The organism is Minwuia sp., assembly GCF_048007105.1.
Classification (GTDB): Bacteria; Pseudomonadota; Alphaproteobacteria; order Minwuiales; family Minwuiaceae; genus Minwuia.
This window is the reverse complement of sequence record NZ_CP180352.1, coordinates 4149338-4372954: the sequence shown is the minus strand read 5'-3', so window position 1 is coordinate 4372954 and position 223617 is coordinate 4149338. Positions and strand designations below refer to the sequence as shown.

General features: G+C 66.2%; 212 protein-coding genes, 1 tRNA gene and 5 pseudogenes (2 of these 218 only partly in view). 106 read left to right on the top strand and 112 right to left on the bottom strand.

The annotated features are described in order from the left end of the window. The 5 genes in view from ACMVY4_RS21250 to ACMVY4_RS21230 are tightly spaced (at most 22 nt apart) and all read left to right on the top strand, a layout consistent with a single transcriptional unit that may run on beyond the window. On the top strand, positions 1-370 hold the end of the coding sequence (locus tag ACMVY4_RS21250; protein WP_416897940.1) for an ABC transporter permease subunit. The gene continues 689 nt to the left of window position 1, outside the view; only the last 370 of its 1059 coding nucleotides appear in the window; its start codon lies beyond the left edge, outside the window; it ends in the stop codon at positions 368-370. Beyond that, on the top strand, positions 363-1091 hold the full coding sequence (locus ACMVY4_RS21245) for an ATP-binding cassette domain-containing protein (RefSeq protein ID WP_416897939.1): 729 nt from the start codon (positions 363-365) through the stop codon (positions 1089-1091). Before ACMVY4_RS21250 ends, ACMVY4_RS21245 begins: the two co-directional genes overlap by 8 nt. Then, complete coding sequence (locus ACMVY4_RS21240; RefSeq protein WP_416897938.1) at positions 1088-3463, top strand: amidase; 2376 nt, start codon at positions 1088-1090, stop codon at positions 3461-3463. The genes ACMVY4_RS21245 and ACMVY4_RS21240 overlap by 4 nt, the downstream gene beginning before the upstream one ends. Positions 3464-3466: 3 nt before the next feature. After that, positions 3467-5167: an AMP-binding protein gene (locus tag ACMVY4_RS21235; protein ID WP_416897937.1), complete on the top strand. Its 1701-nt coding sequence runs from the start codon at positions 3467-3469 to the stop codon at positions 5165-5167. Between the two features lie 22 nt (positions 5168-5189). Further along, positions 5190-7721, top strand: a complete 2532-nt coding sequence (locus tag ACMVY4_RS21230) for a toll/interleukin-1 receptor domain-containing protein (protein ID WP_416897936.1) — start codon at positions 5190-5192, stop codon at positions 7719-7721. A gap of 7 nt (positions 7722-7728) precedes the next feature. Here ACMVY4_RS21230 and ACMVY4_RS21225 read toward each other — a convergent pair whose 3' ends face one another. Next, positions 7729-7935: a zinc-finger domain-containing protein gene (locus tag ACMVY4_RS21225; protein ID WP_416897935.1), complete on the bottom strand. Its 207-nt coding sequence runs from the start codon at positions 7933-7935 to the stop codon at positions 7729-7731. A gap of 84 nt (positions 7936-8019) precedes the next feature. On the opposite strand from ACMVY4_RS21225, the gene ACMVY4_RS21220 reads away from it, so the two are divergent. The 5 genes and pseudogenes from ACMVY4_RS21220 to ACMVY4_RS21200 all read left to right on the top strand — a co-directional run bounded on the left by ACMVY4_RS21220 (position 8020) and on the right by ACMVY4_RS21200 (position 12762). Then, positions 8020-8982 (top strand): ABC transporter ATP-binding protein, encoded by a 963-nt coding sequence (locus tag ACMVY4_RS21220; protein ID WP_416897934.1) that lies wholly within the window; start codon positions 8020-8022, stop codon positions 8980-8982. Next, positions 8979-9938 (top strand): annotated as a pseudogene (locus tag ACMVY4_RS21215) (MATE family efflux transporter); the annotation flags it as partial. The gene ACMVY4_RS21220 and the pseudogene ACMVY4_RS21215, both read left to right, overlap by 4 nt. Before the next feature lie 49 nt (positions 9939-9987). Then, positions 9988-10356 carry an MATE family efflux transporter gene (locus ACMVY4_RS21210; protein WP_416900372.1) on the top strand — a complete coding sequence of 123 codons (369 nt, stop codon included), beginning with the start codon at positions 9988-9990 and terminating at the stop codon, positions 10354-10356. A 111-nt stretch (positions 10357-10467) separates the two neighbouring features. Then, positions 10468-11163, top strand: coding sequence for a response regulator transcription factor (locus ACMVY4_RS21205; protein ID WP_416897933.1), 696 nt, complete (start codon positions 10468-10470; stop codon positions 11161-11163). Positions 11164-11175: 12 nt separating this feature from the next. Then, positions 11176-12762 carry a stimulus-sensing domain-containing protein gene (locus tag ACMVY4_RS21200; RefSeq protein WP_416897932.1) on the top strand — a complete coding sequence of 529 codons (1587 nt, stop codon included), beginning with the start codon at positions 11176-11178 and terminating at the stop codon, positions 12760-12762. 7 nt (positions 12763-12769) lie between these two features. On the opposite strand, the gene ACMVY4_RS21195 is transcribed toward ACMVY4_RS21200, so the two are convergent. Continuing rightward, complete coding sequence (locus ACMVY4_RS21195; protein ID WP_416897931.1) at positions 12770-13225, bottom strand: YaiI/YqxD family protein; 456 nt, start codon at positions 13223-13225, stop codon at positions 12770-12772. A gap of 83 nt (positions 13226-13308) precedes the next feature. Between ACMVY4_RS21195 and ACMVY4_RS21190 the strand changes: the two genes are divergently transcribed. Continuing rightward, positions 13309-13812 (top strand): 2,4'-dihydroxyacetophenone dioxygenase family protein, encoded by a 504-nt coding sequence (locus tag ACMVY4_RS21190; RefSeq protein WP_416897930.1) that lies wholly within the window; start codon positions 13309-13311, stop codon positions 13810-13812. Positions 13813-13822: 10 nt separating this feature from the next. Here ACMVY4_RS21190 and ACMVY4_RS21185 read toward each other — a convergent pair whose 3' ends face one another. After that, a complete protein-coding gene (locus ACMVY4_RS21185) occupies positions 13823-15298 on the bottom strand; it encodes a sigma-54-dependent transcriptional regulator (RefSeq protein WP_416897929.1) in 1476 nt (491 codons plus the stop codon). 114 nt (positions 15299-15412) lie between these two features. Here ACMVY4_RS21185 and ACMVY4_RS21180 point away from each other — a divergent pair, with 114 nt between their 5' ends. Continuing rightward, positions 15413-18517 carry a response regulator gene (locus ACMVY4_RS21180; RefSeq protein WP_416897928.1) on the top strand — a complete coding sequence of 1035 codons (3105 nt, stop codon included), beginning with the start codon at positions 15413-15415 and terminating at the stop codon, positions 18515-18517. Positions 18518-18630: 113 nt separating this feature from the next. After that, positions 18631-22800: a FecR domain-containing protein gene (locus ACMVY4_RS21175; RefSeq protein ID WP_416897927.1), complete on the top strand. Its 4170-nt coding sequence runs from the start codon at positions 18631-18633 to the stop codon at positions 22798-22800. On the opposite strand, the gene ACMVY4_RS21170 is transcribed toward ACMVY4_RS21175, so the two are convergent. After that, positions 22794-24080, bottom strand: a complete 1287-nt coding sequence (locus ACMVY4_RS21170) for a TolC family protein (RefSeq protein ID WP_416897926.1) — start codon at positions 24078-24080, stop codon at positions 22794-22796. The genes ACMVY4_RS21175 and ACMVY4_RS21170 overlap by 7 nt on opposite strands. A gap of 167 nt (positions 24081-24247) precedes the next feature. Here ACMVY4_RS21170 and ACMVY4_RS21165 point away from each other — a divergent pair, with 167 nt between their 5' ends. Both ACMVY4_RS21165 and ACMVY4_RS21160 read left to right on the top strand, forming a co-directional pair. Further along, the gene (locus ACMVY4_RS21165) at positions 24248-25951 is read left to right on the top strand and encodes a peptidase domain-containing ABC transporter (RefSeq protein WP_416897925.1); all 1704 of its coding nucleotides are present in this window, start codon (positions 24248-24250) and stop codon (positions 25949-25951) included. Beyond that, the gene (locus ACMVY4_RS21160) at positions 25948-27237 is read left to right on the top strand and encodes an HlyD family type I secretion periplasmic adaptor subunit (RefSeq protein WP_416897924.1); all 1290 of its coding nucleotides are present in this window, start codon (positions 25948-25950) and stop codon (positions 27235-27237) included. Before ACMVY4_RS21165 ends, ACMVY4_RS21160 begins: the two co-directional genes overlap by 4 nt. 2 nt (positions 27238-27239) lie before the next feature. Here ACMVY4_RS21160 and ACMVY4_RS21155 read toward each other — a convergent pair whose 3' ends face one another. Continuing rightward, positions 27240-27551, bottom strand: a complete 312-nt coding sequence (locus ACMVY4_RS21155) for a hypothetical protein (RefSeq protein ID WP_416897923.1) — start codon at positions 27549-27551, stop codon at positions 27240-27242. 163 nt (positions 27552-27714) lie between these two features. Here ACMVY4_RS21155 and pip point away from each other — a divergent pair, with 163 nt between their 5' ends. Beyond that, positions 27715-28668, top strand: coding sequence for a prolyl aminopeptidase (gene pip, locus ACMVY4_RS21150; protein WP_416897922.1), 954 nt, complete (start codon positions 27715-27717; stop codon positions 28666-28668). On the opposite strand, the gene ACMVY4_RS21145 is transcribed toward pip, so the two are convergent. Beyond that, positions 28625-29461, bottom strand: a complete 837-nt coding sequence (locus tag ACMVY4_RS21145) for a DUF1194 domain-containing protein (RefSeq protein ID WP_416897921.1) — start codon at positions 29459-29461, stop codon at positions 28625-28627. The genes pip and ACMVY4_RS21145 overlap by 44 nt on opposite strands. Before the next feature lie 67 nt (positions 29462-29528). Here ACMVY4_RS21145 and ACMVY4_RS21140 point away from each other — a divergent pair, with 67 nt between their 5' ends. From ACMVY4_RS21140 to ACMVY4_RS21130, 3 genes are all read left to right on the top strand, one after another. Further along, entirely contained in the window at positions 29529-31244 is a 1716-nt protein-coding gene (locus ACMVY4_RS21140; RefSeq protein WP_416897920.1) for a PQQ-dependent dehydrogenase, methanol/ethanol family, read from the top strand. Positions 31245-31399: 155 nt separating this feature from the next. Continuing rightward, positions 31400-31723 carry a c-type cytochrome gene (locus tag ACMVY4_RS21135; RefSeq protein ID WP_416897919.1) on the top strand — a complete coding sequence of 108 codons (324 nt, stop codon included), beginning with the start codon at positions 31400-31402 and terminating at the stop codon, positions 31721-31723. Next, complete coding sequence (locus ACMVY4_RS21130) at positions 31720-32640, top strand: hypothetical protein (protein ID WP_416897918.1); 921 nt, start codon at positions 31720-31722, stop codon at positions 32638-32640. The genes ACMVY4_RS21135 and ACMVY4_RS21130 overlap by 4 nt, the downstream gene beginning before the upstream one ends. Before the next feature lie 3 nt (positions 32641-32643). On the opposite strand, the gene ACMVY4_RS21125 is transcribed toward ACMVY4_RS21130, so the two are convergent. The 13 genes from ACMVY4_RS21125 to ACMVY4_RS21065 form a co-directional block, all read right to left on the bottom strand. Further along, positions 32644-33456, bottom strand: a complete 813-nt coding sequence (locus ACMVY4_RS21125; RefSeq protein WP_416897917.1) for a MinD/ParA family protein — start codon at positions 33454-33456, stop codon at positions 32644-32646. Then, a complete protein-coding gene (locus ACMVY4_RS21120) occupies positions 33453-34394 on the bottom strand; it encodes a hypothetical protein (protein ID WP_416897916.1) in 942 nt (313 codons plus the stop codon). Before ACMVY4_RS21120 ends, ACMVY4_RS21125 begins: the two co-directional genes overlap by 4 nt. A 14-nt stretch (positions 34395-34408) precedes the next feature. Next, positions 34409-36574 carry a flagellar biosynthesis protein FlhA gene (gene flhA, locus ACMVY4_RS21115; protein WP_416897915.1) on the bottom strand — a complete coding sequence of 722 codons (2166 nt, stop codon included), beginning with the start codon at positions 36572-36574 and terminating at the stop codon, positions 34409-34411. Positions 36575-36594: 20 nt separating this feature from the next. Continuing rightward, positions 36595-37980: a sigma-54-dependent transcriptional regulator gene (locus ACMVY4_RS21110; RefSeq protein WP_416897914.1), complete on the bottom strand. Its 1386-nt coding sequence runs from the start codon at positions 37978-37980 to the stop codon at positions 36595-36597. A 22-nt stretch (positions 37981-38002) separates the two neighbouring features. Continuing rightward, positions 38003-38782, bottom strand: a complete 780-nt coding sequence (locus ACMVY4_RS21105; RefSeq protein WP_416897913.1) for a motility protein A — start codon at positions 38780-38782, stop codon at positions 38003-38005. A gap of 4 nt (positions 38783-38786) precedes the next feature. Further along, complete coding sequence (fliN, locus tag ACMVY4_RS21100) at positions 38787-39143, bottom strand: flagellar motor switch protein FliN (RefSeq protein ID WP_416897912.1); 357 nt, start codon at positions 39141-39143, stop codon at positions 38787-38789. A gap of 11 nt (positions 39144-39154) precedes the next feature. Then, the gene (locus ACMVY4_RS21095; RefSeq protein ID WP_416897911.1) at positions 39155-39766 is read right to left on the bottom strand and encodes a hypothetical protein; all 612 of its coding nucleotides are present in this window, start codon (positions 39764-39766) and stop codon (positions 39155-39157) included. Next, on the bottom strand, positions 39766-40779 hold the full coding sequence (gene fliG / locus ACMVY4_RS21090) for a flagellar motor switch protein FliG (protein ID WP_416897910.1): 1014 nt from the start codon (positions 40777-40779) through the stop codon (positions 39766-39768). The genes ACMVY4_RS21095 and fliG overlap by 1 nt, the downstream gene beginning before the upstream one ends. 14 nt (positions 40780-40793) lie before the next feature. Further along, positions 40794-42482, bottom strand: a complete 1689-nt coding sequence (gene fliF / locus ACMVY4_RS21085) for a flagellar basal-body MS-ring/collar protein FliF (protein ID WP_416897909.1) — start codon at positions 42480-42482, stop codon at positions 40794-40796. Between the two features lie 128 nt (positions 42483-42610). Continuing rightward, positions 42611-42901, bottom strand: a complete 291-nt coding sequence (locus tag ACMVY4_RS21080; protein ID WP_416897908.1) for a DUF1153 domain-containing protein — start codon at positions 42899-42901, stop codon at positions 42611-42613. 120 nt (positions 42902-43021) lie between these two features. Beyond that, positions 43022-44359 (bottom strand): flagellar hook protein FlgE, encoded by a 1338-nt coding sequence (locus ACMVY4_RS21075; protein ID WP_416897907.1) that lies wholly within the window; start codon positions 44357-44359, stop codon positions 43022-43024. Positions 44360-44449: 90 nt separating this feature from the next. Beyond that, positions 44450-45121 (bottom strand): flagellar hook assembly protein FlgD, encoded by a 672-nt coding sequence (locus tag ACMVY4_RS21070; RefSeq protein ID WP_416897906.1) that lies wholly within the window; start codon positions 45119-45121, stop codon positions 44450-44452. Positions 45122-45130: 9 nt separating this feature from the next. Beyond that, positions 45131-46483, bottom strand: a complete 1353-nt coding sequence (locus ACMVY4_RS21065) for a flagellar hook-length control protein FliK (protein WP_416897905.1) — start codon at positions 46481-46483, stop codon at positions 45131-45133. A gap of 265 nt (positions 46484-46748) precedes the next feature. Here ACMVY4_RS21065 and ACMVY4_RS21060 point away from each other — a divergent pair, with 265 nt between their 5' ends. Then, entirely contained in the window at positions 46749-47357 is a 609-nt protein-coding gene (locus tag ACMVY4_RS21060) for a glutathione S-transferase family protein (protein WP_416897904.1), read from the top strand. 72 nt (positions 47358-47429) lie between these two features. After that, positions 47430-47840: a DUF4864 domain-containing protein gene (locus ACMVY4_RS21055; protein ID WP_416897903.1), complete on the top strand. Its 411-nt coding sequence runs from the start codon at positions 47430-47432 to the stop codon at positions 47838-47840. 19 nt (positions 47841-47859) lie between these two features. On the opposite strand, the gene ACMVY4_RS21050 is transcribed toward ACMVY4_RS21055, so the two are convergent. Continuing rightward, the gene (locus ACMVY4_RS21050) at positions 47860-48723 is read right to left on the bottom strand and encodes a hypothetical protein (protein WP_416897902.1); all 864 of its coding nucleotides are present in this window, start codon (positions 48721-48723) and stop codon (positions 47860-47862) included. Positions 48724-48799: 76 nt separating this feature from the next. Further along, entirely contained in the window at positions 48800-49708 is a 909-nt protein-coding gene (locus tag ACMVY4_RS21045; RefSeq protein WP_416897901.1) for an alpha/beta fold hydrolase, read from the bottom strand. Positions 49709-49818: 110 nt separating this feature from the next. Between ACMVY4_RS21045 and ACMVY4_RS21040 the strand changes: the two genes are divergently transcribed. Next, the gene (locus ACMVY4_RS21040) at positions 49819-51354 is read left to right on the top strand and encodes an acetyl-CoA acetyltransferase (protein ID WP_416897900.1); all 1536 of its coding nucleotides are present in this window, start codon (positions 49819-49821) and stop codon (positions 51352-51354) included. On the opposite strand, the gene trhA is transcribed toward ACMVY4_RS21040, so the two are convergent. Continuing rightward, positions 51351-52016, bottom strand: coding sequence for a PAQR family membrane homeostasis protein TrhA (gene trhA / locus ACMVY4_RS21035; RefSeq protein ID WP_416897899.1), 666 nt, complete (start codon positions 52014-52016; stop codon positions 51351-51353). The genes ACMVY4_RS21040 and trhA overlap by 4 nt on opposite strands. A gap of 95 nt (positions 52017-52111) precedes the next feature. On the opposite strand from trhA, the gene ACMVY4_RS21030 reads away from it, so the two are divergent. Then, positions 52112-53137 carry an LLM class F420-dependent oxidoreductase gene (locus tag ACMVY4_RS21030; protein WP_416897898.1) on the top strand — a complete coding sequence of 342 codons (1026 nt, stop codon included), beginning with the start codon at positions 52112-52114 and terminating at the stop codon, positions 53135-53137. Between the two features lie 11 nt (positions 53138-53148). Next, positions 53149-54117: a phytanoyl-CoA dioxygenase family protein gene (locus ACMVY4_RS21025; protein ID WP_416897897.1), complete on the top strand. Its 969-nt coding sequence runs from the start codon at positions 53149-53151 to the stop codon at positions 54115-54117. A gap of 3 nt (positions 54118-54120) precedes the next feature. Here ACMVY4_RS21025 and ACMVY4_RS21020 read toward each other — a convergent pair whose 3' ends face one another. Both ACMVY4_RS21020 and ACMVY4_RS21015 read right to left on the bottom strand, forming a co-directional pair. Continuing rightward, the gene (locus tag ACMVY4_RS21020; RefSeq protein ID WP_416897896.1) at positions 54121-54519 is read right to left on the bottom strand and encodes a nuclear transport factor 2 family protein; all 399 of its coding nucleotides are present in this window, start codon (positions 54517-54519) and stop codon (positions 54121-54123) included. Positions 54520-54566: 47 nt separating this feature from the next. Continuing rightward, positions 54567-55172: a TetR/AcrR family transcriptional regulator gene (locus tag ACMVY4_RS21015; RefSeq protein ID WP_416897895.1), complete on the bottom strand. Its 606-nt coding sequence runs from the start codon at positions 55170-55172 to the stop codon at positions 54567-54569. A gap of 88 nt (positions 55173-55260) precedes the next feature. Between ACMVY4_RS21015 and ACMVY4_RS21010 the strand changes: the two are divergent. Beyond that, a pseudogene (locus ACMVY4_RS21010) lies at positions 55261-55679 on the top strand (VOC family protein). A 29-nt stretch (positions 55680-55708) separates the two neighbouring features. On the opposite strand, the gene ACMVY4_RS21005 reads toward ACMVY4_RS21010, so the two are convergent. The 4 genes from ACMVY4_RS21005 to ACMVY4_RS20990 all read right to left on the bottom strand — a co-directional run bounded on the left by ACMVY4_RS21005 (position 55709) and on the right by ACMVY4_RS20990 (position 59978). Next, a complete protein-coding gene (locus ACMVY4_RS21005; RefSeq protein WP_416897894.1) occupies positions 55709-56338 on the bottom strand; it encodes a hypothetical protein in 630 nt (209 codons plus the stop codon). Positions 56339-56360: 22 nt separating this feature from the next. Beyond that, positions 56361-57596 (bottom strand): phenylacetate--CoA ligase family protein, encoded by a 1236-nt coding sequence (locus ACMVY4_RS21000; RefSeq protein WP_416897893.1) that lies wholly within the window; start codon positions 57594-57596, stop codon positions 56361-56363. A 64-nt stretch (positions 57597-57660) separates the two neighbouring features. Beyond that, positions 57661-58884, bottom strand: coding sequence for a mandelate racemase/muconate lactonizing enzyme family protein (locus tag ACMVY4_RS20995; RefSeq protein WP_416897892.1), 1224 nt, complete (start codon positions 58882-58884; stop codon positions 57661-57663). Beyond that, positions 58881-59978: a Zn-dependent alcohol dehydrogenase gene (locus tag ACMVY4_RS20990; protein WP_416897891.1), complete on the bottom strand. Its 1098-nt coding sequence runs from the start codon at positions 59976-59978 to the stop codon at positions 58881-58883. Before ACMVY4_RS20990 ends, ACMVY4_RS20995 begins: the two co-directional genes overlap by 4 nt. Positions 59979-60062: 84 nt before the next feature. On the opposite strand from ACMVY4_RS20990, the gene ACMVY4_RS20985 reads away from it, so the two are divergent. Further along, complete coding sequence (locus tag ACMVY4_RS20985; RefSeq protein ID WP_416897890.1) at positions 60063-60686, top strand: glutathione S-transferase family protein; 624 nt, start codon at positions 60063-60065, stop codon at positions 60684-60686. On the opposite strand, the gene ACMVY4_RS20980 is transcribed toward ACMVY4_RS20985, so the two are convergent. Continuing rightward, positions 60671-61612 carry a DMT family transporter gene (locus tag ACMVY4_RS20980; RefSeq protein WP_416897889.1) on the bottom strand — a complete coding sequence of 314 codons (942 nt, stop codon included), beginning with the start codon at positions 61610-61612 and terminating at the stop codon, positions 60671-60673. The two genes, ACMVY4_RS20985 and ACMVY4_RS20980, sit on opposite strands and share 16 nt — an antisense overlap. Positions 61613-61803: 191 nt before the next feature. Between ACMVY4_RS20980 and ACMVY4_RS20975 the strand changes: the two genes are divergently transcribed. The 4 genes from ACMVY4_RS20975 to ACMVY4_RS20960 are packed head-to-tail and all read left to right on the top strand — an operon-like array spanning position 61804 to position 66917. Then, complete coding sequence (locus tag ACMVY4_RS20975) at positions 61804-63207, top strand: DUF4856 domain-containing protein (RefSeq protein ID WP_416897888.1); 1404 nt, start codon at positions 61804-61806, stop codon at positions 63205-63207. Between the two features lie 16 nt (positions 63208-63223). After that, the gene (locus ACMVY4_RS20970) at positions 63224-65257 is read left to right on the top strand and encodes an extracellular solute-binding protein (RefSeq protein ID WP_416897887.1); all 2034 of its coding nucleotides are present in this window, start codon (positions 63224-63226) and stop codon (positions 65255-65257) included. Next, positions 65251-66723 carry an ABC transporter permease gene (locus ACMVY4_RS20965; RefSeq protein ID WP_416897886.1) on the top strand — a complete coding sequence of 491 codons (1473 nt, stop codon included), beginning with the start codon at positions 65251-65253 and terminating at the stop codon, positions 66721-66723. The genes ACMVY4_RS20970 and ACMVY4_RS20965 overlap by 7 nt, the downstream gene beginning before the upstream one ends. Beyond that, the gene (locus ACMVY4_RS20960) at positions 66690-66917 is read left to right on the top strand and encodes a hypothetical protein (protein ID WP_416897885.1); all 228 of its coding nucleotides are present in this window, start codon (positions 66690-66692) and stop codon (positions 66915-66917) included. The genes ACMVY4_RS20965 and ACMVY4_RS20960 overlap by 34 nt, the downstream gene beginning before the upstream one ends. Here ACMVY4_RS20960 and ACMVY4_RS20955 read toward each other — a convergent pair. From ACMVY4_RS20955 to motA, 4 genes are all read right to left on the bottom strand, one after another. After that, on the bottom strand, positions 66914-67306 hold the full coding sequence (locus tag ACMVY4_RS20955; RefSeq protein ID WP_416897884.1) for a VOC family protein: 393 nt from the start codon (positions 67304-67306) through the stop codon (positions 66914-66916). The two genes, ACMVY4_RS20960 and ACMVY4_RS20955, sit on opposite strands and share 4 nt — an antisense overlap. Positions 67307-67317: 11 nt before the next feature. Then, positions 67318-68661, bottom strand: coding sequence for an ABC1 kinase family protein (locus ACMVY4_RS20950; RefSeq protein ID WP_416897883.1), 1344 nt, complete (start codon positions 68659-68661; stop codon positions 67318-67320). A gap of 91 nt (positions 68662-68752) precedes the next feature. Next, on the bottom strand, positions 68753-69784 hold the full coding sequence (locus ACMVY4_RS20945) for a flagellar motor protein MotB (RefSeq protein ID WP_416897882.1): 1032 nt from the start codon (positions 69782-69784) through the stop codon (positions 68753-68755). Positions 69785-69796: 12 nt separating this feature from the next. Beyond that, positions 69797-70654, bottom strand: a complete 858-nt coding sequence (motA, locus tag ACMVY4_RS20940; RefSeq protein WP_416897881.1) for a flagellar motor stator protein MotA — start codon at positions 70652-70654, stop codon at positions 69797-69799. Between the two features lie 171 nt (positions 70655-70825). Here motA and ACMVY4_RS20935 point away from each other — a divergent pair, with 171 nt between their 5' ends. Beyond that, entirely contained in the window at positions 70826-71314 is a 489-nt protein-coding gene (locus ACMVY4_RS20935; RefSeq protein ID WP_416897880.1) for a flavin reductase family protein, read from the top strand. A 24-nt stretch (positions 71315-71338) separates the two neighbouring features. Here the strand turns inward: ACMVY4_RS20935 and ACMVY4_RS20930 are convergent, their stop codons facing one another. The 5 genes from ACMVY4_RS20930 to aspS form a co-directional block, all read right to left on the bottom strand. After that, positions 71339-71758, bottom strand: coding sequence for an EVE domain-containing protein (locus ACMVY4_RS20930; RefSeq protein WP_416897879.1), 420 nt, complete (start codon positions 71756-71758; stop codon positions 71339-71341). Beyond that, positions 71755-72654: a 3-hydroxyisobutyrate dehydrogenase gene (gene mmsB / locus ACMVY4_RS20925; protein WP_416897878.1), complete on the bottom strand. Its 900-nt coding sequence runs from the start codon at positions 72652-72654 to the stop codon at positions 71755-71757. The genes ACMVY4_RS20930 and mmsB overlap by 4 nt, the downstream gene beginning before the upstream one ends. 38 nt (positions 72655-72692) lie before the next feature. After that, positions 72693-73313, bottom strand: coding sequence for a pyridoxamine 5'-phosphate oxidase family protein (locus ACMVY4_RS20920; RefSeq protein WP_416897877.1), 621 nt, complete (start codon positions 73311-73313; stop codon positions 72693-72695). Next, on the bottom strand, positions 73310-74548 hold the full coding sequence (locus ACMVY4_RS20915; protein WP_416897876.1) for an MFS transporter: 1239 nt from the start codon (positions 74546-74548) through the stop codon (positions 73310-73312). Before ACMVY4_RS20915 ends, ACMVY4_RS20920 begins: the two co-directional genes overlap by 4 nt. Before the next feature lie 190 nt (positions 74549-74738). Then, a complete protein-coding gene (gene aspS / locus ACMVY4_RS20910) occupies positions 74739-76529 on the bottom strand; it encodes an aspartate--tRNA ligase (protein ID WP_416900371.1) in 1791 nt (596 codons plus the stop codon). 113 nt (positions 76530-76642) lie between these two features. Here aspS and rnd point away from each other — a divergent pair, with 113 nt between their 5' ends. Next, entirely contained in the window at positions 76643-77806 is a 1164-nt protein-coding gene (gene rnd, locus ACMVY4_RS20905) for a ribonuclease D (protein ID WP_416897875.1), read from the top strand. Beyond that, on the top strand, positions 77803-78561 hold the full coding sequence (locus ACMVY4_RS20900) for a sulfite exporter TauE/SafE family protein (protein WP_416897874.1): 759 nt from the start codon (positions 77803-77805) through the stop codon (positions 78559-78561). Before rnd ends, ACMVY4_RS20900 begins: the two co-directional genes overlap by 4 nt. Before the next feature lie 61 nt (positions 78562-78622). Here the strand turns inward: ACMVY4_RS20900 and ACMVY4_RS20895 are convergent, their stop codons facing one another. The 12 genes from ACMVY4_RS20895 to argH form a co-directional block, all read right to left on the bottom strand. Then, the gene (locus ACMVY4_RS20895; protein ID WP_416897873.1) at positions 78623-79753 is read right to left on the bottom strand and encodes an acyl-CoA dehydrogenase family protein; all 1131 of its coding nucleotides are present in this window, start codon (positions 79751-79753) and stop codon (positions 78623-78625) included. Positions 79754-79801: 48 nt separating this feature from the next. Further along, positions 79802-80998, bottom strand: coding sequence for an acyl-CoA dehydrogenase family protein (locus ACMVY4_RS20890; protein WP_416897872.1), 1197 nt, complete (start codon positions 80996-80998; stop codon positions 79802-79804). Between the two features lie 71 nt (positions 80999-81069). Next, positions 81070-81327 (bottom strand): Txe/YoeB family addiction module toxin, encoded by a 258-nt coding sequence (locus ACMVY4_RS20885; protein ID WP_416897871.1) that lies wholly within the window; start codon positions 81325-81327, stop codon positions 81070-81072. After that, on the bottom strand, positions 81311-81586 hold the full coding sequence (locus ACMVY4_RS20880) for a type II toxin-antitoxin system Phd/YefM family antitoxin (protein ID WP_416897870.1): 276 nt from the start codon (positions 81584-81586) through the stop codon (positions 81311-81313). The genes ACMVY4_RS20885 and ACMVY4_RS20880 overlap by 17 nt, the downstream gene beginning before the upstream one ends. A gap of 60 nt (positions 81587-81646) precedes the next feature. Then, complete coding sequence (locus ACMVY4_RS20875) at positions 81647-82501, bottom strand: ABC transporter permease (RefSeq protein WP_416897869.1); 855 nt, start codon at positions 82499-82501, stop codon at positions 81647-81649. Between the two features lie 2 nt (positions 82502-82503). Then, entirely contained in the window at positions 82504-83772 is a 1269-nt protein-coding gene (locus tag ACMVY4_RS20870) for an ABC transporter permease (RefSeq protein WP_416897868.1), read from the bottom strand. Positions 83773-83907: 135 nt separating this feature from the next. Further along, entirely contained in the window at positions 83908-85005 is a 1098-nt protein-coding gene (locus ACMVY4_RS20865; RefSeq protein WP_416897867.1) for an extracellular solute-binding protein, read from the bottom strand. Between the two features lie 50 nt (positions 85006-85055). After that, the gene (locus ACMVY4_RS20860; protein ID WP_416897866.1) at positions 85056-86177 is read right to left on the bottom strand and encodes an ABC transporter ATP-binding protein; all 1122 of its coding nucleotides are present in this window, start codon (positions 86175-86177) and stop codon (positions 85056-85058) included. A 168-nt stretch (positions 86178-86345) separates the two neighbouring features. Continuing rightward, a complete protein-coding gene (locus ACMVY4_RS20855) occupies positions 86346-88883 on the bottom strand; it encodes a TIGR02302 family protein (RefSeq protein WP_416897865.1) in 2538 nt (845 codons plus the stop codon). 34 nt (positions 88884-88917) lie between these two features. Beyond that, positions 88918-90210, bottom strand: coding sequence for a diaminopimelate decarboxylase (lysA, locus tag ACMVY4_RS20850; protein WP_416897864.1), 1293 nt, complete (start codon positions 90208-90210; stop codon positions 88918-88920). Then, positions 90207-90332, bottom strand: a complete 126-nt coding sequence (gene lptM / locus ACMVY4_RS20845; protein ID WP_416897863.1) for an LPS translocon maturation chaperone LptM — start codon at positions 90330-90332, stop codon at positions 90207-90209. Before lptM ends, lysA begins: the two co-directional genes overlap by 4 nt. Then, positions 90329-91723, bottom strand: a complete 1395-nt coding sequence (gene argH / locus ACMVY4_RS20840) for an argininosuccinate lyase (RefSeq protein WP_416897862.1) — start codon at positions 91721-91723, stop codon at positions 90329-90331. The genes lptM and argH overlap by 4 nt, the downstream gene beginning before the upstream one ends. A 24-nt stretch (positions 91724-91747) precedes the next feature. Here argH and ACMVY4_RS20835 point away from each other — a divergent pair, with 24 nt between their 5' ends. After that, entirely contained in the window at positions 91748-92308 is a 561-nt protein-coding gene (locus tag ACMVY4_RS20835) for a TlpA family protein disulfide reductase (RefSeq protein ID WP_416897861.1), read from the top strand. Here the strand turns inward: ACMVY4_RS20835 and rodA are convergent, their stop codons facing one another. The 7 genes from rodA to ACMVY4_RS20800 form a co-directional block, all read right to left on the bottom strand. Then, positions 92309-93448 carry a rod shape-determining protein RodA gene (rodA, locus tag ACMVY4_RS20830; RefSeq protein WP_416897860.1) on the bottom strand — a complete coding sequence of 380 codons (1140 nt, stop codon included), beginning with the start codon at positions 93446-93448 and terminating at the stop codon, positions 92309-92311. Between the two features lie 3 nt (positions 93449-93451). Continuing rightward, positions 93452-95314: a penicillin-binding protein 2 gene (mrdA, locus tag ACMVY4_RS20825; RefSeq protein ID WP_416897859.1), complete on the bottom strand. Its 1863-nt coding sequence runs from the start codon at positions 95312-95314 to the stop codon at positions 93452-93454. Continuing rightward, positions 95311-95829, bottom strand: coding sequence for a rod shape-determining protein MreD (gene mreD / locus ACMVY4_RS20820; protein WP_416897858.1), 519 nt, complete (start codon positions 95827-95829; stop codon positions 95311-95313). The genes mrdA and mreD overlap by 4 nt, the downstream gene beginning before the upstream one ends. Continuing rightward, positions 95826-96656: a rod shape-determining protein MreC gene (gene mreC / locus ACMVY4_RS20815; protein WP_416897857.1), complete on the bottom strand. Its 831-nt coding sequence runs from the start codon at positions 96654-96656 to the stop codon at positions 95826-95828. The genes mreD and mreC overlap by 4 nt, the downstream gene beginning before the upstream one ends. A gap of 184 nt (positions 96657-96840) precedes the next feature. Next, positions 96841-97392 (bottom strand): HNH endonuclease, encoded by a 552-nt coding sequence (locus tag ACMVY4_RS20810; RefSeq protein WP_416897856.1) that lies wholly within the window; start codon positions 97390-97392, stop codon positions 96841-96843. Between the two features lie 139 nt (positions 97393-97531). Beyond that, a complete protein-coding gene (locus ACMVY4_RS20805; protein WP_416897855.1) occupies positions 97532-98269 on the bottom strand; it encodes an alpha/beta hydrolase in 738 nt (245 codons plus the stop codon). Continuing rightward, positions 98266-98910, bottom strand: coding sequence for a DNA-3-methyladenine glycosylase family protein (locus ACMVY4_RS20800; protein WP_416900370.1), 645 nt, complete (start codon positions 98908-98910; stop codon positions 98266-98268). The genes ACMVY4_RS20805 and ACMVY4_RS20800 overlap by 4 nt, the downstream gene beginning before the upstream one ends. An 80-nt stretch (positions 98911-98990) precedes the next feature. On the opposite strand from ACMVY4_RS20800, the gene gluQRS reads away from it, so the two are divergent. After that, on the top strand, positions 98991-99848 hold the full coding sequence (gene gluQRS, locus ACMVY4_RS20795; RefSeq protein WP_416897854.1) for a tRNA glutamyl-Q(34) synthetase GluQRS: 858 nt from the start codon (positions 98991-98993) through the stop codon (positions 99846-99848). Positions 99849-99911: 63 nt separating this feature from the next. Continuing rightward, the gene (locus tag ACMVY4_RS20790; protein ID WP_416897853.1) at positions 99912-100550 is read left to right on the top strand and encodes a DUF2062 domain-containing protein; all 639 of its coding nucleotides are present in this window, start codon (positions 99912-99914) and stop codon (positions 100548-100550) included. Here ACMVY4_RS20790 and ACMVY4_RS20785 read toward each other — a convergent pair. The 4 genes and pseudogenes from ACMVY4_RS20785 to ACMVY4_RS20770 form a co-directional block, all read right to left on the bottom strand. Next, a complete protein-coding gene (locus ACMVY4_RS20785) occupies positions 100531-101274 on the bottom strand; it encodes a DUF2927 domain-containing protein (protein ID WP_416897852.1) in 744 nt (247 codons plus the stop codon). The two genes, ACMVY4_RS20790 and ACMVY4_RS20785, sit on opposite strands and share 20 nt — an antisense overlap. 118 nt (positions 101275-101392) lie before the next feature. Next, positions 101393-101764 (bottom strand): PilZ domain-containing protein, encoded by a 372-nt coding sequence (locus ACMVY4_RS20780; RefSeq protein WP_416897851.1) that lies wholly within the window; start codon positions 101762-101764, stop codon positions 101393-101395. Positions 101765-101831: 67 nt separating this feature from the next. Continuing rightward, positions 101832-103382: a 2-polyprenylphenol 6-hydroxylase gene (gene ubiB / locus ACMVY4_RS20775; RefSeq protein ID WP_416897850.1), complete on the bottom strand. Its 1551-nt coding sequence runs from the start codon at positions 103380-103382 to the stop codon at positions 101832-101834. 27 nt (positions 103383-103409) lie between these two features. Further along, positions 103410-104173: pseudogene (locus ACMVY4_RS20770) on the bottom strand (class I SAM-dependent methyltransferase). 50 nt (positions 104174-104223) lie between these two features. Here ACMVY4_RS20770 and mutM point away from each other — a divergent pair. From mutM to ACMVY4_RS20745, 5 genes are all read left to right on the top strand, one after another. After that, entirely contained in the window at positions 104224-105054 is an 831-nt protein-coding gene (gene mutM / locus ACMVY4_RS20765; protein ID WP_416897849.1) for a bifunctional DNA-formamidopyrimidine glycosylase/DNA-(apurinic or apyrimidinic site) lyase, read from the top strand. Then, positions 105051-105395, top strand: coding sequence for a hypothetical protein (locus ACMVY4_RS20760; RefSeq protein WP_416897848.1), 345 nt, complete (start codon positions 105051-105053; stop codon positions 105393-105395). Before mutM ends, ACMVY4_RS20760 begins: the two co-directional genes overlap by 4 nt. Positions 105396-105429: 34 nt before the next feature. Next, the gene (locus ACMVY4_RS20755) at positions 105430-106206 is read left to right on the top strand and encodes an enoyl-CoA hydratase (RefSeq protein WP_416897847.1); all 777 of its coding nucleotides are present in this window, start codon (positions 105430-105432) and stop codon (positions 106204-106206) included. A 250-nt stretch (positions 106207-106456) separates the two neighbouring features. Beyond that, a complete protein-coding gene (locus ACMVY4_RS20750; protein WP_416897846.1) occupies positions 106457-107497 on the top strand; it encodes a rod shape-determining protein in 1041 nt (346 codons plus the stop codon). A gap of 70 nt (positions 107498-107567) precedes the next feature. Next, a complete protein-coding gene (locus ACMVY4_RS20745) occupies positions 107568-108176 on the top strand; it encodes a glutathione S-transferase family protein (protein WP_416897845.1) in 609 nt (202 codons plus the stop codon). On the opposite strand, the gene ACMVY4_RS20740 is transcribed toward ACMVY4_RS20745, so the two are convergent. The 3 genes from ACMVY4_RS20740 to ACMVY4_RS20730 form a co-directional block, all read right to left on the bottom strand. Further along, complete coding sequence (locus tag ACMVY4_RS20740; RefSeq protein WP_416897844.1) at positions 108177-109277, bottom strand: alpha/beta fold hydrolase; 1101 nt, start codon at positions 109275-109277, stop codon at positions 108177-108179. A gap of 35 nt (positions 109278-109312) precedes the next feature. Further along, a tRNA-Gln gene (locus tag ACMVY4_RS20735) sits at positions 109313-109387 on the bottom strand. 44 nt (positions 109388-109431) lie between these two features. Further along, positions 109432-111705 (bottom strand): xanthine dehydrogenase family protein molybdopterin-binding subunit, encoded by a 2274-nt coding sequence (locus ACMVY4_RS20730; RefSeq protein ID WP_416897843.1) that lies wholly within the window; start codon positions 111703-111705, stop codon positions 109432-109434. A 334-nt stretch (positions 111706-112039) separates the two neighbouring features. Between ACMVY4_RS20730 and ACMVY4_RS20725 the strand changes: the two genes are divergently transcribed. From ACMVY4_RS20725 to ACMVY4_RS20705, 5 genes are all read left to right on the top strand, one after another. Continuing rightward, the gene (locus ACMVY4_RS20725) at positions 112040-112399 is read left to right on the top strand and encodes a MarR family transcriptional regulator (protein ID WP_416897842.1); all 360 of its coding nucleotides are present in this window, start codon (positions 112040-112042) and stop codon (positions 112397-112399) included. Next, on the top strand, positions 112392-113264 hold the full coding sequence (locus ACMVY4_RS20720) for an NlpC/P60 family protein (RefSeq protein ID WP_416897841.1): 873 nt from the start codon (positions 112392-112394) through the stop codon (positions 113262-113264). The genes ACMVY4_RS20725 and ACMVY4_RS20720 overlap by 8 nt, the downstream gene beginning before the upstream one ends. 194 nt (positions 113265-113458) lie before the next feature. Continuing rightward, on the top strand, positions 113459-114667 hold the full coding sequence (locus ACMVY4_RS20715) for an O-antigen ligase family protein (RefSeq protein WP_416900369.1): 1209 nt from the start codon (positions 113459-113461) through the stop codon (positions 114665-114667). Continuing rightward, positions 114664-115290, top strand: coding sequence for a sugar transferase (locus tag ACMVY4_RS20710; protein WP_416897840.1), 627 nt, complete (start codon positions 114664-114666; stop codon positions 115288-115290). The genes ACMVY4_RS20715 and ACMVY4_RS20710 overlap by 4 nt, the downstream gene beginning before the upstream one ends. Beyond that, positions 115280-116407 (top strand): glycosyltransferase family 4 protein, encoded by a 1128-nt coding sequence (locus ACMVY4_RS20705; RefSeq protein ID WP_416897839.1) that lies wholly within the window; start codon positions 115280-115282, stop codon positions 116405-116407. Before ACMVY4_RS20710 ends, ACMVY4_RS20705 begins: the two co-directional genes overlap by 11 nt. Here ACMVY4_RS20705 and asnB (ACMVY4_RS20700) read toward each other — a convergent pair. The 7 genes and pseudogenes from asnB (ACMVY4_RS20700) to ACMVY4_RS20670 all read right to left on the bottom strand — a co-directional run bounded on the left by asnB (ACMVY4_RS20700) (position 116404) and on the right by ACMVY4_RS20670 (position 125569). Further along, a complete protein-coding gene (gene asnB / locus ACMVY4_RS20700; protein WP_416897838.1) occupies positions 116404-118323 on the bottom strand; it encodes an asparagine synthase (glutamine-hydrolyzing) in 1920 nt (639 codons plus the stop codon). The genes ACMVY4_RS20705 and asnB (ACMVY4_RS20700) overlap by 4 nt on opposite strands. A gap of 24 nt (positions 118324-118347) precedes the next feature. Beyond that, complete coding sequence (locus ACMVY4_RS20695; RefSeq protein WP_416897837.1) at positions 118348-121422, bottom strand: lipopolysaccharide biosynthesis protein; 3075 nt, start codon at positions 121420-121422, stop codon at positions 118348-118350. Positions 121423-121448: 26 nt separating this feature from the next. Continuing rightward, complete coding sequence (locus ACMVY4_RS20690) at positions 121449-122330, bottom strand: class I SAM-dependent methyltransferase (RefSeq protein ID WP_416897836.1); 882 nt, start codon at positions 122328-122330, stop codon at positions 121449-121451. 12 nt (positions 122331-122342) lie between these two features. Then, a complete protein-coding gene (locus tag ACMVY4_RS20685; protein ID WP_416897835.1) occupies positions 122343-122957 on the bottom strand; it encodes a UDP-N-acetylglucosamine 2-epimerase in 615 nt (204 codons plus the stop codon). Between the two features lie 127 nt (positions 122958-123084). Next, positions 123085-123375: pseudogene (locus ACMVY4_RS20680) on the bottom strand (UDP-N-acetylglucosamine 2-epimerase); the annotation flags it as partial. 129 nt (positions 123376-123504) lie between these two features. Then, complete coding sequence (locus ACMVY4_RS20675; RefSeq protein WP_416897834.1) at positions 123505-124695, bottom strand: glycosyltransferase family 4 protein; 1191 nt, start codon at positions 124693-124695, stop codon at positions 123505-123507. A gap of 13 nt (positions 124696-124708) precedes the next feature. Beyond that, positions 124709-125569 carry a radical SAM/SPASM domain-containing protein gene (locus tag ACMVY4_RS20670; RefSeq protein ID WP_416897833.1) on the bottom strand — a complete coding sequence of 287 codons (861 nt, stop codon included), beginning with the start codon at positions 125567-125569 and terminating at the stop codon, positions 124709-124711. On the opposite strand from ACMVY4_RS20670, the gene ACMVY4_RS20665 reads away from it, so the two are divergent. Next, positions 125568-125882 (top strand): hypothetical protein, encoded by a 315-nt coding sequence (locus tag ACMVY4_RS20665; RefSeq protein WP_416897832.1) that lies wholly within the window; start codon positions 125568-125570, stop codon positions 125880-125882. The genes ACMVY4_RS20670 and ACMVY4_RS20665 overlap by 2 nt on opposite strands. Positions 125883-125974: 92 nt before the next feature. Here ACMVY4_RS20665 and ACMVY4_RS20660 read toward each other — a convergent pair whose 3' ends face one another. The 8 genes from ACMVY4_RS20660 to ACMVY4_RS20625 all read right to left on the bottom strand — a co-directional run bounded on the left by ACMVY4_RS20660 (position 125975) and on the right by ACMVY4_RS20625 (position 134384). Beyond that, a complete protein-coding gene (locus tag ACMVY4_RS20660) occupies positions 125975-126988 on the bottom strand; it encodes a class I SAM-dependent methyltransferase (RefSeq protein ID WP_416897831.1) in 1014 nt (337 codons plus the stop codon). A 23-nt stretch (positions 126989-127011) separates the two neighbouring features. After that, positions 127012-128097, bottom strand: coding sequence for a DegT/DnrJ/EryC1/StrS family aminotransferase (locus ACMVY4_RS20655; RefSeq protein ID WP_416900368.1), 1086 nt, complete (start codon positions 128095-128097; stop codon positions 127012-127014). After that, positions 128094-128675, bottom strand: a complete 582-nt coding sequence (locus tag ACMVY4_RS20650; RefSeq protein ID WP_416900367.1) for an acyltransferase — start codon at positions 128673-128675, stop codon at positions 128094-128096. Before ACMVY4_RS20650 ends, ACMVY4_RS20655 begins: the two co-directional genes overlap by 4 nt. Positions 128676-128686: 11 nt before the next feature. Further along, positions 128687-129748 carry a Gfo/Idh/MocA family protein gene (locus ACMVY4_RS20645; protein WP_416897830.1) on the bottom strand — a complete coding sequence of 354 codons (1062 nt, stop codon included), beginning with the start codon at positions 129746-129748 and terminating at the stop codon, positions 128687-128689. Between the two features lie 84 nt (positions 129749-129832). Continuing rightward, positions 129833-130339: an acyltransferase gene (locus tag ACMVY4_RS20640; RefSeq protein WP_416897829.1), complete on the bottom strand. Its 507-nt coding sequence runs from the start codon at positions 130337-130339 to the stop codon at positions 129833-129835. A 29-nt stretch (positions 130340-130368) separates the two neighbouring features. After that, positions 130369-132246, bottom strand: a complete 1878-nt coding sequence (gene asnB / locus ACMVY4_RS20635; protein ID WP_416897828.1) for an asparagine synthase (glutamine-hydrolyzing) — start codon at positions 132244-132246, stop codon at positions 130369-130371. A gap of 6 nt (positions 132247-132252) precedes the next feature. Further along, positions 132253-133416: a DegT/DnrJ/EryC1/StrS family aminotransferase gene (locus tag ACMVY4_RS20630; protein ID WP_416897827.1), complete on the bottom strand. Its 1164-nt coding sequence runs from the start codon at positions 133414-133416 to the stop codon at positions 132253-132255. Beyond that, positions 133413-134384 (bottom strand): NAD-dependent epimerase/dehydratase family protein, encoded by a 972-nt coding sequence (locus ACMVY4_RS20625; protein ID WP_416897826.1) that lies wholly within the window; start codon positions 134382-134384, stop codon positions 133413-133415. Before ACMVY4_RS20625 ends, ACMVY4_RS20630 begins: the two co-directional genes overlap by 4 nt. A gap of 132 nt (positions 134385-134516) precedes the next feature. Here ACMVY4_RS20625 and ACMVY4_RS20620 point away from each other — a divergent pair, with 132 nt between their 5' ends. From ACMVY4_RS20620 to ACMVY4_RS20595, 6 genes are all read left to right on the top strand, one after another. Beyond that, positions 134517-136262, top strand: a complete 1746-nt coding sequence (locus ACMVY4_RS20620) for a feruloyl-CoA synthase (protein WP_416897825.1) — start codon at positions 134517-134519, stop codon at positions 136260-136262. Positions 136263-136459: 197 nt separating this feature from the next. After that, entirely contained in the window at positions 136460-138550 is a 2091-nt protein-coding gene (gene flgK / locus ACMVY4_RS20615; RefSeq protein WP_416897824.1) for a flagellar hook-associated protein FlgK, read from the top strand. Positions 138551-138568: 18 nt separating this feature from the next. After that, positions 138569-139525: a hypothetical protein gene (locus ACMVY4_RS20610; RefSeq protein WP_416897823.1), complete on the top strand. Its 957-nt coding sequence runs from the start codon at positions 138569-138571 to the stop codon at positions 139523-139525. Positions 139526-139594: 69 nt separating this feature from the next. After that, complete coding sequence (locus ACMVY4_RS20605; RefSeq protein ID WP_416897822.1) at positions 139595-140830, top strand: acyl-CoA dehydrogenase family protein; 1236 nt, start codon at positions 139595-139597, stop codon at positions 140828-140830. A gap of 65 nt (positions 140831-140895) precedes the next feature. After that, positions 140896-141816 carry an alpha/beta fold hydrolase gene (locus tag ACMVY4_RS20600; protein ID WP_416897821.1) on the top strand — a complete coding sequence of 307 codons (921 nt, stop codon included), beginning with the start codon at positions 140896-140898 and terminating at the stop codon, positions 141814-141816. Further along, positions 141816-142532 (top strand): response regulator, encoded by a 717-nt coding sequence (locus tag ACMVY4_RS20595; protein WP_416897820.1) that lies wholly within the window; start codon positions 141816-141818, stop codon positions 142530-142532. The genes ACMVY4_RS20600 and ACMVY4_RS20595 overlap by 1 nt, the downstream gene beginning before the upstream one ends. Positions 142533-142536: 4 nt before the next feature. On the opposite strand, the gene ACMVY4_RS20590 is transcribed toward ACMVY4_RS20595, so the two are convergent. Both ACMVY4_RS20590 and ACMVY4_RS20585 read right to left on the bottom strand, forming a co-directional pair. Then, positions 142537-143022 (bottom strand): anthrone oxygenase family protein, encoded by a 486-nt coding sequence (locus ACMVY4_RS20590; protein WP_416897819.1) that lies wholly within the window; start codon positions 143020-143022, stop codon positions 142537-142539. Between the two features lie 7 nt (positions 143023-143029). Further along, positions 143030-143485, bottom strand: a complete 456-nt coding sequence (locus tag ACMVY4_RS20585; protein WP_416897818.1) for a GatB/YqeY domain-containing protein — start codon at positions 143483-143485, stop codon at positions 143030-143032. A 214-nt stretch (positions 143486-143699) separates the two neighbouring features. Between ACMVY4_RS20585 and carA the strand changes: the two genes are divergently transcribed. The 7 genes and pseudogenes from carA (at position 143700) to sigJ (ending at position 151801) form a co-directional block, all read left to right on the top strand. Further along, positions 143700-144893 carry a glutamine-hydrolyzing carbamoyl-phosphate synthase small subunit gene (gene carA, locus ACMVY4_RS20580; protein WP_416897817.1) on the top strand — a complete coding sequence of 398 codons (1194 nt, stop codon included), beginning with the start codon at positions 143700-143702 and terminating at the stop codon, positions 144891-144893. Next, a pseudogene (gene carB / locus ACMVY4_RS20575) lies at positions 144894-148141 on the top strand (carbamoyl-phosphate synthase large subunit). An 80-nt stretch (positions 148142-148221) separates the two neighbouring features. Then, positions 148222-148695, top strand: coding sequence for a transcription elongation factor GreA (gene greA, locus ACMVY4_RS20570; protein ID WP_416897816.1), 474 nt, complete (start codon positions 148222-148224; stop codon positions 148693-148695). A 68-nt stretch (positions 148696-148763) separates the two neighbouring features. Further along, a complete protein-coding gene (locus ACMVY4_RS20565) occupies positions 148764-149270 on the top strand; it encodes a DUF2059 domain-containing protein (protein WP_416897815.1) in 507 nt (168 codons plus the stop codon). 116 nt (positions 149271-149386) lie between these two features. Then, positions 149387-150352, top strand: a complete 966-nt coding sequence (locus tag ACMVY4_RS20560; protein WP_416897814.1) for a hypothetical protein — start codon at positions 149387-149389, stop codon at positions 150350-150352. Between the two features lie 71 nt (positions 150353-150423). Next, the gene (locus ACMVY4_RS20555; protein WP_416897813.1) at positions 150424-150948 is read left to right on the top strand and encodes a hypothetical protein; all 525 of its coding nucleotides are present in this window, start codon (positions 150424-150426) and stop codon (positions 150946-150948) included. Then, the gene (gene sigJ / locus ACMVY4_RS20550; RefSeq protein WP_416897812.1) at positions 150941-151801 is read left to right on the top strand and encodes an RNA polymerase sigma factor SigJ; all 861 of its coding nucleotides are present in this window, start codon (positions 150941-150943) and stop codon (positions 151799-151801) included. The genes ACMVY4_RS20555 and sigJ overlap by 8 nt, the downstream gene beginning before the upstream one ends. A 130-nt stretch (positions 151802-151931) precedes the next feature. On the opposite strand, the gene ACMVY4_RS20545 is transcribed toward sigJ, so the two are convergent. After that, entirely contained in the window at positions 151932-152870 is a 939-nt protein-coding gene (locus ACMVY4_RS20545) for a hypothetical protein (RefSeq protein ID WP_416897811.1), read from the bottom strand. Positions 152871-152897: 27 nt separating this feature from the next. Then, on the bottom strand, positions 152898-153197 hold the full coding sequence (locus tag ACMVY4_RS20540; RefSeq protein WP_416897810.1) for a putative quinol monooxygenase: 300 nt from the start codon (positions 153195-153197) through the stop codon (positions 152898-152900). 106 nt (positions 153198-153303) lie between these two features. Between ACMVY4_RS20540 and ACMVY4_RS20535 the strand changes: the two genes are divergently transcribed. The 4 genes from ACMVY4_RS20535 to ACMVY4_RS20520 are packed head-to-tail and all read left to right on the top strand — an operon-like array spanning position 153304 to position 157583. After that, positions 153304-154077, top strand: a complete 774-nt coding sequence (locus ACMVY4_RS20535) for an enoyl-CoA hydratase-related protein (RefSeq protein WP_416897809.1) — start codon at positions 153304-153306, stop codon at positions 154075-154077. Between the two features lies 1 nt (position 154078). After that, positions 154079-155176, top strand: coding sequence for an acyl-CoA dehydrogenase family protein (locus tag ACMVY4_RS20530; RefSeq protein WP_416897808.1), 1098 nt, complete (start codon positions 154079-154081; stop codon positions 155174-155176). Next, positions 155173-156588 (top strand): MFS transporter, encoded by a 1416-nt coding sequence (locus ACMVY4_RS20525; protein ID WP_416897807.1) that lies wholly within the window; start codon positions 155173-155175, stop codon positions 156586-156588. Before ACMVY4_RS20530 ends, ACMVY4_RS20525 begins: the two co-directional genes overlap by 4 nt. Positions 156589-156638: 50 nt before the next feature. Next, on the top strand, positions 156639-157583 hold the full coding sequence (locus tag ACMVY4_RS20520) for an AAA family ATPase (RefSeq protein WP_416897806.1): 945 nt from the start codon (positions 156639-156641) through the stop codon (positions 157581-157583). Between the two features lie 12 nt (positions 157584-157595). Here the strand turns inward: ACMVY4_RS20520 and ACMVY4_RS20515 are convergent, their stop codons facing one another. From ACMVY4_RS20515 to ACMVY4_RS20505, 3 genes are all read right to left on the bottom strand, one after another. Continuing rightward, positions 157596-158741: a S1C family serine protease gene (locus ACMVY4_RS20515; protein ID WP_416897805.1), complete on the bottom strand. Its 1146-nt coding sequence runs from the start codon at positions 158739-158741 to the stop codon at positions 157596-157598. 257 nt (positions 158742-158998) lie between these two features. Then, positions 158999-161266 (bottom strand): molybdopterin cofactor-binding domain-containing protein, encoded by a 2268-nt coding sequence (locus ACMVY4_RS20510; protein WP_416897804.1) that lies wholly within the window; start codon positions 161264-161266, stop codon positions 158999-159001. A gap of 14 nt (positions 161267-161280) precedes the next feature. Next, positions 161281-161733, bottom strand: coding sequence for a (2Fe-2S)-binding protein (locus ACMVY4_RS20505; RefSeq protein WP_416897803.1), 453 nt, complete (start codon positions 161731-161733; stop codon positions 161281-161283). Between the two features lie 286 nt (positions 161734-162019). Between ACMVY4_RS20505 and soxX the strand changes: the two genes are divergently transcribed. The 5 genes from soxX to parC are packed head-to-tail and all read left to right on the top strand — an operon-like array spanning position 162020 to position 166203. Next, positions 162020-162367 (top strand): sulfur oxidation c-type cytochrome SoxX, encoded by a 348-nt coding sequence (gene soxX / locus ACMVY4_RS20500; RefSeq protein ID WP_416897802.1) that lies wholly within the window; start codon positions 162020-162022, stop codon positions 162365-162367. Further along, positions 162364-162870: a thiosulfate oxidation carrier protein SoxY gene (locus ACMVY4_RS20495; RefSeq protein ID WP_416897801.1), complete on the top strand. Its 507-nt coding sequence runs from the start codon at positions 162364-162366 to the stop codon at positions 162868-162870. Before soxX ends, ACMVY4_RS20495 begins: the two co-directional genes overlap by 4 nt. Continuing rightward, a complete protein-coding gene (gene soxZ / locus ACMVY4_RS20490) occupies positions 162870-163199 on the top strand; it encodes a thiosulfate oxidation carrier complex protein SoxZ (RefSeq protein ID WP_416897800.1) in 330 nt (109 codons plus the stop codon). Before ACMVY4_RS20495 ends, soxZ begins: the two co-directional genes overlap by 1 nt. A 5-nt stretch (positions 163200-163204) precedes the next feature. After that, entirely contained in the window at positions 163205-163969 is a 765-nt protein-coding gene (gene recO / locus ACMVY4_RS20485) for a DNA repair protein RecO (protein ID WP_416897799.1), read from the top strand. After that, complete coding sequence (parC, locus tag ACMVY4_RS20480) at positions 163966-166203, top strand: DNA topoisomerase IV subunit A (RefSeq protein WP_416897798.1); 2238 nt, start codon at positions 163966-163968, stop codon at positions 166201-166203. Before recO ends, parC begins: the two co-directional genes overlap by 4 nt. Here parC and ACMVY4_RS20475 read toward each other — a convergent pair whose 3' ends face one another. From ACMVY4_RS20475 to ACMVY4_RS20465, 3 genes are all read right to left on the bottom strand, one after another. Continuing rightward, entirely contained in the window at positions 166204-168234 is a 2031-nt protein-coding gene (locus ACMVY4_RS20475; protein WP_416897797.1) for a TRAP transporter permease, read from the bottom strand. 164 nt (positions 168235-168398) lie between these two features. Next, a complete protein-coding gene (locus ACMVY4_RS20470; protein ID WP_416897796.1) occupies positions 168399-169562 on the bottom strand; it encodes a TAXI family TRAP transporter solute-binding subunit in 1164 nt (387 codons plus the stop codon). Positions 169563-169670: 108 nt separating this feature from the next. After that, positions 169671-170165, bottom strand: coding sequence for a GNAT family N-acetyltransferase (locus tag ACMVY4_RS20465; protein WP_416897795.1), 495 nt, complete (start codon positions 170163-170165; stop codon positions 169671-169673). Positions 170166-170238: 73 nt separating this feature from the next. Here ACMVY4_RS20465 and ACMVY4_RS20460 point away from each other — a divergent pair, with 73 nt between their 5' ends. The 6 genes from ACMVY4_RS20460 (at position 170239) to ACMVY4_RS20435 (ending at position 176192) form a co-directional block, all read left to right on the top strand. Then, on the top strand, positions 170239-171120 hold the full coding sequence (locus ACMVY4_RS20460) for a TauD/TfdA dioxygenase family protein (RefSeq protein ID WP_416897794.1): 882 nt from the start codon (positions 170239-170241) through the stop codon (positions 171118-171120). Between the two features lie 48 nt (positions 171121-171168). Further along, a complete protein-coding gene (locus tag ACMVY4_RS20455; protein WP_416897793.1) occupies positions 171169-172383 on the top strand; it encodes an MFS transporter in 1215 nt (404 codons plus the stop codon). Between the two features lie 63 nt (positions 172384-172446). Next, a complete protein-coding gene (locus ACMVY4_RS20450; RefSeq protein WP_416897792.1) occupies positions 172447-173217 on the top strand; it encodes an ABC transporter ATP-binding protein in 771 nt (256 codons plus the stop codon). Beyond that, the gene (locus tag ACMVY4_RS20445; RefSeq protein WP_416897791.1) at positions 173217-173921 is read left to right on the top strand and encodes an ABC transporter ATP-binding protein; all 705 of its coding nucleotides are present in this window, start codon (positions 173217-173219) and stop codon (positions 173919-173921) included. Before ACMVY4_RS20450 ends, ACMVY4_RS20445 begins: the two co-directional genes overlap by 1 nt. Before the next feature lie 4 nt (positions 173922-173925). Beyond that, positions 173926-174930: a branched-chain amino acid ABC transporter permease gene (locus tag ACMVY4_RS20440; protein WP_416897790.1), complete on the top strand. Its 1005-nt coding sequence runs from the start codon at positions 173926-173928 to the stop codon at positions 174928-174930. Then, positions 174927-176192: a branched-chain amino acid ABC transporter permease gene (locus ACMVY4_RS20435; RefSeq protein ID WP_416897789.1), complete on the top strand. Its 1266-nt coding sequence runs from the start codon at positions 174927-174929 to the stop codon at positions 176190-176192. The genes ACMVY4_RS20440 and ACMVY4_RS20435 overlap by 4 nt, the downstream gene beginning before the upstream one ends. A 73-nt stretch (positions 176193-176265) precedes the next feature. On the opposite strand, the gene ACMVY4_RS20430 is transcribed toward ACMVY4_RS20435, so the two are convergent. Both ACMVY4_RS20430 and ACMVY4_RS20425 read right to left on the bottom strand, forming a co-directional pair. Then, complete coding sequence (locus tag ACMVY4_RS20430) at positions 176266-177474, bottom strand: ABC transporter substrate-binding protein (protein WP_416897788.1); 1209 nt, start codon at positions 177472-177474, stop codon at positions 176266-176268. A 113-nt stretch (positions 177475-177587) separates the two neighbouring features. Continuing rightward, a complete protein-coding gene (locus ACMVY4_RS20425; RefSeq protein WP_416897787.1) occupies positions 177588-178004 on the bottom strand; it encodes a MucR family transcriptional regulator in 417 nt (138 codons plus the stop codon). A gap of 257 nt (positions 178005-178261) precedes the next feature. Between ACMVY4_RS20425 and rpiB the strand changes: the two genes are divergently transcribed. The 10 genes from rpiB to ACMVY4_RS20375 all read left to right on the top strand — a co-directional run bounded on the left by rpiB (position 178262) and on the right by ACMVY4_RS20375 (position 187313). Next, positions 178262-178705 carry a ribose 5-phosphate isomerase B gene (gene rpiB / locus ACMVY4_RS20420; RefSeq protein ID WP_416897786.1) on the top strand — a complete coding sequence of 148 codons (444 nt, stop codon included), beginning with the start codon at positions 178262-178264 and terminating at the stop codon, positions 178703-178705. An 18-nt stretch (positions 178706-178723) separates the two neighbouring features. After that, positions 178724-180022 carry a serine hydroxymethyltransferase gene (glyA, locus tag ACMVY4_RS20415; RefSeq protein ID WP_416897785.1) on the top strand — a complete coding sequence of 433 codons (1299 nt, stop codon included), beginning with the start codon at positions 178724-178726 and terminating at the stop codon, positions 180020-180022. A gap of 30 nt (positions 180023-180052) precedes the next feature. Next, positions 180053-180517 (top strand): transcriptional regulator NrdR, encoded by a 465-nt coding sequence (gene nrdR / locus ACMVY4_RS20410; RefSeq protein WP_416900366.1) that lies wholly within the window; start codon positions 180053-180055, stop codon positions 180515-180517. Further along, the gene (gene ribD, locus ACMVY4_RS20405) at positions 180495-181613 is read left to right on the top strand and encodes a bifunctional diaminohydroxyphosphoribosylaminopyrimidine deaminase/5-amino-6-(5-phosphoribosylamino)uracil reductase RibD (RefSeq protein ID WP_416897784.1); all 1119 of its coding nucleotides are present in this window, start codon (positions 180495-180497) and stop codon (positions 181611-181613) included. Before nrdR ends, ribD begins: the two co-directional genes overlap by 23 nt. Before the next feature lie 9 nt (positions 181614-181622). Next, positions 181623-182213, top strand: a complete 591-nt coding sequence (locus ACMVY4_RS20400; RefSeq protein WP_416897783.1) for a riboflavin synthase — start codon at positions 181623-181625, stop codon at positions 182211-182213. Between the two features lie 10 nt (positions 182214-182223). Then, a complete protein-coding gene (ribB, locus tag ACMVY4_RS20395) occupies positions 182224-183339 on the top strand; it encodes a 3,4-dihydroxy-2-butanone-4-phosphate synthase (protein WP_416897782.1) in 1116 nt (371 codons plus the stop codon). A 4-nt stretch (positions 183340-183343) separates the two neighbouring features. Next, a complete protein-coding gene (locus ACMVY4_RS20390) occupies positions 183344-183793 on the top strand; it encodes a 6,7-dimethyl-8-ribityllumazine synthase (RefSeq protein WP_416897781.1) in 450 nt (149 codons plus the stop codon). Positions 183794-183855: 62 nt separating this feature from the next. Then, positions 183856-184302 carry a transcription antitermination factor NusB gene (gene nusB, locus ACMVY4_RS20385; protein WP_416897780.1) on the top strand — a complete coding sequence of 149 codons (447 nt, stop codon included), beginning with the start codon at positions 183856-183858 and terminating at the stop codon, positions 184300-184302. Next, a complete protein-coding gene (thiL, locus tag ACMVY4_RS20380; protein ID WP_416897779.1) occupies positions 184299-185255 on the top strand; it encodes a thiamine-phosphate kinase in 957 nt (318 codons plus the stop codon). Before nusB ends, thiL begins: the two co-directional genes overlap by 4 nt. Before the next feature lie 18 nt (positions 185256-185273). After that, positions 185274-187313: a hypothetical protein gene (locus tag ACMVY4_RS20375; protein ID WP_416897778.1), complete on the top strand. Its 2040-nt coding sequence runs from the start codon at positions 185274-185276 to the stop codon at positions 187311-187313. Positions 187314-187317: 4 nt separating this feature from the next. Here the strand turns inward: ACMVY4_RS20375 and ACMVY4_RS20370 are convergent, their stop codons facing one another. The 7 genes from ACMVY4_RS20370 to sdhC form a co-directional block, all read right to left on the bottom strand. Next, on the bottom strand, positions 187318-189213 hold the full coding sequence (locus tag ACMVY4_RS20370; RefSeq protein WP_416897777.1) for a propionyl-CoA synthetase: 1896 nt from the start codon (positions 189211-189213) through the stop codon (positions 187318-187320). 111 nt (positions 189214-189324) lie between these two features. Further along, a complete protein-coding gene (locus ACMVY4_RS20365) occupies positions 189325-190176 on the bottom strand; it encodes a prephenate dehydratase (RefSeq protein WP_416897776.1) in 852 nt (283 codons plus the stop codon). A 69-nt stretch (positions 190177-190245) separates the two neighbouring features. Further along, the gene (locus tag ACMVY4_RS20360) at positions 190246-191313 is read right to left on the bottom strand and encodes an NAD(P)H-dependent flavin oxidoreductase (RefSeq protein WP_416897775.1); all 1068 of its coding nucleotides are present in this window, start codon (positions 191311-191313) and stop codon (positions 190246-190248) included. A gap of 109 nt (positions 191314-191422) precedes the next feature. Then, complete coding sequence (locus tag ACMVY4_RS20355; RefSeq protein ID WP_416897774.1) at positions 191423-192208, bottom strand: succinate dehydrogenase iron-sulfur subunit; 786 nt, start codon at positions 192206-192208, stop codon at positions 191423-191425. A gap of 24 nt (positions 192209-192232) precedes the next feature. Beyond that, positions 192233-194026 carry a succinate dehydrogenase flavoprotein subunit gene (sdhA, locus tag ACMVY4_RS20350; protein ID WP_416897773.1) on the bottom strand — a complete coding sequence of 598 codons (1794 nt, stop codon included), beginning with the start codon at positions 194024-194026 and terminating at the stop codon, positions 192233-192235. A 4-nt stretch (positions 194027-194030) separates the two neighbouring features. Beyond that, on the bottom strand, positions 194031-194420 hold the full coding sequence (gene sdhD / locus ACMVY4_RS20345; RefSeq protein ID WP_416897772.1) for a succinate dehydrogenase, hydrophobic membrane anchor protein: 390 nt from the start codon (positions 194418-194420) through the stop codon (positions 194031-194033). Positions 194421-194424: 4 nt separating this feature from the next. After that, the gene (sdhC, locus tag ACMVY4_RS20340) at positions 194425-194817 is read right to left on the bottom strand and encodes a succinate dehydrogenase, cytochrome b556 subunit (protein ID WP_416897771.1); all 393 of its coding nucleotides are present in this window, start codon (positions 194815-194817) and stop codon (positions 194425-194427) included. A 280-nt stretch (positions 194818-195097) separates the two neighbouring features. Between sdhC and coaBC the strand changes: the two genes are divergently transcribed. Genes coaBC through cysK form a run of 4 tightly spaced genes read left to right on the top strand, consistent with a single transcriptional unit; the run spans position 195098 to position 198233 of the window. Further along, positions 195098-196339 (top strand): bifunctional phosphopantothenoylcysteine decarboxylase/phosphopantothenate--cysteine ligase CoaBC, encoded by a 1242-nt coding sequence (coaBC, locus tag ACMVY4_RS20335; protein ID WP_416897770.1) that lies wholly within the window; start codon positions 195098-195100, stop codon positions 196337-196339. After that, entirely contained in the window at positions 196336-196788 is a 453-nt protein-coding gene (gene dut, locus ACMVY4_RS20330) for a dUTP diphosphatase (protein WP_416897769.1), read from the top strand. The genes coaBC and dut overlap by 4 nt, the downstream gene beginning before the upstream one ends. A gap of 8 nt (positions 196789-196796) precedes the next feature. Continuing rightward, positions 196797-197237 (top strand): RrF2 family transcriptional regulator, encoded by a 441-nt coding sequence (locus ACMVY4_RS20325; protein WP_416900365.1) that lies wholly within the window; start codon positions 196797-196799, stop codon positions 197235-197237. A 30-nt stretch (positions 197238-197267) separates the two neighbouring features. Next, positions 197268-198233: a cysteine synthase A gene (cysK, locus tag ACMVY4_RS20320; RefSeq protein ID WP_416897768.1), complete on the top strand. Its 966-nt coding sequence runs from the start codon at positions 197268-197270 to the stop codon at positions 198231-198233. Here cysK and ACMVY4_RS20315 read toward each other — a convergent pair. The 5 genes from ACMVY4_RS20315 to otnK form a co-directional block, all read right to left on the bottom strand. After that, positions 198230-199429: an MFS transporter gene (locus ACMVY4_RS20315; protein ID WP_416897767.1), complete on the bottom strand. Its 1200-nt coding sequence runs from the start codon at positions 199427-199429 to the stop codon at positions 198230-198232. The genes cysK and ACMVY4_RS20315 overlap by 4 nt on opposite strands. Next, positions 199426-200751, bottom strand: coding sequence for a mechanosensitive ion channel family protein (locus ACMVY4_RS20310; protein ID WP_416897766.1), 1326 nt, complete (start codon positions 200749-200751; stop codon positions 199426-199428). The genes ACMVY4_RS20315 and ACMVY4_RS20310 overlap by 4 nt, the downstream gene beginning before the upstream one ends. 33 nt (positions 200752-200784) lie before the next feature. Next, the gene (locus ACMVY4_RS20305; protein ID WP_416900364.1) at positions 200785-201867 is read right to left on the bottom strand and encodes an Ldh family oxidoreductase; all 1083 of its coding nucleotides are present in this window, start codon (positions 201865-201867) and stop codon (positions 200785-200787) included. 83 nt (positions 201868-201950) lie between these two features. Next, the gene (locus ACMVY4_RS20300) at positions 201951-202640 is read right to left on the bottom strand and encodes an RraA family protein (RefSeq protein WP_416897765.1); all 690 of its coding nucleotides are present in this window, start codon (positions 202638-202640) and stop codon (positions 201951-201953) included. A 36-nt stretch (positions 202641-202676) separates the two neighbouring features. Beyond that, positions 202677-203960 (bottom strand): 3-oxo-tetronate kinase, encoded by a 1284-nt coding sequence (otnK, locus tag ACMVY4_RS20295; RefSeq protein ID WP_416897764.1) that lies wholly within the window; start codon positions 203958-203960, stop codon positions 202677-202679. Between the two features lie 156 nt (positions 203961-204116). On the opposite strand from otnK, the gene ACMVY4_RS20290 reads away from it, so the two are divergent. Next, complete coding sequence (locus tag ACMVY4_RS20290) at positions 204117-205640, top strand: ATP-binding protein (protein ID WP_416897763.1); 1524 nt, start codon at positions 204117-204119, stop codon at positions 205638-205640. Between the two features lie 75 nt (positions 205641-205715). On the opposite strand, the gene ACMVY4_RS20285 is transcribed toward ACMVY4_RS20290, so the two are convergent. Beyond that, complete coding sequence (locus tag ACMVY4_RS20285; RefSeq protein ID WP_416897762.1) at positions 205716-206207, bottom strand: tetratricopeptide repeat protein; 492 nt, start codon at positions 206205-206207, stop codon at positions 205716-205718. 348 nt (positions 206208-206555) lie between these two features. Beyond that, on the bottom strand, positions 206556-207440 hold the full coding sequence (locus tag ACMVY4_RS20280) for a helix-turn-helix transcriptional regulator (RefSeq protein ID WP_416897761.1): 885 nt from the start codon (positions 207438-207440) through the stop codon (positions 206556-206558). An 89-nt stretch (positions 207441-207529) separates the two neighbouring features. Here ACMVY4_RS20280 and ACMVY4_RS20275 point away from each other — a divergent pair, with 89 nt between their 5' ends. The 10 genes from ACMVY4_RS20275 to nth all read left to right on the top strand — a co-directional run bounded on the left by ACMVY4_RS20275 (position 207530) and on the right by nth (position 213912). After that, positions 207530-208009 carry a flavodoxin domain-containing protein gene (locus ACMVY4_RS20275; protein WP_416897760.1) on the top strand — a complete coding sequence of 160 codons (480 nt, stop codon included), beginning with the start codon at positions 207530-207532 and terminating at the stop codon, positions 208007-208009. A 13-nt stretch (positions 208010-208022) separates the two neighbouring features. Then, complete coding sequence (locus tag ACMVY4_RS20270; RefSeq protein ID WP_416897759.1) at positions 208023-209414, top strand: benzoate-CoA ligase family protein; 1392 nt, start codon at positions 208023-208025, stop codon at positions 209412-209414. Further along, positions 209395-209607 (top strand): AMP-binding enzyme, encoded by a 213-nt coding sequence (locus ACMVY4_RS20265; RefSeq protein ID WP_416897758.1) that lies wholly within the window; start codon positions 209395-209397, stop codon positions 209605-209607. Before ACMVY4_RS20270 ends, ACMVY4_RS20265 begins: the two co-directional genes overlap by 20 nt. Position 209608: 1 nt before the next feature. Next, positions 209609-210397, top strand: a complete 789-nt coding sequence (locus tag ACMVY4_RS20260) for an alpha/beta fold hydrolase (RefSeq protein ID WP_416897757.1) — start codon at positions 209609-209611, stop codon at positions 210395-210397. Positions 210398-210465: 68 nt separating this feature from the next. Beyond that, complete coding sequence (locus ACMVY4_RS20255; protein ID WP_416900363.1) at positions 210466-210669, top strand: hypothetical protein; 204 nt, start codon at positions 210466-210468, stop codon at positions 210667-210669. Further along, on the top strand, positions 210624-211703 hold the full coding sequence (locus ACMVY4_RS20250; protein ID WP_416897756.1) for an SEL1-like repeat protein: 1080 nt from the start codon (positions 210624-210626) through the stop codon (positions 211701-211703). Before ACMVY4_RS20255 ends, ACMVY4_RS20250 begins: the two co-directional genes overlap by 46 nt. Before the next feature lie 7 nt (positions 211704-211710). Then, positions 211711-212403: an NnrU family protein gene (locus ACMVY4_RS20245; RefSeq protein WP_416897755.1), complete on the top strand. Its 693-nt coding sequence runs from the start codon at positions 211711-211713 to the stop codon at positions 212401-212403. A 44-nt stretch (positions 212404-212447) separates the two neighbouring features. Further along, positions 212448-212789 carry an ArsR/SmtB family transcription factor gene (locus tag ACMVY4_RS20240; protein ID WP_416897754.1) on the top strand — a complete coding sequence of 114 codons (342 nt, stop codon included), beginning with the start codon at positions 212448-212450 and terminating at the stop codon, positions 212787-212789. After that, the gene (locus ACMVY4_RS20235; protein WP_416897753.1) at positions 212779-213258 is read left to right on the top strand and encodes an SRPBCC family protein; all 480 of its coding nucleotides are present in this window, start codon (positions 212779-212781) and stop codon (positions 213256-213258) included. Before ACMVY4_RS20240 ends, ACMVY4_RS20235 begins: the two co-directional genes overlap by 11 nt. A 15-nt stretch (positions 213259-213273) precedes the next feature. Beyond that, a complete protein-coding gene (nth, locus tag ACMVY4_RS20230) occupies positions 213274-213912 on the top strand; it encodes an endonuclease III (protein WP_416897752.1) in 639 nt (212 codons plus the stop codon). A gap of 6 nt (positions 213913-213918) precedes the next feature. On the opposite strand, the gene ACMVY4_RS20225 is transcribed toward nth, so the two are convergent. Genes ACMVY4_RS20225 through fabA form a run of 3 tightly spaced genes read right to left on the bottom strand, consistent with a single transcriptional unit; the run spans position 213919 to position 216412 of the window. After that, complete coding sequence (locus ACMVY4_RS20225) at positions 213919-214722, bottom strand: enoyl-ACP reductase FabI (RefSeq protein WP_416897751.1); 804 nt, start codon at positions 214720-214722, stop codon at positions 213919-213921. A gap of 3 nt (positions 214723-214725) precedes the next feature. Continuing rightward, a complete protein-coding gene (gene fabB, locus ACMVY4_RS20220) occupies positions 214726-215946 on the bottom strand; it encodes a beta-ketoacyl-ACP synthase I (protein WP_416897750.1) in 1221 nt (406 codons plus the stop codon). A gap of 4 nt (positions 215947-215950) precedes the next feature. Continuing rightward, positions 215951-216412 (bottom strand): 3-hydroxyacyl-[acyl-carrier-protein] dehydratase FabA, encoded by a 462-nt coding sequence (fabA, locus tag ACMVY4_RS20215; RefSeq protein ID WP_416900362.1) that lies wholly within the window; start codon positions 216410-216412, stop codon positions 215951-215953. A gap of 241 nt (positions 216413-216653) precedes the next feature. Here fabA and irrA point away from each other — a divergent pair, with 241 nt between their 5' ends. From irrA to ACMVY4_RS20195, 4 genes are all read left to right on the top strand, one after another. Further along, positions 216654-217094 (top strand): iron response transcriptional regulator IrrA, encoded by a 441-nt coding sequence (gene irrA / locus ACMVY4_RS20210; protein ID WP_416897749.1) that lies wholly within the window; start codon positions 216654-216656, stop codon positions 217092-217094. 105 nt (positions 217095-217199) lie between these two features. Then, complete coding sequence (locus ACMVY4_RS20205; protein ID WP_416897748.1) at positions 217200-217616, top strand: rubrerythrin family protein; 417 nt, start codon at positions 217200-217202, stop codon at positions 217614-217616. Positions 217617-217726: 110 nt separating this feature from the next. Beyond that, positions 217727-219079 (top strand): heterodisulfide reductase-related iron-sulfur binding cluster, encoded by a 1353-nt coding sequence (locus ACMVY4_RS20200; protein ID WP_416897747.1) that lies wholly within the window; start codon positions 217727-217729, stop codon positions 219077-219079. A gap of 80 nt (positions 219080-219159) precedes the next feature. Continuing rightward, a complete protein-coding gene (locus ACMVY4_RS20195; RefSeq protein WP_416897746.1) occupies positions 219160-219756 on the top strand; it encodes a DUF3501 family protein in 597 nt (198 codons plus the stop codon). A gap of 77 nt (positions 219757-219833) precedes the next feature. Here ACMVY4_RS20195 and ACMVY4_RS20190 read toward each other — a convergent pair whose 3' ends face one another. From ACMVY4_RS20190 to ACMVY4_RS20175, 4 genes are all read right to left on the bottom strand, one after another. Beyond that, the gene (locus ACMVY4_RS20190; RefSeq protein ID WP_416897745.1) at positions 219834-220205 is read right to left on the bottom strand and encodes a c-type cytochrome; all 372 of its coding nucleotides are present in this window, start codon (positions 220203-220205) and stop codon (positions 219834-219836) included. 11 nt (positions 220206-220216) lie between these two features. Next, complete coding sequence (locus ACMVY4_RS20185) at positions 220217-220831, bottom strand: ferritin-like domain-containing protein (protein ID WP_416897744.1); 615 nt, start codon at positions 220829-220831, stop codon at positions 220217-220219. A gap of 93 nt (positions 220832-220924) precedes the next feature. Then, entirely contained in the window at positions 220925-221632 is a 708-nt protein-coding gene (locus ACMVY4_RS20180; protein WP_416897743.1) for an anti-sigma factor domain-containing protein, read from the bottom strand. 2 nt (positions 221633-221634) lie between these two features. Further along, positions 221635-222201, bottom strand: coding sequence for a sigma-70 family RNA polymerase sigma factor (locus tag ACMVY4_RS20175; protein WP_416897742.1), 567 nt, complete (start codon positions 222199-222201; stop codon positions 221635-221637). A 155-nt stretch (positions 222202-222356) separates the two neighbouring features. Between ACMVY4_RS20175 and ACMVY4_RS20170 the strand changes: the two genes are divergently transcribed. Both ACMVY4_RS20170 and ACMVY4_RS20165 read left to right on the top strand, forming a co-directional pair. Then, complete coding sequence (locus ACMVY4_RS20170) at positions 222357-223358, top strand: TRAP transporter substrate-binding protein (RefSeq protein WP_416897741.1); 1002 nt, start codon at positions 222357-222359, stop codon at positions 223356-223358. Positions 223359-223432: 74 nt separating this feature from the next. Next, positions 223433-223617, top strand: the 5' end (the start) of a protein-coding gene (locus ACMVY4_RS20165; protein ID WP_416897740.1) for a TRAP transporter small permease. Its footprint extends 454 nt past the window's final position; only the first 185 of its 639 coding nucleotides appear in the window; the start codon lies at positions 223433-223435; the stop codon falls past the right edge of the window.

Sequence of the window (223617 nt, the reverse complement as noted above, 5' to 3'; positions counted from 1 at the left end):
TGCGGGTCTGGCAGGGGTGCTCTTCGCCAATGGCGTCGGCCGCGTGACGCCCGACGTCTTCAATCTCTACAACGCTGCGCTGACCATCATCTGGGTCATCGTCGGTGGCCGCGGCACGCTGATCGGACCGATCCTAGGGGCCATCGCGCTGTTCTATCTGACCAGTGCGCTGGGCCAGCAGACGGCGATCAACAACAACCTGATCCTGGGCGTCATCCTGGTTGTCTTCGTGCTGCTGGTGCCGCGCGGCATCGTGCCCAGCGTGATCTGGCTCTGGGACCGCCGGCGCGGCCATCGCGCCGACTTCCGCCGCCAGGGCCGCCGCCGCCGGGGCCGGCGCGGCAGCGTTGCGGAGGCGAGTAATGAATAGCCGCAGCGAGATCGTCGTCGAGACCCGGGGTCTGTCGATGCACTTCGGCGGCGTCGTGGCCGTGGATCAGGTCGACTTCAGCCTGCACGAGAAGGAACTGCGTTGCCTGATCGGCCCCAACGGCGCCGGCAAGAGCACTTTCTTCAAGTGCCTCACGGGGCAGCTGAAGCCGACCTATGGCGATGTCGTGATCCGCGATCTGAACGTGAACCGCGCCCACAGCCACGAGATCGCCGGCCTTGGCGTCGGCATCAAGACGCAGGTGCCGAACGTGTTCGAAGGGCTGACGGTGCACGAGAACATCTGGCTCTCGGCGCGGCGCTGGCATGACGCGAAGCGCGCCCGCAGCCTGGTCGAGGACACGATCGAGCGCGTGCGCCTCGGCGATATCCGCCGCCACACGGTCAACGAACTGTCCCACGGCCAGCGGCAGTGGGTCGAACTGGGCATGGTCATCGCCGCGGAGCCTTGGCTGGTGCTGCTCGACGAGCCCGCCGCCGGCATGACCCATGACGAGGTGCAGCTGACCGTCGAACTGATCAAGGAGATCAACCGGACGGCGACCCTGATCGTGGTCGAGCACGACATGCAGTTCGTCCGTCAGATCGCGGAGATGGTCACTGTCTTCCACCGCGGCCAGATCCTGATCGAAGATACCATGGACGTGGTTTCGGCGGACCGGACCGTCCGCGACGTCTATCTGGGACACAAGCACCAATGAGCGCGGCGGAAGACATCGGGCGCAACGCCATCCTGACGGTGAAGGGTCTGCGGGCCGGCTATGGCCGCGTGCCTGTGCTGCACGGCATCGACATGCAGGTCGGCGAGGGCGAGATCGTCGGCGTGCTCGGCCACAACGGCATGGGCAAGACGACGCTGCTGAAGACGCTCTGCGGCATCATCCGGCCGACCGGCGGCCGCATCGATTTCGACGGCATGGACATCACCCGCGATCCGGCGCACGAGCGGAACCGCATGGGGATCGGCTACGTGCCGCAGGGCCGCGGCATCTTCCCGAACCTGTCGGTCACCGACAATCTGCGCATGGGCATCGCCGCGCACCGCGCCGACGAGTACGAGGCCGTGGAGCGCATGGTCGCCGAGTTCCCGCGGCTGGAGCCGATGATGGACCGCTCAGGCGGTGCGCTGTCGGGCGGCGAGCAGCAGATCCTGGCGCTGGCGCGCTGCCTGATCAGCGAACCGGATCTGATCCTGCTGGATGAGCCGACCGAGGGCATTCAGCCCTCCATCGTCGACGACATCGGCGAACTGCTGGAGAAGCTGCGCAGCGAGCGCGGCATCTCCATCGTGCTGGTGGAGCAGAACCTGGAATTCATCACCGATCTGTCGGACCGGATCCTGCTGCTGCAGAAGGGAACGGTCGAGGGTGAGGTGACGCCCGGCAGCGGCGACCAGCAGCTGCTCGACGAGTTTGCCGGCTTCGGCAGCGGCAACGGCCGTTCCGCCGGCAAGCCTGCCGCAGCCGCCTCGCCGGCATCCGCACCGACGGCCGGCCGCCGTCCCGAATCCCGGCCCGAAAGGCCGGCCCGCCCGACGCCTGTTGAGGAGGCGATCTACATGACCGTGAAACGACCCACCCTCGCCCAGATGCGCAGCATCGTCGAGGATTTCGGCATGCACATGACGGACGAACGGATCCAGGAGTTCATGGACCTGATGGAAGGCAACTTCCAGGCCTATGACCTGGTCGATTCCATGCCCGACTACCTGCCGCCGGTCGATTATCCGCGCACCGCGGGATACCGCCCCGGGCCGGACGAGAACCCGATGAACGCCTGGTATGTGAAGACCGAGGTGAAGGGCGCGCCGCGCGGGCCGCTCGCCGGCCGGACCGTGGCGCTGAAGGACAACATCTGCCTGGCCGGCGTGCCGATGATGAACGGCTCGTCGACACTGAAGGGCTATGTCCCCGATGTCGATGCGACCCTGGTCACCCGCCTGCTGGATGCCGGCGCGACCATCGTCGGCAAGGTGCATTGCGAGCATTTCTGCCTCTCCGGCGGCAGCCACACCAACTCCACCGGTCCGGTCCACAATCCCCACAAGCGCGGCCACACGGCCGGCGGGTCGTCCTCCGGCTCCGGCGCGGTCGTCGGCAGCGGCGAGGTGGACATGGCGATCGGCGGCGATCAGGGCGGTTCCATCCGCATGCCGGCCAGCTTCTGCGGCTGCTACGGCATGAAGGCGACGCACGGGCTGGTTCCCTATTCGGGTGTGATGCCGATCGAGAACACCATCGATCACGCGGGGCCGATGACCCAGAACGTCTACGACAACGCGCTGATGCTGGAAGTCATTGCGGGCGAGGACGGGCTCGACCCGCGCCAGTACAACGTGAAGACCGACAACTACACCGCGGCGGTGAACCGTGGCACGGGCGGTCTCAGGATCGGTCTGGTCAAGGAAGGCTTCGGCCGCCCGGAATCGGAGCGCGCCGTCGATGATTCCAACCGCGCGGCGGCGGAGAGATTCCGCGAGATGGGCGCGACCGTCGACGAGATTTCCATTCCGATGCACCTGATGGGTCCGGCGATCTGGACCCCCATCGCGCTGGAAGGCCTGACCAACCAGATGATGAAGGGCAACGGCATGGGCACCGGCTGGGAGGGGCTCTATGTCACCAGCCTGCTTGACTATCACGCCAACTGGCGGTCGCGGGCGGACGAGCTTTCAGACAGCCTCAAGATCTCGATGATGGTCGGCGAGTTCTTCCTCCGGCATCACCGCGGCCATTACTACGCCAAGGCGCAGAATCTCGCGCGGAAGCTGCGCGGCGCCTATGACAAGATGCTCGGCGCCTACGATCTGCTGCTGATGCCGACGACGCCGATGGTGGCGCCGCCGATCCCCGCGCCGGACGCGCCGCTGTCGGAATACATCCAGCGGGCCTTCGAGATGATCGGCAACACCGCGCCCTTCGATACCACCGGCCACCCGGCCATGGCGGTACCTTGCGGCATGTCGAACGGGCTGCCGGTCTCGATGATGCTGATCGGTAAGCATTTCGACGAAAGCACCATCTACCAGGCCGCCGGCGCCTTCGAACGGGCGGGCGACTGGCGCAAGATGTAGCCGATGACCGCACCGATCGGCGGACGCTCCCATGTCCGCGGCGACACCACCGCCCGCATGCGCCATGAGACGGTCTCGGGCCTGCTGCGGCGCGCGGCCCGGAAGTGGCCCGACAGGCCGGCCGCCGTCTTCCGTGAACAGGACAGCCGCTGGACCTGGGCCGAGCTCGATTTCCAGGCGGATCGTCTGGCCGGCGGGTTGTTGTCGCTGGGGCTCTACAAGGGCGACCGCGTCGGTATCTGGTCCCCGAACAGGGCCGAGTGGCTGGTTGCGCAGTTCGCGACCGCGCGTCTCGGCCTGATCCTGGTCAACATCAATCCGGCCTATCGCCGCTCGGAGCTGGAATACGCCCTGAACAAGGTCGGCTGCGCGGCGTTGATCACGGCGACGCGGTTCAGGTCCTCGGACTACGTCCAGATGCTGCGCGACCTCGCGCCGGAACTGGACGGCGCGGCGCCCGGCCGCCTGCGGGCCGAGCGGCTGCCGAAGCTCAGGACCGTGATCCATCTTGGCCGTTCGCCGCGCGCCGGCATTTACAGCTATCAGGATGTGATGGACCGGGGACGCACGGCCTACCGCAGCCGGCTGGATGGGATCGAGGCGCGGCTGAGGCAGGACGAGGCGATCAACATCCAGTTCACCTCCGGCACCACCGGCGCGCCCAAGGGCGCGACGCTCACCCACCGCAACATCGTCAACAACGGCCTGTTCTGCGGCAGGGCAATGGCGCTGACCGAGCAGGACCGGCTCTGCATCCCGGTCCCGCTCTATCACTGTTTCGGCATGGTGCTCGGCAATCTCGCCGCCGTGGCCCATGGCGCCTGCATGGTCTTTCCCGGCGAAGCCTTCGAGCCTGGCCGGACCCTCGAGACGCTGGCCGAAGAGCGCTGCACCGCTGTCCACGGCGTGCCGACCATGTTCCTCGCCATGGTCGAGCATCCCGATTTCGACCGCTTCGACCTGTCGTCGCTCCGGACCGGCATCATCTCCGGCGCGCCCTGTCCGGTCAGCCTGATGCGCCGCGTGATGCGCGACATGAATGCGGAGGAGATCACCATCGCCTATGGCATGACCGAGACCTCGCCGGTCTCCTTCCAGACGGCGATTTCGGATCCGGTGAGCCGGCGCACCTCGACGGTCGGCCGGGTACAACCCCATGCCGAGGTCAAGGTAATCGACGAGGCGGGCGAGATCGTTCCCGTGGGCGGCGAAGGGGAACTCTGCACGCGCGGCTATCTGGTGATGCAGGGCTATTGGGACGATCCGGAGCGCACCGCCGAGAGCATCGATGCCGAGGGCTGGATGCATACAGGCGATCTCGGCCGCATCGACGCCGAAGGCTATGCGAACATCATCGGCAGGGTGAAGGACATGGTCATCCGGGGCGGCGAGAACATCTACCCCGCCGAGATCGAGGAGTTCCTGCGGTCGCATCCCGACATCGCCGACGTGCAGGTCTTCGGCGTGCCCGACGACCGCTACGGCGAGGAGCTGTGCGCCTGGATCGTCACCCGCGGCGGCAAGGCGCTGACGGCCGATGAGGTACGCGACTTCTGCGACGGCCAGATCGCCCACTACAAGCGGCCGCGCTACGTGAAATGCGTCGCCGAATTCCCGATGACCGTCACCGGCAAGGCCCGCAAGGTCGAGATGCGCGAAGCCATGATTGCCGAACTGGGTCTGAAGGAATCAGTGACCGCCTGAGCGGCGGGCGCTATCCAGAGGCATGGACGAAACAGAACTCGAGTTGGGCGGGGACGATGCCAAGGTCTTCCTCTCCTATTCCCGCAAGGACCGCGAGCGCGCCCAGCGGATTGCCGACGTGCTTCGCGAGCGCCATTTCGGCGTCTTCAAGGACACCGACGACATCCTGCCCACCGAAGAGTGGAAGGACCGCCTGGAGCAACTGATTGCGGAAGCCGATACGGTCGTCTTCCTGCTCAGTCCCCATTCGGCGACGTCGGAGGTCTGTGCATGGGAAGTCGAGCACGCGACTGCGCTGAACAAGCGCATTGCGCCCATCGTCATCGAGGAGACCGACAGCGGTGACATTCCACCGCTTCTGGCACGGCTCAACTTCATCTTCTGCACCGAGCGGGACCGGTTCGAGGACGCGGTCGACAGCCTGGTTTCCGCGCTCCATCTCGACATCCAATGGATCCGCGAACATACCCGGCTGGCGGGGCTGGCCGACCGGTGGGAGAAGGCGGGCAAGCCGACCAGACTGCTGCTTCGTGGCCAGGACATTGCAGATGCCGAGGCGTGGCGCGACAGTCACCCGAAGGATGCGCCCGAAGTCACGCAGGCCCAGGCAGCCCTGATTTCCGAGAGCCGCCGGGGCGCGGCACGGCGCCAGAGATCCTGGGTGATCGGATCGCTTGGCGTGGCGGCGGCGACGGTGGCGCTTGCGGTGTTCGCCTGGTTCCAGAGCGTTGAGGCGGACCGTCAACGCGGCGTGGCCGAAGCGAACGCGGTCGAAGCCGACCGGCAACGCGGCGTCGCCGAAGAGAATGCCGCCGAGGCCGCACGCCAGCGCGACTCCGCCGAGCAACAGCGCCGCGAGGCGCTGTTGCGGCTTGCCGGGGACCGGCTCAGATCGAATGACCGACCAGGCGGCATCTCTGCCCTGATGGAAGCGGGCGTGGACGATGTGCGTCTGAAGGTGCTCGCTTCCGGAATTGCAGACCCCGATCCGCTGATGGAGAGACTGGAACCCGGTGTGCCCGTCATGTGGAACGGCGAACTCTACATGCGCAGCGACGGCGACAGGAAAGCGATCCCCCTGCCGGCCTTTCCGGCATCGCAGTTCGTGCGCGTCGGGGCGTCAACGGCCATGTTTTCCGAGACCGGCGCAATAAGGTTGCACGACGGCGCCGGCAAGACGCTGGCCGAGGCGACGCCCGCGCGCGCGACCCGGCCATGTGCCGCCAATTGGGGACCACAGGGAAGCGTGCGTCTTTTCAGCGTCCATTCACCGGGATACAGCGCCTGTTCGCTGCGGGTGACGATGACAAGGCTGAGCGAAACGACGATCGACGAGCCCCAGGTGATCAGCGTCTGCGAGGAGGAAGGTTTCGAGGTCTCGGGATGGCGAGAGCCAATGATCGGGGTGGCGGACATCGGCGAGGTCTGCTCAGCGGCCCTTGGTGGTGGTGGCTATCCGGACCTTTCGGGATTTGATGGCGCACTCTCCCCACCATCACTGATACTCCCCTTCAGGTATCCCGAAATGGCTGGTGAAGGAGGGCTCTGGTCGGCCGAGCAGAGCCTGGACCCTGTTGCAGTCACCAATGACCTGCTGCGGCGTGTCGTGGGAGACGAGAGCATTCCCCGCGGCAACAGGCGGAACTTCGGCATAACCAACTTCGCGAACGCCGAAGCTGCCTGGTACATCCTGCCGCAATATTCGGACAATGCTGCGGTCAGGGTTGTTTCCGCCATAACCAGCTGGGGCGGAACGGGCGGTGAAACTGATGAGGTGTGTATCGGCCCGCCGGGCGAGACGCTTTCCTGTACCTCTTTCCATCATTTCAGCGGCTACAACGGCTACAGCCTCTCCAGAACCGGCGGCGTGATAGTCTTCGGCGAGGGGATGTCGGCGGCGGGCGATGGCGAGAATGCCGGTCCGAACAACGCGTGGGTGACGACCTCACCTGCAGAGCCGCTCAGACCGGTCGAGGGAATCGCTTCTTACGGGGAAGTGCTCGACGCCGCCTTCGGCCCGGACGGCCGCATTGCCCTGCTGACGCCGACCACGATCATCGTGCTCGACGCGGACGGTCGTAACCCTCAACTCGTCAACCGACCGGAAGCCTCGGCGGCGATGGAATGGCTATCCAGTGGTGAACTCGTCGTCATGGCGCGGAACGGCATCCTGCACGCCGGGGAGCCCGGAGAGGGCTTCAGTTCCACGAGGCTGGTCGCAGAATCTGAGTTCCCCTCGGTGGATGCCAACGGCGATCCCAGTCCCATCTGGCTGGCCGAATCCGAAGATGGACGGTTTCTCGGCAGTGCCGTGAACCGGGTCTTCGTGCTGCTGGATCCGGAACTTTCCGCACCAATGACGACCGGCATCAGCGTGCCCGATCCGCAGATGGACAACGGCCGTACTGACCCTGCCATAGTCGTCAAGGAGGACGGGGAGGTCGTGCTGATCGTCAACGGAAGAACCTACCGGCGCAGGGCATTTCCGGACGAGGGCGTGATTGCCGATCTGGTCGATCCGGAGGCGCCGTTGAGGGCTTCGCCCAAACGCTGAATCGGGCTCAGTGACCGCCCGACTTGCTTCCGGCCTTCTTCACGAATCGCCGGCCGCAATAAGGGCAGTCGACATGGTCCTTGCCGCCCATCTCCAGGTAGATCGTCGGATGTCCCAGCGCGCCGCCGCCGCCGTCGCAGGATACGCGGTGCTCGTTGGTTTCGATGATCTCTGCAGCGCCCATGATGCCTCGTTCCGAAACGCGTCTGTCCATTGGCGGCGATCATATCGGTTCCGCCGCGTGGCGCAATCGCTCCGGGGCTGGTAAAGACATGCTCCCACCGTAGCGGAGCCTGCCTTGACCACCCCCACCGACACGTTCGACGCCATCAACACGTGCGGACTGCGCAAGACCTATCGCGGCAAGAAGGGCGAGGGGTCGAAGGAGGCGCTGAAGGGCATCGACCTGGCGGTGCCGAAGGGCTCGTTCTTCGCGCTGCTTGGGCCGAACGGGGCCGGCAAGTCGACCTTCATCAACATCCTTGCCGGGTTGGTGATCAAGTCCGGCGGCGAAGCGCAGGTCTGGGGCCGCGATATCGACCGGGAGCCCCGGCAGGCCCGGGCCGCCATCGGCGTTGTGCCGCAGGAACTCAACCTCGACGCCTTCTTCACGCCGCGCGAGGTCGTCGAGTTCCAGGCCGGCCTCTACGGCGTCCCGCGCAAGGAACGCGCGACCATGGAAGTGCTCGACGCGATGGGTCTGGCCGACAAGGCGGATGTCTATTCGCGCACGCTGTCCGGGGGCATGCGGCGGCGGCTGCTGGTGGCCAAGGCGATGATCCACCGCCCGCCGGTGCTGATCCTCGACGAACCGACGGCGGGCGTCGATGTCGAACTGCGCCAGCAGCTCTGGCGCTATATCCGGGAGTTGAACCAGGACGGCACGACGATCGTGCTGACGACGCACTATCTGGAAGAAGCCGAGGAGCTCTGCGACCACATCGCGATCATCAGCCAGGGCGAGCTTGTGGCGAGCGAGCCGAAAGAGCTGCTGATCTCCCGGCTGGACCAGAAGACCATCGCCATCCGAGTCGCCGAGGAGGTCGCGGTTCTGCCTGACTCGCTGGCCGCCCGCGGTGCGGCGCTGGACGATTTCGGTCGTATCGCCTTTGCCTATCAGCCCTCGGAAACCGCCATCGGAGAGCTGCTCGCAGCTGTCGGCGACGCCGGTTTCACCATCGCCGACATTTCCACCGAGGAATCGGATCTGGAGGATGTCTTCCTCTCGATCACGCGCAGCATTCCGGACGCTGCGGAGTGAGCGGAGAAGTCCTGCCCGCCGGCGAGTCGCCGGGTCTTCGCCGCCACATCTTCCAGACGCTGCGGCTCGCCGGGCCGGTGATCGTGGCGCGGTCCGGCGTGCTGATCATGATGGCGGTCGATACAGCCATGACCGGCCGCGCCGGTGGTGACGAACTGGCCTGGTTCGGCATCGGTCTCTCGCCAACCATTGCGCTGACGCTGCTCGGTCTCGGCTTCCTTCTCGGCGTCACCATCCTGACCAGCCAGGCCGACGGCGCCGGCGAACCGGAGCGGAGCGGCGCGGTGTGGAAGACCGGTCTGATCCACGCCGTTGGGCTGGGTCTGATCTTCCTGCTCCTCTGCCTGTTCGGCGAGGAGCTGCTTCTGCTGATCGGCCAGGCGCCCGGGATTGCCGCCGGCGGCGGTGAGGTCATGGCGATGCTGGGCTACGGCATGCCGGCGGTGCTGATCTTCGTCACCTGCTCTTTCTTCCTGGAGGGGCTGAGCCGGCCGCTGCCGGGCATGCTGATCATGCTGGCCGCCAATCTGGTGAATTTAGGACTCAACTGGTTGCTCATCTATGGCAACGGGTTCGCCGGTCTGAGCTTTCCGGCGATGGGCGCAGAGGGGGCGGCGCTGGCGACAACGCTGGCCCGCTGGATGACCGCCATCGTCATTCTCGCCTACATCTGGTGGATGCGGGACCGGGACCGCTTCTCGGTCCGCGAGAGCCGCCCGGACGCGGATATCGGCCGCCGTATGCGGCGTCTCGGCTATCCGATGGGGCTGGCCATGTTCGTCGAGGTCGCGACCTTCATGGCCATGACACAGATGGCCGGATTTCTGGGCAATGCGGCGACCGCCGGCTACCAGATCGCGCACAATCTGGTTGCGCTGGTGTTCATGTCCGCCATCGGCCTGGGCGCGGCGACCGGCGTCCGGGTCGGCAATGCCGTCGGCCGGATGGACCCCGCCGGTGTGAAGGGCGCCGGCGCTGGCCGGGATCGGGCTGGTGGTGGTCGCGATGGCGATCCTCGGCGGTCTGTTTCTCGTCATCCCGGAGGCGCTCGTCGGCGTCTATTCATCGGAGGCCGCTGTCGTGGCGCATGCGTTGCCCGCACTCGCGGTGGCGGGGACGATGATGCTCTTCGACGGGTCACAGGCCGTGCTGGTCAACGCGCTTCGCGCGCTGGGCGATGTCTGGGTGCCAATGGGCGCGCAGATCGTGTCCTTCTGGTTGCTGGCCGCGCCGGTCGCCTGGATCCTGGCCTTCGAGGCCGGCTTCGGCACCGCCGGGCTGATGGGCGGCATCTATGCGGGTGTGGTGGCGGCGACGGTGATCAACGGCTGGCGTTTTCTGGCGGTATCCCGGCGGCCGCTGGTCCGCGCCTGAGCGTTGCGGCGCGGTTGCACCTGCCCCATTTCCGCCGCATCTTGGCCGAACTGCCGGCTTGGTTGCCGTCCAGACAGACCGCAATGGCGGCGTCTCGAGAGGAGGGCAGACGTGACAGACACCATCGCGCTGGTCGATGACGATCAGAACATCCGGGCTTCCGTGTCCATCGCCCTTGAAGGCGAGGGTTATCGCGTCCGTTCCTTCGGCGACGGCGTCGAGGCGCTGCGCGGGCTGCAGACGCAGCCTGCGGACCTTGTCGTCCTGGATATCAAGATGCCGCGGATGGACGGCATGGAGGCCCTGACCCGGCTTCGCCGCAATTCCGATGTGCCCGTGATCTTCCTGACCTCGAAGGATGACGAGGTCGACGAGGTCCTGGGCCTGAAGATGGGCGCCGACGACTACATCACCAAGCCGTTCTCCATGCGCCTGCTGATCGAGCGCATCCGCGCCGTGCTTCGCCGCCGCGAGGCCGCAACCGGAGCACATGACGGCGAGAAGAAGGTAATGGAGCGGGGCGACCTGCTGCTCGATCCGAACCGCCACCGCTGCGACTGGCGCGGCGAGGAAGTCAAGCTGACGGTGACCGAGTTCCTGATCCTGGAGAGCCTGGCGCAGCGGCCCGGTCACGTGAAGACCCGGGACCAGTTGATGGATGCCGCCTATGACGACAACATCTACGTCGACGACCGCACCATCGACAGCCACATCAAGCGTATCCGGAAGAAGTTCAAGGCCGTCGATCAGGCATTCGCCAGCATCGATACGCTGTATGGCGTGGGCTACCGCTTCAACGAAACCTGACGCTGCCGGCCGATGTCGCCACTGGCGCGCCGAATCCTGACCATCAACCTGCCGGCGTTTCTGGTTCTCGTCGGGGCGTGGTTCTATCTGGACCAGTACCGCGCCGGGCTGCTCGACGCACGCCAGCGTTCGCTGACCAAGGAAGCCCATCTGATCGCGGGTGCGCTGGGCGAGGCGGCGTTGGCCGGCTCGATCGAGAATCTGCGGATCGACGCCTCGCTGGCTGCCTACATCACCCGGCGCGCCGTGCTCACCACCGGCGCGCGAATCAGGCTTTTCGACCAGCAGGGCCGGATGATGGTCGACAGCCGGCAGCTGCCCACTTCGGGGCGCGCCGTCGAGACGCGGCGCATCTACAATCCCGACCGGGCGCCCTGGCCGGTCTCGTGGCTGCAGGAGCAATGGGACACGGCGATGGGCTGGCTGCCCCGGCGCGACGAGTTTCCCGCCTTCTCGGAAGACAACGTCATGGCGGTCCGCGGCTGGTTCGGCGTGCCGCGGGCGCTGGAGGGCGGCGAGGGGCACGGCGTCTGGCAGCGCGACGACGGGCGGCTGATGATCGGAGTTGCCGTGCCCGTGCAGGCGCTGAAGCGCGTCCTGGGTGCGGTCGTGCTGACTGTCGACAGCCGCGAGATCGACGCCGCCGTGCGACGGGAGCAGGCAGCCACGCTGGGCGTCTTCGCCTTTGCCGCGCTGATCACTTTCCTGCTTTCCGTCTTCCTGTCGCGATCCATCATCCGCCCGATCCAGCGTCTGTCGCAGGCGGCCGACCGGGTCAGGACCCGCGGCGGGCGCTCGGCGGACATTCCGGATCTCAGCCGCCGTCACGACGAGATCGGGGATCTCTCGATGTCGCTGAAGGAGATGACCACCGCGCTCAATGCCCGGGTCGGCGCCATCGAGGCCTTCGCCGCCGATGTCGCACACGAGCTGAAGAACCCGCTGACCAGCCTGCGCAGCGCCATCGAGACGCTGGAACGCGCAGAGAAGCCCGAACAGCGCGAACAGCTCACCCGTATCGTGCTTCAGGACATCGGCCGCCTGAACCGCCTGATCAGCGAGATCTCCGACGCCAGCCGAATCGACGCCGAGATGGGCCGCATCGAACGCGAGCCCGTCGATATCGGCCGCATGGTGCTGGACCTGAAGGAGGTCCTGCAGAGCGGCGCGGGCGGCGTCCGGATCGAGGTCGATGTCGCCAAGGGCGATCCGCTGACGATCATCGGCGCGGAACACAGGCTGGGCCAGGTGCTCAGGAACCTGGTCGACAATGCCGTCTCTTTCAGTCCGGAGGGCGGGACCGTGACGGTCCGCGTGGTCTACGAGAAGGGCCAGGTCGTGCTGTCGGTAGAGGATGAGGGGCCCGGCGTGCCGGAGGAAGCGAAGGGGAAGATATTCGAGCGCTTCTATTCCGAACGCCCGGCGACCGAGACCTTCGGCAGTCATTCCGGCCTCGGACTCAACATCTGCCGCCAGATCGTCGAGGCCCATGGCGGCACGATCGAGGTCGAGAACATCCGCGATCTTGGCAAGCACGGCCTGCTGATCGGCATGAAGGGCGCCCGGTTCACCGTGCGCCTGCCGGTGTTCAAGGACTAGAGGCGGCTCATCGGCGTTTCGCCGCCTGGACCATGTTTTCCAGCCGGTTGAGAAACTGGGAGCGGTCTTTCTTCGAGAATGGCTTGCCGCCGCCGCCGGTCATCAGCGGATTGGCGGCGCGGATGTCCGCCATCAGGTCCCGCGTGGCGAGTTGCTGTCCGATATTGGCCTGGGTGAACGGGTCGCCATTGTGACGGATCGCCGTGCCGCCGGCCTCGATGCATCGCGCGGCGAGCGGGATGTCGCCGGTGACGCAGATATCGCCCGGTTCAACGCGGTCGGCGATCCACTTGTCGGCGACATCCGGCCCGTCCGGCACGACGATGGTATGGACCTTCGGGTTCTCATGCAGGCGCATGCCGCCGTTGGAGACGATGAAGACTTCAAGGTCGTGCCGCTCCGCGACGCGCAGCGTCTCGTTGCGCACGGGGCAGGCGTCGGCGTCGATGAAGATGCGGATCATGGCTGCAACCTGCCCCGATCGGCGTTTCGCTTCAATCGGTTCTGCACTAGGTATGGGGACAGGATCGAACGGGGAGCGACAAGATGAACGAGATGAGCCGGCTGAGCATTCCGCTGCCGCCCGAGGCGGCGCCGGAACTGGTCGAGGATGTCGATTTCGACGACGAGCGGCAATGGATGCAGACGGGCGAGAATGTCTGGGTCCGTCCGCTGTTCTTCAACGTGCTGCAGGGCATGTGGGTGAACATCCTGAAGGCGCGAGGCGACGGCATTGTCAGCCGCCACCGCCATCCGGCGCCGGTCACCGGCTACACCCTGGACGGCACCTGGGGCTATGTCGAACATGACTGGATCGCGAAGCCGGGCACCTTCATCTACGAGCCCGCCGGCGAGACCCATACACTGTTCGCCAAGGGCGATGCGGGGCACATGACAGTCCTGTTCCACAATTTCGGCCCGATCCTGTTCGTCGACGAACAGGGCAATCAGACCGGTTTCGAGGACGTCTTCACGCGTCTGGAGAAATACAAGGCCCATTGCCGCCAGTCCGGGCTGGGCGAGGACTTCGTGAAGAAGCTGGTGCGCTAGGGGAGCAGGCTCAGTCTGCGGCGCCGCGGGCGGCCATGTCCTCTTCCTCCCAGGCGGTCCGCTTGCGGTAGATCGTCTGGGGGGCGATGCCGAGCAGGGCGGCGGCGGTGCGCACATTGCCGTCGCAGCGATCGATGGCGTTCTCGATGTACTCGCGCTCGACAACCGCCAGCGGCCGGATTTCCTCCGACAGCGTCTGCACGGTCGGCTTGACCGCTGGGGACGCCGGTGCAGCCGCTTCGGCGGCGGGACCGTCCGCTGCAGATTCCGGCGCCGGTGACAGTGCGGGGGGTGGTCCGACAGGGTCGATCCGGGCCAGCGGACCCGGCAGCATCGCTGTCGTGACCGTCTCGCCGTCGTTCAGGACGACAATGTTCTGCACGATGTTCTGGAGTTCGCGCACATTGCCGGGCCAGTGATAGGCCATCAGGACGGCCGCCGCGGCAGGCTCGAAGCTCTTGAACTTCCGCCCTTCGCGCTCCGCATACATCTGCAGGAAGACCTCGGCGATGCGGAGGATGTCCTCGTCACGCTCCCTGAGCGGCGGCAGGTGCATCGGGATCACGTGCAGGCGGTAGTAGAGGTCCTCGCGGAAGCGGCCGGCCTTCACTTCTTCCATCGGATCGCGGTTGGTCGCGCAGACCAGCCGGATATCGACCTTCTCGGTCACCGAACCGCCGACCTTCCGGAAGGTCTCGGTCTGGATGAAGCGCAGCAGCTTGGACTGCAGGTCGAGATCCATCTCGCAGACCTCGTCCAGGAACAGCGTGCCGCCGTCGGCCATGTGGGCGGCGCCGTCGCGTTCGCCCAGGGCGCCGGTGAAGGCCCCCTTCACGTGACCGAAGATCTCGCTTTCCATCAGGTCGTGCGGAATCGCGGCGCAGTTGATGGCGACGAAGGGACCGTTCTTGCGCGGGCTGCGGTTCTTGATGGCCTCGGCGCAGACCTCCTTGCCGGTGCCGCTCTCGCCGGTGATGAATACCGTCGCCTTGGAGGAAGCCGCCGCCTCGATGATCCGGTAGACCGCCTGCATCGGCAGGGAACTGCCGACGAAACCCTCGAATCCGCCGCGGTCGATCTCGCGGTAGGTTTCGACGATCTCGCGCAGCTTGGTCTTTTCCAGCACGTTCTTCAGCGTGACCTTCAGCCGGTCGGCGGAGAACGGCTTGACGATGAAGTCGGCGGCGCCGAGCCGCATGGCGGTGACCGCGGTCTGGACCGAGCCGTGCGCGGTGATGACGATGACCGGAACGCCGTCTTCCTGTCCGCCGACCTTGCGGAGAATGTCCATGCCGTCCATGTCGGGCAGGCGGAGGTCGAGAAGGATGACGTCGGGCCGGCGTTCCTCGACGGCGCTCAGCGCCTCCTTGCCCAGTTCGACGTGTCGGATGTCATAGGGTTCGTCGCGCAGAAACTGGATGTAGCTCCTTGCCAGCGTGGGCGTGTCTTCGACCAGAAGAATATGAGAACGTTTGCTGGCGCTCATCAGATCCGGGAACCCTTTGATTTGTCTCGAGCCGGCCGTCGAAGGGCGGCAGTGAGCCCGCGAATGCCCTGAATTTTCAACACTTGCGACGCGTTCTCGCATGATAAACTCGGTATGACAATGCAGGTCCAGAAGACATTTGCAGACCCCAGTCTGGCCGAGGCACGATCCGGGGGCGATCTGAAGCGCAGCACGAAGAACCGGCTGGCGCTGCTCATCGTTGCCGTCCTCGTTCTGCTGTCGGCGACCGTCTACTCGGTGCTGACCCTGCGTGAAGAGTACAACGCCAGTTCCGGCCGCTACGACACGGTGGTCTGGGCGGCGACCCACACCAAGAACGAGCTCTCGCTCTTCATGTCCGCGCTGGACACCTACGTGCTCGGCAACGCGGCCATGTCGCAGCAGGAGTTCGTGCAGCGCTACGCCTATCTGAAACAGCGCCTGCCCAACTTCCTCAACCAGATGAGGACCTCGGGCGACGAGGACGCGTTGGGTGCGGGAGATCTGGCAGTGAAGCTGGCGCAGGCGCTGAACGCCAATGACACACGGCTCCGCAGCCTGCGGACCCTCGACTTCAACACCTACAACCAGATCCGCAAGGACCTGCTGCCGGTCTTCAACGACATCAAGACGCTGACCGATTCATCGCAATCGCTGGTCACGCGCTTCCGGGCGGAACGGTTGCGGCCGATCTATCTGAATCTGCTGATCTCGGCTGTGCTGACCATGATGGCCGGCGTCTTTCTGGTCGTGCTTCTCTACCGGGAAATCCGGCGCACCCGGCGTCTCTACCAGCAGGTCTCTGCAGCCGAGTCCCGCGCCAGGGCGGCGCGGACGCAACTGCTCGAGGCCATCGAGGCGATGAATGACGGCTTCGCGCTCTATGACGGCGACGACAGGCTGATCCTGTTCAACGCCAAGTATGTCGACATCTATGCCGGCGGATCCGAAGGCCAGATCGAGGTCGGTCAGACATTCGCCGAGGTCATCCGGCGCACGGCCTCGCGCCATGTGCTGACGGCGCAGGAAGACCCCGACGCCTGGATCCGCGACCGGATGGAGCGGCACCGCAATCCGCGCGGTCCGTTCGAGCTGCCCATGGCCGACGGCCGCTGGGTGCTGGTGGGCGAATACAGCACCGACGAGGGCGGCCGGGTCAGCGTCCACGCCGACATCACCGCGCAGAAGGAGAACGAGGAGGCGTTGGTCGAGGCCAAGGAGCGGGCCGAGGACGCCAACGTCGCCAAGTCGCGCTTCCTCGCGATGATGAGCCACGAAATCAGGACGCCCATGAACGGCGTCCTGGGCATGACCAACCTGCTGATGGAGACCGAGCTCAACGGAGAGCAGACCCAGTACGCCGATACGGTGCGGAAATCTGGCGAGGCCCTGCTCACCATCATCAACGACATCCTCGATTTCTCGAAGCTGGAAGCCGGGCGGCTCGAACTGGAGGAAGTCGCCTTCGATCTGGAAGACCTGGCGGACAGCGTCGCCGACCTCCTCTCGGCCCGCGCCTTCGAACGGGGGGTGGAGATCGTCGTCGATGTCGATCCGGATCTGCCCCGCAAGTTGCTGGGTGACCCGACCCGCCTGCGCCAGGTGCTGCTGAACTTCGCCGGCAACGCGATCAAGTTCACCGAGACCGGCGGCGTGACCATCGAGATCCTGCTGGAAGGCAGCCAGGACGGCCGGCCGCTGCTGCGTTTCAACGTCACCGACACCGGCATCGGCATCCCGAAGGACCGCCAGGACGCGCTGTTCCAGGAATTCACCCAGGTCGACGCATCGACGGCCCGGAAATACGGCGGCACCGGACTCGGTCTGGCCATCTGCAAGCGTCTGATCGGGTTGATGGACGGCGAAATCGGCCTCGAAAGCGTCGAAGGCAAGGGATCGACCTTCTGGTTCGAGGTCGCCCTGGCCGCTGCCGAGGCCGACAGCGCCGACGAGGTCGAGCTTCTGGTGCCGAAGCTCCGGGGGCAGCGCGTTGGCGTGCTGGCGGCCAATCCGGTGCTGCGCGCCGGTCTCGCCGCGCGCCTGCGCAGCATCGGCCTTCTCGTCACCCACATGGGCGACGAGTTGAAGCCGCCGACCGAACGGGTCGATCACATGATCGTCGAAGGGAAGCTGGTCGAGAGCGCCGGCGATCCGGCCCTGGCGGCGATATCGCAGTCCGTCTCCGGCCGCATGGTGGTGACGATCCAGCCGTCGCAGCGGGCGCGAGTCGACCTGCTGCTGGAGCGGGGTTTCGACGGTTTCGTCATGCGCCCCGCCCGCAGCATCCAGCTGGCCCAGCTCCTGACGGGCAGCGAGGACACCGCGGCCTCCCGTACCCGCCGGACGCTGGAGCAGATCGGCGACAGCGCGGCGCGGGGCATGCGGGTGCTGATCACGGACGACAACCGCATCAATCTCCAGGTTGCACGCGTCATGCTCGAGAAGGCGGGCTACGTTGTCGCCACGGCCGAGGACGGCACGAGCGCGCTGAAGGCGGTGCGGGAGAACGACTTCGAAGTCATTCTGATGGATGTTCAGATGCCGGATATCGATGGCTTCGAGGTGACGGCGGCGATCCGTTCGCTGGGCGATCCCAAGGCGCAGATCCCGATCGTCGCAGTCACTGCCAACGCCATGGCCGAACACCGCGAGGAATGCCTGTCGAAGGGCATGGACGACTTCATCGCCAAGCCGTTCGACAAGATCGACCTGCTGCAGCTGGTGGCGCGCTGGGCGCTGGTGGGCGCGAAGGCGACCGGAGGTCCGCCGAAGAACGCGGCGGTTCATGCCGCCGCGCCGGCTGCTTCCGCAGACCCGGTGGCGCCGGATGCGCCGGGCGAAGCGGCCGCCGCTGCTCCGCCTCCGCCTGGCGGTCTGATCGACAGATCGATCCTGGACCGCTTCGGCGAGGATGTCGGCGAGGACTATCTGCCGATCCTGCTGAAGGACTTCATCGAGGACACCAACGAACTGCTGGAAAGACTCAGACGGCCGCTCACCGCTGAATCCGCATCCGACATCGGCCGGGACGCACACAGTCTGAAGAGCAGCTCCGGCACCATCGGCGCGGTGTCGCTGTCCCGAACCGCGGCCCGGGTGGAAACATTATGTGACAGCGGTCAACTCGACGATGCGCGCGATGCGATCAGCGAGATGGGGCCGGTGGCGGACGGTACGCTGGCCGAACTGCGCGGAATCATTGGCGCGAAGGCGGCCTGACCGGAGCGCAGGGCACGCGGGGCGGGCGTGGCCCGCGGTTTGCGTAACGGATACCCGGTCCCATATTTTGACAGGACCCACGGATTGGCCGGAGTGGATTTGAGGACTTCCCGATGGATCAGCAGGGCGCAGCAATCGACGTCTCTTCCGAAAGCGTGAGCACGGACGCCGACACCGGCGTCGTGGCCGCGCCGGATGTGCCGGCGCCGGCTGCCGACGCCAGGCCCGTCCAGGCGCAGTCGCAGCAGTTGCCGGATGGCGCCGTCATTTCCAGCATCCGCGGCGAGGTCATGATCATCTCGGTCGACGGGACGCAGGGTCAGGCCGAGGCCGGCCAGGTCCTTCAGCCCGGCGACGTGGTGATCACCCATGGCGACGGGGCGCTGGAACTGCGTCTCGCCGACGGTTCCGGCATCTTCTTCGACAGCGAGAGCCGGGTCCTCATCGAGGAGCCGCCGCAGCCCGGTCAGAAGCCGCAGTTCTTCGTCATCCAGGGCGAGTTTTCCGTCGACAACACCGGCTCGCCGGATGCGCCGGCCTCCGAGACGCTGGTCCGCACGCCCGTCGCCTCGCTGACGGTCAAGGGCGCGCGGATGGTCGGCAAGGCCGCGCCCGAAGCGCAGGCGAACGTGTTCGTGCTGCTGCCCGGCATCGCCGGCGCGGCGGCGGGCTCCATCGCCGTGGCCAGTTCCGGGGCGCCGGTCGTGATCGACCAGCCGCTCCAGGGGCTTCAGGTGCTGTCGCTCTTCCGCGACCCGACACCGCTGGACCAGATCGATGCTTCGGTGCTGAGCGCCGAGTTCGGCGACGGCGTCCTGGCCTGGTCGGACGCCGACGAGTCGATCGAGGTTGCCGATTCGGACGGCGACGACCTGCTCGGCGATCTTGGCGCGCTGTTCGGCATTGGTGAGGCCCAGGCCGAACCCCTGTTGATCCAGGGCGACGGCGTCATCGGCTCCGGCGACGGCGAAGACGATGTGCTGGGCGGGGCCGACGACGACATCCTCGACAATGAGGAAGACGAGGTCATCGAGATCGATCAGGGCCAGGGCGACAACGTCGCCCAGTTCGACGGCGCCCTGGACATCAACATCGCCAATGGCGATTTCGAGGTCACCGGCGGCGCCGGGGATGACACACTGAACATCGCCGCGGATCCCGTGAACGCCAACACCGTCTCCTTTCAGCAGGACGAGAACGGCAAGGTCGTTGTCGTCTTCGCTGGCGGTATCAATTCGACCGTCACCATCGACGAGGTCGAGACGGTTGCGGTCAACCTCGGCGCGGCCGGCGATGCGGTAGAGATCGGCAGCCTGGAGAACACCGACATCTCCCAGAACACGGTGTTCTTCGATCTTGCCGCGGGCAACGACACGCTGAACGCGCCGCAGATCGGCCGCAGCCTCAACATCACCGCCGGGTCGGGTAACGACCTGATCCAGGGCGGCAACCAGAACGACAGCATCGACGGCGGCGCCGACAACGACACCATCAGCTATGCCGATGCCGGTGTTGCGGTGAACGTCGATCTGGCTGCGGGCACGGGCGCGGGCTTCGGCAACGACACCCTGCTCAACTTCGAGAACGTGATCGGGTCCGGACAGAACGACACCATCGCCGGCAACAGCGGCGACAACCTCCTCGATGGCGGGGCGGGCACGGATACGGCCGATTTCTCGGCGGCGGCGGCTGGTGTCGACGCCAATCTCGCGACCGGCCTGGCGACCGGCGATGGCAACGACACGCTGACCGCCTTCGAGAACCTGATCGGCTCGGTCAACAACGACACGCTGACCGGCGACGCGAACGACAACATATTTGCCGGCGGCTTGGGCGATGACAGCATGGATGGCGGCGCAGGCACCGACACCATCGACTTCTCCGGCAGCGCCGCTGCGGTCACCGTGGATCTGGGCGCCGGCTCCGCGACTGGCGAGGGCACGGACACGCTGGCCGGCTTCGAGGTCGTCATCGGTTCGGCCCAGGCCGATGCCCTGACCGGTTCCGCCGCGGGTGAGACATTATTCGGCGGCGCCGGCGACGATACGCTGGCGGGCGCTGATGGCAACGACAGCCTGGGCGGCGGCGACGGTGCCGCTGACCGAGCCGTGTTCGCGGGCAATCTGGCGAATTTCTCGGCCAGCTTCGACGAGACCACGGTGGACCTGCTGGTCGAGGACACGGTCGGCGGCGGCGGTCTGGATACGGTCGGCAGCGATGTCGAGCAGGTTGCCTTCGACGACATCACCCTGGCCGTGTCGGTCGGATCGGCGGCGGCGGACAGCCTGTCGACCGGCGATGGCGATGTGGTCCTCGGCGGTCTGGCCGGCAATGACACTCTGACAGGCGGTGCCGGACGCAACGCCCTGCTGGGCGGTACCGGCGCCGACAGCCTCAGCGGGGCTGGCGGTGCGGACACCGTCGTGGGCGAAGACGGCAACGATACTCTTTCCGGTGGCGACGGCGCGGATCTGGTGTCCGGCGGCGACGGCGACGATCTGATCACGGCGGATGCCGGCAACGATACGCTTTCCGGCGATGGCGGCACCGACACGCTCGATTTCCAGAGCATTGCCGTGGCGGTGACTGCCAATCTGGGCACCGGGACATCGACCAGCACGGCGACCGGCACGGATCAACTGAGTGGCATCGAGAACCTGATCGGCGGTTCTGCCAGCGACAGCCTCACCGGCGACTCGCAGGCCAACGTGCTCTCCGGCAATGCGGGCAGCGACACGCTGTCCGGCGGGGCCGGCAACGACACGCTGTCCGGCGGCAACGGCACCGACCGGCTGACGGGCGGTGAGGGCGACGATTCCATCGACGGCGGGGCCGGCAACGACACTGTCAGTTTCGCGGGCGCGGCCAGCGGGGTGACCGTTGATCTCGCCGAGGGTCTGGCGACCGGCCAGGGGACCGACACGCTGAGCAGCATCGAGGCGGTTCTGGGCAGCGCCAATGCCGACACGGTGACTGGCGGTATCGGCGACGAGACCATCGACGGCGGCGGTGGCGACGACATCCTGGATGGCGGCGCGGGCACGAACACGCTCTCCTTCGCCAGTTCCGCAGTGGCGGTCACCGTCAATCTGTCGGTGACCGACAGCCAGAACACGAACAACGGCAACGTCACGCAGTCGGGTTTCGCAAACCTGATCGGCAGCGATGTCGCCGCCGGCGACACGCTGACCGGCGACATCAATGCGAATGTCATTTCCGGCGGTGTCGGCGCTGACCTGATCGATGGCGGCGCCGGCAATGACAGCCTGATCGGCGGCAATGGCTTCGACACCATGATCGGCGGTCTCGGCAACGACACTATGGACGGCGGCAACGGCACGGATACGGCGGACTACACCAGCAGCGTTACCCAGGTGACTGTCGACCTGACGGCCGGCACGGCAACCGGCGCCGCTATCGGCACCGACAGTCTGATCAGCGTCGAGCGCATCATCGGTACGGCGGCGGAGGACGCGGTTTCCGGATCGAATCAGGCGGAGATATTCCTCGGCGCCGCGGGCAACGACACGTTGCAGGGTCTGGGCGGGGCCGACAACCTGAACGGCGGTGACGGCAACGACCTCATCGAGGGCGGTTCGGGCAACGACACCCTTGTCGGCGGCAACAATGACGACACCCTCGACGGCGGCGCCGACAACGACACGGCCGACTATTCGAACGAGGCCAGCGAGATCGACCTTGATCTCGCGGCCGGCACGGCGACCGGAACCTCAATCGGCACGGATTCGCTCATCGGCATAGAGACCGTGATCGGCGGTCAGGCGGCCGACACGCTCGCGGGCGACGCGCAGGCCAATGCTCTCTTCGGCGGTCTGGGCGGGGACTCGCTTTCGGGCGTCGGCGGTAACGACACGCTGGATGGCGGTATCGGCGCCGACACGCTGAACGGCGGCTCGGGCGCGGATTCCATGACGGGCGGCGATGGTGCGGATGCCTTCTTCTATGACACGGCAGAGGACCACCAGGACGTGATCGCCGACTTCGTCGCGGGCACCGACCGGTTCCTGATCGACAACACGGCGTTCAACATCGCGTCGCTGAACGGCACCAGCCTGGTCGACGGGCAGTCCTTCGTCACCGTTGGCGAATCGCTCGTCGATGGCGTCACGGCGCTGGGCACGAACGAGGCGACCTTCGTCTTCGACAGCGACAGCAACCTGCACTTCGACCCCGACGGCGACGGCGCGACCGCCAGCTTCGAGATCGGCGCGGTGACCGTTTCCAGCGGCACGCTGTCGGCGACGGATTTCGAGGTTCAGTAGGCGTCCAGCGTCAGGGTGCCGGTTTCGAACAGAAGCCGGTAGGCCTGGATCTGGGCATCGTAGTAGGCCGCGACGGCGCGCGAACGGGCGGCGTTCAGTTCGGCCTCCGCATTCAGCAGGTTGACCACCGACTCGCGGCCCGCCCGGCGGAGCTTGCGGCGGGCGTTGAACAGCTCTACGGCGATATTGGCCGCGTTCTCGGCCAGCACCTGACGCTCCCGCAGGGTCTTCAGCCCCTGCCAGGCAACCTCGACGCGGCGGGCGATCTCCAGGCTGAGCGCGGCATGGTTCTCCATGGTCTCGGCGATGCGGTGGCCCGTGCGCTCGGTCGCGGCGAGGGTGCCGAGCCCGTCGAACAGTTCCCAGTTCGCCCGCAGGCCGACGAAGATGTCGCGCTTCTCGCCCGAGACGCCGTCATTGTCGTTCTCGATGCCGCCCTCGGCGACGATGTCGATCTGCGGCAGGAAGTCGGCCATGGCCACCTTCCGCTGCTGCTTCGCCTCGCCGATGGTCTCCTGGCTCTGCTTCAGCAGCGGGTTCTGCGCCATGGCGAGATTGACCGCGCTCTTCAGGTCCTGCGGCAGCAGTTCGTCGGGCGCCGGCGGCGGCTCCATCTCGGCGATGTCCGGCGCATGGTTGAAGACCGCAAAATATTCGGCGATCGCCTCGCGCAGCTGTCCCTCGATCCGGACCCGGGTTTCGATCTGCGACTGCAGGCGCTGCTTCGACTGCAGCACATCGACCGACAGGCCGGACCCGCGGCGGACGCGTTCGTCCTCCAGCGCCAGCTGGCGGCGGATATTGGCCTCCGTCTCCAGCGCGATGTCGGCCAGTTCGGTCTGCTTCAGGACGTTCAGATAGGCGGTCGATCCGCGCAGCAGAATGGCCTGGGCCGCCCGCTCGAGGCCGTAGCCCGCGCTGAATTCGCGCGCGATCGCGCCCTTGAGCTGGCCGTCTGTGCGGAAGCCGTCGAAGACCTTCTGGGTCACGGTGAAACGGCCGACTTCCCGGGTCTGTTCGACCGGCGTCCCGCCCTGCGCCCGGTTCACCGGGCTGTCCACGTTTTCGTAGCCGTACTCGCCGCTGATCCGCAGCTGGGGCAGGAAGGGGGCGCGCGCCTCGGTGACGCCCGCACGGGCCTGGTCCAGACGCCGTTCCGCCGCCCGCACGTCGGGATGGGTCTGCACGATGTTCTGCAGTTCCTGCAAAAGCGGTTCGGCGGCCGCCGGCATCCCGGCGCCGAACGACAACGCTGCGGCGATGATCAGGCCCTTACGCAAAAATACCCGCTCCCTCACGGTCCGGAACATGCATATCCCATGAAACGGCTTTCGTCATGGCACAATATCCGGTCTATTGCCGCGCGCGGCACCCGGAATCTTCAACCAAACGTACGGCGATGGCAAGGTTTAGCGGGTGAGGTCGCGACGGCGGATGAAGTGTGGCGATGAGATCTGACTGGCTGAAAGAGGTACTCAGGCCGGTGCGGCGCCGGATCGGCGAGGTGATCGCCTATTCCTTCATCGTCAATCTGCTGGCCATCGCCGTTCCCATCTTCGTGCTGCAGGTCTATGACCGCGTGGTCTTCCACGGCGGCCTGTCGACGTTGCAGGGGCTGGTAATCGGCATGTTCGTCGCGGTGCTGTTCGACTTCCTGCTCCGGCAGGGACGCGCGCGGCTGCTGCGTTCCGCGGCTGTCGAGATCGATGTGACCCTGGCGCGGGCGCTCTACGGCCGCATCACCGCCTCGCCGCTGCCGGTGCTGGAGCAGCGGCCGGCAGCCTACTGGCAGGCATTGTTCCGCGATGCCGATACGGTCAGGAACGCGTTTTCGGGCCTGTCGGCGGTGCTGATCGCCGACCTGCCTTTCGCCATCTTCTTCGCGGTCGCGATCTTCATCGTCGCTGCGCCCGTCGGCTGGGTGCTGCTGGCCGTGTTCCCGCTGTTCATCCTTCTGGCCTGGTATTCGGGCCGCGTCATCGAAGGCGCCAATGCCGACGAACGCCGTGCGGCCTACGACCGGGACTCCATCACCCAGGAACTGATCGGCGGGCGGGCCACCGTGAAGGCGCTGGCGCTCAAGCAGCCGTTGAGCGGCCTCTGGGAGGACCGGCATGCGGCATCCGTCGAGCAGTCGGTCCAGCGCGGCATGCAGTCGGACATGTTCGTGCATCTGGGACTGGCGCTGACCATGCTGACGACCGTCGCGATCACCACGGTCGGCGCGGTGGCCATCCTGAACCAGGAGCTGTCCATCGGCGCCCTCGTCGCCGCCAACATGCTGGGCGGGCGGATCGTGCAGCCCTTCCAGCAGCTGATCGGCAACTGGCGCACCTACATGGCGACGCGGCAGGCGCTCGGGCGGCTGTCGGACTGTTTCGCCACGGCTGAGGAGCCGGACCGCGGCTCGGTTTCCGCCGGCGTGCGCGACGGCGTGCTCTGGCTGGACAACGTCACCTTTGGCTACGACCCGGGACGTCCGCCCGCGGTGCGCGACATCCGCCTCAAGGTCGGCGCCGGGCTTCATGCGCTGGTCGGCCCCAACGGATCTGGCAAGACGACGCTGCTGAAGCTGATGCAGGGGCTCTACCGGCCCTCGTCCGGGCGCATCATGCTGGACGAGGCCGACATCGCCCAGTTCGGGCGGGCCGATCTGGCGGCCGCGATCGGCTACGTCCCGCAGCATACCTTCCTGTTCGCCGGCACGATCCGCGAGAACATCGCCATCGGCCGTCCGGATGCGGATGACAGCCTGATCGTCGATGCGGCTCATCTGGCCGGCGCCCATACGGCGATCTCGGCCCTGCCCGACGGTTATGGCAGCCGCATCGGCGAAGGCGGCATGGATCTGCCGGGCGGCATCCGCCAGCGCATCGCCATCGCACGGGCGCTGATGGGCAATCCGCCGGTGCTGCTGCTGGATGAGCCTTCCGGCAACCTGGACGCACAGACCACGCGGCTGCTGGCGCGCAATCTCCAGGGGCTGGCCGAGGAGCGCACCATCGTCGTCGTGACCCACAGCCCGGACCTGCTGGACGCCTGCCAGAACATCATCGCGCTCGACGGCGGCAAGATCGTCGCCGCCGGTCCCGCTGCCGAGGTGCGTGAACGGCTCTCCTCGGCGCGCCGCCCGCAGGAGGCCCGGCCGTGACCGCGCTCGACGATCTTTCCCGCCGTCACCGGCCGCGCAGCGCCCTGTGGCTGACCCGGACCATCGCGCTGCTGATCCTGTTGCTCGCCGGCTGGGCGCTGATCGCACAACTCGACGAGGTCGCGGTCGCCGAAGGGCAGGTCGTGCCGCAGGGCGATGTCAAGGTCGTGCAGCATCTCGAGGGCGGGATCGTCGAGGAACTGATGGTGCAGGAGGGCGACCGCGTCGAGGCGGGGGCGCCGCTGCTGCGGCTGGCGCTGGGTGTGATCTCCTCCAACCCCGAAGAACTCCGGGTGCGCCTGGACGGGCTGCTGCTGAAGAAGGCGCGGCTTGAGGCCGAGGCGGATGGGTCCGATCCGACCTTCGCCGCCGATGTCGCTGCACGCCGCCCGGAAGTCGTGCAGGCCGAGCGCCGGGCCTACCAGGCCCGCAAGTCGGAATTCGAGAGCGCCATTGCGGTGCTGAACGCACAGGAGCGGCAGAGCTCGGAGGAGGCGCGCGAGTTCGCCGCCGCCCGAGATGCCCGCCGCCAGCAGCAGGCGCTGGCCGAAGAAGCGCTGCGCACGCTGGAGGATCTGGCGAAGGATGGCCTGGTCGCGCCGCTGGAAGTGAACCAGAAGCGGTCGGATCTGGCGCAGCTCATCGGCGAGATCCAGTCGCTCAGCGCCGCGATCGGGCGCGCCAACGCCAGCCGGAATGAGGCGGTCGAGCGGAAGCAGGAGACCGAACGGGTCTATCGGCGGGAGGCGCAGGCCGAACTCGCCGATGTCGAGGTCGAGATCGCCTCCATCCGGCAACGTCTCACCAGCGCCGACGACCAGCAGCGGCGGACGCTGGTCCGGGCGCCCATCGATGGCGTGGTCGGCGAGATGAAGGTCCGCACGATCGGCGGCGTGGTCAGTCCGGGCCAGCCTGTCATGGAGATCGTTCCGACGGGCGGCAGCCTGGTGGTCGAGGCGCGGCTCCGGCCTTCCGACCGGGGGTTCGTGTCCGAAGGCCAGCCGGCGACCGTGAAGATCTCCACCTATGATTTCGTGCGCTTCGGCGGGCTGGACGGCACCGTGGTGCGGATCGCCCCCGACGCCACCCTCGATGAAACCGGCACGCCCTTTTTCAAGGTCGTGGTCGAGACGGAGAAGTCATGGCTGGGGGAGCGGGAAGGGGAACTGCCGATCAGCGCCGGCATGCAGGCGTCGGTGGACATTCACACCGGCTCGCGGTCTGTGGCCAATTTCCTGCTGCGTCCGGTGCTGAGGCTGCGGCAGGAAGCGTTCCGGGAACGCTGAGGCTAGATATCGGCGCCTTCGGGGGCCGGGGATGGCGCCGAACCGGCAAGCAGCATTTCGCAGCGTTGCTCGGCCTGCGCCCAGGCTTCGGTCGGCGTCGATTCGGTACGTTTGATGATGGATTGGGCGAGGCTCTCCTCGCAGCGGGTCCGCGCCAGGTGGCGGCTCATGTCGGCGGGCGAGACGCTGACGTTCGGCGGACCGAAGATCGCGCTCGCCGAGCCGACGAAGAACGACGCCGTACAAAGAGCGACACAGATTGCGACAGCCGTCACAATTCTTGAGCGCTTCGATCTCGCATCAGCCTTGAACACCGCTTTTCACACCATGCTTCGATCCTGATTGGGGAATGTTGGCAAGGTTCAGGCCATTCAGATCGGTGTTCAGCGCAGCCGGTTCAATCAGCGGTGTTGCACTGATCCGGTGACAGGGGGCACACTCGATCCAATGAATTCCCCGACTTCCCAGGATCCGGCGATGAAGCGCCGCCGCTCGCTCTATCCGCGGCTCGATCCGTTCGATCAGGGCACCCTGCAGGTGTCCGAACTCCACACCCTGCATTACGAGCAGTGCGGGAATCCGGATGGCCGGCCGGTCGTCGTTGTTCACGGCGGACCGGGTGGCGGCAAGAAGCCCGACGACCGCCGCTATTTCGATCCCGAGCATTACAGGGTCATTCTGTTCGACCAGCGCGGATGCGGACTGAGCCGGCCGCACGCGGAGTTGAGAGAGAACACGACCTGGGACCTCGTCGCCGACATGGAGCGACTGAGGGAACATCTGGGCATCGACAGCTGGATGGTCTTCGGTGGCTCCTGGGGCAGTGCGCTGGGGCTCGCCTATTCGGAGACTCATCCGGACCGGGTCACCGGCCTTGTGATGCGCGGCATCTTCACCCTGCGCCGCAAGGAACTGATCTGGTTCTATCAGAAGGGCGCGGACGCCATCTTTCCCGACCTCTGGGAGAAATACGTCGCCGTGATTCCGGAGGATGAGCGCGACGACATGATCGCGGCCTACTACCGGCGCCTGACCTCGGACGACAAGAAGGTGCGGCTGGAAGCGGCCCGCGCCTGGAGCACCTGGGAAGGTGGGACGCTGTCGCTGCTGTCCGATCCCGGCCGGGTGTCGGATTTCGCCGACGCCGAGTTCGCATTGGCCTTCGCGCGGATCGAATGCCACTACTTCGTCAATGGCGGCTTCTTCGAAAGCGACGAATGGCTGCTGGAGAATATCGACCGGATCCGCCACATACCGACGGTGATCGTGCAGGGCCGTTACGACGTCGTCACGCCGATGATGACGGCCTGGGCGCTCCATCGGGCCTGGCCGGAAGCGGATTTTCGTGTGGTCTCCGATGCCGGCCACGCGGGCAGCGAGCCGGGAATCATCTCCGAACTCGTTCGGGCGACGGACCGGCTGAAGGGCTGAGACCGCGCCGCCAGGCGTGCTGCTCCCGCGGGTCGGGCGCCACGCCGGACACCTCGGTCACCAGCTTGGCCAGCATCGCCCTCGGGTAGTCCAGAAAGTCGATCGTCGGTAGCACGAAATGACCGTTGCCGCCGGTGACCTCGGTCTCGAAATAGCGGACCAGTTCCTCGCGCTGCTCGTGCTCCTGCCGGTCCTGCAGGATCGGCAGGCCGTTGATGACGACACCCTGCAGCACGACCAGATCGCGGGCCTCGGCAACGTCGACCCCCTGATTCGACGGATCGTCGCCGGAGATGTCGATGACGCGCCGGACACCGCGGAACCTGTTGGCCGCGATGGCCTCCGCGCCACGCAGCAGGGCGTCGCCAACCGCCGTGAAAGACAGCCCCTTCCAGGGCGGCTCCTTCTGCTGCCGCAGGGCCCTGGCGAAGGCATAGCTGGTCTCGGTGTCCCGGATCACGGTCCATGGAACCGCCAGCAGATGATTCTCCGGCCCGGCCCACAACATCAGCGCGACAGCGGCGCGGCCGCCGCGCAGATTGCGGATCGAATTGATCAGCCGCGGATGCTCGAACGCGCGGGCGACGCCCTCGATCTGGGCCTCGTGCTCGGCGAAGGTGATGCTGTGACTGACATCCATCGAGATCAGCAGTTCGAGGTCGATGGATTCGGATTCGTCCGTTTGCTGTGCCGCGACCGGGGATGCGGCGAAGAGGGCCGCGGCCAGAAAAAGGGCCGCCACCCTGCGGTGAGAACAGGTCAGCTTCCTGAATGTTGCAATGCCGGTTTCCATAGGGGAAACTCAATAGCGATAAGAAACGCGACGGTCACGAACACGTTGCGACAAGGGAGGAAATCTGATGCTGAAACGCCTTTTGGGCGTCGCCGTTCTTGCGTCCTTGCCGTTCACGGCAGGGGCCCAGTCCATCGACGACCTCAAGAACGACGCCAATACCCCGGAGAACGTGCTGACGCTTGGCATGGGCTGGGGTCAGACCCGTTACAGCCCGCTCGACCAGATCAACACCGGAACCGTCAAGCGCCTGGTGCCTGTCTGGAACTACAGCCTCGGCGACAACCGCGGGCAGGAGTCGCAGCCGATCGTCCATGACGGCGCGATGTACGTCACGACCCACGACGCCACCCACAAGGTGGACGTCAGGACGGGCAAGAACATCTGGGTGCACAAGTTCGAGTATCCGCCGGAGACGCCGCGCATCGTCTGCTGCGGCATCGTCAACCGCGGCTCGGCGATTCTGGACGGCATGCTCTACCGCGTGACCCTCGACGGCTTCGTGGTGGCGCTGAACATGGAAACCGGCGAAGAGGTCTGGCGCAGCCAGGCCGCCTCGATCGAGGAAGGCCAGTCCATGACGCTGGCCCCGCTGGTCACGCCTTCGGCCGTGCTCACCGGCATTTCCGGCGGTGAATACGGTATCCGCGGCTATATCGACGGCTGGGACCTGAAGACGGGTCGTCACCTGTGGCGGCGCTTCACCGTCGCGGGACCGGGCGAGCCGGGCAACGAAACGTGGCCAGGCGACACCTGGAAGCATGGCGGCGCGCCGACCTGGATCACCGGTTCCTACGATCCGGAACTGAACCTGGTCTACTGGGGCACCGGCAATGGCGGTCCCTGGAACGCCGAATTCCGCAAGGGCGACAACCTCTACATCACCTCGACGCTGGCGCTGCGTCCGGAGACCGGCGAGATCGTCTGGCACTACCAGTACACGCCGAACGATCCGTGGGACTACGACGAGGTCGGCGAGAACATCCTGACCGACATGACCATCGACGGCAAAAGCCGCAAGGCCATGATCCACGTCGCCCGCAACGGCTTCATGTATGTGCTGGACCGCACCAACGGCGAGCTGCTGGCGGCCAATCAGTATGTGAAGCATCTCAACTGGGCCGACGGTATCGACATGAAGTCGGGCCGCCCGATCGAGTCCGATATCACCAAGAAGATGCGCTCCGGCGAGGAGATCGTCGTCTGGCCGGGCGCCTTTGGCGGCAAGAACTGGTTCCCCGCCTCCTACAGCCCGAAGACCGGCATGGTCTATTCGAACACGCTGGAAATCGGCATGGGCTACAAGGCGGTCGAACCGAAGCTGGTGAAGGGCACCTTCTATGTCGGCATCGACCTCTCGAAGGCGCTGTTCCACGTCAAGGAAGGCGAGAAGCACTCCTACCTGCGTGCGATGGATCCGATGACCGGCAAGACCGCCTGGGAAGTCGGCTTTGACGTCGCCAACTGGGGCGGCACGATGGTGACCGGCGGCGATCTGGTCTTCACCGGTGCGCAGACCGGCGAGTTCATGGCCTTTAACACCGCCAACGGCGACAAGCTGTGGGAGTTCCAGACGGGCTCCGGCATCATCGGCCAGCCCGTGACCTACACGGTCGACGGCGTACAGTACGTCACCGTGGCCTCCGGCTCCGGCGGCGCCTACCGCAACTACTTCCCGCTGCTGGGCGGCGTCGAAGGCGTGGGTTCGCCGAAGACGGTGGAGATGCTGACCAAGGTGCAGCCGGGCGGGTCCTTCTGGACCTTCGCGCTGCTGCCCGAGTAGGCCGCAGCGGCAATGAAAGGGGCCGTCCGCAGCGCGCGGGCGGCCTTTTTCTTTCGCCCGGCTGCGGCTTGGCAATCACGGATGCCGCCGCCGTTCAGCGGCCGTTCAACCGGACCGGATACAATGCGCCGGTCACTTACCAGGAAGGAGACGAGATGCCCCGAGTCGCTGCGCTCATGGCCGGTATCGTTCTCGCGGCCATCGCTGCCCCCGGCGCATCCAGCGCCGCCGGTGACAAGGACACCGGAAACCAGCTCTACCATACCTACTGCTCGGTCTGTCACGGACCGCGGATGATGAATTCCGGCGCCCGCGCGGCCGATCTGCGGAAGATGACTCCCGGCATGACCGCGCGGTTTCGCAAGGCTGTCCTCGAGGGCAAGAGCGGGCCGAAGGGCGAGATGCCGTCCTGGGCCGACATCCTGTCCGCGCAGGAGGTCGAGGATATCTGGGCCTATGTGAAGACGAAGGGCAAATGATGCGCACCACGTTGATCGCACTGGCTGCGGCGGTCGTCTTCCTGGGCGGTCCCGCCGCCGCACAACCCGCGCTGACGGTTTGTCTGGAAGAGGATTCGCCGCCGCTCTCCTTCAAGTTCCGCTCCCGCCAGGGCGGCTTCGATCATGGCGTCGCCGAAGAGGTCGCGAAGCGCCTCGGCATGGGCTTCAGGGTGCAATGGTTCGAGGCCGAGAACGACGAAGAGAACGTTCCTGTCTGGGAAGCCAATGCCCTGTTGTCCGACGGACTCTGCGACATCGTCGGCGGATACCCGCTGCTGGCCTCCGCTCTCGGTCCGCCCGAAGCGGACGACGGCGCGATCCCGGAATATGACGGCATGAAGCGGTCCGAGCGCGGACGGCTTGTGAAGCTCGGTGTTCTGGATTCGACGGATCCCTACAACCGCGTGGGGTTCGGCGTCATTCTCGGCCCGTCCATGAAGGACAAGGCCGTGACCGGCATGCACGACCTCGAGGGGCTGCGCGTCGGCTTCGAGGTCGAGACCATGGCCGCAGCGCTGGTCTACCGCTTCCGCCAGGGCGTCTTGATCCCGACTGCGGTGAGCGTTCGCGAAAGCAAGGGGCTACTGGCGACGCTTGCGGCCGACGAACTGGACGCGGCGCTGATCGAGCTGCACAAGTTCGACAACTACATGCGCCGCAACGCCGAAGCGCCGATCCGCTGGTCCGGCTACGTCCACCCGCTGGGCATCAACATGGGTTTCGCGATCCTGGAACGCGATGCGGCGTTGAAGGCCCGGATCGACGAGGCGCTGACGGCGATGAAGTCGGACGGCACGCTGGAGGCGCTGGCGGAGAAATGGCAGATGACCTTCGTCCGGCCCGAACCGCCCAAGGTGCTGAAGCGCATCACGCCGGCCATGCTGGCCGGCGGCTGACCGCTAGCGGGTTTTCCGCAGCATCTCCGCGATCCGCTCGACGTCCTCACCGGCCGCGCTGGTGGGGTGGCGGGTGAGCAGCGGCGTCTGGCGGCGGATGGCGTCGGATACGTAGCGGTCCTGCCGTACGATGCCGGCCAACTCCGGGGCGAAGCCGAGGAAGTTCTGGCAGGCCGTCTTCAGCTTGCCATAGGTCCGCTCGCCGTCGCGGCGGTCCTCGGCCGAATTGACGACGATCCGCATGTCCGTCCGCTGGCCCTGCTGGTGGAGCAGCTTGATCAGCGCGTAGGCGTCGGTGATCGAGGTCGGTTCGACATTGGTCATCACAAGGATACGCCCGGCGCTGCCTGCGAGCGTGCGGACCGAACGGTCCACGCCCGCGCCGAGGTCGAGGACGACATCGTCATACATGTCCCCGATCAATCCCAGGCCGCGCGCCAGAATGTCGAGATTGCGGACATCGGCATCCGCCAGGCGGGCGACGCCAGAACGGCCGGTGACGATGTCGATGCCGGTCGAACCGTGGCGGGTGACGATGTCGTTGAACGACGCGGTGCCGTTCAGCGCCTGATAGAGATCGCCGGAGGCGGTCAGGCCGAGCTGGATGTCCACATTGGCCAAGCCCAGGTCGCCGTCGAACAGCAGCACCTTGCGGCCCATCCGGCCGAGCGCGTGCGCCAGCGTCACAGAGAACCACGTCTTGCCGACGCCGCCCTTGCCCGAAGCGATGGCGATCATGTTGCGCCCCAGGGCCGCTGCCGGATGCGGGGTCGCGGCGTTGCGCTGCGCGGACATCGCAGGATGCTGGGTGGTCATGCGGTTTTCCTGTTGCGGTTGAGCGCGGTGTCGGCGTCGGGATCGCTGAGGATCAGCCGGGCGAGGGACGCGGGGGTGAGCTGATGCAGGCCGTCGGCGATGACCGGCGAGGCGCCGGCCAAGCTGAAGGACAATCCGGCGCCTGCCGCGGCCAGCAGGCCGCCGACCCGGCGGGCGGTGTCGAGGCGGGTGGCGATCATGCGGCGCACGCCGATGCCGCGGAAGGCAGCAGCCATGTCCTCGTATTCGTAGGGGTCGCCGCCGGCCGGCAGGACCAGCACCGGTTCGGCGTCGTTGATGCGCACGGTCTCGGTGATACGCGCCATGTCATAGGCGTCGAAGGGGTTCACGCCCTCGGTGTCGATCAGGCGCGCGCCCGGGAACTCGAACCGCCGCTCGGGGCTGAGGCGCACCGGCGGGTTCTCGATGATCTTGGCCAGTTCGCGCAGCCGCGTGTCGCCGCCCGGGCGTTCGATATCGGTGGTCGCGATACGCAGTTCCTGCCGGCGCAGCGCCGCCTCCAGCGCGAACTTGGCCGCGACGACCGTCTTGCCCGCGCCGGGCGGACCCACCAGCGCGAGACTGGTCTTCGGCCGCGGCACGATGGGGTCGAAGCGGAAGACGTCGTCGATGCCGGCGGTCAGGGAAACCGCCAGATCCGGATCGTCGATCTCGGCTGCCCGGCGGCAGATGCGTTCGTTGAGCGTGGTCGGCGCGCCGTGGAAGGCGACAGCCCGGATCAGGAATGCCGCGTCGTCGGACAGGGCGTCGTCCTGCCTTGCCGGGACGGGCTCGACGGGGGCGTCTACCGCTGCCGTCACTTCGACGCCCTCCGGTACCGGCGTGGATCCGAGGATCACGGCGTCCGGGCCGAGCTGCTCGCGGATCGTGCTCAGCGCTTCCGCCATGGTCCGGGCGATGAAGGTGCGAACCTGCATTCAGCCGGCCGCCGTCAGATCTGCGAAAGGGTGCGCAGACGCACCTTGGGATGGACCTCGTGCTGGCTCATCACCACGGTCGAGGTGCGGATGCGCTCGACGATCGAGCGGACGAAGGGCCGGATGGCCGGGCTGGTCAGCAGCACCGGATCATGGCCCTGCTGCGCCAGCTGGTCGTAGGTCATGCGGACCGCGCCGATGAACTCCTGCAGCTTGCTGGGCGGCATGGCGAGCTGGCGTTCCTCGCCATTGCCGGTCAGGGCGTCGTTGAAGGCCTGCTCCCATTTCGGCGACAGGGAGACCAGCGACAGGAAGCCGTCGTGCCCGAGGTTGGCGTTGCAGATCTGGCGGGCCAGACGGGTGCGGACATGCTCGGTGATCAGCGTGACGTTCTTGGTGAAGCCGACAGCCTCGGAGATGCCTTCCAGGATGCTGGCGAGATCGCGGATCGAGACCTGCTCGGACAGCAGGTTCTGCAGCACGCGCTGCACCGCGGAGACGGAGATCTGGTTCGGGATCAGGTCGTCGACCAGCTTCTTGTGCGCGTCGGGCAGGTCGTCGAGCAGCTTCCGCGTTTCCGCGTAGGACAGCAGCTCGGCCATGTGGTCCTTCATGATCTCGGTCAGATGCGTGGTCATGACCGTGGCGGCATCGACGACGGTCAGGCCGCGGAAGCTGGCTTCCTCACGCAGGCTCTCGTCGATCCACTTGGCCGGCAGGCCGAAGGCCGGTTCGGTGGTGTCCTCGCCGCGGATGTCGATGTCGCGGCCGGCCGGGTCCATGACCATCAGCTTGCCGACGCGCACGTCGCCGCCGCCGGCCTCGACTTCCTTGATGCGGAAGGCGTAGGCGTTGGCGCCCAGCTGGACGTTGTCCAGGATCCGGACGCTTGGCATCACGAAGCCCATGTCGGAGGCGAACTGGCGGCGCAGGGCGCGAATCTGGTCGGTGAGTTTCGGCCCGGCGCCATCGCCTTCCAGCAGCTTCAGCAGGCCGTAGCCGATCTCAAGCCGCAGGTCGTCGATGGCGAGCACTTCAGAGATGGGCTGTTCCGCGGGCTGGGCGTCGGCGTCCGGCTCCACGGTCTCGGCCCTTTCAGCCGCTGCCTTTTCGGTCGTCTTCTTCTTGCTCATGTACCAGGCGCCGTAGCCTGCGGCTGCCGACAGGGCCACGAACGGGATCATCGGGATGCCCGGCAGCAGCGCCATGGCGCCGAGCAGGAAGGACGACAGGCCGAGCGCCTGCGGGTAGCCGGACAGCTGGCCGAACAGGGCCTTGTCGGCCGAGCCCTGCACGCCGGCCTTGGAGACCAGCAGACCGGCGGCGACCGAGACGATCAGCGCCGGGATCTGGCTGACCAGGCCGTCGCCGACTGTCAGCAGGGTGTAGGTCTGGGCGGCCTGACCGAAATCCATGCCGTTCTGGGCAACGCCGATGATGATGCCGCCGATGACGTTGATGAAGGTGATCAGCAGGCCGGCGATGGCGTCGCCGCGGACGAACTTGGCCGCACCGTCCATGGCGCCGAAGAAGGTGCTTTCGTCCTCCAGCTCCTTGCGGCGGGTGCGAGCTTCCTTCTCGTCGATCAGGCCGGCGGACAGGTCGGCGTCGATCGCCATCTGCTTGCCCGGCATGGCGTCCAGGGTGAAGCGGGCGGCGACCTCGGCGATGCGGCCCGAGCCCTTGGTGATGACGACGAAGTTCACGATCACCAGGATCGCGAAGACGATGATCCCGATGACGAAATTGCCGCCCATGACAAAGTTGCCAAAGGCTTCGATGACGCTGCCGGCAGCGTCCGTGCCGGTGTGGCCTTCAGCCAGGATCAGGCGTGTCGACGCGAGGTTGAGCGACAGCCGCAACATGGTCGCGATCAGCAGCACGGTCGGGAAAGAGCTGAACTCCAGCGGCTTCACGATGAACAGGCAGGTCATCAGGATCAGCACGGAGAAGGTGATCGAGCTGGCGAGGCTGAAATCCAGCAGCCAGCCGGGCATCGGCAGCATCAGGATGACCAGGATGGCGACGACGCCGAGCGCCAGGGCGATATCGCCCCGGGCCAGCATGTTGCGCATCACGGAAACGGGGTCGGAACCCTGGACGTTGCCCAGCAGGCCGCCGCCCGCAGGCGCGACCTCCTTGCCGCCGCTGCCGCTTTCTGCCGGAAGCCGCTCGCTCATGGGGTGACGCTACTCCTGCTTCAGACGGCGAAGCGGCGGGCTTCGCCAGGGCCGGGGACCGAAATCCCCTCCTCGGTGTAGGCCTTCAGCTTGTTGCGCAGTGTGCGGATCGAGATGCCGAGGATGTTCGCGGCGTGGGTGCGGTTGCCGAGGCAGTGGTCGAGCGTGTCCAGGATCAGCTGCTGCTCGACGTCGGCGACCGTGCGGCCCACCAGGGCCTCGGCGTCGGCGCCGTCCACGGCGCCGTTCGATGAGATCGTGCCGGCCATGTCGCCGATCGACGGCGCGCGGCCCTCGCCGGGGCGGGAACCATCCGGCAGCACGATGGCCTCGGGGCCGATTTCCGCTTCCATGGCCAGCAGCACCGCGCGGTGCAGCGTATTTTCCAGTTCGCGGACATTGCCCGGCCAGGGATGGCTGCGCAGCACGTTCAGCGCCGCATTGGACACCGGCTTGCGGGCGATGCCGTTGGCGTCGGAATACTTGCCGATGAAGTGTTCGGCCAGCAGGCCGATATCGGCCGGGCGCTCACGCAGCGGCGGCAGCTTCAGATTGACGACGTTGAGGCGGTAGAGCAGGTCCTCGCGGAAGGTGCCGGCCTTGACCTCGGCGGCCAGATCGCGGTTCGACGTGGCGATGACGCGGATGTCGACCTGGATCGGCTTGCCGCCGCCGACGCGGTCGATCTCGCGTTCCTGGATGGCGCGCAGCAGCTTGGCCTGAAGACGGATGTCCATCTCGGAGATTTCGTCCAGCAGCAGGGTGCCGCCATGGGCTTCCTCGAACTTGCCGATGCGGCGGGCCACGGCGCCGGTGAAGGCGCCCTTCTCATGACCGAACAGCTCCGATTCCAGCAGGTTGTCGGGGATCGCCGCGCAGTTCACGGCGACGAAGGGCTTCTCGGAACGGCGGCTGCGGGTGTGGATATGGCGGGCCATCACCTCCTTGCCGGTGCCGCTCTCGCCGGTGATCAGGATGCAGGCGTTCGATGGCGCGACCTGATCGGCCAGCTTGATCACCTGTTCCATGCGGACGTCGCTGTAGAGCAGGTCGCTCTCGTCGTCCGCGACGGCCTTCAGGACCGCGGCGATCAGCTCCGGATCCGGCGGCAGCGGGACGTATTCCTTGGCGCCGCCCTTGATCGCGCGGACGGCGGCCTCGGTGTCGTTGCCGATGCCGCAGCCGACCACTTCAAGGCTGATGTGCTCGGACGCCAGCCCGGTCACGAAGGCGGCGATGTCGAGGCTGACGTCGACCATGGCGAGGTCGGCGCCGCGGCCTGCACGAAGCGCCTGCATCGCGGCCTCGATCGTGTCCACGTGAGCGACCTTCGCGCCCTGGTCCATGGCGATCTTGCTCGCCGCACCGAACTGACCCGAAAGCGGGCCGACAATAAGGAGCCTCATTCCGGTTCCCTCCTTCTACAGATCAGGTTGCGTAGAACCGCACGCGCTTCAGCGGCGGCAGCAGCGAGTTGATGAATGTCTCCAGGTGCCGCGGGTTTTCCTTGCGGCTGATCGAGCAGGCCGCGGCGGCGTAAAGACGGTTCAGCGTCGCCTCGTCCGAGGCGTGACGTTCGATCTTGGTGGCCAGCGGGTTCAGAACCATGTTGGCCAGCACCGCGCCGTAGAGCGTGGTCAGCAGCGCCAGCGCCATGGCCGGACCGATCTCGGCCGGGCTGTCGAGGCGGTTCAGCATCTGTACCAGGCCGACCAGCGTACCGATCAGGCCCATGGCCGGCGCGACCTCGGCGGCGCGGCGCAGCATCTGCGCAACGCCCTTCTCGCGGGTCGAGATGGAAGCCATGTCGTTCTCCAGGATGCGTTCGATCTCGCCGGTCGGCGTGCCGTCGGCGACGAGTTCCAGCGCCTTGCGCAGGAAGGGCTCGTCCCGGACGCCGGTCAGCGTGCGTGGCAGGCCGAGGCTGCCCTGTTTGCGCGCCTCGTCGGCCAGCTTCACGGCGATCATCGCGGCCTGGGAGGCATCGCGCGGGCGGCGGAAGGCCACGCCGAATGTCACGGGGATGGCGCGGAAGACGTCGCCCAGGTTGAAGCTTACCAGCGTGACCGCCAGCGTGCCGCCCAGTACGATCAGAACAGACGGCAGGCTGACGAAATTGCCGGCCCCGTCGCCCAGAAGGATCGCGGCGATCAGCAGGCCGAAGCCGGCGATCAGTCCGATCAATGTGGCTACGTCGAAGCGCGCCATCGGTTCAGCCCCTGTTGCCCTTGATGATTTCGGTCATGGTCACGCCCAGCCGCTCGTCGACGACGACGACTTCGCCGCGGGCCACCAGCCGGTTGTTGACGTAGATGTCGATCGCCTCGCCGACCTTCCGGTCCAGCTCGATCACGGTGCTGGCGCCGATTTTCATCAGCTGGCTGACCTGCATGCGGGAGCGGCCGAGAACGGCGGAGACCTGCACGGGAATGTCGAAGACCGTTTCCAGATCGTTGGCGGTCCGGCCGGCATCCTCGTCGTCGTCTCCGGCGCCGCCCTGCTCCTCCGCGGGAACGGGGGCCTGCTGCTGGTCCAGATCGTCGAGATTGAGTTCGTTGTCGTCAGGCATGATCGGCTCCCTTAGGCAGCGGCGTTGGCCATGAAGGCGTCAACGGCGCGCTGGATTTCGGCTTCCGTGGTGTTGAGGTTCCGTTCGACCCCGCCTTCGGCCCATTCGACGCGGCAGTCCTGGTCGCCCATCGCCTCTTCGGGCAGCAGGACCAGGTGACCGTCGAAACCGGCGGCCTGGGCGATGCCGGCGACGCGGTCCCGCAGATGATCGGCGACGGCCGGCGACAGCCGGACGACCAGCCTCGGCTCCTCGTGAAGCTGGCTGACGCAGTCGAGGATCATGGCCTCGACCTCAGCCAGCGGCTGGTTCTCGATCAGCTTGCCCGCCAGCTTCCGCCCCACGGCGATGGCGATGCCCGCGGCATGGCAGCGCCAGGCTTCGGCGAACTGGCCGAACTCGGCGCTGGCCTGGGCCATCTGCTGTGTCATCTCCTCCAGCGCGGCGGTGGCATTGGCCTCGATGGTGCGGTTTGCGGAATCGGAGCCGGCCATCTCGCCCTCGGCGTAGCCCTGGGCGCGGGCGGCCGAGATGTCGTCCTCGCCATAGGTTGCGGCCCGGGCCTTGGGCCGGGTCTGGCCCTGGTCGTCGAATTCGCGGTCGAAGAGAAAGCGCTCGTTCATCAGTACACCAGCTCGTCGTCGCCCTTGTTGTCGGCGAGCATGATGTCGCCCTTCTGGGCCAGGTCCTTGGCGATGTTGACCATTTCCATCTGGCAGGCCTCGACGTCGCGGAGCCGCACGGGGCCCATGGCGTCCATGTCCTCGCGCAGGATCTTGGCCGCGCGCTCGGACATGTTGGAGAAGAAGAGGTCGCGCAGCGTGTCGGACGCACCCTTCAGGGCGAGGCCCATCTTGTCCTTGTCGACATTGCGCAGCAGCGTCTGTACGCCGGCCGGATCCAGCTTCGACAGATCCTCGAAGGTGAACATCAGCGCCTTGATGCGCTCCGCCGAGTCGCGGTTGCGCTCCTCCAGCGCGGCCACGAAGCGGTTCTCGGTCTGGCGGTCGAGATTGTTGAAGATCTCCGCCATCATCTCGTGGCTGTCGCGGCGGTTGGTGCGCGCAAGGTTGTTCATGAACTCGATGCGCAGGGTTTCCTCGACCTTGTCCAGGACCTCCTTCTGCACCGATTCCATGCGCAGCATCCGGGCGACGACTTCCATCGCGAAGTCCTCGGGCAGGGCGCCCAGGACCCGCGCGGCGTGGTCCGGCTTGATCTTTGACAGCACCACGGCGACGGTCTGCGGATATTCGTTCTTCAGATAGTTGGCGAGCACCGTCTCGTTCACGTTGCCCAGCTTGTCCCACATTGTGCGGCCGGCCGGACCCCGGATCTCTTCCATGATCAGCTCGACCCGGTCGCGCGACAGGGTCTTGCCCAGCATGCGCTCGGTGCTCTCGAACGAGCCGACGAGCGAGCCACCGGCGGTCATCTGGTTGGCGAACTCGACGAACAGGCGCTCGATGACGTCGGAGTTGATCGAGCCCAGATTCGCCATCGTCTGGGAGACTTCCTTGATCTCCTCGTCGTCCAGGAGTTCCCAGACCTTGGCGGTGCCCTCTTCGCCGAGCGAGAGGATCATGATCGCCGCCTTCTGCGAGCCGCTCAGATTACGGAATTCGAGACTAGCCATCGGTCAGCTGCTTCCTATCGGTCCTGGTAGAGCCAGTTGCGGAGAATGGCGACGGCTTCCTCGGGATGCCGGTCGACGATCTCGGCGATCTTCTTCAGCGAGGAGTCCTTCACGTTCCCCTCGACATGGCTGAAGTCGATGGTGGTGCGCGGGCGGGGGGCGACGACAGTGGTCGATTCGCCCAGATCGCTGCCGCCGCCGGGGCTCGGCAGCGCCTTCGGCGCATCGCCGCCGCTGCGGCCGGCCGCGGTCAGCGCGGCGTTCAGGTCGCCGCCGGCGCCGGCCAGCGCCAGCTGATCGTCCGCGGAGTCCAGATTACCGGCGCGCATGATCCGGCTCAGCATCGGACGGACCACCAGCAGCATGACCAGCAGCGCGATCACGCCCAGCAGGAGGGTCTCGCCCAGCCGGATCATGTCCGACTTGCCGAAGCCCATGACATTGAAAGGCTCTTCCGGCGTGGCGAACTCGGCGTCGACATCGACGAAGCGCAGGTTCGAGATCTCGACGATGTCGCCACGGTCCTCGTTGAAGCCGACCGCGGAGCGCACCAGGCGGGCGAGGCTTTCCAGTTCCTCGTCGGTGCGCGGCTCGTAGACGGCGTTGCCCTCGGCGTCGTTCTGATAGTTGCCGTCGACCAGCACCGCGACCGACAGGCGCTTGATGACGCCTGGTTCGCGGATCTCGGTCGTGACCTTCTGGGAGATCTCGTAGTTGACGGTCTCCTCGGTGACGGTGTCGGAGTTCTTGGTCTGGCTGCTGACGGGACCCAGGTCCTCGCCGGGCAGGTTGGTGGTGACGGTGACGGCGTCGGTGGCCTCGCCCTCGGACGTGGAGGAGTTCTCTTCGCGCAGCTGGCTCGAGCGGACCACCTGACCGTCCGGGTCGTAGGTCTCGCTCTGGGTCGTCACCCGGTCATGGTCGATCTCGACGCTGACCTCGGCGCGGACGCGGCCGCGGCCCACGGTCTGCTCCAGCATGGATTCGACGGCGTGCTTGATGCGCTGCTCGTGGCCGAGGCGGATGTCCTGCAACGCGCCCGGCGAACCGAGCGGGTTGTCGGCATCGTCCAGCCCGCGGGAAAGCAGGTTGCCGCGGCTGTCGACGACGGCGACGCGGCCCGGCTCCAGGCTGGGCACTGCGGCGGCGACCAGATTCTGGATCGCGGCGACGCGCTCGCGGTTCAGGGTGCCGCGCACCTTGATCATGATGGAGGCGCTGGGCTGCCGGTTTTCCCGCTGGAAGACCTCGCGCTTGGGCATCACCAGATGAACCCGCGCGGCGTCGACCCGGTCCAGCGAACCGATGGTTCGGGAGAGTTCGCCCTCCAGCGCCCTGAGCAGGTTCACGTTCTGAACGAAGTTGGTGGCGCCGAGCGAGTCGGTCTTGTCGAAGATCTCGTAGCCGACCGAGCCGCCGAGCGGCAGGCCGAGCTCGGCCGCGGACATGCGGGTCCGGTCGACGCGGTCGCGGGGAACGTAAAGCTCCTTGCCGCCGCCGCGGATCTCGTAGGGAACATCCTGCTGTTCCAGCAACTGCACGATGCTGGAGGCGTCGCCCGGATCGAGGTCCTTGTAGAGCAGGGCCATGTCCGGCTTGGCCACGCGGCTCGCCAGGAAGACGAAGAACACGACCACGGACAGGGTGACGCCTGCGATCAGGATCAGGCGGGTCAGACCGAGATTCTTGATTGCGTCAGGCACGTTTGCCGGAACTCCCAGATTGGCGCGGCGCAGCATTGCGCGACGGGCTCAACCTAGGTGGCACCGGTAAATCAGCGGTTAATGGTGGGCAGTTTTTGCCGGGAGGTAGGAAAATTTTGCCCGCGGGCTCAGCGGAGCGACAGGCGCTCTTCGCGATAGTCCTGCAGACGGGTGGTCCGGAGGCCGCCGATGCCGTGCCGGTCGACGGCACGCTGCCAGGACAGGAACTCTTCGACGGACAGGGTGTAGCGCTGACAGGCGTCTTCCAGGCTCAGCAGGCCCCCGCGGACAGCAGCCACGACCTCGGCCTTTCGGCGCGCGACCCAGCGGCGGGTGTTCGGGCTCGGCAGATCCTCGATGGTCAGACGGCGACCGTCGGGGCCGATAACGCTGGGCCTGGTGCGTGTGCTGTCAGGCATTGCTGGGTTCCTTGCTCACTTCGGATTTGCCGATGGTAGGAAGGGCGCTTTAATTTTCCTCTAAATCAGATGGTTAACAGGCAGGTACCTTTGTTCCCCGCCCGTTAACCAGCTTTCTCATCAGCGTTTCAGCCGAACCAGCTCCTCCAGCATCTCGTCGACCGAGGTGATGATCTTGCCGTTGGCCGAGAAGGCGCGCTGCGTCTGGATCATGTCCGTGAACTCCTGCGCCAGATCGACGGTGGAGGCCTCCAGCGACGACGGGGCGATGAAGCCCGCGCCGCCGATGCCCGCGATGTTCAGGCTGAAGTCGCCGGAATCATTGGTCTGCTGGAAGGCGTTGCCGCTGACCGATGCGAGACCGCCATTGTTCGGAAAGGTGGCGATCGGCAGCTGGAAGACATCCTGGCGGGTGCCGTTGTCGAAGAAGGCGGTGACAACGCCGCGCTCGTCGATCTCGACGCCGGCCAGCGATCCGAAGATGGCGCCGTTCACGTTGTTCGACAGCACCTGGGAGATGCCGTTGAACTGGGTCATGCCGTTGGTGTCGCCGTCGGAGCCGAAGTTCAGGGCGATGGTCGAATCATTCACACCCAGCGCGTTGTTCCACTCGATGGTGAAGTTCTGAAGCGCAGCGTCGGTGTTGGTCAGATCCAGCGTGCCGTCGGTGTTGAAGGCCAGAGTGCCGGTCGAGATCAGGCCGTTGGGATGCGTTGCCGGATCGGTATCTGTGGCCGGCTCGACATAGATCTCGGTCAGCCATTCGTTGGCCGTTGCCGACTTCAGGAAGCCGAGGGTCACGCTCCGCGTGCCGCCCTGGCTGTCGAAGACCTGCAGGGTGGTCTCGAAATCGGGCTCGAAGCTGCCATCGGCCATGTTGCCGGCGACATAGGTGCCGATATTCGCATTCACCGCCTGGGTCGACTGAAGGTTGGCCTGCAGAGAGATCGCGTCGGAGGCCGTCGCGCTGCCGGTGATCGAGGAGACGTTCACGGTCTCGGTGATGTCGAGTACGGTCCGGTTGGTCGGAATGTTGCCGTTCTCGTCGATCCGCCATCCGCGCAGGAAGTGACCGGAGGCGTTTTGGAGATTGCCGTTCTCGTCGGGGCTGAACTGTCCCGCCCGGGTGAAGAAGAACTCGCCGCCGTTGGCGCCGGCGCCGGCGCCGGAGTTCACCACGAAGAAGCCGTTGCCGTTGATCGCGATGTCGGTCGCCGAGGCGCTCTGCTGAAGCAGGCCTTGCGAGTTGTTCAGGGCGATCGACTGGGCGCGGACGCCGCCGCCGTTGAAACCGCTGGAGGCAGTGCCGGCAGACCCGATCAAGGTCGAGAAGGCGGCCTTGGTCGACTTGAAGCCCACGGTGTTGACGTTGGCGATGTTGTTGGCAATCGAACTCATCGCCTGGCTCTGGGCGTTCAGTCCGGAGACGCCTGAGAACATGGCTCCCAGAATGCTCATATTGCTACTCCTTGCAGCATCTTGTTGCCGGTTGGCGTTCTGCCGGACCTGTGGCCGCGCCATCCTGCGCAGCCGGGTTCATGATATTTCTCAATCCGTTACGGGCACGCCCGAGACGGAGGTGACACTGGACAACGGCAATACAGCGCCGTTGACCGAAAGCTGTGCGACGCCGCCGACGACCTCGACGCCGTCGACCGTGCCGCTGGCGCGGACGCTCACGGGGATCGAGCCGCCGTCGCGGTCGGCCGCGGAGATGGAGATGCGGTAGACCCCGTCGGCCAGTTCGTTGCCGTTGTCGCCGAGGCCGTCCCAGTTGTAGCGGTTCAGGCCGGCCTGGCCGTTGACCACATCGGAACGGACGGCGCGGTTGTTCTCGTCCAGGATCAGGATCGAGACGCGCTCGGGATTGCCGTCGACATCGAAGGTCCAGCCGGCCTCGCCGTCGGTCAGGCGGGCGCGGTTGCTCTCGCCCTCGACGGTCTTGCCGATGTAGTCGACGAGGGCCCCGTGCTGGGCCGCCAGCGACAGCGACACCAGGGATTCGAGCTGGTCGTTGGTCGCGATCTGCTGTTCCACCTGGCTGAACTGGACTAGCTGCTGTGTGAACTGCTCGGACTTGAGCGGCTCAAGCGGATCCTGGTTCTTCAGCTGGCTCGTCAGCAGGGTCAGGAAGGTGTCGAAATCCTCCGACAGCTTGCGGGTCGCGGCGCCGGCGGCGCCGTTCTGGATTGTCGGAAGTCCGAGTGATGCGAGATCCATCAAATACTCCTAGACCGAGATGTCGACGCCGAGGCTGTCGAGACGCATGGAACGCTGGGCGAGCGGGGCGGGCGGCAGATCGTCATCGTCAGCGAAGATCGAGCTGCCCGGGCCGCCGGCGTCGTTGCCGTCACGCCCGCCTGCGAAGCGGAAGCTCTCGCGGTCCATGTTGAAGCCTGAATCGGCCAGCGCCTTTTCGAGCTGGTGCACGTCGCGGCGAAGCTGTTCCAGGGTTTCCGCCTTGTCCGCGCTGATGACCGCCATGACGCGGCCGTCATGGCCAAGTTCCATCTTGACCTCGACGCGGCCGAGTTCCTGCGGATGCAGCTGGATCTCGATGCGGTCGACACCCTCGCGGGCCCCACGGGCGATGTGGATGCCGAGCTGCTGTGCCGGCGGCTGCGCCTGGGTCTGCGCCATCTGCTGGGCGAAGCTGGGCGCCTGCGTGCCGGCGGCGTTCTGGACGCCACCCGTGGTCTGGACCGAAACGGTCTGCGTCGTGGCCGGCGTGTCCGGAAGAACCGACTTCTGGGCCTGCTGCTGGTCGACCGGCAGCTGAACCTGGATCGGCTGCGCAGCGTTCTGCGCCGCGGCCGGCGACGCCGCCTGCTGCTGCGCCGTCGCGGCCGTCTGCAATGCGGCCTGAGCGGTGCCGGTGGCCGGGCCCTGCGCGGCGACGGCCTTGAAGCCGGACGCAATGTCCGACGTCTGGCCGCCCGAAAGCGCGGTGGCCAGGCCGCGGCTGGCGCCGGTCAGCGAGGCGAGATCGATGCGGCCGCCATTGGCACCCGTGCCGCGCGGCAGGATCTCGGGAATCTCGGGCAACTGGCTAACAGGGCCATTGGCAGACGCGGCCTGGGCGCGCGGCTGTGGCTGCGGCGTAGCGGCTGCCGCTGCCTGCGCGGTGCGTTCACCGGCAGTCTGCGCCGCTGCCGCGGTGGCGGCCGCGGCCTGCAGCGGTTGATCGCCGGTCTTGCCCTTCAGTTCGGCGGGGGCCGGCAGCAGCTGATGCGCGGGCGCAGCAGAAAGATCCTTCTCTCCGGGCGTCTCGGTGGCCGCAGTCTCGGCCGGTGTCGCTTCGGCGCCGGTCTCGTCCTTGACGGCGGTCTTTTCGGACCTGTCGTCGCCGTTCGTGGCGTCCGGCTCGGATGTCTCGTTCTTCGCCGTCTGGTCCGGCGCCGCTTCGGCCGGTTTCGCCCGGTCGGCCTCGGCCTTCCGCGGCTCGGCGGGTTCACGCACGTCGTCGAGAGTCCGGGCGAACTTGTCGTCGTCGTCCGGACGGTTCTTCTCGGCGGCTTTCGGCTTCTGGGCGGCGATCTGGGCGCTGCGGTCGCTCGCGAAGATGTCGGCGGTAGAGGGCATCGAAATATCCCGGCGGTTGGTTTCGCGTCCCTACCAGCAAACCGGATGCCAGTAATTTCGGAGAAAAATATAGCTATAATTCAATGAGTTATGATTTCAGATACTGCAAGGGACAGCTGCTGCCACCGCCTCCCGGCAAGTTCTGCCGGGGCGGTTCGGCCCCTGCATGGTTAAGCCAGACTTAACAGGCGCCTAGAACTTCTCGCTTGTTCTCCGGCGCCGCGAATGACCGAATTCCGGCGGGGACAAGATCGAAGGACAGGCGATGCTGAAGCTCTATGACAATGCGGATTCCGGCAATGGCTACAAGGTCCGGCTGCTTCTCAACTGGCTCGAACGCCCGTTCGAGCGGGTCGAACTGGATATCTTTGCCGGCGCCAGCCGGACGCCGGAATTCCTCGCCCTGAACCCCAACGGGCGCATTCCGACGCTGCAGATGGAAGACGGTCACTGCCTGGCCGAGTCGGGCGCCATCCTTTTCTATCTCGCGGAAGACACGCCCTACTGGCCGACGGACAAGCGGGCGCGTTCCGAGGTTCTGCAGTGGATGTTCTTCGAGCAGTACAGCCATGAACCCTTCATCGCCGTGCTGCGGGCCTGGACCCGTCACGGCCCGATGACCGATGACCGTCGTTCGCAGTGGGCGGCGCGGGAGAAGGGGGGCTACGCGGCCCTCGACGTGATGGAAGGGCACCTGAAGGATCGGAAGTTCCTTGTCGGGGAGCGGCCGACGATCGCGGATATCGCGCTGTTCGCCTACACCCATGTGGCGGATCAGGGCGGATTCGACCTGACCGGCTATCCTGCGGTGCGCGCCTGGATCGCGCGTATCGAAGAGCTGCCGCGGCACATCGCGATCGACGATCTGGACTAGGGTTGCGCGAAACCGATCCAACCGGACGGTGAACGGCGTATGCTTGCCGCCAGCCGATCACAGGAGGACGGCATGACGCTCATCCGATCCCTGCTCGCCGCAATGGTCCTCATGGCCGCGGCGCCCGCATTCGCCGGACCGGCGGAGGAAATCCACGCCGTCATCGACGATCAGATCGAGGCGTTCCGCGCCGATGACGGCGACCGCGCCTTCTCACACGCCTCGCCGGGCATCCAGTCGAAGTTCCGGACGCCGGAGAACTTCATGGAGATGGTCCGGACCGGCTATCCGCAGGTCTACCGGCCGAAGGTCTACGAGTACCAGGCGCTCGAGGAGCGGGGCGGGCTGACCATCCAGGAAGTCTTCTTCTTCGGCGAGGACGGCTCGGCCGTCGTCGCGCGCTACTTCATGGAGCGGAACGGTGACGGTGTCTGGAAGATCACCGGCGTCGATCTCCGCCAGGCGCCGGAACTCAGCGTCTGACGCGCGGCGGTCCTTGCGATCACATGTGGGCGTCGACGATCAATACCATTGTGCCTTCCGGAGCTGCACGTATCAGCTGAGGTGCGATCTTGTCGAGAGGCTCCTCTTCGCCTGATCGACCGTTGTCGAACACGCCTTCAGTGTCGTGCCACGCGCCTTCGAGGTCGATGACCGCCGTTGGCCAGCACTCCATGTTCTCTGCCCACAACAGTATCTGGGGAATGGATTTCAGGAAGTCGTCTTCGGGCGGATCCGTCACGCGTTGCCACCGTTCGTACCCCCTTGTTCCGTTGCACACCTGACACAATTCCGGAACGCCTTCGTCGGCGCGTGCTCTCGAGGTCAGTCGAAGGAATCTCGGAAGTACATATGAGCGGGGCTGGATCTCTCCCTCGCCGCCGCATCTGTGACAAGCCTCGAATACAACAGGACGTTCCCACGGTGGCGGATTCGGGAATTCGTCCTTCCAGGATCCCCCAACCTGTCCCCAATCGAGCTTGGGGAACGGATTGGCGGGCGACTCTGCACTGATCATTTCGCCGTCGATCCAGTACCTTTCGCGCGCAAAGGTTCGGTGGCGCATGAGAAGTTCGACCAGTCGCTCCAACGACACGTCGGCAGTCAGTTCGTTTCTGTAGGTTGCTTCGCCATGCTCCAGCAACTCCAGCCGTGCCTGGAGATGTGACATTTTCCACTCGCAGAGAATCCAATCGTCCAACTCGGGATCGGGTTCCGCATCGAGACGAAACCTCTGATATTCCCCGTTCGCATTCATGCAGCTGAAATTGGCGAGCAGGTTGTCGATGTCGAAGCCGTCTTCGTCGAAGCGCTTCCTGAATGTTTCACCTGCAGGCACAAGGGCGAATACGAGTGAATGAGCCATTCAGCCGAACTCCGGATTGCATTGCGATCAGGACATGCAATCACATGGATCGAAACATTACAAGAACATTCAGGCCTCAGCCCGCCCGCCAGCCGGCGATGATGCCGCGGATGGCGGCGACGGTCGCCAGGGGCTGGTCCAGCATCAGGTGGTGGTGCGCCTCCGGCACGCCGACGATGTGGCCGTTCACCAGTTCGGCGGCGTAGGTCAGCGTGTCGGGCTCGTTGAAGAAGCTCTTCTCGCCATAGAGATAGGCCTTCCGGCAGCTGGCGGCGGCCAGATAGTCGTGGAAGGGCTCGCCGAAGCGCCGATTGTTCATGGCGCCGCCGTGCCATTTCCAGCACCAGCCCTCCGGCGCCTGCTTCACCGAATGCCGCGCAATGTGCTCGACCAGATAGTCGTTCTCGCAGGGCTGCTCCGGCATCAGGCGGAACCGCCGCCACGCCTCGTCGAAGCTGGCGTAGTAACGCTTGTTGCCCATGCGCGGTCGGCGCTTCTGGTCCACCTCTCGCAGATGCGGGGGCCGGAACGGACTGTCGGCGACGACGATGCCGCCGACCTCGTCGCCGTGCAGCTGACCGAAGCGGCTGGACATGAAGCCGCCGAAACTGTGGCCGACGATATAGGTGGTACCCTTCCCGTCGAAGGCGTCGGCAATGACGCCGCGCATGTCGGCCACCCGGACGTCGGCGCCATAGCTCTCCCGGACGCCGCTGTCGCCCATGCCCGACAGCGAGATCGCGGCGACGTTCACGTCTGCCGCCAGGAAAGGCGCGATGAAGCTCCACCAGTGGGCGTGCCCGCCGCCGCCGTGGACCAGAAGTAGGTTGGCGTCGCTCGTCCGCTTCGCGGCCCAGCGCAGGTAGTGCACGGCGCAACCGTCCACATCGGCGAAGCGCACCTCGCCCGCGTCTGCCATGTTGGCGTGATACCAGTCGGGTGCAGGCGCCTGGACCTTCAGCAGGTCCGGATCGATGTCGGTCATGTCTCTGAATCTCCCCGGCCGCAATGTTGGCGGGGCGCTGCCATGCTGCCAAGACCGTTGATCCGCATACCGCTTCACGCGACCATGCGCCGACGTCAGGGGAGGCGAACATGGACGAGTCACGCATTCCGGTTCTGGTGGGATCGGGCCAGATCACACAGCGCGAGAAGGATCCGCTGAAGGCGCTGTCGCCGATGGATCTGACGGCGGCTGCCGCACGCGAGGCGGCAAAGGATGCCGGGCCGGAGGCGAAGGTGCTGGAGGCGCTGGACACGGTCGTCCAGATCCGCAGCTTCTCCGATACCAGCTGGCGTTTCGTCTGCCCGTTCGGAACCTATGCCAATCCGCCGAAGTCGCTCGCCAACCGGCTCGGGGCGTCGAATGCAAAGCGGCTCGTCTACACCCATCCCGGCGGGAACATGCCCCAATGGTGCATCAACCGCATGTTCGAGATGATCACCCGCGGCGAGTTGCAGGCGGCGCTGATCGCCGGCGGCGAGGCGCTGGCGACCCAGAAGGCGGCGCAGCGGGCGAAGCTGGAACTCGACTGGTCCGAGGATCCGGGCGGCAAGCCCGAGGAATGGGGCGTCGCCACCCGCGGCTGGAACGACATGGAAGACCGTCACCAGATGCGCGGCGCCATCTACGCCTATCCCATGGTCGAGAACGCGATCCGCGGCCACAAGGGCGAGAGCATCGACGAGCACATGATGACCATGGGCCGGCTGTTCTCCGGCTTTGCGAAGGTCGCCGCCGGCAACCCGCTGGCCGACCGCCGCGACGGCTACTCGGCCGAGGAAATTGCCACGGTCAGCGACAGCAATCCCTTCATCGGCTTCCCCTACACGAAGCTGATGAACTCCAACGCCTTCATCGACCAGTCGGCGGCGGTGATCCTGATGTCCGTGGCGAAGGCGAAGGAACTCGGCATCCCGAGCGAGAAGTGGGTCTTCCTGCACGGCTGCGGCGACGCCTACGACCACTGGTATCTCACCGAACGCATCAACCACTGGAGCTCGCCGGCGATGCGGACTGTCGCGGCTGAGACCTCCCGAATGTCGGGCAAGACGCCGGCCGAAATGGATTTCCTCGACCTCTACAGCTGCTTCCCGTCAGCGGTGCAGATCGCCTGCGCCGAGATGGGTATCCCGGAGGATGACCCGCGCGGCCTGACCGTGACCGGGGGGCTGCCCTATTTCGGCGGACCCGGGAACAATTACGTCACCCATTCCATCGCCGAGATGATGAACAAGGTCCGCTCCAGGCCCGGCAGCTACGGCATGGTTACGGCCAACGGCAACTACGTCACCAAGCAGTCTGCCGGCATCTATTCCACCGACATGCCGGAGACGCCCTTCGCACCAACCGATCCCGCGACCTATCAGGCGAAGATCAATGCGGACAAGGGACCGGAGGTCGCCGAGACGGCCGAGGGCGATGCAGAGATCGAGACCTACGCCGTACTGCATGACCGCCAGGGGCCGGCCTTCTCGATCGTCTTCGGGCGGCTGGGCGACGGGCGGCGTTTCATCGCCAACACCGAGGCCGATCCGGAGCTGCTGGCGGAGATGGAAAAGGTGGACTACCTGGGCCGGAAGGGCCGGGTCAGCACGAAGGACGGCCTGAACACCTTCGCCCCGTCCTAGGCGACCAGCGCCACATCGGTGATGACGGCGGCGAAGTGGCAGGACGCCGCGGCGACGACAAAGCCGTGCCAGACCGCGTTCTGGAACTTCAGCCGCTCCCAGACATGGAAGACGACGCCGAGACTGTAGAGCGCGCCGCCGGCGCCCAGCAGCACAAGGCCGGCGATGGAAACATTCGCCAGCAACGGGCCCAGGGCGAAGACAATCACCCAGCCGAGCAGCAGATAGGCGGCAATCGACAGCTTCTCGAACCGGCCGGGCAGGAAAACCTTCAGCGCGACGCCGGCCAGCGCGACGGTCCATACGAACACGAACAGCGTCAGCCCCCATTCGCCGCCGATGGTGACCAGCGAGAAGGGCGTGTAGGTGCCCGCGATCATTACGAAGATGGCCGAGTGGTCGAGCCGCCGGAACCGTTCCTTCCAGCGCCCCTCCGGTGCGAAATTGTAGAGCGCGGATGCGCCGAGCATGGACGACAGGCCGAGCAGGTAGATCGCGATCGAGGTGATGCCGAGCCAGCCCGCATCGGGCACGGCCAGGATCAGCAGCGTGATACAGGCGCCGAGCGCCATCAGGCCGCCGATGCTGTGGATCACGGCATCGGCAATTAGCTCTCCGCGGGAGTAGGGCCGGGAACCGGCATTGGATGCTGAGTTATCCATCGCTGGATTCGAAGATGGGGCCGTCGGATGACATGCGAAAGACTTTTCTGCCGCCTCCGTGACGGGCACCATGGGCGCGACCGGGGAGGAACGACATGACGCTGAAACTGAACCTGATGGCCGGCTACTGGTCGGCGCATCCGCCGCAGAATTTCGTCGAGATGGCCCAGCTGGCGGAACGGCTCGGCTATTACGGCTTCTTCACCGCCGAGGCCTGGGGCTCGGACGCCCTGACGCCGCTGGCCTGGGTCGGCGCCCAGACATCGAAGATCAAGCTCGGTACGGCGATCGCGCAGATTTCGGCCCGGACGCCGACCTCGCTGGCCATGCATGCGATGACGCTGGATCACCTGACGAACGGCCGGGTCATTCTCGGGCTCGGCGTTTCGGGGCCGCAGGTCGTCGAGGGCTGGTACGGCCGGCCCTTCGCGAAGCCGCTGGCCCGCACCCGCGCCTATGTCGACATCATCCGTCAGGTTCTGGCGCGTGACGAACCGGTGCAGCACCAGTCGGAGCACTACACACTGCCCTATCCGGAAGACGCGCCGGGCAGCTGGGGCATGGGCAAGCCGCTGCGCTCCATCGTCCATCCGCTCAGGTCCGACCTGCCGATCTTCCTGGGCGCCGAGGGTCCGAAGAACGTGCAGATGGCGACCGAAATCTGTGACGGCTGGTACCCGCTCTATTTCTCGCCCACGGGACCGAAGGTCTATGCCGAGCAGACAGCCAACCTGAGGCCGGGCTTCGAGATCTTCTGTCCCGTCCGGCTGCAGATCACGGACGACGTCGAGCGTGGTCTGGAAGGCATCAAGGAGAACCTCGCGCTCTATGTCGGCGGCATGGGCAGCCGCGACCAGAACTTCCACAACCAGCTGGTCGCGCGCATGGGCTACGAGGACGCCGCGCGGAAGATCCAGGACCTCTATCTGGACGGCAAGAAGCGGGAGGCCGTCGCCGCTGTGCCGGATGCGCTGGCCGACGAGATTTCTCTGATCGGCCCGCCGGAGCGCATCCGCGACAAGCTCGCCGCCTGGGACGAGAGCCCGGTCACGGGCCTCATGGTCTGGGCCAATGACGAGCGCGATCTGGCCCAGATGGCCGAACTGGTGCTGGCAGCCTAGGGAGCGTGGTCATGTCCGAAAGTCTTCCGGAGCCGACAACCGATCTGGTGCGGGCGAAGCGCGATCTGTCGGACCATGGCTACTGCCTTGTTGCCGATGCGCTGGAGCCGGTTCTTCTGAAGGAGACCGCCGAACGGCTGGCCGCCCAGGCCCGCGCCGAGGACGGCATGGGCCTTTCGTTCCGCGACGGCGGGGTGAACCAGAAGGTCGTCGACGATTACGGCAACATGCTGCCGGATGCGTTCTCCAGTGCTCGCGGCGGGATCAACCAGCGGGTCTGGAATCTTGTCAACAAGGGCCGGTGTTTCCGCGATCTGGTGATCCATCCCCTGGTCGACGAACTGGTCGGCCATGTGCTTGGCGACGCCTTCATCCTGTCGAACCACTCGGCCAACATCGCGCGGCCCGGCGGCGTGCGGATGGGCTTGCACACGGACCAGTGGTGGATGCCGCAGCCGGTCCGGGCCGATGCCGACTATGTCCGGCCCGCCGACCTGACGCGGGCGCCGTCGGACGGGTTCGTTCATCCGGAGCCGTCGCTGGGCATCGCGCCCCCCGTCGTCTGCAACACGATGTGGATGCTGAGCGATTTCACCGCGGCGAACGGCGCGACTGAGATGGTGCCGGGCTCCCACCTGTCCGGCGCGCATCCGAATCCGGGAGACCAGAGCGGCTACAGGATCGTCCAACCCGAAGCGCCCGCCGGCACGTTGCTGGTCTTCGACGGGCGGCTCTGGCACGGCACCGGGGCGAACGCGGCCAATTCCGACAGGGTCGGCATCCTGGTCACCTTCTGTGCGCCGCAGTTCCGCCAGCAGGAGAACCAGACTCTCGCAGTTGATCCCGCGCTCTGGGACGAAATGCCTGAGAAGCTTCGGGCGCGGCTCGGGTTCCGCGTCTGGAACGCCTATGGCCGGATCGAGTTGCCGGCCGAGGAGTGGGTTTCGCCGACGCCGGAGCGGATCGGCGAACTCGGTTGAGGTTCAGCCGCCGCCCTTGCCGGTCTGCTTCCAGAAGACGTCCTTCTTCGCGACCCGGCCGTCGCGAACCGTGATGATCTCGACGCCGCGCTGGGTGAAGGCGTCGCCGCCCCTGTGCCGGCCCTCGACGCGGTAGGTCATGAGGATCCGTTCGTCGCCCAGCACTGCATAGTCGATCTCCTCGAAGCGGAGGCTCTCGAACAGGGCATTGTTGTCCGCGATGCCTTCAAGGAATCCGTCGACGCCCTTGCGCACCCTCCCGTCGGGCGCATCCTCGCCGATGGCGAAGTGCCATTCCGCGTCGTTGGTCAGGGCGCCTTCCAGCAGGGCGCGGTCGGCCTTGAAGATCGCCTTTCCCATGCGGCGCATCACGCCGTCGGCCATTTCCGCTGTCATCGCCATCTCGGACCTCCCGCCGGTTCCAGGGCCATGTTCGCCAGCGCCGGGCCTCAGCGCAAGCCGTCGAAGATAGCGTCGATGGAACGGCAAAGCGCTTCCATGGCCGCCGCCCTGTCCGGGGCGGCGAGGATGTGCATGACGCCCTCGTTCATGGCGCCGGAGAGCAGGATGGCCAGTTCCTCGAGGGGCAGGGGACGGATGACGCACGCGGTCGCCGCGGCTTCCAGGCCGACCTTCAACGATGCGATGCCGTTCTCCCGGTCGATACGGCGCCACTCCGAAAGCCCCAGCACCGCCGGCCCGTCGATCATCACGATGCGGACGAAGTCGTCCCTGGCAGCCAGGTCCAGGAACACCCGGCTGCCGTCCTTCAGCGCCTGCAGCGGGTCGCCTGTGTTCCGGGTCGCGGTCTCTATCGCGTCATAGACCTCGTGCTGCATGTCCTCGACGACGGCGCGAAACAGGGCGGTCTTGTCCTCGAACTGGTGATAGAGCGCGCCGCGGCTGACCCCCGCCGCCTTCGCGATGGCCGGTGTCGAGGCGTCGTGAAACCCGGTTTCGGCGAAGGCCCGGCGCGCGGCGGCGACCAGCTTTCCGCGGGTGACCGCTGAACGGCGGTCCTGCCCGGTGATCGGACGCGCAGAATCTTCTTGCATACATACAGCCTGTTTGTTTATATCCAACTTACATACAGACTGTATGTTTGTGTGGTTCCAGCGTCAAACTCCAAGCGGGAGACCCGTCATGAAAATCACCAGCTACTATCCCGTCCTCGCCGTTCGTGATGTCGCGCGTTCGGTCGCCTTCTACCGTGAGCATTTCGGTTTCCGGCGGCCTTCGAGGCCGACTGGTACGCGCATCTGACCCTTGATGCCGACGTGCCGGTGAATCTGGGCCTGGTTCGCCACGACCACGAGACGGTGCCCGTCCCCCGGAACATTGCCGGTGGCTTGCTGATCAATTTCGAGGTCGCGGATGTCGACTCCGAATATGACCGGCTGAAGGCGGCGGGGCTGCCGATGCTGCGCGATCTGGTCAGTGAGGCCTTCGGCTAGCGCCATTTCATCACCCGGGACCCGGACGGCGTCATGATCGACGTGATCACCCCGATCGCCCCGTCGGACGAGTTCGCCGCGCAGTATCTGGAGGGGGCGCCGGCCTGAGCGGCGGCCCGCTAATGCGGCTGCCGGCGTCAGGTAAGATCGTGAAGCCGGAAGGTGCGCTGCCCGGCATGACCGAAACGGTAGGAGAGGCCCGCGTCGACATGGATTCGATACCCTGCGGCGCGGGCCTTCTCGCAGAAGCCGTAGTCCTCGCCCAGCCACTGATCGCCCTTTTCGGGATCCTCGCCGCGAAAGGCGATCGGAAACCAGGGCTTCTCGATGGCGCGGAAGACGTCGGCGCGGATCAGCACGCCCCCGAAGCCGATGAAGTCCGCCTCGACGAGGCCGTCGTCGGGGCCGACCGCGAGACGCTCCCCCCAGCGCTTCAGCGCCGAACTCATCAGCGCGCCGTCCCGGCGGGTGGTGTAGGTGACGCCGGCGATATCGACCCGGTGGCCGAGCAGTTGCAAGGCCGTCTCGGGCGGAAAGCTCATGTCGCTGTCCAGGAACAGCAGGTGGCTGGCGCCGCTGGCAAGCGCCCGGTTCACCAGCGTCTGCCGGCCCTTGGAGAGGATCGTGGTCTTCACGTTGTAGAGCGAACAGTCGATCCGTTGCGCGCCCAGCCTGGCGAGCATGACACTCAGGCTGACGGTGAAATCCATGTGCACCATGTCGCCGGACGGGATGCAGATGGCGATCTTGACTGGCGTCTCCGCCATCCGCTCCCTCCGGTTCGGCGGTTCAGGTGAACTCGCGGGCGTCCTCGACCACGATCCCGTCATTCGGCAGGCTGCCCGGCGCCACGATTTCGACATCACCGCGCAGCTTGGTCACAGTCTGGACAGACTGCTTCAGCGCATCGGCCAGACCGCTGTCGCCCTTCGAGGCCTCGGCCTTCAGCACCATCTGGTCGCGGTTGTCGGGATTGGTGATGACGATCCGCGCCTTGTCCACCTCCGGGTGCCGGGCCACGATCTCGCCCACCAGCTTGGCGTGGACGAACATGCCGCGGACCTTGGCCGACTGGTCGGCGCGGCCCATCCAGCCCTTGATCCGGGTGTTGGTGCGCCCGCAGGCGCTGGCGCCCGGCAGGATCGCCGTCATGTCGCCGGTGCCGTAGCGGATCAGCGGATAGACCGGGTTGAAGGTGGTGACCACGATCTCGCCGACCTCGCCTTCCTCAACCGGCTCGCCGGTGCCCGGGCGGCAGATCTCCAGGATCAGGCCCTCGTCCAGGATCATCCCCTCGACCGGCAGCGACTCGTAGGCGATCAGGCCGATATCGGCGGTGCCATAGCCCTGGGTCGTGACGATGCCGCGGTCCTCGAACCATTGCCGGAGCGACGGCGGCAGCGGCTCCGCGCCGACCGAGGCCTTGCGGTATGACGAGCTGTCCTTGCCCATCTCGTCCGCCTTTTCCAGCAGGATGCGCAGGAAAGAGGGCGTGCCGGCATAGGCGGTGGGCTTCAGCCGCTCGATGGCGTCGACCTGGATTTCGGTGTTGCCGACGCCGCCCGGGAAGATGGCGCAGCCGATCGCGCGGCAGCCGGTCTCGACCAGGCCGCCGGCAGGCGTCAGGTGATAGGAGAGCGTGTTGTGGACGATGTCGCCCGGTCTGAAGCCGGCGGCCCAGAGGGCGCGGGCATAGCGCCAGTGGTCGCGGGCGTCGCTGTCCGGCTCGAAGATCGGGCCCGGCGACATGTACACATGCGCCATCCCGGTGATCGGCACTGCGTTCAGCCCGCCGAAGGGCGGGTTGGCGTTCTGTGCGTCCTGCACATCCGGCTTGCGGATCACCGGCAACTGCCGCAGCGCCTCCCGGCTGTTGATCTCGTTCGGATCGATGTCCTTGTAGAGCTCGCTGAAATAGCTGGCGTTCTGCTTCGCGTGGGCCACCTGGCCCGGCAGCGCCGCCATCAGATCCTTCTCGCGCTCGTCGGCCGAGCGGGTCTCAAGCCCGTCGAAATGGTCGCTCATCTTTCCCTCCCCCGGAATTCAGGCGTCTGTCGCGAAATCTATCCGGTGTCGCCTTCGATTGCGACTACTGGCGTCCGAATGCCACGCCGCCCGGCGTCATCTCCAGATGCAGTTCGTCGCCGTCATAGGGATGGGCGTCGGCGACGGCCTCGTCGACCTCGATGCCAAGCCCCGGCGCCGTCGGAGGGATGACGTGGCCGTCTTCCCAACGGATCGGCGATTTCAGCAGGTCCGCGAAGAAGCCGTCGAAGCGCTCGATGCTTTCCAGAATCAGGAAGTTGGGCGAGCAGGTGGCGAGCTGGATGTTCGCCGCCGCGACCACGGGCCCGCAATAGAGATGCGGCGCGATCTGGACCTGATGCGCTTCGGCCATGCCCGCGATCTTCTTCGCCTCCAGAATGCCGCCCACCCGGCCCAGGTTCGGCTGCAGGATCGAGGCGGCGCCGGTCTCGATGACGCGTGCGAACTCGAACTTGGTCGCCAGCCGCTCTCCGGTCGCAATGGGAACGGCAGTGGCGCGTGCGACCTCGGCCATCAGTTCGGGACGATCGGGCGGCACCGGCTCCTCGAACCAGAGCGGGTCCCAGGGCTCGATCCGCCGCGCCATGCGTTTTGCGCCGGAGACGGTGAACTGGCCGTGGGTGCCGAACAGCAGGTCCGCCCGGTCGCCGACGGCTTCCCGCAGCTTCCGGCAGAAGGCTTCCGAGCGATCCAGCGCGGCGATGTCGGGCTGGTGGCCGTCATAATCGGTATAGGGGCCGGCGGGGTCGAATTTCAGCGCGGTGAAGCCCATCGCCAGATAGTCGGCGGCGCGTTCCGCGGCCATGTCCGGATCGTCGTAGACGGTCTTCTGCCTGCTGTCCGCATCGGGATAGACGTCGCCGTCGGCCGGGTAGATGTAGGTATAGCTTCTCAGCCGATCCCACGCCCTGCCGCCCAGCAGGTTGTAGACAGGCTGCTCCGCCGCCTTGCCGATGATGTCCCAGCATGCCATTTCCAGCCCCGAGAGGACGCCCGACAGGGTGATGTCGGGACGGTGCCCGAAACCGGCGCCGTAGGCCCGCCGCCAGAGCCGCTCGATGTCGTGCGGGTCCTGGCCTTCGAAGGTGCGTTGGAACATGTCGGCGGCCATCGCCTCGACGACCTTCGGGCCGAAGGTGGCGGTGTAGATCTCTCCGATCCCCTCGATCCCGCAGGCCGTCGTCAGCTTGACGATGATGAAGTAGCGCCCGCCCTTGCGGGGCGGCGGGTTGCCCACGGTCCAGCTCTTCAGCGACTGCAGCTTCATGACGGTGCCCCGTCGCCGAAGACGATCACATTCCTGAGCGCCTCGCCACGCTTCACCGAGGCGATGGCCTCGTTGATCTGAGCCAGCGGGTAGCGGCCGGTGATCAGTTCGTCCAGCTTCAGCCGTTCCTGCCGGTAAAGCGCGACGAGCCAGGGGATGTCGGCCTGGATGCGTGCCGTGCCCATCTTCGAACCCAGAACCCGCTGGTTCAGCGCCGCGACGGTGCCGGGATCGAAATCGATCATGTCCCCCGTCGGTGGCATGCCGACCAGAACGATAGCCCCGCCGGGTGCGCAACAGTCGAAACATTGCGCAATGGCCTGCTTCACGCCGACGGTCGCGAAGACGTAGTCCACGCCAGTGCCGCCGGTCAGCGTCCGGATTTCCGCCGCCGCATCGGCCTGAAGCGAGTTGATCGTGTGGGTCGCGCCGAAGGTCTTCGCCGCCGCCAGCTTGTCGTCGGCGATGTCGATGGCGATGACCATCGACGCCCCGTTCAGCACTGCGCCCTGGATGCTGTTCAGCCCGACGCCGCCTGCGCCGACGACGGCCACCGTGCTGCCGGTCTCGATGGCGGCCGTGTTGGAAACCGCGCCGAAGCCGGTGATCACACCGCAGGCCAGCAGCGAGGCTGAATCCAGCGGAATGTCCTTCGGGATGGCCACGGCCTGGCTGTGATCGACGGTGACGTATTCGGCGAATCCGCCGGTGCGGAGACCCTGGACCAGCACCTCGCCACCGGTCGTCTTCAGCGGCGACGCCGCGTCGAGCGGGAAGCTGGCGCCGCAGGTGACCTGCATGCCGCGCGCGCAGGCCGGGCATTCGCCGCAGGAGCGGATCAGCGTGACGACGACATGATCGCCCGCCGACACGTTGACGACGCCGGGTCCGACCGTCTCGACGACGCCGGCGGCCTCATGGCCGTAGACCGCTGGCAGGTTGCCGCCCCAGGCGCCGTCGGCGAAGAAGATGTCGCTGTGGCAGATCGCGCAGGCGGCCAGCTTCACCCGGATTTCGCCCGGGCCGGGCGGGGCCAGGTCGACCTCCTCGATCGTCAGCGGTTCGCCGAAGGTGCGGCAGACGGCGGCTTTCATCCGGTCGCTCCATTGTCATAACGGGCGCGGGCAATGTGGCTTAGGATGCGCCCGGACCGAAACCTGAAATTTGGGGAGCGCATCATGGTCGTCGTCCATCATCTGGAACATTCCCGCTCGCAGCGGGTGCTGTGGTTTCTCGAGGAACTGGGAACGGAGTACGAGATCCGGTTCTACAAGCGGAACCCGGAGACCAATTTCGCCCCGCCTGAGCTGACGGCGGTTCATCCGCTTGGCAAGTCGCCGGTGATCGAGGACAGGGGACAGACGATCATCGAGTTCGCCGCGATCATCGAGTACCTGTCGCTGACCTATGGCAACGGGCGCTACACGCCTTCGACCAATTCGCCGGAATACGTGACCTATCTGCAGTGGATGCACTTCGCCGAGGGGTCGGCGATGCTGCCGTTCCTGCTCAGGCTCTACGCCAGTCGGCTCGGCGATGCCGCGGCGCCGCTGATGCCGCGTATCGACGGCGAGACCGACAATTTCCTGAGCTATATCGACGGCGCGCTGGAAGGCCGGGACTTCTTCATGGGCAGCGAGATCTCTGCCGTGGACTTCCAGATGAGCTTCGTCGGCGAGATCGCCAAGGTGCAGGGCATGCTGGCGAACCGGCCGAACCTGAAGGGTTTCGTCGACCGCATCCAGGCGCGGCCGGCCTACAAGGCGGCGCTGGAAAAGGGCGGTCCCTACCGCTTCGCCTGAGACGGCGCGCCCGCGACGACGGGCGTCTTTTCCTTCGGGAAGGCGGTGCCGATGGCGGCGAAGATCAGGCACGTGGCGATCAGTTCGGTCCAGCCCAGTCGCTCGCCAAGCAGGATGGCCGAGGATCCGAGGCCGACCAGCGGCACCAGCAGGACCGAGAGCGACGACGTCTTCACCGGCAGGCGTTTGACCAGCCAGAGATAGGCGGCGACGCCGAAGACCTGGGCGATCAGCCCGGCATAGAGCGTCGTCGCCACTGCCTGCCAGGAAAAGGCGAAGAAATCGACCTCGGTCATTTCCGGGGTGGCGATCACCACGATTGGCAGGGCGCCGAAGAACAGCTGCCAGGTCATTGCCGGCAGGTGGGCCATCTTGTAGTCGGTCCGCTTCTGCCAGACGGTGCCGAAGGCGAAACACCAGGCCGCGCCGATCATCACGAGCACGCCGACCGGTGAGCGGTCGACGGCGCGGATGTCCTCGCCGATCAGGATCGCGAGACCGGCCATCGCGAGACCGAGTCCCAGCAGGCGCCACCGCGTCGCGCGCTCGCCCAGCATCGGGATGCTCAGCAGGAAGGCCCAGACCGGCATGGTGTAGGCGATCAGCGCGGCGCGTCCTGCACCGATCAGGGTCACGCCGACGGCCGACAGGTAGAGCCATGCGCCGACATTGAAGATCCCGGCGATGATCAGCGGCAGCCAGGATCCTTTCGGAACCTTGAGACTGTGACCGGCGGCCAGCGTGATCAGCGCCATGGCGACAAAGGCCAGGGTCGAACCGACGGCGCGGAAGGTCAGGATCGGAATCTCTTCGGTGGCCACGCGCATTGCCGGCCACAGCAGTCCCCACACAAGGACAAGCATGACGAAGATGCCCAGGGCGAAACCGTCCGGACGCCCGCTGTCCTGTGTCTCGGGTGAATTCATGGTGCGGCACAATAAGACCTTTCCCCGGTCTGCCAAGCCGTCAACGAGCGGCTGAGTTCCGAAACCGGATTGCTGTCATTTGGCGTCACAGCCGCTTGATGCTGCGAATGAGTTGCATTCCTGTTGACCTGAAGCCCGGCGTTCTGTAGTTGCGTATCACTCGCAGAAAAAACTCCAGGGGAACTTCCGGAATGAGCCTGATCCATCGACTTTCCGCCTTCGGGGCGGCCGGTCTCATCGGTGTCGCAGCCGTCTCCGCCGCGGCTGCGGACGACAAGATCTATGCCGGCTTCCCGGTCACCGTGAAGGGATATGCCGGCGACAAGACGCACTCGGTCTCCTACAGCGGACAGGCCGCCCGGAACGTGCTGCACGACTCGCTGAAGAAGCTGGCGTCGAAGGGCGATGCCGCCGCAATGACCGCCTATTTCGAGGGCAAGGATGACGGCCGGGCGATCCTGGCGCCGGCCACGAAGGGCAAGTTCGTCGTCGCCCAGGGCACTGTCGGCGAGATCAGCAAGGACAAGAACATCGCCGGCAAGACCTATGGCGGCGCGATCCTGGGCTGGCCCAATGCGCCGACCGGCGCGGAACTGGTGAAGTTCTGGATTGCCAAGGCTGCCGCGGCCGACGGCGGTGTCGACACCGCCAATGGCTACGACTACGCCCAGCTGATTTCCAAGTTCATCATGGGCGCGATGAATTACAACCAGGCTGTCGACGGCTATCTGGACGAGTATCTGGAAGCCGACAAGAAGCCGAACGACAAGCCCTACAGCGACGGCGCCGCCTATACCGGCAAGGAGCACGCCTGGGACGAGGCCTTCGGCTATTTCGGCGCGCCGGCGCACGCGATGAAGCTGAGCGCCGATAACGTCTACGCCATCGCCAAGCAGACCGACGAGGCCTTCGCGCTGGCCGATCACAATGGCGACGGCAAGGTCGATCTGTACACCGAGATGACCTACGGTCCAGCCTACTACGCGGCCGGTTTCGACCGCTCTTCGGACGGCAAGACGTCCTACCTCCACACCATCGTGGGGAACTTCATCGACGGACGTCAGTTGCTGGCGGACGCAAAGGGCGAGAAGCTGACCGACGCCCAGCGCGCCCAGCTCAAGGCGCATGCCGCCGCAATCGGCGACCAGTGGCAGAAGGTGCTCGCCGAGGCCGTCTTCAAGTATGCCGGCTCTGTCTACAAGGATCTCGGCAAGCTCAAGATCATCATCGAGGCCAATGGTGAGACCGATGCCGTGCTGGCCGACTACATCAAGCACTGGGGCGAACTGAAGGGCTTTTCGCTGGCGCTGCAGACGGGCAAGGAGAATCTCGGCGAGACCGCTGTTCGCCTCAACCGGATGATCGGTTTCGGTCCTGTCATGCCGAACCTGAGCCAGGTCGTCGATATCGACAGCGACGGCAACTACATCAAGGGCGAGGCCAGCCCGATTGCCGAGTACATGGCGCACATGCTGAAGGTCCAGAAGCTGATGGGCGACACCTTCGGCATCAAGGTGCGTGAGAACGACGCCACCGGCGATCTGTCTGAACTGTCGAGCCAGCTAGGCAGCGGCGCCAGCGCCGAGAACGACTGACCGGAAAGGGCCCGGGTTGATCGACTTCGCCGCCGAATGGCTGCAATCGATCGGTGACGCGTTTCTGAACCCGCAGAAGCGCGTCTTCGCCGGGTATTTGCTGAGCGCCATGGCGATCGCGGTGATCGCCATGGCTCTCGCTCATGGCGGCGGACTGCGCGCCGCCCTGCGGCGGATTTTCGATCCGAAAGTCTGGTTCTCGCGGTCGGCCCGGACCGACTACCTGATCGTCTTCATCAACCGTGCCGTCATGATGCTGACAGCGCCCTGGCTGGTGGCGCGCATGGCCTTCGGGCCGGCGCTTTTCCTGCTGCTTCACGAGATCCCCGGCGGCCGCTTCGACCTCTGGCCCGGTGCGCCCCTCTGGGCTGTCGCGTTGCTTTTCACGGCCGCCTATTTCGTTCTCGACGACCTGTCTCGCTATCTGGTGCACCGGCTGATGCACGCCTGGCCGGTGCTCTGGGCGTTCCACAAGGTGCATCACACGGCCGAGACGCTGACGCCCTTCACTGTCTACCGCACGCATCCGGTCGAGGGCTTCGTCTTCGCCGCGCGCAGTGCGGTGGTGCAGGGCCTGTTGATCCCCGTCTTCGTCTTCTTCTTCGCCGACCGGGTCGACCTGATGACGGTGATCGGCGCCAACATCTTCCTGTTCGCCTTCAATGCCGCCGGATCGAACCTGCGGCATTCCCACATCGCGATCCGGTACGGGCGGCTGGAAAAGCTGCTGGTCTCACCCGCCCAGCATCAGCTTCACCACTCGCTCGACCCGCGCCACTTCGTCTGCAATTTCGGGGCGGCGCTCTCGGTCTGGGACCGGATCGGCGGCAGCTGGGTGCCATCCGAGCGTGGACAGGTGCTGCGCTTCGGTGTGGCCGCGTCCGAACGCCACGATGTGCACGGGCTTTATGGCGTGTATCTCCATCCCTTCGTTGACGCAGCGTCCGCCGTCGCCCGGAGGCTGTCCCCCCACAGGATTACGAGTGACCTCATGACCGTGTTTTCCGCCGTCCGGAACCGTCTGCCGCGCCGCCGCGCCGCCGCGGCCCTGCTTGCCGGCGCGCTGGCATTGCCCCTCGCCGCCGACCGGGCCGCCGCCAAGGAAGGCGAACTGGACATCTATTCGCACCGGCAGCCGTTCCTGATCCAGCCGTTCATCGACGCCTTCACCGCGGAGACAGGCGTCAAGGTGAACATGGTCTACGCCTCGAAGGGACTGGCGCAGCGCCTGCTGATCGAGGGCAAACGCAGCCCGGCTGACGTGGTGCTGACCGTCGATATCGGCCGCCTCGCGGTCTATTCGGACAAGGATCTGCTGGCGGAAGTGAACTCGCCGACGCTCGCGCAACACATTCCGGCGCATCTGCGCGATCCGGGAAACCGCTGGTTCGCGTTCTCGACTCGCGCCCGCGTGATCGCCGTGTCGAAGGAGCGTGTTCCGGAAGGCGCCGTCACCCAGTACGAGGATCTGGCCGATCCGAAATGGAAGGGCCGCATCTGTTCGCGCCCGGGCAGCCATGTCTACAACCGCGCGCTGATGGCCTCGATGATCGCCGCCGACGGCGCCGAGGCCGCCGAGAAGTGGGCCGAAGGGCTGGTCAGCAACCTCGCCCGGCGGCCGCAGGGCAATGACCGCGCCCAGGTGAAGGCGATTGCCGAGGGCGAATGCGACATCGCCATCATCAACCACTATTACTACGGCAACCTGCTGACTTCCGATCAGCCCGAGCAGCGGGACTGGGCCGCGAGCATACGTCTGGTGTTCCCCAACCAGGACGGCAGGGGCGCCCACGTCAACATCTCCGGCGGCGGCGTTGCGAAATACGCCGACAACAAGGAGATGGCGGTCCGGTTCCTGGAGTTCCTGACCTCGGACAAGGCCCAGCATCTCTACGCCGACATCAACACCGAATATCCGGTCAATCCGGAGGTGCCGTTGCCCGATGCGCTGAAGGCGTGGGGCGCCTTCCGGGCGGACACCCTGCCCATCGTCCGCATCGCCGAACTGGCGCCCGAGGCCCAGCGCATGATCGACAGGGTCGGGTGGTAGAGCTTTCCGCGAGCCCGGTCCGCCGGTCCGCCCGGTACGGCGTTCGCGCCTCGACACTTCTTGTCCTGATCCTGGCGGGGTTCCTGCTGGGACCGATCATGGCCGTGTTCGCCGCCGCTCTCGGCGACAGCGAAGGGCTCTGGGCGCATCTCGCCTCGACCCTGCTGCCGGTCTATGTCGCCAACACCGTGACCCTGATGGCGGGCACCGGGGCCGTCAGCCTGGCCTTCGGCGTCGGCGCTGCCTGGCTGGTCTCCCGCTACGACTTTCCGGGCCGCAGGATCATGGAATGGGCGTTGCTGCTGCCTGCGGCGGTGCCAGCCTACATCGTGGCCTACACCTATACGGACCTGCTGGAATATGCGGGCCCCGTGCAGGGCGCCCTGCGCGCGCTGTTCGGCTGGACCAGCACCCGCGACTACTGGTTCCCCGAAATCCGCTCGATGGGCGGCGCGATGCTGGTCATGGGATCGGCGCTCTATCCCTATGTCTACATGATGACGCGCATCGCCTTCCGGCAGACGCCGCTGTCGCTGAACGACGTCGCCCGGATTCACAACCGCAGCCTGTTCCTGTCGGTGGCGCTGCCGATGGCGCGGCCGGCCATGGCGGCGGGACTGGCGCTGGTTCTGATGGAGACGGTGAGCGATTTCGGCACGGTCGAGTATTTCGCGCTGGAGACGCTGACTCTCGGCATCTTCAACGTCTGGCTCGGCATGAACAGCCTGCCGGCCGCGGCGCAGATCGCATCGGTCGCGACCCTGTTCGTCGTCACGCTGCTGGCGCTGGAACTGACCGCGCGGTCCCGGCGGCGCTATGCCGGCGGCAGCCGCCGAGCCACGGGTCTGGCCGTCGAGACGCTCGGGGGCTGGCGGGCGCTGTCCTGCCTCGCGCTTTGCCTGATTCCGGTCGTGATGGGTTTCGCACTGCCGGCGGCGATCCTGCTGAGCTTCGTGCTGCAGGGCTATTCTCTGGACGACTACGGCACGGTCCTGCTGGTGGCCGAGAATTCCGTTCTGCTCGCCGCCCTGACCGCAGGCCTGATCGCGCTGATCGCGACGGTGATGGTGCTGACAGTGACTTTCCGCGGCAACCGGCCGCTGCGGTTCCTCGCCGGCCTTTCTGCCATCGGCTATGCCTTCCCCGGCACGATTCTGGCCATCGGCGTGCTGACATTCTCCGGCGCACTTGATGACGGTCTGGAGTTCCTGACGGTCGATCTGCTGGGGATGGAAGACGGCATCTATCTCACCGGGTCGCTGGCTCTTGTCGTGATCGCCTGCGTCGTGCGTTTCCACGCGGTGGGCTTCGGCGCGTTGACGGCGGGGTCGGCCGCATGCCGCCCAACGTGCTGCATGCCAGCCGCGTGCTCGGCCGCAGTTTTCCCGAGAGTGTGCGCGAGGTTGCCCTGCCGCTCATCCGCGGTTCGGTCATGGCGGCGGCGCTGCTGGCCTTTGTCGACGTGATGAAGGAACTGCCGATGACGCTGCTGCTCCGACCGTTCAACTACGAGACGCTGGCGACGCTGGTCTATCAGTACGCCAAGGACGAACTGCTGGAACAGGCGGCCCTGCCGGCGCTGATCATCGTCGCTGTCGGCGTCCTGCCGGTCGTGCTGATGAACCGGATGATCCGCCAGGCGTCGGAGCCTGTCGGCTAGCTCCGTTCCGGCGGGCGGTGGCAGACCGCCTGCAGCTTGTTGCCATCAGGATCGCGGACATAGGCCGCGTAGTAGTCCCGGTGATAATGCGGCCTGAGGCCCGGTGAACCCTCGCTGGTGCCGCCATGGGTCAGCGCAGCCCTGAAGAACGCATCCACCGCGTCCCGGTCCTTCGCCATGAAGGCGCAGTGCCATCCATTGCCGCGATGCGGCGGCTGACGGTCATAGGGCACGTTGATCACGAACTGCGTGTCCATCGGCTTGCCGTAGGCGAAGGCCTCGGCCTCGATCTCCCAGGCGAATGGCAGTTCGAGGACCTCCATGATGGCGTCGTAGAAGATGCGCGAGCGTTCGAGGTCGCTGCTGCCGACCGTGACATGGCTGTACATGCCGTCTCCTGTCAGGGGAGGGGAACGCCCGCCTCCGCGAAGGCCGCCTTCTGGCGTTCGGCCATCGCGTCGGCGTCGAAACCCTCGATCAGTTCATGGAACATCCGGTACCAGTTTATCTCGGATTTCAGGTGCAGGAAGACGCCTCCGAGCCCGATCGCGGCGCGGTCCATGAAGACGAACTCGCGGGGCGGGGTGACGCCGCCCCGCTCCTTCAGTTCACGGTGCACGCGCTCGGCGACCTCGCGGCCATAGACGCCCTCGTCGCCGAATTCCTGGATCTTCCGGGGGCGGTCCTCCAGCAGGGGCGCGTAGACGAAGGCGGCCCAGAGATTGAGCGTCTCGATCACCTCGTCGTTCAGGCCCTCGAAACCCCAGCTTTCATAGGCGTGCACGGCCAGATCGCGGTTGTCGTCGCGGATCGCGCGGTAGAGATCGATGACGCCCTTCACGAATTTCGGCTGGAAGGTGCGGATGCAGCCATAGTCCAGCAGGTTGATCGTGCGGTCGTCGCGGACCGTGTAGTTGCCCAGATGCGGGTCGCCGTGGATCACGCCATAGCCGTAGAACGGCACGTACCAGGCCCGGAACATGTTGACCGCCAGTTCGTTGCGCACCTCGATCGGCTCGCCCCTGAAGGTCAGCAAGCGCTTGCCGTCCAGCCAGCCCATGGTCAGCAATCTGTCAGTCGACAGCGCCGGATAGATCTCGGGGACGTGCACATGCGGCTCGTCGGCGAGCATCATGCGATAGAGCGCCATGTGCTTCGCCTCCAGCCGGTAGTCCAGCTCCTCGCGCAGCCGGTCGCCGATCTCGGCGTGGATGTTGGAGGTGTCGATGGAGCGGTCGTAGCGGCGGTAGATCGAGAAGATCAGCTTCAGCTGCCGGAGGTCCGCCTCCACTGCCGAACGCATGTCGGGATACTGCAGCTTGCAGGCGAGGCGGGTGCCATCCAGATCGGTGGCCCGGTGGACCTGTCCGAGCGATGCCGCCGAAGCGGCCTCGCGCTCGAACTCGCCGAACTTCTTGCGCCAGCCCGGTCCCAGCTCGGAGACCATGCGGCGCTTGACGAAGGCCGGTCCCATCGAGGGGGCGTCGGCCTGCAGCTGCGCCAGTTCCTGGGCGTATTCCTTGGGCAGCGCCTCGGGGATGGTCGACAGGATCTGCGCGACCTTCATCAGCGGCCCCTTCAGGCCGCCAAGGGCTGCGCGTAGTTCCCGGGCATGGTCGTCGCGGTCGATCTTCACGCCCAGATAGCGTTCGCCGGCCAGCTTGGCCGCCAGCCCGCCCATCGAGCGCCCGACGCGCGCGTAGCGCCGGACCTGCGATCCGATCCCGTTCTCGTTGTCCGCCATGGTGAAGTTCCGCCTTTCCCGACCCCCTATATAGGGGCGGATGCGCCGATGTTCCTGCTATTCGGGGCTACGGCGCAGGAGGCGCGGCAGATCAGCGGCCGGCGTCTTCCGGCTGCTCGACCTGCAGGCCGAGCTTCTTCAGCGCGTCCACCGGCTGCTGCTTCTGGGCCAGGCCGGCCTGACGGATCAGGACGATGGAGACGCGGCGGTTGGCGTCGGCAAACGGATCGTCGGGCACCAGCGGTTCCTGATCGGCCTTGCCGGTGACCTGGTCGATCCGCTGCGCCGGCACGCCCATCTCCAGCAGCGCGCGACGGCTGGCGTTGGCGCGGTCGGCGGACAGTTCCCAGTTGCCGTAGCCATTCGACGAGCGGTAGGGCGTCGCGTCGGTGTGGCCTGTGATCTTGATCTTGTTCGGCAGGCGGCCCATCACGTCGGTCACCAGCGTCAGGATCTCCTTGGTGTGCATTTCCAGATCGGGGCTGCCCTTGGCGAACATCGAGCGGCCCTTGCCGTCGACCAGCTGGATGCGAAGCCCCTCGTCGGTCATGTCGACCATCATGTTCTGGGCGAGTTCCTGCATTTCGGGCGAGGAGTTCTCGATGGCGTCCTCGATGGCGTCCATGGCCTCGTTGAACGACTCCTGCTCGCGCCGGGCCAGTTCCTCGGCGATGTCGTCCTCGCCCGGCTTGCCCTCGCGGCCGCGCTCGCCTTCCGGCGAGGCCTCGTCGACATTCGAAACGCCCTCTTCGTCGACCTCGTCGCCGGCGGGGTCGAACTTCTTGCCGTCCTCGTGATTCTCTTCCTCGTCCTCGATGTCGCCGATCGAGACGACCACCGTGGGCAGGCCGGCGTCGGAGATGCGGGCGCCGTCGCGGACCATGGTCTGCCCGCCCATCGCGCCGCCCGAACCGGAGTTCTGCTGCGACACGGCCGCCGGCGCGAAATAGTCGGCGATGCCGTTCTGCTGCTCGTCCGTGGTGACGTTGAGCAGCCAGAGCAGCAGGAAGAAGGCCATCATCGCCGTCACGAAGTCGGCATAGGCGACCTTCCAGGCGCCGCCATGGTGACCGTGGCCGCCCTTGACGACCTTCTTGACGATTATGGGCTGGCCATCAGCCATTCAGGGGCTCCGTCAGACCTTCGGCGCGTTCTCGACGGCTTCCTCGACTTCCTTGAAGGTCGGCCGTTCGTGGCTGTAGAGGGTCTTCCGCGCAAATTCGACGGCGACCGCCGGGGCATAGCCGTTCAGATAGGCCAGCATGCCGGCCTTGATGCACTGGTAATACTTGGTCTCGCTCTCGGCATAGGCTTCCAGGCTCTTGCCCATCGGGCCGACAAATCCGTAGGCGAGGAAGATGCCGAGGAAGGTGCCGACCAGCGCTGCGGCGATCTTGCCGCCCAGCACCTCGGGCGGCTCCGAGATGTACTGCATGGTGATGATGACGCCCAGCACGGCGGCGACGATGCCGAAGGCGGGCAGGCCGTCGCCGACAGTGGTTACCGCTGACGAGACGGCGTGCTGCTCGTGGTGATGGGTCTCGATGTCCTCATCCATCAGCGCTTCCATCTCGTGGCTGTTCTCGGTGCCCATGGTCATCAGGCGCAGGTAGTCGCAGATGAATTCGATGGCGTGATGGTTCTTCATGATGTTGGGGAAGGCGGTGAAGATGGAGCTCTTCTCCGGGTCCTCGATATGCGCCTCCAGCGCCAGCATGCCCTTGGCCTTGGCCAGCTTGAAGATCGTGTACTGCAGCGTCAGCAGTTCCTCGTAGGCCGCCTTGTTGTAGGGCGAGCCCTTCAGGATCTTGCCGATCGAACCCAGCACGCCGAAGATCACCGTCTTCGGGTTGGAAATGATGAAGGCGCCCAGCGCCGCGCCGCAGATGATCAGCACTTCCAGCGGCTGGATCAGGATCGCGAACGAGCCATGCGGCAGGTAGCCGCCGAGTACCGATCCGATCACGACCACAACGCCGATAATGAAGAACATTTTCCCTGAGCCCCGGACTGTCTGGAACCTGAATTCGGAACACTCTGCCCGGATGCCGGTTAAGATCGCGTTAGCGATAACCGTCATGCGCTGCGGCAGGGCCGGGCCGGATTCCCAAACCGGCCTCGACGCACTAGAGTCGGGGCAGTGTCGGAGTGCCGGTGGGGAGCGGTGAGTTTGGATCAACGGGAACTGCGGGACGTGTTCGGCTGTTTTGCAACAGGCGTCACGATCATCACCGCGCGTGAGGAAGACGGCCGTCCCGTCGGCCTGACGGCGAATTCATTCACCTCCGTGTCGCTGGACCCGCCACTGGTGCTGTTCAATCTGGACCGGGGGGCAAACTGCGCCGACGCCTTCGCCGAGGGCCGGCCTTTCGCCGTCAGCGTGCTTCGCCACGACCAGATGGCGCAGTCGAATCACTTTGCCTCCAAGGCCGAGGACAAGTTCGCCGACGACGGATTCGACTGGACCGAGGGCGAGAATGGCTGCCCCGTGCTGGACGGCGCGCTGGCGCAGCTGGAATGCACCTGCGACAGCCTGCACGACGGCGGCGATCACTGGATCATCATCGGGCGGGTGAGCCGCACCGCGCGCGAAGACGGTGCGCCGCTGCTGTTCTACCGCGGCCGCTACGTCCACCTGGAAGGGGAGTGGTAGGCGGGTCGTCAGCCGCCATCGCCGTCAGGGTTCGACGCCGCCCATCTCGCAGATGATCTTCCACGAATCTTCCGGGATCGGCATGACCGAGAGCCGCGACTGCTTGATCAGAGGCAGGTCGGCGAGGCGTTCCTCGGCCTTGATGTCGGCCAGCGTGACCGGGTTCGGCACCGGCCTTATTGCCTTCACGGTAACCATGCCGAAGCGGCCCTTCGCGTCGGTCGGATCGGGGTGGTACTCCTTGATCACCTCGACGATGCCGACGATTTGCTTCTCGTTCACCGAGTGATAGAAGAAGCCGCGGTCGCCCACCTTCATGGCCTTCATGTTGTTGGAGGCCTGATAGTTGCGGACGCCGTCCCAGCCTTCGCCCACGTCGCCCTTCTTCACCTGGTCGTCCCAGCCCCAGGTGTTGGGCTCGGACTTGAACAGCCAGTAGTTCATCCGCCGCTCTTCTCCCGGATCATGTTGATGATGCCGGAGAAATCCATCGCGCCCTTCTCCATCGCCTCGGCGAACTGGGTGTAGAGCTCGGTCGCCTGGCCGCCCATGTGGGTGGCGGCCCCGGTGTCGCCCGCCGCCGACTGGCTGAGGCGAAGATCCTTCAGCATGTTCTCGGCCGTGAAGCCGGCCTGGTAGTTCCGGTTGGCCGGGCTTGCCGGCACGGGGCCGGGCACCGGGCAGTAGACGTTGATCGACCAGCAGTAGCCGGACGAGGTCGAGACGATGTCGAAGAAGGTCTGCGCGTCGAGCCCCAGCTTCTCGGCCAGCACGAAGGCCTCGCCCGCGGCGATCATCGAGATGCCGAGGACCATGTTGTTGCAGATCTTCGCGGCCTGGCCGTTGCCGACGCCGCCGGCATGGACGATCTTGCCGCCCATCACGTCCAGTATCGGTTGCACCTTCTCGAAGGCCTGGTCGGTCGCGCCGCACATGAAGGTCAGCGTTCCGGCCTCGGCGCCGCCGACGCCGCCGGAGACCGGCGCGTCCACCATGGCGAAGCCGTGCTCCCTGGCGACAGCGGCCACTTCGCGGGCCGCGGCGACGTCGATGGTCGAGCAGTCGATGAAGACGGTGTTGTCGTCGGCGCAGGCGATCAGCCCGTCCTCGCCCAGATAGACCGCCTTCACGTGGTCGCCCTTGGGCAGCATGGAGACGCAGAAATCGACGCCCTGGGCGCATTCGGTGGCGGAGCCGGCCGCCGTGCCGCCCGCGGCGACGACCTTGCCCACCGCATCCGCCGACAGGTCGAAGCACTTCACCTCGTGCCCGGCCTTGATCAGGTTGATGGCCATCGGGCCGCCCATGTTGCCGACGCCCACAAATCCGATCTTCGCCATGACGCTCTCCTCCCCTGAAAGCCTTGATTCAGCAGGGGTCAATAAAGCGTATTGCGGTAGGCTTCCTCAAGCTGCTTCTCGGATTTCGCCTCGTCGATCTCCATGCCGGCCTGATCGGCGATCATGCGGCTGAGCGAGGGCAGGACGCTGCGGTCGACCTTCGTCGCCTCGTCCCAGAGTTTCGAGCGGATGATCGACTTGGCGCAGTGCAGGAAGGTCTGCTCGACGCGGATGACGATGGCCGTGATCGGCAGCTTGCCGTTGACCGCCATGCTCTCCAGCAGTGCCGGATCGGTCGAGATCTCCGCCTTCCCGTTGACCCGCAGCGTCTCCCGCACGCCGGGGATCAGGAAGATCACCGCAACGTCCGGATTCTCGACGATGTTCACCAGCGTGTCGATGCGCCGGTTTCCGGGCCGGTCGGGAATGGCGATGGTGCTGTCGTCGATGACGCGGACGAAGCCCGGGCCGTCGCCTTTCGGGCTGACATCGCCCTGTCCGGCGGCAGAAGCGCTCGAGAGCACGATGAAGGGCGAGAGCGAGATGAAGTGCCGGCAATGCCTGTCCAGCTTCTCGATGGCCTTCTCGGCGGCCCGCCCGCTGGCGTTGCCGTAGATCGCCCTGAGGTCTTCCTCGGTGCGCAGGATGTGGTCGGTCATGCCGTGGCCTCCTTCTGCGGCGCGATCTTCCGCGCCTTCGGCAGGATCAGAGCCGAGGCGACAACGCCCGCCGCCGCTGCCGACAGGATGAAGAACAGGGTCTCGAAGCCGTAGGCGTCGTGCACCGTGCCGATCAGCTTCGGCACCACGGCGGCGACCAGCAGGGCGATGACGAACTTCACCGCGAAGACGTTGCTGCGCCAGGCGGACTTGGTGTGGCGGGTGACGATGGTGTCGTGGATCGGGATTTCGCCGAAGACGACCATCATCATGACGATGCCGACGAAAATGGCCGGCAGGCCGGTCAGGGTTGCCATGATCGCGAAGGCCGGGACCTGCAGGAAGGCGACGATCAGCAGGATCGTGCGCGGGCTGTAGCGGTCCACCAGCCGCCCCACGACGATCTGCGCGAAGCTGGCGATGGCGAAGACCGCGCCGGTGATCAGGCCGATGCTCTTCAGGTCCGTGGTGACGTCGATCAGCCGCTCCTCGAACAGCTTGGGCAGGGCGAAGCTGACGGTGTGGAAGACGATGCCGCCGAACAGGATGGTCAGGATCAGCGCCACGCCGACGCGGATCAGCACACCCCATTCCAGGTCCGACTGGTCGGGATCGATGACCGGCTTCTTCGCGCTGGCCGGCATCCGCGCCTCGTTGCGGACGAACAGGATGTAGGCCAGGCCGAACAGGACCGCGATGATGCCCGGCACGATGAAGGCGGCGCGCCAGCCTGACAACTCCACCAGAATACCCGTGGCCAGCGGCGCGACCGCGATGCCCATGTTGCCCCAGACGCCATTGATGCCCAGCGCCAGGCCGACCTTCTGCTTGCCGTGGACGACCATGGCGATGCCGACGGGATGGTAGATCGCGGCGAACATGCCGATCAGGAACAGTGCCAGCATCATCTGGTTGGCGCTCTCGGCGAAGCCCATGGCGATGGCCGACAGGCCGATGCCGATGAAGAAGACCGACAGCATGCCCTCGCGCGACCACTTGCCCGCCAGCCATCCGGCCGGCAGCGAGAAGGCGCCGAAGGCGACGAAGGCCGGTGTGGCGAGTTCTGCCAGCTGGCCGTAGGTCATGCCGTCCATGCCCACCAGCGCGATGGCTGCGGTCGCGAAAATGAGCATGAACATGTGATCGAACAGATGTCCGATGTTCAGGAAGAAGAACCCGACCCGTTCTCTCACCCGGTCCGGCGCGCCCGCCGGCGATGCTGCGATCTCAACCATGGCGTTTCATATACAGCGTTCCCGCTCGCCGGGCCATGCCGGGCGCGCATGTGGGCCGGTTAGAAATCCTCAGGCGTAGGGTCGTCCATGTACGTCATGCCGGACCTGATCCGGCATCCGGTCAAATCGTCAGCCTTGCGGCGAAGCCGCTCGGGACGCCGGCTCAAGGCCGGGGTGACGGGCACAGGTTCTACTGCTTTTTTTCCGGCTCCGGCAGCACGGTGCGGATGTGGAGTTCGCGGAGCTGCTTCGGCGAGACTTCGGCCGGGGCACCCATCAGCAGGTCTTCGGCCTGCTGGTTCATCGGGAAGGCGACGATCTCGCGCAGGTTCGGTTCGTCAAGAATCAGCATGACGATGCGGTCGACGCCGGGGGCGATGCCGCCATGGGGCGGGGCGCCGTAGCGGAGCGCGTTCAGCATGCCGGAAAAATCCTTCTCCACCTGCTCGGCCTGATAGCCGGCGATCTCGAAGGCCTTCAGCATGATGTCGGGGCGGTGGTTCCGGATCGCGCCGGAGGAAAGCTCGACGCCGTTGCAGACCACGTCGTACTGGAACGCCTTGATCTCCAGCGGGTCCATGGTCTCCAGCGCTTCCATGCCGCCCTGGGGCATCGAGAACGGGTTGTGGGAGAACTCGATCTGCTTGTCGTCCTCGTTCCATTCGAACATCGGGAAATCGACGATCCAGCAGAACTTGAACTGCTCGCGTTCCAGCAGTTCCAGCTGGTCGCCCAGCCGGGTGCGGGCCTTGCCGGCCAGGTTCGCGGCGCCGTCGGCCTTGTCGCAGGCGAAGAAGACCGCGTCCCCGTCGGACAGGCCGCAGTCGGCCTTGATCTGCGCGACCCGCGCGTCGTCCAGGTTCTTGGCGATGGGGCCGCGCGGGCCGTCCTCGCCATAGATGATGTAGCCCAGGCCGCCGGCGCCCTCGGAACGGGCCCAGTCGTTCATCTGGTCGAAGAAGGAGCGGGCCTTCGCAGCCGCGCCCGGCGCCGGGATGGCGCGGACCACCGAACCCTTCTCGATGTTCTTGGCGAACAGGCCGAAGCCCGAGCCGCGGAAGGCCTCGGTGACGTCGCGGATGTCCATCGCCGCGGGCAGGCGCAGGTCCGGCTTGTCGGACCCGTATTTCAGCATCGCCTCGGCGAAGGGGATGCGCGGGAAGGGCTTGGTCGTCACCGGCCAGTCGGAGAAGGCCTCGAAGGTGCCGGTCAGCACCGGCTCGATGGCCTGGAAGACGTCTTCCTGCTCGACGAAGCTCATCTCGATGTCGAGCTGGTAGAACTCGCCGGGGCTGCGGTCGGCGCGGGCGTCCTCGTCGCGGAAGCAGGGCGCGATCTGGAAGTAGCGGTCGAAGCCCGAGATCATCAGTAGCTGCTTGAACTGCTGCGGGGCCTGCGGCAGGGCGTAGAACTTGCCCGGATGCATGCGGCTCGGCACCAGGAAGTCGCGCGCACCTTCGGGGCTTGAGGCCGTCAGGATCGGCGTCTGGAACTCAATGAAGCCGCTTTCGGTCATGCGCCGGCGGATATCGGCGATGATCTTCGCGCGCATGGTGATGTTGCGGTGCATGCGCTGGCGGCGGAGGTCCAGGAAGCGGTAGGTGAGGCGGATGTCCTCGGGATATTCCTGGTCGCCGAAGACCGGCATCGGCAGATCGCCAGTCGCGCTCTGCACTTCGATCGAGTGGATACGGACCTCGATCTCGCCGGTCGGCAGGTCGGGGTTCACGGTCTCGGCCGAGCGCGGCACCACCTTGCCGGTCACCGTGATCACGCTTTCGGAGCGGGAACCGTCCAGTTCCTCGAAGCCGGGCTCGCCGGTCTCGACCACGCACTGGGTCAGGCCGTAGTGGTCGCGCAGGTCGACGAACAGCAGGTTGCCGTGGTCGCGCTTGCGGTGCACCCAGCCGGAAAGGCGGACGGTTTCGTTCTCGTTCTCGCGGCGGAGCTGGCCGCAGGTGTGGGTGCGGAAGGCGTGCATGTCAGATGACCTGTCGGGCAGGGGGTGGAACGTCGCGCGGAACACACAGCCCATGCCCGCCAATGTCAAGAACTACGCTGCCGTCTGCGATGATGTGTGCTATCAGCCGGGCCATGCAGATCATCACAACCACCGAGACCCTGGGCGAATACGTGGCGTCGCTGAAGGGGCAGCCCTTCGTCGCCGTCGACACCGAGTTCCTGCGGGAGAACACCTACTGGCCGAAGCTGTGCCTGGTGCAGCTGGCGGGGCCGGAGGACGAGGGCGCCATCGTCGACCCTCTGGCGAAGGGCATCGACCTCGCACCGCTCTACGGCCTGCTCTACGACCCGGAGATCGTGAAGGTCTTCCATGCCGCACGGCAGGACATCGAGATCTTCGTGCATGAAGGCGGGGAGGTGCCGCTGCCGCTGTTCGACACCCAGGTCGCCGCGATGGTGATGGGCTTCGGCGAACAGATCGCCTACGACGCCCTGGTGCGAAAGCTGGCGGGCGAACACATCGACAAGACCAGCCGTTTCACCGACTGGTCGCGCCGGCCGCTCTCGGACAAGCAGCTCTCCTACGCGCTCTCCGACGTCACTCATCTGCGGACCGTCTACGCGAAGATGCTCGACGAACTGGAGGCCACGGGCCGTGCCGACTGGGTCGGCGGTGAGATGGACGTCCTCGCCCAGCGCGAGACCTACATCGTCGAGCCCGAGGATGCCTGGAAGCGGCTCAAGACCCGCACCAACAAGCCGCGCTTCCTGGCCATGGTGCAGGCGCTGGCGGCCTGGCGGGAGCGCGAGGCGCAGAACCGCGACCTGCCGCGCAACCGCGTCGTCCGCGACGAGGCGCTGATGGAGATGGCCGCCGACCCGCCGGGGTCGAAGGACCATCTGGCCAAGGTGCGGGGCTTCAACCGCAAGATGGCCGACGGGCCCTTCGGCGATGCGATTCTGGAGATCGCCGCGGAGGTCACCGCGCAGCCGAAGGAAAACTGGCCGAGACTGCCGAAGCAGGAGCCGCCCGATCCGGCGCTGGCGCCGGCGGTGGAACTGCTGAAGGTGCTGCTGAAACGCAAATGTGCTGAGCACAACGTCGCCCAGAAGCTGGTCTGCCCCGGACCGGACCTTGAGAAGATCGCTGCCGATGACGAGGCCGACGTGCCGGCGCTCAAGGGCTGGCGCCGCACCGTGTTCGGCGAGGCCGCGCTGGACCTGAAGGCCGGCCGCATCGGACTGGCCATGCGTGGCGGCGAAGTTGTCGAGATCGCGCCGGGCGACGCGCCATGACCGACGCGGTCGGCGTCTTCGCCGGCCTCTGGCATGCCGACACGCTGATCCTGTTCCTGATTGCGGCGCTGACGGGTCTTGTGCGCGGTTTCGCCGGTTTCGGTGCGGCGATGGTGTTCGTGCCTCTGGCCAGCATCCTTGTCCTGCCGCAGACGGCTGTCATCACGCTCTGGCTGATGGATTTCGCGATTGCGCTGCCGATGACGGTCCGCAGCTTCCGCAGCTGCAACTGGACCGAGATCCGGCCGCTCTTCGCCGGCGCCGTGCTGGGTGTGCCCGTGGGCGTCTGGATGCTCGCCAACCTGCCGCCCGAGCCGATGAAATGGATCATCTCCGTCGCGGTGCTGGCCGCCGTCGCGGGCCTGGCGAGCGGCTGGCGGCGCAGCCGGCCGCTGGCGACGCCCGGCGTTGCGGCCATCGGCACGGTCTCCGGCATCGGCAGCGGCCTGTCCGGTCTCTCCGGGCCGCCGGTGATCGTGTTCTGGGCCAGCGGGCAGGGCACCGGCGCGGAGATGCGCACCAATATCTTCGCCTTCTTCGGCCTGACCGGCATGATGGCCGGACTGATGCACTTCACCTTCGGCTTGTTCACACCCGAACGGCTGGCCCTGGCCGCCATGCTTGCGCCGGGCTATGCGCTGGCGTTCTGGAGCGGGACGCGCATTTTCGGATTCGCCTCGGAGAAGACCTTCCGGACCTTCGCCCTCAGCCTCTGCGCCGTTGCCGCCCTCATGGTCATGCCGGTCTGGGGCTAGGCCACGAAAAAGGCCTCCACGCCGCCGCGGAGGCCCTTCCCGATCCGTCTGCCGGCAAGGACTACTGCGTCAGCGCGGCGAACTGCTTCAGTTGCCAGTCGCGGTTGCCGAACATGGTGTCGATCTGCATCAGCCGCTTGTAGTAGTGGCTGATCTTCAGCTCGTCGGTCATGCCCATGCCGCCATGCATCTGCACCGACTGCGCGCCGACGAAGACGCCGCCCTTGCCGATCTGGGCCTTGGCGGCAGAGGCGGCCTTGCGGCGCTCGGTGTCGCCCTCGTCCAGCTTCAGCGTGACCATGTAGGCCATGGAACGGGACTGCTCCAGCTCGATGAAGCAGTCGACCATGCGGTGCTGCAGCACCTGGAACTTGCCGATCGGCACGCCGAACTGCTTGCGGGTCTTCAGGTATTCGTTGGTCTCGTCCTTTAGGACTTCCATGCAGCCGACCGCCTCGGCGCAGAGCGCGGCGATGCCGTGGTCGGTGACCTTCTCGATCGTGGCCATGGCCTGACCCTCGTCGCCCAGCATGGCGTCGGCGGAGACCTCGACGCCTTCCAGCATCACTTCCGAGGCGCGCAGGCCGTCGGCGGTGGGGTAGTCGCGGCGCGAGAGGCCGCTGGCGTTGTTGTCGACCAGGAACAGCGAGATGCCGTCACGGTCGCGCTGGCCGCCCGCGGTGCGGGCGGAGACGATGATCTTGTCCGCAGAGGCGGCGCCATAGACGACCGACTTGTGGCCCGACAGCTTGTAGCCGCCATTCGCCTTCTCGGCCTTGGTTGTGACGTCGGCCAGGTTGAAGCGGCTGGTCGGTTCGGCATAGGCGAAAGACAGCTTGCACTTGCCCTCGGCGATCGCCGGCAGGATCTCGTTCTGCTGCGCCTCGGAGCCGGCCTCGGCGACGAAGCCGCCGCCCAGAACGACCGTCTGCAGGTAGGGCTCGGTGACCAGACCGCGGCCGATGGCCTCCATCACGATCATGGTCTCGACCGGGCCGCCAAAGCCGCCCTGGTCCTCCGGCAGACCGACCGCGAGCCAGCCCAGCTCTGCGAATGTCTTCCAGTTGTCTTCGGAATAGCCGGCCTCGGAATTGGCGATCTTGCGCCGCTTCTCGAAGTCGTAGTCGTCCAGAATGAACCGGTCGACGCTGTCCTTCAGCAGCTGCTGCTCTTCCGACAGATTGAAATCCATGGTCTTGTTCCTCCCCGCTCGAACCGGCGCTGGACGCCGTCCGACAATCTATAGTCCCAGCACCGCCTTCGCGATGATGTTCTTCTGAATTTCACTCGAACCGCCGGCGATGGTGATCGCCCGCATGAAAAGATGCTGCGCCAGCACGCCTTCGGCATATTCGGGACCAACCGGTGTCCAGTTGCTGCCCGGACTGTCGTCACGCGCTTCGTAAGGAGCGGCATAGTATCCCAGCGCCTCGGTGGTCAACTCGGTAATGGCCTGTGTGACTTCTGATCCCACCAGTTTCAGCATTGAGGCCTCGCCGCCGGGGGGCGAGCCGTCCTGCATGCCAGCCAGGGTGCGCAGGTTGGAATACTCCAGCGCGGTCAGTTTCACCTCGGTCTCGGCGACCCTTGTGGCGAAGCCCTGATCCTCGATCAGCGGCTTGCCGTCGGCCTGTTCGGCAAAGGCGATTTCCTTCAATCGCTGCAGCAGCTTCTTGTTCCAGGCGACCTCGGCGATGCCGGCGCGTTCGTTCCCCAGCAGGAACTTGGCGTAGGTCCAGCCCTTGTTCTCCTCGCCGATGCGGTTCTCGACGGGGACGCGCACATTGTCGAAGAAGACCTCGTTCACATGCGCGTTCTGGTCCATCAGCTTCAGCGGACGGACGGTCACGCCCGGCGTCTTCATGTCGATCAGCAGGAAACTGATGCCTTCCTGCTGCTTGCCCTCGGCCGAGGTGCGGACCAGGCAGAAGATCCAGTCGGCATGTTGCGCCAGCGAGGTCCAGATCTTCTGGCCGTTGACGACATAGTCGTCGCCGTCGCGCACGGCCGTGGTCTTCAGGCTGGCGAGATCGGATCCGGAGCCGGGTTCGGAATAGCCCTGGCACCACCAGTGCTCGCCCGACAGCAGTTTCGGCAGGAAAAAATCCCTCTGGTCCGGCCTGCCGAAGGTGTAGATCACGGGCCCGACCATCTGCAGGCCGAATGGCAGCAGCGGCGGCGCGTCGGCGCGGTGGCATTCCTCGTCGAAGATGTGGCGCTGGGCCGGCGTCCAGCCGCAGCCGCCATGCTCCTCCGGCCACCAGCCGGCGATCCAGCCCTTGGCATGCAGGATCTTCTGCCAGCGCATGTAGTCGTCGCGCTTCAGTTCGCGGCGGGCGCGGACCTTCTCCGCAAGGTCGGCGGGCAGGTTGTCGGCCAGAAAGGCGCGGACTTCCTCGCGGAACGCCAGTTCTTGCGGTGAGAATGAAAGGTCCATCGCGCTCCTCCCCAAGGCGCGCGAAATCTACCGCGCAGGCTGCGGGCCTGTCCACTGTGCCCCAGCGTCAATCACTCGTAGTGGTAACGGCAACTCAGAATGATCAAGTCGTCGTCGTCGACCTGATAGACGAGCCGATGCTCCTGGTCGATGCGGCGCGACCATTGACCCGTGCGTCCGAACCTGAGCCGTTCCGGTTTGCCAGGCCCCTCGAACGGATCGCGAAGCACTGCCTCGAGCAGTTTCAGGATGCGTTCGGATTTCCGGCGGTCGGTGCGAACCCAGAACTGAAGGTCTTCGAGAGCGGCCGGGTCAAACACCAAGCGCACGTTTCAGGCTTTCGAGATCGTCGAAGGCCACGCGCTCGGCGGGATCGGCATTCATTGCCTTCAACAGGCGCCGGGCATTTGCCGGAGACCGCATCAGGTAGGCGGTTTCCTCCAGCGCGTCGTAGTCGTCCTTTGAAAGGACGACCACGTCCTTGCCGTTGCGCCGGCTGATCAGCAGCGGTTCGTGCTCCTCGCAAACTGTATCGCAGGCTTCCTTCAGCCCCTGACGGAGTTCGGTGTAGGTCATCTGTCGCGTCATCAGGGAGCTCCTGTACAGAATTCTGTACATAGTGTGCTGCCCAGCCGCGGTCAATCGGCCTCAGGTCTCGCGGATGCCGCGCATCCGCTCGTTGCGGCGGCGGAGAAGCTCCAGCGTGAACAGCAGGCACATCGAGACAAAGGTGAGCAATGTCGCCACGGCCAGGATGGTCGGGCTGATCTGCTCCCGGATCCCCGAGAACATCTGCCAGGGAATGGTGCGCTGGTCGAAGGAACCGACGAACAGCACCACGACGACCTCGTCGAAGGAGGTGATGAAGGCGAACAATGCACCCGAAATCACGCCCGGGGTGATCAAGGGTACGATCACCTTGAAGAAGGTCGTCACCGGGGTCGCGCCGAGACTCGACGAGGCGCGGATCAGGTTGTTGTCGAAGCCGACCAGCGTCGCCGTCACGGTGATGACCACGAATGGCGTGCCCAGCGCGGCGTGGGCCAGGATGACGCCGATATGCGTGCCCTGGAGGCCGATCGAGCTGTAGAAGAAGAACATGCCCGCGGCCGAGATGATCAGCGGGACGATCATCGGCGAGATCAGGAGCGACATCACCAGCGTGCGGAAGGGCATGACCGGCCGCGACAGGCCGAGGGCCGCCAGGGTACCCAGACTGGTGGAAATCAGCGTCGCGAAGAACGCGATGACGACCGAATTCCAGACCGCGCCCTGCCAGTTCGGATTGGTCAGGAAATCCCTGTACCACTCGAGCGAGTAGCCTGCCGGGTCCAGCGCCATCATCTCGTCGGTGAAGGTGAAGAACGGCTCGGCATTGAAGCTGAGCGGAACAATCACGATCAGCGGAAACACCAGGAAGAACAGGATCAGCGCGCAGATGACGCGGAAGCTGTAGTACCAGACCCGCTCGACCGGGGAGGCGTATGGAGGAAGAGCCGCCATGTCTATCCAAGCTTCATGTTATCGATGCCCACGATCTTGTCGTAGAGAATGTAGAAGACGAGCACGATGCCGAGCAGGATCACGCCCAGCGCGGCTGCCAGTCCCCAGTTCAGTGACGACGAGATGTTGTAGGCGATGCGGTTCGAGATGAACGTGCCGTCCGTGCCGCCGACCAGTTCCGGCGTGATGTAGTAGCCGATGGCCAGGATGAAGACGAGGATAGCGCCGGCGCCGATGCCCGGAATGGTGTTCGGGAAGTAGATTTTCCAGAAGGCCGGGAACGGATGCGCGCCGAGGGACGTTGCCGCCCGCATGTAGCTGGGCGGAATTGTCTTCATCACGCTGTAGAGCGGCAGCACCATGAAGGGCAGCAGGATGTGGGTCATTGCGATGACCGTACCCGTCGCATTGTAGATCATGGACAGCCGGCCGTCGTCGGAGACCACACCGAGGAACACCAGGATGTCGTTGATCACGCCCTTCTGCTGCAACAGGGCGATCCAGGATGTCGTCCTGACCAGCAACGACGTCCAGAAGGGCAGCAGGACGCAGATGATCAGCAGGTTGCCGATCCGGGCCGGCTGGGTCGCGATCAGCAGGGCGATCGGGAATCCGAGCACCAGCGTCAGCACGGTGATCAGCGTCGACAGCACGATGGTTCGCAGGAACAGCTTGCCGTAGATCGCCTTCTCGCTCTCGACGAATTCGACGGAACCGTCCACCGCCGGTTTCGCATCGACCGCGGCGAGGAAATAGCCGGCGGTGTAGGGACCTGAGAATTGCTTGATGACCTGCCAGGTCTCGATGTCGCCCCAGTCCCTGTCGGCGTCGATCAGTTTTTCCTTGTAGGGACCCTCGTCCATCCGGCCGGCTTTCCGCGCCGAACCGCGGAACAGGCTCGACATGCCCGGTTTCTCGTAGTTCAGGCGCTGGCCGACCTTGGTGTTGGTCCGGGCCTTCCGGGCGTCCTGGAGGTCCAGCACCATGGCCTCGTAGACCGGCTCGTCGGGCAGGGTGCCCGACATCTCGTCCCAGCTTTCCAGTGCAACGACGGTACGCGGGAGGATCTCCGCCACGATCTCGTTGTCGACCGAGCGGACGAGCATGTTGGCGATTGGGATGATGAAGGTGGCGGCGATGAACAGGAACAGCGGCAGCACCATGCCGAGCGCGATGAGCTTCTTGCGGAAGAGCGCACGCCGCAGCGCCGCCTTCAACGGACGCCCGTCCGCGGTAACGAGGCGTGTTTCGGAAGCTGTCGCCTCACTCATGCCGGATCGCCCCTCTGATCGTCTAGAATGCCTTGCCCTTCATGCCGGAGCCGCGACGCAGCGCGGTTCGGGGATGAAGCCGGACCGGGAATGCCGGGGCGGCTTCAGCCGCCCCGGAACCCGTTCGTTCAAGCCTTACTGCAGCAGCCAGGCCTGGAAACGCTCGTCGATGTCGTCGCGGTTGTCCGCCCAGAACTCGTAGTTGTAGAGCAGGGTGGTCTTCGCGTTGTTCGGATCGGTCGGCATGTGCGGGGCCATGTCGATGCCCAGCGATTCATGCTTGCCGACCAGCGGCGCGGACGACTGACGGGCCGGGCCGTACGAGATGTACTTGGCCTGGTCAGCCAGACGCTGGGTGTCGGTCGCGAAGTGCAGGTACTTCATGACCGCTTCCTTGTTCTTGGTGCCGACCGGAACGATCCAGCCGTCCAGATCGAACACCTGCCAGTCCCACAGCATCTTGATCGGCTGCTTCTCTTCCTCGATCGCCGAGAAGAGACGGCCATTGTAGGCCGAAGCCATCACGACCTCGCCATCGGCCAGAAGCTGCGGCGGCTGGGCGCCCTTGGTCCACCAGACAACCTGGTCCTTGATGGTGTCCAGCTTGGCCAGCGCCTGCTCGACGCCTTCCGGCGTGCCGAGGACCTCATAGACGTTCGCCGGATCGACGCCGTCGCAGATCAGAGCCCATTCGAGGTTGTTGATCGGGTTCTTTTCCATCGAGCGCTTGCCCGGATAGGTCGCGGTGTCGAACACGGCGCAGACATCCGTGGGCGCCTTCTCCAGCAGATCGCTGCGGTAGCCCCAGGTGGTGGAATACACGATCTGCGGAATGAAGCACTCGGAGACGATCAGGTCGCCGAAATCCTTGGAGGCCGGGGTGCCGTCGGGCGCCGGAGCCAGCGCCTTGTCATGGTCGATGATCTCGGCCAGGCCTTCATCGCAGAGACGGATGGCGTCGGCGGCGACCACGTCGACCAGGTCCCAGGTCACGTTGCCGGCCTCGTTCATGGCGCGCAGCTTGGCCACGGCCTCGGACGAGGAGTCATCGTTCACGATGCTGATGTCCGGATTCATCTTCATGTAGGGGTCGTGATAGGCGTTCTGCTGGCTGGCGGAATAGGCGCCACCCCAGCTGACCACGACCAGTTCGGTCTCGGCCGACGCGGGGCCGGCAAGACCGGCTGCGCCAGCCATAGCCGCCGCAACGGCCGTCAAAGCTAAGCGTTTCATATATAGCCTCCTGTCTAGGTTCTTCGGCGTTGTTAGCCGTGAACCGGCGTCTACAGGCCTTCCGGACGGTCCAGCGCCCGGCAGTCCTTGGTCCGCCAGCCCAGGGCAACCTGGTTGCCGGGCTCCAGCCCGGCGCGTTCGGTGGAATTGGGGATCTTCACCACGAAGTCGTCGCGTCCGCACACCGTCATCCGGGTGCGGATGTGGTCGCCGAGGTAGATCAACTCCTCGACCTTTCCGGTCACCGAGGTGTCGCAGTCTTTCGCCTCGTCGCCGATGAAGACGCGTTCCGGGCGAACGGACAGCATGGTCTCGCCGCCGACGCCGCCATCGCTGATGGAAAGCGCGGTCGCGGTCTCGCCATTGTCGAGGCGCACCTTGCAGATGCCGTTCTCGATGGCTTCGACCTTGCCGCCCAGCTTGTTGTTCTCGCCGATGAACTGCGCAACGAACGCGTTGTCGGGCCGTTCATAGAGATCATTCGGCGGGGCCAGCTGCTGGATGACGCCGTCGTTGAACACGGCGATCCTGTTCGACATGGTCAGGGCCTCGGCCTGGTCGTGGGTCACATAGACCACGGTGACGCCGAGATTGTCGTGGATGTGCTTGATCTCGTACTGCATCTGCTCGCGCAGCTGCTTGTCCAGGGCACCCAGCGGTTCGTCCATCAGCACCAGCTTCGGGTCGAACACCAGGGCGCGCGCCACGGCGACGCGCTGCTGCTGGCCGCCGGACAGCTGGGCCGGGCGGCGGTGTCCGAAGGTGCCGAGCTGGACCATGTCCAGCGCCCGCTGGACCCGCTGCTCCATCTCGGACTTCGACATGTTCCGCACCTTCAGCGGAAATGCGAGGTTCTCCGCCACCGTCATGTGCGGGAACAGGGCATAATTCTGGAACACCATGCCGATGTCGCGCTTGTGCGGCGGTACGTTGTTCAGCGGCTGGCCGTCCAGGATGACCTTGCCGTGCGTCGGAGTCTCGAACCCGGCGAGCATCATCAGGCACGTGGTCTTGCCCGAGCCCGACGGGCCCAGCATTGTCACGAATTCACCTTTTGCGATGTCGAGATTCAGGTTCTTAACGACCAGCGTTTCGCCGTCGTAGCTCTTCTGCACTTCCTGGAAACTGACGAAGGGATCTCCGCCCGTGACGCCTGGCGTCGTTTCACCCATGCAATCGCTCTCTTGCCATCCCTGTTCGACGCCGTCGAGGGCGTCCTCGTTTCAACGCCGGTCGGCATTTTTTCAAGCCGATCTCTAGCGCGCGTCCGAATTTCCTCCCGGACTTGGTCAGAGCCTTGCAGCTTTGTTGTGCAAACGCAAGGGGCGGTCCGGAACTGCCTAAAACTGCTTCAACAGCCGCTCGATATAGTCGAGTTCCATGATACTACGGTGCCGTTGGCCGGAGCGACGGCGGAGTTCATCCAGGATCTCGCGGGATCGCTGCAATGCGCTCTCGCCGGGCACCAGATCCTCCGAGGCGTCGCCCCAGGTTTCGGTAGGTGTCCGGCCAAGCGGGTCGGTGTCCTGACCGTCCATCCCGGCCTGGCTGGAACCCTCGTTGCTCTGCCCCTGGTTCTGGCCGCGGCTGGCCATGTCTTCCATCACAAATTCCGTGCCACGGCGCAGCTGGTCCAGGGCCTCCGACTGGCTGCCCAGCGCCGACTGGCGGTTGCCTTCGCCCAGGGCGCCCTCCGCGTCGCGCATCGATCCTTCCGCCTCGCCCAGTTCGCCGGGGATCTCGTTGCCGTTCTCGCCCAGCTGCTGCAGCAGGTCGTTCAGCCGCCGGCGCAGGCGTTCCTGGGCGGAGGCCAGATCCTCGTCGCTCATCTCGCCGGGCTGGCCGCCCCGCGAGGGATTCTCGGTGTCGGTGTTCGGTGAGCGGCCGAAGCGGTTCCGCCGGGGCGAGGAAAACGGATCGCGCTGCGAGGGCGGACGGGATTCGGGTCGTTGCTGCTGCTGCTGGCGGCGGAAGGTCTCGTCCATCAACTGCTGCTGCTGCTGCATCATGCGGCCGAGTTCGTCCAGCATCTGGTCGGCCTGCTGTTCGGCCTGCGCTGCCTGCGACTGCGTGCCCATCTGCAGGTTCTCCAGCATGTTCTGGAGCTGCGACAGCATCTCGCGCGCCTTGTCGCGGGCGCCGGAACGCGAAAGCTCGCGGGCCTTGTCGAGCAGGTCGGACAGCGCCCGCTGCTCGATCTGCTGGCCCTGCTCCGACTGCTGTTCCGACATCTCGCCGTTCTGAAGGCGGTCCATCGCCTGCTGCTGCATGGCCTGAAGATAATCATTCATGGCCTGCTGCAGCTCGTCCATCAGCTTCTGGATTTCTTCCTCGGATGCGCCGTTTGCCAGCGCCTCCATCAGCTTTTCCTGGATCTCACGCAGCTTGTTCAGGGCGACCGACAACTGGCCTTCCTCGATCCTGAGCGCGGTCCGCCAGAGAAGCTCCTCATTGCGGGATACAGTCTCCGCCGAGCCGCTGTCGCGCAGTTCGGCGCGGGCGAGCGACAGCATCAGATGGGCGGCGAGATCGTCATTGTAGGTGCCGGGGTTGATCTGCAGCGCCTCGATGGCCCGGACCACCCAGCTGCGGTTGGCATCGGCATCCGCGATCAGCTTGCGGCGCTGTTCGACCACGGCCCGCGCGGCGGGCTGCGAAAAATCGCGTTCCGGCAGGATCATGCGCACAGGTTCGCTGACGCCGGTCTGGCCGGCCTCGTCGCGGACCTCCAGCGACAGCTCGACCTCCAGGCCCGCCCAGCGGTGATCGGTCAGATCCCTGAAGACGACGTCCGAAATGGTGGTGCGGCGGCTGCCGGGCAGCGGCAGTTCAAGGCGGGTCTCGTCATCTGCGCCGTCCCGGCGGATCCGGGCCGCGACCAGCGTCAGGCCGTAGTCGTCCGTCGCCGCGTAGGCGATGCGCAGGGCGCCACGCAGTGTCGAGGACGGGGCCTCGGTGATCTCGACCGCAGGGGCGTTGTCGGGAATGACCTTGACCTGCCAGGCGCCCATCGCATCGCCGTCCCGGGCGATACGCATCAGGCCGCCTTCGGTGATCGGCTTCTCCAGTTGCTGGTCGCGCTCGGTGACGCGTTCGAAGGGGGTCTCGGCCTCTCCGATGCTCAGCGTCGCGTCGCCCGGACCATGGAAGCGGGCCAGAAGCTTGCTGTTGACAGGCACCGTGAGGGGCCGCGGCCCGCCCTCCTGATCGACGGCCATGAAGACCGGCGGGCGGCCGGTATAGGCCGGCGGCGTGATCCAGGCTTCCAGGGTGACAGGTTCGTCGCTGCCGGTATCGAGGCTTGGCGACACCGCCGCCAGCAGATTGCCGCCGAGATCGCCGCTGCCGAACGCGAGACCCAGAACGAGCAGCATTACTGCGGCGAAGCGGAGAGCCAGCGGATCACGGCGCGGCATGTCCGGCTGCGGCGAAGGGGCTCTCAGCGCCTCGATCCGAGCGGCCATCCGCCGCCGGTGCGCCTGCCAGAGCGATTCGGCATCCGTGTCGCCGCCGCCCAGCGCCAGCCGGTCGTTCATCGCGGTCAGGGGACGGTGGAGCAATTCGTCCGCTTCCAGACGCCTGGCCGCATCCCCGCTGCCGGGAAGACGGAACCGCAGCGCGCCCCTGAAGATCAGTGCGAACACCAGACCGGCGCCGCTCAGCAGCACCACGAGATGCAGCCACCCGGGAAGACTGTCGAGAAGGCCGGAGGCGGAAAGGCCGACGGCGGCAAGCAGAACCGCGAGGGGCGGCCAGATCAGGGGGATGAGGCGCTCAAGCGCAATGGCGGCGCGGGTTGCTGCCAGTTTCCGGTTGAGGCGCCGCCGGGCGTCGCGCTCCAGGATATCGGCTTCGTGTCGACCGGTGCCGTCCGCCATTCGATCTCCTCGTCGGGTCCCGCGAGGCGGGACGTCAGCCGGCCGCATCCTCCTGCATCCAGGGTGGCAGCCGGTCGCGGCCGATCAGGCTGTCCACGTCCTCGCGCGGCCGCACAATGGCGAAGCGGTCGCCGTCCACCAGAACTTCGGCCACCAAGGGCCTCGTATTGTAGGTCGACGACATCACGGCACCATATGCACCGGCAGTCTCGAAACAGAGGATATCACCGGCGGCGAGGGGGGGCACTTCACAATCTCGGGCGAAGGTGTCGCCGCTCTCACAGACCGGACCCACCAGATCGGCGCGGTCCCAGGCGTCATCGTCCTCCGGCTGGGTCTCGGGCAGGATCTCGTGATGCGCGTCGTACATGGCCGGTCGGATCAGGTCGTTCATCGCCGCATCCAGGATCACGAACCGGCGGTTGGTGCCCTGCTTCACGTAGATCACGGACGACATCAGCACACCCGCATTGCCGGTGATCATGCGGCCCGGCTCGAAGATCAGCTCGCAGCCCAGATGTCCCACGGTGCGTCCGATGATGCCGGCATAGGCGTCGGGCTGCGGCCAGGGCGCGTTCCGGACATAGGGAATGCCAAGCCCGCCGCCCAGATCCAGCGTCCGGATCCTGTGGCCGTCTGCGCGCAGCTGCGCCGTCAACTCCGCGACCCTGGCGAAGGCGCTCTCGAACGGCGCCAGCCGCGTCAGCTGGGAGCCGATATGGACATCGACGCCAATGACATCGATCGAGGGCAGCGCGGCCGCCAGCCGGTAGATGTCCCGCGCCTGGTCGAAGGGGATGCCGAACTTGTTCTCCGCCTTGCCGGTCGAGATCTTGGCGTGGGTCTCGGCATCGACATCGGGATTGACCCGGAACGCCACCGGCGCCCGGACGCCCATGCCCAGCGCGACCTCGGACAGGACCGCGAGTTCGGGTTCGCTCTCGACATTGAACTGCTTGATGCCGGCTTCCAGCGCCTGCCGCATCTCGGCCGAGGTCTTGCCGACGCCGGAAAAGACGATCTTCTCCGCCGGAATGCCGGCCTTCAGCGCGCGCTTCAGCTCGCCGCCCGAGACGACGTCGGCGCCGGATCCCATCGCAGCCAGAACCCCGATGACCGCCTGGTTGGAGTTGGCCTTCACCGAATAGCAGACCGTGTGCCGCCCGCCGGGCATGGCGCTGGCCAGCGACGCCGCGAAGACCTTGTAGTGCCGCCGCAGCGTGGCCGAGGAATAGACATAGGCCGGCGTGCCGACTTCTGCGGCGATGTCCGCCAGCGGCACGTCCTCCACGTGGAGGCGGCCGTCCCGATATTCGAAGTGGTTCATTCGTCGGTCTTCTTCTCGGCCTCGAGTTCCGCCGCCGTCGGCGGCGGCTTGGGATCGCCCTTCTTGCCGCAAGCCGTCAGCGCGAGCAGGGCCGCGAAAGCCAGGATCAGCGCGGTTCTCATGCCAGCTTCTCCTTCCAGCGGGCGATCTGGGCGCGCACCTGATCGGGCGCAGTGCCGCCATAGCTGTTGCGGCCGTGCACGGCCTTCTCGACGGTCAGCGCGTCGAACACCGCCTCGGTCAGTTCCGGAACGATCTTCTGCAGTTCAGCGAGCGGCAGGTCGCCGAGATCGCACCCCTTCGTCTCCGCCAGCTTGACCGCCGCGCCGGTGGCGTGATGGGCGTCGCGGAAGGGCATGTCGAGGTTCTGGACCAGCCAGTCCGCGAAATCGGTTGCAGTGGCGAAGCCCTGCGATGCCGCGTTCCTGAGCGCGTCCGTGTCGGGCATCAGATCGGCGATCATGCCGGTCGAGGCCGTGATCGCCAGTTCGATGGTGTCCGCAGCATCAAAGACCGCTTCCTTGTCCTCCTGCATGTCCTTGCCATAGGCCATGGGCAGGCCCTTCATGACCGTGGTGAAGGCGACATAGGCCCCCAGAACGCGACCGATCTTGGCCTTCACCAGTTCGGCGGCGTCCGGGTTCCGCTTCTGCGGCATGATCGACGAACCGGTCGAGAAGGCATCCGACAGCTTCACGAATCCGAACTGCGCCGACGACCAGATCACCAGTTCCTCGGCCAGCCGCGACAGGTGCATGGCGCAGACATTGGCTGCATGCAGGAAGTCCAGCGCGAAGTCGCGGTCGGAGACGGCATCCAGGCTGTTCGCTGTCGGACGGTCGAAGCCGAGCGCCTTCGCCGTCTGCTCCCGGTCGATGGGGAACGAGGTTCCCGCCAGCGCTGCAGAGCCCAGCGGACATTCGTTGAGGCGTCGGCGGGTATCGGCGAAACGGTCCCGGTCCCGCCCGGCCATCTCGACATAGGCCATCATGTGGTGACCGAAGGTGACCGGCTGAGCGACCTGGAGATGGGTGAAGCCGGGCATGACGCTGTCGGCATGCGCCTCGGCCTGTCCCAGCAGGGCCTTCTGCAGATCGAACAGCATGCCGTCGATGCGGTCGATGGTGTCGCGGATCCAGAGCCTGAAATCGGTCGCGACCTGATCGTTGCGGCTGCGCGCGGTGTGCAGCCGCCCGGCGGCGTCGCCGATCAGTTCCCGCAGCCGGTTCTCGACATTCATGTGGATATCTTCAAGGTCGGGCCGGAAATCGAAGCCGCCGCCCTCGATCTCTCGCAGGATTGTGTTCAGACCCTCGACGATCCGGTCCAGGTCCTCCCTTGTCAGGATGCCGCGATCGGCCAACATGGTGGCGTGGGCAACCGACCCCTGGATGTCCTGGGCATAGAAGCGCTGATCGTAGCCGATGGAGGCGTTGATCTTCTCCATCACTTTTGCCGGACCGCCCTCGAACCGGCCGCCCCACATGGTATTGCTGGTCTTTGAATCGGACATGGTTTTCGGAAGGTCCTGAGAGAGATGCTGCGAGTTCTGCCGGGCGCCGCCCTGGCGCTGATCCTTAGTCTGCAAGTGGCCTCAGCGGAACCCCCGCTGTCGGAATTCGCCACCGGCCATGTCCAGAATTTCACCGCGCATGACGAACCGCAGGCGCTGGCCGAGGCGACGTTCCAGAACGCCGACGGCGAGAAGCTGGGTTTCGACGCGTTCAGGGGCAAGGTGGTGCTGGTCAATCTTTGGGCCACCTGGTGCGCGCCGTGCCGCCACGAGATGCCGTCGATCGACCGCCTTGCGGGTCAGCTCCAGGGCGATGATTTCCATGTCGCGGCGGTCTCGGTCGACCGCCGGCCGGACAAGGCAAAGACCTTCCTGGAGGAGATCGGTGTCGAGAACCTCGACTTCTACATCGATCCGTCGGCCCGGCTCGGCATGGCGCTGAAGGCGTTCGGACTGCCGCTCACGCTCATTCTCGATCGCGAGGGGCGGGAAATCGGTCGGCTGGTCGGCCCGGCGGAATGGGACAGCCCGGAGGCCATTGCTTTGGTCCGGGCGGCCATTGCCCGGGACAAGGCCGGTAGCTGATCAGCCCTCGTTCCGGGCGATCTCCACGTGCCGGTGGATCGAGACCGACAGGATCAGCCCGAAGCCGATCATCAGGGTGAGCATCGCCGTGCCACCGTATGAGATCAGCGGCAGCGGCACGCCGACCACCGGAAGGATGCCGGTGACCATCCCGACATTGATGAAGATGTAGAGGAAGAAGGTCGCCGCGATACCCAGCGCGGTCAGGCGCCCGAACTGGTTCCGGGACCGGAAGCCGATGACGTAGGCATAGATAAGGATCAGGCCGTAGAGACCGAGGAGGCCGACAGCTCCCATCATGCCGAATTCCTCGGCCAGCATGGTGAAGATGAAGTCGGTCCGCATTTCCGGCAGGAAATTCAGATGACTCTGGGTGCCTTCCAGGAAGCCCTTGCCCGAAACGCCGCCCGAGCCCAGGGCGATCTTGGACTGGGTGATGTGGTACCCGGCGCCCAGCGGGTCGCGCTCGGGGTTCAGGAAGGTCAGCACGCGGCTCTTCTGGTATTCGTGAAGCTGCGACCAGACGATCGGCAGCGCGCCCAGGCCGGCTGCGGCGGCCAATGCGAACTTCCAGATCCGCACGCCGGCGAGGAAGAAGACCACGGCGCTGCCGGCGACCAGCAGCAGGGCGGTGCCGAGATCCGGCTGCTTCAGCACCAGCGCCGTGGGCATGGCCACCAGCACCAGGGGGGGCAGCAGATAGGTGATCCGCCCCACTTCCTCAAGCGAGCGGCCGTGAAAATACCGGGCCAGCGCCAGCACCAGCGCGATCTTCATGACCTCGGACGGCTGCAGGTTGATGAACCCGAGATTGATCCAGCGCGTCGCGCCCATGCCCGTCGTGCCCGCGATCTCCACGCCGATCAGCAAGGCCAGCGCGATGGCGTAGAAGGCGTAGGCCCAACGCATCCAGAACCGGATGTCGATCAGGGCGATGACGATCAGCATGCCCATGCCCATGCCGAAGCGCATCATCTGGCGCACCGCCCATGGCTCCAACGACCCGTTCGCGGCCGAGTAGAGCATGACGAAGCCGATGCCCGCGGTCATCGAGATCAGCAATACCAGCAGCCAGTCGAGGCGAAGCAGCTTCCGCCCGATACCGAGATGCGGTTCGCCGGAGCGGTAGGAGACCGACATGATCTATCCGTCCTCCTGTTCCGGCTTCTTCTCTGCGACCCGCGCCCTCGAGGGATCCAGGTCCAGGGTCTCCTGCATGATGTCGCGCGCGACCGGCGCCGCCGTCGCCGAGCCGCTGCCGCCATGCTCGATCAGAACCGAGATCGCGTAGCGCGGCGCATCGAAGGGTGCGTAGCAGACGAACAGCGCATGGTCGCGGGAGCGCCACTCGAGATCCTCGTTCTTGATCACGCCGGACTCGCGTTCGGCCTTGCTGATGCGGCGGACCTGCGCGGTGCCGGTCTTCCCGGCCATCTGCCACCGTTCGTCCTCAAGCTTAGCGGCCCTGGCGGTGCCGCGCTTGCCGTTCACCACATCGAACATGCCGCGGCGGACCACATCCAGCGCACCCTCCGCGACGCCGAGCGGCGGGGCCGCGCTGGGGTCGCCGCGGAACAGCAGCCTGGGCGAGACGGCCTGCTCGCCATTGGCCAGCCGCGCGGTCATGGTCGCGAGCTGCAGCGGCGTGGTCAGCAGATAGCCCTGCCCGATGCCGGCAATGAGTGTCTCGCCGAGCTGCCAGGGTTCGCCGATTGCGCCTTCCTTCCAGAGCTTCGTCGGGACCACGCCGGCGCGCTCGCCCGGGATCTCGGGCAGCTGGGTCTGGCCCAGGCCGAAACGCTCCGCCATGGCGGCGATGCGGTCGATGCCGACGGTCCGCGCGATCTCGTAGAAATAGACGTCGCAGCTCTCGGTGATGGCGTCGGTCATGTCCATCCAGCCATGGCCCCAGCGCTTCCAGCAGTGGAAGGTGTGGTTGCCCAGCTTGTGTCGGCCGTTGCAGAAGACCCGGTGACCGGGACCGACCGCGCCGGTTTCCATGGCGGCCAGCGCAACCAGCATCTTGAAGGTCGAGCCCGGCGGATACCGGCCTGAAATCGCCTTGTTGGTCAGCGGCTTGCGGACGTTCTGGGTGAGCCGCCGCCATTCAGCCGACGACAGTCCGACATTGAACGCGTTGGGGTCGAACGTCGGCGTCGACGCCATCGCCAGCACGTCGCCGGTATGCACGTCCATGACAACCGCCGCGCCGCTGCCGGCCTCGGCCAGCCGCTGCATGGAAAACCGCTGCAGGCGCGCATCCAGCGTCACCGTGACATCGTCGCCAGGCCTGCCTTCGGTGCGCGAGAGTTCCCGGATCACGCGGCCGAAGGCGTTGACCTCGACGCGCTGGTTGCCGGCACGGCCGCGCAGCACCGTCTCCTGGCTGCGCTCGAGGCCGCGCTTGCCGATCCGGAAACCGGGCAGCTCCAGCAGCGGGTCGCCGTCGCCGTCCTGAAGGTCCTTCTCCGAGACCGGCGCGACATAGCCGACGGTGTGGGCGGTGTGCGCGCCGAAGGGATAGTCGCGCGTGTCGCCGACATCCAGCTGGATGCCCGGCAGGTCCGGCGTACGGACGCTGATTTTCGCGAACTCCGACCATGTCAGGTTGTCGACGACCGAGATGGGCACGAAGCTGCGCTTGCGGGCGGCTTCCTTCAGCACCCGGGCGCGGTCGTGTTCGTCCAGGTGGACGATGCCGCTCAGGACGTCCAGCGTGTCCTCGACCGACGGGGCCTGTTCGGGCACGATCAGGACGCGGAAGTTCTGCCGGTTGGTCGCCAGCGCCGCGCCGCGCCGGTCCAGGATTCGCCCGCGCGGCGGCGCCAGCAGGCGCAGGTTCATGCGGTTCTCGTCGGCCAGCATCCGGTACTGGTCCGCATCCACGACCTGGAGATAGTAGAGCCGTCCCGCCAGCACGCCGAGCAGCGCGGCCTTGGCCCCGCCGAGAACGAGCGCGCGGCGCGAGAAGACCGGGAATCGCGCCTTCTCGATCCGCTCCTTCATGCCGGCAATCCTCGCGCCAGCCGTTGCGCCAGGAACATCAGGGGCGCGGCTGCGACCGGGAACAGGGCAACATTCAGCGCGGCCTGGATCAGGCTGTCGGTGATCGGCAGTACCGCCGTGAAGTAGATGCAGGCGATGATCCACTGCGCCAGGGCGGCCGGCAGCGCAACGATCGCAAAGCCCAGCCAGACCAGCAGAAAGGGCCGTCCGGCGGCGAGGAAACGGCGCTGACTGGTGCAGACGCCCTGGATCACCAGCAGCAGAAGCGCGTTCAGCCCAAGCGGGCCGCCGATCACGAGGTCCTGGATCAGGCCGATGGAGAAGGCGAGCCAGTGCGGCATGAGGTCAGGCCGCTGCGTCGACCAGACGAAGACCGAGATCAGGGTGAGGGAGGGGAGCACCGGACCGAGCAGGGGCGCGCCGATCGGAACCGTCTCCATGAGCACCAGCAGCAGGGTCAGGACGCCGGGCAGCGCCAGCAGCAGCTGGGCGGGATGCAGGCGGCCTTCGCTCACGGTCCGTACGCGCCCGGATCCAGCGCGGGCGGCCGGTAGCGCAGCACGCTGACGGTGCTCAGGCGGTTCCACTGCACGAAAGGCCGGATACGCAGCGATGCATCCGAAGAGCGCACGACGACGCCGACCGGCAGGCCCGGCGGGAAGATGCCGCCATGGCCCGAGGTGACGATGCGGTCGCCGGGCCGGATCTCGGCCTCGGCCTCCATGAACATCAGTCTCGGCCAGGCGCTGTTGTCGCCGGCCAGGATGGCGCGCCGCCCGCTTTCCTCGACCAGCACCGGAATGCGGCTGTTCAGGTCGGTGATCAGAAGGATGCGCGAGGCCTCGCCGGCCACTTCGGTGACCCGGCCGACCAGACCGCGTGCGTCGATCACGGCCTGCTGCGCCTCGACCCCGTCCCGCTGTCCGGCACCGAGCACAAGTGTGCGGACAAAGGGGCCGCCGGTCTCGGCGATCACCCGCGCGGTGACATAGCGAAGACTGGTGCTGGAGCGCACATTGAGCAGCCGCCGGTACTGGGCGTTGTCGCGTTCCATCTGCCGGGCGACTTCCTGCCAGTGCAGCAGCCGGCGGTTCTCCTCGCGCAGTCTGCGGTTCTCGGCATAGACGTCGGTGATCCGTTCGGCCTCGACGATCAGGTCGTTGACGGCGCCCACCGGCCGGGACATCAGGTCCAGCACGGGCGCCGCGGCGTCCAGCACCGCGGTGCGGGCGCGGTCGAGGCCCGGCAGGCCGGCGCCGCCAATGGCCAGCATCATGACGGCCGCAGCCGCCAGTGCGCCGAAGGCGAACCGGTTCAGCAGCAGCCCGGCGGGGCTGACCATTCTCGCAGCCAGTGGTTTCGTCGGTCGTCGCAAGGTCGCTACCCTGTTGATCCCTTGCCGCTACGGCCCGCCGCAGCGCACCATAACCCTTGTAAACGCGGGGTTTTATCCACAGTCGGCGGCTGCTGCGAGTCCTATTTCATACCCGATTCTCACATGATTCGGGCAGGAATGGGGACACTCGTCAGGGTTCGAGCTCGATATCCCAGTAGAGATAGTCCCGCCAGCTGTCGTGCAGGTGGTTCGGCGGGAACGATCGACCGACGTCGTTGAGCTGGTGCGCCGTGGGCCGGACCGGCCTGCGCCGCGGGTGCATGCCGGCGCGGTCGGGCATGCGGCCGCCCTTGCGAATGTTGCACGGCGCGCAGGCGGCGACCACGTTCTCCCATGTTGTCCGGCCGCCGGCGCGGCGAGGGATCACGTGGTCGAAGGTCAGATCCTCCAGCGACCCGCAGTACTGGCAGCTGAAGCGGTCGCGCAGGAACAGGTTGAACCGGGTGAAGGCCGGATAGCGCGCCGGCCGCACGTACTCCTTGAGCGCGATGACGCTGGGCAACTGCATCGACTGGGTCGGGCTGGAGACCCTGCGGTCGTAGAACTGGATGATGTTGACGCGGTCGAGATAGGCAGCCTTCACGGCCTCCTGCCAGGGCCACACCGAAAGCGGGAAATAGCTGAGCGGCCTGAAGTCGGCATTGAGCACAAGTGCCGGATATTTCTCAGGTTTCAGATACACAGCCCATGGCCTCCGGCTACGTTGAGCGAATCCCTGCTGGTTCCTGGGTCCGGCGAATTGTCACCGTCACTCTGTGAAAGTGCAACCACTAACGAATCTATATTCGGTGTATTTGACAGCCCCGTGACACAAGATGTCTTCAGCCTGGCCATGGGCTCGAAACCGGCGGCTGAACCGAAAGCCGGCCCTCGAAGGCCTGCCGGAGATGCCGGGCGGCGATGCCGATACCGTCCGGTGCGATGCCGTGCCCGATCCCGCGCGAGATGTGGAAGCCGACCGGAACGCCGGCCCGGCCCAGGCTGCCAGCCGCCGCGAACATGGCCAGCGGCGGCACCAGATCGTCGCTGTCGCCATGGACAAGCTGGACGGGCACCGGCGCCACGCTTTCCCGCAACAGTCGCTCCGGACCCAGCAGCGCGCCGGAGAAGCCGAGAATGGCCGCCGGCGGCGGGTTGCGCCGAAGCCCGACATGCAGCGACATCATCGTGCCCTGACTGAAGCCGACGAGCGCCAGCGCCTCCGGACCGAGGCCGTTGCGCTTGAGTTCCTCGTCCAGGAACGTGTTGAGCAGGGGCGCCACCTCGTCGGCCGCCCCGTCCATGCGCGAAAACCGCTCCATGGCCTGGTGCGGATCGTTGCTCATGCGGGAGGGATCGTCGAAATCGATGGCGAACCACTGCCGCCCCATCGGCGACATGCCGCAGGGTTCGGGTCCGTCGGGCGCGACGAAGGCTGCGTCGGGCAGTGCATCCTGCAGATGCGGCGCAAGGGCGATCAGATCGTTCCCGTCGGCGCCGTAGCCATGGACCAGAACCACGAGCTGCCGCGCCGTGCCGGAGGCTGGCGGAACGCTGGGGCCGTCGAGGCGTGACGTCATGTGCCTGTCTCCTGTAGCGGATGATCCACCGCGACCGGATCAGCCCGGCCGCGCGTGACGCCATAGTAGCGCCAGAGCAGTTGCGCCGCGACGCCCCGGTGCGGGCGCCAGTTTTCGGCCAGAGCCGCCAGTTCCTTGGCGTTGGGCCGGTCCGGCAGGCCGAGGATGTCGCCGGCAGCAGCCTGCAGCGCCACATCGCCGGCCGGGAAAACGTCGGTGCGGCCCAGCGAGAACAGCAGGTAAACCTCGGCGGTCCACTGTCCGATTCCGGTGACCGAGGTCAGCGCAGCCATCGCTTCGTCATCGGAGTGTTCGTGCAGCCGTTCCAGGGGCAGGTCGCCCGACAGGACGGCCTCCGCCAGTGCCAGCGCGTACCGCGCCTTTGGCCGGCTCAGTCCCAGGCCGCAGAGTTCTTCGCTGGAAAGCGTGGCGACGGTTTCGGCATCCATCGGGTCGATGCCCTGAAGCATGCGGCCCCAGATGGCCCGCGCCGAAGCGATCGAAACCTGCTGCTCCACGATCAGCATCAGCAATGCCGCAAAACCGCCGGCCCGCCGCCGGTCGGGCAATGCGCCGGCAATGCGCCGGGCTTCGGCCAGCGGTGGATGCGCCGAGGTCAGCGCCGACAGCGCCGCCTGCATCTCCGGGGTTTCACCGCTTTTGAACACGTCCGGCATCGTGTGTTTACTATCTTCACCGCAACCACCGCTGTCGAGGCGACATGTCCTTCGTTACCCGTTTCGCCCCGTCGCCGACCGGGCCCCTGCATCTCGGACACATCCTGTCGGCGCTGACGGTATGGGACGCGGCCCGCCGCGCGGACGGCGTCGTCCTGCTGCGGATCGAGGACATCGACGCCGGCCGCTGCAAGCCCGAATACGAAACCGGGATCCGTGACGACCTTGCCTGGCTCGGCCTGACCTGGCCGGAGCCGGTCTGGCGGCAGTCGGACCGTCTTCATGTCTACCGGGATGCTCTGGCCAAACTCGACGCCAGGGGGCTGGTCTATCCCTGCTTCTGCAGCCGCAGCGAGATCCGGGATGCGGCGGAGGAGGACGGTTTCGAGGGACCGGTCTATCCGGGCACCTGCCGCGATCTTCCGGCCGAGGCCGCCCGCAGCCGTATCGAGGCAGGAGAGCCGGCGGCCTGGCGGATCAGGCTCGACCGGGCCCTCGAGGAGACGGGTCCGGTCATCTGGACCGACACCGGCGCGGGCGAGCAGCGATGGGACGGTGATGGCTGGGGCGATGTCGTGCTGGGGCGCAAGGACTCAGGTGTCAGCTACCATCTGGCGGCGGTGATCGACGATGCCGCGCAGGGCGTCACCGACGTCATCCGGGGGCATGATCTGTTCACCGCGACCCATGTTCATGTGACACTGCAACGCCTGTTCGGACTGCCGGTCCCGCGTTACTTTCATCACCGCCTGCTGCTGGATGAAGAAGGTGAGAAACTGTCGAAGAGCAAGGGGGCCGAGAGTGTCCGGACAACGTTTGGAAGCCTGGGGCCGCGCGGCGTTCTTGACGCCCTGATGCGTGCGGGCGCGCCCTCGTCATTATTTGATCATCTTGGACTGTAACTCTCTGTACAGGCCGCTAAACTTCGCCCCGCGGGGGAGGCAGGCCGGCGTGACTGGAGATCGATGTCGAACGGAAGACACAACGGCGCACGCAGCGCCTGGGGGGGACTGGCGCGGCTGACGCGGCACAGGCTGATTGTCCCGCTCAAGCGCGGGCAGATGCCACCTGAGTACATCGGCCGCGGTGTCGCCGTCGGACTGGCAATCGCCTTCACGCCGACCGTCGGCGTGCAGATGGTCGCCGTGTTTGCCGTCTGGGCGCTGGCCAAGTGGCTGGGGCCGCGGTTCAACTTCCACCTCGTCGCCGCCGTTGCCTGGGTCTGGGTGACCAACCTCTTCACCATCGGCCCGATCTACTACGCCTTCCTGCTGACCGGGCAGGTGATGCTGGGCCGCTTCGACGAACTGGGCTCCATCGGGCTCGACACTTTCACCGCCATGCTGACGCAGACTGTCACGGCGGAAGTCGGATTCTTCGAGGGCCTTTGGGTCGGCACGGTCGCCCTGTTCGACGTCTGGGGCCTGCCGCTCTTCATCGGCTCGATCCCATGGGCCGTCGGCACTGCATGGATCGGCTACGTCTGGTCGGTGCGGTTCATCGTCCGCTTCCGCGAGGCGCGCAAGAAGCGCTGGGCCGCTCGGGAAAAGCGGCGCCGGGAACGCGCTGAAGGCGGCAGGCGGGTCAGTCCCCCGCAGACCTGAGCGACGTCATCACCGAACGGGTGATCGTCATGGCGTCGTCCCGCGGCGTCCCTGCGGTCATACGCGGATGATAGAGCAGCCGAAGCAGCGTCCGGTCGAGACCGGTCAGGTGCGAATGCGGGCTGTAGGCGGCGAGTACCGAAGGTGCTTCGGGCGGCAGCGCGAAGGGCAGCCCCATCATGCGGGCCAGCTGTGCGGAAATGCAGGAATGGATGACCGGCGAAAGCTGGTCGCGCGGGATGAAGACGATACCGCTTTCCAGCTCGTTGCCCTGGGCGGTGATCTGCCCTGCGCACACCGCTTCGGTTCTGCGAAATCCCTCCAGCAGGGCGTCGCGGCGCTCGGTCGTTGCGGTGAACTGGTCCAGCAGCTCGTTGTAGTCGCCGTCCAGGACTGATTGGAAGGTCGGCACGAAGACGACGGACAGATCGGAATCGATGCCGGCGGTTTCCTCGATGTCCAGACCGGTGAGTTCGGAGAGCTCGGCGATCTGATCACGCACCCAGGCGAGATGCCGAGGGGCTGCCGGCCCGATATGGCGGACCCGGACAGGGCCGCGCCAGCGATAGACGCGGGCATCGTCGCGCGATCCGGGCCCGAAGGCGGCCTGATCGAACGCCGCCGAGATATCCGCCTCCGGCAGGACCTGAGCCGCCGGCGCCTGCCAGATCCCGTTCCACGCCAGGACAGTAACCAGTGTCGCGATGGTCCCCCAGACCCTCATGCCACGCTCCCATCCGCAATCCGGACGCCATGCGGCAACCCCTCCGCGCACATGGCGAATCAACCAATGCTAGACCATTTTCGGGATTCGGGCGCGCGGCTGCCGGATCGAGCCGCGCTCAGTGCTTCAGATCGGCGCCCGGACGGTTGATCAGCCAGGCTGTCAGTGCGGCGCCGTGAACCACCGAGTTGAAACGCAGGGCGCTGCCGCCGCCGCGGTGGACGACGACCGTCGCCGGCGCATCGCGCAGCAGGCTGCCGACGCTGACCCGCACTTCCGAGCCGGGTTCGGCGGGCACCTGCGGCTCGACGAAGACGCCGCCATGGGAGATATCGGTGGTCACGTGCGCGCCTTCCTCGCCATTGTCGACGACAATGCCGAGAACCGCTTCGATCTCGTAGCGCTTGTGCTCCCGCCGCAGTTCCGGCGGGGGGTTGAAGAGCAGGTTGATCTGCTTCAGCCGTCTCGCGATTTGATTGATGACGCTCATGCTCGATCTCACGGGGTCCGACCCGTGGACCCTCGCAGAAGGTTGTGAACAGGCGGTTAAGGTGGTCTCAGACCAGCAGAAGCGCCACCAGAAGGGCGCCGACGATCGCGCCACCGAATCCGCCCAGCACGGCAATCAGCAGCAGGCGCCGACGCTGTTCCTCGGCATCCTTGCGCATGTCCGGGACGGCCCTGAAGCGCTCCAGCACCTCTTCGGCGCTGCCGAGCAGCCGGGGCACCCGCTCGACGATGTCGAACGCCGTCTCGAACGTGTCGGCGACCCGGGCCTCGACGCCCATGTTGTCCTGGGCCCATTCCTCGACGACCGGCCGCGCGGCCTCCCAGAAATTGATCTCCGGGTCCAGATCGCGGGCGACGCCCTCGACAGTGACCATGGTCTTCTGCAGCAGCAGCAGTTCGGTGCGGGTCTGCATGTCGAAGGTCTTGGTGATCTGGAACAGCTGCGCCAGCAGCCGCCCGACCGAGATCTCGCTGACCGGACGGCCCCGGATCGGCGCGCCGATGGACCGGCAGGCCTGGGCGAAGAGGTCGACCGACTTGTGCGCAGGCACGTAGCCGGCCTCGAAATGCACTTCCGCCGCGCGGCGGTAGTCGCCAGCGATGAAGGCGCCAAGCATCTCGGCCATGAAGATCCGGGTCGGCCGGTCGAGCCGGCCCATGATGCCGAAGTCGACGGCGACGATGACGCCGGTCTCCTCGACGAACAGGTTGCCCTGATGCATGTCAGCGTGGAACAGGCCCTCGCGCATCGCCTGCTTCAGGAAGATGCGGATCACCCTGATCGCCAGTTCGCTCCGGTCCAGGCCGGACTCCGCCAGGGCAGAGCGGTCGCCGAGCGAGATGCCGCGCACCCGCTCCATGGTCAGCACGGTCTCGCCGGTCCGCTCCCAGTCGATGGCGGGCGCCCTGAAATCGGCGTCGCCGGCGAAGACCTCGCGGATCTCGTCGGCGGCCGCGGCCTCCAGACGGAAATCCATTTCGATGGCGACGCTTTCCTGCAGCGTGCGGATAACGTCGACCGGACGGAGCCGGCGGAGCGAGGGTTCGGCGCGCTCGGCCATCTCGGCGAGCCAGAAGAAGAGGCCCAGATCCTGGGCGAGTTGCTCCCGGATGCCCGGCCGGACAACCTTGACCGCGACTTCCTTCGGCTCGCCCTCGCTGAGGACCGTCGCGAAGTGGACCTGGGCGATCGAGGCGGCGGCGACCGGTTCGCGATCGAAGGTCTCGAAAAGTTCGTCGATCGGGTGGCCGAGTTCCCGTTCGATCGACTTGCGGGCTTCCTCGAAGGAGAAGGGCGGCAGGCGGTCCCGCAGACGGCCGAGGTCCTGGGCGATGTCTTCGCCGAGCAGGTCGGCCCTGACCGACAGCGCCTGTCCCAGCTTGATGAAGGAGGGGCCGAGTTCCTCCAGCGCCGCGGCCAGCCGTTCGCCCGGCCGGCGGTCGCGGAACTTCCGCCGGCGCAGCTTCGCCGGCAGGCCCGCGAGCCGCAGCAGGAAGGGCGGCGCATCGAACTGCTGCAGCGGAAAGAGCGCGTCATGGCGCGCCAGCGTCCAGCCGATGCCGACCAGACGCATCAGGTATCGGAACCTACGCAGCATGGTCCCTTGTCCGGTTCGGGCGCGGGCTCACGTGCGCCAGCCCCGGTAAATCGCCGCAACGCCGAAGGTCAGCGCCTCGAAGCGGACCCGGCTGAACCCGGCTTCGGCGATCATCGCGGCGAACGCCTCGCGGTCGGGGAAGCGGCGGATGCTTTCGACGAGGTAGCGGTAGGATTCGGCATCGCCGGCAACCGCCTGGCCGAGGCGCGGCAGCACCTGAAAGGAATAGAGATCGTAGGCCGGCGGATCCCGGGATCGACGTTCGAGAACTCGAGACAGAAAAAGCGGCCGCCGGGCTTCAGCACGCGGCGGATTTCCGCCAGCGCCTTAGGGATGCGGGTGACGTTGCGGATGCCGAAGGCGATGGTGGCCGCATCGAAGTGCCTATCAGGAAAGGGCAGGGTCTCGGCGTCGCCGACGGTCCAGTCGATTCCGGTCAGCACGCCCCGGTCGATAAGGCGGTCCCGCCCGGCCTCGACCATGGCGGGATTGATGTCGCAGAGCGTCACATGCGCGCCGTCCGCCGTGTGATTCAGTATCCGCGCTGCGATGTCGCCGGTGCCGCCGGCGAGGTCGAGGATGGCCTCACCCGGACGCGGCCTGAGCGCGCGGACGAAGCGGTCCTTCCAGAGCCGGTGGACGCCGCCGGACATCAGGTCGTTCATGACGTCGTAGCGGCCCGCGACGGAACGGAAGACCTCGCCCACACGCGCCGCCTTCTCCGCCGCCGGCACGTCGGTGAAGCCGAAGCTGGCGCTTTCGGCGGGGTCGTCTTTCTCGGGCTCGGCCATGTCACGGCGGACCATAGCGGAGGCCCCGGGGCTGCGCTACATTGCGGCCCATGCCGGAACTGCCAGAAGTCGAGACCGTTCGTCGCGGGCTGGAGCGCCGCCTCGCCGGGCGGGTGCTCAGCCAGGTCGAGGTGCGCCGGCCCGATCTCCGGTTCCCCCTGCCCGAACGGCTGGCGGAGCGGCTGACGGGCCGCCGTATCGATGCGCTGCGCCGTCGCGCCAAGTACCTGCTGTTCGATCTGGACGACGGCATGACCCTGATCGGCCATCTCGGCATGTCCGGGCGGATGAACATCCACGACGCCCGGCCCAATGCCGTGGCGCCGCACGAACATGTCGTCTTCGTGGCCGATGACGGCACCACCGTCACCTTCCAGGACCATCGCCGCTTCGGCTATTTCGATCTGGCGGAGACGGCGGGGCTGCCCGCCCACCGATTTTTCGCGCCGCTGGGGCCGGAACCGCTGGACGACGCCTTCACCGGCGCCGAACTGACGCGGCGACTGACCGGCAAACGCACACCGATCAAGGCGGCGTTGCTGGATCAGCGTGTCGTCGCCGGTCTGGGGAACATCTATGTCTGCGAAGCGCTCCTCCGCGCGGGCATCTCGCCCCGGCGGTCCGCGCTTTCGGTCGCCGGCGTCCGGGCCGAGCGACTGGTGCCGCAGATCAAGGACGTCCTGAACGACGCCATCGCCGCCGGGGGTTCGACGCTGCGCGACTACGTCCAGACCTCTGGCGAACTGGGCTACTTCCAGCACGACTTCCAGGCCTATGGCCGTGAGGGCGAGGCCTGCCGCAAGCCCGGCTGCAAGGGTTCGGTGCAACGGATCGTCCAGTCGGGGCGCTCCACCTTCTTCTGCGGCGGTTGCCAGCGGTGAGGCGTCTTCTCTTCGCCCTCGTGCTGCTCGTCGCGGCGCCCGCCGCCGCGTCGGACTGGATCGAATCCCTCGACATTCCGCTGATGCCCGGTCTGTCTTTGACACCCGACAGCGAGACGGTCTTCGAGACGGCCGACGCCCGTATCGTGGAACTTGAGGCCCGTGGCGCAGTTGCACCGGAGGACGTCCGGCGCTACTACGCCTCCGCCCTTGCCGGGCTGGGCTGGCAAGGCGATCCCGTCAGCGGCATGATGCGCGATGGGGAACGTCTGAGACTTGAGATTGCCGGCGGCGGCGCCACCACGGTGGTGGCCTTCCGCCTGACGCCGCAGCGGCCTTGAGCCATGCGGCAGCGAACCGAGGGGAGCACCTGAGATGGGTTACGAATGCATTCTGACGGACACGCGCGGGCCGGTCGGCCTGATCACGCTGAACCGCCCCGATGCCCTGAACGCGCTGAACAAGCAGCTCATGGACGAGCTGACCGATGCGCTGGGCAAGTACGAGGCCGATGACGCCATCGGCGCCATCGTCATCACCGGCTCGAAGAAGGCCTTCGCGGCCGGCGCGGACATCAAGGAGATGCAGTCCAAGTCCTACATGGACGTCTACATGGAGGACTTCATCACCGCGAACTGGGAAACCACTAGCCGGACCCGCAAGCCGGTCATCGCGGCGGTCGCGGGCTACGCGCTGGGCGGCGGCTGCGAACTGGCGATGATGTGCGACTTCATCCTGGCCGGCGAGAGCGCGAAGTTTGGACAGCCCGAGATCAATCTGGGCGTCATTCCCGGCGCCGGCGGCACCCAGCGCCTGACCCGCTTCGTCGGCAAGTCGAAGGCGATGGAGATGGTGCTGACCGCCCGCATGATGGACGCGGCGGAGGCCGAGCGCAGCGGGCTGGTCAGCCGCATCGTGCCCGATGACGATCTGGTCGAGGAAGCGGTGAAGACCGCGACCAAGATCGCCGAGCTGTCCCGCCCGTCGGTGATGATGGCCAAGGAGTCCGTGAACAAGGCCTACGAGACAATGCTCCGCGACGGCGTCATGTTCGAGCGTCGGCTGTTCCATTCGCTGTTCTCGACCGAGGACCAGACCGAGGGCATGTCGGCCTTCGCCGAAAAGCGCAAGCCGGCATTCAAGAACCGCTGATCGCATCTGAATACCACGTATCGAATCGGGACCGGCGCGCCGAGACGCCGGCCCGGCAGCGCCCGCGGCGGCCGCGTGACCGCCGCGGCGCCGCCATCCGCGCCGCCGCGCCTGCACTGCGGTTGCCCGAAGGAAGCTGTTGCGCCGCTTCGTGCTTTGCGCGAAAAACGCTTCCACGTTCCCTGACATCGAATCCCGTAATGGCCCGGCATCCGGGCCGCTAGCTGATCAGAGGCTTAACAGACTCCCCATGTTCTCCAGACTTTTCGGATGGCTGTCGGCCGACATGGCCATCGACCTCGGGACCGCCAACACGCTGGTCTACGTCAAGGGACGCGGCATCGTCCTGAACGAGCCTTCGGTGGTCGCGATCACCAATATCCGCGGCAAGAAGCAGGTTCTCGCCGTCGGCGACGAGGCGAAGCTGATGCTGGGCCGCACGCCCGGCAACATCGAGGCGATCCGCCCGCTGCGCGACGGCGTCATCGCCGACTTCGACGTCGCCGAGGACATGATCAAGCACTTCATCCGCAAGGTGCATAACCGCCGCGGCTTCGCCAGCCCGCGGGTGATCATCTGCGTGCCGTCCGGCTCCACCGAAGTCGAGCGCCGCGCCATCATGGAATCCGCCGAGAGCGCGGGCGCGCGCCAGGTTTTCCTGATCGAGGAACCCATGGCCGCCGCGATCGGCGCCAACCTGCCCGTGACCGAGCCGACCGGCTCGATGGTCGTCGATATCGGCGGCGGCACCACCGAGGTCGCGGTGCTTTCGCTGGGCGGTATCGTCTATTCCCGCTCGGTCCGCGTGGGCGGCGACAAGATGGACGAGGCGATCATCGCCTATATCCGGCGCAACCATAACCTGCTGGTCGGCGAGAGCTCGGCCGAGCAGGTGAAGAAGGAGATAGGCTCCGCCTGCCCGCCCGACGAGGGCGATGGCGAGACGCTGGAGATCAAGGGTCGCGACCTGATGAACGGCGTGCCGAAGGAACTGGTCATCAGCCAGCGCCAGATCGCCGAGAGCCTGGCCGAGCCGGTCGGGCAGATCATCGAGGCCTGCAAGGTCGCGCTGGAGCACACCGCCCCGGAACTGGCCGCCGACATCGTCGACAAGGGCATCGTGCTCACCGGCGGCGGCGCCCTGCTCGGCAATCTGGACTATGTCCTGCGCCACGCCACCGGCCTGCCGGTCTCCATCGCCGACGAGCCGCTCAGCTGCGTCGCCATGGGCACCGGCCGCGCGCTGGAGGAGATCAAGGCGCTCAAGCGGGTACTGCTGAACACCGATTGATCCGGCGCTCGACCTTCCGCTCCGGCGCTCTATCTGCAATCAGGTTCGGCGAACCGAGGGGAGAACAGGCATGAAATTCTACGATCTGGCGGCGGGGTCGAACCCGCGCCGCGTGCGCATCTATCTGGCCGAGAAGGGCATCGAGGTTCCGATGCACCAGGTCGACATGATGAAGAACGAGCACGGACAGCCCGAGTATCTGAAGATCAACGCGCTGGGCAAGATGCCGGCGCTGGAGCTGGACGACGGCACGGTGATTACCGAGTCAGTCGCCATCTGCCGCTATTTCGAGGAGCTCAACCCCGAGCCGCCGATGTTCGGCCGCGACGCGCTGGAGAAGGCGCAGGTGGAGATGTGGAACCGCCGCGCGGAACTCGAGATCGCCATTCCGACCGCGCAGTGCTTCCAGAACACGCACGAGTTCTGGAAGGACCGCCTGGAGCAGATCCCCGCCTGGGGCGAGGCCTGCCGCACCAAGGTGATGAAGCAGATGAAGGTCTTCGACGAGCACATGGAAGGCCGCGAGTTCCTGGCTACGGGCGACTACACCGTCGCCGACATCTCGCTGCAGTGCGGGATCCTGTTGGGCAAGGCCGTCGGCATCCGGGTGCCGGAAGAGCTGAAGAACCTCTCCACCTGGTGGGAACGCGTGTCGTCGCGTCCGACTGCCCGGGCCTGATCAGAGCCCTTTCAGGAAATCCAGGAGCAGCCTGACGGTCTCGGCAGGCTGCTCCTGCTGCACCCAGTGACCCGCACCTTCGATCAGGTGCGTACCCCGCCAGTCGGCGGTGGCGGTTTCCGCCATCGCCTTCAGCGCGCCGGGGACCTGATGAATGCCCCAGTCCTGCGCCCCGGCGATGAAGGTCGCGGGCACGGCAATCCGCGCGCCGGCAAAGGCCCGCATTTCCGGCGACAGGGCCGGATCGGTCATGCAGCGGTACCAGTTCAGTGCGCACTGGAACCCGGTCTGGCGGAAGGCGCGGGCGTAGACGGCCATCTCTTCGCCCGGCAGCCATCGGCATGCCTCGACTTCCTCGTCGGAAGGCATGTGCGGCGCGACCGTCTCCGCCATGTCGCGGTCCCGGTCCATGATGTAGTAGGTCGGCATCTTCGCCAGTTCGGCCGCGCGCCAGCCGCCAAGCTCGAAGGGGCGGTTCTCCGGCCAGTCGGCGCTTTTCACGTGATAGTAGGCGCGGAAGAAGGCCTGCAGCCCTTGGGGCGCGTGCAGCATGTCGGCCGCGGCGGCGCGCGACGCGTAATAGCGCTGGTAGTGCTTGCGCGGGCGGGGCAGGGCGGCGAGGTCGGCATGAATATCGCTGGCGGGCACGCGCCTGCGGAGCGGCGGCGGCCCGCCATATGGCGCGCTCATCAAGACGGCGGCGCGGAACAGGTCCGGCCGGATCAGGGCGCAATGGGCGGCGACCGGGGATCCGAAGTCATGGCCGACGACAGCGCGGACAGGCCCCGTCTTCAGGGCATGCAGAAGGCCCACCATGTCGGTCGCCAGATTGAACATCCGGCAGGCGCCGAGATCGCCGTCATAGTCGCCGTCCCAGCCGGTGGTGAAACCGTAGCCGCGCTGGTCCGGGGCGATGACGCGGTAGCCGGCTTCCGCCAGCGGCAGCATGACCTTGCGCCAGGAATAGGAGAGTTCCGGAAAGCCGTGCAGCAGCAGCAGGACCGGCGCATCGGCGTCACCGGCCTCCAGATAATGGATGTCGAGGCCGTTCCGGTTGTCGGCGCGAGCGGAGCGGATGCCTTCGGGAAGCGGCTGGTACATGGCCTATGCGCTGCCGGATCTGGCCGGAAAGGGGATGGCTGGGGCGGCAGGGATCGAACCTGCGAATGACGGTACCAAAAACCGTTGCCTTACCACTTGGCTACGCCCCAATCCGGCGCCGGAGATAGCGTGAAACGCGGCCCCGGCGCAATTCTCATTTGGCCGCATCGCGGATCGCCTTCCAGATCCTGTGGGCGGTGAAGGGCGGTTCCAGTTCGGTGACGCCTAGGTCCTTCAGCGCATCGAACACCGCATTGGCGATGGCCGCCGGCGCACCGTTCGCGCCCAGTTCGCCGATCCCCCGGATCCCCAGCATGTTGGTCGGCGACAGGTTCTCGATGAAATGGGTCTCGACCGCCGGCACGTCGGCGGCCCGCGGCATGGCGTAGTCCATGAACGATCCCGCCAGCACCTGCCCGTCCGCGTCGTAGACCAGATGCTCCATGAGCGCCTGCCCCGCACCCTGCACCAGCGCGCCCTGCGCCTGGCCGCCAAGCAGCATCGGGTTGATGATCCGCCCCGCATCGTCGCAAGTGACCAGCCGGCAGAGCGTCATCCCGCCGGTCTCCGGATCGATCTCGACCTCGGCCCCGACGACGCCATAGGGGAACGCCGCGACCTGATCGGCGAAGTCGTGCTCGGCCTCGATGGGCTCTTCGGCGGCGAGTTCCGGCATGCTGACCCTGCGGTCGGTGCCGGCGACGCTGAAGACGCCGTCGGCGTATTCGATGTCCGCGGCCGCGGTTTCCAGATGCTCGGCGGCACGTTGCCTGGCCTTTTCGATCACACGATCCGCCGCGCGGGCAAGTGTGTTGCCGGAAATCGCCGTCGAGGACGATCCGCCGGTGCCGCCGCCACGTGACATCCGCGTGGTGTCGCCCTGCCGGACATCGATGCTCTCGAAGGGCAGTTGCAGCCGCTCGGCGAGGATCTGGGCATAGACGGTCTCATGCCCCTGACCGGTGGACTGGGTGCCGGTCCAGGCCTCGATGCGGCCGTCGGCGCGGATGGTGACCCGGCTGGTCTCGGCGTCCGAGCCGCCGATGGGGTGCAGGTTGCAGGCGATTCCGATACCCCGGAGCCGCCCTCGTCCGCGGGCCTCCTCACGCCGGGCGGCAGCGCCGTCCCAATCGATCACCCCGGCCGAATGTTCCAGCGCGGCAAGGTAGTCGCCGCCGCCGTCGAGCACCTTGCCGAGCGGCGTGGTGTGAGGCAGCCGTTCCTTCGGGATCAGGTTTCGCCGCCGGATTTCGATGCGGTCCATTCCCAGGCGGTCGGCGGCCATATCGGCGAGCCGCTCCAGCACGTAGATGCCCGGCGGCTTGCCGGCGCCGCGGTAGGCATCGACGGACACGGTGTTGGAATAGTAGCCCCGCGCCCTGAGGCCGCCGGCAGGAATGTCGTAGAGGCCGGTCAGGATCTTCGCCAGCCCGTCGGTGGGGTTGCCCGGCGCGAAGGAGGAAAGGAACGCGCCCATGTCCGCATCCGTCGAAACCGCGATGGCCAAGAACCGTCCGTCCTCATCAAGGCCGAGCAGCGCCTCGACGGTCTGGTCGCGGGCATGGGTTTCGGAGATGAAGCTTTCGGTCCGCTCCGATGCCCAGACCACGTTGCGCTTCAGCCGCCAGCAGGCCCAGGCAATGGCGGCCTGTTCCGGGTAGGCGAAAAACTTCGGCCCGAAGCCGCCGCCGACGTCGTGAACCTTCACCTGCAGGCGGCCCTTCGGCCAGCGCAACGCCGCCTTGCCCAGCACGACCTGCAGCATGTTCGCGCCCTGGCAGGCGGCGTGGAGCGTTACCGAGGGCGTGTCGCCGTCGACATATTCGGCCGCCGCCACGCGGCCCTCGATCGGCGCGCCCGCGATGCGGTTCTGGCGATATCCGATCCGGACCTGATGCGGGGCTGCATCCACGGCCGCGGCGGCCGCGTCGAAGTCGCCGGCTTCCCAGTCGAAAGCGGTGTTGCCCGGAATGCCGTCATGGATTTCCGGCGATGTGACACCGCCCATCGCCGGGGGGAGGTCATCGATCTCGACATCGATCAGATCGAGCGCCTCCAGTGCGGCCTGGTGCGATTCTGCAAGAACGACAGCGACCGGCTGGCCTACATGATGAACGAGAGCCGACGGCAGAACCGGCCGGGGCGCCTCCCGCATCGGCGTGCCGTCCCGATTTGTAACCGGCGCGCCGGTGGGCAGCACGCCCAGCCCATCGCCTTCCGCTTCCGCGCCGGTAAGGATGGCCGCCACACCCGGTACGGCCGTTGCCGCCGAGACATCGATGCGCCGAATCGATCCATATGCCGTCTGCGCGCGTAGGAACGCCGCATGAAGCGGTTCGGGCAGGGTCAGGTCGGCGGTGTAGAGACCTGTTCCGGTCAGGAAGCGATGGTCTTCCCGGCGGAAAATTCCCTTTCCTATGAGTGACATGCTGCATCTCCGGTGGTGGCGCTGCGGATGTGTATACAATCTACGTGTGAACTGGCGGCCCTGTCACAGGCCGATTGCTGAAAAGGCCGTTTCCAGACTTTTGCATGTCAGCCATGTCAAAATCGCAAGTTAGGGCTGCAAAGCATTCCACGTCCGGAAATGATATGGTTAACGCTGCGTAAGATCAGTGTTGTGGGGTAGTAGTGAAACACTTGGCTGGCCCGATTGTTGCGTCTGTTCATGCAGATGCAAGTGAACATGCGCCGGCTTCATTGTCAGGTCTGGAGGATTGTGACACTGTCCGGCCAACTTACGAATTGGAGTGAGTCTCAAAATGGGTGATTCCGGGCAGAATCTCGGTGTTCTTTCTGTCTGGTGCGACGCGCTCACAGATTTCGTGGCATCCGATTCGCCCGATCTCTCGACCCGTCAGCTGGCGATCATGCTGAATGTCTATCTCCGGCCCGGACCGCACACCGTGCGCGGTCTCGCGGAACGCCTCAACATCTCCAAGCCGGCGGTCAGCCGCGCTCTGGATGCGCTTGGAACGCGCGGGCTGGCCCGCCGCCAGCGCGACGAGGAAGACCGGCGCAACGTGCTGGTGCAGCGGACCGAGTCCGGTCTGGCGTGTCTGGTGACCTTCGCCGGGATGGTCCGGTCCGCGCAGCGCAGGGAAATGAGGATGGATGGCTGAGCGGCTCGATCCGCGCCGGCATCCCTTTCGCGACGATCTCGCCGCTGCCTATCTGAAGGACCGGGCCGGTCCGGTCCGGCTGGTGCGGCCCGCCGCCATGCAGGTCTGCACCGAGGTCGCTGCCATCCGCGCGCGACCGGAGCCGGACGCCATGCAGATTTCCGAACTGCTCTTCGGCGAACCCGTCGATGTCTATGAAGACAACGATGGCTGGTCCTGGTGTCAGGGCGGCCTGGACGGCTATGTCGGCTATGTCGAGACCGCGAGCCTGGCGGCGCCGGGGCCGGCGGCGACGCACATGGTCTCGGCGCGACTGAGCCATGTCTTCCCTGAACCGAGCATCAAGCTGCGTCCGGCGGGACGGCTGACCCTGGGGGCGCGAATCGCCGTCCGTTCGGTCGATGGCAGGTTCGCGGCGCTGGAGGGCGGCGGACACGTCATCGCCAGCCATCTGCGGCGGATTGGCGATCCCGAGAGCGATCCGCTGGCTGTGGCGCTTCGCTGCATCGGCGCGCCCTATCTCTGGGGCGGGCGGTCCTCGCACGGGCTCGACTGCTCCGGCCTGGTCCAGGTGGCGCATCAGGCCTGCGGGCTGCTGCCGCCGCGCGATTCAGACATGCAGGCCGCCGAACTGGGCGACCAGCAGCCGCTGCCTGGCGGCCCGGAACGCCTGGCGCGAAACGATGTCGTCTACTTCCCCGGCCACTGCATGATCGCCGACGGCGAGGGCGGTCTGGTGCATGCCAACGCCACCCACATGATGGTGACGCATGAACCGGCATCCGTGGTCTTCGAACGCACCCGCGGCGGCTGGGGCTCGGTCACACATGTCCGCCGGGCGGCGATGCTGGCGGCAGCGGCCTGACGCGAAGCGGTTTTCGGCCCGCGCAAAAGGGTGATATGCAGGCGGCCACTCCGGGCGCAACGCTGCGTCCGTCCGCCTGCCGCAAGGACCGACGACCCGCGATGAAGCCCGCTCCGCATTCCAGTAACCCATCCGAGCGTCGGCATGCTTCGGCGGTTTCCGGCAACGGCAACTAGGCGGCCGCGGTGCAGACGATGCGACTGGCGGGTTGGCTGTGGACGGCGTCTTCTGTCTGCCTCGGCGCGGCGGCGCCCCTGCTGTCGCTGGGCCGGATCACGATGCTGGCCGTCTTCGCAGGCGGCGTGCTGTTTGGGCTTGCTGCGATTTTCCTGACCTGCCCGGGCGAACTGGCGAGCCTGGCCCGGCGCAACCTGACCCTGATCGTGCCGGCCGGCCTGTTTCTGGTCTTTGGGCTGATATCCAGCCTGATCAGCGTCGCGCCGGTCGAATCCTCGCTCAAGGTCGGCGATCTGGCCGTGCAGTTCCTGCTGCTCTATGCGGCTCTGGCGGTCGTTACCCTTTGTCCGCCGGAAGCCCGCGCACGAACCGTGACCGTGTTTCTCGCCGCGATGGGCGCGTCCGTCCTCTACACGCTGGGCGACAGTTCGGCCTGCGTGGCCAATGGCGAACTGACCGAGCTCTACCGCTGGTGCTCGAAACGCGCCCGGCACCGCGGCACGGCATTCTCGGTGCTGCTGCCACTGGCGGTCGGGCTCTGGCTTGCCGGCGGAGGCCCCGGCGCGCGCCGCCGCATCGGACTGAAGGAAGCGGCGCTGGTGTTCCTGTTCGCTGTTGCCGTCTTTCTCTCCAGCAGCCGGACCGGCACCGTCGTGGTCTTTGGCGGCGTCGCCGTCCTGTTGGTGCTGGCGCTGTTCCAGGGCCGTATCCGCGACGTCTGGCTGGCCGCGCCTGCGGTTCTGCTGGCGCTGGGGTTCTCGGTTCTGGTCTTCAGCATGTACGCGCCGGACTTCAGCGCGGCGCGGCTCGACACCACCCACGCGCAGCTCGGCGCCTTCGGCGGCCGCGAGGCAGCGTGGCGCGCCGCCGTCGAGAGCTGGTTGATCGAACCCTGGCTGGGGATCGGCGTCTGGAACTTCCGCGAGTTTCATGACCACTTCTCCCACCCGCACAATTTCGCCCTCGAGATCCTCTCCGAGACCGGAATCCTCGGTGCAGCGGCCATCGGTCTGCTGTTGCTCGTGACCGCCTGGCGACTCCTGCGGCTGCTCGGACAAGGGTTTGCCGTGACCGGAATGCTGGCCGGGATTGCCGCCTTCTTTGCGGCGGCGCTTGCGGCAACCTCGATCTTCTACGGCTGGTGGCTCTGCATCCTGTTCTCGGTCCTGACGGTAGGCACCGCCGCGGTCGTCGCACAGGTCCGGCGGGAAGTCCCGGACCGATGAAACGGCTGCTGGACATCCTGCTGACGCTGCTCGCGGCGCCGGTTGTCCTGCCCGTCTGCCTGATCGTCGCCGTGCTGGTTGCGCGAAAGCTGGGCCGGCCCGTGCTGTTCACGCAGCGCCGCTCGGGCCGGGGCGGCCGCGACTTCACCATCTACAAGTTCCGCTCGATGACCAACGCGACCGACGCGGACGGGACCCTTCTGCCGGCGGAACAGCGTCTGACCCGTTTCGGCCGGCTGCTGCGCGCCACCAGCCTCGACGAGCTGCCGCAACTGCTGAACGTGCTGCTGGGCGACATGAGCCTGGTCGGCCCCCGGCCTCTGCTGCCCGAATACAACGACCGCTACAACGCGCGGCAGCGCCGCAGGCTGGAAGTTCGGCCGGGCATTACCGGCCTTGCCCAGGTCAAGGGGCGCAATCTGATCAGCTGGGAGCGGAAGTTCGAGCTGGATGTCGAGTATGTGGAGACCCGCTCCATCTGGCTCGACCTCAGGATCATCTGGATGACCGTCATGCTGGTTTTCCGCCGTGGCGCCGGCGTGGAGCCGGAAAGCGGCCCGATCATGGCCGAATTCCGCGGCTCTGCCGAGGGGCCCGACAGCGGTGATGGCGATGACCGCTGAAAGGCGGAAGACGGTTCTGGTGCTGGGTTCATACGCGCCCTCGCTGCTCAACTTCCGGGGGCCGATGATCCGCGAGATGGTCGGGCGCGGGCATCGCGTGCTGGCGCTGGCGCCGGATTTCGATGCGGTGACCCAGGCCGGCGTTTCGGAACTCGGCGCGGAGCCCGTGCACATGCCGATGGACCGGGGCGGCGTCAGCCCGCTGGGCGATCTCAGCCTGCTCTGTCGGCTTGTCAGGATCTTCCGCCAGCGGCGGCCTGATGTCGTCTTTGCCTACACCATGAAGCCTGTCTGCTGGGGCGGTCTGGCCGCGCGCCTTGCCGGCGTGCCTGTCTTCGCGGCGATGGTCACGGGTCTCGGTTACGGCTTTGCCCGGCCGACGGGCGCCCTCCATGCCGCCGTTGCGCGTGCGCTCCGGTTCCTGCTGCGCCGTGCCCTTGCCGAAGCGAAGGTGGTGTTCCTGCAGAACCGCGACGACCGCGCCGATCTGGAGGCCGCCGGCGTGCTGCAACGGGACGCGAATGTGGTCATGGTGGCCGGATCGGGTATCGATCTCGATCGATTCCCGCAGCGGCCTGTACCCGATGCGCCGCAGTTCCTCATGATCGCGCGTCTTCTCGGCGCCAAGGGCGTCCGCGAATACGCCGCCGCATCCCTGCGTCTCATGAAGCAAGACCCGTCGGTCGGATGCGATCTGGTCGGCTGGATCGACGCTTCAGCCGATGCCGTCAGTGAGGCCGAGGCCGACGCGTGGGTGGCCGAGGGCCTCGGCTGGCACGGATTTCAGGAGGATGTTCGCCCCTTTCTGGAGCGTACGTCCGTCTATGTGCTGCCTTCCTATCGTGAAGGTACGCCCCGTTCGGTGCTGGAGGCCATGGCGACCGGCCGCGCCGTGATCACCACGGACGCGCCGGGGTGCCGCGAGACGGTGGAAGACGGCGAGAACGGTTTCCTGGTGCCAGTCGCGGACGCCGAAGCTCTCTACCGGGCGATGGTGCGCTATGTCGAAGATCCGGCGCTTCGCGAGTCCCATGGCCAACGAGGGCGGGAACTCGCCGAAACCCGGTTCGATGTGCGGCGGGTCAATCAGGCGGTTCTGGACGCGCTCGGTCTCTAGCGCCGGCTGGCCCAGGCGTTGAACATCAGAACGCCCCACAGCCGGTACTGCCAGTTGCGCCGGCCCGACAGGTGTTCCTCCCAGCACGCCCTGATCGGCGCGGGGTCGAACCAGCCGTCGCGGCGCAGCCTCTCTTCCGACAGCAGGTCCTCGGCCCAGTCGCGCAACGGACCGCGCAGCCAGCTTTCGATGGGAATGCCGAAGCCCATCTTCGGCCGCTCGATCAGGTCGCGCGGCACATGGCGATAGAGCAGTTGCCGCAGGATCCACTTGCCTTCGCCGTCACGGATCTTGAGGTGCTGTGGCAGCGACCACGCGAATTCGACCACCCGGTGGTCGATCATGGGTACACGCGCTTCCAGCGAGACAGCCATCGAGGCGCGGTCGACCTTGGTCAGGATGTCGTCGGGCAGATAGGTCAGCGTATCGACATACTGCATGCGGGCCGCGAAGCCTTCGAGGTCGCCGGCGGCCTCTTTCCATACCGGATCGACGGTCTCCCGGCCGCCGATGACCAGCCGGTCAGGGTCCTGCCACTGGCTGACCAGGGCGCGGAAGGCGTCTTCCGGCGACCGGCCCAGAATGTCGGCGATCTTGTGCAGCTTTTCGCCCAGCATCGGAATGCCGCCGATCCGCGGCACGCCGGCGAGCAGGCGCGACAGCCGCGCGGGCGGGACCGACCGGATCAGCCCGGCCCCGGCGCGCAGCGCAAGCCCCGGCAGCCGGCGCGTCCGGGACAGGATCGACGGGGCCTGGAAATAGCGGTTGTAGCCGCCGAACAGTTCGTCGCCGCCATCGCCGGAGAGCGCCACGGTGACGTGTTCTCGGGTCATGCGGGAGACGAGGAAGGTCGGGATCTGCGAGGCGTCGGCGAAAGGCTCGTCGTAGATCGACGGCAGATCGGGGATGGCCGCCTGGGCCTCCGCGGCCGTGACGTAAAGCTCCGTATGGTCTGTGCCGAGATGGGCCGCAACGGCTTTGGCGTGCTCGGCCTCGTTGTAGCCGGGCTCGTCGAAGCCGATGGTGAAGGTGCGGACCGGCGTTGAGGACCGCGCCTGCATCAGGGCGGCGACGGTCGAGGAATCCACACCACCGGACAGAAACGCCCCGAGCGGCACGTCGGCGATCATGCGCCTGCCGACCGCGTCGCCAAGGATTTCGTCCAGGGCATCTGTCGCCGCCTCGTCGCCGCCCTCGAACGGACGGGTCTGACCCCGGTCGCGGACATCGGCGAGCGACCACCACGCTTCGATCCGCGGCGCCCCGCCGGTTGAGATCGTCAATCTGTGCCCCGGCATCAGTTTCTGCACGCCGCGATAGATGCATTGTGGCGCAGGGACGTAGTTGAAACGGAGGAAGCTCGTCAGCGCGGCCCGGTCGATCTCGCCGGTGAAATCCGGATGCTGCTCCAGCGCCGAAAGCTCCGAGCCGAACAGGAACGTGCCGCCAATGACAGCCCAGTAGAGCGGCTTGATGCCCAGGCGGTCGCGGACCAGCGTCAGTTCCCGCCGCTCCCGGTCCCAGAGCGCGAAGGCGAACATGCCGATCAGCTTCGGCAACGTGGCGTCGAGGCCGTGGAGGGCAATGCTCTCCAGCAGGACCTCGGTGTCCGAATGCCCCCGGAAGACGGAACCGGCGGCTTCCAGTTCGCTCCGCATCTCCGGTGCGTTGTAGACCTCGCCATTGTAGCAGATGACGAAGCGGCCGTTCGCCGACGCCATCGGCTGATGCCCGCTCCGGGACAGGTCGATGATCGAAAGCCTGCGGTGCCCGAACGCGGCGCCGGCCTCAGCGTCGGCCCAGCTTCCGGCGTCGTCCGGCCCGCGTCGGGTCATCGCGTCGGCCATCGCCCGGGCGGTCCGCTCCAGTGCGTCGGCGGAGCCGGGGCGGCCCAGAAATCCGGCTATGCCGCACATGGCGGGACCCTGTCGTGTGCGTCGTCAGCCCGCATCGAACTCGTAGACCTGATAGTCGCCGAAGCGCGTCACCGTGGCGGGCGGCAGATCGGCGATGAAGCTCTCCGGCAGATAGCCGTCATGGGTCACCAGATAACGGACGCCATGGCGCTCGACGATCTCGCCGATCGGGTGCCGGAGTATCGGGAAGATCGGCTCCAGCAACTGGAAGCCATAGCCGTGGCCGCCGAACAGCACCGGCTTGCCGGAAAAGTAGGCGACCACATCGTGCCAGTGTTGCGGCATGCACATCACCGGTCCGTCGGGCCGCTGCTTCAGGAAGTCGATGGCGCCGGCCAGTTCGGCCTCCAGCTTGACCGTGCGGCTCTTGCGAAACTCGTTCAGATAGACCGCCAGCGCCGCACCGCTGAGGAGCAGCAGAGCAGCGAGAACCGGCCAGATCCACGGCGCGCCCTCCGCGCGCGCAGTCACGATGCCGAGGATCAGGCATGCGGGCGCCGCCGCGTTGTAGAGGTAGAGATAGCCGTTCCCGAGGCATTTCAGGAATGGCACGACCGTGGTCAGCACGCTGAACAGCAGCACCAGCGCGACCCATGCGGTCAGCAGCGTCATGATCCGGTCGTCCGGATGAAGCCAGAGCCAGATCCCACCAGTCAGCAGCGCGCCCCAGGCCCATGGATTGAAGGCTGTCAGGAAGACGCCCCGGCGCAACCAGCCGCGCAATCCTGGACGGTGATAGCTGCGCGAAGCGGTGTCGCCGGCTTCGCGGTAGAGCGGCGATTCCCGCACCGGATGCGCGGTCAGCGTATCCCAGTGCCGGTTCCAGAACTTCACGATGTCCCAGTGGGCGCGGGCAACCTTCACGTAGAAGCCGCCGCTCAGGATCAGGGCGGCCGCAACCGCCGCCGCCGCGATGGCCGGGTATCGCCAGTCCAGGCTGGCGGCGAAGGCCCCGAGCAGAATGAAGGCCGCCAGCTGCGTCGTCATCTTGTGGGTCAGCAGAATCACGCCGCCGGCGATCACTGCCGCCGCAAGCAGCGGCACGGAGAGGGTTTCGCCGCCGGAGAAGATCGCCGCCAGCACCGCCGCATCCAGCAGCAGCGCGCCGAGACCGCGCGGGTTCAGCTGGACGTTGTAGGTCACGAGGATGGGCGTCAGCGCATAGACGCCCGCCACCACGGCGACCGCGGCGATGTCGGCGACGTACCACCAGCAGGCAACGGACACCAGGACCAGCCGCAGGATGTCGATGACGATTGCCAGGACGGCGCTGTAGTTCTGGAAGATCCGGTCGGGCAGATGAGCGATCAGCAGCGGAAAGACCGGCGGGTACCACTGCGCCTTGTCGAGCATGAACTGCGGCAGCTCGGGCGGGAAGCGGCGTGTCCGCCGATAGGTCTCGATATAGGCCTTCCAGTACCAGTGATCGACGCCGATCCCGTGCGGCGCCAGCCAGTGCGGCACCAGCCTGAGGATCGCCGCACCTGCGGCAATGACGAGAATGACGGCAAGCGTCAGAAGCATCGGGGTACTGAACCTGAATTCCGGGAATCGCGCGGGAATGTGACAGGGCCGACGGGCGAAGACAATTGCGGGCGCCTGGTCCCGGTCATCGCGCGGCAGGCTCGCCGCGAACCAGCATCGGATCGAGGAGGCGCCCGATCGGGGCGAGGCGTCCGGTGCAAAGACGACCCAGGACGTTCCCGTCGACGAGGCGCAACTGCCGCGCCGCCGCGAACACAAGCACGGTGAGTGCGGCAACGAGCAGGATGCGCAGCCAGAGCGGTTCGACCAAAACCGCCTGAAGCACGGGGAACACCGCCATGGCGGAATAGAGCAGGGTGTGCCGGCCGGCCGGGTCCCGGTATGCCGGTGCTGATCGGCGACATAGACGGCCTGCGAGACCAGGTAGGCGGCCGAGGTGCCGATCGCGGCGCCCATGATGCCCATGGACGGGATCAGGGCGAAGGACAGGCCGACATTCACGGCGGCCATGACCCCCAGATACACCGTTACCCAGCCGAAGCGGCCCTGCAGGCTGAACAGGGTGCCGTAGAGGCTGGTCAGTATCGTGCCGGGTACGGCAGCACAGAGCACAGCGAGCACCGGCTCGGCCTCGGCGAATTCAGCGCCATAGAGAGGAACCACGAAGGCCGGCGCGATGGCGACTGCGGCCGAAACGAGGGGGAACCAGAGCACGATGACGGTGGGAATGACGTCCCGGACAAACCGGTCCACCGCCGCGGGGTCCGCCATCTGCCGCGTGATCAGCCGGGGCAGGACCACTGTCGCGATGGGTGCGCTGAGGCTCGCGAGCAGGATCATCAACTGGTAGCCGACCTGAAAGATCCCGACCTCCCGGCTGCTGAAGAAGGCCTGCAGCAGCAGATGGTCGAACCAGTAGGAGATGTAGCCGAGGATGAAACTGGGAATCAGCGGCCAGGCGTAGATCACGCCGTCCCGCAAGGTGAGCGGCTCCGGCCTGTCGCTCCGGTTCAGCGTGCGAAACCATTCCACGACAGTCGGAACCAGGGCCGTCACGGCCATCGCCGCGGCCAGTGCGGCCAGCAGCAGATACCGGTCCGGGTTTTCGCCGAACAGGAGCACGGCCCCGAGCAGGATCGCGCCTGCGAGTTCAACGGCGATGGGAATGAAGGCCAGTTGCCGGAAACGCGAGGTGATCTGCATGACGCTTCGCGACTCGGCGACCATCCAGACCGAGATCGTGTAGGCCAGCACGATCCAGAGGTCGTCGCCCGAGAGCGAGAACAGCCGCTCGACCCAGGCGGCCGGTACGAACAGTAGTACCGCCGCCGACAGCGCTGCGCCCCCGGCCAGCAGGGGTACGCGGATCGCCGTTGTCGCGCGTGTGCTGCGCCGGCGTTCCCACTCCTCGCAGCCGAAGCGGACCGCGATGGCATGTGTCCAGTTCATGAAGGCGGAATGCAGCAGCGCGCCCGCGGCCATCACCATTGCCCACACGCCGACGCCTTCCGGACCCAGCAGCCGGGCGAGAAGCGCGGTGGACACGATGGTGACCGGTATCTTGAGGCCGCGCGCCGCCGCCAGCGTGACCGTGTTCAGCAGGTCGCGGTTCATGCGCGCATTCGCCGGACCCGGACGGCCTAGCCGCCCGGACGCCTTTCGGCCGACTCCCCGCCCGTCTTCTCGAGCATCAGGATGAAGCGGGATTCGAAGATGCGGAACAGGGGCAGCGCATTCATCAGGGAATCCAGCGTCCTGAGCATGTGCTGGAAGCTCAGTCCCGCATTTCGCCAGCCGCGGCGTTCGAGGAACCGGAACGTCCGGTAGGTCAGGCCCTGATCAAGGAGCCACCACAGGGAGGACTGACGGGTCATGAGCCTGAAGCCGCGGCTCTCGATCATCCGCCGGAGTTTCGAAGGCTGCAGGGCGGGATGGATCGCCAGCGCCTCTTCCCAGTGCTTCTCGGGGGTCAGGTAGAGCCGGTGGAAGCGACCGGGGTTCTGGCAGATCTTGTAGATGTTGTAGGGACTCGGCAGGCGGTACATCCAGCCCGACGGGGTCGAGATGGAAAGCACGCCGCCGGGCTTCAGGGCCGCAGAGAGCCGGTCGAGCAGCGCTTCCCGCTCGACCACATGCTCGATCACCTCGGAGCAGATGACGGCATCGTACCGCGCTTCCGCATCGACATCCTCGAACCCGCCGACGCGAAAGCGCAGGTTTTCCCGCTCCAGTTCGCGCGCACGCTCGATACTTGGCGCATTGACGTCCATGCCCAGGCATTCCGCCTTCGGGAAGAACTCGGCGATCCGGCCGATGAGTTCGCCGCGGCCGCAGCCCACGTCGAGGATGCGGAAGCTGTCGCTGCGCCGGAACCGGAGCAGGATGTTGGCGAAGTGCTTCTCGGCAATGAACTCGTCGCAGGTCCCGCGCAACCGCCGAAGGGCCGACGGATCGCTGAAGACCTCGTCGAGCGCATTGAGCGACTCGGTGACCAGAATGTCCTGTTTCGAATGCCAGTCCATGGCCCGATCCTGTCAGGCGAAAAGGGTTTCGGTCAGACGCGCGATCCGAAGTCCGGCGTCGCCGCGACCGAACGCATCCGATTTCGCGGGCGCGCGGTCAAGGAATTCGTCGAGTTCCGCTGCCAGGTCGACCGGCTGCTGCCCCACTACCTTGTTCCAGCCGGCCTCGACGGTCTCAACCCATTCGGTCTCTCTTCGCAAGGTCAGGCAGGGAACGGACAGGAAGAAGGCTTCCTTCTGAACGCCGCCCGAGTCGGTCAGGATCGCCTTGGCATTGGCTTCCAGTTCGATGAAGTCGAGATAGGGCAGCGGATCGCAGAGCCTGAGACCGGGCAGGGAGGCGAACCGCGCGCCCCCGCTTTCCAGCAACTGGCGGGTGCGCGGGTGCACGGGGAAGATCACCGGCAGGCTTTCGGCGAGTTCCGCGACGGGCGCCAGCACGCGCTCTAGCGCCGCGGCGTCGGCCGTGTTCTCAGCACGATGAATGGTCAGCGCGGCATAGCCGCCGGGTGTCAGGTCGAGCCGTTCCAGAAGGGACGACCGGTCCCGGGCGATGCTCCGGAAGTGCTGAAGGGCATCCAGCATGACATCGCCGGTATTGGCGACGACGGGCCCGCCCGCCAGCATTTCGAAGGCTTCGGCGCCTTGAGAACTCCGGGTCTTCCGCGAGCAGGCCGTCCGAAACGGCGCGGCCGATACCTTCGGCCGCAAGTCCGGCAACAGAGGACACTGTCGGGCAGCAGAGCAGCGACGACAGGTGATCGACCAGAACGCGGTTGATCTCCTCGGGCATCCGCCGGTTGTGGGACCGCAGTCCCGCTTCCACGTGCACGACCGGAATATGAAGCTTCGCTGCCGCGAGGCCCCCGGCGAGCGTTGAGTTGGTGTCGCCGTAGACGATCACAGCGCCGGGCTTCTCGCTCTCCATGACCGCTTCGAGTTGCTCCAGCATCCGCCCCGTCATCTGACCGTGCGGGCCGCCGGCGATCCCGAGGTTGTAGGCCGGTTCCAGAAGTCCGAGCTGTTCGAAGAAGATCTCTGACATGGCGGTGTCGAAATGTTGGCCCGTATGAACGAGAAATCTCGGTTGCACCGCAGTCCGACAGGGCGCGGGAGACGCTGAACGTCTTGATGAACTGCGGCCGCGCGCCGACGATCGTCAGGACCTTCATGGTCAGGCGCCTGCCGCGGCCGGCTCGGCCTCGCCGAGCATGCGGCGATAGAGGGCGGCTTCCGCGTCGAGCGCGACAGCAGGCGAATAGGCGCTGCGGAAGGTCTGGCGGAGCTGGACGCCGAGCGCCCGGCCGTGTTCAGGGTCCGCCAGGAGATCGGCGATGCGGCTGCACCAGCCGTCGATGTCCTCGGGTTCGACAAGCAGGCCGTTCTCGCCGTCGCGGATCATCTCGCTGTGCCATTCCAGCGTGGACGCAATTACCGGCGCGCCGAGCGCTGCGGCCTCCAGCAACACGAACCCGCTCATGGGCACCAGAACTGCGTCGGCGTTGCGCATCAGCGACAGCACGGTCGCGTTCGGCCGCCAGCCGAGGAAGTGGACGTCCGCCGTGTCTGCCAGCTTCGCTTCGCCCTCGGCCCGAAGCGGGCCGTCGCCGCAGAACACGAACTGCGCCGCGCCGGGGTGCCTGGCCTGGACCCTCAGCGCGACCTCGAACATCTCCTGGGAGTGCTTGTAGCGGTTGATATGGCCGACGGTCAGGATGATCGGGCGGTCGGGGTCCAGCCCGCATTCCCGGATCCGTTCTGCGCCGGCTTCCGGGGCTTCGTCAGCCGGTTCGGTGATGATCCAGGGGATCACCGTGACCTTGCCTTCGGCCTTTCCGCGTCCGATCAAATCGCCGACATAGTCGCCGGTGTAGGCGTTGGGCGCGATGATCGCGCTGCACATCCTCAGCACGGCGGTTTCCATGCCGTAGGAAATGCGGCGCGAACCGAAATAGTAGCGGCCCTCGCGCTCCTGCGGGATGCGGTTGTTGCCGCCCAGCGAGACAACGCTCGGGATGCCGAGCATGCGGCCCGCGAGGCAGCCGATCAGGCTGCCGAAATAGGGCAATCGCCCGCGGATCAGGTCGATGCGTTCCGCCCGCAGCTTTGCAATGACGCGAAGCAGCGCGCCGGGCGCCCGGAGGGCATGTTGCGCCGCGCCTCCGCGCGTGCGGTCGAAATAGGGGAAGACTTCGACGCCCTGCTCGCGGAACTGCGCTGCATAGGCCGCGTCCGCCGGATCGGGTGTGAAATGGACGACCTTCTCGGCGATGCCGTTCGGGTTGTAGAGCTGGACCGCGTGCGAGAGGTTGCCCTTGGTGTCGAGCTGCGCCAGCGACGAATCCATGAAGTTGGCGATGCGCACGCTCGGGAGATGCCTATTTCAGCTGGCTGGCGGGGTAGCTGGAGCACAGCCGGCAGATGCCGACATTGCCCTGGTCGTTCATCACCCGCGCGCGGAAATCCTGCATCTTCTGGCCGTTCCAGATCTCGTCGAGATCCTGTTCGATCAGGTTGCCGACGATCTCCTCGCCCTTCGGGTCGCGGCAGCACGGCACCACGTCGCCGTTCACATGGACCGACATGGAGTAGTAGATCCACGGGCAGCTGTTCTCCGCCAGATATTTCGGCACCAGTTCGCCGCGCTCGAAGGCGTCTTCCTCGTAGATCCAGTGCTTCCGGTCTGTCGGCAGGTACTTGTGGCCCTGTTCGATGGTGCGGACGCAGGGATCGATGATCTGGGCCTCGTCGATGCCGAGTTCTGCCATCTTCTTCTTGAAGGTGTCGACCTCGTGCTCGTTGTGCTTCATCAGGATGAAGCCGCAGACGATGCGGAGCGGCGATTTCATTTCCCGGCGCAGGGCGACGGTCTCTTCCATCTTCTTCAGCACGCGGTCGAACTTGCTGTTGATGCGGTAGGTGGCATGCGTCTCGTTGCTCATGCCGCCGATCTGGAAGGCGATCTCGTCGATGCCGCTCTCGATCAGCTTCTTCGGGTTTACCGCGTCGCCGTTGCTGCAGGTGGTCACCCAGGGGATGCCCTTGTCCTTGGCGTAGCGGATCTGGCGGTACGACTCCTTGTTCAGGAACGGCTCGCCCATGAAGTAGTACATCAGCGTGTTCGTATGATCGGCGATCTTGTCGATCATGGTCTTGAAGTCGTCGAACGACAGATGGCCGTCCTTGCGCCCCAACGTGCCGTCGCCGGTCTCGCAGACCGGGCAGGCAAGGTTGCACATGTTCGTCGGCTCGATGGTGATGTTCACCGGCGGCGCGGTTGAAGGCGCTCTTGCGCGCCATCGAATAGGTCGACTTGAGGTGTTCGCGGGTGCCGCGCTTCTGGAAACCGCCGGTCACGACCGTCGAATACGGATAGACCTTGACCAGCTTCGCGTACAGGTCGGGATTGGTCTTCACGACGTTCTTGATGGTGGTGAGCATCAACTGAACTCCTCGAATTCGCGCAGCCGATCGTCGATCCATCGCCACGGCCCGGGCCGCAGGCTGTCGATTGGGGCGATTCGCCGCCAATTGCTGACGGCGCGGACATAGCGCGCAATCCCCGAAATGTCAGCCCCTTAAGCGGCGAATTCGATCAGAAACCGGCGCATGCAACGGAATGGCGCAGCCGGGCCGGAACCGGATCAGGCAACCGCTTTTCGGGCAATCACCGTGATCCCGGCTTCCTCGATCTTCTCGTGCTCGATGGTCAGGCCCAGCCCGGCGCACCAGTCGCGGACCTCGGCCTCGCTGTGGCGGTGGGCGTTCCGGGGCGCATACCAGTCATAGTTGATGTGGTTCATCTCATCGAGCGTCATGTCGGGGCGGTAGAACGCCTTGAAGACATGCCAGTAGAACAGCCGCTGCAGATTGATCTTGCCCGCGGGTATCTCCAGCACGTCGATGGCCTCGGGGACGTCGATCTCGATGTCCAGTTCGCCCAGGATCCTGCCCAGCTTCGACAGCGGCATCACCGCGTCCCACGCGGCGTCCGGACTCATGGGCTGCAACTGGTCGCGGATGTGGTCGTCGGTGAATTCCCGGATCGGCCCCTTCTTGCGGTAGACGTAGAACAGGATCCGCCCGCCCGGCTTCAGATGCCGGGTGACCGCGGTCAGCGCGGCCCGTGTGTCGTCGCAGTGATGCAGCACGCCTTCCGAGAAGATCAGGTCGACCGATTCCGGCGGCAGCGGCAGCTGCTGCAGGTCCGCCTGGATGAAGCCGCCGCCGTAGTCCCGTTCGGCGAAGCGGTCGCGCGCCACGTCCACGGCCGGCGAGACGTCGGCGCCGATGAAGCGGATGCGGTCCAGCACCGGCCCGAAGAGCTCGATCGAGGAGAGGGCGGCGCCGCAGCCCGCGTCCAGAAGCACCGGCGCCTCGCCATGCTCGGCGAACCAGGGCGCGTTCGGCACGTCGCCGTATTTCTCGATCAGCCAGCGGCGCATGTTGGCGGCCACGCTGCCTTCGAAGGTTTCGCGCTTCTGCCATTTGAACCCGAAGGTCTCGCGGGTCTGGCCCTGGGCGTCGGAGACGAATTCCTCGGCGCGCAGAATGCCGCCATCGGCGACGACGCTCCGGCCGTTGACCTCGGCGCGCGCGCCTGCCGCAGGCAGCCCGGCGCCCAGAACCTCGCTCAGCCAGTCGGGAAATTCGGACATGATCTGGATTCCTTTCCCGGCTGTCAGAGCGCTTCGGCGACCGCTTTCGCCACCAGCGCGATGTCGTCCTCGCTCAGGTCCGGATGCATCGGCAGGCTCATCACCCGTTCCGCCGCGGCGTCGCCGACAGGCAGCACGGCATCCGGGTCGGCAACTGCGGGCTGGCGGTTGAGCGGGTAGGGGTAGTGAACGGCGGTCGGTACGCCCTTGTCGGCCAGATGCGCCAGCACCTTCTCCCGGTCGTCGACCTGGATGGTGTACTGCGCCCAGGCCGAGGTGTTGCCGTCGAGGACCTTCGGCGTCTCGATCCCGAGGTCGCCGAGATGGCGGTCGTAGAGCGCTGCGGCGCGCTGACGGCCGGCGAGGTCCTGATCGAAGACCGACAGCTTCGACAGCAGGATGGCTGCCTGCAGCGTGTCGAGGCGGCTGTTCACGCCGACGCGGATATGGTGATAGCGCCGGTCCTGACCGTGGCTGGCGATCTGGCGCATGACCATCGCCAGTTCGTCGTCGTCTGTAAACATCGCCCCCCCGTCGCCATAACAGCCGAGCGGCTTCGAGGGAAAGAAGCTGGTGGTCGCGATGGTTGTCAGCGCGCCGGAACGGCGGTTGTTCTGGGTCGCGCCGAAGCTCTGGGCCGCATCCTCGATCACCGGCAGGCCGTGTTTCTCCGCGATGGCGTTGATGGCCGGGTAGTCGGCGCACTGACCATAGAGCGAGACCGGCATGATCGCCTTCGTCCTGGCCGTGATCGCCGCTTCCAGCTTCGAGGCGTCGAGATTGTAGGTGACCGGATCGACGTCGACATAGACGGGCCTGGCGCCCAGCACTGCCGCGGATTCGGCGGTGGCGATATAGGTAAAACCCGGGACGATCACCTCGTCGCCATGGCCGACACCCACCGCCATCTGCGCGATCTGAAGCGCGTCCGTGCCGTTGGCGCAGGCAATGCAGTGCTTCACGCCGACAAAGTCCGCCAGCGCCTGCTCCAGTTCCTTGACCTCCGGGCCGTTGATGAACTTGCCGTGGTCCAGCACCTTGCGGATCCGCGCGTCCATGTCCGGCTGCAGGCGGGTGTACTGGGCCTTCAGATCGACGAACTGCATCAGTTGGGTTTCCGTTTCGCGACCTTCAGCACGCCGTTCCTCAGCGTGTAGCGGTCGCCGAGATGCGGGCAGCTCCATTCGCCCTTGCCGTCCACGGGCAGCGGGATGCGCTCGCCATAGAGACTCATCCAGCCCTTGTGCTGCCCCGGCACGCCGGTGATCAGGGCGAAGTCCGGCACGTCCGAGCGCACGACAGCGCCGGCGGCGACGAAGGCATGGGCGCCGATGGTCGAGCCGCAGACCACGGTGGCGTTGGCGCCGATGGTCGCGCCCCGCTTCACCAGCGTCGGGCGGTACTCGTCCTTGCGGGCTATGGCCGAACGCGGGTTGTAGACATTGGTGAAGACCATGCTGGGACCGCAGAAGACGTCGTCTTCCAGCGTCACGCCGTCATAGACCGAGACGTTGTTCTGGATCTTCACGTTGTTGCCGATGCGGACGTCGTTGCCGACGAAGACGTTCTGGCCCAGCGACACGCCCTGGCCGATCCTGGCGCCGCCGCAGACATGGACGAAGTGCCAGACGCGGCTGCCCTCGCCGATTTCGGCGCCTTCATCGACGATGGCGCTGTCGTGGATCATCACGCCCAAGGTCAGTACTCCAGCGGCAGGCTGATGCGCTGTCCGTCGCGCGCGGAGAGATAGGTTGCGATCAGCACTTCCAGCGACTTCAGGCCCTCGCGGCCGTCCGTGTCGGCCACCGCTTCGCCGCGCAGCACCTGGATGACGTTCTCGTAGTAGAGCGGATGGCCGAAACCGTAGACCGAGGTCGTGGCATAGCTGGCCTCCTCGACTTCCCGGTCCATCGGATCCTCTTCCGCGAACTTCCAGTGCTGGATCTCGTTCACCGCCACACCCCCGACCCTGACCGTGCCTTTCTCGCCCAGGATGGTGATGGAGCCTTCGAGGTTCTCCGGATAGGTGAGCATCGAGACATTGACCGTGCCGATGGCGCCGGAACGCCAGCGCACCAGCATCGCGCCGGTATCCTCGACCTGGATGTTCCGCGCCAGCGTCGCGGTCTGGGCCTGGATACTCTCGATGGGGCCGATCAGCCAGTCGAGGAGGTCGATGTAGTGACTGGCCTGATTCATCAGCGCGCCGCCGTCGAACTCCCAGGTGCCGCGCCAGTCCGCCGAATCGTAGTAGTCCTGCGGCCGGGTCCAGAAGACGTTGATGGCGACCGAGTAGATGCGGCCGAACCGGCCACCGGCGACCGCGCGCTTCAACAGTTGCAGCGTCGCGTTGCGGCGGTTTTGCTTGACCACGAAAAGCCGTACCCCGGCTTCGTCGCAGGCATCGACCATGCGCCGGCCGTCGGCCCACCGCGTCGCCATCGGCTTCTCGGTCATCACGTGGCATCCGGCCTGCGCCGCGCGGATGGTCTGCTGCGGATGCAGCCCGCTCGGCGTTGCCAGCACGACGATGTCCGGCGAGGCTTCGGAGATGAGCTTGTCCATCGTTTCGAAGGCCGGCGCGCCGGTCTTGTCAGAGGCGGCCTTGCGTGAGGCGCCGTCCACGTCACAGACGCCGACCAGTTCGGCGTTGCCGGCATGCGCGGCGATGGCCTCGAAATGCTTGCCTGCGATGCGGCCGCAACCGATCACGGCAAAACGGATCGGTCGGCCCTTCAGGTCTTCGGTGGCGGCTGGCATCGTCGCGAATCGTCCGCTGGCGGTGGGTGTCTGGAACCGGCTTCGTTTACGCCTTCGGCGGTCCAGGCTGCAACCCTTACCGCGTCAGCCGATGGGCCGGGCGGGGCTGCCGCCGACGCGACCGCCCTCCGGGACGTCGCGGTTGACGAAGGACAGGGCGCCGATCACGGCGCGGTCGCCGATGGTGACGCCCATCTGGATCACGCTGTTGGGACCGATATAGACGCCGCTGCCGATCCGAGTCGGCGCGTGGTCGATGGGCTCGGCCCCCATGCTCGTTGCCTTGCGGACGGTATGGTGGGTGTAGATCTGCACGCCGGCCGAAATCGAGCAGTGATCGCCGATGACCAGGCCGCCGCTGCCGTCCAGGATGCAGTTCGGGCCGATCCAGACGTGCTTTCCGACCGTCACGTCGCCCAGGATGAGCACATTGTCGTAGACGCTGGTGCCTTCGCCGAAACCGGCGCGGGCGGCGCGTTCCCAGCGGTCGGTAAAGGCGTCGCCGAAGGAGACGCTGCGCTCGAAGCGTTCGCCGATCTCGTCCAGCCGGCGCCGGTGGGCCTCGCGGATGCGTTCGCTCTCGTCGTCCATCGCCGGGCCGTCTCCCTCGGTTCAGGCGCTCAGGCGGCCTGCCCCAGCCACTCGTTCACGTTCAGCAGCGACCAGATGAACAGCCGCCGGTTCTGCTCGCCGGACAGGTGCTGGTTCATCAGCCCTGTCACCGCGTCATAGTCGAGGTAATCGTAGACGGGGGCATCGCGGTCGAACAGGGCGCGGCGGACGAACTCGATCGACTCGCCCTTGAACCAGCTGGCGTCCGGCGCCGAGAAGCCCTGCTTGGTCGCGCTCGTGATCTCTTCGGGGATATGGCGGGCCATGACGTCGCGCAGGATCTGCTTGCCGTCCTTCGTCTTCTCGAAATAGGAGCGGCGCTTCCGGCCGGGCTCGTTCTCGTTCAGCCGGACGACGTCGGCCAGATTGTTCAGCTTCAGCCGCACCGGGCAGCGCATGGCGAAGTCGACCAGGTCGTTGTCCAGGAAGGGGACCCGTGTCTCCAGCCCGTGCGCCATGGACAGCTTGTCCTCGACCACCAGCAGCCCGTGCAGGAAGGTCTTGGCCTCGAAGTAGAGCGAATGGTTGATGTAGTCCTCGGGCCGGTCCAGCCGCGCGGCATGGCGGTGGAAGACGTCCTGGAAAATGGCACGGGTGTCGACGCCCTCGACATCCGACCAGACCGGCCGGAAGACCTGGCGGACTTCCTCGTTCGGAATCAGGCGCTGCCAGAAGCCGTAATACTTCTCGACGTAATCCTCGAAATCGTCGTTCACGACCGCGCGGTAGTAGCGCCAGGGATAGCCGCCGAAGAGCTCGTCGCCGCCCGCGCCCGACATCACCACTTTCACGAAGCGCGAGGCGAGCTGCGCCGCGTAGAAGTTCGGATAGCTCTGCCCGACGCGCGGCTCTTCCAGATGGCGGGCGAGGCGCGGCAGTACCCGCTCCATGTCGCCGGCCTTCAGCACCATCTCGTAGTGCTCGGTACGGAAGCGGTAGGACATGAACTCCGCCTTCGCGCGCTCGTCGAAGGCGAGCTCCAGGCCGGAGGCCGAGTGCAGGTCGAAGCCGCAGGTGAAGGTCTTCATGTAGGGGTAGGACTGGGCGGCGATGGCGGTGATCGAGCCCGAATCCATGCCGCCGGAGAGATAACTGCCGAGTTCGACGTCGGTCACCAACTGCCGGTTCACGGCCTGCCGGAACAGCCGGTCGAGTTCCTCCCGGTAGGCCTCGTCATCGTCCGGAGCGTCGGGTTCGCGGAAGTCGTAATCCCAGAACTGGTTGAGTTCGAGTTCGGGCGCCGCCCGCCCCAGATCGAGCGTGGCCGTATGGCCGGGCGGCAGAAGGCTGACATCTTCCAGCAGCGTGCGGTCGGTGAAGATGTTCTGGAAGGTGAAATACTCCAGCAGCGCCCGCCTGTCGATCCGCCGCTCGAAGCCGGGATCGGCGGTGATCGCCTTCTGCTCCGAAGCGAAGATGAAGCGGTCGCCACGGCGCGCATGATAGAGCGGCTTGATGCCGTAGCGATCCCGGGCCAGCAGCAGCCGTTTCGTCTTCCGGTCCCAGAGCGCGAGGGCGAACATGCCGTTGAAGCGGCTGACGGCGTCGTCGCCCCACTCGGCAAGCGCATTCAGAACCACCTCGCTGTCGGTGGTCGAATGGAAGGCGTGGCCGCGGGCCTGCAGTTCCGTCCGCAGTTCGCGGAAGTTGTAGACCTCGCCGTTGTAGATCAGCACGTAACGTCCGTCGGCGGAGATCATCGGCTGGTTGCCGGCCGGCGAGAGATCGATGATCGCGAGACGCCGGTGTCCCAGACCGACCGGCCCCTCGATCCAGTGGCCCTCGCCGTCGGGTCCACGGTGGGCGATGGCGTCGGTCATGGCCTCCAGCTTCACCGGTGAAACCGGCGCGCCGTCGAGGTTGATCAGTCCGGCGAGCCCGCACATCGCGGATCAGCCATGAGCCAGGCTGCGGACGGCCCGGACGACGTGATCGAAGTCTTCTTCCGTCATGCGGTTGTGCAGCGGAATGGCCATGGAATGTTCGGCGCAGTCGCGGGCGCCGGGGAAGTCGTGCGGCGCAAGGCCGTAGCGGTCGCGGTAGAGGCCGAGCATGTGGACGGCGTGGGTGCCCGGCCGCGTGGAGACGCCCATCTCCTGCAGGGCCTCCATCATGTCGTTGCGGAGCATCGGCGCGCCATCCGGATCGACGTAGAGCACATAGGCCTGCCAGCCGTGCCGTCCGCCTTGGGGCTCGGTCGGCGTCCGGAGCCAGTTGATGTCGGCAAAGGCCTCGGTGAAGCGTTTCGCCATCGCGGCGCGCTCGTCGATGAAGCGGTCCAGCTTGCCGAACTGCACCAGCCCCACCGCACCCTGCAGATCGGTCATCCTGTAATTGAAACCCAGCAGGTTGAAGTCCGGCAGCAGATAGGGGCGCGGCCCGTGATGGCGCTGTTCCTCGGAGATCGAGGCGCCGTGGTTGCGCATCATGTTCATGCGCTCGGCCAGGGCCGGGTCGTCCGTGGTGACCATGCCGCCCTCGCCCGTAGTCACCGACTTCCTGGGATGGAAGGAAAAGCTGGCCGCGCGGCCCAGGCTGCCCGCCGGCCGGCCCTGCCAGGCGGCGCCGGCCGCGCAGGCGGCATCCTCGATGATCTCGATGCCGGACGGCAGCGCAGCGCTCAGCGCATCCATGTCCATGCAGCGGCCGAAAAGGTGCACGGCGATCACGGCTTTCGTGCGCGAGGTGACCCGGCGCAACACGTCGTCGATGTCGAGATTGAAGGTGTCGCGGTCGACATCGGCCAGCACCGGGGTCGCGCCGCAGTAGAGCACGACATTGGCGGTGGCGACCCAGGTGAAGGCCGGCACGATCACCTCGTCGCCCGGTCCGATTTCCATCGCCGCCAAGATCAGGTGCAGCCCCGTGGTGCACGAGGTCACGGCGAGCGCGTGCGGCACGTCGTGGCGCTCGGCGAAGCGTTTCTCGAACTCGGCGACCTTCGGCCCCTGGGTCAGCCAGCCCGACTCGATCGGGCCACGAACCGCTTCCAGTTCCGCCTCGCCCGTCGAGGGCAGGGAGATGGGGACGTCGCGTCTCGCCGGCCGCTCGCTCACGCCGCGTTCCTCTGACGCCAGTTGATCAGGCGCTGCAGCCCGTCGGTCAGGCTGTAGTTGTAGGTGAAGTCGAGATCGGCGGTGGCCTTCTTCGGGCAGCCGATCCGGTTCTGCACCATCCGCCGCGCGTCGTCGGCGGAATAGGGGCGGTACTGCACCTCCAGGTCCGAGCCGCGCAGCTGCAGGATCAGATCGCAGAGTTCCTTGATCGAGGTCTGCACGCCCGTGCCGACATTGTAGAAGTCGTCTGTCGCCTGGGACTCGATCGCCTTCACGTTGCAGCGGGCGACGTCCTCGACATAGATGAAGTCGTAGGCCTGACTGCCGTCACCATTGATGACCGGGGCCTCGTTGGCGTCGATCTTGTTCAGCATGATCGGGATCACGCCGGTATAGGCGGCGGTCTGGTCCTGATGCGGCCCGTAGACGTTCATGTAGCGCAGGCCGACATAGTCCAGCCCGTAGCGGTCGTGGAACGCCCGGCACATGGCTTCGCAGGAGATCTTGGTCGCACCGTAGAAATTGCGGTTGTTGAAGGGGTGGTCCTCGGTCATGGGCACCTCGACGGCGTCGCCGTAGACCGATGCGGAGGAGGAATAGACCAGCCGCTTGATGTTGTTGTTCACGCAGGCCTCGAGGACGTTGAAGGTGCCCTCGATGTTCACGTGGAAGGCGGTGCGCGGGAAGTCCTTGCAGTGCAGCAGCCACATCGCGGCCAGATGCACCACGACGTCCATGCCCTTCATGGCGTCGTTGAGAAGATCGACCTCACGGATGTCGCCGCCGTTCGGGTACATGCGGCATCGCGGGTCTGAAAGCTGCTCGGCGAGGTTGCTCACCTTGCCGCGTGCGAAGTTGTCGTAGATGACGACCTCGGCGACATCGCTCTTCAGAAGCTCGGAAACAACGAAGCTCCCGATGAAGCCTGCGCCGCCGACCACCAGAACACGGGCGCCGTCGAGTTGCATGTGCGTCTTCTCCTTCGCCCGCTGCCGCCGGACCGTTCGCGCGCCGGCAGGATCGGGATGTTGGCGTGGGCGTCCTCTATCATCTATTTCCTTGAATCGCCAAGATCGCGCGACCTGGGGGAGGAGGGGCCGATGGACGCAGAGACCGTAGCCGGAATGATGCTGGCCCGCCGCGCCGACAAGCGCGACATGCCGGATGGCGGGTTCGTGCTGACCTCCCCGGAACCGCTCGGCGAAGTGGAGCGCTCGCTGGCGCACGTGCTGCGCCGTCAGGCGGCCGAACGCCCCGACGCGCGGTTCCTGCTGCAGCGTGACGGCGACGGCTGGAAAGGCCTGACCTATGCCGAGGTCCTGCGCCGCGCCAACGGGATCGCCGAAAGACTGCTCGGCCTCGGTCTGGGGCCGGACCGGCCACTGATGATCCTGTCCGGCAACAGCATGGGGCACGCGCTGGCGATGATGGGCGCCATCGTCGCCGGTGTGCCCGTCGTGCCGGTCTCGCCTGCCTACAGCCTGATGAGCAGCGACCTCGCAAAGATCGACCACATCGCCCGGCTGATCGAGCCGGGGGCGATCTATGCCGACGCCGCGGAGCCCTTCGCCAAGGCGATCGCGAAGGTCGGCGTGGACCTGCCGCTGCTGACCGCCGCCGACATCATGGGCGTTCCACCGTCGGATGCCGCACCCGGCGAGGGGCCGGGGCCGGACGATGTCGTGAAGATCCTGTTCACCTCGGGATCGACCGGAATGCCGAAGGGCGTCGTGAACACGCACCGGATGCTCTGCGCCAATCAGGCGATGGCGGCAAAAGGCTGGGCCTTCGTCAGGGAAGAGCCTCCGGTTCTGGTCGACTGGCTACCCTGGAACCACACCTTCGGCGGCAACATGTGCTTCGACATCGTGCTGTTCAACGGCGGTGCGCTGCACATCGACGAGGGCAAGCCGGCGCCCGGCCTGATCGAGAAGACCGTCGACAATCTCCGCACCGTCTCGCCGACGATCTATTTCAACGTCCCCGCCGGGTTCGCGGCGCTGCTTCCGTTCCTGGAAAAGGACGCCGGGTTGCGGGAGACCTTCTTCCGCCGCCTCTCGATGATCATGTATGCCGGCGCGGCGCTGCCGCAGGATCTCTGGACACGGCTGGAGGCGGTCGCCCGAGAGGCGGGACGGGAGCCACCGCTGATGGTCTCCGCATGGGGTTCCACAGAGACGGCGCCGATGGCCAGCATGGTGCATTTCCCCATTCCGCGCGCCGGCAATATCGGGCTGCCCTGTCCGGGCGTCGAAATCCGTTTCGCGCCGATCGGCGACAAGCTGGAACTGCGCGTGAAGGGCCCGATCGTGACGCCGGGCTATCACCGCCAACCGGACCTGACGGCGTCGGCCTTTGACGCCGAGGGCTTCTATCGCATGGGCGACGCCGGCACGCTGGCCGATCCCGACGATCCGGCGGCAGGCATCATCTTCGACGGGCGGGTCTCGGAGGACTTCAAGCTCACCACCGGCACCTGGGTCAGCACCGGTGCGCTGCGCACCCGCGCCGTCGCCGCCTGTTCGCCGCTGGTGCAGGACATGGTGATCTGCGGCCACGACCGGGAGCAGGTCGGGGTCCTGATCTGGCCGTCCGCGGCGGGCCAGCAGATGGACGTGGCTGCGCTTGCCGATGCGCTGACGGAAAAGCTCGCGGCCTGGAACGCCGAGAACCCGGGCTCTTCCACCGCGATCCGCCGTTTCCGCATCCTGCCGACGCCGCCGTCGATCGACGCCAATGAGATCACCGACAAGGGCTATGTAAACCAGCGAGCCGCGCTGGACGCTCGGAAGGATGAGGTCCAGGCGCTGTTCGAGAGCGGCGCCTCCGGCACGCAGACGGTCTGACCGGAGAACTGGCCCCCGCATTGCAATCTGTATTCGCGACGGCAAAGGGCGGCCCCCGCCTTGAGCCAGAAGAGAAAGCAGAAAGCAATGCGTTTTCAGATGGTTAGATTGGAAATCGGTCTTGAAGCCCCGGTAGGCAGCAATTGCCGGAACCGCGCTGTGGCGGCAAGCCTTGCCGTCATCCGGAGGGCTGCCGCATGAGCCTGACCGCCTCTCTCAACAGCGCCATCAGCGGCATGAACGTCGCCCAGCGCAGCATCGCCGTCGTCTCCGACAATGTCGCCAACGTCAACACCGAGGGCTATGCCCGCCGCCAGGTCGTCCAGAGCCCGGCGACCATCGCCGGCCAGATCGCGGGTGTCGGCGTCGAGGAAATCCGCCGCACGGCGGACGAGTTCCTGAACCGCGAATTCCGCATCGCAACCGCCGAGTTCAGCCGCTTCGACGCGGCCGGCGGCCTGCACGAACAGATTTCGTCGCTGCTGGGGGACCCGACCGGCGACCGCAACATCGTCGCGCTGCTGGACAAGGTGCTTGTCGCCGCCGGCTCGCTGGCCGCAAACCCCGAGACGACCGCCGTCCGGTCCTCCGCCATCGAGGCGCTGCAGCGTCTGACCGAGGATGTCGACCGCCTGTCCGACGGCGTCCGCGATCTGCGCCGCCAGGCCGATCAGCGGGTGTCTCAGGGCGTCGACGATGCCAACCTGCTGCTGCAGGAAATCCACGATCTGAACCAGCGCATCGCGGGACTGCGCGACGACAACAACCGCGTCGGTCTGATCGACGAGCGCTCGCGCAAGCTCGACGCGCTCTCACAGATCATCGATATCCGCACCGCCGATCAGTCCGACGACCGGGTTCTTGTCTCGACAACGGGCGGCCTGCCCCTGGTCGACCAGAGCCTGCGCCAGCTGGTGCATGGCGGCTCGAATGCCGGCGGCTTCGGCGAGGTCTTCCAGCCCATCGGCATTCAGCGGATCGATGACGCCACCGGCGCCCGCGTGACCATCAGCACCAACATCGACGACAAGATCCTGTCCGGCGAACTGAAGGGTCTGATGGAGACCCGCGACGGCGCGCTGAACGATCTGGCGACCGAACTCGGCGCTTTCGGCGGCCGCATGGCCGACGAGATCAACCGCGTCCACAACGAGTTCACTGCTGTGCCGCCGGCCGCGACGCTGACCGGCCGCAACACCGGTACGCTTGCCGCCGACCCTCACGGCTTCACGGGAATTGCGACCTTCCACGCCTTCGATGCCAACAACACCGTCACCGCCACTGCGACCATCGACTTCGGCGCCATTGGCGGCACGGTCAACGACGTGATCACAGCGGTGAATGCGGGCCTCGGCGGCGCCGCCACCCTGGCCCTGAACAACGGCGTCATGAGCTTTACAGCAGCGGGCGGCTCGGCCGGCGTCGGCATCGCCCAGGACGCGGCCACGCCGTCGGACGCGAACGGTCGCGGCTTTGCCCACCGCTTCGGCCTCAACGATCTGATCCAGACCACTGCCGGCCCGCATTTCGAGACCGGACTGGCAGCGACATCCAACCACGGCTTCACCGGCACGGCGACCTTCGAACTGATCGGCCCCGCCAACCAGCGGCCGATTTCGGCGACGGTCGATTTCGGCGCCATCGGCGGCACCGTGAACAACATCCTGACCGAACTGAATACCGCCTTCACCGGCGTGGCCAGCTTCAGCCTGAACGGCGAGGGTGCGCTGGTGACGACGCCGTCCGCGAACTTCGCGGGCTTCAGGCTCGAGACGACCCAGGATGCTACCGCTCGCGGCGGCACCGGCGTCTCGGTCAGCGACTTCTTCGGCATCGGCTCGGAGCCGAAGGCCAACATGGCCGCCGGCATGTCCGTGAACAGCGAGATCGTCCGGACGCCGTCGCGGCTGTCGCTCGCGACCATCGATCCGACCGGCACGCCTTCCGCGCACAGCGGCGACAATGCCGGTGCGGTCGCGCTGCAGGCGCTGAACTTCGTCACCTCGGAATTCGACGGGGCGGGGCGTCTGCCCTCGATGACGGGCACGCTGGCCGAGATCGGTTCCGAGGTGCTGGGCCGTGCGGGGCAGGCCGCCAACGACATCCAGGTCCGGACCCGCGACCGCGAAGCGCTGATGGAAGACCTTTCGGCCCGGGTGGCCGAGGTTTCCGGTGTGAATATCGACGAGGAAATGGCCCAGCTGATCCAGCTGCAGGCGGCCTTCAACGCGGCGACGCGTGTCATCTCGACAACGAACGAGATGATCGACGCGCTGCTGGCGCTCTAGTTCGAGAGGACCTGAAACATGCGTATTGGGACCTTCAACCATGCCGATCTGATGCTGCAGCAGATGCTGCGCCAGCAGGTCGAGATGAGCGAAACACAGACGAAGATCACCAGCGGCAAGAAATACAGCGATGTGCAGGGCTTCGGCTCGAAGTCGGCGCATCTGGTGAATTCCCATTCGCTGCTGAACCAGATCGAGGGCTTCCGGGACGCCAACAACGCCCTGAAGGGCCGGCTCTCGGCCTTCGACACCGGGCTCAGCGAACTGGAAACCATCGGCGGCGAACTGCGCGATGCGATCCAGCATTCGCGGGCGCTGGAGAACGGCACCGGCCTGGCCTCCGAGGTCAGCGGCCTGCTGGAACGCGCGGCGTCGGTGCTGAACACCCGTTTCGAGGGGCGTTTCCTCTTCGGCGGCACCAACACCGACACGCCGCCCGCCCAGGTCACGAACGAAGCCGAAATCCTGGCCGTCGCCGAGCCGCCGGCGGGTCAGTTCTTCGGTGACAGCGGCCGGGTGCCAAGCGTCCGTCTGGATGAGCGCGCCACCATCGAGGTCGGTGTCGCCGCGTCCCAGGTCGCCGGCGACCTGATGCATTCGATGCAGCGCATCCTGATGTTCGCCAATGGCACTCTGCCGGCCGGCGCCGGCGCATTCGCCCCCGCAGGCAGCCTGGAAGGCCAGTTGACGGACGAGCAGGTGGATTTCCTGTCCGGCGAGCTGACACAGGTTTTCAGCGCCATCGACCAGTTGCAGACGGCGGCGACCGACAACGGCCTTGATATCAAGGCCGTCGAATCGGTTCAGAGCCGCCTGGAAGAGCAGACCATCTCCCTGACCGAGATCATCTCCAATCAGGAGGATGTCGATCTCGCCGACGTTGCCACCAAGCTGAACCAGCAGCAGCTCACGCTGGAGGCGAGCATCCGGATGATCGCCGAGATGCGCAACCTCAGCATTCTGAACGTGCTCTGATCGCGGGTTAACGCCGCTCTCCCCTGCCGCCATACTCTCTCCATGGCCTGAGCGAACGGGGAGGGGACCTTGGCTGCCATCGCATTCGAATTGCCCGACGACGTGAAGGACGTCGTTGAGGGGCTGCTGGCCTTCGCCCGCAGCGAGGTCGTGCCGCGTCACGAGAAGCATCGGGAGCTGCTGGAAGACGGCCGCCGCCGCTATGCCGAGGACGGCCGGATCGCGCCTGACGTTCAGGCGCTGATCCGGGAGGTCCGGATGGCGGCGTCGGAAGCCGGCTATTACCAGATGTGCGTGCCCGAAAGCCTCGGCGGCGGCGGCCTGGGGATGCAGGCCTATTACGCCGGGTGGCAGGCGCTGTTTCATGCGCTGGGGCCGCAATACTGGCTGATGCTCTATTGCGTCAGCCACTGGGCCTTCGGTCCGAGCCGGCTGCTGGAACGGGTCACCGACCGGGCGCGCGACGAAATCCTGGAACCGCTGATGAAGGGCGAGAAAGGCATGTGCTTCGGACTCTCGGAGCCAGGCGCCGGGTCGGATGCCAGCATGATCCGGACGAAGGCCGTGCCCGACGGCGACGGCTGGGTGATCGAGGGCCGCAAGATCTGGACGACGAACTCGCCGACGGCCGACTACTGCATCCTGTTCGCGGTCACCGATCCCGAACGCGCGGCAGCCAGGAAGGGCGGGATTTCGGCCTTTCTGGTGCCGACGAACGCGCCCGGCTTCGAGGTGCAGCGGGTGGTGAAGATGTTCGGCCATATCGGCGGCGATGAGGCGGAGCTGCGTTTCGAAGGGCTGAGAGTGGAACCCTGGCAGGTCGTGGGCGAACTGCATCAGGGCTTCGCCAATGCGCTCTACGGCGTCTCGCTGGGCCGGGTCTACAACTCGGCCCGCGCCGTCGGATACGGCCGCTGGGCCGTCGAGATGGCGCTGGACTACGCGCAGGCGCGGGAGGCTTTCGGTCACCCGATCTCGGAGTATCAGGGAGTCACCTTCCCGCTCGCCAGCTCGGCCATGGAGCTCCATGCGGCGCACCTGATGGGGCTGAATGCGGCGAAGCTGCTCGACCAGGGCGAACCGGCGGTCAAGGAACTGTCCATGACCAAGGCCTATTCCGTCGAGATCGGCGTCCGCGCCGTCGACCGGGCGATGCAGACCCACGGCGCCATGGGTTTCACCAACGAGCTCGGCCTGCACGAGGCCTGGCACACGCTCCGGATCATCAATGTCGCCGACGGCACCAACGAGATCCTGCGCCGCACGATCATCCAGCGGATGCTGAAGGGCGACCTGGATCTCTAGACGCCGGGATTGCGGTTCCAGGCCGGACGGGTCAGGCTGGCGCGGGCCGGACGACGAGGTGAGGCGTGGACGACTGGACGGTTGAAGGCGAGGGCGGCAAGCCGCTGGGCGGTCTCCGGTGGGACGCCGCCGAACCGAAGGCGCTGCTCTATATCGCGCACGGGCTGGCCGAGCATGTCGAACGCTACGACCGCTTCGCAAACGCGCTGAACGGGATCGGGGTATCGGTCGCAGGACATGATCACCGCGGCCACAAGCGCAGCGTCGGGAACGATGCCGATACAGGGCATTTCGCCGACCGGGACGGGTTCCGGCTGATGGCCCGCGATCTGGCCCGCGGCGTGTCCGCCTGGCGCGCCACGTCGCCCGCTCTGCCTCTGATCCTGTTCGGTCATTCGATGGGGTCGTTCCTGACCCAGATGCTTCTCGACGACGGCGCCGAGGGCATCGACATGGCGATCCTCTCCGGCTCCAACGGGGCGCCCCCGCCGCTTGCGGCGGTGGGGCGCGCAGTCGCGCGGATCGAGAAGCTGCGTCTGGGCGGACGGGGCCGCAGCAAGCTGATCCACGGGCTGGCCTTCGACGCCTGCAACAAGCCCTTCGAACCGGCGCCGACCAAGCTGGAATGGCTGAGCCGCGAGCGCGCGGAAGTCGATGCCTACATTGCCGACCCGTGGTGCGGCTTCATCGCCACGACTGCCAGCTGGGCCGCTTTCCTCGACTTCCTCGCGACGCTCGGTTCGGCCTCCCGTGTGGCGCAGGTGCCGCGCGAACTGCCGGTTCTGATTGCTTCCGGCGAGCGCGATCCGGTGGGCGGCATGGGCAAGGGCGTTCAGCGTCTGCACGACACCTACAGGGACCACGGCGTCTCCGACCTGACGATCCGGCTGTATCCGGATGCGCGGCACGAGATCCTGAACGAGACCAACCGGGACGAGGTCACCGGCGACCTGCTGGGCTGGATCGGCGAACGGATCGCGGGCTGATGGCGGACGGCGACCGGCTCAACGTGCTCGTCGCCGACGACAATCCGTCGGCCAGGGCTCAGGTTGCGGCAATTCTCGGCGAGTTGGGACACGACGTGGTTACGGTTGCGGACGGCCCCGAAGCCGTGGCGGCGCTGGCGGCGCTGCAGTTCGACCTGATGGTGCTCGACTTCGACATGCCGGCGCCCGGCGGCGCCGACATCGCCCGTGAACATGCGTCGCGCGCGCCGGTCATCGGCCTGTCTTCGGCGGGGGCGTCGCGTCAGGAATGGGGCGACGCGCCGCTGACCGGATGGCTGAAGAAGCCCGTCGACGCCCGCCATCTCGCGAAGCTCGTGCAGGAACTGGACGCCGACGATGTTGCCGGCGCCGAGGACGAGACGCCGGTCGATCTGGCGCATCTGGCGGCCTACACCGGGGGCGACAGGGATCTGGAACGGGAACTGGCCGTGCTCTTCGCGGCGTCCTGCGACCGCTACCTGCGCGAGATGCGGGAATCCGCCGACGACCGCAGCTGGCGGGAAGCCGCCCACGGCCTGAAAGGCGCGGCGCGGGGCATCGGCGCGAACGAGGTCGGCCGGATGGCGGCCTTCTCGGAAACCCTGCTCGGCGACGCGGCGCGACCGAAACGCGCCGACATCCTGAACCAGCTGGAGGCCGCGGCGGCCCGCGTGCGCACCTTCTTCGAAGGCCATCTGGAAATGGATCTGGGCTGAGCGGTCAGCGTTTCAGCCGGAATGCGGCGGTCAGGAAGGCGGTCCCGGTCAGGCTGGTCAGCAGACGGATGTGGTTCCACATCGTCCAGGGCGCCGAATATTCGTACCACACACCAGACGCTTGCGCCGGATCCTGTGGGATCGGGGCCACGGCGAGCGCCTCGTTCCAGGGCACGTGCAGGTTGGCGGTGATGACAAAGGTCGCCGCCAGGCCCATCAGACCCAGCAGCGACAGCAGGGCGCGCCGGCGCTGACCGGCCAGCATGGACACGATGGCCGCGGCGGCGGCCACGGCCGGCGCGCCGAAGAACACGACCGCGAAGGGGGCGTTCCGGACGTTGGCGTTCATTGCCTTCATGGCCTCGATCGCCGCCGCCGGCGAAGCGGTGTCGAGGCCGTTCATGACGCTGAAGGACCAGGCGAAGAAGAACCCGGCGTTCAGTCCGGCAAGCAGTGCGGCCGCAAACAGGATGACGGAAGCGGCGCGCATGGCCCGGTCAGGTCAGCGCGGTCTTCATGCTCTTGCTGGCCTCGCCCATGTCGATCTGGCCGGCATAGCGTTCCTTGATGACGCCCATGCAGCGGCCCATGTCCTTCAGGCCGGAGGCGTTCAACTCGTCACGAACCGTACGGCACACCTTCTCGATCTCCTCCGGGCTCATCTGCTTGGGCATGTAGCCCTCGATGACCGCAATCTCGCCCTTTTCCTGCTCGGCGAGATCGACCCGGCCGCCTTCCTCGTAGAGTTTGATCGAGTCGCGGCGCTGCTTCACCATCTTGGCCAGGATCAGGATGATCTCTTCATCCGTCAGGCCCTGCTTCTCCGCGTCGCCGCGGATGGAAATTTCCTGCTCCTTGATCGCAGCCAGGATCAGCCGAAGGGTCGAGATGCGGCGGGATTCCTTTGTGCGCATGGCAGCTTTCAGATCGTCGCTGAGTTTCTGCTTCAGCATTTGATCCTCCAATGGCTCCGAAGGCGGCGAACCATAGTCCAAAACATTTCCGTAATCAAAGAAGTATTCGACAAGTTAAGTCATTGAAAAACAAGAAAAACTTTGATTGCCACTCTGCTTGACCCTGTAGGGGGGAATCATTATCGTCCGCGCAATTTGTGCGGCGGCCCGGATCGCCGCCACCTCCCTGCTCGCCGCTGCCTGCACGAGATACATGCCTGAGAACGTACATAATTCCGCTTCGCCAGTGACCACCGGCGGGGCGTCATTCAACGCGGCTGCGCTGGTGCTGGCCGATGGAACTGTCTACCACGGTGCCGGAATCGGCGCTGTCGGATCATCTGTCGGCGAGGTGTGCTTCAACACCTCCATGACCGGATATCAGGAGATCGTCACCGATCCTTCCTATGCCGGTCAGATCATCACCTTCACCTTCCCGCATATCGGTAACGTCGGCACGAACGACGAGGACATCGAGACGATCACGCCCGCCGCGCGCGGCATCGTCCTGCGGATGGACATCACCGAGCCGTCCAACTGGCGCGCCAGCCGGCATCTCGACGCCTGGCTGAAATCGCATGGCCTGGTCGGGGTCTGCGGCATCGATGCGCGCGCCCTGACGCGCCGGATCCGCGACGGCGGCCCGCCCAGCGGCGTGGTGGCCCAGGCGAAGCCGGGCGAGACGCTCGACCTGGACGCGCTGGTCGAACAGGCGAAGGCCTTTCCCGGCCTTGAAGGCATGGATCTGGCGAAGGACGTCACCTGCCGCCAGACCCATGGCTGGACCGAGGGCGCCTGGGCCATCGGTTCGGGTTACGCCGCCGCCGGCGAGGCGAAGCGCAAGGTCGTCGCCATCGACTACGGCTGCAAGCGCAACATCCTGCGCTGCCTGACCGACATCGGCTGCGACGTGACGGTGGTGCCGGCAACGGCGACCGCCGAAGAGGTGCTGCGCCACAATCCGGACGGTGTCTTCCTGTCGAACGGGCCGGGCGATCCGGCGGCGACGGGCGAATACGCGGTGCCGGTCATCCGGGAGATCGTCGCCGCCGGCAAGCCGGTCTTCGGCATCTGCCTCGGCCACCAGATGCTGGCGCTGGCGCTGGGCTGCGCGACGGAAAAGATGACGCTCGGCCACCGCGGCGCCAACCAGCCTGTGAAGGATTTCACCACCGGCAAGGTCGAGATCACCAGCCAGAACCACGGCTTCCGCGTGAAGCGCGAAAGCCTGCCCGACGGCGTGGTCGAAACCCACCGCTCGCTGTTCGACGGGACCCTTGAGGGAATTCGGCTTGCCGGACGTCCGGTCTTCTCCGTGCAGTACCACCCCGAAGCCAGCCCCGGGCCGCGCGACAGCCACTACCTGTTCCGCCGCTTCGCGAACATGATCGACGGGGTGGAGGAATAGATGCCCAAACGTACCGACATTTCCTCCATCATGATCATCGGCGCGGGGCCGATCGTCATCGGCCAGGCCTGCGAGTTCGACTATTCCGGCACCCAGGCCTGCAAGGCGCTGCGCGACGAGGGCTACCGGATCGTCCTGGTGAACTCGAACCCCGCCACCATCATGACGGACCCCGAATTCGCCGATGCGACCTATGTCGAGCCGGTCACGCCGGACGTGGTCGCCCGGATCCTGGAGAAGGAGCGCCCGGACGCGCTGCTGCCCACCATGGGCGGCCAGACGGCCCTGAACACTGCGCTGGCGCTGGCCGAGAACGGCACGCTGGAGCGCCTCGGCGTGGAACTGATCGGCGCGGACCGCGAGGCAATCGCCAAGGCAGAGGACCGCGACCTGTTCCGCGCCGCGATGACCCGCATCGGCCTGGACATGCCGAAGTCGATGATCGCGACGACGATGGAGGAAGGACGCGAGGCGCTGGCCGAGATCGGCCTGCCGGCGGTCATCCGGCCGTCCTACACGTTGGGCGGCACCGGCGGCGGCATCGCCTACAACCGCGACGAATACGACGCCTTCATCGTCTCCGGCCTCGATGCCTCGCCGGTCAGCCAGGTGCTGATCGACGAGAGCGTGCTGGGCTGGAAGGAGTACGAGATGGAGGTGGTCCGCGACCGCGCGGACAACTGCATCATCATCTGCTCGATCGAGAACGTCGATCCGATGGGCGTGCACACGGGCGATTCGATAACCGTCGCGCCGGCGCTGACGCTGACCGACAAGGAATACCAGATCATGCGCGACGCCTCGATCGCGGTGCTGCGCGAGATCGGCGTCGAGACCGGCGGATCGAACGTGCAGTTCGCGGTCAATCCCGAGGACGGGCGTCTGGTCGTGATCGAGATGAACCCGCGCGTCAGCCGCTCCTCGGCGCTGGCCTCCAAGGCGACCGGTTTCCCGATCGCCAAGGTCGCGGCCAAGCTGGCCGTCGGCTACACGCTGGACGAACTGGACAACGACATCACCAAGGTGACGCCGGCCAGCTTCGAGCCGACCATCGACTATGTCGTCACCAAGATCCCGCGCTTCACCTTCGAGAAGTTCCCCGGCGCCGAGCCGATCCTGTCGACCGCGATGAAGTCGGTCGGCGAGGCGATGGCTGTGGGCCGCAACTTCCAGGAAAGCCTGCAGAAGGCGCTGCGCTCGATGGAGACCGGCCTGACGGGCCTCGACGACATGCCGGTCGATGGTGACGACGAGGACGCGCTGATCGCGGCGCTCGGCCGCCGACGCCGGACCGGCTGCTGATGACCGCCGAGGCGCTGCGCTTCGGGCTGGCCAAGGACCGGATCGCGCGGATCACCGGCTACGATCCCTGGTTTCTCGACCGCCTCGACGAGATCGTCGAGGCCGAGGACGGGGTCAAGCAGAACGGCCTGCCCGCCACGCCCGCGGGCTGGCTGGCGCTGAAGAAGCTGGGCTTCGGCGACGCCCGGCTGGCGACACTGGCGCAGACCTCGGAGGCGAAGGTCGCCGCGGCGCGCCGCATGGCGGGAATCCTGCCCGTCTACAAGCGGATCGACACCTGCGCAGCCGAGTTCGAGAGCGACACGCCCTACATGTACTCGACCTATGAGGGCTTCCCGGCGCCGGACGGCACCATCGCCCCGCCCGAATGCGAGGCGCGCCCGACGGACCGGCGCAAGATCATTATCCTGGGCGGCGGTCCGAACCGGATCGGCCAGGGCATCGAGTTCGACTACTGCTGCGTCCACGCCGCCTTCGCGCTGAAGGAAGCCGGCTTCGAGACCATCATGGTCAACTGCAATCCGGAAACCGTCTCGACGGACTACGACACCTCCGACCGGCTCTATTTCGAGCCGCTGACCATCGAGACGGTGCTGGAGATCGTGCGCACCGAACAGCAGGCGGGCGAGGTCGTCGGCGTGATCGTCCAGTTCGGCGGCCAGACGCCGCTGAAACTGGCGCAGGGGCTGATGGACGCGGGCGTGCCGATCCTCGGCACCTCGGTCGACGCCATCGACCGCGCCGAGGACCGCGACCGCTTCCAGGCCCTGCTGCAGCAGTTGGCTCTGCGTCAACCGCCGAACGGCATTGCGCGCAGCCACGAAGAGGCGCGCGGCCATGCCGAACGGCTGGGCTTCCCGGTGCTGCTCCGCCCGTCCTACGTGCTGGGCGGCCGGGCGATGGAGATCGTCCACGACATGGCCGGGCTGGACCGCTACATCCGCGAGGCGGTGAAGGTCTCCGGCGCCAATCCGGTGCTGGTCGACAGCTATCTGTCGAATGCGACCGAGGTCGATGTCGATGTGCTTTCGGACGGCGAGGACAGTTTCGTCGCCGGCATCATGGAGCATATCGAGGAAGCCGGCGTGCATTCCGGCGACAGCGCCTGCGCCCTGCCGCCCTATTCGCTGGACAAGGAGACCATCGAGGAGATCAAGCGGCAGTCCGCGATGCTGGCGAAGGAGCTGGGCGTCATCGGCCTGATGAACGTGCAGTTCGCCGTGCAGGACGGGCTGGTCTACATCCTGGAAGTCAACCCCCGCGCATCGCGCACGGTGCCTTTCGTCGCCAAGACCATCGGCACGCCCATTGCCAAGATCGCGGCGCGGCTGATGGCCGGCGAGAAGCTGTCGACCTTCGACCTGAAGGGCGACATCTCCGATCTGGACTACATCGCGGTGAAGGAAGCCGTCTTCCCCTTCGCGCGCTTCCCCGGCGTCGACATCATCCTCGGCCCGGAAATGCGTTCGACCGGCGAAGTCATGGGCCTTGCCCGCGATTTCGAGATGGCGTTCCTGAAGTCGCAGCTCGGCGGCGGCACAAGGCTGCCCGAATCCGGCACGGTCTTCATCTCGGTACGCGACGGCGACAAGCCGATGGCGGTCGAGATGTGCCGCGACCTGACCGGCATGGGCTTCAACATCGTCGCCACCCACGGAACGGCGCGGTACCTGAAGGACAACGGCATCGAGTGCAAGCCGATCAACAAGGTGCTGGAAGGCCGTCCCCACATCGTCGACGCCCTGAAGAACGGCGATGTGCAGCTGGTGTTCAACACCACGGACGGCGAGCAGGCGATCAACGACAGCTTCTCGCTGCGCCGCACCGCGCTGCAGGTCCACATCCCCTATTACACGACCCTTGCCGGCGCCCGCGCGTCGGTCGCCGCGCTTCACGCCCTCAAGACGGGTCGGCTTGAAGTCGCGCCGTTGCAGTCCTATTATTGACGGCAGTGCGCCGGTTGCTTGATTAAGCGACCGGCGTCGTCTTTTCCAGCAACCCGCGGAAAACAACACGGATACGCGTTATGGAACGAGTGCCCATGACGCTTCAGGGCCAGAAGCGCCTTGAGGCTGAACTGAGAAATCTGAAGTCGGTGGAACGCCCCGCCGTCATCCAGGCGATCGCGGAAGCGCGCGCCCATGGCGACCTGTCCGAAAACGCCGAATATCACGCCGCGAAAGAGAAGCAGGGCTTCATCGAAAGCCGCGTGATGGAACTGGAAAGCGTCCTCGGCCGCGCCGAGGTCATCGACGTCACCAAGATGTCCGGAAGCACCGTCCGGTTCGGCGCAACGGTTCTGCTGGCCGATGTCGATACCGACGAGGAAAGCGCCTATCAGATCGTCGGCACCGAAGAAGCCGATATCGACGAAGGCCGCATTTCCAACACCTCGCCCATCGCCCGTGCCCTGATTGGCAAGGAGGTCGGCGACGTCGTCGATGTCTCCACCCCGCGCGGCGAGAAATCCTACGAGGTCGTCGAGGTCCGCTGGGGCTGAGCCCCGGCCTCTGGCCGCTCCGCCACATGTCGGGTTAACCTTCAGGCCGCTCAGGTCTGGAGGTTCCGATGCGCCGTCTGCTGATCACACTGGCCCTGCTGGCCGCCGGGCTGATGCCGGCCTCCGCCGCCGAACCGAGTTCCGAGCAGGTCATGGAAATGTTCCGCGTCACCGGCGTGGAGGGCAATACCTCGGCGGTGATGGAGCAGATGCGTCCAATCGTGATGGGGCAGCTCGTTCCGGCCCTTCGGGCTGCGGCCACCGAACGGCAACTGGCCGTGCCCGACAATTTCAACGAGATTGTCGGTGAGGAATTCGACAGGTCCTTCGGCTCGCTGGGCCGGGAGATCATGGTCGAGCTGGCGCCGCTGTTCCAGCAGGCCTTCACGGCCGAGGAGATGCAGGCGGTGATCGACTTCTACGATACCGATCTCGGCCGCCGTCTCGTCGAGACGAGCGCGAAGATCGTCCCGGTGACGTCCCGCGTCGGGCAGGTCCTTGGCGCCGAGAAGGGTCAGGAACTGGCCTTCAACGTCCTGAACCGTCTGAAGAAGGATGGCGAGGTCGAGAACTGAACCGGCCTGTCCGGGCCTTGTTGCCCTTGCGTCAATTTGGTCGCCGTCACTTCGGCCTGCCGTGTCAGGGCCTATATCGAGAGGCAACCAACAAGAAGAACCACAGGGGGAACATCATGCTCCGCAAAGCTGCACTCGCCGCCGTCGTGGTCTCCATGGGGCTCACAGCCGCCATCGGGGCGCAGGCCCAGGACCGCAAGTACCGCGCCTGGCAGGACGATCAGGGCCGCTTCCAGGAGTATCCCGAACACACACAGCGGATGCTGGACGAACTGGAAGAACTGCTCGCGGCGGGCCGCCGTGACCGGGCCGCCTCGCCCGCCTATCTCGACGATTTCGAGGCGATCCTGAAACGCCACGAACAGGCCGAGCGCCGCGCGGACCGCCAGCAGGCGAAGGAGGCGTACCGTGAGCGCCGTCCGGCCGTTTCCGACGACTTCGCCGACGGCAATTTCACCGAGAACCCGGCATGGCAGGTCATTCAGGGCGAGTATTTCGTCGCCCGCGGCAATCGGCTGTTCGCCTTCGTCGCACCGCAGGAAGAGGTTTCCGCCGACAACAACGCCGAGAAGATCGTGCAGTTGTTCGGCGCCATACTGCAGGCGAACCGTCAGGACCAGGACGACGAGAATACCCGCCGGAATTCTCGCGCCATCAACGAACCCGCCGCGATCCTGCTGCCGCAGGAAATCACCAACGCCTTCGATCTGAAGACGACCCTGATGAGCGACGACGAGACCGGCGGCATCTTCGAACTCGGCGTCTATCAGGGCCGCGACGCCCGGAACGGTTACCGGCTGCAGTTCACCGCTGACAAGGCGCGGCTGATCGTGGTCGGCCGCAGCGTCACGACCATTGCCGAGACGAACTTCAGCTTCCCCGCCTCCCAGGGCCGGCGCCCCGGCACCTACGACGTCCGCTGGCTCCGGGAGAAGAATGGCCGCATGCAGGTCTTCGTCGATGGCAACCGGATCCTGAACGTCGCCAACAACGGCTTCCAGGACGATTTCGACGGCTTCCGGCTGGTCAATGCCGAGGGCCGTCACGGCATGGATTCGATCGAGATCACCATGCTCGACTGACCTGCCGGTCACAAATTCCGAAGCGCCTTCGTCAGACCTTCCGACTGGAACCCTGACGGAGGCGTTTTCTCATGAGCATCGGCATGTCGGCGGTCTACCGCCAGCGAATCGAGAAGGAAGAGCGGCGGATCGGCGAGCCGCTGGAACTGCTGCACGAAATGCTGTCGGCCTCGCCCGGACTGCTGACCCGGTTCCTCGCGGCGGCGCCCCTTCTCTCCTATGGCCGCGCTGCGCCGCCTGACGCGCTGAACGCTGCGCGGCTGGCGGCGATCCGGGCGGAGGATTGCGGTCCCTGCGTGAAGATCCAGGCCGGTCACGCGCGTCTGGCCGGGATGGACAAGACATGGATCCGCGCCGCCGCCACCGGCCGTTTCGACGACCTGCCCGATGACCTGGCCCTGGCGACCCGGCTGGGCGACGCCATCGCGCGCAACCTGCCGGAGGCTGCAACGCTGGGCGACGAGGCCGAGCGGCGCTGGGGCCGCGCTGCGCGCGTCGAGCTTTCGCTGGCCGCTGCCGTCTCCCGCATCTATCCGGCGATGAAGCGGGGCCTTGGTCTGGCGCAGAGCTGTGCCATCCTCGATTTCGATGACTGATCCGACCGCCATATTCGAAGGCGAGCGCACCCGGCTTCGCGGCATCGGCTATCGGATGCTGGGTTCGCTCGTCGAGGCCGAGGACGCCGTGCAGGACTGCTGGCTGCGCTGGCAGGCCGTCGATGCGGCTGCGATCCGCACGCCGGCGGCCTGGCTGACGACGGCCATGACCCGGCTCTGTATCGACCGGCTGCGCGCGGCGAAGGCGATCCGGGAAAGCTATGTGGGCCCGTGGCTGCCCGAACCGGTGATCGTGCACGAGGATGCGCCGCCGGACCGCGCCGAACTGGCCGAGGGTCTGACCATGGCGCTGCTGGTTGTCATGGAAACGCTATCCCCGGCCGAACGCGCCGCCTTCATCCTGCGGGAGGCCTTCGACTACGGCTATGACGAGATCGCCGGGGTGCTCGACACCACCGCCGTCAATGCACGCAAGCTGGTCTCGCGGGCGAGGGCGCGGGTGGAGGACGGGGCGTCCCGCGAGCGCCCGTCCGCCGACATCGCGGTCCGGCTGGCCTCTGCCTTCCAGACCGCCGCGGCGGGCGATCTGAAACCGCTCGAGGCGTTGCTGCATGACGATGTGGTCGTCCGTTCCGACGGCGGCGGCAAGGTGAAGGCCGCGCTGAACCCGATCTATGGGCAGGACAAGTCGATCCGCTTCCTGCTCGGCCTGATGCGGAAGGCTGGCCCGGATCTGGAAATTGTACCGGCTCGGGTCATGGGCGGACCGGGCTTCGTGTTCCGCACCGCCGGACGCCCCTTCGGCGCCGCGGCCCTGACCGTTCGCGACGGCTGCGTCCGCAACATCGACATGGTCATGAACCCGGAAAAGCTGGGTGGACTGACGGGATAGCCGCTCGCATTTGCGTCATGCCGGACCCGGATCCTGCATCCGGTGGAATTGTCGGCCTTGCGGCGAAGCCGCTCCTGATTCTGGTCCAAGATTTGGGAGATAAATTGCTCGTCGCTTTGGCGCTATCAATTCAATCTCTACTATTCACCGGGCGTATCCGAGAAGGATCCCAATTGACGACATAGAGCCAGTAAAAGAAGGCGCCGATAATCAGTCCGCTTGCAGCTTGTGTAATGTACACAATTGTTCCGTCGGCCACTACGCCAAGCGAGCTTGTGAGTACCTGTAGCGGGATGAAGGCGCAGGCGGTGAACAGAGCTTCCCAGACCACCAAGGCCAGAATGCTGTGTCTTGCCATTCGAAAGCTGAAGGCGATCAGGAAGGAGCAAGGGATCAACAGCATGAACAGCACGCCAAGCCCTGCGACGGACAACCCGAGAATGGCGAACGGACCGTCCTTGCCGGCAATAGCGTGTACGAGGGTGCCGAACACCCCATTCCAGACGATCGCGACACCTGGCACAAGAAGTGTGAACAGCAGCACCGGGCGGCCCTTGTGTTCTTTCGATGCGCCGGCTTCCTCCGTTTCCGATTCGGGCACCCCTTGGCTTAGATACCAAAAGGCAAGGATGAGACCTGCAGTGGATCCGGCAAGTATCTGATTGAGCCCGAGACTTGGCCAACTGAAGCAGTATTCAACGCCGCAGGGCTCAGGATCCAGAATTGCCGACAGAAATGGCAAGGTTGCGGCGACGGCGAATACGACCATCCAGATGACCAGCACCCACCAGACCGGTGACGCTCTTCGAAAGACAAAAGCCATCAAGGTCGAGAATATTAACAAGTAGGGGTAGAGCGCCCAGCCAAGAAGCAATGTCCCCGTCGCCCAGAATCCACCCTTGTCGGTGCTGCCGTGAAGCAATGAAAGCGAGATGCTGCTGAAAACGGCTTCCCAGACGACGCAGAACAAGGGGGCGAGTAATGCGAAACGAGCGGTCTGTCCAACCGTTCTTTTGGCGGCAGGAGTGAGACCCGGACCCATCCGATCAGCGGTTTGCCCGCCAGTCATGCCGTCGTTTTCACTTCGGCGACAGTCTCAGAGCTGGGTAATCTTGTCCGTCCGGTACATCTTCACGTTTCGCTCCAGCATCTCCAGATCGGCCAGCTTCGCGCGGAAGATCTTCATGTGCGCCGAGGCGCCGTGCGCCTTCAGGTGATCGGTGGTCTCCCACTCCTCGAAGACGCGGATGACCGTCGGCTCCTCGATGCTCTGGTAGAAGTGATAGGTGATGCAGCCTTCTTCCTTCAGCGTTTCGGCCACCATGTCGATCATGGCCGCCTTGGCGGCGTCGACGCTGGCCGCGCCCAGTTTGAAGGTTCCGCTGACGACGATCATGATTCCCTCCCCGGTTGTCGCGGGCCCGAGAATAGGGCGGCCAGGGCCAGCTTGACAAAGCCCCCTTCGGCCACATGCTTTGTGGCCTGAACCTGGGGAGGACTTCATGGGTGAATTCACGATCACCGAGCAGGACGGCCACGTCCTGACCGTAACCATCAACCGGCCGGAGCGGATGAACGCGCTGCATCCGATGGCCAATGCCGAGATGGGCGCCATCTTCGACATGTTCGAGGCCAATCCGGACCTCTGGGTGGCCATCGTCACCGGCGCCGGCGACCGGGCCTTCTCGGCCGGCAACGATCTGGTCTACCAGGCCGAGGGCAACCCGAAATGGTATGCGCCGATGGGCTTCGGCGGCCTGACCGGGCGCTGGAACCGCACCAAGCCGGTGATCGCGGCAGTGAACGGCGTCGCCATGGGCGGCGGCTTCGAGATCGCGCTGTCCTGCGACCTGATCATCGCCTCGGAGAACGCGCGCTTCGCCCTGCCCGAGCCGAAGGTTGGCCTCGCCGCGCTGGCCGGCGGTCTGCAGCGCCTGCCGCGCCAGATCGGTCTGAAGAACGCCATGGGCATGATCCTGACCGGCCGCCACGTGCCTGCGGCGGAGGGCAAGGAGCTTGGCTTCGTCAACGAGGTCGTGCCCCAGGGCGAGGCCCTGACGGCGGCGCGGCGCTGGGCCGACATGATGCTGGAATGCTCGCCGGTCTCGCTCCGCACCTCGCTGGAGGTCGTGCGCGACAACTTCAACTATCCGTCCCTGGAGGACGCGATGAAGGCGGACTACCCGTCGGTGCAGACGCTGCGGCACTCCGAGGACTTCATCGAGGGGCCGAAGGCCTTCGCCGAGAAGCGGAAGCCCAACTGGAAGGGCAAGTGAGTTGATCCCGGCCGGGACCGAGCTTGCCGCCTATGCCCGTAAGGTGATCGCACCGAGGGCGCTCGACCTGATCCGTTCCGACGATTTCCCCTGGGACATCTGGAAGGAGATGGGGGAGTCCGGCTGGCTCGGTTTCGGCATGGGCGACGATGGCGGCATCGAGGCGACGCCGGCCGAGCTGTTCGACGTCGCCGCTGCCGTTGCCGAAGCGGCCGAGGTGGTCGGTCTCTGTACCTCGTGGATGACCCACCACATGGTCGCCGGGCGTGTCATCGCCGAGTATGCCGATGCGGAACAGCGTCCTGATGTGATGCCGGATCTCGCCGCCGGCCGGCGCTCGGCCTGCATCGCCATTTCCGAACCGGGCGCCGGCGCGCATCCGAAGCGGCTTTCGACGCGTGCGGAGAAGGTCGATGGCGGCTGGCGGCTGACCGGTGAGAAGGCGTGGCTCACCAACGGCCCCATCGCCGACATCTTCGTCACCATCGCCATCACCTCGGAACAGGGTGGCCGCAAGCGCTTCGGGGCCTTTCTGGTGCCGCATGACGCCGAGGGCGTGTCGCAGACCGAGGGTGTGAAGATCGACTTCGCCAAGCCCTCGGGCCATTGCGGGTTGAAGATGGAGAACGCGTTCCTGCCCGATGGAGCGTATCTCGCGGGCGCGGGCGATGCTGTGGAGACGGTGCTGAAGCGGTTCCGGCGGGTCGAGGACTGCATCGGGCTTGCTACGAAGGCGGGCGCCATGGCGGTGCAACTGCGGCGGCTGGCGGCGATCCTGCCGGCGGAGAAGGCGGTGGAACTCGGTGCGCTGGACGCCGACCGGCAGCTCTATCTTGCGGGCGGACGGCAGCTGATGGCCGACAGCGGCGGCGATCCGGCCTCGCCGGAACACGAGGCGCGGCTGCTGGCGCTGAGGCGGCTGGGCCGGCGCTTCGGCGCGGCGTTCGCCGAACTGAAGGCGGAAGCCACCGGACAGGACGAGTTCCTCGACCTGCTGACACGCGACCTGCAGCAACTGGGCAAGGTGGCCGAGCGGGTCGATGCGGCCAAGCTGGCGAAGACCGGGAGCGCCTTGCTGAACGCGGCCGCCGCCGGGTGAGCGAGGCCGAAGCCCGGGTCGGCTGGGGGGAGGTCCTGCGGCCGGAATGGCTGCCCTCCCTGGCGGTCCTGCTCGGCGGCATTCTGGTGCATTCGATGAACGTGCTGCTGGTCGCCACCGTGCTGCCCAGCATTGTCGCCGATGTCGGCGGCGCGGCCCTGCTGGCCTGGCCGATGACGTCCTTCATGGCCGCTTCGATCATTGCCGCGACCTCGTCGGGCATCGTCGCCTCCCGCATCGGTCCGCGCGGGGGCTACATGCTGGGCGCGGCGCTGTTCGCTGTCGGCTCGGTCGCCTGCGCCCTGGCGCCCAGCATGGCCGAGATCATTGCCGGCCGGTTCGTGCAGGGCTTCGGCGGCGGCATCATCGCCGGTCTGGCCTATGTGCTGGTGCGCAAGACGTTCCCCGAGCGCGTCTGGCCGCGGGTCTTTGCCATGCTGGCGGGTGTCTGGAGCGTTTCGGTCATCCTCGGTCCGCTGATAGGCGGGGTCTTCGCCAATCTGGGCAACTGGCGGGCCGCCTTCATCACCGTGGCGCTGGTCGCGGGAACGTTGGGCGTCGTGACCTACTTCGCGTTGCCGAAGGTGGCGGCCGATCCGGCGACGCGCCGGCGCTTCCCGGCCGTCAGACTGTCGATGGTCGTCGCGGGCATCGCCATTCTCTCTCTGGCGTCGGTGGCGGATCCGGCCTGGCAGAAGGGCGGACTGGTGGTCCTGGCGATGACCGTCCTTGCCATCATGATCCGGTTCGACCGCCGCGCCGACGACCGCATCCTGCCCAGTGACGCCTTCACCTTCGGTTCCGTCACCGGCGTCGGCATCTGGACTGCGCTGACCATGTCGGTGATCTTCACGCAAATGCCCACCTTCATGCCGCTGTTCCTGCAGCACCTGCACGGCGCCGATCCGCTGACCGCCGGCTACATGGTGGCCTGCGCGTCGCTGGCCTGGACGACGGTTGCGGTCTCGGTCTCGGGCCTGACCGGCGCATGGCCGTCGCGGCTGATCGTGCTCGGCCCGGTCCTGACCTGCTGCGGCCTGCTCGGCATGAGCATGCTGACCAACGGCCCCTCGCTCCTGGCGGTTCTGCCGGCCATCGTGGTCATGGGGATGGCCATGGGCAGTTGCTGGGCCTTCCTCGTCCAGCGGATCATGAGCGGCGCGCGGGAGGGCGAGGGCGATCATGCGGCTTCCTCGATCGCCATGGTGCAGCAGGGCGGCCTAGGCGTCGGCGCGGCCCTGGCCGGCGTCGCCGCCAACGCCGCGGGGCTTTCGCAGGGCGTGACGCCGCAGACCGTCGCCAGCGCGGCATTCTGGGTGCCGGTGTCGTTCATGCCGCTGGCCCTGTTCGCGCTGTTCATGGCGATCCGGCTCTGGCGGCTGACCGGCATGCGCAATCACGGCTTTCGTTGAGGGATCGGGCGGGATAAGACAGGCGCGGGCGAACGAACGGGAGGACCCAGGTGAGCGCAGACTGGCAGGACAAGCTGTCCGATCCGAAGAAGATCGAGGAGTCCTTCTCGACCCTCGGCTACATCTCCAACGACCGGATCGCGACCGCCGTGTTCCTGGCGCAGCAGCTCACCAAGCCGATCCTGGTCGAGGGACCGCCCGGCGTCGGCAAGACCGAACTGGCGCTAGCCACCGCCGAGATGCTCGGCATTCCGCTGATCCGTCTGCAGTGCTACGAGGGCCTGGACGAGGCCAAGGCGCTCTACGAATGGAAGTATGGCAAGCAGCTCCTCTACACCCAGGTTCTGAAAGAGAAACTGGCCGATGTGATGGGGGATGCGAAGACGCTGCCCGAGGCGATGGGCAAGCTGCACAGCTTCTCCGACATCTTCTTCAGCCACGATTTCCTCGAGCCCCGGCCGCTGCTGAAGGCGCTGGAGGCCGAGAATGGCGCGGTGCTGCTGATCGACGAGATCGACAAGTCCGACTACGAGTTCGAGGCCTATCTGCTGGAGATTCTCTCGGCCTACCAGATCAGCGTGCCGGAGATCGGCGTCGTGAAGGCGAAGATCCCGCCGATCGTCTTCCTGACCTCCAACAACACCCGCGAGATGGGCGACGCCCTGAAGCGCCGGTGCCTGCACCTCTACATCCCGTTCCCGGACGAGAAGACCGAGCGCCGCATCGTCGCCGCCCGCGTGCCGGAAGTGGCCGAATCCCTTCGCAAGCAGATCGTCAGCTTCGTGCACGGCCTGCGCGAGGAGGAACTCAAGAAGCTGCCGGCGATCTCCGAGACCATCGACTGGGCGCGCACGCTCCTGCTGCTGAACACGTCCGAACTCGACGTCGAGACGGTGCGGCGGACCATCAACGTGCTGCTGAAGTTCCAGGAAGACGTCGAGGGCACCGACCGCCAGCTCTACAAGATGGTCCGCGAGGCCAGGGACGCGGTCTGACCCGCCGGCGGCCTATTGCCAGAAGGCGGCGGCCGCGATGGCGAAGTGAAGCTGGACGTCGCCGGCCACGGTGAAGTTGGTGATGCCCACCAGATTGCCCGCGGAGTCGAACAGGCCGCCGCCCGACGATCCCGGCGCGGCGTGGGCCGAGGTCTGGATCAGCGGAATGCCGTTGTTGGAGCGCAGCTGACTGACGATGCCGTCATGCAGGGTCTGCTGCAGCCCGTGGGGCGCGGCGATCGACCAGACTTTCTCGCCCATTTTCAGATCCTCGAACGCGCGGACACCGGGCGTCGGAACGAGCGGCATGTCGATCGATTCGAGCAGGCAGCGGTCGGTTGCCGGATGCGATAGCAGCAGCTTCGCCCTGCCGTTGCGCTCGCCCTGCAACAGCACGATCACCGCGGCACCCTTCAGCACATGGCAGTTGGTGGCGAGGTGGCTCTTTGAGACGGCGACGGCGGAGCCCTGCTTCACGTTCCGGGATGCCCGGAAATCCTCGATGGAGGCTGCCGAGAGCACGACATGGACGCTGGAGGCGACCTGTTCGTAGAGCTTGTCAGGAGAGAGCGGCGGCCCCGACAGGGTCAGGGGCCGGTCCGGACGCAGCCCCCGCCAGGACGGCCAGAACGGGTCGGAGGGGTCGAGCGAGTTGTAGTTCAGTATCCCCGGCGTCAGCGCCGCCACGCGGGGCGCGCCGGCCATGGCGCTGCCCATGCGTTCCGCAGCGGGGTGGTCGCTCTGACGTGTGTTGGTGGGATGGATTGGCGAGGCCTGTTCCGGCTGCCCGGGCGCGTCCATGAACCGGTCGCGCAGTTTCTCCAGACAGGCGGCTTCCCGGTAGCTGCTGACCTGCGCGGCCTGCTCGCACATCTGACGGATGCGGTTCCGGTCGGGAGCGGTCAGTGCGGACAGGTCCGGAAAGGCGACCGGGATCCGCAACTCGGCCATCTGCTGTTCGACGCAGCGCGCCCAGGGCGCCGGACCGGACTTCATCTCCTCGGCGCAGGCCTCCCGGAGCAGACGGGCATTGCGGAGCGACAGCTGGCCGAGATCGGGGCGGAACATCAGCCGCCGCCAGGCGCGGGCATGATAGTCGAGGCATTCGAGGTGATGCTTCTCGATGCGTCTATCGCCGACATCGCAGGCCAGCTTCATGGCCTGTTGCGCATCGACCGACAGATTGCGCAGGTCGATGGTCCTGGAAAGGGCGGGCGCGATCAGGCCTGATACGCAAAGAAGTATCAGAATACCAATACGAATCAGATATTTAGCCGGTTCCCTCATGCCCGGGAAAGCTAACAGCCGCCGAATTGGGCGGCAAGGTCCGAGATGTTGAAAGGGCAGGGTCCGGAAAGAGAAGCGGCGCCGGTCTTCACCGGCGCCGCCCTCCGTTCAGGACCGGATGGATCGGGTCAGCCGAGGGCCGCCTTCACCTTCTCCGGGGTGATCGGCAGGTCGCGCACCCGGGCGCCGGAAGCCGCGAAGATCGCGTTCCCGATCGCAGGGGCGGTCACCGTGACGCCGGGTTCGCCGGCGCCGGCCGGGTAGTGGCCCGTGGACAGCACCGTCACGTCGATCTCCGGCATGTCTTCCATGCGGAGCGGCGTGTAGGTGTCGTAGTTGTCCTGCTGGATGGCGCCGTTTTCCATGGTCGCGAATTCCTTCGTCGCGATGGAGACACCCCACAGCGCGCCGCCCTGGACCTGGGCCTCGACGCCCTGCGGGTTCACGGCGGTTCCGACGTCGATCACCAGCGTCAGCTTCTGGATCTCGAAGTTGCCGGTGGCCTTGTCGACCTTCACCTGGGCCGCGCAGGCGGTCCAGGTCGGGCTGTTGCGCTCCTGCGCCGTCACCGCGGCCAGACCGACACCCACGCCGTCACCCATGTCCTTGCCGTAGCCCGACTTCTCGGCGCAGATCTTCAGGACATTGGCGAGACGCTTCGCGCCGCCCACCGAGTTCGGCGGACCGCCGGCGTTCTTGCCGGTGGCGTCCAGCATGCCCAGCTTGAACTGCAGCGGATCGATGCCGGCCTTGTTCGCGATCTCGTCGAGGAAGCACTCGACCGCCCAGAAGGTCCAGCCCGGCGCCACCGAACGCAGCTGGCCGGCCGGCGTCGCCGACTGGGCCATCGGCGACTTGATCGTCGTCACCGTCTGGTTCGGAATGGTGTACCAGTGGTCCGCGCCGTTGATCGAGAACGGATCCACCTTGCCGGACTTGTCGGCCGAGTCGGCCAGGAAGGCCGGCGCCTGACGCGCCGTCGCCCAGGCCGAGACCACACGCTGCTCCATGCCGACCATGCGGCCGTCCGAAGCGCCGCCACGCACGACCTGGTGCGTGATGGTGCGCGTGAAGTCCATCGTCATGTCGGCCTCGCGGCTGTAGATGACCTTCACCGGCTTGCCGGCCCCCTTGGCGGTCAGCGCCGCGACCAGGATGTAGTCCGATTCCAGACGCCGGCCGAAGCCGCCGCCGAGATGGTACTGATGGACAACGACCTGACTCGGGTCGATCTGCAGCGCCGCCGGCACCAGACCCAGCGCGAGGGTCTGGAACTGGTTGCCGCAATGGATGTGATAGACGTCGTCGACCACTTCCACTGTGGCGTTCAACGGCTCCAGCGGCGCATGGATGTTGAGCTGCGTCGTGTAGGTCGCCTCGTGCTTCACCGCGGCGCCGTCAATGGCCGGCCCGGAGTCGCCGTCCTTCACGAACAGCTGCGCACCGTCGCCCGACTTCTGCAGCGCTTCGGCTTCGGCCATGATCTTGGCCGACGAGGCCCCGGTGTTCGGACCCAGGTCATAGCTGACCTTCAGGGCGTCACGTGCCTTCAGCGCCTGGTGATACGTGTCGGCCAGCGCGACCACCCAGCCGGTGGTCGTCATGGTCGGATCCTCGATCACCACATGGCCCTGATAGCCGGCCATGCCCTTGGCGGCGGAGTCGTCGACGCCGGTCACCTTGGCGCCGTAGCGGACCGGCGGCACTTTCGGCGTGCCGACGATCATGCCCTCGACCTCGACATCGATGCCGAAGGTGGCGGTGCCATTGGTCTTGCCCGGGATGTCCAGCGCGCCGACCGAGTGGCCGACCAGCTTGCGCTTCGCTGGATCCTTGAGCTGGATCGCCTTGAGCTCGTCCTCGGAGAAGTTCCGCGCCGTGACGCCTTCCTTCACCAGGTCGCCATAGCTGATCTTCCGGCCCGACTTGGCATGCATCACCATGCCGTTCTCGGCCGACAGCTCAGCCAGCGGCACGCCCCACAGCTTCACCGCGCCTTCCATCAGCGCGATGCGGCCGGCGGCGCCGGCGCGGCTCAGCTGATCGAAGGTCCAGTTGACCGACCAGGAACCGCCGGTGACGAACAGTCCGTATTCCGGTGCCGTCGAGACGTAGTGGATGGAGACGTTCTCCCACGGCACTTCCAGCTCTTCGGCCAGCGCCTGCGCCAGCGGCGTGCCGACGTGCTGGCCCATCTCGGCCTTGGTGATGTTCACGGTGACCTTGCCGTCGCCGTCCATGGTGAACCAGATGTTCGGGGAGAAGGTGCCCTCGGCGCGCGCTTCGGCGATCCCCAGCGGGCCGCCCATCATCGCGTAGCCCATTGTCAGCGTGCCGGCGGTCATCCCGACCAGGAAGCCGCGGCGGGACAGGGCGATCTTTTCGTGCTTTGTCATGATCGTGTCCCCCCTCAGCCGGCCATCTCGGTCGCGGCGCGGGCCACGGCCTTCTTGATCCGGACATAGGCCATGCAGCGGCAGAGGTTGCCGGTCATGGCGTTCACGATGTCCTCGTCGCTCGGGCTCTTGTTCTCCGAAAGGAATGCAGCGGCCTGCATGATCTGGCCCGACTGGCAGTAGCCGCACTGCGGCACCTGCTCCGCGATCCAGGCCTTCTGGACCGGATGGTCGCCACCCAGGCCCTCGATCGTCGTGATCTTGGCGCCTTCAGCCGCCTCGACCGGAGTCACGCAGGTTCTGGTCGCCTGACCGTCGATGTGGACGGTGCAGGCGCCGCAAAGTCCCTTGCCGCAGCCGAACTTGGTGCCGGTCATCTTCAGATGTTCGCGGATAACCCAGAGCAGCGGGGTATCCCCGGGGACGTCGACCGTTTTGGTCTCCCCGTTGACGGTGAGCGTTGCCATATAACCTCCCAAGGATGCGTCACCGTCGATTGTCGCGGTGCGCTTTGTTTTTTGGGCTGGAGGTACCACGACCGGCAGCGGGTTGACGCAACACGCATTCGATCCGATCAGTATTCCCCAACCCTGAAATCTTGATGGACGCAGCGTCATCCTGTCAAACTTTCATAGTATCCAACTGCTTCTTGCAGCGCTGGCTGGCACCGCGCTCGTCGCCGGACCGTCCGCCGCGGGCTGCCCTGAACCAGTTGCCTCCTACAGCGTCGTCGACGATGCGATTCCCGCGCCGTTGTGCGGTCTGTCGGGGGACGCCGAACGGGGGCGAGCGGTTGTCGCCAGCCGAAAGGGCAACTGCCTTGCCTGCCATGCGGCGCCGGTTCCGGAAGAAAGGTTCCATGGCGATATCGGGCCGCCGCTGCACGATGTGGGTCGGCGCTACAGCGCAGCGGAACTCCGGCTGAGGCTAGTCGATTCCACACTTGTCGATCCGGATACGGTCATGCCGCCCTTCCACCGGGCCGAGGGCCTGTCGGGGGTCCGGTCCGACCGCGAGGGTCAACCCATCTTGAGCGCGCAGCAGGTGGAGGACGTGATAGCCTATCTGCTGACGCTGAGACAGGAGCCGCCAAGCAGATGAGACCGGGACCCGACCGCAAGCGGCGCGCGCTGATGGCGCTGGGCGCTGCGGCCGTGGCGGCGGCCGTGGCGCCTGCGTCCCTGGCCGAGACCATACGCAACCGGCTGTCCCAGACGCGCCGCACCTTCCCGATGGACGCCGATCCAGAAGACGCCGAGCGGATGATCCAGCGCGCGATACGCGGCCGGACGCCTGTGCCGGATATCGTGAAGATCGACCTGCCCGGCATCGCCGAGAACGGCGCCTCGGTGCCGCTGACCTTCGACGTCGATTGCGCGATGGCGGGCAAAGACTATCCGGAGACGGTTCATGTCTTCGTCATCGACAACCCGTTTCCCGAGGTCGCCCGTTATCGCTACGGACCCTGGAACGGCAGCGCGCAGACCGAGATGCGCATCCGCATGGCCACCAGCTCCGATGTCGTGATCGTCGCCGAGATGGCCGACGGCAGGGTCGGCGTCACGCGCGAGGCGGTCGAGGTGCTGGAAGGGGCCTGCAGCTGATGGCCGCCGGCGACAGACGCATCCACGCGCCCGACACCGTGAAGCGCGGCGAGACCTTCCTCGTCCGGACGCTGGCGCGGCATCCGATGGAGTCCGGCGTGCGCTTCGACACCGGCAACATCGTCGTCTACCCGCGGCACATTCTTCAGGAGGTGCTGGCCTTCTACAACGGCAACCAGGTCTTCCGCGCCGAATGGTTCAGCAGCGTGTCGGCCAATCCCTATCTCAGCTTTCACCTGAAGGCGCAGGAGAGCGGCGAGATCGAGGTCGTCTGGATCTCCGACTACGGCGTCCGTTCCAGCGCGAAGACCCGCATCGAAGTGGTCTGAGCGGCATGGAATGGACCGATGACGCCATCGTTCTTTCGCTCAGGCGGCATGGAGAGACCTCGGCGGTCGTCTCCCTTCTGACCGCCGAACGCGGCCGGCATGGCGGTCTCGCCCGCGGCGCCTATTCCAGGCGGATGCGCGGCGTGCTGATGCCGGGCAACGGCGTCACCGCCACCTGGCGGGCGCGGACCGAGGACCATCTGGGATCGCTGAAGGTCGAACCGGGCCCCAGCCGAGCCGGTTTCATCATGGACGACCCGGGCCGGTTGGCCGCACTCAACAGCGCCGTCGCCATTCTGGATGGCGGGCTGATGGAGCGGGAGGCGCATCCGGCGCTGTTCCGGGCCACCGGTGCGCTGTTCGATGCGCTGGCGGCGGCGACCGACGACTGGGCCGAGGCCTATTTCGCCTGGGAACTCGGCCTGCTCGGCGAACTGGGTTTCGGCCTTGACCTGTCGAAATGCGCGGGCGACGGCCGCACCGAGGGCCTGGGCTATGTTTCGCCCAAATCGGCCCGGGCGGTCTCGCTGGCCGCGGGCGCACCCTACCGCGAGAAGCTGCTGCCGTTGCCGCGCTTCCTAATCGGCGAGCGCGGGCGGCCACCGGCGAATCATCCGCAGACCGATCTCGCCGATGCGGCCGAACTGACGGGACACTTCCTGGAACGCCACGTCTTCAGCCAGCGGAATACCGCGCTTCCCGCGGCCCGCGGCCGATTTGTGGAGATTCTGTTGCGGGACAACACAACATCTGGTGTCTTGAGCGCATGACCGAGCAGACCCCCCCTGACCGCGAGAACATCCAGCCGATCCCTCTGGGGGAGGCGCTGAGCGAGCGCTATCTGGCCTACGCGCTGTCGACGATCGTGTCGCGGTCGCTGCCGGATGTCCGGGACGGCCTGAAGCCCGTGCACCGGCGCCTGCTCTATGCGATGCGGCTGCTGCGCCTCGATCCGGATGCAGGGTTCAAGAAATGCGCCCGCATCGTCGGCGACGTGATGGGCAAGTTCCACCCCCACGGCGACACCGCGATCTACGACGCGCTGGTCCGCCTGGCGCAGGATTTCGCCGTCCGCTACCCGCTGGTCGAGGGGCAGGGCAATTTCGGTAATGTCGATGGCGATAACGCCGCGGCCATGCGCTACACGGAGGCGCGGCTGACCGAGGTCGCCGAACGGCTGCTGGAAGGCATCGACGAGGATGCCGTCGATTTCCAGCCGACCTATGACGGCGAGGAATCCGAGCCACTGGTGCTTCCTGCGGCCTTCCCGAACCTGCTGGCCAACGGCGCCGCCGGTATTGCGGTCGGCATGGCGACCAACATTCCGCCCCACAACGCCACCGAGCTCTGCGAAGCGCTGCTGGTGCTGATCCGCAAGCCGTCCACGCCGGTGGCCGACATGTTGGAACATGTGCCGGGACCGGACTTTCCGACCGGCGGCGTCATCGCCGAGGATCGCGAACGTATCGTCGAGGCCTACGAGACGGGCCGGGGCAGCCTGCGGGTCCGGGCGCGCTGGGAGAAAGAAGACGGCGGCCGCGGCACCTACCAGATCGTGGTCACCGAGCTGCCCTATCAGGTGCAGAAGGGCAAGCTGGTCGAGAAGATCGCGGCGCTCATCAACGACCGCAAACTGCCGGCCCTGGCCGATGTGCGCGACGAGTTCGCCGAAGACGTCCGCCTGGTGCTGGAGCCGCGAGCGCGGACCATCGACGCCGACGCGCTGATGGAGCAGCTGTTCCGCCAGACCGATCTGGAAGTGCGTTTCGCGATGAACATGAACGCGCTGGACGCCACGCGGACGCCGCGCGTGATGTCCCTGAAGGACATGCTGCAGGCGTTTCTGGACCACCGCCACGAGGTGCTGCAGCGCCGGACCCGTCATCGGCTGGCGAAGATCGCCGACCGGCTGGAGGTGCTTGGCGGCTACCTCATCGCCTTCCTCAACCTGGACGAGGTGATCCGGATCATCCGCACCGAGGACAGGCCCAAGGACGCGCTGATCGAGCGCTTCGAGCTCACCGAACGTCAGGCCCAGGCCATCCTGGACATGCGGCTTCGCCAGCTCCGCAAGCTCGAGGAGATCGAGATCCGCAAGGAGCACGATGCGCTGGTCGCCGAAGAAGCGGAGCTCAACGAACTTCTGGCCGACGAGAAGCTGCGCTGGAAGAAGATCGCCGGCGAGATTGCCGAACTGAAGAAGTGGCTCGTCGGCAAACCGGACCTCGGACTGAGACGCACCAGCTTTGCCGATGCGCCGTCGGAGGAGCTGGCGCAGGCGGCCGAGGAAATCCTGGTCGAGAAGGAGCCCCTGACGGTCATCTGCTCCGAGAAGGGCTGGATCCGTGCTGCCAAGGGGCACATCGCCCCCGACACCGAACTGAAGTTCAAGGACGGCGACCGCGGCCGCTTCGCCATTCACGCGCAGTCGACCGACCGGCTGCTGATGCTGTCGACGGACGGACGCATCTTCACGCTGCCCTGCGACCGGCTTCCGGGCGGGCGTGGCCATGGCGAGCCCGTGCGGCTGATGATCGACCTGCCGAACGATCAGGACATCGTCGACCTGTTCGTCCATCAGCCCGGACGGAAGCGCCTGATCGCTTCCGAGTCGGGACGCGGTTTCGTCTTCAGGGAGGACGACCTGATCGCCTCCACGAGGAACGGCAAGCAGCTGCTCAACCTGCCGGCAGGCGAGGAGGCGCGTCTGGCGGCAATCGTCGAGGGCGACACGGTCGCGGTGATCGGCGAGAACCGGAAGTTGCTCGTCTTCTCCCTCGAGGAAATGCCGGAGATGAGCCGGGGCAAGGGCGTGATCCTGCAGCGTTACAAGGATGGCGGTGTGGGCGACGTTAAGTGCTTCACCCGCGCCGAGGGCCTGACCTGGACGACTGCCTCGGGCCGCGTGATGCGCGAGGACAACCTGTTGATGTGGGAAGGCAAGCGCGCCTCCGCCGGCCGCAACGCCCCGCGCGGCTTCAACCGGTCCGGCAAGTTCGCCTGATCAGGCCCTGACCGGCGCCTCCCGCCGGGTCATGATCGCCAGCAGCACCCCGGGCCCCGCCACGACGATGGCGGCGATGGCCAGCGTCAGGTGGCTGTATCCGATCATGCCGCCGCCCGGTGTCGCCAGCAGGATGCCGCCGGCAACCATCAGCGCCCGGGACACCATGCCCAGCGTGCCGCGTCCGACCGGGCCGGCGAAGATCAGATAGCCCTGCAGTCCGCTCGCCAGCAACAGCACCCCGGAGAAGGCAGTGACCAGCACGATGGTGATCTCGACCGGATCGCCGAGCAGCAGCAGCGCCGGGTTGAAGACGAAGAAGAACGGGATGAAGTAGATGATCGTGCCCAGCCGCATGGCCTCGAAGCCGGTCTCCATCGGCTTCGCATTGGCGACCGAAGCGGCGGCGAAGGCGGCCAGCGCCACTGGCGGCGTGATGAAGCTGAGCATTCCCCAGTAGAGCATGAACATGTGCACCGGCATCGGATCGAGGCCGGAGCGGATCAGCGCCGGCGCCAGAATGATGGCGAGGAAGATGTAGGCCGCTGTCACCGTCATGCCGATGCCGAGAATGAAGCTGGTCAGCGCGCCCATCGCCAGCAGGATGAAGATGTTGTTGCCGGCCAGGTAGACGAGGTCGTTGGTGACCGAGCCCGCCATGCCGGTACCGACGACAGCGCCGACGATCAGGCCGATCGCCGCCAGGATGCCGGCGAGTTCGGCCAGCAGGAAGATCGTCGCCTGCAGGAACTTGTAGAACTTCTTCCAGTCCATCCGGTGCTTGGGGCTCAGCTGGTTGAGGATCAGAAGCAGCGCGGTGGCGTAGAAGGGCGCGCGGGCTTCCTGCAGCAGGAAGACGAGCATGAAGACCAGCACGGCGAAGGCGAAGATGTAGAACCAGCCGTCCTTCAGGACATCCAGCAAGCGCGGCATCTCTTCCTTGGGCAGACCCTGGATGCGGTTGCGCGCGGCATAGCTGTCGATCTGCACGAACAGACCGAAATAATAGAGCAGCGACGGCACGATGGCGGCGATGGCGACGTCGATGTAGCGGACCTGCAGGAAGTCGGCCATGACGAAGGCGGTGGCCCCCATGATCGGCGGCATCAGCACGCCGCCGGTCGAGGCGCAGGCCTCGATGCCGCCGGCATACTTCGCCGAGAAGCCGATGCGGCGCATGGTCGGGATCGTCAGCGTGCCGGTCGTCAGCACATTGGTGATCGGGCCGCCGGACATCGACCCGAACAGGCCCGACGAGAAGATCGCGACCTTGGCCGGACCGCCGCGGACATGCCCGAGCAGGGCGAAGGCGAAGTTGATGAAGAACAGGCCCGCGCCGGTGTAGACCAGCGCCATGCCGAAGGCGAGGAAGCCGAACACGAGCAGACCGAAGGCGCGCATCGGAATGCCGAGCAGGCTTTCGATCGAGTAGACGTGAAACGCGGCGGTGTCGAGGAAGCCCATCGGGGCGCCCTGGATCACCTGCGGCACCTGATCGGCGAAAATCGGGTAGAGCGAGATCGCGAGGACGATGAAGAAGATCGGCCAGCCGCCTGTACGCCGCCCGGCCTCGATGACCAGCACCCACATCACCACCGCCATCCATTGCGCCCATTCGGGCGCGACGTATTCCCAGGCCTCTTCCTGGATCTGCAACGAGTTGAACAGCAGGTAGAAGGTCACGCCGAGCGACACGGCGGCCGGTATCAGGTCATACAGCGGCACCTTGTCCCGGCGCTGACTGGCATAGGTCGGGAAGACGATGAACACCGTGGCCAGCATCATGCCGACCAGGGCGTAGAGGTATTCGTTGACCAGCAGGGTGTAGCCGATTTTTCCGTCGCCGCCGAAATACTGCCAGATCTCGTTCAGCCGCGAGTCGAGCTTGAAGATCTGATAGATCGACAGAAGGATCGCCAGCGTGCCAATGACCGTCACGACGACCTGCCAGAACGGATTCAGCGACCGCGTGCGCTGAAGATCGACGTCGGGTACGTCCTCTTCCTTGATATCCAGCTTCTTGTCGCTCATCGGACGGACTCCGGGTGCAGATCGGGCGGCGATACGGCCTGGCGGTATCGGCGTAGTGCAATCGGCGCGGCCAAAGGGTATTGGCCCGTCCGGATTGCGGCGTCGGGAACGCAGCCGCCCCGGAGCGGGCTCCGGGGCGGGATTGCGTCAGCGCGTGTGGGCGGTCACCACTCGTAGAAGATGACGGTCAGGCCGGCAGCTTCCAGCGCGTCGGCGCGCGCCTTCATCCAGCCCTTGGCGAATGCCTCGTCATCGTCCGGCGCGCCGGCGAGATAGCCTTCCCAGGCCTTCTTCAGAACAGCCTGGCGGTTGAGCGAACCGGCCTGGATCTCGTCCTGACCCTCGGGCCAGACGCCGACCTCCTTGTAGTACTTCACCGCGCCCTCGTGGTACGGCAGCAGCTTGTGGAACTGCTGGTTCTCCATGGCCCAGCCGGTCGCCCCCGGCGCCGTGTCCTTGAAGATGTCGAAGTGGGTGTGGATCGCCTTCACGATGCTGTAGGAGGTGTCGGCCTCGACATCGTCGCGGGACGCGAGGATCGGGTAGGGCGTGTTGGCCATCCACTGACCGCCTTCCGCCATGCCGGTGCCGACGGTGGCGAATGTCGGCAGATACCACGGCACGACCCCGTTGAGGCGTTCCCAGCACTCGGGGTCGTTCGGGACCACCGGATAATGCAGACCGCGCGGGCTGGCTTCGATCTTCTTGTTCAGGGCCGAGAAGGTGGCGTTGTTGAGCGCGTCGACTTCGTTGTTGATGAACCCGTCGACCGCGGGTCCGTGGCCGCCGAACTCGACCTTCTCGACATCGTCCCAACCGACGCCGAAGCAGGCCATCATCGCCTCGACCGCCTTGTTCAGGGCCGGCGCGCCGCGGATCCAGGCAACGCGCTTGCCCTTGATCTGGTCCATGGTCTCGATGGACTTGTCGCCCGGCGTCACCATGCCGACGGCCGCGCCCTTGCCAATCGCCAGCATGTGCAGGCGCAGCGGCTGCGGTCCCCAGTCGCGGTTGCCGAAGGTGAAGACACCTTCCTGCGCATAGACTGAGTCCGAACCCGTCGCAGTGAACTGCGCGCGGCCCGCCTTGACGGGGCCGAGCCGGGAAACGTCGTTCTTGCCCGGCAGGACGCGGACATTGGTGCCGTAATTGTTCTTCAGGATCGAGCCGAGGCCGACCATCTGACTGTAGCCGGACGAGCCGACGTCATAGGCGGTCACGACAAGCGTTCCCGGCAGTTTGATATCGTCCGCCATGGCGCTCGATACGCCGAAGGCTGACGCCGCGAGGACGCCCATGGTCCACGCACGACGCGTCATTTTCATCATCTTGATTTCCTCCCCTGTGAAGACAGAACTGTAGTTCTTTTTTATTTCACAGTCTTATCGTGGCCTGAGCCTGACGTGGCGTCAATCGATCTCGACAGGGTTTTGGAATCAAAGTGTTTTCTCGAAACGCCACACCCTGAGAGGGAAGGGGTCGCCGAGAGTCTCGACCGCAAGCGTCACGGTGTCGGCCACATGCCAGCCGGACTTCCGGTAGAAGGCCGCAGCGCGTTCGTTGCCGACGGCGCAGGCCAGCCAGGCCTGACCGTGTCCGGCCCGTTTCAGCCGCGTCTCGGCGTCCTGCATCAGCGCGGCTGCGACGCCGGCGCCCCGCGCCTCGGCCGAGACCATCAACTGGTTCAGTTCGTCGTCCTTCAGCGTACAGAATCCGGCCGTCAGGCCATCGATCTCGCAGACGCGGGTATCGCCGATCATCGGTTCCAGCCGGGCCCGGAAGCTCTCTGGCGTCCGCAGTTCCGCCAGCGCCGGCGGCACATGGTCGATATGGCCGTCGCGCCAGGCGTTGCGCCAGAGCTCGGCCAACGCATCGAGGTCGTCGGGATCTGCGTCCCTGAGCTGGAGCGGATCGCCTCCCGTTTCCTGCATGCCGCTCCCTGCCTTCCGTACGGTTCGGTTCCACGGTCGGTACGTGTAGTGTTCCGGCGGGGAGGAGCGCAGCATGAGTCTCGCATACACCGCAACCGATTCCGCCGCACCGTTCCAGTTGAGGCCGGTCACGCCGTCCGTCGGCGCGGAGGTCTCCGGCATCGACCTGACCGAATCGCTGGATGAGAAGGCGGTTGCCGCCCTGCGCGCAGCGCTGATCGAGCATGGGGTGCTGTTCTTCCGGGACCAGCCGGTGACGCCCGATCACCAGGTCGCTTTCGCGCGCCGGTTCGGGCATGTGCCGAAGGTGCCCGATTCCATGTTCCTGGTGCACGAGGCGAACCCCCATGTCTCGGTCCTGCTCAACGACGCCGACCGGCCGCCGACGGTGAACAACTGGCATTCGGACTATTCCTTCGCGCCGTTGCCCGATTTCGCGTCCGTGCTGCGCTCGGTCGTGGTGCCGGATTGCGGTGGGGACACGGTCTGGGCGGGCATGTTTGCTGCCTGGGACGGCCTGCCCGACCGGATGCAGCAGCATCTGGACGGGCTGACCGCGACACACGATTTCATGAAGCTCTACGAACGGCCGGTGAAGAAGCGGCTCTGGGAAGGAGAGCGCGGCAGGCTGATGGAAGCGGCGCGCCGCGAGTTTCCCCCGGTCAGCCATCCGGTCGTGCGCCCCCATCCCGAGAGCGGGCGCAAGGCGCTGTTCGTCAACGAGAGCTTCACCCGCCACATCGACGGCATGTCCGAGCAGGAAAGCCGGCACCTGCTCGCCTTTCTGTTCGAGCACTGCAAGGCGCCCGAGTTCCAGGTGCGGTTCCGCTGGTCGCCGGACTGCGTGGCCATGTGGGACAACCGTTCGGTGATTCACTACGCCGTTGCGGATTTCCATCCAGCCCGCCGCCTGATGCACCGCGTCACCGTGCTGGAACGGCTGAGGGAAGGCTGACCGGCTGCGGCCGGGCAGCATCGGGGACAGCGCCGGGGAGGGCGGGATTTGGACGGCAAGTGGCGGGCGGTCGGGCTTCTGTGCCTGGCGGAAATTCTGGCGCTCAGCCTGTGGTTCACAGGCGCCGCGACGCTGCCGGCGATCCGGGCGGAAACGCAAATCAGCGACCTGCAGGCCTCGCTCTACTCGTCGATGCTGTCGGTCGGCTTCGTCGCCGGTACGCTGACCAGCGCCATACTGGGGCTCGCGGACCGTTGGCGTCCGCAGCACTATTTCTTCGGCTCCGCCCTGATCGCCGCCGTGGCCAACTCGACCGTCGCCTGGCTGGATCCGGCTTCGCCGCTGATCCCGGTCCTGCGCTTCGTCATCGGCGCCTGCATGGCCGGCTGCTATCCGGTCGGCATGAAGATGGTCTCGACCTGGGCGAAGGGCGACATGGGGCTGCTGGTCGGGATCCTGGTCGGCGCGCTGACCCTGGGGTCGGCGGCGCCGCATCTCAGCCAGGCTCTGCTGCAGGGTCTCGACTGGCGGCTTACGCTCTATGTGACGTCCGGCTGCAGTGTGCTCGCGGCCCTGCTCGTCCTTGGCGTGCAACTCGGCCCCAACGCGATGGCGGCGGCGAAGTTCAAGCCTTCGGCGGTTCTGGAAGCCTGGCGCAACAAGGCGCTGCGGCTCGCAAATTTCGGCTATTTCGGCCACATGTGGGAGCTCTACGCCGTCTGGGGCTGGATCGTGGTCTTCCTGACCGCCTCCTTCACGGTCTGGTACGGCGAGGGTGACCCGCGCATCGGCTTCGCGGCCTCGCTGACAGCCTTCGGCGTGCTTGCCATGGGCACGGTCGGCGCCCTGCTCGCAGGACTGCTGGCCGACCGGATCGGCCGCACGACCGTGACGATGGCGGCCATGATCGCTTCCGCGGCGTGCTGCCTCGTCGTCGGGTTCCTGTTCGGTGGCCCGCCGGGGCCGCTGATCGCGCTCTGCCTGTTCTGGGGCGTGGTCGTGGTGGCGGACTCGGCGCAGTTCTCTTCCGCCGTGATGGAACTCGCCGACCGGGACCGCATCGGCACCATGGTCACTGCCCAGACCTGTATCGGCTTCTCGCTGACGCTGGTCAGCCTGCACCTGCTGCCCGAGGCCGTCGAACTGATCGGCTGGGAACGCGCCTTCTGGATCGTTTCCGTCGGCCCGCTGCTCGGAACGCTCGCCATGTGGCGGCTCCGGCATCACCCGGACGCGGTGAAGATTGCAGGGGGCAGGCGGTGATTGCGGCCTCGTTCAAGTCCCTCTATGACGGCGCGTGAATTTTTCTGAACCTCAGGGGGCGGCGTGTCCGCACGCATCGACGTCCAGGACGTATCCATCAGCTTCGGCGGCCTCAAGGCGGTGCAGCACTGCACGCTGTCGGTGGCGGCCGGCTCGATCACGGGTCTGATCGGACCGAACGGCGCGGGGAAGACCACGCTGTTCAACATGGTTGCGGGGGCGCTGAAGCCCACGGGCGGCACCATCCTGATGGACGGCGAGGACATCACCGGCGTGCCGTCGGACAAGCTCTACGCGAAGGGACTGCTGCGCACTTTCCAGATCGCGCACGAGTTCGGCCACATGACGGCGCTTGAGAACCTGATGATGGCGGCGCCTGAGCAGCAGGGCGAGAACCTGTTCAATGCCTGGTTCCGGCCCGGCGCCGTTCGCGAGCAGGAACAGAAGGTCCGCGACCGCGCGCTGGAGGTGATCGAGTTCCTGAAGCTGGATCATGTTCGCAACGAACTGGCGGGCAACCTGTCGGGCGGGCAGAAGAAGCTGCTCGAGCTCGGCCGGACCATGATGGCGGAGGCCCGGGTGGTGCTGCTGGACGAGATCGCCGCCGGCGTGAACCGCACCCTGCTGCAGGATCTGTTGGCCGATATCGAGTATCTGAACCGGGATAAGGGCTACACCTTCTTCGTGATCGAGCACGACATGGATCTGATCGCGCGGCTCTGCGATCCGGTGATCGTCATGGCCGAGGGCTCGGTGATGACCCAGGGCGCCATCGCGGACATCCGCAACGACCCGGCCGTGGTCGAGGCCTATTTCGGCGCGGAGACCGTCTGATGGCGCTGCTGGAAGCCCGCGGCCTGCATGCCGGCTACGGCGGCATGAACATCCTGAACGGCGTCACCATCGAGATCGAGGCCGACCAGATCGGCGTCATCGTCGGTCCCAACGGCGCCGGAAAGTCCACCAGCCTGAAGGCGATCTTCGGCCTGCTGCATGTCTCGGAAGGCTCGGTGGCGCTGGCGGGCGAGGACATCACCAATGCCGCTCCGGAGAAGCTGGTGCGGCACCGGATGGCCTTCGTGCCGCAGGAATACAACGTCTTCCCGACGCTCTCGGTCGAGGAGAACCTGGAGATGGGGGCCTTCGTCCGCCGCGACGACTTCGCCCACGTCATGGAACAGGTCTATGGCTTCTTCCCCGATCTGAAGGACAAGCGCCGGCAGCCGGCAGGCGAGCTGTCCGGCGGCCAGCGGCAGATGGTGGCCGTGGGCCGCGCGCTGATGATCGAGCCGAAGCTGATCCTGCTCGACGAGCCGACCGCAGGCCTGTCGCCGCTTTACATGAATCAGATCTTCGAACGGATCATCGCCATCAACGAGGCCGGCGTCGGTGTGCTGATGGTCGAGCAGAACGCGCGGCAGGCCCTGAAGATCGCGCACAAGGGTTTCGTTCTGGCCGGCGGGCGGAACCGCTACACGGACACGGGCGCGAACCTGCTCGCCGATCCGGAAGTCGCCAAGAGCTTCCTGGGGGGATGAGCCGATGAACGAACTCGTCTTCTTCCTCAACAAGGTGGTGATCTCCGGCGCTGTGATCGGCTCGATCTACGCCATGGGTGCGATCGGCGTGACGCTGGTCTTCGCCATCCTGCGCTTCGCCCATTTCGCCCATGGCGACATGATGACCATGGGCGCCTTCATCGCCTTCGCCCTGACCGCGGCCTTCCCGGCCGCCGGCGAGATCATCGGCCTGCCCACGGCCTTCGTGCTGCTGCCCATCGCCATGGTGCTCACGGCGGGGGCGGCCATCGGTCTCGACCGGGCCTTCTACCGGCCGCTGCGCGGCGCCAATCTGAAGCCGGTCGTCTTCGTCATGGCCTCGGTCGGCGTCACCCTGATGATCCAGGGTCTGATCCGGCTGCTGGCGGGACCGTCCTCGCGGCAGCTCTACATCGACGACCGCAAGGAGATCTTCCGCCTCGACATCCCGTTCGATCTGGCCCGCATGAAGGTCGTCATCACCGAGCCGCAGATCCTGCTGTTCGCCTTCACGGCTGTCGCGGTCGTGGCGCTGCACCTCTTCCTGACGCGGTCCCGGCTGGGCAAGGCCATGCGGGCCATGTCGGACAATCCCGATCTGGCGCGTGTCAGCGGCATCAACACCGACATGGTGGTGCGCACGACCTGGATCATCGCCGGCATGCTGGCCGCTGCGGCGGGTACGCTGCTGTCGCTGGACGTGGCGCTGAAACCCGACCTCAGCTTCAACATCCTGCTGCCCATCTTCGCCGCCGCCATCGTCGGCGGCGTGGGCCGGCCCTACGGCGCAGTGCTGGGCGGCTTCGTCGTGGGCTTCGCCGAGACGCTCGCCGTCTTCAACTGGGCGATCCTGCTGAGACCGTTCCAGGACAGCATGCCCGACTGGATCGAACTGCCGACGAAGATCGCCTTCGTGCCGACCGAGTACAAGATCACGGTGCCTTTCGTGTTGCTGGTGGTGATCCTGGTGTGGCGGCCGACCGGCCTGTTGAAGGGACGCATCCTGTGACCGGGGCGCGGCGGGAAATTCTGCTCTTCGGCGGGCTGGCGGTCCTGATCGGGGCCGTCTTCATGTCGCTGGGCGCGGCCTATGGTGTGCGCATGCTGGCCGAGGCGAGCTGCTACGCCATTCTGGCGCTGGGTCTGACCATCCAGTGGGGCTACGCCGGGCTGTTCAACGCGGGCGTGATGGGCTTCGTCGCCCTGGGCGGCGTCGCCACCATGACGCTGACCTATCCGGTCAACGAGGAGTTCTGGGCCTCCGACGGTCCGGCCGGCCTGGCCGGCGTGGCGGTCTGGCTGATCGGCGCGGTGGCGGTGGTCTGGGGCGTCAGCCGCTCCGACCGCCTCGGGGTGCCGAAGGGGCTGCGCAATGCCCTGACCGCCATCGTCGCCGGGGCGGCCTATCTGGTCGTGGTCGCGCAGCTGGAACCGGTCGCCGAAGCCATCGAGAAGGGACCGGGCTTCATCGGCGGCTTCGGCATGCCTGTCCTCGTCGGCTGGGCAGCGGGCGGCGTGGTCGCCGGGCTGGTGGCCTGGTTCGTCGGTCATGTCTGTCTCGGTCTGCGCAGCGACTACCTCGCCATCGCCACACTGGGCATCGCCGAGATCATCAAGGCGGTGCTGAAGAACTCCGACTGGTGGACCCGCGGCACGCTGACGGTTTCGCCGCTGCCCTGGCCGGTCCCGACACCGGGCGAGATCGGTTTCGTTGCCGCACGCAGCGCCTATCTGGCCGTGACCGCTGTGCTGATCGTCGTCATCTATCTGCTGCTGCAACGGGCCTGGCACGCGCCATGGGGCCGGATGATGCGCGCGATCCGGGACAACGAGGTCTCCTCGGCTGCCATGGGCAAGGACGTTAACCGTCGCCGGCTGGAGATATTCATCCTCGGTTCGGTACTGATGGGCATCGGCGGTGCGGCGCTGGTCAGCTTCTCGTCGATCTTCGACCCCAGCGGCTTCATTCCGCTGAACCACACCTTCCTCGTCTGGGTGATGGTGATTCTGGGCGGCGCCGGCAACAACCGCGGCGCCATCTTCGGCGCGCTTCTGGTCTATGTGGTCTGGACCATGTCAGAGCCCGCAGCGCTGGCCCTGTTCGATGTCGCCCGGGCCGTCGGCGACGGGGTGTTCGGGGCGGCGCTGGCCGAGGATCTCAACAGCCGCGCCCTGCAGATGCGGGTCTTCGTCATCGGCCTGACCATCACCCTGGTGCTGCGTTACGCGCCCCGGGGCATGCTGCCCGAGGAGCCGCCGAAGCACGAGTAGGCCGGACGGGGCATGAAAAAGGCCCGGACGGCGGACCGTCCGGGCCTCGTTCCGTCGCCGGTGGCGGCCTGGCCTACATGGCCGGGCCGACCTCGGTGAACCTGCCGCCCTTGACCAGCATCTCGACAATCACGCCGGGTACGTCGCCCGCATCGTCGAATTCGTGGCTGCCGGTGGCGCCTTCGTAGTTGATGTCCTTGCCGGCGGCGATGGCGGCCTTGGCCTTCGCCCACTCGCCGGGAAGGATGGTCTCACCCGGTGCGGAGGCAACATCGCGCAGCGCGGCGTTGAGACCCGCACGGTCGGCGGAGCCATTCTTCTCGATGGCCAGAGCCAGCAGAAAGGCCGCGTCGTAGGACTGGGCCGCGAACACGGCGGTCGGATCGACGCCGGCCTCACGCGCCAGGACGCTGAACTTGCCGGCGCCGGGGATCTGGGGCGTGCCCGGCTTCGTCGCGAACATGGTCGACAGGCGGTCCGCGCCAACGGCTTCGAGCAGCTTGTCGCCGACCATGCCGTCGCCGCCGACGAACTGGCTGAAGATGCCGCTTTCCAGCGCCTGACGCAGGATGGTCTGGCCGGAGCCGTCGGCATAGGCGAGCACGACCAGCGTCGTGGCGCCGGAGCTTTCCAGCGAGCCGATCTCGGCGCGGTAGTCGGCCTTGCCGTCCTCATGCGCCTCGTTGGCCGCGACCACGCCGCCCTGGTTCTGGAAGGCGCTGGCCAGCGCGTCGGCGAAGCCCTTGCCGTAGTCGTTGTTCACATAGGTGATGGCGATGTCGTTGATGCCCTTCGACTGGATCAGCCGCGCCAGCACCGAGCCCTGATAGGCGTCGGACGGGGCGGTCCGAAACACCAGATCGTTGTCGGCCAGACCGGTCAGCGCCGGCGAGGTCGAGGCCGGCGAGATCATCACCACGTTGCCCGGGATGCCGGCATTGTTGGCAGCCGAGATGGTGGCGCCGGAGCAGAGCGCGCCGACGATGGCGGTCACGTTCTCGGCGTTGACCAGACGGTCCGCGGCGTTGGCGGCGGCGGTCGCGTCGGCGCAGGTGGTGTCGCCCGAAGCGAGGACAATGTTCTCGCCGCCGAGCAGTCCGCCCTGACCGTTGACGTGGGTCGCCGCCAGCTTGGCGCCCGCCTCGATCGGCGGGGTCAGGCTTTCGATCGGCCCGGTGAAGCCGCCCAGGAAGCCGATCTTGACGTCGGCCATCACGGCGGTGGAAGCAAGCAGCGCCGCCGAACAGGCAGCCACCGCCAGGGTGCGTTTCCTCGATAGCATTTGTACAACCCTCCTGTCGGAAAATGCTCAGAACTCAATTCTTAGAGGGTCTGCGGCACCTCAGAAAGGGGGGCGTTGCGACGGCTTGCCGATTTTTATGATTGATCTGGCAATCAGTTCTTCTTGCCCAGACCGATCTTGCGCGCGAATTCGGCCCGTTGCCTGGCGTAGTTCGGCGCGACCATCGGATAGTCCGGCGGTAGGTCCCAGCGTTCCCGGTAGTCGTCCGGCGTCATGTCGTAGCGCGCCTTGAGGTAGCGCTTCAGCATCTTCAGCTTCTTGCCGTCTTCCAGACAGACAAGGTAGTCGGGCATGATCGACTTCCGCACCGGGACTGCCGGTTCCGGGCGTTCTTCCGGCGTGGAATCGTCGATGGTGGCCGCCAGGGCGTTGCGGATATTCAGAATGATATCGGGGACTTGATCGGTCGGCGTGGCGTTGTTGGCGAAGTATGCAGATGATACGAGCGAGGTCAGGCGCAGGAGATCGGAGGGCTCGAGACTTTTTCCCGGGGTCTCGCTGTCATTCATTGCCACTTCCTCCTCATTCTCACGGCCCTGATTGCGGCGGCATATTAGAATGATGAAAGTGTTTTGCACGCCCTAATTGGTGTTACTTGATTCAGCAAAATTAATAGGTGTGTATTAGTCTCGCGGCCCCGGGCCGGCCTTGCATGCGCCTTGCACCGGTCGTTGTGCCGCAGCGCGCGAAGGGGCGGAGAGGCTTCGCATTCCGGCACAACATGTGGTATCTGCCGCGCCATCTTTTCCAGACGGGCGCGCGCAGAATGGCTGTCATCGTTGTCGCTTCGGATCATGCCGGATACGAAATGAAAGAGGCGCTGAAGCCGGAGATCGAGGCTTTCGGGCATCGGATACTGGATGCCGGCGTCCATGGCACCGACTCGGTCGACTATCCGGACTATGGCGCCGCGGCGGCGCGCGCCATCCGCGACGGCGAGGCCGAGATGGGCGTCATCGTATGCGGAAGCGGCATCGGAATTTCCATCGCGGCGAACCGTGAGCCGAAGGTCCGGGCAGCTCTCTGTCATGATGTCACGACAACCCGGTTATGCAGGCGGCACAACGATGCGAACGTGCTGGCGCTGGGCTCCCGGGTGATCGGCATCGAGACGGCGAAGGAATGCGTTGCCGCCTTCTTCGAAACCGGATTCGAGGGCGGCCGTCATCAGCGCCGCGTCGACAAGCTGGGCCACGGCCCCAATTCCTGACACACCGGGGGATATTTCATGAGCGAAGCCGCCTATGACGCAGCGGATTTCTGGAAATCGGATCTGGAGCGCGACGATCCGGAACTGTTCGAATCCTTCCGCCTGGAGATGGATCGCCAGCAGAACCAGATCGAACTGATCGCCTCCGAGAACATCGCCAGCCCGGCGGTCATCCGCTCGCTGGCGACGACCTTCAACAACAAGTACGCCGAGGGCTATCCGGGACGCCGTTACTATGGCGGTTGCGAGTTCGTCGACATCGCCGAGCGGCTGGCGATCGAGCGCGCCTGCAAGCTGTTCGACTGCAGCTTCGCCAATGTGCAGCCCCACTCGGGCGCGCAGGCCAACCAGGCCGTCTTCATGGCGCTGCTGAAGCCGGGCGACACCATCATGGGCATGTCGCTGGACGCCGGCGGGCATCTGACGCACGGCGCGCCGCCGAACCAGTCGGGCAAGTGGTTCAACGCCATCCAGTACGGCGTGCGCCGCGAGGACGCGCGGATCGATTTCGAGCAGGTCGAGGCGCTGGCGAAGGAGCGTAAGCCGAAGCTGATTGTGGCTGGCGGTTCGGCCTATCCGCGGGTCATCGACTTCAAGCGCTTCCGCGAGATCGCCGATTCGGTCGGCGCGTATCTGATGGTCGACATGGCCCACTTCGCCGGGCTGGTCGCCGCCGGTGTCCATCCGACCCCGCTGGATCACGCCCATGTCGTGACCTCGACCACCCACAAGACGCTGCGCTGCGCCCGCGGCGGCCTGATCCTCAGCCGTGACGAGGCGCTGGGCAAGAAGATCAACTCGGCCGTGTTCCCGGGCCTGCAGGGCGGACCGCTGATGCACGCGATCGCCGCCAAGGCCGCCGGTTTCGGCGAGGCGCTGAAGCCCGAGTTCAAGGCCTACAGCCGCCAGATCGTCGCCAATGCGCAGGCGCTGGCCGACGCCCTGATCGGCCGCGGCTTCGACATCGTCTCGGGCGGCACTGACACGCATCTGATGCTGGTCGATCTTCGCTCCAAGGGAGTCACCGGCAAGGACGCCGAGCACACGCTCGAGAACGCCCACATGACCTGCAACAAGAACGGTGTGCCTTTCGATCCGGAGAAGCCGATGATCACCTCGGGCGTCCGGCTCGGTACGCCTGCAGGCACGACCCGCGGCTTCAAGGAGGCCGAGTTCACCCAGGTCGGCAACCTGATCGCCGACGTGCTGGAAGCCTACGCGAAGTCCAATGGCGACAACTCGACCGCCGAGGCCGAAGCGCGCGGCAAGGTCGTCGAGCTTTGCAAGCGTTTCCCGATCTACACGCAGGGCCTATGATCGGCGGCTGACGCCGCAGGGGGAGGGATGATGCGCTGTCCGTACTGTCATAACGCCGACACGCAGGTGAAGGACTCGCGTCCGACCGAGGACAACACCGCGATCCGCCGGCGGCGCTTCTGCCCGAACTGCGGCGGCCGCTTCACCACCTTCGAGCGCATCCAGCTGCGCGAACTCACGGTGGTGAAGAAGAACGGCCAGCGCGTGCCCTTCGACCGCGACAAGATCGCCAGGTCGATCGATATCGCCATCCGCAAGCGTCCGGTCGATCCGGAGCGGGTGGACCGGATGATCAACGCCATTGTCCGGCAGCTGGAAAGCTCCGGCGAATCGGAGATCCCGTCCCAGACCATCGGCGAGCTGATCATGCGGGCGCTCGCCAATATCGATCAGGTCGCCTATGTCCGCTTCGCCTCGGTCTACCGCAACTTCCGCGAGGCGGCGGACTTCGAGGACTTCATCGGACGCGAACTTGGCCGGACCGAAGACGACTGACGCCGACCGGCGGCACATGCGCCACGCGCTGGCGCTGGCCCGCCGCGGCCTCGGGCGTGTCGCGCCGAACCCGGCCGTGGGCTGTGTCATTATCCGCGACGGGCTGATCGTCGGCCGGGGCTGGACACAGCCCGGCGGCCGGCCGCATGCGGAGACCGTTGCCCTGGCGCAGGCCGGAGATCGGTCGCAGGGCGCTACGGCCTATGTCTCGCTGGAACCCTGCAGCCACACCGGGCAGACCGGCCCTTGCGCCGAAGCGCTGATCGGCGCGGGCATCGCCCGTGTCGTGATCGCCGCCGAGGACCCGGACGAGCGGGTGAACGGCCGCGGCATCGAGATGCTGAGGAAGGCCGGGGTCGACGTGGCGGTCGGACTGCTGGGCCAGCAGGCCCGCGCGCTGAACGGCGGTTTCATTCTCAACCGGGCCTTCGGCAGGCCTCACATCACGTTGAAGCTGGCGACGTCGATGGATGGCCGGATCGCCACGAGCACCGGCGAATCGCAGTGGATCACCGGCGCCGCGGCCCGCGCCGCCGGCCACATGCTGCGCGCGACGCATGACGCCATCCTTGTGGGCGCCGGCACTGCGCGCGCGGACGATCCGGAACTCACCTGCCGGATCGAGGGACTGGAGGGGCGTTCGCCGGGCCGGATCGTGCTCGATTCGCGGCTGTCGATCTCGCTGACCAGCCGGCTGGTGAAGACGGTGTCCCAGGCGCCGGTGACAATTTTCTGCCGAGGCGAAGCGCCGGCCCAGAGGCGGCAGGCGCTGGCGGACGCGGGGGTCGAGGTTCTCGATGTCGATGCAGACATGGCCGGCATGCCGGCGCCGGATCAGGTGCTGGCCGCCCTTGCAGAGAGCGGCGTCACGCGCCTGCTGATCGAGGGCGGCGCGAAGGTGGCGGCTTCGTTCCTGCGCGCCGGTCTGGTCGACGAGATCGCGCTTTTCCGGGCTCCGAAGCTGCTGGGCGGCGACGGGCTGGCGGCCGTTGCGGGCTTCGGTCTGGACGACCTGCCAGATGCGCCGCAATTCCGTCCCGCCGGGACACGCCGCCTCGGCGACGATGTTCTGGAAACCTACCGCCGCCCGGACTAAAAGGACGCCATGTTCACCGGCATCATCACCGACATCGGACGCCTTCGCTCGATCGAGCCCCGCGGCGATCTCCGGCTCTCTATCGAGACGGCCTACGACACGTCTTCGATCGACATGGGCGCGTCGATCGCCTGCCATGGTGTCTGCCTTACAGTCGTCGACAAGGGGCCCGGCTGGTTCGCCGTCGATGTCAGCAAGGAGACCCTGGACCGCACCGCCTATGCCGCCATGAAGGAGGGTGCGCCGATCAATCTGGAGCGCTCGCTCCGGGTCGGCGACGAGCTGGGCGGCCACATCGTCACCGGCCATGTCGACGGTCTGTCGAAGGTCGTGAAGATCGAGCCGGTGGGCGACAGCCGCCGCTTCATCTTCGCGCTGCCGAAGGCGCTGGCGCCCTACGTCGCCGAGAAGGGTTCGGTTGCACTGAACGGTGCGTCATTGACGGTCAACGCCGTGAACGGCGACAGCTTCGAGATCAATATCATCCCGCACACCCAGGATCGGACGACCTTCGGCGTCATGGCGGAAGGCGATCCGGTCAACATGGAAATCGACGTCCTGGCGCGCTATGTCGCGCGTCTCGCTGAGACCAAGACTTGAAGGCTCCCGCATGAGTTCGGAATTCACCCGCTACCTGTCCTCGATCGAGGACGTCGTCGAAGACGCGCGGAACGGGCGCATGGTCATCCTGGTCGATGACGAGGACCGGGAGAACGAGGGCGACCTCTACATCCCGGCACAGTTCGCGACGCCGGAGGCGATCAACTTCATGGCGAAGTTCGGCCGCGGCCTGATCTGCCTGTCCATGACCCAGGAGCGCATCGACGACCTGGGCCTGGACCTGATGTCGAAGGACAACCGCACCCGCCACCACACCGCCTTCACGGTGTCCATCGAGGCGAAGGAGGGAGTCTCGACGGGCATCTCAGCGCATGACCGGGCCCACACCATCCAGACCGCCATCGATCCTTCCAAGGGGCAGGCGGACATCGTCACGCCGGGCCACGTGTTCCCGCTGGTCGCCAAGGGCGGGGGCGTGCTGCGCCGCGCCGGCCACACCGAGGCGGCTGTCGATATCGCCCGCATGGCCGGCCTGCGCGAGGCGGGCGTGATCTGCGAGATCATGAACGATGACGGCACCATGGCCCGCATGCCGGACCTGATCCGTTTCGCGCAGTACCACAACCTCAAGATCGCCACGATCGCCGACCTGATCGCCTATCGCCGCCGGTCCGACAAGCTGGTTCAGCGCAGCCACGAGACCATGCTGAACAGCGAATACGGCGGCGAGTTCCAGATGTTCGTCTTCGATTCCGAAGTTTCCTATGCGGAGTCCCTGGCGTTGGTGAAAGGCGACATTTCCGGCGACGAACCAGTGCTGGTGCGCATGCACGGCTACGATCCCAATCCCGACCTGTTCGGCGAGGCGGGCGGCAAGGCCGGCCGGCTGGAACTGGCCATGAAGACCATCTCGAAAGAGGGCCGGGGCGTGCTCGTCTTCCTGCGCGAGACCCGCGAGATGCGGATCTCGGAGTTCCTGCAGGCGCAGGAGAATCAGGACGTGAAGACCCTGATGGATCTGCGGGACTATGGCATCGGTGCGCAGATCCTTGCCGATCTGGGTGTGCGCAAGATGGTCCTGCTGACCAATTCGCCGAAGCACGTCGTCGGCCTGGAAGGCTACGGCCTCGAAATCGTGGGCACGCGCCCGCTTGGGAAGGACTGAGATCATGGGCGAGATTCATCTGCTGATCGTCGAGGCGCCCTACTACGAGACCATTTCCGAGGGGCTGGCGCGCGGCGCGATCCAGGCCATGGAGGCGGCCGGTGCGAGTTTCGAGCGCATCAGCGTCCCCGGCGCACTGGAAATCCCGGCGGCCATTGCCTTTGCCGAGAACGCGGCCGCGGAAGGCGGCAAGGCCTATGATGGCTATGTCGCACTCGGCTGCGTGATCCGTGGCGAGACCTCTCATTACGATATCGTCGCCGGCGAGTCGGCCCGGGCGATCATGGACCTGACCGTCTATGACGGCGTCGCCATCGGCAACGGCATCATCACGGTCGAGAACGAGGCGCAGGCCTTGGCGCGGGCCAATCCCGACGAAAAGAACAAGGGTGGCGATGCCGCGAATGCGGCGATCCGCATGGTCCAGCTGCGCCGCGAACTGGCGGAGTCGTAATGAGCCGACGCCGTTCGAGCTCGGGCTCAAGGCCCGCCCGCAAGCAGCGGAGCGCGGCGCGCATGCATGCTGTGCAGGCGGTCTACCAGCTCGAGATCAACGAGACGCGCGTTGACGACCTGATCGCCGAGTTCCAGGCGCACCGGCTGGGTCACGACCTCGACGGCGAACCTCTGGTCAGCGCCGACCGCGACTTCTTTGCCGATCTTGTGGGCGGCAGTTTCCGCCGCCGCAAGGAACTGGACGAGTTGATCGAGAGCGGCCTCAGCCTCGACTACGCCATGGACCGGCTGGAAACCCTGCTGCGGGCGCTGCTGCGTGTGGCGGGTTACGAATTGCTGGCGCGCATCGACGTGCCGGCCCGTGTGGTGATCGACGAATATGTCGATCTCTCGCATGACTTCTTCAACGGTGCAGAACCGTCGCTGGTCAACGCCGTGCTCGACCGCGTCGCGCGCAAGGTGCGGGCGAGCGAACTGGAGCAGAAGGGCAAGAAGCAGGACCGATGACCGCCTTCGGCGAGTTCGAATTCATCGCCGAGCTGCTAGCGCCGCTCGCCGCTGAAGGTGGCCTCGGACTCACCGACGACGCGGCTATTCTGCCGAAGCTCCGCCACGGCGAAGCCTGGACTGTCACCAACGACATGATGGTCGAAGGCGTGCACTACCTGGCCGACGACCTGCCGGATCTGATTGCCCGCAAACTGATCCGGGTCAACGTGTCGGACCTTGCTGCAATGGGAGCCCGGCCGGTCGGATACACACTCGCCCTGTCATCGGACGGCAAGCGGAACCGCGACTGGTTCGCCCGCTTCTGCAGTGGCCTCGCCGAAGATCAGGCGGCATTCGGAATCGGTCTGTTCGGCGGCGACACGACATCGACGCCCGGACCGTTCACCCTGTCCCTGACTGCATTTGGCGCTGCGCCTCGAGGCGAGGCTCTCCGCCGGAATGGTGCGCGGCCCGGCGACGCCGTCTGGGTATCCGGAACGCTGGGCGATGCTGCGCTGGGGCTTCGGGTGTTGCAGGGCGCGCTCGCCGTCCCGGAGGACGTTGCAGAAATTCTCGCCCGACGGTACAGGCTTCCGGAGCCGAGACCGGAGCTGGGACAGTCCCTGCGGGGGCTTGCCACCTCGTGTCTGGATGTCTCCGACGGTCTTGCTGCCGATCTGGGGCATGTTGCGAAACACTCCAGGGTCGGCATCGAGATCGATGCGGACCGGGTGCCCGTTTCCGATGCCGCCCGGGCGGCCATGAAGCACGACGCGGCGCTTGCGCCGCTGCCGCTGACCGGCGGGGACGACTACGAACTGGCCTTCACGCTTCCGGACGGGATGGAACCACCAGAAGCTGGCCGCGTGCATTGCACCCGCATCGGTCGCGTGATCGAGGGCGATGCGGTCAGCGTTCTCCGCAACGGACAGCCTGTGACGCTGGAAAGCGCGGGCTGGCGGCATTTCTGATAGGTTCGGGACATGGCGATGACCGAGTCCCCATTACCGCTTTCCAGGCTCCGGATCCCGATTGCCGCGGTGCTGAGCGGCGTCGCAACCCTCGTGATCGCGGCCGCGATCTGGCTCGGAACGGCGGGGTTTGCGGTCACCGAATCCTTCCGCCTTGCCGACGCCGAGACCGTGCAGGGCGCGATGCGGGTCTACCGCATCGACTACGCGGCCTGGGAGCAGCATCCGTTCCAGGTGATCGATGACGGTCGCCATGGCGAGACCGGCACGGCGAGTGCGCTCTTCGTCGATGGCGAGCGCGTCACGACCGGACGTGCCAGCCGCACCGTCATGGTCGAGGGCCGTGAGGCGGCCTTCCTTCACGCCGGACTGCAGAACTTCTATTTCAGCCCACCGCCCGGTGCGCCGTCCGCCGTTCCGATCCAGGCACGGTTTCAGGTCGTTCTCGAACCTGCGGTCGCGCTGGGCATCGGCGCTGCCGCCATTCTGCTTCTGCTGACCGGATTCGGGTTGCTGACACGCATCGGTCTGCTGGTGGATCTGGGCATGGCTCTGACGACGCTTGCCGCCGTTGCGGGCCTCTGGCTGTCGGTCGAAGGCGTCTCGCTTGACCGTCCGGTGCCTGTCGAGACGGTCCGCGAATTGCCGCCCCATGGTTACATCGTCCGGTTCGAACCGCCCTTCGGGCTGGTGACACCGGCCACGGACAGGCTGACTCCGGTCATCCGCGGATGGCTGACCGAAGACGGCGAGCGCTTCGGCACGCCGACGGCGCTGGGGACCGAAGTGCGGGATCCGGGCGCTGGGTTCCATATCTGGTCGCGCGGCGGTTCACTCTATTTCTCGACGCCTGACAATACCGACCCGCGAGAGAACGGCCGGACCTATGTGCTGCAGCAACAGGCCTTCCTGTCGCCCCATATCGCCGGTGCCTTCGGCGCCGTCGCACTGCTGTCCCTGCTCGCCGCGGCCACTGTCGGGGCGGGCCGCCTGTCGCGCGCCGTCAGAATGCCGAAGCCGCGGACAGTGGCTCTGGCGCTGCCCGGTTCGGTCCTCGCGATCATGGCGGGCTATGTCGGCTGGCTGCTCTGGATCGATCCGCTGCATCTCATGGAAGCGCCCGAGCAGAGGGACTGGTTCGCCGGCGACGAGCCGCACCGCATCGCCGGGCTGATCCGGACCTATCCCTATGAGGCGGTCCTGATCGGGACTTCGGTGGTACAGAACGTCTACATGGATCACGCCAGCGAGGCGCTGGGCAAGCCGGTGCTGAACGCCGCCATCGCCGGTTCGTCGCCCCTCGAACAGGCCCGGCTGGTCGATCGCGCGGCGGCACGTGCTTCCACGAAGATGGTCGTTTGGGAAGTCCATCTGACCGGCTTCACACAGCCGCCGGACGCGAGCCGCTTCGAATGGTTTCCCTACCATCTGGTCGACGGCAACCCGCTGACGGATCTAGAGTATCTGTTCTCGCTTCAGGCTTGGCTGGACGCCAATGACGCCCGCGCCGTGCGCCTCGCCGCGACGACCGGCCCGCTCGACCCGATCAACAAGTGGGGCGAGCGGCTGGACTTCGGTCCCGTTGTCGTCGCGAAGACCTGGTGCGAACGCCGGCACCGGCCCGCCGGCGAGTTCAGGACGGACAACCTGCGCGCCAATCTGCGCCGCCATGTGCGGCCGCTCGCCGAGGCGCACCCCGATGTCGAGTTTGTCCTCTTCGTACCGCCCTATTCGGCGATGATGCACATGCCGCAGGGCGGCTTCCTGCTGGGAACGGAACGAGCCGCGGCAATCATTCTCGAGGAAATGAATGGTCTGCCCAACGTGCGGCTGCACGATTTCCAGGGCCTGCCGGGCATTGCCGGCGATGCCGAGCGGTTCCGCGACGACATGCATGCACGGCCCGACGTCACCCGCCGCATCATCGACGGCATCGCCGACGGCACGCGCCGCATCGAGGCGCCGGACCTCGCCGCGCACGAAGCAACACTTCTCGTCAATTTCCGGGATGCGGAAGCGCCGTTCCGCGCCGCCGTCGAGCCCTATTGCGAGAGCTGAGGCGTCAGCCCTTCGGGTAGCCGAGATTGCCGAGCGACACCTTGATCTCGTCGATGATCGCCGGATCGTCGATGGTCGCGGGCGTCTTGAAGTCCTCGCCATCGGCGATCTGCTGCATGGTCCGGCGCAGCACCTTGCCCGAGCGGGTCTTGGGCAGACGCTGGACCGCCGTCACGAGGCGGAAGGCTGCGACGGCGCCGATCTGCTGGCGGACCATCTGGACGCACTCGTTCTCGATCTCCTTCGCCTCGCGGGCGACCCCGGCCTTCAGCACCACGAGGCCGAGCGGCAACTGCCCCTTCAGATCGTCGGCGATGCCGAAGACGGCGCATTCGGCGACATCCGGATGCTGGGCCAGCACTTCCTCCATCGCGCCGGTCGAGAGCCGGTGCCCCGCCACGTTGATGACATCGTCGGTGCGGGACATGATGTAGAGGTAGCCGTCCTCGTCCATGTAGCCGGCGTCGCCGGTCTTGTAGTAGCCGGGATAGTCGGCGAGGTAGGCCTGCTTGAAGCGGTCCTCGGCGTTCCACAACGTCGGCAGCGTGCCCGGCGGCAGCGGCAGCTTCACCGAGATCGCGCCCATCTGTCCGCGCGGCACTTCCTGCACATTGTCGTCCAGAATGCGGATGTCGTAGCCCGGCACGGCGCGGGTGGGGCTGCCGTATTTCACCGGCAGCGGCTCGATACCCATCGGATTGATCGCCATCGGCCAGCCGGTCTCGGTCTGCCACCAGTGATCGATCACCGGCACCTTCAACTGCTCCTCGGCCCACTGGATCGTCGCCGGGTCGGCGCGTTCGCCGGCCAGGAACAGGATGCGGAACTTCGACAGGTCGTACTTCGGAATGAAGGTGCCGTCAGGGTCCTGCTGCTTGATGGCGCGGAAGGCCGTCGGCGCGGTGAACATGACCTCGACATCGTGGTCCGCGATCACCCGCCAGAAGGTGCCGGGGTCCGGCGTCCCGACCGGCTTGCCCTCGAACAGGATCGAGGTCGCGCCATGCATCAGCGGGGCGTAGACGATATAGCTGTGGCCCACGACCCAGCCCACATCGGACGCCGCCCACCAGGTCTGGCCCGGATCGATGTCGTAGAGGTTCTTCATGGTCCAGGCGAGGGCGACGGCATGGCCGCCATTGTCGCGAACCACGCCCTTCGGCTGGCCCGTCGTGCCGGAGGTGTAGAGCACGTAGAGCGGATCGGTCGACTTCACAGGCACGCACTCGGCAGGCTCGACGCCGGCCTCCGCGTCGGCCCAGAGGACATCGATGTCGCGCCTCTCCCAGTCGGGCACTTCGGCGCGCGGATGGACGATGACGCCGTCGGGCTTGTGCTTCGACAGGTCGATCGCCTTGTGGATCAGCGGCATGTATTCGATCACCCGGCCCGGCTCCAGTCCGCAGGTCGCGGTGACGATCAGTTTCGGCCTGGCGTCGTCGATGCGGGTGGCAAGCTCGTTGGGGGCGAAGCCGCCGAAGACCACGGAGTGCGGCGCGCCGATGCGGGCGCAGGCCAGCATGGCCACGGCGGTCTCCGGGATCATCGGCATGTAGATGATGACGCGGTCGCCCTTCTCGACGCCCTGAGCCTTCAGCGCGCCGGCGAACTTCGCGACCAGATCCCGCATCTCGCGATAGGTGAACTTCTGAACCTGACCGGTCATCGGGCTGTCGTAGACGATGGCCAGCTGGTCGGCGCGGCCTCCCTCGACGTGCCGGTCGAGGCAGTTGTAGCAGGTGTTCAGCTCGCCGCCGGGAAACCACTTGTTGAAGGGTGCGTTGCTGTCGTCGAAGACCTGATCGTACGGCTTGTACCAGTCGATGGCCTTCGCGGCCTCCGCCCAGAAGGCTTCCGGATCGGCCATCCAGCCATTGTAGACGTCGTCGTAGCGGCCCATTTCCCCACCTCGTCGGAATTCTTGCTTGCTTGCAGGCTGCCTAGCACAAGCCCGCGCGGGGCCGAAGGCCAGAAAATTCCGCTGCGGCAATCGGGCCGTGAGCCACCGGGCTTATCCGTGACGGCGGAAGGGGTGCGCAGGATAGACGCCCAGTTCCTTCACATTCGTTGAGAAGAAGCGGACTTCCTCCAGGGCGCGGTCGACCTCCCGCGTCGCCGGATGCCCTTCGATCTCGGCGTAGAACTGCGCGACGGTGAAGCTCATGTCGACGATGTAGCTCTCCAGCTTGACCACGTTGACGCCGTTGGTCGCGAAGCCCCCGAGGGCCTTGTAGAGCGAGGCCGGGACGCTGCGCACCTGGAACAGCAGGCTCATGATCGAGTCCTCGGTCGGCGGCGGGTCCATGCGCTGCCGCGCCATGATCACGAAGCGGGTGGTGTTGCCGATCTTGTCCTCGATGCGGCTGCGCATCGGCTCAAGGCCGTAGATCTCGGCGGCAAGGCTGGAGGCGATGGCGGCCTCGGTCGGATCGCCGCGTTCGGCGATCTCCTGCGCCGCCCCGGCGGTGTCAGCGTGGACGATGGCTTCCAGGCCCAGATTGCGGATCAGGTCCTGGCACTGCGCCAGCGCCTGCTCGTGGCTGTAGACCCGCTTCAGCTTCTCCAGTTCGGCGCCCTTCGGCGCGAGCAGCATGTGCTCGACCCGCTGGAAGTGCTCGCCAATCATGTAGAGGCCGGCGTTCGGCAGCAGCGAGTGGATGCCCGCGACGCGGCCGCCCAGCGTGTTCTCGATCGGGATCATGCCGACATCCGCCGCGCCCGAGCGCACCGCCTCGAACGCGGCCTGGAAGGTCTGGCAGGCGATGGCCTCGGCACCCGGAAAGACCTCCCGGCAGGCCAGGTTGGAATAGGCGCCGGGCACGCCCTGGAAGGCGACGGTCTTGGGCGAAAGCTGCATGTTCATGGGGATCGGTTTTCCGGAGAATGGGTGACGCGCAGCTAATGCCCTGAAACCCGTGCGGCTTTCAACCCGTTACGCCTTCAACAGCGCTGCCGCCTGATCCGCCAGCATCCGCATCAGTTCGCCGGTTTCCATCTTCCGGCCCAGCGCGGCGGCCTGTCCGGCCCAGAGCGAGGAGAAATCCGCCTTGCCTTGTTTCTCGGCCGCGGCCTTCAGCGGCACAAGCGCGCCGCCGGCGGTAGGGAAGGGGGGCGCATCCGGCGACATCGGACCGTGTTCCCGCATCACGCGGTTCATCAGCCCCCGCGCGGGACGGCCGGAGAAAATGTTGGTCAGCGCGGTGCCGTCATCGGCGGCCTCGTCCAGGGCCGCGCGATGCAGATCGCTGATCGTCGCTTCCGGCGTGAACAGGAACGCCGTGCCGATCTGCACCCCGGCCGCGCCGAGCATGAAGGCGGCGGCGATGCCGCGGGCATCGGTGATCCCGCCCGCCGCGATCACGGGGACGTCGACCGCATCGACGACCTGGGGCACCAGGGCGAAGGTCCCGGGCTGGCGGCTGATGTCGATGTCCAGGAAGACGCCGCGATGGCCGCCGGCCTCGGCGCCCTGGGCGATGATCGCGTCGCAGCCGCGCTCGGCCAGCCAGCGGGCTTCCGCGGCGGTGGTCGCCGAACTGATGATCTTCGCGCCGGTTGCACGCACGCGGTCCAGCAGCGCCTTCTCCGGCAGGCCGAAATGGAAGCTGACGACCTGGGGCCGCAGTTCTTCCACGATCTCGCAGGCGACGGTATCGAAGGGGGCGCGGTTCGGCGCGGGCGTATCGGCGTCCGCGTCCAGCCCGTGCTCCTCGTAGTAGGGCTTCAGCACCGTCCGCCAGCGCCGCTGGGCCTCGGGCGCCGGTGCCGCCGGGGTGTGGCAGAAGAAGTTCATGTTGACGGGCTTCTGCGTCCGCTGGCGGATCACGCCCATCTCGGCGCGCATCCGCGCCGTATCCAGCATGGCGCAGGGCAGGGAGCCCAGCCCGCCGGCCTCGGCAGCGGCGGCAGCCATCGCCGATCCCTGCGCGCCGGCCATCGGGGCCTGGATGATGGGCAGTTCCGTGCCGAGAAGTTCGGTCAGCCGGGTATCGTTGAACATCGCAGCGCTCCTTTCGTCCGGACATGAAAAAGGGCTACGCCGGAAATATGGCGCAGCCCTTCTTCAAGTCACGTCTCCGGGACGGCGGTGCCGCCCCGCCCGGAATGCTCTAGAGCTTCCGCTCGATCATCATCTTCTTCAACTCCGCGATGGCCCGGCCCGGGTTCAGTCCCTTCGGGCAGGTCCGCGCGCAGTTCATGATGGTGTGGCAGCGGTAGAGCTTGAACGGGTCTTCCAGCTTGTCCAGCCGGTCGCCGGTGCCCTCGTCGCGGCTGTCGATGACCCAGCGGTAGGCCGCCATCAGCACGGCTGGACCCAGATAGCGGTCGCCGTTCCACCAGTAGCTCGGGCAGGAGGTGGAGCAGCAGGCGCACAGGATGCATTCGTACAGGCCGTCGATCTTCACGCGGTCACCGCGCTCCTGCAGACGTTCGCGGTCCGGCGGGGCCGGCGTCTTGGTCTGCATCCAGGGCTCGATGGAAGCGTACTGCGCGTAGAAATGGGTCAGGTCGCCGACCAGATCCTTGATCACCTCCAGATGCGGCAGGGGGTAGATCTTCACATCGCCCTGCACCTCGTCGATGCCCTTGGTGCAGGCCAGCGTGTTGGTGCCGTCGATGTTCATCGCGCAGGAACCGCAGATGCCTTCACGGCAGGAGCGGCGGAAGGTCAGGGTCGGATCGACCTCGTTCTTGATCTTGATCAGCGCGTCCAGAATCATCGGGCCGCAGCTGTCGAGATCGACCTCATAGGTGTCGACCCGCGGATTCTCGCCCGAGTCCGGGTCGTAGCGGTAGACCTTGAACTTGCGGGTCTTGCTTCCCGAACCGGCCTTGGGCCAGGTCTTTCCGGTCGGCTTGAGCCTGGAGTTGGCCGGCAGATTGAATTCAACCATGGTTTCGTCCTCTCTCGCGGGCCGTCAGTAGACGCGCGCCTTGGGTTCGATGTACTCGACCTCGTTGGACAGCGTGTAGGTGTGCACCGGCCGGTAGTCGATGGTCACCTTGCCGTCGTCGTCGATCCACGACAGCGTGTGCTTCATCCAGTTGGCGTCGTCCCGGTCGGGGAAGTCCTCGTGCGCATGGGCGCCGCGGCTTTCCTTCCGGTTCTCGGCCGAGTGCATGGTCACCACTGCCTGCCGGATCAGGTTGTCGAGCTCGAGGCTCTCGACCAGGTCGGAATTCCAGACCATGGAGCGGTCCGTGACCTTCTGGTTCGGCATCTTGGAATAGACCTGATCGATCAGTTCCTTGCCTTCGGACAGGACCTCTGAGGTGCGGAACACCGCACAGTTGTTCTGCATGGTGCGCTGCATCGCGTCGCGGATCTCGGCCGTCGACGTGTCGCCGTCGGCATGGCGGACCTTGTCGAAGCGGGCCAGCGCCTTCTCCAGCGAGGCCTTGTTGGTCTCCGGCAGCGTCGCCCCGGCCTCCAGGATCGAGGCGCAGTGCTTGGAGCAGGAGCGCCCGAACACCACGAGGTCGATCAGCGAGTTCGAACCCAGGCGGTTGGCGCCGTGGACCGACACGCAGGCGGCCTCGCCGGCGGCCATCAGGCCCGGCACCACCGCATCGGGATCGCCGTCCTTCAGGGTCAGCACCTCGCCGCGGTAGTTGGTCTGGATGCCGCCCATGTTGTAGTGGACGGTCGGCAGCACCGGGATCGGTTCCTTGTTCACATCCACGCCCGCGAAGATGCGCGCGCTTTCGGAAATGCCCGGCAGCCGTTCGGCGATGATCGCCGGATCCAGATGGTCCAGATGCAGGAAGATGTGGTCGCTGTCCTTGCCGACGCCGCGTCCTTCACGGATTTCCATGGTCATGGAACGGCTGACGACGTCACGGCTGGCGAGGTCCTTCGCCGACGGCGCATAGCGTTCCATGAATCGCTCGCCCTCGGAGTTGACCAGATAGCCGCCCTCGCCGCGCACGCCCTCGGTGATCAGGCAGCCCGCGCCGTAGATGCCGGTCGGGTGGAACTGCACGAACTCCAGATCCTGCAGCGGCAGGCCGGCGCGCAGCACCATGCCGCCGCCGTCGCCGGTGCAGGTATGGGCCGATGTCGCCGAGAAGTAGGCGCGTCCGTAGCCGCCGGTGGCCAGGATGGTCATCTGCGCCCGGAACAGGTGCAGGGTGCCGTCCGACAGATCCCAGCACAGCACGCCCTGGCAGGCCCCGTCATCGTCCATGATCAGATCGATGGCGAAGTATTCGATGAAGAAGTGTGTGTCGTTCTTCAGCGACTGGCCATAGAGCGTGTGCAGCATGGCGTGACCGGTACGGTCGGCCGCCGCGCAGGTGCGCTGCGCCGCCGGGCCTTCGCCGAAATTGGTGGTCATGCCGCCGAAGGCGCGCTGGTAGATCTTGCCCTCGTCGGTACGGCTGAAGGGCACGCCGAAGTGCTCCAGTTCCAGCACCGCGTCGACCGCGTCACGCACCAGATACTCGATCGCGTCCTGGTCGCCGAGCCAGTCGGAGCCCTTGACGGTGTCGTACATGTGCCAGCGCCAGTTGTCGGGGCCCATGTTGCCGAGCGAGGCCGAGATGCCGCCCTGCGCCGCCACGGTGTGGGAGCGCGTGGGGAAGACCTTGGTCACGCAGGCGGTGTTCAGGCCGGCTTCCGCGCAGCCCATGGCCGCCCGCAGGCCCGCGCCGCCGGCGCCGACCACGACCACGTCGAACTTGTGCTCTGTCAGAGGATAGGATTCGGACATCTGATTACCCTCCAAAGGCGATCTTGAGAACGGCGAGGATGCAGATCAGTCCGCCGATCCAGCAACCGAAGGTGTTCGCGAACATCAGGAACAGCTTGGAGGCGTGGGCGTGGACATAGTCCTCGATCACCACCTGCAGGCCGAGCTTCAGATGCCAGAATACGGTGACGATCAGCAGGATCAGCACACCGGTAACGATGGGGTTGCCGACGATGCCGGCGGCGGTCAGGTAGTCGGCGCCGGTCAGACGGATCAGCAGAACGACGAAGGCGAAGACCAGGGGCACGAGCGCGATGGCCGTGACCCGCTGCATCCACCAGTGTTCGGTGCCGTCCTTGGCGGAGCCGAGCCCGCGGACATTCTTGAGCGGCGTATTCAGCGTGGAACGTTTCATGGGATCAGCCTCCGAACGCGTATGCGGCGATCCACGCCAGCACGGTCAGCGCCGCGGAAGCGATCACGACCATCCAGCCGGTGCGGTAGACGGACGGGATCTCGAAGCCCCAGCCCGCGTCCCAGTAGAGGTGCCGCAGCCCGTTGCAGAGATGATAGAAAACCGCCCAGGTGAAGCCGAGAAGGACGAGGCGTCCGATCCAGCTGCCTGCGACGCCCATGACATAGGCGTAGTATTCCGGCCCGCTTGCCAGCGCTACAAGCCACCACAGCAGCAGCAGCAGCCCGCCGCCCGCAACCACGCCGGTGATGCGGTGCAGAATCGACATGAACGCCGTGATCTGCAGCATGTCGTAGACTTGAAGATGCGGTGACAACGGGCGATTCGTGTTCGCCATGACGACCCCCTCGCTTGTCCGGTACCTGTGCGGCCCGGACGTGATCCCCTTCAATGGCTCTTCACGCTACGCGCCGCCCGGCTTCCGGCCAGAGGCGGCTCAAGGCCACACCGCGCGATTGTAGGCTCACGCCCCTGCCTGTCAACGCGCCCGGCTGGGAACATGCTGACGGTCACATGCTGCAACAGTATGAACCGCCGCAGGAATTGCCGATTGCCGGACCATGTCCGGAAGACTAGATTAATAACATCTTTCGGTCGTGAATTTGAGGCGAGCAGGCATGGGCGTTGGGGAATCGGGCGCAGCCCTCTCCGGCAAGCGGGTTCTTCTGGTGGTCGGCGGCGGCATTGCGGCCGTCAAGATCCCGGACCTGATCCGCAGGCTCCGCGAGCGCGGCGCCAGCGTCTCCCCCGTGCTGACACGCGCGGGCGCCGAGTTCGTCACGCCCCTGTCGCTTTCGGCCCTGGCCGAGGAAAAGGTCTACACCGAACTGTTCGACCTGACCGACGAGGCGGAAATGGGGCACATCCAGCTTTCGCGTCAGGCCGATATCGTTCTCGTTGCGCCGGCCACGGCCAACCTGATGGCGCGCATGGTCGCGGGCATGGCGGACGAGCTGGCGACCACGGTTCTGATGGCGACCGACAAGCCGGTGATGATCGCGCCGGCCATGAATGTCCGCATGTGGGAGCATCCGGCCACGCAGCGCAACCTGAAGCAGCTTCGCGCCGACGGGGTTCTGGTTGCCGGGCCGAACGAGGGCTCGATGGCCTGTGGCGAGTTCGGTCCCGGGCGTATGGCGGAGCCGCTGGAGATTGTGGACGCACTGGGGCGGCATTTCGGGTCCGGCCCGCTGGCCGGCAAACGGGCCATCGTCACCAGCGGTCCGACGCATGAGCCGATCGATCCCGTGCGCTACATCGCCAATCGCTCTTCCGGCAAGCAGGGCCATGCCATCGCACGTGCGCTGGGGGATCTGGGCGCAGACGTCGTGCTGGTCAGCGGACCGACAGCCTTGCCCGATCCGCCGGGCGTCGAGACGGTGCATGTCGAGACGGCGGTCGAGATGCGCGACGCATGCGAGGCCGCGCTGCCCGCTGACATTGCGGTTTGTGCTGCGGCTGTCGCCGACTGGCGCGCCGAGGCGGCCGGGCAGAAGCTGAAGAAGCAGGAGGGCCAGCCGCTGCCGCAACTCGCGCTGGCCGAGAACCCGGACATCCTGGCAGGCCTTGCCGGGCGCACGACCGGCCGCCCGGAACTTGTGATCGGCTTTGCCGCCGAGACCCAGAACGTCGTCGAATACGCGACGGCCAAGCGGAAGAAGAAGGGCTGCGACTGGATCGTCGCCAACGATGTCAGTCCCGCGACCGGGACGTTCGGGGGCGACCGGAATGCGGTGACGCTCATTTCTGCTGGTGAGCCCGAGACCTGGCCGCCCATGGCCAAGACCGAGGTCGCCGAACGGCTCGCCGACCGCATCGCCTGGTATTTCGGACATGACGGGCCGGGGGCGCCGGAATGAGCGTCAGCGTCGCCATCACCCGCGTCGGCCACGGCGCCGATCTGCCGTTGCCCGCCTACGAAACGTCGGGCGCCGCGGGCATGGATCTTCGTGCAGCCACCGGCGGTGACATCGAGATCGAGCCGATGGCGCGGGCCTTGATCCCCGCCGGCATCGCGATAGCGCTGCCTGAAGGCTACGAGGCTCAGGTGCGCCCGCGCTCCGGGCTTGCGGCGAAGCACGGAATCACTGTGCTCAACAGTCCCGGTACGGTCGACAGCGACTACCGCGGCGAGGTGGGCGTGATCCTGGCCAACCTTTCCGCTGCGCCCTTCACCGTCCGACACGGCGACCGGATCGCTCAGCTCGTGATTGCGCCCGTCAGCCGCTGCAACTGGACCGAGGCGGCGACGCTGGAGGCATCGGAACGTGGTGCGGGCGGGTTCGGATCGACGGGAGGACAATCATGACGCGCGACGTGCTGCGCCTGCCGAGGAAGACCCTCTATGCCCTCGATGCGGTTCTCGACGTGGCCTACAACGCCCGCCCGGATCCGGTGCAGTCCAAGGACATCACGGCGCGGCAGAACATCCCGCCGCGTTACCTCGAACAGGCGATGCAGCAGCTGGTCCGGGCCGGAATCCTGAAGGGCGTCCGGGGCCCGCGTGGCGGCTACACGCTGGCCCGGGAACGCCGCCGCATCTCGGTTGCGGACATCGTTTCGGTCATCTCTATCGACGACGAGGCCGACGATGCCGGATCCGATCTCGGGCTGGAGGTGGTGCGGCCGCTCTGGAGCGAGATTCAACTTGAGATCATGGAGCGGCTGAGCCAGATCACGCTGGAGGATCTGTGCCGGCGGGCGGAGAACGCCGGCGTCGAGAAGGCCGGAGCCAGGACCCGCGACTTCACAATCTAGGGGCGCACGACGCGTCCGGGGGAGGATGACATGAGCAAGGACAACCGTTTCACGCCGCCGCGCGGCCGCATCTACGACACCATCGCCGAGACCATCGGCGCGACGCCGCTGGTCCGGATCAACCGCATGGGCGAGAACCTGGCCGACGGCGTCCAGCTTCTGGCCAAGCTGGAGTTCTTCAATCCGCTCTCCTCGGTAAAGGACCGCATCGGCGTCTCGATGATTGAGGCGATGGAAGAGGCCGGCAAGCTGAAGCCTGGCGCGACCATCATCGAGCCGACCTCGGGCAATACCGGCATCGCGCTCGCCTTCGTCGCCGCGGCGAAGGGCTATCGGCTGATCCTGGTCATGCCGGAGAGCATGTCCATGGAGCGCCGCCGGATGCTGAAGCTGCTCGGCGCGGAACTGGAACTGACCCCGCCCGAGAAGGGCATGAACGGCGCCATCGCCCGCGCCAACGAGATGATGACGGAGAACCCGGACGCGGTGATGCCGCAGCAGTTCTCCAACCCGGCCAATCCGGCGATCCACGTGAAGACCACGGCGGAGGAGATCTGGGCCGATACCGACGGCAAGGTGGATATCGTCGTCTCGGGTGTCGGCACCGGCGGCACCATCACCGGCATCGGCCGGGTGCTGAAGGAACGCAATCCCGACGTGAAGATGATCGCGCTGGAGCCGGAGGACAGCCCGGTGCTGTCCGGCGGCAAGCCGGGTCCGCACAAGATCCAGGGCATCGGCGCCGGCTTCAAGCCGGACAATCTGGACATGGGCGTCGTCGACGAGGTCATCACCATCGGCAACGAGACCGCCTTCGAGACTGCCCGCAAGCTGGCCCGCTCGGAAGGCATTCCGGTCGGCATCTCGTCGGGCGCGGCCGTCGCCGCGGCGCTGGAAGTGGCCGAGCGGCCGGCTTCCGCGGGCAAGACCATCGTCGTGATCCTGCCCAGCTTCGCCGAACGCTACCTCTCGACGGCGCTGTTCGAGGGGCTTTAGGGCGAACTGGCGGTCCGCGTCGCGGTCCAGTAGCCGACGAGGCCGATGAGCGCCATCGCCGTCACCACCAGGATGGCGAGATCGTAGCCGCCGGCCTCCCAGAGCAGCGATCCCAGGAAGGGCGAGAAGGCGAAGCCGGCCATGGTCATCAGCGCCATGGTCCCGCTGATTGCGCCGAAATTGGCCTGGCCCAGCAGCTCGCGGATGGCCACCGGCTTCATGATGCTGGAAATGCCGATGCCGCTGCCCTGCAGGAAGACGAAGCCGAAGACCAGCAACGGCCACCATGAGGCCGTGAACAGGCAGACCGCCGAGATCACCAGCGCACCGAAGCAGTAGCTCGTGATCGCGTGGTTCGAGGCGCGGCGCTCGATCAGCATCATTACGATCCGCCCGGCCACCTGCATCGGGCCCATCAGCGATGCGACCAGGATCGCGGTAGCCTCTGGTATGCCGCGGTCGTCCATGATCGGCAGCAGGTGGTTGATCAGCACGGCGTGGTTGATCGACAGGAAGGTGAAGGCCAGCGCCAGCAGGATGAAGGTCGGGCCGCGCAGCACCTCGCGCACCGGCCGGGCCGCGGCCTCCTGAAAGTCCGGCGCGGCGCGGCGTTCGGCCTCGTCGGACCGGTGCCGCCGTTCCAGGCTGTTGGCGCCGAAGAAGAGCAGGGGCGCCGCGACGAAGGCCGTCAGTGCGCCGAACAGGACCGCGGCTGCCTGCCAGTCACGGATCTCGGCGACGGCATGGCTGAGCGGAAAACTGATGGTGCTGGCAAACCCCGCGACCAGGGTCACCAGCGTGATGGCGCGGCGCGCGTCGGCGCCCCGGGTCCGGGTGATGATGGCGAAGCAGGGCTCGTAGAGGCAGGCGCTCATGCAGACGCCGACGATCAGCCACAACCCGACGAAGACGGTCAGGTCCGGCGCCAGCGGCAGGCAGGCGATGGCGACGCTGGCGACCAGCGCCGCCGCGCCCATCGCCACCGGACCCAGGCCGCGGTCGATGAGGCGGCCGGCCACAGGCGAGAAGAGGGCCGTCAGGATCAGCGCGGCTGTGAAGCCGCCGGTCAGGGTGGTCTTGGACCAGCCTTCCGCGGCCTCCCAGCGCAACAGCAGAGCCGGGAAGAGGTAGTAGGTGCCGGCCCAGACCAGCGTCTGGCCCACCGCCAGGCAGAGGATTGCCCGGCGTGGACTCATCCCCCGTTCTTGACCGGCTGATCGTTGCCCAGAAGTCGGATTTCCCGCTGCGGGAAGGGAATGCTGATGCCGTTCTCCTTCAGCGCCGTCCAGATCATCATCAGCAGGTCGGCGCCAACGCGGTTGTCGCCGTCGTCGATACCCTCCATCCAGAACTCGACCAGGATGGTGATGCCGCTGTCGGCGAAGGCCTCGATTTCCGCATCGGGCCGTTCGGAAAGCGGCAGGTCGTCGCCAGACAGCACACGCGGGTGGCTGGCGACGATGTCGCGGATGATCGGGAACATCGCCTCCAGATCGGTCTCGTAGGCGACGTCGAAGTTCAGCGAGTAGCGCTGCTTCTTGTTGTGGTGGGTCCAGTTGGTGAAGGCGGTGGTGATGAACTGCTCGTTCGGCACCATGATGTCCTTGCCGTCAAAGGTCTGGAGGATGGCATAGCGCATGTTGAGTTCGCGCAGCTTTCCGGCGCGGCCGTCCTCCAGTTCGATGTAGTCCTCGATGGTGATCGAGCGGTCGAGCAGGATGATGATGCCCGAAATGAAATTGGCGGCGATCTGCTGCAGGCCGAAGCCGAGGCCGACGCCGATGGCGCCGCCGAAGACGACCAGCGTCGTGATGTCGATACCCATCACCTGCAGCAGCAGGATGAAGATCAGGATGAACAGGCCGATCTGGAACAGCTTCGCCACGACTTCCTTGGTCGAGGCGTCGAGCTTCTGCTGCTTGCGGATGACGCGCTGGCCGGTGTTGTTGGAAACGCGCCCCAGCCAGAACAGCACCGCGCCGAAGATCAGCGTCCGGGCGATGGTGTAGGCGGAGAAGTGGATGTTGCCGAACTCGAAGGAGACGGCCTCGAGCTGGGCCGTGACGTCGTCCAGCCAGCCGAAGACGTAAAGCAGGGCGATCGGCAGGCCGATCCAGGTCATCAGGGACCGGGCGGTCTCGCTGCTGAGCAGATGCGTGCCGAAGCGGTAGACAAGCTGAATGACGGAAACGCCCTGGGCGATCTTCACCAGCCAGAACTCGCCGAGGAATTCTTCCGCCAGGGCGGTCGCGGCGCCGAACAGGATCAGGCAGACGACCGGAAAGATCAGCGCGCCCGAATTGTAGACGATGCCGCGCAGGTCGAAGCGTTCGGTCGGCGGCGGCGGATCGCGGAAGACCGGCAGCCGGTTCCGGATGACCGAGGAGATGAACCAGGAGAGCACCAGCGCCGCCGCGATGAAGGCGATCTGGTAGTAGAATGGCAGGCTTCCGAGCTCGTTGATCGCGACATTCAGGCGTTCGATCAGCCAGGTCTGTGTCTCTGCCAGTTCTTCCACGGTTCCGGTGCTCCTATTGGACTGTCACTTGGTTCATACGCCGAACCGGGCCGGATCGATCTTCATTCGCTCGGCGGTGGCCAGTATGTCGGCCCAGGCCTGCGGCGCCAGTGGCAGTCCCGTGGCCTCGCGCTCGGCTTTCAGCCTGCGCTCCGGTTCGCCGGGCACCAGCACCTCGCCGCCCGCTTCCGCCGGCGTCGCCGACTTCACGAAATCGACATAGGCCAGCACCTCGGCGGCGAAGCTGTCGCCCATTTCCCGGGGCGCGCCGCCCATGGCGTCCAGATCGATATAGATCGACAGCATGCCGTTGCAGAAGCGACGCCGCTGATCCTCGCCCAGCGCGCCCGCCGTTCCCGAACCTGTCAGCGCGCCGGCCATGACCTCCATCATGAAGTTCATGCCGAAGCCCTTGTGGTCGCCGAACGCGCGCAGCGCGCCCGGTCCCTGCGACGGGTCCGGATAGATGGTGTTGCCGGTCTCGCCATAGAGCGGCGCCGGATCGGATGTGATCGTGCCGTCGCCCGCGACGATGGCGCCCGGCGGCAGCGGCTTTCCGCCCTTCAGCGCGACCAGCGCCTTGCCCTCGGCGACCAGCGAGGTCGCGAAGTCGAGCACGATGTGGTCGGCGCCAGCCACGGGCGCGCCGATGCAGAAGGGGTTGGTGCTGCTGCGGCGGCTGACGCCGCCGAACGGCGCGACCAGAAGCGAGCCCCGGACATTGACCATGTGCATCGACACCAGCCCGGCGTCGGCGGCGCGTTCGGCCCAGTCGCCGATACGGCCGAGGTGCCCCGAGTTCCGCAGCGCCACCATGGCGACGCCCTGTGTCCGTGCCTTGGCGATGCCGATATCGACCGCCTGTTCGCCGATGCTCTGTCCGAAACCGTAGCGGCCGTCGACGATGGCGAAGCCCGGCTGCTCGCTCAGGATCTCCGCGGTCTGGTTGGGCACCTGGAGCCCGTCGGCGGCCCACTGCACGTAGCGTGGAATACGGATGACGCCGTGGCTGTCATGTCCCCTCAGATTGGCGCCGGCCAGCCGTTCGATGATCGTCCTGGCCTCCTTCGCAGACGATCCCGCCGCCTCGAAGATGGCAGCGCCCAGCCCGTGCATGACCTCCAGCGGCACGAACACGCGCCCGCCCGCTTCCCTCACCTTGCTCAATTCCTGCTCCCCCGAAACGGCGGCCTGCATTGTCAGTCGATCTCCTCGACCCGGCCGCTCTTGTAGAGTTCCTCGATATGTCCGGGCACGCCGAGCCCGCCCTCGACTGCCGCCAGCGTCTTCGCCTCCGCCGCCCGGACGTCGTCCAGCCGCGCGATCACGGCATCGATCTTCGCGAACGGAATGACGACCACGCCGTCAACATCGCCCACCAGCATGTCGCCGGCCTCGACCGCGACGCCGCCGACCACGACCGGCAGGTTCACCGTCCCCGGCCCGTTCTTGGCCGGCGAATTCGGCGTCACGCCCGCTGCAAAGCAGGGCAGGCCGACATGGGCGATCCCCGGCGTGTCGCGCACGCAGCCATCGGTCACCAGCGCGACCGCGCCCCGGTTCTTCGCCATCTGCATGACCAGATCGCCGACCACCGCTGTGCCGTAATAGGCATCGGTGGCGGCCACGATCACGTCATCGGGGCGGACCTGGGGCAGGGCAGCGAGCACGGCCAGATTGTCCGCGGGTCCCGCCTGGCAGGTGACCGCGACGCCGCAGAAATCGCTCTGGCCGGCGACGGAGGGCTTGATGCGGTAATCCATCGCGCCACCGCCGTAGAGGGCATCGACGACGAAACCCGTCGGCGTGCCACGAAGCGCCTCGATCTGCGCATTGCCGGGACGCGGCGGGTTCTTCTTCAACTTGATGAGCGGCGCGTCGTCGATCATGGCTTTGATCCGGCTGGGTTACTGGGTCGCCGAATCCTAACTGCCGATCATGCCCAGTGCATCCCGAAAGAAATCCGGGCCGCCGAAGTTGCCGGATTTCAGGGCCAGGGCCAGGGGTCTCTCGCCCACGGACAGCGTCCACGGCACCCCGGGTGCGATCTCCGGCCCTATCCTCAGCGCCCGCGTGCCCAAGGCGCCGAGGACCGCGCCGGACGTCTCTCCACCGGCCACCACCAGCCGCCGCACGCCGTTCGCAACGAGACCGGCGGCGAGCGCGCCCATCACGCCCTCGACCGCTGCGCCCGCCGCTTCGCGCCCGAATGCAGCCTGGGCAGCCTGCACCTTGGCCGGCGGCGCTGTTGCGTGGATCAGCACCGGGCCATCTTGCCGCCGTTCCGATGCCCAGCCTAGAATCTCGTCCAAGATACCGTCGTTATTCATCGCTGCCTCCGGCGTCAGACGGAAACCGGGGATCCCGGCGTCCAGTGCACGAGCGACCTGCTCGTTGGTCGCGACCGAGCAACTGCCGGAGAGAATGGCTGCCGGCCCCGCGGGTGGCGAGAAGTCGCCGGTCGCATCTCCGGCGAGAAGGCCCTGGCGGCGGAAGTTCTTCGGCAGACCGAGCGCGATTCCCGAACCGCCGGTGATCAGCGGCGCGTCCGACAGCGCCTCTCCGAGCGACAGCAGGTCTGCATCGGCAACGGCATCCGCGATGGCCAGCCGGACGCCTTCGGATGCCAGCGCCGCGAGCCGGTTCCGGATGCCTTCCGGACCTTCGGTGACGGACTCGAGTGGCACCAGGCCGACCGGGTTGCGGCTCTGGCGTGAAAGCACCCGCACCAGGTCGGGGTCCGTCATCGGGGTCAGCGGATGATTTTCCATGCCGGATTCGGAGAGCAGCCGGCCGTTAACGAACAGGTGGCCCCGGTAGATCGTCCGGCCGGTCGCGGGGAAGGCCGGGCAGGCGACGGCGATATGCGCGCCAAGCCGCTCCAGCAGGGCGTCGGCCACGGGTCCGATGTTCCCGCGGTCCGTCGAATCGAAGGTCGAGCAATACTTGAACAGGATCTGCCGTGCGCCACGCTCAAGCAGCGTCTCGCAGGCCGCCAAGGACATCCGGATCGCATCCTCGGGCGGGTTCGTCCTCGACTTCATCGCAACGACGACCGCCTCGGTCCCGGGCGGCGATTCCACGACCGCATCCGGGCCGATGACCTGGACTGTCGCCATGCCACCTCTGGCCAGCATCAGCGCGAGGTCCGTCGCGCCGGTCATGTCGTCCGCGATGGCGCCGAGAAGGATCGACCCCTGTTCCGGCATAGCGTCAACTCCCCCCGGTCTCGCCATTCTGTTCCGAAACTGAAATTTAACTGCAGGTCGGCACTATCGGAAGCGTGTACGCGTGAGAGGCGAGTGACCGCACCCATGATTCCGGAACCACAGCATCCGGCTCCGTTCAGACGATTTCTTCGAGCCATGATGCGCCTGGCCGTCGCGGCCGGCGTCTTTCTGGCGGTCGGTCTCGGCATGGCGACACTGATGGCGGCGCTGGTGCTCGATGACCTCCGGACGCGTACGACGCTGGAGAGTGCCCGGTCCTATTCCTCGATGCTGACGGTCTTCCGCGACTACTACACGAAAGTCGTCGTGGGGGCGGCCAACCGGAACGGTGTGCCGATAAGCACCGACTATCACAGGGTCGAGGGCGCCGTGCCGCCGCCGGCCACCATGACCATCGAGATGGGGCTCTGGATGAGCGATCTCATCCGCCCCGGCAGCTTCCGCTTCTACAGCGACTACCCCTTCCGGGGCCGGGAGAACGGCGGTCCGCAGAGCGATTTCGAGGCGGAGGCGCTCCGGATCCTCGGGGATGGCACGAAAGAGAGCTATTTCCGGGTGGATCCGGATCAGGGCGCCGGCGCCCCGGTGCTGAGGTTCGCCAAACCGATCGCGATGGGCGCGGGGTGCGTGGCCTGTCACAACTCCCACCCGGATTCGCCTCGGCATGACTGGAAGATCGGGGATGTCCGCGGTGTGCAGGTGGTTTCGCTCGGCATGCCGCCTCTGGTGCCTTCGCTGGACGAATATCTCGACCGGGACCTCAGGACACTGGCGCCGATGATGGGGCTTGGCGGCGGCATTCTGCTGATCGCCCTTCTGCTCCTGCTGCTGATGCGGCGGTTGCGCCGGGCGCTCGATCTCGCCGACCGCCGCAACACCGCGCTCGCCGCGGCCCAGGTCCAGGCCGAGCAGGCCGCCGACGCCAAGTCACGGATCATGGCCAATGTCAGCCATGAACTGCGCACCCCCATGAATGCGATCATGGGTTTCTCCGAACTGATGAGCGCCGAGGCCCTCGGGCCGTTCCAGAATCCGAAATACCGCGAATATGCGGGGAACGTTCACGGCAGCGCACAGCGTCTGATGGCGATCATCGACAACATGATCACGCTCGCCGATCTGGACGACGGCAATGTCAGGCTGCAGCGCGAGGCCGTGGATGTTCTGGGGGAAATCCGACGCGCGGCGGCGATGGTCCGGCCCGACGCGGATGCGGCCGGCATCCTGCTGGAAATCGACCGGGACGCACCCTGGCCCGTTCTGGTCATGGACCGCCGGTCGCTGCGGCAGATCCTGGGCAACCTCATCGGCAATGCGGCCAAGCATGCCGGATCGGGCGTTAGGGTTGTCATGTCGGCGTCGATCGACCGGGAGTCGGTCCGCATTTCGGTAACCGACGACGGGGTCGGCATCGCCGACGCCGACATTCACCGCATCATGCAGCCTTTCGAATCGGTTGCCGATCCGGCCTTTGCCAATGCGGACGGCATCGGCGTCGGCCTGGCCGTCGCGCGGCAGCTGGCGGCAATCCATTCAGGGGAAGTCAGCATCCGGCCCCGTCCCGGGGGCGGGCTGATCGCCACACTGATCCTGCCGGCGACCTGTCTTGCGGGCGTTCCGCAGGAACACTCCGACGCAGCACGGACCGCAATGGCCTGACGCAATCGGCGGAAAAGGAGACGGGCGCGCCGGAATGCCGGCGCGCCCGCTCGTTCTGCCGAGATCGTTGTGGGTTCAGGAACCCTGGTACTTCGAAGCCAGCTTCTCCGTCCGGCGTTCGCCGGCGGCGATCTGACCGGGCCGCAGGTCGGCTGCGATCTGGTCGCGGCGTGCAGCCGCGTCGGTATCGCCGCGCTGGGCGGCAATGTTCAGCAGCGTCCAGGCCTGGACCTTGTCCTGCTCGACGCCACGGCCTTCGTTGAACATCTCGGCGAGCTTGTTCAGCGCGCCCAGGTGGCCGGCGCGTGCTGCGGCCTGATACCAGGAGGCCGCCTTGTCCATCTTCGGACCGCCGGTGCCCTGACCGGTCTCGAACATCTCTGCAGCGCGGTAGGTGGCTTCGACGTCGCCCTCGCCGCCGGCATCCACATACGCCTGCAGGGCGTCCTTGTGATTGCCCTCGGCGAAGAGCTTGTCGGCTGCGGCAATGTCGGCCTGGGCGGTGCCCAGCCCGAGCGCAATCAGCGCTGCCGCTGAAATCAGTGTCTTTCTCGCTGCTTCGATCATCGTGTCCTGCTCCTCGGCAAACCGTCTCGATCCGGTGGTTGTTTCATCGAACCGGCGCGCACACCCGCTCGCGCCAACGGTGATACGGTCACGCAAGCCGCGGGCCATTCCGGCGACCCCGCGCGGCGGTTTGGCATTTCGTAGCAAAATTGCCACAATTCGGTGCGGGGATCGCTCAATTGAGCGGTTTTCCTCTCTGAACGCCGCTTCTGCCCCGGCCCAGGGCGGCGAAGTGCTTAGATACCCGCGTGGGTCGAATTGGAGTTGTCTCAATGCGGCAGCCAAATCCGCAACCAATCGCAAATTGCGAACAGCGCGGAGAAAGGCTGATCGCAATGCGGGAAACAGTCAGGGGTTCTGCGTCTTCCAGTGCCGCATGACCCGGTCGGCAACCATCTCCGGCGCCAGTCCGGTTGTATCCACGATCCGGTCGGCCTTGGCGTAGAGCGGTTCGCGGGTCTCGAGAATGCGGTTGAGGTCCTGCATGGCCTCCCTGTTGCCGGCCATCGGCCGCTGGTCGCCCTGTTCCACGACGCGCGCCATATGCGCCTCGGGCGCCGCCTTGAGCCACACCGTAAAGCTGTGCTGCAGCAGGAACTGGAACGTCGACGGATCGGAAACGATGCCACCGCCGGTTGCCATCACGAAGGGCTCGCCGCTGTCGAGGATGGTGCTCAGCGCCTCGCGTTCCAGACGGCGGTAGCCGGCCTGGCCCGAGAATTCGAAGATCTCCGACAGGTTCATGCCGGCCATCTGCTCGATCTTTTCCGCCAACTCGATGAAACTCACGCCGGACCTCCGGGCCACCAGGCGGCCCACGGTCGATTTGCCCGCGCCGCGCAGGCCGATCAGCGTCAGACGCTTCTCCCGGTCGAGATCCTGCGCGAAGCGGTCCTGCATCAGCCGCCGGGCCTCGGCAAGCTGGGGCAGGCTGAGCCTGTCAAGAATGCCGTCGAGCAGCCTCCGGTCCGGCGCACCCTGCACGGTATCTTCCAGCAGGCCGGCCATGGGCGTCGACAGCGCGCCGGCGACCTGACGCAGGAGAACGATGGAGATGTTGCCCTTGCCCGACTCGAGCTGTGCGAGGTGCCGTTCGGACACACCGGAGTGCTTTGCGAGGTCCTTGCGGGTCATGCCGTGGCGGGCGCGGGCGGCGCGCACCCGTCCGCCCACCTGCTGGAGGAAGGATTCTGCCGGTTCCGTCTCGGCGTCTGCCCGATCGATCAGTGCCATTCATGCATTATAGTGCATTTTTTCTGGTATGCGAGGGGTGATTGTCGTATATCCGGCGGCCTGATTTCACGTGGCAGCGGAGCGTGCACATGTCCGAACCGATCGCGATACTTGTCGGAACCATGACCGGCACCGCCGAGATGGTTGCCGAGGACATGCAGGCGGCCATCGAGGAGGCCGATGGGCGCGACGTCGAGATCCGGCTGATGGACGATCTGGACGAAACCGCCTTCGATGACCGGGACATGGTCTATCTGATCGTCACGTCGACCTACGGTCAGGGGGAAGTGCCGGACAACGCCCTGGATTTTCTCGAGTCGCTGCAGGACAACCGCCCCGATCTGAATGGCATCCGCTTCGGCCTGTTCGGGCTGGGCGACGCGACCTATGCAGACACGTTCAACCATGGCGGCCAGCACTTCGAGAAGATCATGAAGGAACTCGGCGCGCGCCAGATCGGCGAACGCCATGCGCATGATGCAAGCAGCGCCGAAATGCCGGAAGAGCGGGGCGTGGAATGGGTGAAGGACTGGCTGAAACTGCTGGAGGCGGACGAACAGTCAGCTTGAGGGAGGCAGGCGTATGACCAATTTTGCGAGCGTGACCTGGGGTTCGACCCCGCCGGCGATTTCCATTCCCCGCAGCTACAATGCGGCGTCCGACTTCATCGATCGCCACATTGCCGAGGGACGCGGCGACCGGATCGCCTTCGTCGACGACCGCGAGAGCATCACCTTTGCGGAACTGGCCGAACGCGTGAACCGCGCCGGCAACGCGCTGAAGGCGATGGGGCTCGGCCCCGAGGACCGCATCATGATGGCGATGCTGGACACCGTCGATTTTCCGGCTGTGTTCTTCGGCGCCATCAAGGCCGGCATCGTGCCGGTACCGGTCAACACGCTGCTTACCGCGGGCGACTACGCCTACATGCTGCAGGACTCGCGCGCCAAGGCGCTGATTGTCTCCGACGCGCTCTACCCGGTGCTGAAGGAAGCGCTGCCTGGCCAGCCCTGGGTGCGGGACGTCATCGTCGCGGGTGACGCGCCTGCTGACGAGACCACCCTGTCGGCGATCATGGCCGAGGCCGACACCCGGCTCGCCACGGCCGACACCGTCGCCGACGAACCCTGCTTCTGGCTGTACAGCTCCGGCTCGACAGGCCGTCCGAAGGGCGCGGTACACATCCACTCCGACATGATCAATACGGCGGTGCTCTACGGCCAGCAGGTGCTCAAGATCACCGGTGACGACGTGGTGTTTTCCGCGGCCAAGCTGTTCTTCGCCTATGGGCTGGGCAACGGCATGACTTTCCCGCTCTGGGCTGGCGCCAAGGCGGTGTTGATGGCGGAACGGCCGACGCCGGATGCCGTGATGAGGCGCTTTTCGGAGCACGATCCGACCATCTTCTACGGCGTGCCGACGCTCTATGCGGGCATGCTGGCAGACCCGAAGGTCAAGCCGGCCAAGCCCGATGCCGCGCTGCGTGTCTGCGTCTCGGCAGGCGAAGCGCTGCCCCGCGACATCGGCGAGCGCTGGAACCAGCGCTTCGGCGTGGAGATCGTCGATGGCATCGGCTCGACCGAAATGCTGCACATCTTCCTGTCCAACCGCCCCGGCGACGTGAAGTACGGCACGACCGGAAAGCCGGTGCCCGGCTACGAGACGAAGCTGACCGACGAGAACGGCCAGCCCGTGCCGGACGGCGAGATCGGCGACCTCTGGGTCAACGGTCCGTCTTCGGCGATTGCCTACTGGAACAACCGCGAAAAGAGCATGGAGACGTTCCACGGTCCCTGGACGCGGACAGGCGACAAGTATGCCGTCGACGAGGACGGCTGCTACGTCTACCAGGGCCGCTCGGACGACATGCTGAAGGTGAGCGGCATCTGGGTCTCGCCGTTCGAGGTCGAATTCGGCTCTGGCCGCCCATCCGGCCGTCGTCGAGGCCGCGATCGTGGGCCGGGCCGACGATGACGAGCTGATCAAGCCCGAAGCCTTCATCCTGCTGGCCGATGGACAGACGGGCGGGCCGGCGCTTGAAGCCGAACTCAAGGCCTTCGTGAAGGACCGCCTCGCGCCCTACAAGTATCCGCGATGGATCAACTTCGTTGACGAACTGCCGAAGACGGCGACCGGCAAGACGCAGCGTTTCAAACTGCGCGACTGACATGAGCGGCGCCATGGACAGCGTCGAACTCTCCCGAGGTGCCGTGGAGTATGCCTGGTTCGGGCCGCCGGTCAGCGACGCCGCGGACCCGGTCATCGTGCTGCTGCACGAGGGGCTGGGCTGCGTGGCGTTGTGGCGCGATTTTCCCGACCGCCTGTCGGATGCGACCGGCCTGCGTGTGCTGGCCTACAGCCGCTACGGCTATGGCGGTTCGGCGCCCTGCGTGCTGCCCAGGCCGATCAGCTACATGCATGACGAGGCGCTGGACGTGCTGCCAGAACTGCTGCGCGCGCTGGAGATCGGACCGCACCTGCTGGTCGGCCATTCCGACGGCGGTTCGATCGCGCTGATCAATGCGGGCGGTGCGGCGGAGCCGGGGCTCCGGGGTGTGGTGACGCTGGCCGCCCACATCTTCAGCGAACCCGTAAGCATCGAATCCATCGCGAAGGCGAAGAAGGGCTATGAGTTGGGCCGTCTCAAGGAGGCCCTCTCGCGCTATCACGGCGCCAACACGGATTGCGCCTTCCTCGGCTGGGCGGATGCGTGGCTGAGCGGCGACTTCGAGGACTGGAACCTTGAAGAGTATCTGCCCGGTATCGATGTGCCGTGTCTGGTGATCCAGGGCGAGGACGACGAATACGGTACGCCGGCGCAGGTGGAAGGCATCGCGGCAGGGCTGACCGTCCGGCACGAGACACTCATGATGCCGGCCTGCGGACATTCGCCCCACAGGGACCGGACCGGCGAGACGCTTTCGGCGATCCGCCGCTTTGCCGATTCCCTCCGCTGATGTAGCTTTCGCCGATGGGGCGGCATCAGGGGACAGTCTTGGGAACCGAAGCGCCCACTGCGGCGCAGATGAACTATCTCAGGCGCGGCCTGACTCAGCCGGGCGGCAAGCTCCCGCTGTTCGATCAGGACGGGCAGGCCGTATCGGCCCGCACCGTCCGCGCCTGTATCGAGAAAGGCTGGGCCGAACCATGGTTCGACAATCCGATCAAGCCCGACTGGCTGGTGTGCCGGCTGACCGAGGCGGGGCGCTCCGTGGCCTCCGCCGACTGAGTCTTGCCCTGCTGGCGGCCGGCGCACTGCTGGCCGCCGCAGGCCCGGCGCTGGCCGATCCGCCGCCGGAGCTCTGGGACCGTGCGCGGAACGGCGAGGTCTCCGCGCAATACGATCTCGGCATCTACTACCTGAAGCCGGGCCACCCCGACCACGACCTGAAGTCGGCGCGGTACTGGCTGCAGGAGGCCGCCGCCGCGGGTTCGGCCGATGCGGCTGCCGAACTGGGTATCCTGTTGCTGGATCAGCGCGAAAGCCCCGAGGATTTCTCGCTGGCGCTGGAAGCGCTGACCTTCGCGGCGGAAAATGGCGTGGCCAAGGGCCAGTACAGAATGGGCCTGCTCTACGCCAGCGGTCTCGGCGTACTGACGCCGGATCCGCGGCGGGCGCGGGCGATGTTCCAGCTTGCCGCCTCGCAGGGACATGCCGCCTCGCAGGCCAATCTCGGCGTCTACTACTATCAGGGTATCGACGGCGAGCAGTCCCGGGAAAGGGCGGAGGAGCTGTTCAGGGCGGCGGCGGACAAAGGGGACGCGCTGGGGCAGTACCATCTTGGCGTCCTGTACCTCACCGACCATTACGGCGAACCTGACCCGCAAACTGGCGTTGCCTGGATAAGCAAGGCCGTGGCGCAGCGATTGCCGCAGGCGCAGTTCGCCCTGGGCCAGTTGTACATGCAGGGTCGCGGCGTGCCGAAGGATGCGTCGGAGGGTCTGGCGCTGGTGAAGCGGGCGGCGCAGTCCGGGTTTCCGGAAGCGCAGTTCCAGATGGGGGTCTGGCGTGCCGAAGGCGCCGGAGCGCCTGCGGATCAGAGGGCGGCCGTGGAGTGGTACAGCCTGGCTGCGGAACAGGGACTGCCCGACGCGCAGTATCTCCTTGGCAATCATCTCGCCACCGGCCGCGGTGTGGAAAAGAACCTGGAGAGCGCCATGTTCTGGCTGGAGGCTGCGGCGAAGTCGGGTCATCCGCGTGCCCGTGAGCGCATAGAGTTCTATCAGCAGGAAGCGGCCGCCGAGGGCGGCAAGACGGAGTGATGACGGCATGCCTGTCGGAGAGCTGAGCGGACTGGTTCTGGCGACCCTGTTCTTCATCCTTGTCCACGTCGTACCGGCGACCCCGTTGCGTGCGGCGCTGGTGGGGCGGATCGGAGAGGGGACCTATTCCGCGGTCTTCTCGGTCATTTCGCTGATCGGTCTCGTCTGGATGGTGATGGCCTTCAATGCCGCGCCGAACGGGGCCTTCCTCTGGTACAACGCGGGTCCGCTGCAGTATCTCAGCATTCTGCTGATGTTCATCGCGCTCGTGCTGGGCATCGGCGGTCTGATCGGCAGCAATCCCACCTCGGTCGGCGGCAAGGTGCCTGCGAGCGGCGAGCCGGCGACAGGTTTCGTCCGCATCACGCGCCACCCCTTCCTGACCAGCGTCGTCATCTGGTCGCTGGCGCATCTGATCGTCCGGGGCGACCTGAAGGCGCTGATCTTCTTCGGCGGTCTCGGCCTGTTGTCCGCCGCCGGCACGCAGCTGATCGACGGCCGTCGCGCCCGGTCGCTGGGCGCCGAATGGGACCGCTTCGCCGCCGTCACTTCGGTGGTTCCGTTCCTCGCCATCCTGCAGGGCCGCAACCGCCTGGCCGTGGCCGAGCTGAAATGGTGGCGGCTGGCCATCGGGATCGTACTCTTCCTCGCGATCCTGCACTTCCACACCGCGATCATGGGCGTCTCGCCGCTGCCCTGAGCGTTCGTGCTTGCGGAATGATGGCAGTCTGATATTTTAACCGAATGGTTAATCAAGAGGCGCGGCTCGACCGCATCTTCGGTGCGCTGTCCGACCGGACCCGGCGCGCCATGCTGGAGCGGCTCGGCGAGGGCGAGGCGACGGTGTCTGAACTGGCCGAGCCCTTCGAGATGTCGATGCCGGCAATCACCAAGCATCTGAACGTGCTGGAAGATGCGGGGCTGATCATCCGCAGACGGGACGGGCGCATGAAACGCTGCAGCATTGATCCGGACGGAGCCAGAGACGCGAAAGCCTGGATCGAACAGCAACGGGCCTTCTGGAGCGGCAGCCTCGACCGGCTGGAAGCGTTGCTGGAGGACGAGGTGGCGCCACATGACGGCTGAGGCCGCAGATGTCAGGGCGGAAGGTGATATCTGGCGTTGCGCCATCGAACGCCGGTTCGCGGCGCCGGTGTCCCAGGTGTGGCGCGCGTTCTGCGATCCGGCGCGCGTGGCGGCCTGGTACGGCCCCGAAGGCATGGAAGCCGAGATCGAGCAGTTCGACTTCCGGGAGGGCGGCGAGTACCGGCTGGTCATGCGCGCCGGGGACGGGGGCGAATATCCGCTGAAGGGCCGGTTCCTGACCATCGAGGAAGGCCGCAAGCTCGTCATGACCTGGCTCTGGCTGATGCCCGAAGCGACAGGCATCGAGACGCTTGTCACGATCGAACTCGCCGCGGATGGCGACGGTACCTTTCTGAAGTTGGTGCACGAGAAATTCGCCGACGCGGACAACGCTGCTGGCCACGGCGAGGGCTGGTACAGCAGTCTGCGCTGTCTCGAGGCTTATCTGGTTGAATCCGCCGGCCGCTGACGCTCCTATGCGGGCATGAACAGGCAAGAACGAGAGACCTTCTTCCAGCGGCTGCAGGCGGCCAATCCGGAGCCGAAGGGCGAGCTGGACTACACCAACGCCTTCACCCTGCTGGTCGCCGTTGTGCTGTCGGCGCAGGCGACCGATGTCGGCGTCAACAAGGCGACCGGTCCGCTCTTCGCGATCGCCGACACACCCGACAAGATGCTGGCGCTGGGCGAGGCGAAGGTCCGCGACTTCATCAAGACCATCGGCCTCTACAAGAACAAGGCGAAGAACGTCATCAAGCTGAGCGAGCAGTTGATCGCGGATCATGGCGGCGAGGTGCCGCCGGACCGCGAGGCGCTGGAGACGCTCGCCGGCGTCGGGCGCAAGACCGCCAATGTCGTGCTGAACATCTGGTTCGGACAGCCGACCATCGCCGTAGACACGCATCTCTTCCGAGTCTCGAACCGGACAGGCCTTGCCAAGGGCAAGACGCCGCTGGAGGTGGAGCAGAAACTGCTGAAGCGCGTGCCTGCACCCTACCTGCAGCATGCGCATCACTGGCTGATCCTGCACGGGCGCTATGTCTGCAAGGCGCGCAAGCCCGACTGTCCGGCCTGTGTCGTGAACGACGTCTGCCGCTTCAAGGGCAAGACGGTCGCGGCGTAGGGCCGGTCAGTCCTTGTCGAGCTGGTGCGGGTTCATCATGCCGATGACGTTGTAGCCGGCATCGACGTGATGGACCTCGCCGGTCACGCCGGTCGAGAGATCCGACAGGAAATAGACGCCGGCGCCGCCGACATCCTCGTGCGTGATGGCGCGCATCAGCGGCGCATGATCCCGGACATAGCCGAACACGTAGCGGGCATCGCCCACGGCCGCGCCTGAAACGGTGCGCATCGGGCCCGCCGAAATGGCGTTGACCCGAATGCTCTCGCGGCCGAGATCGACGGCCAGGTACCGCACGCTGGTCTCCAGTGCGGCCTTCGCCACGCCCATGACGTTGTAGCTGGGCATCCAGCGCTCGGCGCCCGAGAAGGACAGCGTCAGCAGGCTGCCGCCGTCTGTCATCAGCGGCGCGGCGCAGCGCGCAGTCTCGGTGAAGGAGTAGCAGCTGATCTCCATCGTCCGCGTGAAATTCTCCACGGTCGTGTCGACGTAGCGCCCCTTGAGCTCGTTCTTGTCGGAGAAGGCGATGGCGTGGACCACGAAATCCAGCCGGTCCCATTCCTTGCCGATCCGCTCGAAGACGCGTTCCTGGTCGCCTTCGGCGGTGACGTCGCAGTTCTCCAGGAAGTCGGCCCCGATCGATTCGGCCAGCGGGCGCACCCGCTTCAGCATCGCGTCGCCCTGGTACGTGAAGCCGAGCGTTGCGCCCGCTTCGTGACAGGCCTTCGCGATGGCCCAGGCGATGGAGTGGTCGTTGGCGACGCCCATGATCAGGCCGCGGCGGCCTGCCAGAATTCCCTCGGCAGCCATCGGTCAGTCCGCCAGCTTCTTGAAGACGAGACTGGCGTTGGTGCCGCCGAAACCGAAGCTGTTCGACATCACACAGTTCAGGCCGGCATTGTCGACCCGCTCGTAGACCAGCGGGAAATCGCCGACGCCTTCATCCGGATTGTCGATGTTCACCGACGGCGTCAGGAAATCGTGGTGCAGCATCAGCAGCGAATAGATCGCCTCCTGCACGCCTGCGGCGCCCTGGCTGTGGCCGGTGAGGCTCTTGGTCGAACTTACCCGCGGCAGTGCATCCCCGAACGCCTCGCGGACCGCGTTCAGCTCGACGATGTCGCCGACCGGTGTCGCGGTGCCGTGGGCGTTGATGTAGTCGACCTTCGTGTTGCCGATGGTCGCACGCGCCAGGTTCATGCAGCGCACCGCGCCTTCGCCCGAGGGCGCGACCATGTCGACGCCGTCGGAGGTGGCGCCATAGCCGACGATCTCGGCATAGATCTTCGCGCCGCGCGCCCTGGCGTGTTCCATCTCCTCGAGCACCAGCATGCCGCCGCCGCCGGAGATGACGAAGCCGTCCCGGTCGCGGTCATAGGCGCGGGAGGCCTTCTGGGGGTTGTCGTTGTACTTCGTCGACATCGCACCCATCGCGTCGAACAGCATGGACAGGGTCCAGTGCAGCTCCTCTCCGCCGCCGGCGAACATGACGTCCTGCTTGCCGAGCTGGATCGCTTCGTAGGCGTTGCCGATGCAGTGCGCGCTGGTCGAGCAGGCCGACGAGATCGAGTAGCTCATGCCCTTGATCTTGAATGCCGTCGACAGGTTGGCGGAATTCGTGGACGACATGCAGCGCGGCACCATGAACGGGCCGATGCGCTTGACGCTCTTCTCCCGGGCCGTATCGGCGGCCTGCACCTGGTTGGAGGTCGAGGGACCGCCCGAACCGGCGATGACGCCCGTGCGCGGATTGGAGACGTCGGACTCCTCCAAGCCGGCATCCGTGATGGCCTCCTGCATCGCGACGTAGTTCCACGCCGCGCCGAGGCCCATGAACCTCAGTATGCGCTTGTCGATGTGCTCGGCCGGATCGAGATTGATGGAGCCGTGGATCTGGCTGCGCATGCCGACTTCGGCATACTCGGGCGCAAACTCGATGCCGGAGCGGCTGTTGCGGAGACTGTCGAGAACCTCGGCGGCATTGTTGCCGATGGACGAGACGATTCCGAGGCCGGTGACGGCGACGCGTTTCAACGGATCAACCTCTGTTTTCGGCGGCCTGGAAAAGTCCGACCCGCAGGTCCTTGGCGGTATAGATTTCCTTGCCGTCGGCCTTCACGACGCCGTCGGCGATGCCCATCACCAGCCGGCGCGCGATCGTACGCTTGATCGACAGATGATAGGTGACCTTCTTGACGTTTTTCAGCACCTCGCCGGCGAATTTCACCTCGCCGACACCCAGCGCCCTGCCGCGGCCGGGCAGGCCGAGCCAGCCCAGGAAGAACCCGACGGACTGCCACAGCGCGTCCAGCCCCAGGCAGCCGGGCATGACCGGATCGCTCTCGAAGTGGCATTCGAAGAACCAGTGGTCCGCCTTGACGTCCAGTTCAGCCTCGATCTCGCCCTTGCCGTAGGTGCCGCCGTCCTCGCTGATCCGGATGATGCGGTCGAACATCAGCATCGGCGGCAGCGGCAGTCTGGCGTTGCCTTCGCCGAACATCCGCCCGTGGGCGCACTCGAGAAGCTCTTCGTAGCTGAAACTGGATTGGCGTTCGGTCAAGATGTGGGCCTCGGCTCTCCTGTGCCGGCATGGCGGCCGGCTGTCTCCATTATTCTGCGGCGGGACTATAACCGTATCATCCGACACGCAAAACCCGATAATCCCGTGCTTTCCGGGGCCGGAGAGAGGACCTGATCGACCAGGTCTTCTGTTTTTCCGGTATCGTCGCTATATAGGGGCCATGTCGAGCGTTGAAATGACAGATATTTCTCAGAGGCTTCGCGCCGCCCGGCTGCGTCCGACGCGGCAGCGTATGGCATTGGCCGAACTGCTGTACCGGCAGGGCGACCGTCATGTGACGGCCGAGCAACTCTATGACGAGGCGCTGCGCGACGGCGTCGCCGTATCGCTGGCGACCGTCTACAACTGTCTCAACCAGTTCACCCGCGCCGGTCTGATCCGGGAAGTCGTGGTCGATCCGGGCCGCTCCTACTTCGACACCAACGTGTCGCAGCACCATCATTTCTATCACGACCGCACAGGTCAGCTGACCGACATTCCGGGCGAAGCGATTCGTCTGGGTGATCTGCCGGCGGCGCCGGACGGTACAAGGGTGGCGAGCGCAGAGGTGATCATCCGGCTCACCGACGCCGCACCCCTTCCTGATAGCGATTCTCAATAGTTTGGAATAATTCTAAACTATTGACTCCATCCTCCACGTGACTTAACTCTTCGCCAGCGCACAGGGGTCGTGCGCGAAAGATCACGTTCACTGGAGGAGAAGATCATGTCGCTCAAGGGCAGCAAGACCGAAGAGAGCCTGAAGGAAGCGTTTGCCGGCGAGTCCCAGGCCAACCGCCGCTATCTGTATTTCGCCCAGAAGGCTGACGTCGAAGGCTTCAACGACATTTCCGCCGTGTTCCGTTCGACCGCCGAGGGCGAAACGGGCCATGCGCACGGCCACCTGAAGTTCCTCGAGGAAGTCGGCGACCCGGCGACCGGCGAGCCGATCGGCTCCACCGAGGAGAACCTGAAGGCCGCGATCGCGGGCGAGACCCACGAGTACACCGACATGTACCCGGGCATGGCCAAGACCGCGCGCGACGAGGGCTTCGACGAGATCGCCGACTGGTTCGAGACCCTGGCCAAGGCCGAGAAGAGCCACGCGGGCCGCTTCCAGAAGGCCCTGGACTCGATGGGCTGATACAGCCCCTACCGGTTCGGGCGGCGGCGACAGCGCCGCCGCCCGGCACCGGCCGCGCCCCGGCGCGAACATATTCTCGAAACCACGACCAATAAGACGAGGATCGTCCGATGAGCGAAGGCGGATTGGCGGCCCCCGAGCGGCACCCTATCGACTGGCAGAACCCGGATTTCTACAACGCTGAAGCGATCGACGAGGAACTGCGGCGGGTGTTCGACATCTGTCACGGATGCCGTCTGTGCTTCAATCTCTGCGACAGCTTTCCGCGCCTGTTCGACCTGATCGACGAGAGCGAGTCCGGTGAACTGGACACCGTTTCTTCCGACGACTTCAAGCCGGTCGTCGATGCCTGCACGCTCTGCGACATGTGCTTCATGTCGACCTGCCCCTACACGCCGCCGCACGAATTCATGCTGGACTTCCCGCATCTGATGCTTCGCTACCGCGCCGCCGAGCACAAGGGCGGCAAGACCGGGTTCTGGGACAAGCAGCTGTCGAAGACTGACCGCAACGGCAAGCTGATGGGCGCAACCGCGCCGCTCGCTAACTGGGCATCGAAGCTGGACAACAAGATCACGCGGCCGATCCTGGAAGACATTGCGGGCGTCGACCGCCGCGCCGACCTGCCGAAGTATCATGCGAAGAGCTTCAAGTCGGCGGCCGCGCACGGCCCGGAAGTGAACAAGGATGCGCCGGCTGCCGGCCGCAAGGCGGTGCTCTACGCCACCTGTTTCGTGAACTACAACAATCCCGGCATCGGCGAAGCCGCACAGGCCATTCTGGCTGCGAACGGCGTCGAGACCGTCGTCGACTATCCGGAATGCTGCGGCATGCCTCAGCTCGAGCAGGGCGATATCGAGGATGTCGCCCGCCGCGCGAAGAACGTGGCCTCGGCCATGAAGCCCTGGCTGGACAAGGGCTATGACATCGTCGCCCTGGTGCCGTCCTGCGCCCTGATGCTCAAGTTCGAATGGCCGCTGATCCTGCCTGACGACCCCGCGGTCAAGCGGCTGGCGGAATCGACCCGCGACATCACCGAGTACATCGTCGAGATCGCGAAGAACGAGGGGCTCGGCGTCGAGCCCAAGCCGCTGGACGGCGGCGTCAGCCTGCATCTGGCCTGCCACGCGCGGGCGCAGAACATCGGCCAGAAGGCCGCCGAGATGCTGCGCCTGATCCCGGAGGGCGACATCAAGGTGATCGAGCGCTGCTCGGGCCATGGCGGTAGCTGGGGCGTGAAGAAGGAGAACTTCGACACGGCCCTGAAGGTCGGCAAGAATGCCTTCCGCGCCGCGGGCCGCGAGGACAAGACCTACGTGGCCTCCGAATGCCCGCTGGCCGGCATGCACATGCTCCAGGGCATGGAGATGGTGCACGAGGAGAACGCCGAGAACTTCAAGGCGCCGCCCAAGGTTGCTCATCACCCCGTGGAGCTTTTCGCGAAGGCCTGCGGCCTGATCTGACGCCCGGGCGTTGCTGAATCCGATAGACGGGACGCGGCGCCCCGACGCCGCGTCCGTGACAACTTTCGTGGAGTTGACACATGACGATTGCCATGAAGACCGAACTGACCGCTGCCGACATCGTCGATAACGCGACCTTCGACGCGCAGCGCAAGGAAAAGCAGGCCGAACTGCGGACCCACAAGACCCACCGGCGCGTCGATGTCGGCCCTTTCGCATCCTTCTTCTTCGAGAGCTGGTTCACCATGTGGTGGCAGATCCAGGAGATGCTGCGGGTCGAGGGCGGCGGCGAAGAACAGCTTGCCGACGAGCTCGAGGCCTATGCCTCGCTGGTGCCGAACGGGCGCAACCTGACGGCCACCATGATGCTGCAGATCGCCGATCCCGTGCGCCGGGCGCGCGAACTGTCGAAGCTGGGCGGCATTGAACATGCCGTTGTGCTGGTTATTGGCGGGGAAGAGGTCCGTGGCGAGGCGGAGGACGATCTCGACCGTACGACCGCCGACGGCAAGGCCTCCTCGGTCCACTTTTTCCTGTTCCCGCTGTCGGACAAGCAGATCGCGGCGTTGAAGGACGGCTCTGCCGAGGTCCAGCTTCGGATTACCCACGACAACTACAATCACATCGCGATCCTGAGCGATGAGCAGAAAAAGGCGCTGGCCGCGGATCTCGCCTGATCGCGCCGAATGGATGAAGCGGCGCCGGTGGGCGCCGGAAGCGGGGGGATGCTTCCGACGCCCCCGTGCACCATCGCCTAACGCTGGCCGGGGGCGAGACGTCTCAGGTAAGCGATGATGTCCGCCCGGTCAGCCGCATGGCGTACGCTGAATGTCATGCGGGTGCCGGGGACCATCGACCGTGGACCGGCGAGCCAGCGGTCGAGTTCCTCGGGCGTCCAGACAATGCCGCTGTCCTTCAGCGCCTCCGAGTACCGGAAGCTTGAAACACTCCCTGCGGCGCGGCCGACGACACCGCGGTGCTTCGGGCCGACGCGGTTGGCGTCGGGCGAGTGGCAGCCGATGCAGCGGCTTTCGTAAAGCAGCCGTCCATTCCCGGCGTCCGCGGCGTGGGCGGCGGTACAGAGGACGACCGCCGCCAGGACCAGTGGAATTGTCTGCGCGCGCATTGGATGCCCGGTCAGGCGCCGAAGCTGAGGGCGTTGGCCGGCAACTGCTCGCCGATCGCCTGCGCCAGAACGGTCCAGTGCATTGTCTCGTCGGCGGCCAGACGGCCCGAGATCTGCGCCAGATCCTTGTCGGCGAATGACGGAATCACGCCGAGATAGGCGTTGGCCGCACCCTTCTCCAGCCGTGCCGCGAGGGTCAGGACGTCGGCCTGGCTCTTCAGGGTGCCGGCGCCCAGTCCTTCGGCATATTCGCCCAGCGTGCTCGCCTCGGCCGGTGTTCCGCCGAGCTTCTGCACGGTCGCGATCAGGGCGTCGCGATGCGCCTTGTGGTGGCTCTGGAACTGGACGGCAAGTTGCAGGACCGGCTTCTGCAGCAGGCCGCTCTCGGCGCCGAGCTGATAGGCTGCGATGGCTTCATGTTCCAGCCCGAGCGCGACATTCAGAATATCGCTGTCCGCCTTGGCGTCGGCCATGGAGTCGCCGCCGCTGTGGGAGGCGGCGCCGGTTTCGCAGGCCGCGAGCATGGCGACTGCGCTGGCGGAAAGGGTGGCCTTGCCGGCGCCTGACAGGAAGAAGCGGCGGCTGATTTCCGGAAGCCCGGAGGCTGTGGCGAGAAGACGTGACATCGTGGGAAGAACTCCGCTGTTGGCATGCCGCACGTCCATTGGTGGCGCGCGGTACCATCAGCTACGACGACCTCTCCCGGGTGGATGCAGGACCTATTTGGCGATGGCGCGGAGGCGTCCCTGATAGACGACGGGGCCCGTCGGAAGGCCGGTGGGGGAGCCGCCGGACGGCTCCAGGCTCACGGCAAGCGTGGCGCCGGGCCGGGCCGCCGCCGGCAGCGGAAGCGCCGAGCGGGCGTCGATGACGCCAAGCGAAGTCGGCCTTTCCGCGTCGGGGGCGATCAACCACAATTCGTGCACGCGGCCGCCGGTGGTGGCGTCGGTTTGCAGGGGAATGACGGCCATCATGCCGGTTTCCAGATCGACCGTGGCCATGAACCCGCCATCCTCTGCCTCGGTGGTCAACAGGGCGACGTAGCTGTCCTGCCTGACGGGATCTCCCGGCAACAAGACGACGGCCAGAATGACGGCGGCGGCTGTGGCCAGCGCTGCCCATCCCCGCCAGAACCACAGGCTGGAAAAGAGCCCGCCCGGCTTGTCCGTCTGTTTGCCTACGGCGCTCTCGCGCAGCATGGCCGCCTCGATACGCGGCCAGACCGTATCGGGCGGCGCAACGTCCGGGGTCAGTTCCGACAGGCCCGCCAGCCGGTTCTGCCAGGCCTCGACCATCTGCCGGAATGCCGGGTCGCGTGAAGCCAGCCTCTCGGCGGCCTCCCGCTCGGCGCCATCGAGCACGCCGAGCGCGAACTCGGACGCCAGGGCGTCCCGCTCCTCGGGCGACAATCTGTCCTGATCGTCCATGCTCAACGGTCCAGACACTCCTTCAGTCTCGCGAGACTTCGACGGATCCAGCTCTTGATCGTGCCGAGCGGGATATCGAGCTTTTCCGCAAGCTCGGCATGAGAATATCCGTCAACATAGGCGAGGCGGATGCACTTGGCCTGCTCGGTCCCCAGTTCTTCTACACAGTTCCGCAATCGGGCGGCTTCTTCGCTCAGCGCCAGACGCTCGAATGCGCCGGGATCGGTATCCGGCGGATCCACGCCATCCATCGTGTCAGTGACCGGCCGCCGCCCCGCACTGCGAAGCCGGTCGATGGCGGCGTTCCGCGCGATGACGATCATCCAGGTCATCGGCCGCGCGCGGAACCGGTCATAGCGATGCGCCTGGCGCCAGATCTTGAGATAGACCTCCTGCAGGGTGTCCTCGGCGTCCGTCCCCGGGCCGACGACGCCGGAGATGACGCCGAACAGCTTCGCGCTGGTCCGGTCGTAGAGCGTCTTCAGGGCGGATTCGTCGCCCCGCCCAAGCTGCTCGAGCAGTTCGGCCAGGTCGCCGCCCGGGGCTTCATCGTCGCTTCTGCGGGCCATCTTACGACGGCGCTCCCAACTGTTTCCGTCCCGCATGCGAGCCGATACGGACGCCTGCTGCGTTTCCGATCTGCGCCATACGCTGGGCAGCATTGCAGCCCACCCCGATGTCGCCTACAAATTCTAGTCGAATAAGCCGAGTCAGGGAGGAAACGATGCGGTTTGTTACCACGATTGCCGCCGCGGCGGCCATGGTTGTGGCGGCGGGCGCCGCCCAGGCGAATTGCGATGACGGCGAGATCGTCATCAAGTTCAGCCACGTCACCAACACCGACAAGCACCCCAAGGGCATCGCCGCGTCGCTGCTGGAGCAGCGGATCAACGACGAGATGAACGGCAAGGCCTGCATGCAGGTGTTCCCGTCCAGCCAGCTCTACAACGACGATCAGGTTCTCGAGGCGATGCTGCAGGGCGACGTCCAGATGGCCGCCCCCTCGCTGTCGAAGTTCGAGACCTTCACCAAGAAGTTCCGCGTCTTCGACCTGCCCTTCGTCTTCGTCGACGTCGACGCGGTCGACCGCTTCCAGAATTCGCCCGATGGCCAGAAGCTGAAGCGTTCGATGGAGCGCCGCGGTCTGCTGGGCCTGGCCTTCTGGCACAACGGCATGAAGCAGATGTCTGCCAACAAGCCGCTGGTGCTGCCTTCCGACGCCGAGGGGCTGAAGTTCCGCATCCAGCCGTCCGACGTGCTGCAGGCCCAGTTCGAGGCGCTCGGCGCCAACCCGCAGAAAATGGCCTTCTCCGAGGTCTACGGCGCGCTGCAGACTGGCGTCGTGGACGGCCAGGAGAACACCTGGTCCAACATCTACGGCCAGAAGTTCTTCGAGGTGCAGGACGGCGTCACCGAGACCAACCACGGTATCATCGACTATCTGGTCGTGACCTCGACCGAGTTCTGGGAGGGTCTGCCGGATGATGTCCGCAGCCAGCTCGAGACCATTCTCGGCGAGGTGACCGAGGCGCGTAACGCCGAGTCGACCGCGGTGAACGAGCAGAACAAGCAGTACATCATCGACGCCGGCACGACGATCCGCACCCTGACGCCCGAACAGCGCCAGGCCTGGGTCGACGCCATGAAGCCGGTCTGGGACCAGTTCGCCGACGGTATCGGGCAGGACCTGATCCAGGCGGCCGTTTCCTACAACCCGTCCAACTGACGGTTTCCGGCCGGACCGCCCTCTGAAGGGGGCGGTCCGCTCGCCGGGTTGCCGCACCGGAGGGGAGGGACGGCATGTCCAGCAAGCCGCATCCAGGCGCGGGCGGGATCATCGACCAGATCGAGGAGACGCTGATTGCCGTCATCCTCGGACTGATGACGCTGATAACCTTCGCCAACGTCATTGCCCGCTACGTCTTCAACGACAATATCCTCTGGGCGCTGGAGGCGACGGTCTTCCTATTCGCCTGGCTGGTGCT

Bases quoted from the DNA above. Each gene is read 5' to 3' on its own strand.
- ACMVY4_RS20960 (WP_416897885.1), top strand. From the start codon at position 66,690: ATGGCGGCGGCGCTGCTGGCCTTTGTCGACGTGATGAAGGAACTGCCG.
- argH (WP_416897862.1), bottom strand. From the start codon at position 91,723: ATGTCCGATTCAAAGACCAGCAATACCATGTGGGGCGGCCGGTTCGAG.
- ACMVY4_RS21225 (WP_416897935.1), bottom strand. From the start codon at position 7,935: ATGGACAGACGCGTTTCGGAACGAGGCATCATGGGCGCTGCAGAGATC.
- ACMVY4_RS20695 (WP_416897837.1), bottom strand. From the start codon at position 121,422: ATGAACCGCGACCTGCTGAACACGGTCACGCTGGCGGCGGCGCGCGGC.
- cysK (WP_416897768.1), top strand. From the start codon at position 197,268: ATGAGCAAGGACAACCGTTTCACGCCGCCGCGCGGCCGCATCTACGAC.
- ACMVY4_RS21180 (WP_416897928.1), top strand. From the start codon at position 15,413: ATGACAATGCAGGTCCAGAAGACATTTGCAGACCCCAGTCTGGCCGAG.
- ACMVY4_RS20470 (WP_416897796.1), bottom strand. From the start codon at position 169,562: ATGATGAAAATGACGCGTCGTGCGTGGACCATGGGCGTCCTCGCGGCG.
- ACMVY4_RS20560 (WP_416897814.1), top strand. From the start codon at position 149,387: ATGCTCCGCAAAGCTGCACTCGCCGCCGTCGTGGTCTCCATGGGGCTC.
- ACMVY4_RS20195 (WP_416897746.1), top strand. From the start codon at position 219,160: ATGACGATTGCCATGAAGACCGAACTGACCGCTGCCGACATCGTCGAT.
- ACMVY4_RS20950 (WP_416897883.1), bottom strand. From the start codon at position 68,661: ATGGCGGACAACGAGAACGGGATCGGATCGCAGGTCCGGCGCTACGCG.
- ACMVY4_RS20280 (WP_416897761.1), bottom strand. From the start codon at position 207,440: ATGGCACTGATCGATCGGGCAGACGCCGAGACGGAACCGGCAGAATCC.
- ACMVY4_RS21040 (WP_416897900.1), top strand. From the start codon at position 49,819: ATGGACGAGTCACGCATTCCGGTTCTGGTGGGATCGGGCCAGATCACA.
- ACMVY4_RS21095 (WP_416897911.1), bottom strand. From the start codon at position 39,766: ATGAACGAGCGCTTTCTCTTCGACCGCGAATTCGACGACCAGGGCCAG.
- ACMVY4_RS20545 (WP_416897811.1), bottom strand. From the start codon at position 152,870: ATGACTGGCGGGCAAACCGCTGATCGGATGGGTCCGGGTCTCACTCCT.
- ACMVY4_RS20505 (WP_416897803.1), bottom strand. From the start codon at position 161,733: ATGGCAACGCTCACCGTCAACGGGGAGACCAAAACGGTCGACGTCCCC.
- ACMVY4_RS20300 (WP_416897765.1), bottom strand. From the start codon at position 202,640: ATGATCGACGACGCGCCGCTCATCAAGTTGAAGAAGAACCCGCCGCGT.
- ACMVY4_RS20660 (WP_416897831.1), bottom strand. From the start codon at position 126,988: ATGTCCGAATTTCCCGACTGGCTGAGCGAGGTTCTGGGCGCCGGGCTG.
- motA (WP_416897881.1), bottom strand. From the start codon at position 70,654: ATGTTCTTCATTATCGGCGTTGTGGTCGTGATCGGATCGGTACTCGGC.
- otnK (WP_416897764.1), bottom strand. From the start codon at position 203,960: ATGCCGGAACAGGGGTCGATCCTTCTCGGCGCCATCGCGGACGACATG.
- ACMVY4_RS21175 (WP_416897927.1), top strand. From the start codon at position 18,631: ATGGATCAGCAGGGCGCAGCAATCGACGTCTCTTCCGAAAGCGTGAGC.
- flhA (WP_416897915.1), bottom strand. From the start codon at position 36,574: ATGAGCGAGCGGCTTCCGGCAGAAAGCGGCAGCGGCGGCAAGGAGGTC.
- ubiB (WP_416897850.1), bottom strand. From the start codon at position 103,382: ATGCTGCGTAGGTTCCGATACCTGATGCGTCTGGTCGGCATCGGCTGG.
- ACMVY4_RS20945 (WP_416897882.1), bottom strand. From the start codon at position 69,784: ATGGCTGATGGCCAGCCCATAATCGTCAAGAAGGTCGTCAAGGGCGGC.
- ACMVY4_RS20390 (WP_416897781.1), top strand. From the start codon at position 183,344: ATGGGCGAGATTCATCTGCTGATCGTCGAGGCGCCCTACTACGAGACC.
- ACMVY4_RS21005 (WP_416897894.1), bottom strand. From the start codon at position 56,338: ATGGCGGAGACGCCAGTCAAGATCGCCATCTGCATCCCGTCCGGCGAC.
- mutM (WP_416897849.1), top strand. From the start codon at position 104,224: ATGCCGGAACTGCCAGAAGTCGAGACCGTTCGTCGCGGGCTGGAGCGC.
- ACMVY4_RS20610 (WP_416897823.1), top strand. From the start codon at position 138,569: ATGCGTATTGGGACCTTCAACCATGCCGATCTGATGCTGCAGCAGATG.
- ACMVY4_RS20255 (WP_416900363.1), top strand. From the start codon at position 210,466: ATGAACTATCTCAGGCGCGGCCTGACTCAGCCGGGCGGCAAGCTCCCG.
- ACMVY4_RS20685 (WP_416897835.1), bottom strand. From the start codon at position 122,957: ATGCTGGCGGGCGGGCCCGTCGTCGCCAATACCGGCGATGTCATGCTG.
- ACMVY4_RS20590 (WP_416897819.1), bottom strand. From the start codon at position 143,022: ATGCGCGCCGCTTCCGTCATCCTGTTTGCGGCCGCACTGCTTGCCGGA.
- ACMVY4_RS20740 (WP_416897844.1), bottom strand. From the start codon at position 109,277: ATGTACCAGCCGCTTCCCGAAGGCATCCGCTCCGCTCGCGCCGACAAC.
- ACMVY4_RS20800 (WP_416900370.1), bottom strand. From the start codon at position 98,910: ATGCAGGCGGCGCTGTCGGCGCTGACCTCGGCGCATCCACCGCTGGCC.
- ACMVY4_RS21060 (WP_416897904.1), top strand. From the start codon at position 46,749: ATGCTGAAGCTCTATGACAATGCGGATTCCGGCAATGGCTACAAGGTC.
- ACMVY4_RS21200 (WP_416897932.1), top strand. From the start codon at position 11,176: ATGTCGCCACTGGCGCGCCGAATCCTGACCATCAACCTGCCGGCGTTT.
- ACMVY4_RS20715 (WP_416900369.1), top strand. From the start codon at position 113,459: ATGCGACTGGCGGGTTGGCTGTGGACGGCGTCTTCTGTCTGCCTCGGC.
- ACMVY4_RS20495 (WP_416897801.1), top strand. From the start codon at position 162,364: ATGAGACCGGGACCCGACCGCAAGCGGCGCGCGCTGATGGCGCTGGGC.
- ACMVY4_RS20185 (WP_416897744.1), bottom strand. From the start codon at position 220,831: ATGTCACGTCTTCTCGCCACAGCCTCCGGGCTTCCGGAAATCAGCCGC.
- rpiB (WP_416897786.1), top strand. From the start codon at position 178,262: ATGGCTGTCATCGTTGTCGCTTCGGATCATGCCGGATACGAAATGAAA.
- ACMVY4_RS20705 (WP_416897839.1), top strand. From the start codon at position 115,280: ATGACCGCTGAAAGGCGGAAGACGGTTCTGGTGCTGGGTTCATACGCG.
- ACMVY4_RS20880 (WP_416897870.1), bottom strand. From the start codon at position 81,586: ATGACGCGACAGATGACCTACACCGAACTCCGTCAGGGGCTGAAGGAA.
- ACMVY4_RS21140 (WP_416897920.1), top strand. From the start codon at position 29,529: ATGCTGAAACGCCTTTTGGGCGTCGCCGTTCTTGCGTCCTTGCCGTTC.
- ACMVY4_RS20980 (WP_416897889.1), bottom strand. From the start codon at position 61,612: ATGAATTCACCCGAGACACAGGACAGCGGGCGTCCGGACGGTTTCGCC.
- ACMVY4_RS20305 (WP_416900364.1), bottom strand. From the start codon at position 201,867: ATGCACGGGCTGGGCGCTGCCATCTTCGAGGCGGCGGGATCGTCTGCG.
- nrdR (WP_416900366.1), top strand. From the start codon at position 180,053: ATGCGCTGTCCGTACTGTCATAACGCCGACACGCAGGTGAAGGACTCG.
- ACMVY4_RS20355 (WP_416897774.1), bottom strand. From the start codon at position 192,208: ATGGTTGAATTCAATCTGCCGGCCAACTCCAGGCTCAAGCCGACCGGA.
- ACMVY4_RS21120 (WP_416897916.1), bottom strand. From the start codon at position 34,394: ATGCAGGTTCGCACCTTCATCGCCCGGACCATGGCGGAAGCGCTGAGC.
- ACMVY4_RS21050 (WP_416897902.1), bottom strand. From the start codon at position 48,723: ATGGCTCATTCACTCGTATTCGCCCTTGTGCCTGCAGGTGAAACATTC.
- ACMVY4_RS20725 (WP_416897842.1), top strand. From the start codon at position 112,040: ATGGGTGATTCCGGGCAGAATCTCGGTGTTCTTTCTGTCTGGTGCGAC.
- ACMVY4_RS21195 (WP_416897931.1), bottom strand. From the start codon at position 13,225: ATGATCCGCATCTTCATCGACGCCGACGCCTGCCCCGTGCGCAACGAG.
- ACMVY4_RS20900 (WP_416897874.1), top strand. From the start codon at position 77,803: ATGACCGACGCGGTCGGCGTCTTCGCCGGCCTCTGGCATGCCGACACG.
- pip (WP_416897922.1), top strand. From the start codon at position 27,715: ATGAAGCGCCGCCGCTCGCTCTATCCGCGGCTCGATCCGTTCGATCAG.
- ACMVY4_RS20650 (WP_416900367.1), bottom strand. From the start codon at position 128,675: ATGATCCACGACAGCGCCATCGTCGATGAAGGCGCCGAAATCGGCGAG.
- ACMVY4_RS20595 (WP_416897820.1), top strand. From the start codon at position 141,816: ATGGCGGACGGCGACCGGCTCAACGTGCTCGTCGCCGACGACAATCCG.
- ACMVY4_RS20860 (WP_416897866.1), bottom strand. From the start codon at position 86,177: ATGGGTGAAACGACGCCAGGCGTCACGGGCGGAGATCCCTTCGTCAGT.
- ACMVY4_RS21145 (WP_416897921.1), bottom strand. From the start codon at position 29,461: ATGGAAACCGGCATTGCAACATTCAGGAAGCTGACCTGTTCTCACCGC.
- lysA (WP_416897864.1), bottom strand. From the start codon at position 90,210: ATGAACCACTTCGAATATCGGGACGGCCGCCTCCACGTGGAGGACGTG.
- recO (WP_416897799.1), top strand. From the start codon at position 163,205: ATGGAATGGACCGATGACGCCATCGTTCTTTCGCTCAGGCGGCATGGA.
- trhA (WP_416897899.1), bottom strand. From the start codon at position 52,016: ATGGATAACTCAGCATCCAATGCCGGTTCCCGGCCCTACTCCCGCGGA.
- ACMVY4_RS20440 (WP_416897790.1), top strand. From the start codon at position 173,926: ATGAACGAACTCGTCTTCTTCCTCAACAAGGTGGTGATCTCCGGCGCT.
- asnB (WP_416897838.1), bottom strand. From the start codon at position 118,323: ATGTGCGGCATAGCCGGATTTCTGGGCCGCCCCGGCTCCGCCGACGCA.
- ACMVY4_RS21130 (WP_416897918.1), top strand. From the start codon at position 31,720: ATGATGCGCACCACGTTGATCGCACTGGCTGCGGCGGTCGTCTTCCTG.
- glyA (WP_416897785.1), top strand. From the start codon at position 178,724: ATGAGCGAAGCCGCCTATGACGCAGCGGATTTCTGGAAATCGGATCTG.
- gluQRS (WP_416897854.1), top strand. From the start codon at position 98,991: ATGTCCTTCGTTACCCGTTTCGCCCCGTCGCCGACCGGGCCCCTGCAT.
- ACMVY4_RS20930 (WP_416897879.1), bottom strand. From the start codon at position 71,758: ATGAACTACTGGCTGTTCAAGTCCGAGCCCAACACCTGGGGCTGGGAC.
- ACMVY4_RS20730 (WP_416897843.1), bottom strand. From the start codon at position 111,705: ATGTCACTCATAGGAAAGGGAATTTTCCGCCGGGAAGACCATCGCTTC.
- ACMVY4_RS20535 (WP_416897809.1), top strand. From the start codon at position 153,304: ATGGGTGAATTCACGATCACCGAGCAGGACGGCCACGTCCTGACCGTA.
- ACMVY4_RS20240 (WP_416897754.1), top strand. From the start codon at position 212,448: ATGGTTAATCAAGAGGCGCGGCTCGACCGCATCTTCGGTGCGCTGTCC.
- ACMVY4_RS21165 (WP_416897925.1), top strand. From the start codon at position 24,248: ATGAGATCTGACTGGCTGAAAGAGGTACTCAGGCCGGTGCGGCGCCGG.
- mrdA (WP_416897859.1), bottom strand. From the start codon at position 95,314: ATGAAGGAGCGGATCGAGAAGGCGCGATTCCCGGTCTTCTCGCGCCGC.
- mreC (WP_416897857.1), bottom strand. From the start codon at position 96,656: ATGGTCAGCCCCGCCGGGCTGCTGCTGAACCGGTTCGCCTTCGGCGCA.
- ACMVY4_RS20375 (WP_416897778.1), top strand. From the start codon at position 185,274: ATGACCGAGTCCCCATTACCGCTTTCCAGGCTCCGGATCCCGATTGCC.
- fliG (WP_416897910.1), bottom strand. From the start codon at position 40,779: ATGGCTAGTCTCGAATTCCGTAATCTGAGCGGCTCGCAGAAGGCGGCG.
- ACMVY4_RS20315 (WP_416897767.1), bottom strand. From the start codon at position 199,429: ATGAGTCCACGCCGGGCAATCCTCTGCCTGGCGGTGGGCCAGACGCTG.
- ACMVY4_RS21000 (WP_416897893.1), bottom strand. From the start codon at position 57,596: ATGAGCGACCATTTCGACGGGCTTGAGACCCGCTCGGCCGACGAGCGC.
- ACMVY4_RS20890 (WP_416897872.1), bottom strand. From the start codon at position 80,998: ATGGACCTTTCATTCTCACCGCAAGAACTGGCGTTCCGCGAGGAAGTC.
- ACMVY4_RS20425 (WP_416897787.1), bottom strand. From the start codon at position 178,004: ATGAATGACAGCGAGACCCCGGGAAAAAGTCTCGAGCCCTCCGATCTC.
- sdhD (WP_416897772.1), bottom strand. From the start codon at position 194,420: ATGAAACGTTCCACGCTGAATACGCCGCTCAAGAATGTCCGCGGGCTC.
- carA (WP_416897817.1), top strand. From the start codon at position 143,700: ATGCCTGAGAACGTACATAATTCCGCTTCGCCAGTGACCACCGGCGGG.
- ACMVY4_RS21080 (WP_416897908.1), bottom strand. From the start codon at position 42,901: ATGCCTGACAGCACACGCACCAGGCCCAGCGTTATCGGCCCCGACGGT.
- ACMVY4_RS20200 (WP_416897747.1), top strand. From the start codon at position 217,727: ATGAGCGAAGGCGGATTGGCGGCCCCCGAGCGGCACCCTATCGACTGG.
- ACMVY4_RS20170 (WP_416897741.1), top strand. From the start codon at position 222,357: ATGCGGTTTGTTACCACGATTGCCGCCGCGGCGGCCATGGTTGTGGCG.
- ACMVY4_RS20665 (WP_416897832.1), top strand. From the start codon at position 125,568: ATGTTCGTCGGCTCGATGGTGATGTTCACCGGCGGCGCGGTTGAAGGC.
- greA (WP_416897816.1), top strand. From the start codon at position 148,222: ATGGAACGAGTGCCCATGACGCTTCAGGGCCAGAAGCGCCTTGAGGCT.
- ACMVY4_RS20745 (WP_416897845.1), top strand. From the start codon at position 107,568: ATGAAATTCTACGATCTGGCGGCGGGGTCGAACCCGCGCCGCGTGCGC.
- sigJ (WP_416897812.1), top strand. From the start codon at position 150,941: ATGACTGATCCGACCGCCATATTCGAAGGCGAGCGCACCCGGCTTCGC.
- fabA (WP_416900362.1), bottom strand. From the start codon at position 216,412: ATGTTCGGCGAAGGCAACGCCAGACTGCCGCTGCCGCCGATGCTGATG.
- ACMVY4_RS21025 (WP_416897897.1), top strand. From the start codon at position 53,149: ATGTCCGAAAGTCTTCCGGAGCCGACAACCGATCTGGTGCGGGCGAAG.
- ACMVY4_RS20645 (WP_416897830.1), bottom strand. From the start codon at position 129,748: ATGCCAGCCGCCACCGAAGACCTGAAGGGCCGACCGATCCGTTTTGCC.
- ACMVY4_RS21245 (WP_416897939.1), top strand. From the start codon at position 363: ATGAATAGCCGCAGCGAGATCGTCGTCGAGACCCGGGGTCTGTCGATG.
- ACMVY4_RS20465 (WP_416897795.1), bottom strand. From the start codon at position 170,165: ATGCAGGAAACGGGAGGCGATCCGCTCCAGCTCAGGGACGCAGATCCC.
- ACMVY4_RS21190 (WP_416897930.1), top strand. From the start codon at position 13,309: ATGAACGAGATGAGCCGGCTGAGCATTCCGCTGCCGCCCGAGGCGGCG.
- dut (WP_416897769.1), top strand. From the start codon at position 196,336: ATGAGCGTCAGCGTCGCCATCACCCGCGTCGGCCACGGCGCCGATCTG.
- ACMVY4_RS20245 (WP_416897755.1), top strand. From the start codon at position 211,711: ATGCCTGTCGGAGAGCTGAGCGGACTGGTTCTGGCGACCCTGTTCTTC.
- ACMVY4_RS21210 (WP_416900372.1), top strand. From the start codon at position 9,988: ATGGCGATCCTCGGCGGTCTGTTTCTCGTCATCCCGGAGGCGCTCGTC.
- ACMVY4_RS20290 (WP_416897763.1), top strand. From the start codon at position 204,117: ATGATGCGCCTGGCCGTCGCGGCCGGCGTCTTTCTGGCGGTCGGTCTC.
- ACMVY4_RS20285 (WP_416897762.1), bottom strand. From the start codon at position 206,207: ATGATCGAAGCAGCGAGAAAGACACTGATTTCAGCGGCAGCGCTGATT.
- ACMVY4_RS20750 (WP_416897846.1), top strand. From the start codon at position 106,457: ATGTTCTCCAGACTTTTCGGATGGCTGTCGGCCGACATGGCCATCGAC.
- ACMVY4_RS20365 (WP_416897776.1), bottom strand. From the start codon at position 190,176: ATGAACATGCAGCTTTCGCCCAAGACCGTCGCCTTCCAGGGCGTGCCC.
- ACMVY4_RS20190 (WP_416897745.1), bottom strand. From the start codon at position 220,205: ATGCGCGCGCAGACAATTCCACTGGTCCTGGCGGCGGTCGTCCTCTGT.
- ACMVY4_RS21105 (WP_416897913.1), bottom strand. From the start codon at position 38,782: ATGGCGCGCTTCGACGTAGCCACATTGATCGGACTGATCGCCGGCTTC.
- ACMVY4_RS21075 (WP_416897907.1), bottom strand. From the start codon at position 44,359: ATGAGCATTCTGGGAGCCATGTTCTCAGGCGTCTCCGGACTGAACGCC.
- ACMVY4_RS20360 (WP_416897775.1), bottom strand. From the start codon at position 191,313: ATGTTCAACGATACCCGGCTGACCGAACTTCTCGGCACGGAACTGCCC.
- ACMVY4_RS20620 (WP_416897825.1), top strand. From the start codon at position 134,517: ATGGACGCAGAGACCGTAGCCGGAATGATGCTGGCCCGCCGCGCCGAC.
- ACMVY4_RS20920 (WP_416897877.1), bottom strand. From the start codon at position 73,313: ATGACCGACCACATCCTGCGCACCGAGGAAGACCTCAGGGCGATCTAC.
- parC (WP_416897798.1), top strand. From the start codon at position 163,966: ATGACCGAGCAGACCCCCCCTGACCGCGAGAACATCCAGCCGATCCCT.
- rodA (WP_416897860.1), bottom strand. From the start codon at position 93,448: ATGTCGGTCTCCTACCGCTCCGGCGAACCGCATCTCGGTATCGGGCGG.
- ACMVY4_RS20790 (WP_416897853.1), top strand. From the start codon at position 99,912: ATGTCGAACGGAAGACACAACGGCGCACGCAGCGCCTGGGGGGGACTG.
- ACMVY4_RS20915 (WP_416897876.1), bottom strand. From the start codon at position 74,548: ATGGTTGAGATCGCAGCATCGCCGGCGGGCGCGCCGGACCGGGTGAGA.
- ACMVY4_RS20710 (WP_416897840.1), top strand. From the start codon at position 114,664: ATGAAACGGCTGCTGGACATCCTGCTGACGCTGCTCGCGGCGCCGGTT.
- ACMVY4_RS20625 (WP_416897826.1), bottom strand. From the start codon at position 134,384: ATGCAACTCGACGGCGCCCGTGTTCTGGTGGTCGGCGGCGCAGGCTTC.
- aspS (WP_416900371.1), bottom strand. From the start codon at position 76,529: ATGCACGCCTTCCGCACCCACACCTGCGGCCAGCTCCGCCGCGAGAAC.
- ACMVY4_RS20275 (WP_416897760.1), top strand. From the start codon at position 207,530: ATGTCCGAACCGATCGCGATACTTGTCGGAACCATGACCGGCACCGCC.
- ACMVY4_RS20445 (WP_416897791.1), top strand. From the start codon at position 173,217: ATGGCGCTGCTGGAAGCCCGCGGCCTGCATGCCGGCTACGGCGGCATG.
- ACMVY4_RS20855 (WP_416897865.1), bottom strand. From the start codon at position 88,883: ATGGCGGACGGCACCGGTCGACACGAAGCCGATATCCTGGAGCGCGAC.
- ACMVY4_RS20235 (WP_416897753.1), top strand. From the start codon at position 212,779: ATGACGGCTGAGGCCGCAGATGTCAGGGCGGAAGGTGATATCTGGCGT.
- ACMVY4_RS21125 (WP_416897917.1), bottom strand. From the start codon at position 33,456: ATGACCACCCAGCATCCTGCGATGTCCGCGCAGCGCAACGCCGCGACC.
- rnd (WP_416897875.1), top strand. From the start codon at position 76,643: ATGCAGATCATCACAACCACCGAGACCCTGGGCGAATACGTGGCGTCG.
- ACMVY4_RS21185 (WP_416897929.1), bottom strand. From the start codon at position 15,298: ATGAGCGCCAGCAAACGTTCTCATATTCTTCTGGTCGAAGACACGCCC.
- ACMVY4_RS20955 (WP_416897884.1), bottom strand. From the start codon at position 67,306: ATGTACAGCCATGTCACGGTCGGCAGCAGCGACCTCGAACGCTCGCGC.
- ACMVY4_RS21065 (WP_416897905.1), bottom strand. From the start codon at position 46,483: ATGCCCTCTACCGCCGACATCTTCGCGAGCGACCGCAGCGCCCAGATC.
- ACMVY4_RS20205 (WP_416897748.1), top strand. From the start codon at position 217,200: ATGTCGCTCAAGGGCAGCAAGACCGAAGAGAGCCTGAAGGAAGCGTTT.
- ACMVY4_RS21110 (WP_416897914.1), bottom strand. From the start codon at position 37,980: ATGAGGCTCCTTATTGTCGGCCCGCTTTCGGGTCAGTTCGGTGCGGCG.
- ACMVY4_RS21045 (WP_416897901.1), bottom strand. From the start codon at position 49,708: ATGACCGACATCGATCCGGACCTGCTGAAGGTCCAGGCGCCTGCACCC.
- ACMVY4_RS20640 (WP_416897829.1), bottom strand. From the start codon at position 130,339: ATGGACGACGAGAGCGAACGCATCCGCGAGGCCCACCGGCGCCGGCTG.
- coaBC (WP_416897770.1), top strand. From the start codon at position 195,098: ATGGGCGTTGGGGAATCGGGCGCAGCCCTCTCCGGCAAGCGGGTTCTT.
- ACMVY4_RS20990 (WP_416897891.1), bottom strand. From the start codon at position 59,978: ATGAAAGCCGCCGTCTGCCGCACCTTCGGCGAACCGCTGACGATCGAG.
- ACMVY4_RS20400 (WP_416897783.1), top strand. From the start codon at position 181,623: ATGTTCACCGGCATCATCACCGACATCGGACGCCTTCGCTCGATCGAG.
- ACMVY4_RS21015 (WP_416897895.1), bottom strand. From the start codon at position 55,172: ATGCAAGAAGATTCTGCGCGTCCGATCACCGGGCAGGACCGCCGTTCA.
- ACMVY4_RS20180 (WP_416897743.1), bottom strand. From the start codon at position 221,632: ATGGACGATCAGGACAGATTGTCGCCCGAGGAGCGGGACGCCCTGGCG.
- ACMVY4_RS20540 (WP_416897810.1), bottom strand. From the start codon at position 153,197: ATGATCGTCGTCAGCGGAACCTTCAAACTGGGCGCGGCCAGCGTCGAC.
- ACMVY4_RS20870 (WP_416897868.1), bottom strand. From the start codon at position 83,772: ATGAGTGAGGCGACAGCTTCCGAAACACGCCTCGTTACCGCGGACGGG.
- ACMVY4_RS20175 (WP_416897742.1), bottom strand. From the start codon at position 222,201: ATGGCCCGCAGAAGCGACGATGAAGCCCCGGGCGGCGACCTGGCCGAA.
- asnB (WP_416897828.1), bottom strand. From the start codon at position 132,246: ATGTGCGGGCTCGCCGGACTGATCAACCTCGACGGCGCGCCGGTTTCA.
- ACMVY4_RS20995 (WP_416897892.1), bottom strand. From the start codon at position 58,884: ATGAAGCTGCAGTCGCTGAAGAGCTGGACCGTGGGCAACCCGCCGCCC.
- ACMVY4_RS20755 (WP_416897847.1), top strand. From the start codon at position 105,430: ATGGGTTACGAATGCATTCTGACGGACACGCGCGGGCCGGTCGGCCTG.
- lptM (WP_416897863.1), bottom strand. From the start codon at position 90,332: ATGAGAACCGCGCTGATCCTGGCTTTCGCGGCCCTGCTCGCGCTGACG.
- ACMVY4_RS20780 (WP_416897851.1), bottom strand. From the start codon at position 101,764: ATGAGCGTCATCAATCAAATCGCGAGACGGCTGAAGCAGATCAACCTG.
- ACMVY4_RS20260 (WP_416897757.1), top strand. From the start codon at position 209,609: ATGAGCGGCGCCATGGACAGCGTCGAACTCTCCCGAGGTGCCGTGGAG.
- ACMVY4_RS20865 (WP_416897867.1), bottom strand. From the start codon at position 85,005: ATGAAACGCTTAGCTTTGACGGCCGTTGCGGCGGCTATGGCTGGCGCA.
- ACMVY4_RS20720 (WP_416897841.1), top strand. From the start codon at position 112,392: ATGGCTGAGCGGCTCGATCCGCGCCGGCATCCCTTTCGCGACGATCTC.
- ACMVY4_RS21240 (WP_416897938.1), top strand. From the start codon at position 1,088: ATGAGCGCGGCGGAAGACATCGGGCGCAACGCCATCCTGACGGTGAAG.
- ACMVY4_RS20510 (WP_416897804.1), bottom strand. From the start codon at position 161,266: ATGACAAAGCACGAAAAGATCGCCCTGTCCCGCCGCGGCTTCCTGGTC.
- mmsB (WP_416897878.1), bottom strand. From the start codon at position 72,654: ATGGCGAAGATCGGATTTGTGGGCGTCGGCAACATGGGCGGCCCGATG.
- nusB (WP_416897780.1), top strand. From the start codon at position 183,856: ATGCATGCTGTGCAGGCGGTCTACCAGCTCGAGATCAACGAGACGCGC.
- ACMVY4_RS20985 (WP_416897890.1), top strand. From the start codon at position 60,063: ATGGTCGTCGTCCATCATCTGGAACATTCCCGCTCGCAGCGGGTGCTG.
- ACMVY4_RS20225 (WP_416897751.1), bottom strand. From the start codon at position 214,722: ATGGCTGCCGAGGGAATTCTGGCAGGCCGCCGCGGCCTGATCATGGGC.
- ACMVY4_RS20475 (WP_416897797.1), bottom strand. From the start codon at position 168,234: ATGAGCGACAAGAAGCTGGATATCAAGGAAGAGGACGTACCCGACGTC.
- ACMVY4_RS21070 (WP_416897906.1), bottom strand. From the start codon at position 45,121: ATGGATCTCGCATCACTCGGACTTCCGACAATCCAGAACGGCGCCGCC.
- ACMVY4_RS21135 (WP_416897919.1), top strand. From the start codon at position 31,400: ATGCCCCGAGTCGCTGCGCTCATGGCCGGTATCGTTCTCGCGGCCATC.
- thiL (WP_416897779.1), top strand. From the start codon at position 184,299: ATGACCGCCTTCGGCGAGTTCGAATTCATCGCCGAGCTGCTAGCGCCG.
- ACMVY4_RS20895 (WP_416897873.1), bottom strand. From the start codon at position 79,753: ATGGATTTCAATCTGTCGGAAGAGCAGCAGCTGCTGAAGGACAGCGTC.
- ACMVY4_RS20555 (WP_416897813.1), top strand. From the start codon at position 150,424: ATGAGCATCGGCATGTCGGCGGTCTACCGCCAGCGAATCGAGAAGGAA.
- nth (WP_416897752.1), top strand. From the start codon at position 213,274: ATGAACAGGCAAGAACGAGAGACCTTCTTCCAGCGGCTGCAGGCGGCC.
- ACMVY4_RS21055 (WP_416897903.1), top strand. From the start codon at position 47,430: ATGACGCTCATCCGATCCCTGCTCGCCGCAATGGTCCTCATGGCCGCG.
- flgK (WP_416897824.1), top strand. From the start codon at position 136,460: ATGAGCCTGACCGCCTCTCTCAACAGCGCCATCAGCGGCATGAACGTC.
- ACMVY4_RS20585 (WP_416897818.1), bottom strand. From the start codon at position 143,485: ATGCTGAAGCAGAAACTCAGCGACGATCTGAAAGCTGCCATGCGCACA.
- ACMVY4_RS21030 (WP_416897898.1), top strand. From the start codon at position 52,112: ATGACGCTGAAACTGAACCTGATGGCCGGCTACTGGTCGGCGCATCCG.
- irrA (WP_416897749.1), top strand. From the start codon at position 216,654: ATGTCGAGCGTTGAAATGACAGATATTTCTCAGAGGCTTCGCGCCGCC.
- ACMVY4_RS20370 (WP_416897777.1), bottom strand. From the start codon at position 189,213: ATGGGCCGCTACGACGACGTCTACAATGGCTGGATGGCCGATCCGGAA.
- ACMVY4_RS20785 (WP_416897852.1), bottom strand. From the start codon at position 101,274: ATGAGGGTCTGGGGGACCATCGCGACACTGGTTACTGTCCTGGCGTGG.
- ACMVY4_RS20515 (WP_416897805.1), bottom strand. From the start codon at position 158,741: ATGAAGCTGGCCTGCGATGTCGGCGATAGACGCATCGAGAAGCATCAC.
- ACMVY4_RS20270 (WP_416897759.1), top strand. From the start codon at position 208,023: ATGACCAATTTTGCGAGCGTGACCTGGGGTTCGACCCCGCCGGCGATT.
- ACMVY4_RS20670 (WP_416897833.1), bottom strand. From the start codon at position 125,569: ATGTGCAACCTTGCCTGCCCGGTCTGCGAGACCGGCGACGGCACGTTG.
- ribB (WP_416897782.1), top strand. From the start codon at position 182,224: ATGAGTTCGGAATTCACCCGCTACCTGTCCTCGATCGAGGACGTCGTC.
- ACMVY4_RS21020 (WP_416897896.1), bottom strand. From the start codon at position 54,519: ATGGCGATGACAGCGGAAATGGCCGACGGCGTGATGCGCCGCATGGGA.
- ACMVY4_RS20875 (WP_416897869.1), bottom strand. From the start codon at position 82,501: ATGGCGGCTCTTCCTCCATACGCCTCCCCGGTCGAGCGGGTCTGGTAC.
- ACMVY4_RS20430 (WP_416897788.1), bottom strand. From the start codon at position 177,474: ATGCTATCGAGGAAACGCACCCTGGCGGTGGCTGCCTGTTCGGCGGCG.
- ACMVY4_RS20460 (WP_416897794.1), top strand. From the start codon at position 170,239: ATGAGTCTCGCATACACCGCAACCGATTCCGCCGCACCGTTCCAGTTG.
- sdhC (WP_416897771.1), bottom strand. From the start codon at position 194,817: ATGGCGAACACGAATCGCCCGTTGTCACCGCATCTTCAAGTCTACGAC.
- ACMVY4_RS20975 (WP_416897888.1), top strand. From the start codon at position 61,804: ATGAGCCTGATCCATCGACTTTCCGCCTTCGGGGCGGCCGGTCTCATC.
- ACMVY4_RS21235 (WP_416897937.1), top strand. From the start codon at position 3,467: ATGACCGCACCGATCGGCGGACGCTCCCATGTCCGCGGCGACACCACC.
- ACMVY4_RS21230 (WP_416897936.1), top strand. From the start codon at position 5,190: ATGGACGAAACAGAACTCGAGTTGGGCGGGGACGATGCCAAGGTCTTC.
- ACMVY4_RS20805 (WP_416897855.1), bottom strand. From the start codon at position 98,269: ATGACGTCACGCCTCGACGGCCCCAGCGTTCCGCCAGCCTCCGGCACG.
- soxZ (WP_416897800.1), top strand. From the start codon at position 162,870: ATGGCCGCCGGCGACAGACGCATCCACGCGCCCGACACCGTGAAGCGC.
- fliN (WP_416897912.1), bottom strand. From the start codon at position 39,143: ATGCCTGACGACAACGAACTCAATCTCGACGATCTGGACCAGCAGCAG.
- sdhA (WP_416897773.1), bottom strand. From the start codon at position 194,026: ATGTCCGAATCCTATCCTCTGACAGAGCACAAGTTCGACGTGGTCGTG.
- ACMVY4_RS20835 (WP_416897861.1), top strand. From the start codon at position 91,748: ATGCTGCGAGTTCTGCCGGGCGCCGCCCTGGCGCTGATCCTTAGTCTG.
- ACMVY4_RS20565 (WP_416897815.1), top strand. From the start codon at position 148,764: ATGCGCCGTCTGCTGATCACACTGGCCCTGCTGGCCGCCGGGCTGATG.
- ACMVY4_RS20690 (WP_416897836.1), bottom strand. From the start codon at position 122,330: ATGGACTGGCATTCGAAACAGGACATTCTGGTCACCGAGTCGCTCAAT.